This window comes from Streptomyces globisporus C-1027 (genome assembly GCF_000261345.2).
Classification (GTDB): Bacteria; Actinomycetota; Actinomycetes; order Streptomycetales; family Streptomycetaceae; genus Streptomyces; species Streptomyces pakalii.
On record NZ_CP013738.1, the window covers coordinates 5640713 to 5870773 of the forward strand.

At 71.5% G+C, this 230061-nt stretch carries 201 protein-coding genes, 5 tRNA genes, 1 pseudogene and 1 riboswitch (2 of these 208 only partly in view); of the genes and pseudogenes, 137 read left to right on the top strand and 70 right to left on the bottom strand.

Going from position 1 to position 230061, the window contains the following annotated elements; all coding sequences use genetic code 11:
• Positions 1-965, bottom strand: the 5' portion of a protein-coding gene (gene treS / locus WQO_RS24995) for a maltose alpha-D-glucosyltransferase (protein WP_010060085.1). Its footprint begins 742 nt before the window's first position; the window shows 965 of its 1707 coding nt (coding positions 1-965); it begins with the start codon at positions 963-965; its stop codon lies beyond the left edge, outside the window.
• The gene (locus tag WQO_RS25000; RefSeq protein WP_010060084.1) at positions 962-2980 is read right to left on the bottom strand and encodes an alpha-1,4-glucan--maltose-1-phosphate maltosyltransferase; all 2019 of its coding nucleotides are present in this window, start codon (positions 2978-2980) and stop codon (positions 962-964) included. Before WQO_RS25000 ends, treS begins: the two co-directional genes overlap by 4 nt.
• A 685-nt stretch (positions 2981-3665) precedes the next feature.
• Here WQO_RS25000 and glgP point away from each other — a divergent pair.
• Together glgP and WQO_RS25010 are read left to right on the top strand one after the other, a co-directional pair.
• On the top strand, positions 3666-6335 hold the full coding sequence (glgP, locus tag WQO_RS25005) for an alpha-glucan family phosphorylase (RefSeq protein WP_010060083.1): 2670 nt from the start codon (positions 3666-3668) through the stop codon (positions 6333-6335).
• Between the two features lie 228 nt (positions 6336-6563).
• Entirely contained in the window at positions 6564-7784 is a 1221-nt protein-coding gene (locus tag WQO_RS25010) for an alginate lyase family protein (RefSeq protein WP_010060082.1), read from the top strand.
• Between the two features lie 105 nt (positions 7785-7889).
• Here the strand turns inward: WQO_RS25010 and WQO_RS25015 are convergent, their stop codons facing one another.
• Positions 7890-9935, bottom strand: a complete 2046-nt coding sequence (locus tag WQO_RS25015) for a M4 family metallopeptidase (RefSeq protein ID WP_010060081.1) — start codon at positions 9933-9935, stop codon at positions 7890-7892.
• A 529-nt stretch (positions 9936-10464) separates the two neighbouring features.
• Positions 10465-11055 (bottom strand): TetR/AcrR family transcriptional regulator, encoded by a 591-nt coding sequence (locus WQO_RS25020; protein ID WP_010060080.1) that lies wholly within the window; start codon positions 11053-11055, stop codon positions 10465-10467.
• A gap of 120 nt (positions 11056-11175) precedes the next feature.
• On the opposite strand from WQO_RS25020, the gene WQO_RS25025 reads away from it, so the two are divergent.
• On the top strand, positions 11176-12234 hold the full coding sequence (locus tag WQO_RS25025; RefSeq protein ID WP_010060079.1) for an FAD-dependent oxidoreductase: 1059 nt from the start codon (positions 11176-11178) through the stop codon (positions 12232-12234).
• 82 nt (positions 12235-12316) lie between these two features.
• On the opposite strand, the gene WQO_RS25030 is transcribed toward WQO_RS25025, so the two are convergent.
• Positions 12317-14239 carry an SMI1/KNR4 family protein gene (locus tag WQO_RS25030; protein WP_010060077.1) on the bottom strand — a complete coding sequence of 641 codons (1923 nt, stop codon included), beginning with the start codon at positions 14237-14239 and terminating at the stop codon, positions 12317-12319.
• 76 nt (positions 14240-14315) lie between these two features.
• On the opposite strand from WQO_RS25030, the gene WQO_RS25035 reads away from it, so the two are divergent.
• Positions 14316-15029, top strand: coding sequence for a nucleotidyltransferase domain-containing protein (locus tag WQO_RS25035; protein WP_010060075.1), 714 nt, complete (start codon positions 14316-14318; stop codon positions 15027-15029).
• A gap of 154 nt (positions 15030-15183) precedes the next feature.
• On the opposite strand, the gene WQO_RS25040 is transcribed toward WQO_RS25035, so the two are convergent.
• Positions 15184-17067 carry an ABC transporter ATP-binding protein gene (locus WQO_RS25040; RefSeq protein ID WP_010060074.1) on the bottom strand — a complete coding sequence of 628 codons (1884 nt, stop codon included), beginning with the start codon at positions 17065-17067 and terminating at the stop codon, positions 15184-15186.
• Complete coding sequence (locus tag WQO_RS25045; protein ID WP_237274163.1) at positions 17064-18914, bottom strand: ABC transporter ATP-binding protein; 1851 nt, start codon at positions 18912-18914, stop codon at positions 17064-17066. The genes WQO_RS25040 and WQO_RS25045 overlap by 4 nt, the downstream gene beginning before the upstream one ends.
• A gap of 177 nt (positions 18915-19091) precedes the next feature.
• On the opposite strand from WQO_RS25045, the gene WQO_RS25050 reads away from it, so the two are divergent.
• The 4 genes from WQO_RS25050 (at position 19092) to WQO_RS25065 (ending at position 22860) form a co-directional block, all read left to right on the top strand.
• Entirely contained in the window at positions 19092-20009 is a 918-nt protein-coding gene (locus WQO_RS25050) for an ABC transporter ATP-binding protein (protein ID WP_010060072.1), read from the top strand.
• A gap of 1 nt (position 20010) precedes the next feature.
• Complete coding sequence (locus WQO_RS25055; protein WP_010060071.1) at positions 20011-20811, top strand: ABC transporter permease; 801 nt, start codon at positions 20011-20013, stop codon at positions 20809-20811.
• Between the two features lie 14 nt (positions 20812-20825).
• Positions 20826-22115, top strand: coding sequence for a sensor histidine kinase (locus WQO_RS25060; protein ID WP_010060070.1), 1290 nt, complete (start codon positions 20826-20828; stop codon positions 22113-22115).
• A gap of 91 nt (positions 22116-22206) precedes the next feature.
• On the top strand, positions 22207-22860 hold the full coding sequence (locus WQO_RS25065) for a response regulator (RefSeq protein WP_010060069.1): 654 nt from the start codon (positions 22207-22209) through the stop codon (positions 22858-22860).
• 19 nt (positions 22861-22879) lie between these two features.
• On the opposite strand, the gene glgX is transcribed toward WQO_RS25065, so the two are convergent.
• Entirely contained in the window at positions 22880-25171 is a 2292-nt protein-coding gene (gene glgX / locus WQO_RS25070) for a glycogen debranching protein GlgX (protein WP_058954092.1), read from the bottom strand.
• Between the two features lie 152 nt (positions 25172-25323).
• Here glgX and WQO_RS25075 point away from each other — a divergent pair, with 152 nt between their 5' ends.
• The 7 genes from WQO_RS25075 to WQO_RS25105 all read left to right on the top strand — a co-directional run bounded on the left by WQO_RS25075 (position 25324) and on the right by WQO_RS25105 (position 32421).
• A complete protein-coding gene (locus WQO_RS25075; RefSeq protein ID WP_010060065.1) occupies positions 25324-26565 on the top strand; it encodes a L,D-transpeptidase in 1242 nt (413 codons plus the stop codon).
• A gap of 241 nt (positions 26566-26806) precedes the next feature.
• The gene (locus WQO_RS25080; RefSeq protein WP_010060063.1) at positions 26807-28054 is read left to right on the top strand and encodes a L,D-transpeptidase; all 1248 of its coding nucleotides are present in this window, start codon (positions 26807-26809) and stop codon (positions 28052-28054) included.
• A 91-nt stretch (positions 28055-28145) separates the two neighbouring features.
• Positions 28146-28913: an enoyl-CoA hydratase/isomerase family protein gene (locus WQO_RS25085; protein WP_010060061.1), complete on the top strand. Its 768-nt coding sequence runs from the start codon at positions 28146-28148 to the stop codon at positions 28911-28913.
• 297 nt (positions 28914-29210) lie between these two features.
• Positions 29211-29726 (top strand): ATP-binding protein, encoded by a 516-nt coding sequence (locus WQO_RS25090; RefSeq protein WP_010060059.1) that lies wholly within the window; start codon positions 29211-29213, stop codon positions 29724-29726.
• A gap of 406 nt (positions 29727-30132) precedes the next feature.
• The gene (locus WQO_RS25095) at positions 30133-30966 is read left to right on the top strand and encodes a polysaccharide deacetylase family protein (RefSeq protein ID WP_029182234.1); all 834 of its coding nucleotides are present in this window, start codon (positions 30133-30135) and stop codon (positions 30964-30966) included.
• 39 nt (positions 30967-31005) lie between these two features.
• Positions 31006-31221, top strand: coding sequence for an EF-hand domain-containing protein (locus WQO_RS25100; protein ID WP_010060057.1), 216 nt, complete (start codon positions 31006-31008; stop codon positions 31219-31221).
• A 141-nt stretch (positions 31222-31362) separates the two neighbouring features.
• Positions 31363-32421: a CopD family protein gene (locus WQO_RS25105; protein WP_010060056.1), complete on the top strand. Its 1059-nt coding sequence runs from the start codon at positions 31363-31365 to the stop codon at positions 32419-32421.
• 6 nt (positions 32422-32427) lie between these two features.
• On the opposite strand, the gene WQO_RS25110 is transcribed toward WQO_RS25105, so the two are convergent.
• The 11 genes from WQO_RS25110 to WQO_RS36910 form a co-directional block, all read right to left on the bottom strand.
• Positions 32428-33933 (bottom strand): carboxylesterase/lipase family protein, encoded by a 1506-nt coding sequence (locus tag WQO_RS25110; RefSeq protein WP_010060055.1) that lies wholly within the window; start codon positions 33931-33933, stop codon positions 32428-32430.
• A gap of 184 nt (positions 33934-34117) precedes the next feature.
• Positions 34118-35125 carry a terpene synthase family protein gene (locus WQO_RS25115; protein WP_418082118.1) on the bottom strand — a complete coding sequence of 336 codons (1008 nt, stop codon included), beginning with the start codon at positions 35123-35125 and terminating at the stop codon, positions 34118-34120.
• A gap of 352 nt (positions 35126-35477) precedes the next feature.
• A complete protein-coding gene (locus WQO_RS35830) occupies positions 35478-36875 on the bottom strand; it encodes an NADase-type glycan-binding domain-containing protein (RefSeq protein WP_107115911.1) in 1398 nt (465 codons plus the stop codon).
• A gap of 4 nt (positions 36876-36879) precedes the next feature.
• Positions 36880-37473, bottom strand: coding sequence for a phage tail protein (locus WQO_RS25130; protein ID WP_010060048.1), 594 nt, complete (start codon positions 37471-37473; stop codon positions 36880-36882).
• Positions 37470-39431 (bottom strand): putative baseplate assembly protein, encoded by a 1962-nt coding sequence (locus WQO_RS25135; protein WP_010060047.1) that lies wholly within the window; start codon positions 39429-39431, stop codon positions 37470-37472. Before WQO_RS25135 ends, WQO_RS25130 begins: the two co-directional genes overlap by 4 nt.
• The gene (locus WQO_RS25140; protein ID WP_010060046.1) at positions 39431-39892 is read right to left on the bottom strand and encodes a GPW/gp25 family protein; all 462 of its coding nucleotides are present in this window, start codon (positions 39890-39892) and stop codon (positions 39431-39433) included. The genes WQO_RS25135 and WQO_RS25140 overlap by 1 nt, the downstream gene beginning before the upstream one ends.
• Positions 39889-40206, bottom strand: a complete 318-nt coding sequence (locus WQO_RS25145; protein ID WP_010060044.1) for a PAAR domain-containing protein — start codon at positions 40204-40206, stop codon at positions 39889-39891. The genes WQO_RS25140 and WQO_RS25145 overlap by 4 nt, the downstream gene beginning before the upstream one ends.
• 79 nt (positions 40207-40285) lie before the next feature.
• The gene (locus WQO_RS25150; protein WP_010060043.1) at positions 40286-42067 is read right to left on the bottom strand and encodes a VgrG-related protein; all 1782 of its coding nucleotides are present in this window, start codon (positions 42065-42067) and stop codon (positions 40286-40288) included.
• A complete protein-coding gene (locus WQO_RS25155; protein WP_010060042.1) occupies positions 42064-42786 on the bottom strand; it encodes a CIS tube protein in 723 nt (240 codons plus the stop codon). The genes WQO_RS25150 and WQO_RS25155 overlap by 4 nt, the downstream gene beginning before the upstream one ends.
• A gap of 55 nt (positions 42787-42841) precedes the next feature.
• The gene (locus WQO_RS25160; RefSeq protein WP_006127700.1) at positions 42842-43267 is read right to left on the bottom strand and encodes a phage tail protein; all 426 of its coding nucleotides are present in this window, start codon (positions 43265-43267) and stop codon (positions 42842-42844) included.
• Between the two features lie 78 nt (positions 43268-43345).
• The gene (locus WQO_RS36910; protein ID WP_010060041.1) at positions 43346-43645 is read right to left on the bottom strand and encodes a hypothetical protein; all 300 of its coding nucleotides are present in this window, start codon (positions 43643-43645) and stop codon (positions 43346-43348) included.
• Positions 43646-43721: 76 nt separating this feature from the next.
• On the opposite strand from WQO_RS36910, the gene WQO_RS36915 reads away from it, so the two are divergent.
• The 3 genes from WQO_RS36915 (at position 43722) to WQO_RS36930 (ending at position 45617) form a co-directional block, all read left to right on the top strand.
• A complete protein-coding gene (locus tag WQO_RS36915) occupies positions 43722-43889 on the top strand; it encodes a hypothetical protein (RefSeq protein WP_237274164.1) in 168 nt (55 codons plus the stop codon).
• Between the two features lie 336 nt (positions 43890-44225).
• A complete protein-coding gene (locus WQO_RS36920; protein WP_143203354.1) occupies positions 44226-44591 on the top strand; it encodes a hypothetical protein in 366 nt (121 codons plus the stop codon).
• Positions 44592-44957: 366 nt separating this feature from the next.
• Positions 44958-45617 carry a hypothetical protein gene (locus WQO_RS36930; protein WP_148660128.1) on the top strand — a complete coding sequence of 220 codons (660 nt, stop codon included), beginning with the start codon at positions 44958-44960 and terminating at the stop codon, positions 45615-45617.
• Positions 45618-46472: 855 nt separating this feature from the next.
• Here the strand turns inward: WQO_RS36930 and WQO_RS36460 are convergent.
• The 5 genes from WQO_RS36460 to WQO_RS25195 all read right to left on the bottom strand — a co-directional run bounded on the left by WQO_RS36460 (position 46473) and on the right by WQO_RS25195 (position 51261).
• Complete coding sequence (locus WQO_RS36460; RefSeq protein WP_003966147.1) at positions 46473-46631, bottom strand: DUF6760 family protein; 159 nt, start codon at positions 46629-46631, stop codon at positions 46473-46475.
• On the bottom strand, positions 46628-47131 hold the full coding sequence (locus tag WQO_RS25180; protein ID WP_010060034.1) for a hypothetical protein: 504 nt from the start codon (positions 47129-47131) through the stop codon (positions 46628-46630). Before WQO_RS25180 ends, WQO_RS36460 begins: the two co-directional genes overlap by 4 nt.
• Entirely contained in the window at positions 47128-47568 is a 441-nt protein-coding gene (locus WQO_RS25185) for a phage tail protein (protein WP_010060032.1), read from the bottom strand. The genes WQO_RS25180 and WQO_RS25185 overlap by 4 nt, the downstream gene beginning before the upstream one ends.
• Positions 47569-47630: 62 nt before the next feature.
• The gene (locus tag WQO_RS25190; protein WP_058954094.1) at positions 47631-49172 is read right to left on the bottom strand and encodes a phage tail sheath family protein; all 1542 of its coding nucleotides are present in this window, start codon (positions 49170-49172) and stop codon (positions 47631-47633) included.
• Positions 49173-49911: 739 nt separating this feature from the next.
• Positions 49912-51261 carry a COG1470 family protein gene (locus tag WQO_RS25195; RefSeq protein ID WP_010060030.1) on the bottom strand — a complete coding sequence of 450 codons (1350 nt, stop codon included), beginning with the start codon at positions 51259-51261 and terminating at the stop codon, positions 49912-49914.
• Positions 51262-51494: 233 nt separating this feature from the next.
• Here WQO_RS25195 and WQO_RS25200 point away from each other — a divergent pair, with 233 nt between their 5' ends.
• The 4 genes from WQO_RS25200 to WQO_RS25215 all read left to right on the top strand — a co-directional run bounded on the left by WQO_RS25200 (position 51495) and on the right by WQO_RS25215 (position 58442).
• Positions 51495-52217, top strand: a complete 723-nt coding sequence (locus WQO_RS25200) for a helix-turn-helix transcriptional regulator (protein WP_010060029.1) — start codon at positions 51495-51497, stop codon at positions 52215-52217.
• A 128-nt stretch (positions 52218-52345) separates the two neighbouring features.
• The gene (locus WQO_RS25205) at positions 52346-55621 is read left to right on the top strand and encodes a DUF11 domain-containing protein (RefSeq protein WP_010060028.1); all 3276 of its coding nucleotides are present in this window, start codon (positions 52346-52348) and stop codon (positions 55619-55621) included.
• On the top strand, positions 55618-56322 hold the full coding sequence (locus WQO_RS25210) for a Pvc16 family protein (RefSeq protein WP_010060027.1): 705 nt from the start codon (positions 55618-55620) through the stop codon (positions 56320-56322). The genes WQO_RS25205 and WQO_RS25210 overlap by 4 nt, the downstream gene beginning before the upstream one ends.
• Positions 56319-58442, top strand: a complete 2124-nt coding sequence (locus WQO_RS25215; RefSeq protein ID WP_058954095.1) for an ATP-binding protein — start codon at positions 56319-56321, stop codon at positions 58440-58442. The genes WQO_RS25210 and WQO_RS25215 overlap by 4 nt, the downstream gene beginning before the upstream one ends.
• Positions 58443-58543: 101 nt before the next feature.
• Here the strand turns inward: WQO_RS25215 and WQO_RS25220 are convergent, their stop codons facing one another.
• The 4 genes from WQO_RS25220 to WQO_RS25235 form a co-directional block, all read right to left on the bottom strand.
• Positions 58544-59800, bottom strand: coding sequence for an arginine deiminase (locus WQO_RS25220; RefSeq protein ID WP_010060023.1), 1257 nt, complete (start codon positions 59798-59800; stop codon positions 58544-58546).
• A gap of 48 nt (positions 59801-59848) precedes the next feature.
• Positions 59849-61288: a basic amino acid/polyamine antiporter gene (locus WQO_RS25225; protein WP_010060021.1), complete on the bottom strand. Its 1440-nt coding sequence runs from the start codon at positions 61286-61288 to the stop codon at positions 59849-59851.
• A gap of 172 nt (positions 61289-61460) precedes the next feature.
• Positions 61461-62660, bottom strand: a complete 1200-nt coding sequence (locus WQO_RS25230; RefSeq protein WP_010060019.1) for a S1 family peptidase — start codon at positions 62658-62660, stop codon at positions 61461-61463.
• A gap of 186 nt (positions 62661-62846) precedes the next feature.
• Positions 62847-64427 carry an ABC transporter substrate-binding protein gene (locus tag WQO_RS25235; protein ID WP_010060017.1) on the bottom strand — a complete coding sequence of 527 codons (1581 nt, stop codon included), beginning with the start codon at positions 64425-64427 and terminating at the stop codon, positions 62847-62849.
• 331 nt (positions 64428-64758) lie between these two features.
• On the opposite strand from WQO_RS25235, the gene WQO_RS25240 reads away from it, so the two are divergent.
• Positions 64759-65082 (top strand): hypothetical protein, encoded by a 324-nt coding sequence (locus tag WQO_RS25240; protein WP_010060016.1) that lies wholly within the window; start codon positions 64759-64761, stop codon positions 65080-65082.
• Between the two features lie 32 nt (positions 65083-65114).
• On the opposite strand, the gene WQO_RS25245 is transcribed toward WQO_RS25240, so the two are convergent.
• Positions 65115-67895: a LuxR C-terminal-related transcriptional regulator gene (locus WQO_RS25245; protein WP_058954219.1), complete on the bottom strand. Its 2781-nt coding sequence runs from the start codon at positions 67893-67895 to the stop codon at positions 65115-65117.
• Between the two features lie 467 nt (positions 67896-68362).
• On the opposite strand from WQO_RS25245, the gene WQO_RS25250 reads away from it, so the two are divergent.
• A complete protein-coding gene (locus WQO_RS25250) occupies positions 68363-68869 on the top strand; it encodes a cupin domain-containing protein (RefSeq protein ID WP_079055594.1) in 507 nt (168 codons plus the stop codon).
• A 78-nt stretch (positions 68870-68947) separates the two neighbouring features.
• On the opposite strand, the gene WQO_RS25255 is transcribed toward WQO_RS25250, so the two are convergent.
• The 4 genes from WQO_RS25255 to gcvT all read right to left on the bottom strand — a co-directional run bounded on the left by WQO_RS25255 (position 68948) and on the right by gcvT (position 73446).
• On the bottom strand, positions 68948-70333 hold the full coding sequence (locus WQO_RS25255) for an L-serine ammonia-lyase (RefSeq protein ID WP_010060012.1): 1386 nt from the start codon (positions 70331-70333) through the stop codon (positions 68948-68950).
• Between the two features lie 171 nt (positions 70334-70504).
• Positions 70505-71764: a serine hydroxymethyltransferase gene (gene glyA, locus WQO_RS25260; RefSeq protein ID WP_010060010.1), complete on the bottom strand. Its 1260-nt coding sequence runs from the start codon at positions 71762-71764 to the stop codon at positions 70505-70507.
• 18 nt (positions 71765-71782) lie between these two features.
• Positions 71783-72160, bottom strand: coding sequence for a glycine cleavage system protein GcvH (gene gcvH, locus WQO_RS25265; protein ID WP_010060008.1), 378 nt, complete (start codon positions 72158-72160; stop codon positions 71783-71785).
• A gap of 122 nt (positions 72161-72282) precedes the next feature.
• Positions 72283-73446 (bottom strand): glycine cleavage system aminomethyltransferase GcvT, encoded by a 1164-nt coding sequence (gcvT, locus tag WQO_RS25270; protein ID WP_079055595.1) that lies wholly within the window; start codon positions 73444-73446, stop codon positions 72283-72285.
• 177 nt (positions 73447-73623) lie between these two features.
• Positions 73624-73721, bottom strand: a riboswitch (glycine riboswitch).
• Between the two features lie 205 nt (positions 73722-73926).
• Between gcvT and WQO_RS25275 the strand changes: the two genes are divergently transcribed.
• The 11 genes from WQO_RS25275 (at position 73927) to WQO_RS25325 (ending at position 85075) form a co-directional block, all read left to right on the top strand.
• Positions 73927-74601: an AAA family ATPase gene (locus WQO_RS25275; protein WP_010060003.1), complete on the top strand. Its 675-nt coding sequence runs from the start codon at positions 73927-73929 to the stop codon at positions 74599-74601.
• Between the two features lie 89 nt (positions 74602-74690).
• Positions 74691-75461, top strand: coding sequence for an enhanced serine sensitivity protein SseB (locus tag WQO_RS25280; RefSeq protein ID WP_010060002.1), 771 nt, complete (start codon positions 74691-74693; stop codon positions 75459-75461).
• A 171-nt stretch (positions 75462-75632) separates the two neighbouring features.
• Entirely contained in the window at positions 75633-76421 is a 789-nt protein-coding gene (locus tag WQO_RS25285) for an enhanced serine sensitivity protein SseB C-terminal domain-containing protein (RefSeq protein WP_030809806.1), read from the top strand.
• 251 nt (positions 76422-76672) lie between these two features.
• Positions 76673-78343 (top strand): ABC transporter substrate-binding protein, encoded by a 1671-nt coding sequence (locus WQO_RS25290; RefSeq protein ID WP_010060000.1) that lies wholly within the window; start codon positions 76673-76675, stop codon positions 78341-78343.
• A gap of 85 nt (positions 78344-78428) precedes the next feature.
• Positions 78429-79433: an ABC transporter permease gene (locus WQO_RS25295; protein WP_010059999.1), complete on the top strand. Its 1005-nt coding sequence runs from the start codon at positions 78429-78431 to the stop codon at positions 79431-79433.
• A gap of 1 nt (position 79434) precedes the next feature.
• Positions 79435-80397: an ABC transporter permease gene (locus WQO_RS25300; RefSeq protein WP_010059998.1), complete on the top strand. Its 963-nt coding sequence runs from the start codon at positions 79435-79437 to the stop codon at positions 80395-80397.
• Positions 80398-80403: 6 nt separating this feature from the next.
• Complete coding sequence (locus WQO_RS25305; RefSeq protein WP_010059997.1) at positions 80404-81396, top strand: ABC transporter ATP-binding protein; 993 nt, start codon at positions 80404-80406, stop codon at positions 81394-81396.
• Positions 81393-82655, top strand: a complete 1263-nt coding sequence (locus tag WQO_RS25310; protein WP_010059995.1) for an ABC transporter ATP-binding protein — start codon at positions 81393-81395, stop codon at positions 82653-82655. Before WQO_RS25305 ends, WQO_RS25310 begins: the two co-directional genes overlap by 4 nt.
• Positions 82656-82684: 29 nt before the next feature.
• On the top strand, positions 82685-83356 hold the full coding sequence (locus WQO_RS25315) for a trimeric intracellular cation channel family protein (RefSeq protein ID WP_010059993.1): 672 nt from the start codon (positions 82685-82687) through the stop codon (positions 83354-83356).
• A 76-nt stretch (positions 83357-83432) separates the two neighbouring features.
• Positions 83433-84314, top strand: coding sequence for a thioesterase family protein (locus tag WQO_RS25320; protein WP_193407231.1), 882 nt, complete (start codon positions 83433-83435; stop codon positions 84312-84314).
• Positions 84315-84652: 338 nt separating this feature from the next.
• The gene (locus tag WQO_RS25325; protein WP_032748286.1) at positions 84653-85075 is read left to right on the top strand and encodes a hypothetical protein; all 423 of its coding nucleotides are present in this window, start codon (positions 84653-84655) and stop codon (positions 85073-85075) included.
• A 106-nt stretch (positions 85076-85181) separates the two neighbouring features.
• Here WQO_RS25325 and WQO_RS25330 read toward each other — a convergent pair whose 3' ends face one another.
• Complete coding sequence (locus WQO_RS25330; protein WP_010059990.1) at positions 85182-85832, bottom strand: TetR family transcriptional regulator; 651 nt, start codon at positions 85830-85832, stop codon at positions 85182-85184.
• A gap of 116 nt (positions 85833-85948) precedes the next feature.
• Between WQO_RS25330 and WQO_RS36465 the strand changes: the two genes are divergently transcribed.
• The 3 genes from WQO_RS36465 to WQO_RS25340 all read left to right on the top strand — a co-directional run bounded on the left by WQO_RS36465 (position 85949) and on the right by WQO_RS25340 (position 87907).
• On the top strand, positions 85949-86104 hold the full coding sequence (locus tag WQO_RS36465; protein ID WP_010059989.1) for a hypothetical protein: 156 nt from the start codon (positions 85949-85951) through the stop codon (positions 86102-86104).
• Between the two features lie 79 nt (positions 86105-86183).
• Positions 86184-86561, top strand: a complete 378-nt coding sequence (locus tag WQO_RS25335) for a hypothetical protein (RefSeq protein ID WP_010059988.1) — start codon at positions 86184-86186, stop codon at positions 86559-86561.
• 176 nt (positions 86562-86737) lie between these two features.
• Positions 86738-87907 carry a cysteine desulfurase family protein gene (locus WQO_RS25340; protein WP_010059987.1) on the top strand — a complete coding sequence of 390 codons (1170 nt, stop codon included), beginning with the start codon at positions 86738-86740 and terminating at the stop codon, positions 87905-87907.
• A 22-nt stretch (positions 87908-87929) separates the two neighbouring features.
• On the opposite strand, the gene WQO_RS25345 is transcribed toward WQO_RS25340, so the two are convergent.
• Positions 87930-88667, bottom strand: a complete 738-nt coding sequence (locus tag WQO_RS25345) for an N-acetylmuramoyl-L-alanine amidase (protein ID WP_058954096.1) — start codon at positions 88665-88667, stop codon at positions 87930-87932.
• 61 nt (positions 88668-88728) lie between these two features.
• Between WQO_RS25345 and mnmA the strand changes: the two genes are divergently transcribed.
• On the top strand, positions 88729-89865 hold the full coding sequence (gene mnmA / locus WQO_RS25350) for a tRNA 2-thiouridine(34) synthase MnmA (protein ID WP_010059984.1): 1137 nt from the start codon (positions 88729-88731) through the stop codon (positions 89863-89865).
• Between the two features lie 30 nt (positions 89866-89895).
• Here mnmA and WQO_RS25355 read toward each other — a convergent pair whose 3' ends face one another.
• On the bottom strand, positions 89896-90699 hold the full coding sequence (locus WQO_RS25355; RefSeq protein ID WP_010059982.1) for an alpha/beta fold hydrolase: 804 nt from the start codon (positions 90697-90699) through the stop codon (positions 89896-89898).
• Between the two features lie 75 nt (positions 90700-90774).
• Positions 90775-91110 (bottom strand): DUF427 domain-containing protein, encoded by a 336-nt coding sequence (locus WQO_RS25360; RefSeq protein WP_010059980.1) that lies wholly within the window; start codon positions 91108-91110, stop codon positions 90775-90777.
• A 105-nt stretch (positions 91111-91215) separates the two neighbouring features.
• Between WQO_RS25360 and WQO_RS25365 the strand changes: the two genes are divergently transcribed.
• The 17 genes and pseudogenes from WQO_RS25365 (at position 91216) to WQO_RS25445 (ending at position 113857) form a co-directional block, all read left to right on the top strand.
• Entirely contained in the window at positions 91216-91755 is a 540-nt protein-coding gene (locus WQO_RS25365; protein WP_010059979.1) for an LOG family protein, read from the top strand.
• Between the two features lie 83 nt (positions 91756-91838).
• Positions 91839-92528, top strand: coding sequence for an SDR family oxidoreductase (locus tag WQO_RS25370; protein ID WP_010059977.1), 690 nt, complete (start codon positions 91839-91841; stop codon positions 92526-92528).
• Between the two features lie 46 nt (positions 92529-92574).
• Complete coding sequence (locus tag WQO_RS25375; protein ID WP_010059976.1) at positions 92575-93603, top strand: methionine synthase; 1029 nt, start codon at positions 92575-92577, stop codon at positions 93601-93603.
• A gap of 32 nt (positions 93604-93635) precedes the next feature.
• A complete protein-coding gene (gene ligA, locus WQO_RS25380; RefSeq protein WP_058954097.1) occupies positions 93636-95867 on the top strand; it encodes an NAD-dependent DNA ligase LigA in 2232 nt (743 codons plus the stop codon).
• A 359-nt stretch (positions 95868-96226) separates the two neighbouring features.
• Positions 96227-98419: a putative bifunctional diguanylate cyclase/phosphodiesterase gene (locus tag WQO_RS25385; RefSeq protein WP_058954098.1), complete on the top strand. Its 2193-nt coding sequence runs from the start codon at positions 96227-96229 to the stop codon at positions 98417-98419.
• A 114-nt stretch (positions 98420-98533) separates the two neighbouring features.
• Positions 98534-98830 carry an Asp-tRNA(Asn)/Glu-tRNA(Gln) amidotransferase subunit GatC gene (gene gatC / locus WQO_RS25390; protein WP_003966094.1) on the top strand — a complete coding sequence of 99 codons (297 nt, stop codon included), beginning with the start codon at positions 98534-98536 and terminating at the stop codon, positions 98828-98830.
• 5 nt (positions 98831-98835) lie between these two features.
• Positions 98836-100329: an Asp-tRNA(Asn)/Glu-tRNA(Gln) amidotransferase subunit GatA gene (gene gatA, locus WQO_RS25395; protein ID WP_010059968.1), complete on the top strand. Its 1494-nt coding sequence runs from the start codon at positions 98836-98838 to the stop codon at positions 100327-100329.
• 5 nt (positions 100330-100334) lie between these two features.
• Positions 100335-100568, top strand: coding sequence for a hypothetical protein (locus tag WQO_RS25400; protein ID WP_010059966.1), 234 nt, complete (start codon positions 100335-100337; stop codon positions 100566-100568).
• A gap of 16 nt (positions 100569-100584) precedes the next feature.
• Positions 100585-102093, top strand: coding sequence for an Asp-tRNA(Asn)/Glu-tRNA(Gln) amidotransferase subunit GatB (gene gatB / locus WQO_RS25405; protein ID WP_010059964.1), 1509 nt, complete (start codon positions 100585-100587; stop codon positions 102091-102093).
• Between the two features lie 115 nt (positions 102094-102208).
• Positions 102209-103447, top strand: coding sequence for an arsenic transporter (locus tag WQO_RS25410; protein ID WP_418082128.1), 1239 nt, complete (start codon positions 102209-102211; stop codon positions 103445-103447).
• Positions 103448-103581: 134 nt separating this feature from the next.
• Positions 103582-105684 carry a phosphocholine-specific phospholipase C gene (locus WQO_RS25415; RefSeq protein WP_010059962.1) on the top strand — a complete coding sequence of 701 codons (2103 nt, stop codon included), beginning with the start codon at positions 103582-103584 and terminating at the stop codon, positions 105682-105684.
• Positions 105685-105863: 179 nt separating this feature from the next.
• Positions 105864-108104, top strand: a complete 2241-nt coding sequence (locus WQO_RS25420) for an MMPL family transporter (RefSeq protein ID WP_010059961.1) — start codon at positions 105864-105866, stop codon at positions 108102-108104.
• The gene (locus WQO_RS25425; RefSeq protein WP_010059960.1) at positions 108082-108639 is read left to right on the top strand and encodes a GNAT family N-acetyltransferase; all 558 of its coding nucleotides are present in this window, start codon (positions 108082-108084) and stop codon (positions 108637-108639) included. Before WQO_RS25420 ends, WQO_RS25425 begins: the two co-directional genes overlap by 23 nt.
• A gap of 59 nt (positions 108640-108698) precedes the next feature.
• Positions 108699-109331: a hypothetical protein gene (locus WQO_RS25430; RefSeq protein WP_079055596.1), complete on the top strand. Its 633-nt coding sequence runs from the start codon at positions 108699-108701 to the stop codon at positions 109329-109331.
• A gap of 84 nt (positions 109332-109415) precedes the next feature.
• Positions 109416-110266, top strand: a pseudogene (locus WQO_RS35315) (IS5 family transposase).
• Between the two features lie 181 nt (positions 110267-110447).
• Positions 110448-110615 carry a hypothetical protein gene (locus WQO_RS36470; protein ID WP_010056427.1) on the top strand — a complete coding sequence of 56 codons (168 nt, stop codon included), beginning with the start codon at positions 110448-110450 and terminating at the stop codon, positions 110613-110615.
• Positions 110616-110617: 2 nt separating this feature from the next.
• Complete coding sequence (locus WQO_RS25445) at positions 110618-113857, top strand: helix-turn-helix transcriptional regulator (RefSeq protein ID WP_029181899.1); 3240 nt, start codon at positions 110618-110620, stop codon at positions 113855-113857.
• Here the strand turns inward: WQO_RS25445 and WQO_RS25450 are convergent.
• The 3 genes from WQO_RS25450 to WQO_RS25460 form a co-directional block, all read right to left on the bottom strand.
• Positions 113842-114033, bottom strand: coding sequence for a DUF6191 domain-containing protein (locus WQO_RS25450; protein WP_010056423.1), 192 nt, complete (start codon positions 114031-114033; stop codon positions 113842-113844). The genes WQO_RS25445 and WQO_RS25450 overlap by 16 nt on opposite strands.
• A 39-nt stretch (positions 114034-114072) precedes the next feature.
• Entirely contained in the window at positions 114073-115287 is a 1215-nt protein-coding gene (locus WQO_RS25455; RefSeq protein ID WP_079055597.1) for a PQQ-dependent sugar dehydrogenase, read from the bottom strand.
• Positions 115288-115408: 121 nt separating this feature from the next.
• Positions 115409-116365 carry an aldo/keto reductase gene (locus WQO_RS25460; RefSeq protein ID WP_010056420.1) on the bottom strand — a complete coding sequence of 319 codons (957 nt, stop codon included), beginning with the start codon at positions 116363-116365 and terminating at the stop codon, positions 115409-115411.
• Between the two features lie 165 nt (positions 116366-116530).
• Here WQO_RS25460 and WQO_RS25465 point away from each other — a divergent pair, with 165 nt between their 5' ends.
• The 10 genes from WQO_RS25465 (at position 116531) to WQO_RS25510 (ending at position 131278) form a co-directional block, all read left to right on the top strand.
• Entirely contained in the window at positions 116531-117478 is a 948-nt protein-coding gene (locus WQO_RS25465; protein ID WP_010056419.1) for a 2-hydroxyacid dehydrogenase, read from the top strand.
• Between the two features lie 408 nt (positions 117479-117886).
• Positions 117887-120709 (top strand): putative bifunctional diguanylate cyclase/phosphodiesterase, encoded by a 2823-nt coding sequence (locus tag WQO_RS25470; RefSeq protein ID WP_010056418.1) that lies wholly within the window; start codon positions 117887-117889, stop codon positions 120707-120709.
• Between the two features lie 218 nt (positions 120710-120927).
• A complete protein-coding gene (locus tag WQO_RS25475; RefSeq protein WP_029181896.1) occupies positions 120928-122784 on the top strand; it encodes an acetolactate synthase large subunit in 1857 nt (618 codons plus the stop codon).
• Between the two features lie 23 nt (positions 122785-122807).
• Positions 122808-123335 (top strand): acetolactate synthase small subunit, encoded by a 528-nt coding sequence (gene ilvN / locus WQO_RS25480; RefSeq protein WP_006127785.1) that lies wholly within the window; start codon positions 122808-122810, stop codon positions 123333-123335.
• Positions 123336-123451: 116 nt separating this feature from the next.
• Positions 123452-124453 carry a ketol-acid reductoisomerase gene (ilvC, locus tag WQO_RS25485; RefSeq protein WP_010056416.1) on the top strand — a complete coding sequence of 334 codons (1002 nt, stop codon included), beginning with the start codon at positions 123452-123454 and terminating at the stop codon, positions 124451-124453.
• Between the two features lie 263 nt (positions 124454-124716).
• Positions 124717-126309 (top strand): phosphoglycerate dehydrogenase, encoded by a 1593-nt coding sequence (gene serA / locus WQO_RS25490; RefSeq protein WP_010056414.1) that lies wholly within the window; start codon positions 124717-124719, stop codon positions 126307-126309.
• Positions 126310-126502: 193 nt separating this feature from the next.
• Entirely contained in the window at positions 126503-129049 is a 2547-nt protein-coding gene (locus WQO_RS25495) for a Tox-REase-5 domain-containing protein (protein WP_029181895.1), read from the top strand.
• A gap of 116 nt (positions 129050-129165) precedes the next feature.
• Positions 129166-129864, top strand: a complete 699-nt coding sequence (locus tag WQO_RS25500; protein ID WP_029181894.1) for a hypothetical protein — start codon at positions 129166-129168, stop codon at positions 129862-129864.
• Positions 129861-130391 (top strand): hypothetical protein, encoded by a 531-nt coding sequence (locus tag WQO_RS25505; RefSeq protein ID WP_010056409.1) that lies wholly within the window; start codon positions 129861-129863, stop codon positions 130389-130391. The genes WQO_RS25500 and WQO_RS25505 overlap by 4 nt, the downstream gene beginning before the upstream one ends.
• A gap of 104 nt (positions 130392-130495) precedes the next feature.
• Positions 130496-131278 carry an isoprenyl transferase gene (locus WQO_RS25510; RefSeq protein ID WP_010056408.1) on the top strand — a complete coding sequence of 261 codons (783 nt, stop codon included), beginning with the start codon at positions 130496-130498 and terminating at the stop codon, positions 131276-131278.
• 12 nt (positions 131279-131290) lie between these two features.
• Here the strand turns inward: WQO_RS25510 and WQO_RS25515 are convergent, their stop codons facing one another.
• Entirely contained in the window at positions 131291-132439 is a 1149-nt protein-coding gene (locus WQO_RS25515; protein WP_010056407.1) for a PucR family transcriptional regulator, read from the bottom strand.
• 191 nt (positions 132440-132630) lie between these two features.
• On the opposite strand from WQO_RS25515, the gene WQO_RS25520 reads away from it, so the two are divergent.
• From WQO_RS25520 to WQO_RS25605, 19 genes are all read left to right on the top strand, one after another.
• Positions 132631-133557 (top strand): proline dehydrogenase family protein, encoded by a 927-nt coding sequence (locus WQO_RS25520; protein WP_010056406.1) that lies wholly within the window; start codon positions 132631-132633, stop codon positions 133555-133557.
• 53 nt (positions 133558-133610) lie between these two features.
• Positions 133611-135242 (top strand): L-glutamate gamma-semialdehyde dehydrogenase, encoded by a 1632-nt coding sequence (pruA, locus tag WQO_RS25525; protein WP_010056405.1) that lies wholly within the window; start codon positions 133611-133613, stop codon positions 135240-135242.
• A gap of 236 nt (positions 135243-135478) precedes the next feature.
• Entirely contained in the window at positions 135479-136546 is a 1068-nt protein-coding gene (locus WQO_RS25530) for a S1 family peptidase (protein ID WP_058954099.1), read from the top strand.
• A gap of 179 nt (positions 136547-136725) precedes the next feature.
• Positions 136726-137274 (top strand): GNAT family N-acetyltransferase, encoded by a 549-nt coding sequence (locus WQO_RS25535; protein ID WP_010056402.1) that lies wholly within the window; start codon positions 136726-136728, stop codon positions 137272-137274.
• Positions 137275-137614: 340 nt separating this feature from the next.
• A complete protein-coding gene (locus WQO_RS37170; protein WP_010056400.1) occupies positions 137615-137743 on the top strand; it encodes a hypothetical protein in 129 nt (42 codons plus the stop codon).
• A gap of 140 nt (positions 137744-137883) precedes the next feature.
• Positions 137884-138927 carry a 3-isopropylmalate dehydrogenase gene (locus WQO_RS25540; RefSeq protein ID WP_010056399.1) on the top strand — a complete coding sequence of 348 codons (1044 nt, stop codon included), beginning with the start codon at positions 137884-137886 and terminating at the stop codon, positions 138925-138927.
• A gap of 255 nt (positions 138928-139182) precedes the next feature.
• Positions 139183-140286 carry a branched-chain amino acid aminotransferase gene (locus WQO_RS25545; protein ID WP_010056398.1) on the top strand — a complete coding sequence of 368 codons (1104 nt, stop codon included), beginning with the start codon at positions 139183-139185 and terminating at the stop codon, positions 140284-140286.
• A 168-nt stretch (positions 140287-140454) separates the two neighbouring features.
• Positions 140455-141486, top strand: coding sequence for an agmatine deiminase family protein (locus WQO_RS25550; protein ID WP_010056397.1), 1032 nt, complete (start codon positions 140455-140457; stop codon positions 141484-141486).
• A gap of 29 nt (positions 141487-141515) precedes the next feature.
• The gene (locus WQO_RS25555; RefSeq protein ID WP_010056396.1) at positions 141516-142115 is read left to right on the top strand and encodes a TetR/AcrR family transcriptional regulator; all 600 of its coding nucleotides are present in this window, start codon (positions 141516-141518) and stop codon (positions 142113-142115) included.
• A 332-nt stretch (positions 142116-142447) separates the two neighbouring features.
• Complete coding sequence (gene cimA, locus WQO_RS25560; RefSeq protein ID WP_010056394.1) at positions 142448-144055, top strand: citramalate synthase; 1608 nt, start codon at positions 142448-142450, stop codon at positions 144053-144055.
• 303 nt (positions 144056-144358) lie between these two features.
• Positions 144359-145333, top strand: a complete 975-nt coding sequence (locus tag WQO_RS25565) for a LacI family DNA-binding transcriptional regulator (RefSeq protein WP_010056392.1) — start codon at positions 144359-144361, stop codon at positions 145331-145333.
• Between the two features lie 86 nt (positions 145334-145419).
• Positions 145420-147096, top strand: coding sequence for an ABC transporter substrate-binding protein (locus tag WQO_RS25570; RefSeq protein ID WP_010056390.1), 1677 nt, complete (start codon positions 145420-145422; stop codon positions 147094-147096).
• A 42-nt stretch (positions 147097-147138) separates the two neighbouring features.
• Positions 147139-148272, top strand: coding sequence for an ABC transporter ATP-binding protein (locus tag WQO_RS25575; RefSeq protein WP_010056388.1), 1134 nt, complete (start codon positions 147139-147141; stop codon positions 148270-148272).
• Positions 148269-149249, top strand: coding sequence for an ABC transporter permease (locus WQO_RS25580; RefSeq protein ID WP_010056387.1), 981 nt, complete (start codon positions 148269-148271; stop codon positions 149247-149249). Before WQO_RS25575 ends, WQO_RS25580 begins: the two co-directional genes overlap by 4 nt.
• Before the next feature lie 3 nt (positions 149250-149252).
• Positions 149253-150257, top strand: a complete 1005-nt coding sequence (locus tag WQO_RS25585; protein ID WP_010056385.1) for an ABC transporter permease — start codon at positions 149253-149255, stop codon at positions 150255-150257.
• Complete coding sequence (locus WQO_RS25590; RefSeq protein ID WP_010056383.1) at positions 150254-151240, top strand: ABC transporter ATP-binding protein; 987 nt, start codon at positions 150254-150256, stop codon at positions 151238-151240. The genes WQO_RS25585 and WQO_RS25590 overlap by 4 nt, the downstream gene beginning before the upstream one ends.
• A 32-nt stretch (positions 151241-151272) precedes the next feature.
• A complete protein-coding gene (locus WQO_RS25595) occupies positions 151273-152688 on the top strand; it encodes a GH1 family beta-glucosidase (protein WP_010056382.1) in 1416 nt (471 codons plus the stop codon).
• A gap of 68 nt (positions 152689-152756) precedes the next feature.
• Positions 152757-155858, top strand: a complete 3102-nt coding sequence (locus tag WQO_RS25600) for a glycoside hydrolase family 3 N-terminal domain-containing protein (protein ID WP_010056381.1) — start codon at positions 152757-152759, stop codon at positions 155856-155858.
• 57 nt (positions 155859-155915) lie between these two features.
• On the top strand, positions 155916-157298 hold the full coding sequence (locus tag WQO_RS25605) for a hypothetical protein (RefSeq protein WP_010056380.1): 1383 nt from the start codon (positions 155916-155918) through the stop codon (positions 157296-157298).
• A 133-nt stretch (positions 157299-157431) separates the two neighbouring features.
• Here the strand turns inward: WQO_RS25605 and WQO_RS25610 are convergent, their stop codons facing one another.
• A complete protein-coding gene (locus WQO_RS25610) occupies positions 157432-158058 on the bottom strand; it encodes an SMI1/KNR4 family protein (protein ID WP_010056379.1) in 627 nt (208 codons plus the stop codon).
• Between the two features lie 132 nt (positions 158059-158190).
• Between WQO_RS25610 and WQO_RS37175 the strand changes: the two genes are divergently transcribed.
• The 3 genes from WQO_RS37175 (at position 158191) to WQO_RS25620 (ending at position 160328) form a co-directional block, all read left to right on the top strand.
• Positions 158191-158331 (top strand): alcohol dehydrogenase catalytic domain-containing protein, encoded by a 141-nt coding sequence (locus WQO_RS37175; RefSeq protein WP_382791723.1) that lies wholly within the window; start codon positions 158191-158193, stop codon positions 158329-158331.
• 183 nt (positions 158332-158514) lie between these two features.
• Positions 158515-159840: a GAF domain-containing SpoIIE family protein phosphatase gene (locus tag WQO_RS25615; protein ID WP_237274168.1), complete on the top strand. Its 1326-nt coding sequence runs from the start codon at positions 158515-158517 to the stop codon at positions 159838-159840.
• An 86-nt stretch (positions 159841-159926) separates the two neighbouring features.
• Complete coding sequence (locus tag WQO_RS25620; protein WP_010056376.1) at positions 159927-160328, top strand: STAS domain-containing protein; 402 nt, start codon at positions 159927-159929, stop codon at positions 160326-160328.
• Between the two features lie 30 nt (positions 160329-160358).
• Here the strand turns inward: WQO_RS25620 and WQO_RS25625 are convergent, their stop codons facing one another.
• The 3 genes from WQO_RS25625 to WQO_RS25630 form a co-directional block, all read right to left on the bottom strand.
• Entirely contained in the window at positions 160359-161858 is a 1500-nt protein-coding gene (locus tag WQO_RS25625) for a UDP-N-acetylmuramoyl-L-alanyl-D-glutamate--2,6-diaminopimelate ligase (RefSeq protein WP_058954220.1), read from the bottom strand.
• Positions 161859-162114: 256 nt separating this feature from the next.
• Positions 162115-162261: a hypothetical protein gene (locus WQO_RS36165; RefSeq protein ID WP_158073220.1), complete on the bottom strand. Its 147-nt coding sequence runs from the start codon at positions 162259-162261 to the stop codon at positions 162115-162117.
• A 226-nt stretch (positions 162262-162487) separates the two neighbouring features.
• Positions 162488-163492 carry a YdcF family protein gene (locus tag WQO_RS25630; protein ID WP_010056372.1) on the bottom strand — a complete coding sequence of 335 codons (1005 nt, stop codon included), beginning with the start codon at positions 163490-163492 and terminating at the stop codon, positions 162488-162490.
• Between the two features lie 90 nt (positions 163493-163582).
• Between WQO_RS25630 and WQO_RS25635 the strand changes: the two genes are divergently transcribed.
• From WQO_RS25635 to WQO_RS25650, 4 genes are all read left to right on the top strand, one after another.
• Positions 163583-164128 carry a hypothetical protein gene (locus WQO_RS25635; protein WP_010056371.1) on the top strand — a complete coding sequence of 182 codons (546 nt, stop codon included), beginning with the start codon at positions 163583-163585 and terminating at the stop codon, positions 164126-164128.
• Positions 164129-164236: 108 nt separating this feature from the next.
• Complete coding sequence (locus WQO_RS25640) at positions 164237-164470, top strand: hypothetical protein (RefSeq protein WP_010056370.1); 234 nt, start codon at positions 164237-164239, stop codon at positions 164468-164470.
• Positions 164471-164705: 235 nt separating this feature from the next.
• Positions 164706-165581, top strand: a complete 876-nt coding sequence (locus WQO_RS25645; RefSeq protein ID WP_010056369.1) for an AraC family transcriptional regulator — start codon at positions 164706-164708, stop codon at positions 165579-165581.
• A gap of 197 nt (positions 165582-165778) precedes the next feature.
• Positions 165779-166021, top strand: a complete 243-nt coding sequence (locus WQO_RS25650; protein WP_006127822.1) for a hypothetical protein — start codon at positions 165779-165781, stop codon at positions 166019-166021.
• A gap of 72 nt (positions 166022-166093) precedes the next feature.
• Here WQO_RS25650 and WQO_RS37285 read toward each other — a convergent pair whose 3' ends face one another.
• On the bottom strand, positions 166094-166213 hold the full coding sequence (locus WQO_RS37285; protein ID WP_335339692.1) for a DUF397 domain-containing protein: 120 nt from the start codon (positions 166211-166213) through the stop codon (positions 166094-166096).
• The gene (locus WQO_RS36945; RefSeq protein ID WP_010056365.1) at positions 166168-166950 is read right to left on the bottom strand and encodes a Scr1 family TA system antitoxin-like transcriptional regulator; all 783 of its coding nucleotides are present in this window, start codon (positions 166948-166950) and stop codon (positions 166168-166170) included. The genes WQO_RS37285 and WQO_RS36945 overlap by 46 nt, the downstream gene beginning before the upstream one ends.
• Before the next feature lie 114 nt (positions 166951-167064).
• On the opposite strand from WQO_RS36945, the gene WQO_RS25660 reads away from it, so the two are divergent.
• The 6 genes from WQO_RS25660 to WQO_RS25685 all read left to right on the top strand — a co-directional run bounded on the left by WQO_RS25660 (position 167065) and on the right by WQO_RS25685 (position 171765).
• Complete coding sequence (locus tag WQO_RS25660; RefSeq protein ID WP_010056363.1) at positions 167065-167478, top strand: ATP-binding protein; 414 nt, start codon at positions 167065-167067, stop codon at positions 167476-167478.
• A gap of 96 nt (positions 167479-167574) precedes the next feature.
• The gene (locus WQO_RS25665; protein WP_010056360.1) at positions 167575-168546 is read left to right on the top strand and encodes an NAD(P)/FAD-dependent oxidoreductase; all 972 of its coding nucleotides are present in this window, start codon (positions 167575-167577) and stop codon (positions 168544-168546) included.
• 146 nt (positions 168547-168692) lie between these two features.
• Positions 168693-169298 (top strand): dihydrofolate reductase family protein, encoded by a 606-nt coding sequence (locus WQO_RS25670; protein ID WP_010056359.1) that lies wholly within the window; start codon positions 168693-168695, stop codon positions 169296-169298.
• A 188-nt stretch (positions 169299-169486) separates the two neighbouring features.
• Complete coding sequence (locus WQO_RS25675) at positions 169487-169753, top strand: GlsB/YeaQ/YmgE family stress response membrane protein (protein WP_006127827.1); 267 nt, start codon at positions 169487-169489, stop codon at positions 169751-169753.
• Positions 169754-169891: 138 nt separating this feature from the next.
• Complete coding sequence (locus WQO_RS25680; protein ID WP_010056356.1) at positions 169892-171415, top strand: catalase; 1524 nt, start codon at positions 169892-169894, stop codon at positions 171413-171415.
• Between the two features lie 152 nt (positions 171416-171567).
• A complete protein-coding gene (locus tag WQO_RS25685) occupies positions 171568-171765 on the top strand; it encodes a hypothetical protein (RefSeq protein WP_010056354.1) in 198 nt (65 codons plus the stop codon).
• A 50-nt stretch (positions 171766-171815) separates the two neighbouring features.
• On the opposite strand, the gene WQO_RS25690 is transcribed toward WQO_RS25685, so the two are convergent.
• Positions 171816-172289, bottom strand: coding sequence for an NUDIX hydrolase (locus WQO_RS25690; RefSeq protein WP_010056353.1), 474 nt, complete (start codon positions 172287-172289; stop codon positions 171816-171818).
• Positions 172290-172391: 102 nt separating this feature from the next.
• Between WQO_RS25690 and WQO_RS25695 the strand changes: the two genes are divergently transcribed.
• Positions 172392-173009 (top strand): GNAT family N-acetyltransferase, encoded by a 618-nt coding sequence (locus tag WQO_RS25695; protein ID WP_032747472.1) that lies wholly within the window; start codon positions 172392-172394, stop codon positions 173007-173009.
• Between the two features lie 575 nt (positions 173010-173584).
• Here WQO_RS25695 and WQO_RS25700 read toward each other — a convergent pair.
• Positions 173585-174181 carry an MSMEG_1061 family FMN-dependent PPOX-type flavoprotein gene (locus WQO_RS25700; protein ID WP_010056351.1) on the bottom strand — a complete coding sequence of 199 codons (597 nt, stop codon included), beginning with the start codon at positions 174179-174181 and terminating at the stop codon, positions 173585-173587.
• Between the two features lie 265 nt (positions 174182-174446).
• Here WQO_RS25700 and WQO_RS25705 point away from each other — a divergent pair, with 265 nt between their 5' ends.
• The 4 genes from WQO_RS25705 to WQO_RS25720 all read left to right on the top strand — a co-directional run bounded on the left by WQO_RS25705 (position 174447) and on the right by WQO_RS25720 (position 178613).
• The gene (locus WQO_RS25705) at positions 174447-175520 is read left to right on the top strand and encodes a FecCD family ABC transporter permease (protein WP_010056350.1); all 1074 of its coding nucleotides are present in this window, start codon (positions 174447-174449) and stop codon (positions 175518-175520) included.
• Positions 175517-176602: a FecCD family ABC transporter permease gene (locus tag WQO_RS25710; RefSeq protein ID WP_010056349.1), complete on the top strand. Its 1086-nt coding sequence runs from the start codon at positions 175517-175519 to the stop codon at positions 176600-176602. The genes WQO_RS25705 and WQO_RS25710 overlap by 4 nt, the downstream gene beginning before the upstream one ends.
• Position 176603: 1 nt before the next feature.
• The gene (locus WQO_RS25715; protein WP_032747469.1) at positions 176604-177464 is read left to right on the top strand and encodes an ABC transporter ATP-binding protein; all 861 of its coding nucleotides are present in this window, start codon (positions 176604-176606) and stop codon (positions 177462-177464) included.
• 126 nt (positions 177465-177590) lie between these two features.
• Positions 177591-178613, top strand: coding sequence for an iron-siderophore ABC transporter substrate-binding protein (locus tag WQO_RS25720; RefSeq protein WP_010056345.1), 1023 nt, complete (start codon positions 177591-177593; stop codon positions 178611-178613).
• 79 nt (positions 178614-178692) lie between these two features.
• Here WQO_RS25720 and WQO_RS25725 read toward each other — a convergent pair whose 3' ends face one another.
• Complete coding sequence (locus WQO_RS25725) at positions 178693-179310, bottom strand: YceI family protein (protein WP_010056342.1); 618 nt, start codon at positions 179308-179310, stop codon at positions 178693-178695.
• A gap of 236 nt (positions 179311-179546) precedes the next feature.
• Here WQO_RS25725 and WQO_RS25730 point away from each other — a divergent pair, with 236 nt between their 5' ends.
• Positions 179547-180071 carry a hypothetical protein gene (locus WQO_RS25730; protein WP_010056341.1) on the top strand — a complete coding sequence of 175 codons (525 nt, stop codon included), beginning with the start codon at positions 179547-179549 and terminating at the stop codon, positions 180069-180071.
• A gap of 52 nt (positions 180072-180123) precedes the next feature.
• On the opposite strand, the gene WQO_RS25735 is transcribed toward WQO_RS25730, so the two are convergent.
• Together WQO_RS25735 and WQO_RS25740 are read right to left on the bottom strand one after the other, a co-directional pair.
• Positions 180124-180807: a peptidoglycan-binding domain-containing protein gene (locus WQO_RS25735; protein ID WP_010056340.1), complete on the bottom strand. Its 684-nt coding sequence runs from the start codon at positions 180805-180807 to the stop codon at positions 180124-180126.
• A 164-nt stretch (positions 180808-180971) separates the two neighbouring features.
• Entirely contained in the window at positions 180972-182183 is a 1212-nt protein-coding gene (locus tag WQO_RS25740) for a glycoside hydrolase family 64 protein (RefSeq protein ID WP_010056339.1), read from the bottom strand.
• Positions 182184-182571: 388 nt separating this feature from the next.
• Between WQO_RS25740 and WQO_RS25745 the strand changes: the two genes are divergently transcribed.
• The 3 genes from WQO_RS25745 to WQO_RS25755 all read left to right on the top strand — a co-directional run bounded on the left by WQO_RS25745 (position 182572) and on the right by WQO_RS25755 (position 188566).
• A complete protein-coding gene (locus tag WQO_RS25745) occupies positions 182572-186444 on the top strand; it encodes an endo-alpha-N-acetylgalactosaminidase family protein (protein WP_058954101.1) in 3873 nt (1290 codons plus the stop codon).
• Positions 186445-186707: 263 nt separating this feature from the next.
• Entirely contained in the window at positions 186708-188291 is a 1584-nt protein-coding gene (locus tag WQO_RS25750) for an acyl-CoA carboxylase subunit beta (protein WP_010056337.1), read from the top strand.
• 68 nt (positions 188292-188359) lie between these two features.
• Positions 188360-188566: an acyl-CoA carboxylase subunit epsilon gene (locus WQO_RS25755; protein WP_010056336.1), complete on the top strand. Its 207-nt coding sequence runs from the start codon at positions 188360-188362 to the stop codon at positions 188564-188566.
• 82 nt (positions 188567-188648) lie between these two features.
• Here WQO_RS25755 and WQO_RS25760 read toward each other — a convergent pair whose 3' ends face one another.
• The 8 genes from WQO_RS25760 to WQO_RS25800 form a co-directional block, all read right to left on the bottom strand.
• Positions 188649-189230, bottom strand: coding sequence for a GTP-binding protein (locus WQO_RS25760; protein ID WP_014048542.1), 582 nt, complete (start codon positions 189228-189230; stop codon positions 188649-188651).
• A complete protein-coding gene (locus tag WQO_RS35340) occupies positions 189211-189855 on the bottom strand; it encodes a DUF742 domain-containing protein (RefSeq protein ID WP_073820764.1) in 645 nt (214 codons plus the stop codon). The genes WQO_RS25760 and WQO_RS35340 overlap by 20 nt, the downstream gene beginning before the upstream one ends.
• Before the next feature lie 90 nt (positions 189856-189945).
• Positions 189946-190359 carry a roadblock/LC7 domain-containing protein gene (locus WQO_RS25775; protein WP_006127847.1) on the bottom strand — a complete coding sequence of 138 codons (414 nt, stop codon included), beginning with the start codon at positions 190357-190359 and terminating at the stop codon, positions 189946-189948.
• 10 nt (positions 190360-190369) lie between these two features.
• On the bottom strand, positions 190370-193621 hold the full coding sequence (locus WQO_RS25780) for a sensor histidine kinase (protein WP_029181930.1): 3252 nt from the start codon (positions 193619-193621) through the stop codon (positions 190370-190372).
• 362 nt (positions 193622-193983) lie between these two features.
• Positions 193984-194565 (bottom strand): GTP-binding protein, encoded by a 582-nt coding sequence (locus WQO_RS25785; RefSeq protein ID WP_003966011.1) that lies wholly within the window; start codon positions 194563-194565, stop codon positions 193984-193986.
• On the bottom strand, positions 194546-194953 hold the full coding sequence (locus WQO_RS25790; protein ID WP_003966010.1) for a DUF742 domain-containing protein: 408 nt from the start codon (positions 194951-194953) through the stop codon (positions 194546-194548). Before WQO_RS25790 ends, WQO_RS25785 begins: the two co-directional genes overlap by 20 nt.
• Positions 194954-195088: 135 nt before the next feature.
• On the bottom strand, positions 195089-195502 hold the full coding sequence (locus WQO_RS25795; RefSeq protein WP_006127850.1) for a roadblock/LC7 domain-containing protein: 414 nt from the start codon (positions 195500-195502) through the stop codon (positions 195089-195091).
• A gap of 9 nt (positions 195503-195511) precedes the next feature.
• The gene (locus tag WQO_RS25800; RefSeq protein WP_010056677.1) at positions 195512-199285 is read right to left on the bottom strand and encodes a sensor histidine kinase; all 3774 of its coding nucleotides are present in this window, start codon (positions 199283-199285) and stop codon (positions 195512-195514) included.
• 581 nt (positions 199286-199866) lie between these two features.
• Here WQO_RS25800 and WQO_RS25805 point away from each other — a divergent pair.
• The 9 genes from WQO_RS25805 to WQO_RS25845 all read left to right on the top strand — a co-directional run bounded on the left by WQO_RS25805 (position 199867) and on the right by WQO_RS25845 (position 203827).
• The gene (locus tag WQO_RS25805) at positions 199867-200049 is read left to right on the top strand and encodes a hypothetical protein (protein WP_010056676.1); all 183 of its coding nucleotides are present in this window, start codon (positions 199867-199869) and stop codon (positions 200047-200049) included.
• A gap of 94 nt (positions 200050-200143) precedes the next feature.
• Positions 200144-200929, top strand: a complete 786-nt coding sequence (locus tag WQO_RS25810; protein ID WP_010056675.1) for a fumarylacetoacetate hydrolase family protein — start codon at positions 200144-200146, stop codon at positions 200927-200929.
• Positions 200922-202436, top strand: coding sequence for a glutamate--tRNA ligase (gltX, locus tag WQO_RS25815; RefSeq protein WP_073820770.1), 1515 nt, complete (start codon positions 200922-200924; stop codon positions 202434-202436). Before WQO_RS25810 ends, gltX begins: the two co-directional genes overlap by 8 nt.
• Before the next feature lie 99 nt (positions 202437-202535).
• Positions 202536-203255 carry an HAD family hydrolase gene (locus tag WQO_RS25820; RefSeq protein ID WP_010056673.1) on the top strand — a complete coding sequence of 240 codons (720 nt, stop codon included), beginning with the start codon at positions 202536-202538 and terminating at the stop codon, positions 203253-203255.
• 88 nt (positions 203256-203343) lie between these two features.
• Positions 203344-203415, top strand: a tRNA-Gln gene (locus tag WQO_RS25825).
• Positions 203416-203442: 27 nt separating this feature from the next.
• Positions 203443-203515 (top strand) — tRNA-Glu (locus WQO_RS25830).
• 62 nt (positions 203516-203577) lie between these two features.
• Positions 203578-203650, top strand: a tRNA-Glu gene (locus WQO_RS25835).
• Between the two features lie 12 nt (positions 203651-203662).
• A tRNA-Gln gene (locus tag WQO_RS25840) sits at positions 203663-203734 on the top strand.
• A 20-nt stretch (positions 203735-203754) separates the two neighbouring features.
• Positions 203755-203827 (top strand) — tRNA-Glu (locus WQO_RS25845).
• A 175-nt stretch (positions 203828-204002) separates the two neighbouring features.
• Here WQO_RS25845 and ndgR read toward each other — a convergent pair.
• A complete protein-coding gene (gene ndgR / locus WQO_RS25850) occupies positions 204003-204719 on the bottom strand; it encodes an IclR family transcriptional regulator NdgR (RefSeq protein WP_010062013.1) in 717 nt (238 codons plus the stop codon).
• Between the two features lie 173 nt (positions 204720-204892).
• Here ndgR and leuC point away from each other — a divergent pair, with 173 nt between their 5' ends.
• The 4 genes from leuC to WQO_RS25870 all read left to right on the top strand — a co-directional run bounded on the left by leuC (position 204893) and on the right by WQO_RS25870 (position 208083).
• Entirely contained in the window at positions 204893-206359 is a 1467-nt protein-coding gene (gene leuC / locus WQO_RS25855; protein ID WP_010062012.1) for a 3-isopropylmalate dehydratase large subunit, read from the top strand.
• 2 nt (positions 206360-206361) lie between these two features.
• Complete coding sequence (gene leuD / locus WQO_RS25860) at positions 206362-206955, top strand: 3-isopropylmalate dehydratase small subunit (protein ID WP_010062011.1); 594 nt, start codon at positions 206362-206364, stop codon at positions 206953-206955.
• A gap of 104 nt (positions 206956-207059) precedes the next feature.
• Entirely contained in the window at positions 207060-207287 is a 228-nt protein-coding gene (locus tag WQO_RS25865) for an SCO5555 family protein (RefSeq protein ID WP_010062009.1), read from the top strand.
• Between the two features lie 142 nt (positions 207288-207429).
• Positions 207430-208083, top strand: a complete 654-nt coding sequence (locus tag WQO_RS25870) for an HU family DNA-binding protein (protein WP_006127862.1) — start codon at positions 207430-207432, stop codon at positions 208081-208083.
• Positions 208084-208193: 110 nt separating this feature from the next.
• Here the strand turns inward: WQO_RS25870 and WQO_RS36575 are convergent, their stop codons facing one another.
• Together WQO_RS36575 and cofC are read right to left on the bottom strand one after the other, a co-directional pair.
• Entirely contained in the window at positions 208194-208397 is a 204-nt protein-coding gene (locus WQO_RS36575; RefSeq protein ID WP_010062008.1) for a hypothetical protein, read from the bottom strand.
• 10 nt (positions 208398-208407) lie between these two features.
• Positions 208408-209094 (bottom strand): 2-phospho-L-lactate guanylyltransferase, encoded by a 687-nt coding sequence (gene cofC, locus WQO_RS25880; RefSeq protein ID WP_029182427.1) that lies wholly within the window; start codon positions 209092-209094, stop codon positions 208408-208410.
• A gap of 147 nt (positions 209095-209241) precedes the next feature.
• On the opposite strand from cofC, the gene WQO_RS25885 reads away from it, so the two are divergent.
• Genes WQO_RS25885 through WQO_RS25895 form a run of 3 tightly spaced genes read left to right on the top strand, consistent with a single transcriptional unit; the run spans position 209242 to position 212211 of the window.
• Complete coding sequence (locus WQO_RS25885; RefSeq protein WP_010062005.1) at positions 209242-209994, top strand: lysophospholipid acyltransferase family protein; 753 nt, start codon at positions 209242-209244, stop codon at positions 209992-209994.
• Complete coding sequence (locus tag WQO_RS25890) at positions 209991-211001, top strand: NAD(P)H-dependent glycerol-3-phosphate dehydrogenase (protein ID WP_010062004.1); 1011 nt, start codon at positions 209991-209993, stop codon at positions 210999-211001. Before WQO_RS25885 ends, WQO_RS25890 begins: the two co-directional genes overlap by 4 nt.
• A 34-nt stretch (positions 211002-211035) precedes the next feature.
• The gene (locus WQO_RS25895) at positions 211036-212211 is read left to right on the top strand and encodes a D-alanine--D-alanine ligase family protein (protein WP_058954102.1); all 1176 of its coding nucleotides are present in this window, start codon (positions 211036-211038) and stop codon (positions 212209-212211) included.
• 18 nt (positions 212212-212229) lie between these two features.
• Here the strand turns inward: WQO_RS25895 and WQO_RS25900 are convergent, their stop codons facing one another.
• Both WQO_RS25900 and WQO_RS25905 read right to left on the bottom strand, forming a co-directional pair.
• Positions 212230-212718, bottom strand: a complete 489-nt coding sequence (locus WQO_RS25900; RefSeq protein WP_063897881.1) for a DUF3515 domain-containing protein — start codon at positions 212716-212718, stop codon at positions 212230-212232.
• A gap of 20 nt (positions 212719-212738) precedes the next feature.
• Positions 212739-212972, bottom strand: a complete 234-nt coding sequence (locus WQO_RS25905; protein ID WP_006127869.1) for an Lrp/AsnC family transcriptional regulator — start codon at positions 212970-212972, stop codon at positions 212739-212741.
• A gap of 219 nt (positions 212973-213191) precedes the next feature.
• Between WQO_RS25905 and WQO_RS25910 the strand changes: the two genes are divergently transcribed.
• On the top strand, positions 213192-214172 hold the full coding sequence (locus WQO_RS25910) for a thiamine-phosphate kinase (RefSeq protein ID WP_010061999.1): 981 nt from the start codon (positions 213192-213194) through the stop codon (positions 214170-214172).
• A gap of 17 nt (positions 214173-214189) precedes the next feature.
• Positions 214190-215014, top strand: a complete 825-nt coding sequence (gene thiD / locus WQO_RS25915; RefSeq protein WP_010061997.1) for a bifunctional hydroxymethylpyrimidine kinase/phosphomethylpyrimidine kinase — start codon at positions 214190-214192, stop codon at positions 215012-215014.
• A 74-nt stretch (positions 215015-215088) separates the two neighbouring features.
• On the opposite strand, the gene rpmB is transcribed toward thiD, so the two are convergent.
• The gene (rpmB, locus tag WQO_RS25920) at positions 215089-215274 is read right to left on the bottom strand and encodes a 50S ribosomal protein L28 (RefSeq protein WP_006127872.1); all 186 of its coding nucleotides are present in this window, start codon (positions 215272-215274) and stop codon (positions 215089-215091) included.
• Between the two features lie 256 nt (positions 215275-215530).
• Between rpmB and WQO_RS25925 the strand changes: the two genes are divergently transcribed.
• The 9 genes from WQO_RS25925 (at position 215531) to mutM (ending at position 224968) form a co-directional block, all read left to right on the top strand.
• Entirely contained in the window at positions 215531-217261 is a 1731-nt protein-coding gene (locus WQO_RS25925; RefSeq protein WP_010061995.1) for a DAK2 domain-containing protein, read from the top strand.
• Positions 217262-217323: 62 nt separating this feature from the next.
• Positions 217324-219537, top strand: coding sequence for an ATP-dependent DNA helicase RecG (gene recG, locus WQO_RS25930; RefSeq protein ID WP_010061994.1), 2214 nt, complete (start codon positions 217324-217326; stop codon positions 219535-219537).
• A 222-nt stretch (positions 219538-219759) separates the two neighbouring features.
• The gene (gene rsmD / locus WQO_RS25935) at positions 219760-220344 is read left to right on the top strand and encodes a 16S rRNA (guanine(966)-N(2))-methyltransferase RsmD (protein WP_010061993.1); all 585 of its coding nucleotides are present in this window, start codon (positions 219760-219762) and stop codon (positions 220342-220344) included.
• Positions 220345-220370: 26 nt separating this feature from the next.
• The gene (gene coaD, locus WQO_RS25940) at positions 220371-220850 is read left to right on the top strand and encodes a pantetheine-phosphate adenylyltransferase (RefSeq protein WP_007448181.1); all 480 of its coding nucleotides are present in this window, start codon (positions 220371-220373) and stop codon (positions 220848-220850) included.
• Between the two features lie 116 nt (positions 220851-220966).
• Entirely contained in the window at positions 220967-222097 is a 1131-nt protein-coding gene (locus WQO_RS25945) for an ATP synthase F0 subunit B (RefSeq protein WP_010061992.1), read from the top strand.
• Positions 222098-222354: 257 nt separating this feature from the next.
• Entirely contained in the window at positions 222355-222930 is a 576-nt protein-coding gene (locus tag WQO_RS25950; protein WP_010061990.1) for a YceD family protein, read from the top strand.
• A 2-nt stretch (positions 222931-222932) separates the two neighbouring features.
• A complete protein-coding gene (rpmF, locus tag WQO_RS25955; RefSeq protein WP_003965982.1) occupies positions 222933-223106 on the top strand; it encodes a 50S ribosomal protein L32 in 174 nt (57 codons plus the stop codon).
• 19 nt (positions 223107-223125) lie between these two features.
• Positions 223126-223950 (top strand): ribonuclease III, encoded by an 825-nt coding sequence (gene rnc / locus WQO_RS25960; protein ID WP_003965979.1) that lies wholly within the window; start codon positions 223126-223128, stop codon positions 223948-223950.
• A gap of 157 nt (positions 223951-224107) precedes the next feature.
• Positions 224108-224968 (top strand): bifunctional DNA-formamidopyrimidine glycosylase/DNA-(apurinic or apyrimidinic site) lyase, encoded by an 861-nt coding sequence (mutM, locus tag WQO_RS25965; protein WP_010061989.1) that lies wholly within the window; start codon positions 224108-224110, stop codon positions 224966-224968.
• Here the strand turns inward: mutM and WQO_RS25970 are convergent.
• The 4 genes from WQO_RS25970 to WQO_RS25985 form a co-directional block, all read right to left on the bottom strand.
• Positions 224941-225357 (bottom strand): winged helix-turn-helix transcriptional regulator, encoded by a 417-nt coding sequence (locus WQO_RS25970; protein WP_010061988.1) that lies wholly within the window; start codon positions 225355-225357, stop codon positions 224941-224943. The two genes, mutM and WQO_RS25970, sit on opposite strands and share 28 nt — an antisense overlap.
• 362 nt (positions 225358-225719) lie before the next feature.
• Positions 225720-226499, bottom strand: coding sequence for a DUF6414 family protein (locus WQO_RS25975; protein WP_148660129.1), 780 nt, complete (start codon positions 226497-226499; stop codon positions 225720-225722).
• Between the two features lie 573 nt (positions 226500-227072).
• Positions 227073-227582 (bottom strand): GNAT family N-acetyltransferase, encoded by a 510-nt coding sequence (locus tag WQO_RS25980; RefSeq protein ID WP_029182423.1) that lies wholly within the window; start codon positions 227580-227582, stop codon positions 227073-227075.
• Between the two features lie 25 nt (positions 227583-227607).
• Positions 227608-228381: a GntR family transcriptional regulator gene (locus WQO_RS25985; protein ID WP_010061983.1), complete on the bottom strand. Its 774-nt coding sequence runs from the start codon at positions 228379-228381 to the stop codon at positions 227608-227610.
• Between the two features lie 158 nt (positions 228382-228539).
• On the opposite strand from WQO_RS25985, the gene WQO_RS36025 reads away from it, so the two are divergent.
• The 3 genes in view from WQO_RS36025 to repSA are tightly spaced (each overlapping or abutting the next) and all read left to right on the top strand, a layout consistent with a single transcriptional unit that may run on beyond the window.
• Positions 228540-228872 (top strand): hypothetical protein, encoded by a 333-nt coding sequence (locus WQO_RS36025; protein ID WP_148660130.1) that lies wholly within the window; start codon positions 228540-228542, stop codon positions 228870-228872.
• Positions 228869-229081, top strand: coding sequence for a hypothetical protein (locus WQO_RS25990; RefSeq protein WP_010061982.1), 213 nt, complete (start codon positions 228869-228871; stop codon positions 229079-229081). Before WQO_RS36025 ends, WQO_RS25990 begins: the two co-directional genes overlap by 4 nt.
• On the top strand, positions 229078-230061 hold the 5' portion of the coding sequence (repSA, locus tag WQO_RS25995) for a replication initiator protein RepSA (RefSeq protein ID WP_010061981.1). It continues 459 nt past the right edge of the window; only the first 984 of its 1443 coding nucleotides appear in the window; the start codon lies at positions 229078-229080; its stop codon lies off the right edge, out of view. The genes WQO_RS25990 and repSA overlap by 4 nt, the downstream gene beginning before the upstream one ends.

Consider the following 230061-nt stretch of genomic DNA (forward strand, 5'->3'; position numbering starts at 1 on the left):
CACTGGCAGTTCTTCGGGATCTCCGGGGTCTTGGCCAGGATTTCGGAGACCGGGTAGCGGCTCTCGCGGCGCACCGCCATGAAGATCCGCGGCATCACGGGGAAGTGGAACGCCATGTGGCACTCGTCGCCGCCAGCCTCGTAGTCGCCGAAGTAGTCGACGACGTCCTCCGGCCACTGGTTGGCCTCGGCGAGGAGCACGGTGTCCGGGTAGTTGGCGTCGATCTCCTTGCGGACCCGCTTGAGGAAGTTGTGGGTCTCGGGGAGGTTCTCGCAGTTGGTGCCCTCGCGCTGGTAGAGGTAGGGCACCGCGTCGACCCGGAAGCCGTCGATGCCCAGGTCCAGCCAGAACCGCAGGGCCGCCAGGATCTCCTCCTGGACCGCCGGGTTCTCGTAGTTGAGGTCCGGCTGGTGCGAGAAGAAACGATGCCAGTAGTACTGCTTGCGCACCGGGTCGAAGGTCCAGTTGGACGTCTCGGTGTCGACGAAGATGATCCGGGCGTCCTGGAACTGCTTGTCGTCGTCCGCCCAGACGTAGTAGTCGCCGTACGGCCCGTCGGGGTCGGTCCGGGACTGCTGGAACCACTCGTGCTGGTCGCTCGTGTGGTTCATGACGAAGTCGATGATGACGCGCATGCCGCGCTGGTGCGAGGCGTCCACGAACTCCACGAAGTCGGCGAGATCGCCGAACTCCGGGAGCACGGCGGTGTAGTCGGAGACGTCGTAGCCCCCGTCGCGCAGCGGCGACTTGAAGAACGGCGGCAGCCAGAGGCAGTCGACGCCGAGCCACTGGAGATAGTCCAGCTTGGCGGTGATGCCCTTGAGGTCGCCGATTCCGTCGCCGTTGGAGTCCTGGAAGGACCGGACGAGCACCTCGTAGAAGACGGCTCGCTTGAACCAGTCGGGATCGCGGTCCTTGGCGGGGGTGTCCTCGAACGTGTCGGGGACAGGCTCATTGACGATCATGGTGTGGGTGACCCTCCGGTCGGCGGGGACGGTCGCAGGACCGCGATGTGCGCGGGCGTGATGCCCGGCTCTAGGCGCACGTAGAAGTTCCTGCCCCAGTGATAGGTGTCGCCGGTGAGCTCGTCGCGCACCGGAACGCGCTCGTGCCAGGAAAGGCCGAGCCGCTCCATGTCCAACGAGACGGTGGCCTCCTGGGTGTGGTGCGGGTCGAGGTTCACGACCACCAGAACGGTGTTCGTTCCGGAGCGCTTGCTGTAGGCGATCAGCGCTTCGTTGTCGGTGTGGTGGAAGTGGACGTCGCGCAGCTGCCGCAGAGCGGGGTGACGCCGGCGGATCCGGTTCAGCGAGGTGATCAGGGGGGTGAGCGTGCGGCCTTCGCGTTCCGCCGACTCCCAGTCCCTCGGGCGCAGTTCGTACTTCTCCGAGTGCAGGTACTCCTCGCTCCCGGGCTTGGCCGGGGTGTTCTCGCACAGCTCGAATCCCGCGTACACGCCCCAGGAGGGGGCCAGCGTCGCGGCCAGCACCGCCCGCGCCTCGAAGGCCGGGCGGCCGCCCTCCTGGAGGTAGCCGGGAAGGATGTCGGGGGTGTTCACGAAGAAGTTGGGCCGCATGTACGAGGCGGCGTCCCCGGCCAGCTCCGTGACGTACTCGGTCAGTTCCTGCTTGGTGTTGCGCCAGGTGAAGTACGTGTACGACTGCTGGAAGCCGACCGCGCCCAGGGTGTGCATCATCGCCGGGCGGGTGAACGCCTCCGCCAGGAAGATGACATCGGGGTCGGTGCCGTTGATCTCGGCGATGACCTTCTCCCAGAACACCACCGGCTTGGTGTGCGGGTTGTCGACCCGGAAGATACGCACCCCGTGGTCCATCCAGAAGCGCAGGATCCGTACGGTCTCCGCCACCAGACCGCGCATGTCCTTGTCGAAGGCGATCGGGTAGATGTCCTGGTACTTCTTCGGCGGGTTCTCGGCGTACGCGATCGAACCGTCGGTGCGGTGGTGGAACCAGTCCGGGTGCTCCTTGACCCACGGGTGGTCCGGCGAGCACTGGAGCGCGAAGTCCAGCGCGATCTCCATCCGCAGATTGCGGGCGGTCGCCACGAAGTGGTCGAAGTCCTCCAGCGTGCCCAGCTCCGGGTGGACCGCGTCGTGCCCGCCGTCCGGCGAACCGATCGCCCACGGCACGCCCGGGTCGTGCTCCCCGGGCGTCAGGGTGTTGTTCGGGCCCTTGCGGTGGGTCGTCCCGATCGGGTGGACCGGCGGCAGGTACACCACGTCGAACCCCATCGCGGCGACCGCCGGCAGCCGCTCGGCGGCCGTCCGGAAGGTGCCGCTGACCAGCCGGGTCGGCGCGTCCGGCGAGGTGTCCGCCGGGTCCACCGGCACCCGCTTCGCCCCCTCGGAGCGCGGGAACAGCTCGTACCAGGACCCGAACAGCGCCCGCTCGCGCTCCACCCGGACCGCCAGCGGCTTGGACCGGGTGACCAGTTCGCGCAGCGGATAGCGGGCCAGCACCGCGTCGGCGGCCGGGGTCAGGGCCGCCGCCAGCCGGGCCTCGGCCGGGTGGCCGGTGTCGCGCAGCGCGTCCACCGCGGCCAGCACCGCCTCGCGGCCGTGCTTCTTCGGCACGCCCGCGGCGGCCCGCTCCAGCAGCGCCGCGCCCTCGGCCAGCACCAGGTCCGTGTCGATGCCCGCCGGGATCTTGATCGCGGCGTGGTGCCGCCAGGTGGCGACCGGATCGCTCCAGGCCTCCACCGTGTACGTCCAGCGGCCCTCGGCATCCGGGGTGATGTCCGCACCCCACCGGTCCGTGCCCTGCGCCAGCTCGCGCATCGGGGTCCACGGCCCGACCCGCCCGCTCGGATCGCGCAGGACGACATTGGCGGCCACCGCGTCGTGGCCTTCGCGGAAGACGGTGGCGGTGACCTGGAAGGTCTCACCGACGACGGCCTTCGCCGCCCGTCTGCCGCAGTCGACGAGAGGACGGACGTCCAGGACGGGAATACGACCGATCATGGAATCACCTGGGGGCTGGAGGAGCTCGGCGTGCACGGGTGACGGCACGGGGGCGGAGGACCGACCGCGTGTGCCGCGAAGACGGGGATCTGTCCTTTGTAACTGCTCAGCTGTCTGCTGACGGGCTGTGGGCATGGCCGCTCCTGTCCGCGTTCACTCGAATGGCACTCGAATGGGTGGGTCGCGGGGGTTTCGTGCATGTTTCGGGATGCACGGGAGAACGAGTGCGGGCCGGGTCGTGCCGTGTACCGGGGAAGCCTTCCCCGTGTCCGAGGGTGGGAAATCCGGCGCCGTGTTAACTACTCGGTCGTAACGGGCCGCTCGGGCTCCGCCGCACGCGGCGCGCACGCCCCGCCCGGCGCAGGGGTCCCGAAGCGCCCCCACGGGTTCCGGATACCCGCTCTTCGGCGCCACACGGCAGCTTTCCCTGTGGCAATGAGGTCCACAAGGCCGCGTACGGGAGGGAAATCGGCCAAACCCCCAGATGGGAGGAGTGGCGGGGGATCACGGTGGGGTGCGTGGGGCGTCTGTGGGGAGGCGCGCGGCGTGTGGGCCCCGGGCCGGGCGCGCCCTCCGCGCGCCGTGGCAGCCCGCCACGGACGGCCGCTACCGTCAGGGGTGACGGAAGGGACGCACACCGTGGTGCGTCCGCTCGGATGCGCAAGTCCCCTGTAAAGGTGGAGCAGTGAAGGCCATTCGTCGATTCACCGTGCGTCCTGTTCTCCCCGAACCCCTTCGACCCCTCCACGACCTCGCGCGCAACCTGCGCTGGTCGTGGCACACCGAGACCCGCGAGCTCTTCCGGGCCGCCGACCCCGAGGGCTGGCGGCCCGCGGACGCCGACCCCGTACGCCTGCTCGGCTCGCTGTCCGCCGGGCGGCTGACCGAACTGGCCGGCGACGCGGAGTACCTCGGCCGCCTCACCGCGGCCTCCGCCGATCTGGCCGAATATCTGGACGGTCCCCGCTGGTACCAGGAACAGCGGGCCGCCGGAGCCGAACTCCCTTCCGCCATCGCCTACTTCTCACCCGAGTTCGGTGTCACCGCCGCCCTGCCCCAGTACAGCGGCGGCCTCGGCATCCTGGCCGGCGACCACCTGAAGGCCGCCAGCGACCTCGGCGTCCCGCTCATCGGCGTCGGGCTGCTCTACCGGCACGGCTACTTCCGCCAGACCCTCTCGCGCGAGGGCTGGCAGCAGGAGCACTATCCCGTCCTCGACCCCAACGAACTCCCGCTCGACCTGGTCCGCGAGGCCGACGGCACCCCCGCCCGGGTCGTCCTCGCGCTGCCCGGCGGACGCTCGCTGCACGCCTGCATCTGGCTGGCCCGGGTCGGCCGTGTGCCGCTGCTCCTCCTCGACTCCGACGTCGAGGAGAACGCCCCCGGCGAACGCGATGTCACCGACCGGCTCTACGGCGGCGGCAGCGACCACCGCCTCCTCCAGGAGATGCTGCTCGGCATCGGCGGCGTGCGCGCCGTGCGCACCTGGTGCCGGCTGACCGGCACCCCGGAGCCGGAGGTGTTCCACACCAACGAGGGCCACGCCGGCTTCCTCGGCCTGGAGCGCATCCGCGAACTCATTCCCACCGGACTCGACTTCGAGGCCGCCCTCGAAGTGGTCCGGGCCGGCACCGTCTTCACCACCCACACCCCGGTGCCCGCCGGCATAGACCGTTTCGACCGGGGGCTCCTCGCCCGCCACTTCGGCGACGAGGGCGAACTGTCCGGCGTACCCGTCGAGAAGATCCTGCCGCTCGGCACCGAGACCTACCCCGGCGGCGAGCCGGAGCTGTTCAACATGGCGGTGATGGGCCTCAGGCTCGCCCAGCGCGCCAACGGCGTCTCCACCCTGCACGGGGCGGTCAGCCGGGAGATGTTCTCCGGGCTCTGGCCGGGCTTCGACCCCGCCGAGGTGCCGATCACCTCCGTCACCAACGGGGTCCACGCCCCGACCTGGGTCGCCCCCGAGGTGTTCCGGCTCGGTGCGGGCCAGGTCGGTGAGGGCCGCGCCCACCAGGTGCTGGCCGGCGGCCCGGTGGCCGACGAGGCCTCCGCGCAGACCGGCACCCCCCGCCGCTGGGACGCGGTGACCGGCATCGGCGACCAGGAGATCTGGGACCTGCGCCGGGACCTGCGCGGGCAGCTCGTCACCGAGGTCCGCCGCCGCCTCTACGCCTCCTGGCGCCGGCGCGGCGCGGGCACCGCCGAACTGGGCTGGATCGACGGCGTCCTCGACCCGGACATCCTGACCATCGGCTTCGCCCGCCGCGTCCCCTCGTACAAGCGGCTGACGCTGATGCTGCGCGACCGCGACCGGCTGCGGTCCCTGCTGCTGCACCCGACGCACCCGATCCAGATCGTCGTCGCGGGCAAGGCCCACCCGGCCGACGACGGCGGCAAGCGGCTGGTCCAGGAGCTGGTGCGGTTCGCGGACGACCCGCGGGTGCGCCACCGCATCGTGTTCCTCCCGGACTACGGCATGGGCATGGCGCAGAGGCTCTACCCGGGCTGCGACGTCTGGCTCAACAACCCGCTGCGCCCGCTGGAGGCCTGCGGCACGAGCGGGATGAAGGCGGCGCTCAACGGCTGCCTCAACCTGTCGGTGCGCGACGGCTGGTGGGACGAGTGGTTCGACCCGGACTTCGGCTGGGAGATCCCCACCGCCGACGGCTCCGCGGTCGACGAGGACCGCCGGGACGAGCTGGAGTCGAACGCGCTGTACGCCCTGATCGAGGACCGGGTCGCCCCGCGCTTCTACGACCGGGGTGCCGGGAACCTGCCCGACCGGTGGATCGAGATGGTCCGCTCCACCCTGGTCAACCTCGGCCCGAAGGTGCTCGCGGGGCGGATGGTGCGCGAGTACGTGGAGCGCTTGTACGCCCCCGCCGCCCAGGCCCGCCGGGCCCTGGAGCCCGCGGTTGCGCAGGATCTCGCCGCGTGGAAGGCCAGGGTCCGGGCGGCCTGGCGCGGGGTCTCCGTCGACCATGTGGAGACGGTCACCGGGGACGCCGCGGGCGGTTCGGCGGAGCTGGGGGCCACCCTGGCGCTGCGGGTACGGATCGCGCTCGGCGGCCTGGAGCCGGACGACGTCGAGGTCCAGGTGGTCGCGGGCCGGGTCGACTCCGGCGACGCCATCGCGGACGCCCAGACCTTCCCGCTGAAGCCGGCGGGCGGTCAGGACCTGGAGGACCGCTGGCTGTACGAGGGCCCGCTCACCCCGGACCGGACCGGACCGTACGGCTACACCGTGCGTGTCCTGCCCGCCCACCGGCTGCTGGCCACCAGCGCCGAACTGGGCCTGGTCGCCCTGCCGACCGAGGCGACGGGGGAGGGCGGGGGCGTACTGATGCGCTGAGCGCGCGTCATCGCGGACCCGAGGGGCCCGGCACCCACGCGGTGCCGGGCCCCTGCGCGTGGGCCGGTGGTTCCTTCGTGGGGTGAACACAGAACCTTGACGTGTCCATGGAATGGCTTTACGTTCCTGACTCATCGCACGGTTCATCATGCGGCCCATCGTTCACAGCCATGAACTCCCTTGTCGGGTGAGGCCGTTGAACCGCCACCCCACCGGAAGGCACCCCACATGCGTACCGGCACCATCCCCCGCGTCCTCGGCACCGCCGCCGCCCTGGCCGCGCTGCTCACCACGGCCCTCGCCGCACCCGCCGTGGCGGAGAGATCCACGACGCCCGGCCGGGCGCCTGCCCGGGCCGCAGCCCCGGCGAACTTCACCCACCCCGGCGTGCTCGTCAGCCGCCCCCAGCTGGACTTCGTCCGGGGCCGGGTCCAGGCGGGCGCCCAGCCCTGGAAGAGCGCCTACGACCAGATGATGGGCAGCAAGTACGCCTCCCTGACCCGGACCGCCAAGCCGCGCGCGGTCGTCGAGTGCGGCTCGTACTCCAACCCCAACAACGGCTGCACGGACGAGCGCGAGGACGCCATCGCCGCGTACACGCTCTCGCTCGCCTGGTACATCACCCAGGACAGCCGGTACGCCCAGAAGGCGATCCAGATCATGGACGCCTGGTCGGCCGTGATCAAGGACCACACCAACACCAACGCGCCCCTCCAGACCGGCTGGGCCGGATCCTCCTGGCCGCGCGCCGCCGAGATCATCAAGTACACCTACAGCGGCTGGCCGGGCTCCGGCCGCTTCGGCACGATGCTGCGCGACGTGTACCTCCCCGAGGTCACAGGCGGCTCCCACTCCAACGGCAACTGGGAGCTGTCCATGACCGAGGCGGCGATCGGGATCGCGGTCTTCCTGGAGGACCGCGCCGCCTACGACAAGGCCGTCGGCACATTCCGCGGACGTGTCCCGGCGTACATCTATGTGACCGCCGACGGGGCGCTGCCGAAGGTCGCCCCCGGCAGCGGGCTTGACACCCGGGCGAAAGTCATCAACTACTGGCAGGGGCAGTCCACTTTCATGGACGGGCTCTCCCAGGAGACCTGCCGGGACCTGACCCACACCGGCTACGGCCTCTCCGCCATCTCCCACATCGCCGAGACCAGCCGCATCCAGGGCCAGGACCTCTACCCGGAGATCGCCGACCGGCTGCGCCACGCGATGGGGTTGCACGCCAAGCACCAGCTGGGCACGCCCGTGCCGTCCTCGCTCTGCGGCGGCTCCCTCAAGGACAACCTGGGCCCGGTCACCGAGGTCGGCTTCAACGCGCTCGCCAACCGCCTCGGGTACGCGATGACCAATACGCAGACGCTGACCGAGCGGCAGCGGCCCGCGGGATCGAACAACCTGTTCGTCGCCTGGGAGACCCTGACCCACGCGAACAACCCGGTCTGACGCGGCCTTTCGCACCATGACGAACGGCCCGGAAGAGGTGTCCCTCTTCCGGGCCGTTCGGTCACAGCGGGTGGATCGGTCGGATCCGGTGGATCATCCGGTGGATCAGAAGGTGAGCTTGAAGCTGTTGATCTTCCCGGTGTCCTGCCGGGCGACGTCCTGGACCTTCAGCTTCCAGACCCCGTTGGCCACCTCGGACGAGGCGTTGACCGTGTAGGTCGCCACCACGTTGTCCGCGGAGTCGCCGGAGGAGGAGTTCTTCAGCCGGTAGGCCGTGCCGTCCGGGGCCACCAGGTCGACGACCAGGTCACCGCGCCAGGTGTGCGAGATGTTGACGTCCACCTTGAGGGCGCTCGGCGCGTTGCCGGTGACACCGGAGACGGTGACCGAGCTGGTGACGGCCGCACCGGCGTCCGGGATGTTCACGGCGGTGGTGTTCTCGAAGACCTTGCCGCCCGGGTCGGGGTCGCCGCCGCCGGGGCGGGCGCCGACGTTGATGCCGGCCCAGGCGTTGGCCACGGCCGCGTACTCGGGGCTGGTGGCCCCGTACAGCTCACTGGCGACCGCGAGCGTGCCCGTGCGGGCGGCGGCGTAGTTGGTCGTCGAGGTGAACTTGGTGGTGAGCGCCTTGAACCAGATCTGCAGCGCCTTGTCCCGGCCGATACCGGTCACCGGGAGCCCGTCGGAGGTCGGCGAGTCGTAGTTGACGCCGTTGACGGTCTTGGCGCCGCTGCCCTCGGAGAGCAGGTAGAACCAGTGGTTCGCCGGGCCCGAGGAGTAGTGGACGTCGACGTTGCCGATGCCCGAGTACCAGTAGTCCTTGGACGAGCCGTCCTTGGAGGGCTTGTCCATGTAGCGCAGCGGCGTGCCGTTGCCGTTGATGTCGATCTTCTCGCCGACCAGGTAGTCGCCCGGGTCCTGGGTGGTGTTGGAGTAGAACTCCACACCGGCGGCGAAGATGTCGGAGGTGGCCTCGTTGAGACCGCCGGACTCACCGCTGTAGACGAGCTTGGCGGTGACCGAGGTCAGGCCGTGCGTCATCTCGTGGGCGGCCACGTCCAGGGAGGTCAGCGGCTTGACGTTGCCGCTGCCGTCGCCGTACGTCATGCAGAAGCAGCTGTCCTGCCAGAACGCGTTGACGTAGTTGTTGCCGTAGTGGACGCGGGAGTACGCGCCGACGCCGTCACCGCGGATGCCGGAGCGGCCGTGGATGTTCTTGTAGTAGTCCCACGTCTCGGCGGCGCCGTAGTGGGCGTCCGCTCCGGCCGTCTCGGCGTTCTGCGGAGTGCCGTCGCCCCAGATGTCGTCCGGGCCGGAGAACAGGGTGCCGGTGCCGGAGCTGCCCCGGTTGAGGTTGTACGTCTTGTGGTTGCCGCGCGTGGTGTCGGTCAGGGTGTACGAGGGCGCGGTGCCCAGGGTGACCTGGCCGTTGTACTGCGTGTTGCCCGTGCCGTTGTGGACGGCCTGCCACTCGTAGAGCTTCTCGCCCGAGGTGGCGTCGGTGAGCACGTGCAGCTCGTTCGGGGTGCCGTCGTGCTGGAGTCCGCCGACCACGGTCTCGTACGCGAGCTGCGGGGAGCCGCCGCCCAGCCAGACCACCTTGCGCGGGGCGTTCTCCGCCTTCTTGGCCTTCGAGCCCTCGGCCTTGGCCGCGCCGAGTGCCTGCTTCTCGGCGGCGGCCGGGGCCACGTCGGCGGTCAGGCCGACGGCCTTCAGCTGTGCGCTGGTCGCCTTCGACGCCTTGCTGACGCCCTCGGTCTTCCCGGCCGCGGACTCCTTGACCACGAGGTCGCCGCCGAGGACGGGGAGCCCGTCGAGGGTGCGCTCGTAGCGGGTGTGCGTGGTGCCGTCGCGGTCCTGGACCACGTCACGGACCACGAGCTTCTCGGTGGACCCGAGACCGAGATCCTTGGCGGTGGCCGCCTTCGTGGCGTTCGCCTCGCTGAGCAGCTCCGCGCGCTGGGCGGGGGAGAGCTTGGCGGGCAGGGCGCCCGGGTCGGCCTTCGTGCCGGCGGTGATGCCGCCGAGCGGGGCCGAGGCGGGGGCGGAGGTGGCGGTCGCGGCGCCGGACGGAACGGCGACGGCGATGAGGGCTGCTGCGGCTATCAGAGCGCCGGTCGCGGTGGCGCGACGGCTGGGCGTGGATCTCACGCGGACTCCTTCTGCGAGGGGGGTACCGGGCGGCCTGGACGGGCTGTCCGGACGGTGCAGGCGGTGCGCAGAACGGGGTGAAGAGTGTCAGCCGACGACCGTGCCTGTCAGGAGCGCGTCAATAACTTGGCCGGTTTTCGTCCGTTGCCGGAAAGGTCATGTTCGTTAAGCGGATGTTTCGCCGATCATTGCCGCAGTGTTACCGGGCGTTCTGGAGCCCGGTATTCACAGGGTGGTCACAGGTTTCGCGCGCAAAGGTCACCGGGCCGTCGCGGGCGGGAAGCGATGTGATGACCGTCAGATGAGACGGCATCGGGTTCTGGCCAGATCCGCGCGCCGGAATGTGCCGGTCCGTCAGGGTGCGGGGATCCCGCCGGGATCGGGGTGCGGGCTTCAGGCCGTCGCTGCCGGGCGGGTCGCGTGCGCCCGGGTGGTCGCGTCCGCCGGGCCGGGCGTGGACCTCAGGCCGTCGCGTCCTGCGGGCTGGGGCGGGGCGCTCAGGTGGTCGCGTTCGGCGGGTCGGGGGCCCTCAGGCAGTCGCTTCCGGCGGGTAGACCGTGTTCAGGAGATCGCGCACGAAGCGGTCCGGGTCGTCGAGTCCCGCCGCCGCGAGCGTGCCGGGCCCCTCCGTCAGGAGATGCGGGACCGCCGCGTGCAGCGCGAGGGTGACGACGGCGGCCCGTTGCGGGGTCACGGGCAGTCCGGCGGCGCGCTGGGCCAGCCCGAAAACCGCGAAGTCGCCGCTCGCCATCGGGTCGAGGATGCCGGAGAGCCAGGGCCGCCGGGTCGCCTCGGCCTGGAGCTCCAGCACCGCGAGGAGGCGGGAGCGGCCCGGCCCCGCGACGTTCTCCAGGAGCGAGCGGAAGAGGGCCACCAGCCCCTCGCGGTCCGCGGGGCCCGGACCGGCGGCCAGCTGTTCGGTGAGCGCGAGGTACTGCTCCAGGCAGCGTTCCGCCACAGCGCGGAGGAGGGCGTCCCGGGTCGGGAAGTAGTTCTTGGTGGTGCCGGACGGCACCTCGGCGGCCCGGTCCACGGCCCGGTGCGTCAGCCCGCGCCCGCCGTCCCGGGCCAGCACCTCGATCGCCGCGTCCCGCAGCCGGTCCCGCCGGTCCGGATTCACCCGCGCCCGCTCCCTCGTCCCCACCGTCTCCGCCACCTGTCCTTGCCGATGCTACCTCGGCCGTGGTACCACGGATGTGGTGGTTCTTCTGCCTGGTCCTACGAGCTCGGGGAGCGCGACATGACAGGGACGGCGACCGTGGTCGGCGCGGGCATCGGCGGACTGGCGACCGCGATCGGGCTCCGCCGCGCGGGCTGGAGCGTCACGGTGCTGGAGCGCCGCACGGAACTGGAGCGGTACGGAGCGGCCTTCGGCATCCACCCCACCGCACAGTCCGCGCTCGACCGGCTCGGCGTCGGCGACGCGCTGCGCGAGCACGCCGTGCCCTACCGCGACGCGCACATCCGCACCCCGGACGGGGCCTCGATCGCCCGGCTCCCGCTGGAACGCATCGAACGCAAGGCGGGCCGCCCCGAACTCCTCATCTCCCGCCCGTACCTGCTCGACGCCCTGCTCGCCGGGCTGGACGCCTTCGGTGACGTACCGATCAAGCTCGGCGAGCGGGTCACCGACGTGGACGCCCTCGCCGCCGGGCAGGACCTGGTGATCGGCGCCGACGGCATCCGCAGCGCCGTCCGCACGGCCCGCTTCGGCGACCGCAGCGGCCCGCGCGAGGTCGGCACCGTCGCCTGGATCGGCATCGCCGACATCGAGAGCCCGGTGCACGGCGAGACCTGGGGGAGCGGCCGCTTCTTCGGGCTGACCCCGGTCGAACCGGGCCGCACCAACTGGTACGCCACCGCCCCCGAGGCCACCACGGCCGACGAGCTGCGCGACCTCTTCGCCGGCTGGCACGACCCGATCCCGCGCATCCTGGCCGCCACCGACCCGGCGACCTGGATCCGCTACGAGATGCGCCACCTGCACCCGGCGCTGCCGTCCTTCGTCTCGGCCGACGCCTCGGGTCATGTGGCCCTGGTCGGCGACGCGGCCCACGCAATGACGCCCAACCTGGGCCAGGGCGCCTGCACCGCGATCCTGGACGCGGACGCCCTGACCCGCGCGCTCGCCGCGGCACCCCCGGGCCCGGCGGGCGTCGCCGGAGCCCTGCGCGCCTACGACCGCGAACGCCGCCGCAGCGCCCAGCGGACCGCCTTCGCCTCCCGGACCCTGCACCGCTTCATGAGCACGGAACGCATCCGGCTGCGGGACGCGGCGGTACGGCTGCTGCCGGGGTGAGGCCGGCGCATCCGCTCGCCCGCGTATCCGGTCCGGCTGGGCCGGTGTGCGGCACACGCGTCGGAAGAGCGCCCCTCCGCCGTCAGTTCGGGCCCCACTCGAACCTGGTCACGGTGAAGGTCTCCCCGTCCTGCGGCGGCCGGATCCAGGAGCGGGTGGTGAACGTGTGCAGCCGTCCCCACGTGATCGCGTGGCGCGGCAGATGGACTCCGAACTCGCCGGTTATGGCCTCCAGCAGCGCCCGTTCCGTGCTGATGGCCGCCTCCGTCCCGGCGGGCCCCTCCTGGGAGGGGAAGAACCGGTCCGGGTCCAGGTCCGGTGGGATCGGCCCGGTCCGCCGCACCTCTCCGTCCGCGTACGTGAAGGCGTACAGCTCCGCACCGCCCCGCGCCACGGAGAGGTGGAAGAACGGGTCCCCGTACCCGTCCCGCAGACCGCCCCACACGACCACGGCGCGGGCGTCCGCGCAGGCGGCGGCGGCCGGAGAGACGAACCGCCGCGGTGCGAGACACGGACGGTCGCCGTCGAAGGCGAAGCTCCAGCGAGCGCCCGCCCGGCCGACCGCCACGAGGGCCCGGTCGTCGAAGGACGAGAACTCCCGCCGCCCGCGGAGCCATCGGCTGCGGGCTTCGAAGGAGGTCATCGGCTCGTCCAGCGCGGCCCCCTCCCCGTCCGCGAGGCGCCCGGGCAGATCCCACGGCTCCACCCCTTCGACCAGGACGAACCGGTAGGACGTGTGGTCGCCGGGGGCGGCCGGGTCCGCGAGCCAGGACAGGCCCTCCGGATCGGAACGGTCCGCGTCATCGGCCCGTGGCCCACCCGGCCGTCCGCCCCGGGGAGTGGACAGCATTGCGCGGCCCCGCTCCGAGGTCAGCAGCGGGCCGAGCAGCGGATCGGCCACCCAGCCCAGCGGCGCCAGGTGGTCGGGCCCCAGCGGCTGCCACAGCGGCAGGGCGTCCATCATCGTCCGCCACGCCCCGTCGGTGTCGCCCCACCGCGCCGACTCGCGGGCCCGTTCGACCGCTTCCCCGAACGGCCCGGCCGCCGTGTACCGGTAGGTGCCCGAGCGCACCTGCTCCAGCAGCGCGTGCGCCGACGCCATCACGTCGTCGGTTGCTCCCCTCAGGCTGTACTTCAGCCCGGAGTCGTCCCGGTGTCGGTGCCTCGCGTAGTCGGCGACCAACGGCGGGAGCAGGTCGACGGCGTACCGGGGGTCGATCGCCAGGTCCTGGTAGGACAGGTCCGTCTGCCCGAGCAGGCGGCGTATCTGGTCGCTCAGCCCGTCGGCCCTCGGCCTGCCGTACCCCTTCGCCTCGTCCAGCGCACGCTCGGCCCGCTCCCGGTCGCCGCTCAGCGCCCACAGCCGGGCCTCCTCCACCTGGGCGTCCAGCCGTCGCGTCGTGGCGTTGGCGAACTCCGGCTCCCCGTCCGCCGGACGGGCCCGCAAACGGTGGAACTCCCGGTGCTTGTCCCGCATGAACGTGGCGAAGTCCGGGAACCGCTCGGGGGGTTCGGCCAGCCAGCTCGCCCAGCTGTACACGGCCCACTCGCCGTTCTCGTCCACGTCCTCGGGATCCAGCACGACGCTCATCGCGTCGGACTCGACGTCCAGCTGGAGCCCGCGGCGCCAGACCGCCACGTTCCGCAGCTCCTCGGGGGTGGGGTCGTCGTCCAGGTACTCCGCGAACATCGCCGCGAGCCCGGACGCGTCGTTGTGCCAGCGGGCCTCCGCGGTCCCCGCCAGCAGGGTGATGAACCCGCCCGCGTGCCGCCACCCGTCGCTGACGGCGAGGAACTCCCGGTACGACGGGGGCATCCGCCGGCCGAGGCGCTCCTCCAGGGCCGCTATCCGCTCCTCGGCCGCCGCCGGAAACCCCAGCCAGCGATCCCGCCGGGCGGTCTCGTCCTCCCGCGCGTACGTCTCGTCGTCGGAGAGGGAATCCGACCACTCCCCGCTCCAGTCGCGCAGGAACGGTCCCCAGGTGAATGGCGTCGCATCCGTCATACGACCGATGCTGCCACCCGCCACTGACAGCGCCCCGCGACGCCCGGACCACGCGGGCCACGGCAGAGTAGGGGGCATGGACGTACTCGAAGTTGCCCGTGCCCTTGTCCTGGAACGTCACCCGGACGCTTGCGCCGCGTTCCTCGGCGGCAGTGTCCTGACGAGCCGCCGCACCGCCCGGTCCGACCTGGACGTCGTCGTCCTGCTCGACGGCCCGCCCGCTCCGTACCGCGAGAGCCTGCGGTACCGGGACTGGCCGGTGGAACTGTTCGTGCACACCGAGGACACCTGGCACAGCTTCGTGACCCCGGAGATCGCGCAGCGGACATCGCCCCTGCTGTGGATGTGCGCCGACGGGGCGCTGCTGCTCGACGCCGACGGGACAGGGGCACGGATGGCGGAGACGGCGAAACGCCTCGCGGCCGCGGGCCCGCCCCCGGTCACCGGCACGGCGTTGGAGGACGCCCGGTACGCGCTGACGGACCTGCTCGACGACTTCGGCGCCGTCACGGACGCGGGGGAGCGGCTGTTCATCGTGGCCGAACTCGTCCGGCGGACCGGCGAACTGGCCCTGCTGACCCACGGCACCTGGCTCGGCGGCGGCAAGTGGCTGGCCCGGCGCCTCGAACCGGTCGCGCCGGACCTGGCGGGGCGCCTGGACGCGGCGGCGCAGACCGCGCTGCGCGGCGCTCCGGAGGGCCTCACCGCCCTGGTCACGGAGGTCCTCGACGCGGCGGGCGGTCCCCTCTGGGAGGGGTACCGCCGCAGCGGCCCGCGTCGGACCGACTGAGCCCCTCGCGGGCGAGGGCCCGCGCGCCGGACGCCCGCGCGCCGGACGCCCGCGCGCCGGACGCCCGCGCGCCGGACGCCCGAGCGCGGGCCGCTGTCCGCGCCGCGTACGACCCCGGTTCCGCAGGTCCGCACGACGGCCCGCCCGCCCGCCCTCAGCTCAGACTCTCCTTCCACGTTTGGTGCAGCCCCGCGAACCGCCCTGTCCCGCCGATCAGTTCCGCGGGTGCGCCGTCCTCCACGATCCGGCCGTGCTCCATCACCAGCACCCGGTCCGCGATCTCCACGGTCGAGAGCCGGTGGGCGATCACCACCGCCGTGCGGCCGTGCAGCACCGTGTCCATGGCCCGTTGGACCGCGCGCTCGCCGGGGATGTCCAGGGAGCTGGTCGCCTCGTCCAGGATCAGCACCGACGGGTTCGCCAGCAGGGCGCGGGCGAAGGCCACCAACTGGCGCTGGCCCGCCGAGATCCGGCCGCCCCGCTTGCGTACGTCGGTGTCGTAGCCGTCCGGCAGAGCGGCGATGAAGTCGTGCGCGCCGATCGCCTTCGCGGCGTGCTCGATCTCCTCGCGGGTGGCGTCCGGGCGGCCGATCGCGATGTTCTCCGCGACCGTCCCGGAGAACAGGAACGCCTCCTGGGTCACCATCACCACGCCCCGGCGCAGTTCGGCGGTGGACAGGTCGCGCAGGTCCGTGCCGTCCAGCAGGACCCGGCCGTCGGTCGGGTCGTAGAAGCGGGCCAGCAGCTTGGCCAGCGTCGACTTGCCCGCGCCCGTGGAGCCGACGACCGCCACGGTCCGGCCCGCCGGGATGCGCAGGTCGAACGCGGGCAGCACCTCGCCGCCCGTACGGTAGGCGAACCGCACCCCGTCGAACACGACCTCCCGGCCCGGGAGATCACCCGAGCGCGGCGGCAGTTCGGTGGGGTGGCCGGTCTCGGGGACGTTCGGCGTCTGGGCCAGCAGGCCGGCGATCTTCGTCAGGGAGGCCGCCGCCGACTCGTAGGAGTTGAGGAACATCCCCAGCCGGTCGATCGGGTCGTACAGCCGGCGCAGATACAGCACCGCCGCCGCAAGGACCCCCAGCGCCAGCGTCCCCTCGGCCACCCGGTAGGCGCCCCACAGCACCATCCCGGCCACCGCCGTGTTGGCGATCAGCCGGGAGCCGACGACATAGCGGGCCATTTCCAGGATCGCGTCGCCGTTCGACCGCTCGTGGCGGGTGTTCAGCTCCGTGAAGGCGGCGTCGTTGCTCCGCTCCCGGCGGAACGCCTGGACCGGGCGGATGCCGTTCATCGTCTCCGCGAACTTCACGATCACCGCCGCGATCGCCGTCGACCGGGCCGTGAACGCCACGGACGCCCGCCGCCGGTACATCCGGACCATCAGATACAGCGGTACGAAGGAGAGCGTGGCGATCGCGCCGATCCCCAGGTCCAGCCAGAGCAGCACCAGGGCGATCGACACGAACGAGAGGACCACGCCGATCAGTTCCTGGAGCCCTTCGCTCAGCAGCTCCCGCAGCGACTCCACGTCCGTCGTCGAGCGCGAGATCAGCCGGCCCGAGGTGTAGCGCTCGTGGAAGTCGATGCTGAGCGCCTGCGCGTGCCGGAAGATCCGGCCGCGCAGCTCCAGCAGCACGTCCTGGTTGATCCGCGCGGCCGCCCGGATGAAGCCGTACTGGAGGACGCCCGCGCCGACCGAGCAGAGCGCGTAGCCGATGGCGACCGCGACCAGCGGCCCGTAGTCGTGGTCCCGGAACGCCGGAACCCCGCTGTCGATCGCGTACGCCACGAGCAGCGGGCCCGCCTGCATCGCCACCTGCTGCACCACCAGCAGCAGGGCCGCCACCGCGACCCGGCCGCGCATCGGGGCCAGCAGCGAGAACAGCAGCGCCAGGGTCGCCCCGGGCGGTGCGGGCAGGTCGTCCTGGTCGAACGGGTCGCCGGAGGGCCGTCGTCCGGGCGCGGCCGGACTCTTCTTCCGCAGGCCGTCGTCCTCGGCCGCGGGAAGCGAGGCGTCGTCGGTGGTCGTCGTCATCGGGCACTGCCCTCCTCGGCGGGAACCTGCTCGGCGGGGGCGCTCGTCGGCGCCGCGGGGGACTTCCGTCCGGGTGCGGGACCGGACTCCGCGCCCGACATCAGCCAGGCGTACTCCGCGTTGTCGCGCAGCAGCTCCTGATGCGTGCCGACCGCGGCGATCCGGCCCCCGGACAGCAGCGCCACCCGGTCCGCCAGCATCACGGTCGACGGGCGGTGCGCCACGACCACCGCCGTCGTCCGCGCCAGGACCTGCCGCAGCGCGGCCTCCACCAGCGTCTCCGTGTGCACGTCCAGCGCGGAGAGCGGGTCGTCCAGCACCAAGAAGCGCGGCTCGCCGACCACCGCGCGGGCCAGCGCCAGGCGTTGGCGCTGGCCGCCGGAGAGGCTCAGGCCCTGCTCGCCGACCTCCGTGTCCAGGCCCTGCGGCAGCTCGTGCACGAAGTCCGCCTGGGCCACCGACAGCGCCCGGCGCACCTGCGCCTCGTCCGCGTCCGCCGCGCCCATCGTCACGTTCTCGCCGACCGTCGCGGAGAACAGCGTCGGCTCCTCGAACGCCACCGACACCAGCTCCCGCAGCCGCGAGCGCTCCATCGTGGCGATGTCCTCGCCGTCCAGCGTGATCCGCCCGCCGGTCACCTCGTGCAGCCGGGGCACCAGCGCCGTCAGCGTCGTCTTGCCCGACCCCGTACCGCCGACGAGGGCCAGCGTCTCGCCGGGCCGGATGTGCAGATCGATGCCGGACAGGACGGGCGGGGAGTCCGGGTCCGCGTCGGGGTAGCGGAACGCGACGCCCTCGAACACCATTCCCGGTGCGGTGGCCGGTGCGCCCTCGCGTACGGCGGCGGCACCCCGCTCCTCCGCCACGTCCATCACCTCGAAGTACCGGTCGGTGGCGGTCGCCGACTCCTGGCTCACCGCCAGCAGGAAGCCGATCGACTCCACCGGCCAGCGCAGCGCGAGCGCCGTGGACAGGAACGCCACCAGCGTGCCCGCCGACAGCGTCCCGTCCGCCACCTGGATCGTGCCGAGCACCAGCGCCGCGCCGATCGCCAGCTCCGGGATGGCCGTGATCAGCGCCCAGATCCCGGCGAGCAGCCGGGCCTTGCCGAGCTCCGTGTCGCGCAGCCGGTGCGCCATGGCCTTGAACGCCCGCGCCTGGCTGCGGTGCCGGCCGAAGCCCTTGACGATGCGGATGCCCAGCACGCTCTCCTCGACGACCGTCGTGAGGTCGCCGACCTGGTCCTGGGCCCGGCGCGCGACCACCGAGTACTTCGTCTCGAACAGCGAGCACAGGATGATCAGCGGCACCGCGGGCGCCAGCAGCACGAGCCCCAGCGTCCAGTCCTGGGCGAACAGAAGGACGAACCCGACGAGGATCGTCGCCGTGTTGACGACCAGGAAGGTCAGCGGGAACGCCAGGAACATCCGCAGCAGCATCAGGTCCGTCGTACCGCGCGACAGCAGCTGACCCGAGGCCCAGCGGTCGTGGAACGCGACCGGCAGCCGTTGCAGATGGCGGAAGAGATCCGCCCGCATCGCCGCCTCGACCCCGGCCAGCGGCCGCGCCACCAGCCATCGCCGGAACCCGAACAGCAGCGCCTCCGCGATACCGAGCAGCAGCAGATACAGCGCTCCCAGCCACACCCCGCCCGGATCGCGGTCGGCGACCGGGCCGTCCACCATCCACTTCAGGACCAGCGGGATCACCAGCCCCAGACAGGACGCCAGGATCGCCACGAAGGCGGCCGTGAACAGGCGCACCCGCACGGGTCGGACATAGGGCCACAGGCGCAGGAGGGAGCGCACGGCGGACCGGTCCGTGCGCTCTGCAGGCATTTTGGGCATCAGGGCCGACTTTACGTTTCACCACTGACATCGGGCCTCCCAATTTCCGGCCGCCCGCCGCCCTCCAGCCCCCCGGCCCGCCGTGCCGGTCGTACTCCGCCGTCAACCGATCGGCTGATACGACGTCGAGCGTGACGGCGGATACCGGCCCGGCCCGCCCGCCGGAACCCTGAGGGCATGGCAATCATCGAAGTCACCGGGGTGCGCAAGACCTACGCGGGCCGCGACGTGGTCGACGGCGTCTCCTTCTCCGTCGACGAGGGCGAGATCTTCGGCATCCTCGGCCCCAACGGGGCGGGCAAGACCACCACCGTCGAATGCGTGGAGGGCCTGCGCATCCCCGACGCGGGCGCGGTCAGGGTCGCCGGGCTCGACCCCGTCGCCGACCACGACCGGGTGACCCGGCTGCTCGGCGCCCAGCTCCAGGAGAGCGAGCTCCAGGCCAAACTGACCGTACGGGAGGCGCTGGAGCTCTACGCCGCCTTCTACCCGGCCCCCGTCGACTGGCGGCCGCTCGCCGACCGGCTCGGCCTGACCGACCGGCTCACCACCCGCTTCGCGAAGCTCTCCGGTGGCCAGAAACAGCGGTTGTTCATCGCCCTCGCCCTGATCGGCGACCCGAAGGTCGTCGTCCTCGACGAGCTGACCACGGGACTCGACCCGCGCGCCCGCCGCGACACCTGGAAGCTCATCGAGGAGATCCGCGACGGCGGGGTGACCGTCCTGCTCGTCACCCACTTCATGGAGGAGGCCCAGCGCCTCTGCGACCGGATCGCCGTCATCGACCGGGGCAAGGTCGTCGCCCTGGACACCCCGGCCGGGCTGATCCGGCAGGCCACCGGCTCCACGGTCATCTCCTTCGTGCCCTCCCGGACGCTCACCGGCCCCGACCTCACCCGGCTCACCGCGCTTCCCGGCGTCGCGTCCGTGACCCCGCCCGACCGCGAGGGGGCGCTCACGCTGCACGGCACCGACGAGACGTTCACTTCGTTCGTCGCCCTGCTCGCCGAACTCGGCGTCACCGCCCGGCGGCTGCGCATCACCGAGACCAGCCTCGACGAAGCCTTCCTCGACCTCACCGGACAGGACGCCTGACATGCCGACCGAGACCACCACCGCACCGGCCACCGCCCCCATGCCCCGCGTCAGCCGGCGACGCGGCCCCGCGTCCGCCGTCCTGATCGCCGAGACCCGGCTCTTTTTCCGCGAACCGGGCAACCTGTTCTGGATCTTAGCCTTCCCCTCCGTCCTCCTGGTGATCCTCGGCTTCATCCCCGCCTTCAAGGAGGCGCAGGACGACCTCGGCGGACGGCGCGTCATCGACCTGTACGTCCCCATCTCGATCCTGCTCGCCATGATCACGGCCGCGGTCCAGGCAATGCCGCCGGTCCTGACCGCCTACCGCGAACGCGGCATCCTGCGCCGCATGTCCGTCACTCCGGTGCGGCCCTCCGCCCTGCTCTCGGCCCAGATCCTGCTGCACGGCGCGGCCTGCCTCGCCTCCGCGCTCCTCGTCACCGCCGTCGGCCGGATCGCCTACGGGGTCGCGCTGCCCGAACAGCTCCCCGGCTACCTGCTGGCGCTGCTGCTCGCCGTCGCCGCCGCGCTGACCCTGGGCTCCGTGATCTGCGCCGTGTCCCGCACGGCGAAGGCGGCCACCGCGTTCGGCACGGGCGCCTACCTCGTGATGATGTTCAGCGCCGGGGTGTGGCTGCCCGTCCAGGCGATGCCCGACGCCCTGCGGCGCATCGTCGAGGTCACCCCGTTCGGGGCCGCCTCCCAGGCGCTGGAGCAGGCCGCGTCCGGGAGCTGGCCGGGCTGGATCCACCTGGGGATCCTCGCCCTGTGGACCGTTGTCCTGGGCACCGCGGCCACTCGACTCTTCCGGTGGCAGTGACGGAGACTTCCGGCATGACGTTGCCGCCCCGCTCCTCGTACCCGGCGGGTGCGACGGGGCCCCGCACGATCGAGGACCGCTGGGAGCAGTTCCACCGGTACGGCCCCTACGCCGTCCTCACCCTGTCCGTCCTCGTCGGGGGTGTCGCCGCCGACCTCATCATGACCCGCACCGAGATGTACGCGGCCGGGGCCCTGGCGGTGGCGGCATACGGGCTCCAGATCTGGTGGGGCAGTGCCCGCCCGCGTACCGTTCCGGGCGCCCCGGCCGGGGTGGCCTACTACACCGCGCGGACCGTCCTCGCCTTCGCGCTGTCCTGGCTCAACCCGTTCTTCGCGATCTACGCGGCGCTCAGCTACTTCGACGTCGAACCCCTGCTGCCCAAGCGCTTCATCCGCGCCGGGCTGCTCACCACCGCCGTCACCCTGGCCGGTTCGCAGAGCGGAGGGCTGCCGCCCGCCTCCCTGATGAACTGGGTCGCCTTCTGCGTGCTCTACGCCGTCAACGCCACCCTCGCCCTCTTCTTCTGGCACGTCGGGATGCGCGAGGACGAGAAGGCCCGCATCCAGGGCGCGACCATCGCCGAGCTGGAGCGCACCAACCTCCGGCTGGAGCAGGCCATGGCCGAGAACGCGGCCCTGCACGCCCAACTCCTCGTCCAGGCACGCGAGGCCGGGGTCGACGACGAACGGCGCCGGCTCGCCGCCGAGATCCACGACACCCTCGCCCAGGGCCTCACCGGGATCATCGCCCAGCTCCAGGTCGTCACCTCCCTCACCGACCGCGACCCGGAGACCGCCCGCGTCCACCTCGACCGGGCCGCCGCGCTCGCCCGCCACAGCCTCGGCGAGGCCCGCCGCTCCGTGCACAACCTGGCCCCGGTCGCCCTGGAACACGACGAACTGGCCGGGGCGTTGAAGAAGACGGTCACCGAATGGGCCGAACAGCACCGCGTCCGGGCCGACTTCACCGTCACCGGCACCGTCGAACCGGTCCACGACGAGATCGCCGCCACCCTCCTGCGCATCGCGGGCGAGGCGCTGGCCAACGCCGGGCGGCACGCCGGGGCATCCCGGGTCGGGGTGACGCTGTCGTTCATGGACGACGAACTGACCCTGGACGTAAGGGACGACGGCCGCGGCTTCGACCCGGCGGCCGCCGCCCCGGCCGGCCGCACCGGCGGCTTCGGCCTCGGCGGCATGCGGGCCCGCGCGGAGCGCATCGCGGGCGCGGTCGAGGTGGAGTCGGAACCGGGCGGCGGCACGGCGGTGTCGGCCAGGGTTCCGCTGGTCAGGCACCTGTGAACAGCCCTGCGGCGCCACCGGGCCGGGCACCCGTCAACGGCCCCACCGCAGGCCCTGGCCAGACACCCGTGAGCCCCTCTACGGTGCGATCATGACCGAGACCCCCGCCCGTACCGTCACCCTCGTCGTCGTCGACGACCACCCGGTCGTCCGGGACGGGCTGCGCGGCATGTTCACCGCCGAACCCGGCTTCGAGGTGCTCGGCGAGGCGGCCGACGGCGTGGACGCGCTCGCCGTCGTCGGTGAACTCGACCCCGACGTCGTCCTGATGGACCTGCGGATGCCCGGCGGCGGGGGAGTGGCGGCCATCGCGGAGCTGACCCGGCGCGGCGCCCGCTCGAAGGTCCTCGTGCTGACCACGTACGACACCGACTCCGACACCCTCCCCGCGATCGAGGCGGGCGCGACCGGCTACCTCCTCAAGGACGCCCCGCGCGAGGAGCTGTTCGCCGCCGTCCGAGCCGCCGCCGACGGGCGCAGCGTCCTGTCGCCCGCGGTCGCCTCCCGGCTGATGACCCGGGTCCGCACCCCCGCCGCCGACCCGGCCGAGTCCGCCCTGTCGGCCCGGGAGCGGGAGGTGCTGGTCCTGGTGGCGCGGGGCACGACCAACCGGGAGATCGCCGCCGAACTCTTCATCAGCGAGGCGACCGTGAAGACGCACCTCACCCATGTCTTCGCCAAACTGGGGGCCAAGGACCGGGCCGCGGCCGTCGCCGTCGGCTACGACCGGGGCATCCTCGGCTGAGCCGCGCCTTCCCTCGCCGCTACTCCACCACCCGCAGCAGCAGCACCGAACGGGCCGGCACCGTCATCTCCGTACCGCCGTCCAGCAGCGTTCCCGGAGCCTCGGCCTGCTCCTCCCGCGAGGTGTCCAGGACCAGTTCGTACGCGCCTCCCCACGGCGCTCCCGGCAGGACGAAGGACGTCGGCTGCGCGCCCGCGTGCAGGACGGCCAGGAAGCTGTCGTCGGTCACCGGCTCGCCCCGCGCGTCCCGCCCCGGGATGTCCCGCCCGGAGAGGTAGAGCCCGAGCGTCGCGGCGGGCGCGTACCAGTCGCCCTCCGTCATCTCCCGGCCGTCCCGGGCGAACCACGCCAGATCCCGCAGCCCGTCCGGGGCCTGCGCCCGGCCGGAGAAGAACGCGCGGCGCCGCAGCACCGGATGGGTCCTGCGCAGCGTCAGCACCCGGGCCGTCAGCGCGGTCAGCTCCCGCCACTGCGGCTGGTCCAGCAGCGACCAGTCGACCCAGCCGGTCTCGTTGTCCTGGCAGTAGGCGTTGTTGTTGCCGCCCTGCGTCCGGCCCATCTCGTCGCCCGCCACCAGCATCGGCACCCCGGTGGACAGCAGCAGCGTGGTCAGGAGGTTACGGAGCTGACGGCGGCGCAGCGCGTTGATCTCCGGATCGTCGCTCTCGCCCTCGACCCCGCAGTTCCACGCCCGGTTGTCGTTCGTCCCGTCCCGGTTGCCCTCCCCGTTCGCCTCGTTGTGCTTCTGCTCGTAACTGACCAGGTCGCGCAGGGTGAAGCCGTCGTGCGCGGTGACGAAGTTGACCGAGGCGTACGGGCGGCGCCCGCCCCAGGCGTACAGGTCGCTGGAGCCGGTCAGCCGGTAGCCGAGATCCCGCACGTCGGGGAGCGCGCCGCGCCAGAAGTCCCGGACGGCGTCCCGGTAGCGGTCGTTCCACTCGGTCCACAGGGGCGGGAACGCCCCCACCTGGTAGCCGCCGTTGCCGACGTCCCACGGTTCGGCGATCAGCTTGACCCGGCGCAGCACCGGGTCCTGGGCGATCACCGCGAGGAACGGGGAGAGCATGTCGACGTCGTGCATCGAGCGGGCCAGCGCCGCCGCCAGGTCGAAGCGGAAGCCGTCGACGCCCATCTCGGTGACCCAGTAGCGCAGCGAGTCGGTGATGAGCCGCAGCACCTGCGGCTGCACGACGTGCAGGGTGTTGCCGCAGCCGGTGTAGTCGGCGTAGCGGCGCGGATCGCCCTCCAGGCGGTAGTAGCCCCGGTTGTCGATGCCGCGCAGCGACAGCATCGGCCCCAGCTCGCCCGCCTCGGCGGTGTGGTTGTAGACGACGTCGAGGATCACCTCGATCCCCGCGTCGTGCAGCGCGCGCACCATCCGCTTGAACTCGCCGACCTGCTGGCCGGCCGTGCCGGACGCGGAGTAGTCGGCGTGCGGGGCGAAGTAGCCGATGGAGTTGTAGCCCCAGTGGTTGTGCAGCCCGCGCCGCAGCAGATGGTCCTCGTGGGCGAACTGGTGCACCGGCAGCAGTTCGACGGCGGTCACCCCGAGCCGGGTGAGGTGCTCGATCGCCGCCGGGTGCGCGAGACCGGCGTACGTGCCGCGCAGCTCGGGCGGGATGTCCGGGTGCCGCTTGGTGAAGCCGCGCACGTGCAGCTCGTAGATGACGGAGTCGGCCCACGGGGTCTTGGGCCGCCGGTCCTCCACCCAGTCGTCGTCATCGTGGACGACCACACCCTTGGGAACGTACGGGGCCGAGTCCCGGTCGTCGCGCACGGTGTCGGCGACATGCTGGTCCGGCCAGTCCCGGACGTGCCCGTACACCTCGGGCGGCAGGCCGAAGGTCCCGTCGACGGCACGGGCGTACGGGTCGAGCAGCAGCTTCGCCGCGTTCCAGCGGGCCCCCGTCCACGGGTCCCAGCGGCCGTGCACCCGGTAGCCGTAACGCTGACCGGGCCGTACGCCGGGGACGAAGCCGTGCCAGATCTCATGGGTCAGCTCGGTCAGCGGGCAGCGCGTCTCGACGCCCCGCTCGTCGAACAGACACACCTCGACCGCCTCGGCCCCGCCCGCCCACAGCGCGAAGTTCGTCCCCGCCACCCCGTCCGGACCGACCCGGAACCGGGCCCCCAGCGGCATCGGGGCCCCCGGCCACACGGCGGGGGCCGGGGCCGCGGCCCGTACGGCTTCGGCGTACTCCGTGCGCTGCACCTCCACGATCTCCGCCCGGACGGCGGCCACCGTCCCCGGATCCTGCACCGCCTCCCGCTCGGGATCCTGTACTGCCTCCTGCTCGGCTGCGCTCGACACCGTGTAGCCTCCCGCGGCTCGTGGGACGGGCACCTTCGAGGGGGCGCGCGGCGTCCCGGCCGCGGCCCTTCGGGGTAGTCCTCCCCTCTGTTCTGCCCACCGGGCGGCCCGCACTCACGTTTCCCCCGACCGGCCCTGGTCGTTGGGGGAGCGTGAACCACACAGCGAAGAGCGCACGCACCTCGTCGGCCGCCGTGCTGACCTGGGCAGGACTGCTGACCGTGCTGGCCCTGCTGACCGGCTGCACCGACACCCGGGAGGCCCTGCTCAACGGCAAGGCACGGTCCCCCGGCGACGTGATCGGCGTCTTCCCCGAGAACGGGGCCAAGGACGTCGACGAGGAGACCCGGATCGCGGTGAAGGTCCCCGACGGGCGGCTGGAGAGCGTGAAGGTCATGCGGATCGAGGACGCGCAGCAGCAGACGGTCGCGGGGCGCATCGCCGAGGACGGACGCTCCTGGGCCCCGGAGCCCAGGGTGGCCCGGCTCGCCCTCGCCGCGAAGTACAGCATCGACGCGGTCGCCGTGGACGCACAGGGCCGCCGCTCCGCCCGGCACGCCACGTTCACCACACTCGTGCCCGAGCACCGCTTCATCGGCTACTTCAAACCGGAGAACCGGTCCACCGTGGGCACCGGCATGATCGTCTCCTTCGCCTTCAACCGCCCGGTCGCCGACCGGGCCGCGGTGGAGAAGGCCATCCGGGTGACGTCCGATCCGGTGGTGGAGGTCGCCGGCCACTGGTTCGGCAAGGACCGGCTCGACTTCCGCCCGAAGACGTACTGGAAGCCCGGCACCGAGGTCACCGTCGACATCGGACTGCGGGACGTCGAGGGCGCCCCGGGCGTCTACGGCAGCCAGGACAAGACCGTCGTCTTCACCGTCGGCCGCCACCAGATCTCCCGGGTCGACGCGGAGGCCAAGACCATGGAGGTACGCCGGGACGGCGAGCTCGTCAGCACGGTCCCGATCACCGCGGGCGCCCCGAAGACCACCACGTACAACGGGAAGATGGTGGTCACCGAGATGCACGAGGTGACCCGGATGAACGGGGCGACCGTCGGCTTCACGGACGAGAAGGGCAAGGGCGAGTACGACATCAAGGACGTACCGCACGCGATCCGGCTCACCGCCTCGGGCACCTTCCTGCACGGCAACTACTGGGCCGACGAATCCGTCTTCGGCGAGGAGAACGTCAGCCACGGCTGCATCGGACTGCGCGACGCCAAGGGCGGCGGCGGCTCCACCCCCGGCGGCTGGTTCTTCGACCGGACGCTCATCGGAGACGTGGTCGAGGTCGTCAACTCCAAGGACAAGAAGGTCGCCCCGGACAACGGGCTCAGCGGCTGGAACATGACCTGGAAGAAGTGGACAGCGGGCTCGGCCCTGCGCTGAATCCCGGGGCCCCGGCCGCTTGTTCCGCCCAGGGCCCCGCCCCGGCCGCTCCACCCCCGGCACCCCGCGCCACCTGCACAGCTCCCCGTGATCCCGCCGGACCAGTTGGGACGGAACGGTGACATTCCGGAGGGAGTTCACCGCGCCCGCGATGTGATTATCTTGCGGCGGGCGTGCAGGTGTAGCGCGCGGGGGTGCGGGCCTTGGCGGGAGCCGGGCCGTGCGAGGGGAGACGACCACAGTGAACGGGCAGCCGATATCGGGGGCATCGGCCGGGGCGAGCGGGAAGCGGCGCGGCGGACCGGGGCTTCTGACCCTGGTTCTGGGGGCACTGCTGGTGCTGGTGACGGCGTGCGGAGGCGGCGGCGCCGACGCGGGGGACAAGAAGGGGCCGGCGGGCGGCACGAAGAAGGAGGACACGACGGCCTCGCAGGCGGTCGTGACCATCGCCCCCAAGGACGGGGCGGATTCCGTGGCGACCAGCGGCGCCCTGAAGATCGGCGCCGAGCAGGGCAAGCTGACCACGGTGAAGGTCGCCGACCCCAAGGGCAACGAGGTCGAGGGCGAGATCTCCGCCGACGGCGCGAGCTGGACGCCCGAGCGCCACCTCGCCGCCTCCACCAAGTACACGGTGCACGCGGTCGCCAAGGACTCCGAGGGCCGTGAGTCGGCGAAGGACACCACCTTCACCACGCTCGTCCCGGCGAACACCTTCATCGGGCACTACACGCCGGAGGACGGCTCCACCGTCGGCGTCGGCATGCCGGTCTCCATCAACTTCACCCGTGGCATCACCGACCCGGACGCCGTGGAGAAGGGCATCAAGGTGACGGCCGAACCGGCCGTCGAGATCGAGGGCCACTGGTTCGGCAACGACCGCCTCGACTTCCGCCCGGAGAAGTACTGGAAGCCGGGCACCAAGGTGACCGTCGAGCTCAACCTCGACGGCGTCGAGGGCCGGCCGGGCGTCTACGGCAAGCAGGCCAAGACGGTGAAGTTCACCATCGGCCGCAGCCAGGTCTCCACCGTCGACGCGAGCAGCAAGCGGATGAAGGTGGTCCGCGACGGCAAGCAGATCAAGGACATCCCGATCTCCGCGGGCGCCCCGGCGACGACCACGTACAACGGCCAGATGGTCATCAGCGAGAAGCTCAAGGTGACCCGGATGAACGGCGACACCGTCGGCTTCGGCGGCGAGTACGACATCAAGGACGTCCCGCACGCCATGCGGCTGTCCAGCTCGGGCACCTTCCTGCACGGCAACTACTGGGGCGCGTCCTCGATCTTCGGCAACACCAACACCAGCCACGGCTGTGTCGGTCTGCGCGACGTGCGCGGCGGCTACGACAACCAGACGCCGGCGGCGTGGTTCTACAACAAGTCGATGATCGGCGACGTCGTCATCGTGAAGAACTCCAAGGACAAGCAGATCCAGCCGGACAACGGCCTCAACGGCTGGAACATGGACTGGGAGGAGTGGAAGAAGTAACGCTCTTCCTCTCTCCGACCGACCCGGCGGGCCCGGTGCTGTGACCAACGGCACCGGGCCCAGCGTCGTTAGCGGTGGTTAACCTCTAGCCATGACTGTGACCTTCGAAGTACGCGACGGCGTCGGCACCATCCAGCTCGACCGGCCGCCCATGAACGCCCTGGACGTCGCGATCCAGGACCGGCTGCGGGAGCTGGCCGAGGAGGCGACCCGGCGCGAGGACGTGCGCGCCGTGATCCTCTACGGCGGCGAGAAGGTGTTCGCGGCGGGCGCGGACATCAAGGAGATGCAGGCGATGGACCACACCGCGATGGTCCTCCGCTCCAAGGGCCTCCAGGACGCCTTCACCGCTGTCGCCCGCATCCCGAAGCCGGTCGTCGCGGCCGTCACCGGCTACGCGCTCGGCGGCGGCTGCGAGCTGGCGCTCTGCGCCGACTTCCGGATCGCCGCCGACAACGCCAAGCTCGGCCAGCCGGAGATCCTCCTCGGCCTGATCCCCGGCGCGGGCGGCACCCAGCGCCTCGCCCGCCTGATCGGCCCCTCCCGCGCCAAGGACCTGATCTTCACCGGCCGCATGGTCAGGGCGGAGGAGGCCCTGACCCTGGGCCTGGTCGACCGGGTGGTTCCGGCCGCCGAGGTCTACGACCAGGCCCACGCCTGGGCCGCCCAGCTGGCCAAGGGCCCCGCACTGGCCCTGCGCGCGGCCAAGGAGTCGATCGACGCCGGCCTGGAGACGGACATCGACACCGGACTCACCATCGAGCGCAACTGGTTCTCCGGCCTGTTCGCCACGGAGGACCGCGAGCGGGGGATGCGCAGCTTCGTGGAGGAGGGGCCGGGGAAGGCCACGTTCCTCTGATCCGTAGTCAGATGACCGGTGATCCGTAGTCAGATCGGGGCCGCCGATAGTCGGGTCGGGTGGGCCTCGTATGCGGGGTTCACCAATCAGGGCGGATTATCCGGGCCTTAAGGCAACCTTAAGGCCCGGTGCCGTCGTCGTCCGGGTCGCGTGTGTCGGGCGGGGCGTCGTCGCAGCTCAGACGGGTCGTTTGTGGGGTTGGATTGTCACAGGCATATGCCAAAAGCCTTCCGTGAACCCCCTCGGTCCGGGGTGCGGATTCCGAAGGAACGGCCCCGGAAGGCGATACGTGCGGCCATGATGGTGGGCATGGCGGGCCTGGAGGGTGTGGATCAGCCGCGACCGCGCAGCAGCGCGACGGCGGCACGCAGTTCGTCGATCATGGATGACGAACAGGCGTTCAAGGCGCTGGAGTTGTTCGGAAATCCGACCGAGGCGGAAGTCCGGCTGCCGTCCCGCCCGGAGTCGGCGGCGACGGCCCGTCGGCTCACCTCCTGCGTCGTGCTCCGCCAGTGGGCCCTCTCACCGCAGACCGCGGAGTACGCGGTGCTCCTGGTCTCCGAGCTCGTCGGCAACGCGGTGCGCCACACCGGGGCCCGGGTCTTCGGGTTACGCATGGTGCGCCGCCGGGGGTGGATCCGTGTCGAGGTGCGTGACCCCTCGCGCGGGCTGCCGTGTCTGATGCCGGTGCGCGAGATGGACGTCAGTGGCCGCGGGCTCTTCCTCGTCGACAAGCTCTCCGACCGCTGGGGCGTGGACCTGCTGCCGCGCGGCAAGACCACCTGGTTCGAGATGCGGATCTCCGACCGCTGATACGGGGCAACCCCGGGGCCGACCCTGCCGCCGGAACGCAGAAACCCCCGGTCGGCCGTGGTGCGGCGCTGCGGGGGCTTCTGACGGAGGCCGTGGCATGGGGGGTGTGTCCACGGCCGCTCAGGACGACCTGGCCCGGGTCAATGGGGGTCGTGGCTCCGACTATGGCAGATGGGCGACCCCGGTGCCAAAGCGACTTGTCTTGATATTTAGGGATCAAACGGGCAGGGCTTGGTTGAATCGTAGGTGTGCTCGGTCACTCGCCTGGTTTTCCATGCATCTTTATGGCGGCGCTTGAATGATTCATTGATCATCTGCTGAACTGCTCAATCGTCCTCTTTCGGTCGTTCCGCCCCTACTGTGTCCCGGGAATCGGTCGTATCCGTGGAACGTGAGGTGGTCGGGCATGGACGGACGCAGGGCTCCGATGGGCCGCCGTGACGTGCTGGGCGCGGGGGCCGGGGCGCTGGCCGCCGCTCTTGCCGCAGGCTGTGCCGCCCCGGCCCCCGGGGCCCCGGCCGCCCCCGGGCCCAGCGCCCCCGGCTCGGCCGCCCCGGCCACCGTCCCGGCCACCGTCCCGGCCGCCGCCCCGCGCCGCTTCCCCGGGCTGCCCTTCCGGATCGCCCACGGCCCCCGCGACCGGCCCCGCGTCGCCCTCACCTTCGACGGGCGCGGCGATCCGGACCTCGCCCGCACCGCACTCGCCCGGTGCGAACGGGCCGGGGCGCGCGTCACGGTCCTCGCGGTCGGCACCTGGCTCGCCGAGCACCCCGCACTGGCCCGCCGGATCCTCGACGGGGGCCACGAGATCGGCAACCACACCGAGCACCACGTCGACCTCGCCACCCTGGACGAGCGCGCCGCGTACGAGGAGATCGCCGCCTGCGCCCGGCGGCTGCGCCGGCTCACCGGGTCCATCGGCGCCTGGTTCCGGCCCTCGCCCACCGCGTACGCCTCCCCGCTCGTCCAGCGCCTCGCCCGGCAGGCCGGCTACCCCCATGTCCTCGGCTGCGACGTGGAGTCGCGCGACCACGCGGCCACCCGCGTCGCCACCGTCACCCGGAAGGTCGCCGGGGAGCTGCGCAACGGATCGGTGGTGGAGCTGAGTCTCGGCCGCCCGGTCACCGTCGAGGCGCTGCCGCTGCTCCTCGCCGAGATCGGCCGTCGCGGGCTGCACGCGGTGACGGCCACGGAGCTGCTGGGCCGACCGGCCGCCGACGTCACCCGGACGGCCCGATAATCTGACCCCTGACATTCGGCATCACGAAGGGGCGGAACAGTGGCGGACATCCAGTCGGCGCGCGCGGTATTCGAGAAGTTCGACGCCAACGGCGACGGCCTCATCACGGCCAACGAGTACAAGAGCGCGATGGCCCAGCTGGGCGACCCCTTCGTCACCGAGACGGTGGCGCAGGCGATCATCAACGCCCACGACGGCAACGGCGACGGCCTGCTCACCTTCGACGAGTTCTGGGCCGCGCAGAACAAGGCCTGAGCCGGGTAGAGCTTCATCCGTTGCGGCGGTCGGTCCCGCGCCGTCGGGGGCCGGCCGCCGCGGCGTACGCCCGGAGGGACCCCTCCTGCCCGCCGTGCGCGGCTTGCTGTGGCTTTGTCCACCGACGAGGATCGAGCCGTGATGTTCTCCGGACCCCCGGCCGACCCGGCCACGCCGACGCTGCCGGCCGGCAGCGTGCCGAGCGCCGTGCCGCTCGTCGGCGAGACGGGCGAGATATCCGGGGGAGCGTCCGGGACGACGCCGGCCCGCCGCTCGTGGACGGCCCCTCTCCTGCTCGGCGCGGCGGGCCTCCTCGCCCTCCTCGTCGCGCTGTTCGGGCCCGGCCTCATGGCCCGCGGCACCGGCGAACTCCGGATACCCGGCGCGGGGCTCACCACCGTGCTCCGCACCGTCCTGTTCGCCTCACTCGCCCTCCATCTGGGCGAACTCCTCGCCCCGCAGCTCATCCGGCCCGTCCGGGGCCGGCCCCGGACCGCCGTACGGAGCTGGGCGGTGCTCGCCTCGCTCGCCGGGGCCGCCGCCGCTGCCGGGCAGATCGTCCGGCTCGCCGCCGTCAGCGACCTCGGGATCACCGAGACCTACGGCACCCGCGAGGGCGGTCTGCTCCTCCTCATCGCCAACGGCCTGGTCGTCGCCGCCCTCTGTGCCGCGAGCAGACGCCCCGCCCTCGCGCTCGCCCCGCTCGCTGTCGTCATCGGCGCGGAGGCCCTGCGCGCCCACCCGGAGGCGTACAGCCCGGAGTTCGGCGCCGCCCTCACCGTCGTCCATCTGACGGCCGCCTCGCTGTGGACCGGCGGACTGCTGTACGTCCTGCGCACCATGTGGCTCTGGCGCGGCTCACCCGTCGCGGCCCGCGCGCTGCTCGGCCGGTACGCGCGCCTGGCGATCTGGCTGTACGTCGCCCTCGCCGCCACCGGGACCGCCTCGGCCCTGCGCCGGCTGCCGCTGGACGTGGTGTTCACCTCCGCCTACGGGCGCACCCTGCTGCTCAAGCTGGCGCTGATGGCCGTCGTCAGCGTGCTGGCCCTGGCGGCGCGGCGGCGGATGTTCCGGGACACCGACCCGTCGGTCGCGCACCGGCTGGCCCGCCGCGAGCAGGTCGTGCTGGGTCTGGTCGTGGTGGTCTCGGCGGTCCTCACCGTGGTTCCTGATCCGCACTGGATCTCGCTCAGGCCCTGAGCGGCGTCACGAGGCGCTCCGGTACGGCTCCCAGGTCCGCAGCTCGTCGTCGCGCGGTGCCAGGACCAGAGCCGGAGCACCCGGGCCGAAGACGGTCACCGGCCTTCGCGCGTCCCAGGCCGGCCACCCCGGGTCCCCGCCCGTCGCGAAGTCCACCCAGGCCCGGTGCATCGTGTCCGCCAGCTCCTGCGGGGCGTCCGGCCCGGTCAGGGCCTGGGTGTCGGGGTGGGCGAGCGTGTCGAAGACGAAGCCCAGCTCCAGGGCGTGGCAGGCGCCGAGCCGCTGTACGGGGGTGGGCCAGCCGAACTCGTACACGTACGTGGCACCGGGCGCCTCCGTCCGGGCGTCGGCCAGCCGGTTGAGCGGGACCCGCAGCAGCAGGTCCGTCGCGAGCGCGCCGAGGATCTCACCCGGCGTGGCGTCCGGGCGGTTGGCGCGGTAGGTGCGGGCGGTGGCGTTCGGCACCCGGAACTTCAGCAGGGCCAGCCGGAGCTTCAGCCGGCTGATCTTCTCGGTGAGGCCGCCGGGCACGAACCAGAGCCGGTACTCCTCGGCGTTCGTCCCCAGCAGCAGGTCGACCCCGGCGGACGCGCCGGCCCGCAGTGCTTCCACCGGGTCGTGGGGCAGCAGATCGCCGTCGACGATCAGCTGGAAGGAGTGGCGGCCGGTCAGCGGGTTGCCGCCGCTGGTGACCTCGGTCTGCGCGGTCAGCAGCGCCTCGGGGTCCACGGCGGCCAGCGCGGCGGCCGTCGCGGGCACCCCGAGCCGCTTCGCGATCAGCTCGGTCGTCCCGCGCGCCGCGTCCGGGGGCAGCGCGGCGGGCGCCCCGCTCTGGAGCACCGCCCGCCGGAAGAGCCCCGCCGACCGGGGCGCCGCCAGCAGCCCGGCGATGGAGATGGCGCCCGCCGACTCCCCGGCCACCGTCACCCGGTCCGGGTCGCCGCCGAACGCCGCGATGTTGTCGCGCACCCACTCCAGGGCGGCCAGCTGGTCCAGCAGGCCCCGGTTGGCGGGCGCGTCCGGGAGGACGCTGAAGCCCTCCACGCCCAGGCGGTAGTTGACGGAGACGAGGACCACCCCGTCCCGGGCGAACGCGGACCCGTCGTACACCGGCACCGCCGAGGAGCCGTGCACCAGCGAGCCGCCGTGGATCCACACGAGGACGGGCAGCCCGGCGGCCCGGTCCGGCCGCGTCGAGGGCGTCCACACATTGAGGTTCAGCCACCCGTCGCCCGGCACCGCCGGGTCCGGCAGCAGCCGGTCCAGCGGCGGGGCGTAGGGCCGCTTCGGGGCGGTCGGCCCGTACGCCACGGCCTCCCGCACCCCGGTCCACGGCTCGGGCGGTTCCGGCGCGCGGAACCTCCGCGCGCCCACCGGTGCGGCCGCGTACGGGATGCCGCGGAAGACGGCGACGCCCCGTTCCACCGCACCGCGCACGGTGCCGTGCACGGTGGTCACCTGCGGGGCGCCCGCCACGCTGTCGTGGGGAGCCCCTGCCGCGATGTCGGTCATGATGCCTGCCGATCCCTCTCGCCGGGCGCCCCTTCGTGCCGAAGGCCAGGGCACGGACGTATGCCTGCCCCGAGGCGGTGGCCCGCGACACCCCCCAGGCGGCTGACCGGCCGGTGGGCGGCCAGGCCGTCCCGTACCCGGGCCCGGGGGGATTCCCGGGCCCGGGTACGGGCGGTCCGGCCGCTCAGGCCGCGAAGTACTGGGACAGCGAGTCCCGTTCGTCCAGCTCCACCAGGTCCGGACGGGTGTAGCGCTCGGCGCGCGCGTGGTAGTCGAAGTCGCCCCGGACGAGGCTCCGGTAGTCCTGGACGCAGCGCTCCAGGGCCGCCCGGGTCGGGCCGGTGATGCCCGCCGCCTCGATTTCCTGGATCAGTTCCTTTTCCGCCCGCTGCACCCGCTCGGCTATCCGGGCCAGTTGGATTCCGGCCTCGTCCACGGCTTCCTGGAGGGTGCATCCGCGGTCGCGCTGAATGAGGCGTACGGCGTTGTGCTCGTAGCCGAGGGCGGCTTCCTTCTCGAAGGAGCAGATGTCATTGCAGAGCCCGGAATGATCGGTGACCGCGTTCCGCAGAGCGATATACGCGGGCAGGCTCCGGGCGGAATCCGGGAGATCGATTTCCGCGGTGATCTCGTGCAGGCAGAGAAAAGGCTGCATGGCGACCGAATCCCGCCGGTGCTTGGCGAATTCGGAACGGCTCGGCACCTGTCCGGCGGCCCGCTCGACGGCCTCGGCGTAGTACGTCCACAGCCAGGCGGCGGTGTCCCGCCGGAACTGACGGTTCCACTGCGGCGACCGTCCGGGGCAGGTCCGGTCCCGCAGCCCGGCGAGGGCCCGCTCCATGGGCCCGTTCGGCGCGGCCCCGTCGAGGACGTCCACCAGGCGGGTGATCGCCTTCTCGCACATCAGCGGATTGCGTCCGGCCGGTCCGTCGTCGAACTCGTCGTCCACCAGGAAGGCCCAGAAGAGCCATTGACAGAACAGGTCGAGATGGTCCTGCGAGGCCTTCGGGAAGATGAGGGATATCCACAGTTCCGGGCGGGTCCGGATCATCTTCTTCCGGGCGGGTACGGAGAGGTCGAGCCCCTCGGATTCGGCCCATTCCCAGGCGGCCTCGCGGGTTTTCGGCAGGCCTGGGTGGCATCCAGCACTCTGGAACGGCATATGAAACGCCGGTAACGTGATCTGGCTCATTGCTGCCCCTCGTCTGATGAATACGGGCGGACGATGTGAACGGCACATTCCGGGTGTTCGAGCAGGGGACGGGCCCGTCGGAAAGCGGCCGCCGGGAGCCTCGGAGACCGGGCGGCGGAGCGGCGCCGCGAGGCGGGAGGGCTGGCCAACCGCTGTCCTCCTTCCTCCGCCGAAAGCCCCGGCGCCCGGGCAGGGCCGTGAGCCGGTGGGCGGGCGCGTCACCATGTGTAATACCCAGTCAACCGCGTGTGGGGGTGCCGAGGGAAGCACTTTGTGACCGAAATTGTTTGATCGTCAATAACTCTCTGATCGTTACTGAGGCGTTGGTGAACTTCTGGGACGGCGGCCCGGTTCAGGTACGCCGGAAGAACTCGACCTCGCCGAGCGCGATCGGGCGCCCCTCGCCCTGGCCGGTCGCCTCCCGCAGCACCAGCTCGACGGAGCGGACGTCGCTGATGCCCATCCGTACCGTCTGCTTGCCGGGCTTGTCGTTGAAGGTCACCGCCTTCTTGTGCACCTTGCCGTCCTTCGTGGTGACGAGCAGGTCCGCCCGGGTCGGCCGCGCGCCCCGCCGGAACTCCTGCGGCTCCTTCGACACCCCGGTGTGCACCACGACGCCGACCAGCCGGAACGGCGTCCCGAACGAGCAGGTCAGCGATGCGCCGAGCGCGGGTGCGCCCCAGTACTTGTTCGTCAGGCCGTCGATCGCCGCGCTCCCGGGATGGCCGGGGGCCGCCGCGCTCGCGGACACCCCGGTGGGGCTGATCTCCGCCGTGCCGCCGAGCTTGTCCCGGACGTCCTCGAAGGCGTACCGCCCCAGCGGGAAGAACAGGAAGCCCGCGAGCACCAGTGCGGCCACGGCCAGCACCAGCAGGGTCCGCCGCAGCGCCCGCCCCGAACCACCGCGCACCCGGCGGCGGAACGGCCACACCGTACGCCACCACGGCAGGGCGGCGGGCTGCTGCCGGACCTGGAGGGGGGCGGCGCACCGCCGGCAGAACTTCCGCCCGGCCAGGTTCGGCGTACCGCAGGCCGGACAGGGCGGCCCGTCCGGCGCCTCGTCCGCCGCGACCGGCCGCACGACGGGCCGCCGGGCCACGGGCCGCGCGGGCCGCACGGCCCCCACCGGCTCGTCCGCGTCGGACGCGTTCCCGGGCGCGCTCGCCGTCGCGGTGGTCGGGACTCCCGGGCGTACGGGGGCGGGGGCGGGCCGTACGGGAGGCACCGAGGGCACGGGGGGCGCCGAGGGCACCGGGGGTGCGGAGGGGCGCGCCGGGGGCGGCGGAGGCGTCGCCGGTACGGGGGTGGGTGCGGTGGCATCCGGGCGTGCGGTCGCGGGCGGTGCCGGGGGCGGCGCGGGCTCCGGCTGCGGCGCCCGGGTTCCAGCTCCGGCCTCCGGCTTCGCCCCCGGCCCGGGAGCAGGCTCCGGCTCGGCCGTCCGTGCCGGTTCGGGCTCGGGAACGGACTGCGGCCGGGGCTTCGGCGCCGGAGCCCCGGCCGCGGCCACCGGCTTCGCCGACGGCTCGTCGGCGGGCTCCGGGACCACCGCCGGCTCCGGTACCACCGCGGGGTCCGGTACCACCGCGGGGTCCGGTACCACCGGCTCCGGTGCCGGCTCCACCTCCGGCTCCGGATCCGGCGTGCGTCCTCGTCGTACGGGCTCCGAGGACCAGCCCAGGTAGGCGCCGCAGTTGCCGCAGAAGTCGTCGCTCTCGCCGTTGGCCGTACCGCACGCCGGGCACGAACGCATCACGTCAGCCTCCAGTCTGTTCAGGCGCGTCGGGTGCTTCGGGCGGGCCCGGCAGGACCTCCACCCGGCAGGTCAGGTGGACCGGGCACGCGGCGGTGGCGACCTCCAGGACACGATGGGCGTCCACCGTGCCCGCCCCGTCGTCCGCGCGCACCGGCCAGACCCGGACCAGGAGTTCACCGGTCGGCGGCGGTGGGAGGGCCGCCCCCGGCTCGGCCGACCAGGTGGCGCCCCCGCCGTCCCGGACCTCCGCGTGCACCCCGCAGACCAGCCGCAGCCGCTCGACGAGACCTCGCCGGGTGCCGCGCCACCGGTGCAGCTCGACGGCGCGCGCGACGACCGCCCGGCGCAGCTCCACCGGCCATGCCGGATCGGCCTCCACGCCCACCCAGGACGCCAGCCACGGCAGGAAGTCGGCCGGGGCGAGGGCCGGGTCGACGTACGCGGGCAGGTTGTCCAGCGTGGACAGGACCGGGGCCAGCACCGTGTCCAGGCCCGCCGTGAACCGCTGGGCCAGGTCGTCGTCCGCGTACAGGGCGGGCAGCAGTTCGCCGATCGGGTAGCGGCTGGGCAGCCCGGGTACCGCCGCCCGGGTCATACGACCTCACCGACCCCGCTCGCGGTCACCACGACCTGGTGCTGGTGCGAGAAGACCAGGGCCCCCGGCGCCACGTCCACCCGGTCCGCCGCCGCCCCGCGCCGGCCCGTGATCGGGTCCGCCGGGAACAGCCGGACGTCCTCCACGAGCCCCGCCCCCTCCACGCTCTGGAGCACGGCGAAGACCTCCCCGTACTGCACGGGCCTGCCGAACGGCCACCCCCGCCCGTCCGCCCCGCCCCGCAACGGGTCGATGTGGCGGAACAGCGCCTCCAGCGCCTCGGCCCGTACCCGGTCCACGTCGGCGGGAGCTGCCACCAGCCGGGCGACGACCGTGACGCCCTGGTAGGCGGGCGGTTCGACGATCAACCGGGTTCCCACCAGGCGCCGTTCGTCGAGCCGCTCCGTCACCGCCGTGAGCACCGCGTCCGAAGGGATCAGCTGCTCGAACCGCACCTGCCCGTCCTCGTCGGCCACCGCGTCCGGCACCACCAGCACCCGTACCGCACCGGCCTCGCCCGGCACCGCGGGCAGGCACCGCACGCGGCGCAGGGACGGCGCGGCCTCCCGGGCGATCAGCTCGTAGTCCTCGGCGGTGACCGCCCGCTCCTGCACCCGCAGGATGTTGGGCGCGCGCACCTTGGCGTTCTCGACGGTCTCCCCGTCGACGCCCCCGGTCGCCGCCTCGCGGTTGTTCACGCCCGCGACGTACGGCACGGAGCTGCGCAGCACGGAGATCGCGCCCCGGGCGACGTTCCCGGCCGATCCGCCACCCGTGCGGTAGCGGGGGACGCGGAGCTGGGCGCCCTTCGCGGGCACCGCCCCGTACGCGCGCATCGTGCCGTCCGGCTCCCGCACCTCCGGAGGGAACGCGAACTCCCCGGCGACCGCGTCGACCCGGACGTGCCGGTCCCCGGGGCCGGACGCGCCGAAGTGCTCGACCGGGGTCCAGATCTCCCAGCCCACGTCGGTCGACACCTGGACGACCGGCGGGTCCCCGTCCAGCAGCAGCGGCGCCCGGCTCACCGTGAACCGCTGCCCGGCGACGCCCTCCGACACTCCGAGGGGCACGTCGAGGACGGTCTCCGCGTGCTCGGCCGCCGTCGTGCCGCCGACCGTGAACACCTCGGCCTCCCGGATCGTCGGCGACTCCGAGTAGAACGGCTGGCCCGGCTCCGGGGCGGTCACCCGGCAGCGCAGCCACCCCGCCCGGGTCCCCGCCACGACGGACGCCGTGTGCCCGGCCGGGACGAACACCACCACCTCGCCGGGCCGGTTGAGGCCGCCGGTGGAGTCGGTGCCGGTCGCACAGGCCACCCAGCGGGCCCCGTCCCACGCCTCCCACACCAGCGGCGGCTGCCGCGGATCGACGCCCACGCCCTCCACCCGGCTGTCCAGCCGGACGGCGACGATGCACCGGGGCACGGCCGTCGGCAGCCCGAACAGCAGGGCGTCGCCGGGCTCCGGGCGGGCCTGGAAGCACGGGATGTCCTTGCCCGCGCCGAGCGGCGCCGTCCGGTCCGTCTGGTCGCCCGACACCGGCGCGGTCACCAGCCGTTCCAGCGAACTCGGCACGATCGGCAGGTCATCGGAGGTGGAGAACACGACCGCCTCCTCGGCCTCACCGCGCGCGGTCGCCACCTCCGTACCGGCGGGCAGGTGCACCGTCTCCGGCTGCGGCGCGGAGAGCCAGAAGTCGATGTCGGCCTGCGCCACGGTCGGCGGGAACAGCGTCACGCCGAGCAGATCGAGGAAGGCCGCGTAGTTCTTGTCGGGCACCCGGTTCAGCCGGTACAGCAACTGGTCGACCATGTACGCGAACGTCTCGATCAGCGTGACCCCGGGGTCCGACACATTGTGGTCGGTCCACTCGGGGGAGCGCTGCTGGACGAACCGCTTGGCTTCGTCGACGAGTTGCTGGAAGCGCCGGTCGTCCAGGTTGGGGGAGGGCAGGGCCATCAGAGCCTCCCCGCTTCCGGAGCGGACTGTGCCGCCGAGCCCTCGGACGAGGGGATCGTGTAGAAGGGGAAGACCAGGTTGCGCAGGTCGTTGGTGGCCCGCACGGTGTAGTGCACGTCGATGTAGAGCGTGCCCTCCTCGACGGCGTCGAAGGCGACCACCACATCCGTCACCTCGATCCGCGGCTCCCACCGCTCCAGCGAGGTGCGGACCTCCTGCGCGATCCGCCCGGCGGTCGCCCCGTCGCCGGGCGCGAAGACGTACTCGTGGATGCCGCAGCCGAACTCGGGGCGCATCGGCCGCTCGCCCGGCGCGGTGCCGAGGATCAGCCCGATGGCCTCCTCGATCTCCTTGTCCCGTTCGACCAGCGCGATGCCGCCCGTCGGCCCGGTCCGCAGCGGGAAGCCCCAGCCGCGCCCGATGAATCCGCCGCCACGTCCGGCGTATACGTCGCCGCTCACATCGGGCCCCCGATCAGGACGTTGAACGCGCCGCTGACGATGGGCGCGCCGCAGGTGGTCTTGTCGCCCATCCGGGCGGCGGGCAGTCCGCCGATCAGCACCGCGCCGCCGATCGCGGCGGCCGGGTTGGGCATGATCACGTTGCCGGGGCCGAGCGCCGCGTGCGGGGGGACGACGCACCCGTGCAGGCTCCCGGTGACGGCCGCGGGCCGGCCGCCGATGAGCACGGTGGCCACGGCCATCGCGCCCGGGGGCGGGGTGCCGATGAGACCGCCGTGGGCGGTGCTGTCGCCCGTGCGGGCTGCGGGGGGCATGGCCGGGGTTCTCCTAGCTGTGAAAGGGACTTCGGGGCTGGGGCTGGGGCTGGGGACGGAGAGCGGGCGGGGCGGGCGGTCAGTTGATCCTGATGAGCTTGGCCTTGAGGACCGCGAGCAGTCCGCCGTCGACCGTGACCCCCGTCTTGCCGTTGACGGTCACCGAGCGACCCTTGATCTTCACGTCACCCGTGACGCCCGCGTCGAGGGTGATACCCGAGGCGGACAGCGTCACCGAGCTCAACTCCCGTGTACCACCACGGGCTTTGACGGTAAGCGTGATCTCGCCCTTCTCCTCGTCGAGGACGACGTCGAGCCGTTTGTCGCCGGTGGCGATCCGTACGCCGGCCGGACCGCGCGGGGCGTCCAGCAGCTCCAGCCGGTTCCCCGAACGGGACACCAGGGAACGGCGGTTGACCTTCCCGCTGGTCGGGTCGACGAGCGGGACGTCGTGCGGAGAGGGCTTGTCGACCCCGTTGTAGAGCCCGCCGAGTACGTACGGGCTGTCCAGCAGCCCCTGTTCGAACCCGACCAGCACCTCGTCGTTGACCTCGGGGCTGAACACCCCGCCGCCGCCCTGGCCGCCCCACTGCACGGTGCGCACCCAGTCGGTGACGTACGTGTCGTCGAGCCAGGGGAACTTCAGCCGCACCCAACCGCGTTGGCCCTTGCCCTCCTCACGGATGTCGGTGACCACCCCGATCGCCAGACCCGGCATGCGCGGACCGCGCGAGGGGGCGTTCGCACCGGCGGCCAGTCCCGACAGCGACCGGTCCGGCGAGGCGCTGACGATCACCGTCGTGCGGTAGCCGGTGTCCGGTTCCAGGACGTGGTGCGCGGCGGTGGCGGTGTAGCGGCCGGAGAACGCGGGCCCCACGTTGCCGAGCGCCACCGGCAGGCCCGCCCGCAGCTGCGGATTCCCGTAGGCCACCGCCTCGACCTCCCCGAACCCGGCGCTGACGGACGCGGCGAGCGCCCCGGCCACGGCCCGGGTCTCCGCCTGGGTGCGGTACGGGGTGTCGGCGATCGTCGTCCGGGAGTTCGCCCCGAACATCTTGGCCGCCGTCGACGGGCTCATCCCCGGGGCGACGGTGTCGCTGCGCACGGACTGCTGCCGGGCCACCAGACGGGTCTTGGTGTCGACGTTCCAGCCCCGCACCTCCACGCTGTCCGACCCGTCGGCCCCGGTCAGCACCGCGCGCAGGGCCAGCAGGTTGTTCCCGTACTCCAGGACCATCGGGTCGCGCGTCGCGGACGTCGAGGGCGAGGGGGCGGAGGAGGCCGGGTCCGGCTTGGTGAACTGCAACCGGCCCTTGTCGTCGACCCGGACGGTGGCGCCGCTCTCGGCCGCGAGGTGCTGGAGGAACTCCCAGTCCGACACGTTCGGCTGGGTCAGCTGCTTGTACGTGACCGGCGCGGCCTCGATCCGCCCGACCGCAAGCCCCGCCCCGGCGGCGACCTTGCGGACGATGTCCGCCGTCTTCATGTTCCGGTACGCCACCACCTTCCGGCCGCGCTGCAGCCGGTGCGCCTTGGAGAACGCCCGGACGACGGTGAACGACCCGGTGGTATCGGTGTCCAGCTCGACCGCGGTGACCTCCCCGGTGAACAGCCGCTCGCGCCCCCGGTCCTTCACGGTCACCACCGAGATCTTCAGCGGGGTCCCCATGCCGATACCGGTCTTGGCGAGGAAGGTGTGGTCCGGGTCCCGGTACATCAGGACGGCGGTGTCCGGCAGGCCCACGTTCTCGTCGACGACACAGCTCACCAGCTGCGTGGCCCAGGCCTTGGGCAGCTCGGCGGGCGCCTCGACGATCGGGTCGGCGGCGAACGAGCGGCCGGGCGCTTCCTTCCCGCTCATCGGCCCTCCTCCGCCGAACCGTCTTCCCGCCCGGGCACCAGAAGCTCCCGGCCGGGCGTCAGCGTCATCGGGTCGTCGATGTCGTTGGCGTACGCGATGGTGCGCCACGCGGTGGCGTCGCCGTACTCCCGCCAGGCCAGCAGCGGCAGGCTGTCCCCGGCGACGACCCGGTGCGTGCGCCGTGCCTCCTTCGAACCCGAGGTGGGGTTCTGGCCCGCCGGATCGACGCTCGCCTCCTCGATGGAGAGGGAACAGGTGGCGCGCAGCGGCTTCCCGTCGACGTCGAACAGGGTGTACGAGACCGAGAGGTTGGAGAGCACCCCGTCGAACGAGGTCGTCTTCGACGTCCCCCAGTCGAACCGCACCCAGGGGCTGGCGGGCGTCTTGCGGGCCAGACTGCCGGGGGTGGGGACACAGGCGGTCATCAACTGCTCCACCGCCTTCTCCACGGAGTTGTCGTGGGTGGCGGTCGCGTCGAGGAACACCTCCAGCGACAGCGCCCGGGGCCCGCTGCCGACGAACTCGGGCAGCGCGGACTGCCCGGCCATCCGGGACGGGGTACGCCGCCACTCGGTGCTCTTGCTGAGCGACAGCTTCGCGGGGTTGAACTGCAACGTGAGGCGGGCGAGCGTGCCGCCGGGCTTGGCGCCGACGGCCGACGGCGGCTCCATGATGGTGAGTTGGGCACGAGCGCGGCTCGCACGGAGAGCGGGTGACATTGCGTTCCTCCTTCCTACGTCCTGGTCCTGTCCCTGGCGGATGCGCCGTTGCCTGTCAGGAGGGCTCCAGACCCTCGTGTGCGATCTCCAACGTCTCGATCGCCGCTTGGGAGTTGGCCGGGTCGAAGGACGGTCCCTGCCAGCGCACCGGCACGATCCCGTGGACCTGCCAGCTGATGATCCGGCTGAGGTCGGGGCGCAGTGCCACGATCTCGCCGTCCTTGGGCTCGACCCGCTGGATCGTCTCGTTCAGCCAGCGCGCGATCTTGAGGGTGTCGGTGGTCACCGGCCGGGTCAGCGTGATGTTCGTCCAGGTGATCCGCCCCGGCAGCTGCCAGGTGAACCCGTTGTTTCCGCCCTCGGCGTACGTCTCCATCTCCACCTCGGCGCCCAGGCCCGAGCAGGTGTGGAAGGCGCCCAGGTCGCTGCCGCCGATCGCGAGCTTGAAGAACACGCTCGTCGCGAAGATGTTGTCGGTCATGCGTCTCTCGTCTTCTCTGCGGTCGGTCGGTCGTACGGGGCGTGGCGGGGGCGGAGGCCGGTGCCTGGGCCGGGGCCGTCAGCGACGGCCGTCGTGCAGCCGCCCGCTGCGTTCCCGGCCCCGGCGCAGATCGGCGCGGATGAGCCGGCTCACCGGGTCGAGGAGGCGCCGGGCCAGCTCCTCGATCTCCGTTCCGCTCAGCCGGTTCGCCGGGGGAGCGTCGGAGGGTTCGGCGGGGCTGGTGGCCGACTCCATCGCCCCGGCTGCGGGCTTGGCCGGGGCGGCCTGGACGGGCACCCCGGTGATCCCGGCGTTCGCCGCCGCACGCTGGACGGCTTGAGCCCGGGTCTCCGGGCGGCCCGCTCCGGCGCTCTGCACGGGCGTACGGGGTGGCACCCGTACGGAGGGAGACGGCGGTCCGCCGTGAGCGGGGCCGCCCCCGGGAGCCGGTCCGGTGGCCGGCGGACCGGCGGTGTCGGGCACGACCGGCAGCGCCTGCCGCTGTACGGGTACGGGGACGGCGCCGGCCGACCGGGGCGCGGCGGGCGGATGGGGCCGGACGACCACGGGCCGCGCCGAGCCCGGTTGCGGGGCCTGGCGGGCCGCCGGTCCGGACGCCTGACGCGGTGGCTGTGGGACGGGAGGCAGGGGCGAGGGCGTCGCGGAGCGCATGAGGGCCGTTCCCGTCGCTGGGGCGGAGGCTGAGGGCTGCCCGGCACCGGCCTGAGCGTCGGCGGATCCCGGCCGCGCCACGTCGCGCCGCCAGGTGGCTGCGACGACCGGGCGCGACGACCCGCCGCCCGTCGCCACCGGTGGTCCCGAAAACCCATCGGCGGAACCGGTGTTGATGCTCAGGGGGCGGTCCGGGAGCAGGGTGCGTGCCCGCCGGACCCTGGAGGGTGTTGACGTGGGTGCCGTACCGCCGGGGCCGTGTGCCGTCGTCGTACGGTCCCGGGGGATGGGCCGGATACGTACCGGGGGAGGGGGAGAGGCGGTGGCCGAGCGCTGGACGGGTGCGGGTGCGGGCCCGGGCCCGGACGGTTCGGTGGGGCCGCTGGGAACGGCGGGGGCCGACCTCACGGGCATCGCGGCGGTCGCCGTCGGCGGTGCCGGGGCGGGGGCCGGAGCCCGGTCCGTGTTCGGGCGCGTCACGGTGGACGGAAGGTCACTGAGCAGCGGAGCGCCGCCGCCGAGCCGGGCGGTCGGCGGCAGCGAGGGGAGCGGCGCACCGATCCCGCCGCGCACCCGGGCGGAGGAGTTCGGTCCCGGGGCCGGGGCGCGCTGCACCGAGGGGGAGGGTTCGGACGGCTTCGACGACGGATGACGCCGTGCGGGGGGCTCGGCCGGACCGGAGGGCGAAGGCGTGGACTTCGCGGGGGCCGTGGGTGCCGCGGCCGAAGGGGGCAGCGGCTTCTGGGGGTTCGGCGGCTCCGATGCCTGGCGCTGGAGCACCGGCATGGCTGCTGCTGGAGGCACGGCCCCGGGAGCGGACGGCACGACTCCGGTCGGTTCGGCGGTAGGGGCCGGCCTGGCCCCGGCCGGCATCTCACGCAGCGGTTTGCCCAGGGCTGGGCGTACGGCCTCGGGGCCGGGCCGGTCGGGGGTGGCGCCGGGGCCGGAGTGCGGGGGAGCGGGACGGTCGGGGGCGGCCGGTCCCGTACGGTCCGGGGCGACCGGCTCCGTGCGGTCCGTGGTGACTGACTCCGTACGGTCCGGACGGGTCCGCTGTTCGGACGCGGCTCGCTGGACGGTGGCGGGTGCGGCTGCCGGAGGCGCCGCCGAGAACGGCGCGGGGGCGGCCGGTGTGGCAGGCGCGAGCCCGGTGATCTGCCGCAGCGGCATGGCCGGGCGCCGGGCCTCGGTCAGCGGCGGCGTGATCCGGTGCGGGCGCACGGCAGCGGGCCGCGACGGCGGGTGGACGGCGGCCGACGCGCTGTTCCCGGGCCCGAGCGTGGGCCGCGCGGGAGCGGGACGGGCTCCCGCGCGCTCGGCCGAGCCGGAGGGGCCGGAGGGGCGGGCCGAGTCCGATGGGTTGGCTGAGCTGCCCGAGCCGGACGAGTCGGCCGAACTGCCTGAGCTGCCCGAGCCGGATGAGGCGGACCGCAGCGAGGAGTTGGACGGGGCCGATGAACCGGACGAGCCCGACGGGGAAGAGGAGTCGGACGATTCCGGCGACCCGGCCGCGGACCGGGTCGCCGAACCGGACCTGGTCGCGTTCGCGGGCCCGGACCGCGCCGCGGTCGAGCGCCCGGACGCCTCCCCGGACCTGGCAGCGTCAGCGGGCCCCGACGAGCCAGCCGTACCTGACGCGGCCGCTCGTCCCGTCGAAGCCGCCGAGCGCGACACGTAGACCGTCTCCGGCGCGCCCGCCGATGACGACCGGTTCGCAGGTCCGGAGGCACCTGACGATGACGGGTTCCCGGACCCCGAAGCACCCGACGACGACGGGTCCAGGAACCTCGGGGCACGCGACGACGACCGTGACATAGCCCCCGAAGCGCCGGACGACGACCGGTCCGCAGACCCGGAAGCGCCGGACGACGAACGGCTCACGGGCTCCGCAGCACGCGACGACGACCGGTTCACCGCCCCCGAAGCACCCGACGACGACCGGCTCGCCCCGGAAGCCGCCGACCGCTGGACCGGCGGCGACGCGGGACCCGGCTTCCCCGACCCCGTACCCGTACCGCGCACGGATGCCCTCCCCGCCGAGGCGGACGGCAGGTCCGGCGTGGGCCCGACGGGCTCGGCGGGATCGTCGGCGGGCCGGACCGCGCGGAGCAGCAGCGGGCCGCCGGGGGACGTCGCAGGGCGCGCGGAGCCCGGGCGGGCGACTCCGTGGATGAGGCCGACCGGCGCCGACGGCAGGACGGCGTGGCCGAGTTCGCCGCCGAGGGACGGGTTCTGCCAGGAGGCCAGGCGCGAGCGGAACCGCAGGCCGTCGCTCACACCGATCGAGGACCGGGCGACGGTCACCGACGGCGGGGCCACCCGCCGCCATCCGCCGTCCCAGTCACCGCCGTCCCAGTCACCGCTGTCGGCGGCACCGTCCCCGGCCTCGCCGGACACGACGGACCCGGCGGGTACGGCCGGCACGGCGGACACGTCGTCGCGCCCGGCTCCGCCCCGCGCCGCGCCTTTGCGCGACGGCGTCACGGACCGCCGACGGTCCGCCCGGCGCAGCCAGTCCCCGAACCCCACACGATCACCCGCCTTCGTTGACGCGGGTGTTGATCCGCGCTATCTCCCGCACCCACTGCTGACGCTCGCCGTGGGTGAGGTCGAGAATGTCCTCACGCTGCCAATGGAAGTGGTAGGCGACGTACGCGATCTCCTCCCGCAGCCGGGGAAGCGCGTACGTCACGATTCCCCCAGGCGCCCACCCGAGAGGTCCACCTCGAACGACCCCTGGCACAGCGGGCAGGTCACCGCGGCATGCGTGTGGCCCTCGCTGTTGATCCGGCGGTAGAAGTCCTGGAGGAACGCCACGTCGGTCGCGTACATCCGCTCGACGATCCCGGTGTGGACGTCGGTGACCGGACCGAGCTGCGTGATCACCTGGGCCAGCAGCACCACGGACAGGTACGCCGGGTTCTCCTTCACCCGCAGATCGATCTGGGGCTTGAGCTCGTCCCGGGCGGTCGCGAGCCGCATGGTGCCGTTCCGGTGCACCTGGCCCTCGTCGTCGACGTACCCGCGCGGCAGCTCGAAGGCGAACTCCGTCTGCAGCGTGTCCCGTTCGCGCCGGGGCGCGCGGGCGGGCGCCGGGGCGGCCGGGGTCTCCTGGCGGCCGGCGGTCGCGGCGGCCAGGTTGTCGAGGGTCTCTTCGAGCCCGGCCCCCGGCGTAACGGTCCGGCGCCTCATTCGACCACGATCTCCTCGAAGGTGATGGTCACCGTCTCCGTCGCCGCGCTGGACTCGCCGGCCTTCAGCGAGGGGCCCTCCCACTTGGAGGCCCAGCCCTGCATCAGCTGGATGCGGCGGACGGTCTCGCCCGTCGAGTCCTTGATCTCGATGGTGAGGTTCTGCCGGGCGGTGTCGACGGCCCCGTTGTTGAGGGTCTCCTTGATCCAGGTGGTGAACTCGCTGCTCTTGTCGAGCCCGCGGGTGATCGTCACCTCGCCCGCCTGGCGGGCGCCCGGCTGCTTGCGGATGATCTGCTTGCCGTCGGCGGTCACCTGACGGACCTCGACGACTTCTTCCTCGACGGTCATGCCGCTGATCTCCTGGATGGACTCCACGAGATAGCCGCCGAGCTGAACGCCGAAGATATGGGTGGAAAGAGCGTCGCCCTCTGCCATGACTGTGTGTCACCTGTTCCGGTTGCGATGGTGCTGCGGGTGGTGGGGAAGGGCCGCGAGGGTCACTCGTCGACGAGGCTGGTGCTGTCCGAGAACTGCGACAGCCGGAAGATCACGAACTCCGCGGGCTTCACCGGCGCCACTCCGATCTCGCAGACGACCTGACCGAGATCGATCGACTCCTGCGGGTTGTTGCTCCGGTCGCACCGCACGTAGAACGCCTCTTCGGCGGTGCGGCCGAACAGTGCGCCGCGCCGCCACTCCTCGGTGAGGAACGCGGTGACGTTGCGCCGGATGCTCGACCAGAGGCGGTCGTCGTTCGGCTCGAACACCACCCACTGGGTGCCCAGGAGGATGGACTCCTCCAGGTAGTTGAAGAGGCGGCGGACGTTGAGGTAGCGCCAGGCCGGATCGGAGGAGAGGGTGCGGGCGCCCCAGATGCGGATGCCGCGGCCGGGGAAGGCGCGCACGCAGTTCACGCCGATCGGGTTGAGGAGGTCCTGCTCGCCCTTGGAGAGCCGGATCTCCAGGTCCACCGCTCCCCGGATGACCTCGTTGGCGGGAGCCTTGTGGACTCCGCGCTCGTTGTCGCTGCGGGCCCAGACGCCGGCCACGTGACCGCTCGGCGGGACCAGGGAGTTGCGGCCGCTCGCCGGGTCGAAGACCTTGACCCACGGGTAGTAGAGGGCGGCGTAGCGGGAGTCGTAGCCGGCGTCCTCGTTGCGCCAGGTGCGGACGCGCTGGGCGTTCATGCCGGGCGGGGTGTCGAGGACGGCGACGCGGTCGCCCATCTGCTCGCAGTGCGAGATGACCGCGAGCTGCACGGTCTTGACGCCCTCGGCGTCGATGTCGCCGCGCTGGAAGGCGCTCATCAGGTCCGGGACGGCGACCATCGTGATCTCGTCGATCGCTTCGAGACCGGCGAACCCGGTACGTGCGGAGGCGTCGCCCACGTACTCGGAGGCGTCGAGCCGGGCCACCCCGTTGCCGGGCGTGGCCGTCGCCGCGGGGGCCAGGGCGACGGTCTGCTTCTCCGGGCGGCTCTGTGCCGTGCCGGGCTGCTCGGTGACCTGGATCAGCTTGGAGTCGCGGGCCTGGGTGACCAGGTAGCCCTTGACGTTCTTGCGGGTGGAGACGTCGTACGTCTCGGTCACCTTGCCGCTCTGGCGCACCAGCAGCCGGAAGCGGTCCTCCGGCGGGTTCTCGCCCTCGGCGTCGGCGATCTCCACGGAGAGGCCGTCGCCCGTGCCGGGCTTGGCGGCGACGAGGAACCCGCCGAGCGCGACGGGCGCGGGGGCCTGGGCGACGGATCCCTGGGCGGCGCCCTCGGCACCCTGCGCGGGGCCGCCGATGCGCACGACGTAGGCCGCGCCGCCGCCGTTGGCGAAGAAGCCGTAGACGGCGTGCGCCAGGTAGGTGTCGGCGGTGAAGACGCCGAACGTCTGCACGTACTGGTCCCAGTTGGTCACCAGCGTCGGCTGGTGGAAGGGGCCCGTCCCCGCGAAGCCGACGAAGGCTGCGACCGCGGTGCCGACTCCTTCGATGGGCCGTGCTCCGGACTGCACCTCCTCCACGTAAACACCGGGGGTGAGGTACGACGGCATGCTCGCTCCTTCTGGACGGTCACTCGATCACCGCCCAGTCTTGACCGGCCGCCCCGGGCGGGAGTAGGTCCCGGAGTCCTGGACGCAGGGCAAGGAGACTGCCCTTTCCGGGCTGTCGAACGCCGGGTAACCCTGCCCTTGGCGGTACGGCCGGAACCGCTCACCCCTATTCCCGTTCCCCCCGCGTATTCGGCCGCCCACATGACGAGAACGAGAACAGCGTGTTACGCCGGAGCCCGCACGAGCCGCCTCGGCGCGGTGATTGAGGGAAAGGCCGGGACGGCGCGCCGGGGAGCCCATGTGTTTGGTATCTCATTTCCCCGGTAAACCCTGGGCGGCCGATGGCCGTCCGGGGGTACCGGGGGAAACGCTCCGAGGTGATGCGATTCGGCCAGAATGCGCCGGGAAGAGTGGCGGAATCAGTCGGGTGCGGACGGGGGAAACGGGCGCGGAAGCGCTCCGAACGGGCACCGGTCGACCTTCACCAAACCGTCAGAACCAGTCCTGAGCAGGTCTGTTCGCGCTCGCGGTCACCGGCAGCGGATATTCTTCCGGTGCTGTCGACACTGGGGACGACCGAACCGGTGGAGATCTCCGGTGCGGTGGGGAGGGTGAATCCGCCACTGCCCGGCACGCCGGGTTTCCTCTCGGCCGGTTTTCTGTTGTTGTCTCGTCAACAGGCGCGGCAGAGGGGTCGGTGCCACTGATTCCGCCGCGCTCCCCACGTCCTTCTGTCGAGCTATCGAGCGAGATCGCTCAGTACACCGCTGACATTCAGAACCTGATGGCACCCGGAAGCCTGTTGTCCGGTGGCCGGAGTGCCGGGTTTGGCACAGGTGACGGAAGCGGTGACGGTGGCGTTCTCCGGAACCTGAATGGGGGTGACCCAGTGATAGTCCTGGTTGCGGAAGGTTTCCAGAGCGATCGTCGTGATCTTGTTCTCGCCGAAGGAGATCGTCACGAGGCCCTCGTCGCCCTGGAAGTTCGCCACCACGACGTCCGTGACGCGGAACACCTTCCCGGCCGGAACCTTGTAGGCGCCTTCCGCCGTGGCCCCTGCCTGGGTCTTCACGTCGATGGTCCGGGAGGCCTGCTCGCCGCCACCGCTCCCGCCGGTGCCGCCGCCCCCGCCGGTGCCGCCCGGGCCGGAACCGGTCCCGCCGGGGCCCGTGCCGTCCGGACCGGTCCCCTCGCCCTGGCCGCCTGCCGGGTTCTCCGCACCGCCGGGCGGCGTCGACCCCTGCTCCTTGCCCCGCTCGGTCTCCTCCTGCGCGGCCTTCGCCCCGGCCTGCTTGGCCGTGCTCTGCACCGCGGGCCGCACCAGGGCGAACCATGCGAGCAGCAGCGCCAGCAGCGCCGCCAGCACGATCAGCAGCCACTTGGGCAGCACGGGTATCTGGGCGAACTCCCCGGGCAGCGGCTCGGCCCCGCCGGGCTGCCCGTCGTCGACCGGCGCCGTGGCCACGGCCTTGGGCTCGGCGTCCTTCTCGGTGCCCCCCTCGGCGCTCTCGACAACCTCCGCGCCCTCGGTCGCCAGGACCTCGAACGGCCAGGTGGCGGGCTCGCCGAACCAGATCAGCTTCCGGGCCCGGACCTTCAGCCCGACCTCCGCCGACTCGCCCGGCTCCAGCCGCCTCTTGTCCGGCGTGAAGGCGAGAGTCAGATCCTCCCCGTCCTGCCGGCCCGCGAGGACCACGTCGACCGGGGTGTTCCCCTTGTTCTGCACGGCGGTACGGAACCGGGCGCCCAGCCAGCCCCGGCGGCGGCGCGGCTCCAGCTCCGTACGCAGCTCGTGGAAGGGCGCAACGGTCACCGTCGACTCCGGGACCACCACCGACTCGGGGCGCTCGGCGGGCAGTACCCGTACGGCCAGGGGGGTTTCGCCCGCCCGGACCTCGGGGGAGCGGGGCGGGGCGAAGGTGAGGGTCACCGTCTCGGAGGTGCCCGGATACAGCGACACACGCGCCGGCTCGACGGTGGTCCAGGCGGCACAGTCGCCGACCACTTCGAGGGTGTAGGCCTCGACGATGTCGCCGTCGTTGCGCACGGTCAGGGTGGTCGTCGCGGTACCGCCCGGCGACACCGTCACCGTGGGGCTTGCGAGTTCGGCAGATGTGGTCACTCTGCGACGGTAGGCCGCCGCCCCGGCTCGGCAGCAGAGACGCAAGGGCAAGAAGCGGGCAGCGGTGGTGCCCCGCGGGCCCACCGGCACGGTGTCCCGCCCCCGCGCCGGGCCCGCTCGCCCTGCCCCGGCCGGTACGGGCGATCACGACCACTACAGGCATATCGGGCTGAAGTACCTGAGGAAGACGGACACGGACGATGACGATCACGGAAACGACGAACAGCACGGCGGCACGCGGGCAGTACCGCAGGCCCGACGCCGCCGACCGCCGCTCCCCCGGCGCCGGGGGAGCGCCCGGGGGCAGGGTCTCCGTCGCGGTGTACGCGGAGGACCTGATCCTGCAGACCGGCATGGTCCACCAACTGCGGGTGCGCCCCGAGATAGAACTGCTCCCGGAGGCCGAGGCGGACCGGGCGCAGGTCTCCCTGGTCGTGGTGGACACGGTGGGCGAGACCACCGTCCAGCTCCTCCACCGCCTCCAGCGCAACACCTCCACCCGCACCGGACTGGTCGTCGGGTACTTCGAGTCGGGCGCCCTCCAGACCATGATCGAGTGCGGGGTCGCCGCCGTCCTCCGCCGCGCCGAGGCCGACCAGGACCGGCTCGTCCACCTGGTGCGCGCCATGGCCAACGGCGAGGGGGTCCTGCCGGGCGACCTGCTCGGCAAGCTCCTCGACCACGTCAGCTCCCTCCAGCGCACGGTCCTCGACCCCCGGGGGCTCACCCTGTCCACGCTCACCGCGCGCGAGGCGGAGATGATCCGGCTGGTCTCGGAGGGCTGCGACACCGCGGAGATCGCGCAGAAGACCTCGTACTCGGAACGCACCGTCAAGAACGTGCTCCACGAGGTCGCGACCCGCCTCGAACTGCGCAACCGGGCCCACGCGGTGGGCTACGCGATGCGCCACGGGCTGATCTGAGGGAGGGAGACCGCCGCAAAGGGCAGCGGTCCCTTCCCCCGGTCCGGGTACTCGCGGCCTGTTCTCCGTCCCCGCGCGAGCGCGAAGCTGGCCGGTGGAGAGTCGATCGAGAGACTGTGAGGTGGGCCGTGACCGGCACTGCTGGCCCGGCGAAGCATTCCCGGTTCGGCCGGCTGACCGGCGCGGTGGTGCTGTTGGCGCCGCTGCTGCTGGTCGGCTCGGCCGCCGCACCGGACGGGGCGGGCCAGGCCGTCGCCGCCGCGGTGGACGCCGACCCGGCCCAGGCGGGGCGGATCGCCTTCGCCGGTACCGACCACCGCAGCCTCGGGCGGGCCAACGACCAGGACCGCACCGACGCGCTGTTCGGCGACGGGCCCGCCCACTACGACCAGGACCCCTCCGCCCGCGGTGACGTCCTGGTCTTCACCAGCCTGCGGGACAGCGCCAAGCCCCAGGTGTACGTGCGCGGCGCGGACGGGTCCGTGCGCCGGCTCACCGAGGGCCGGGACGCGGCCCGCCCCGAACTCTCCCCGGACGGACGGACCGTCGTCTTCGACTCGGCGGAGCCTGGACCCGGCGGAACGGTCCAGCGCGACCTGTGGTCGGTCGGCGTCGACGGCTCGAATCTGCGGCGGCTCACCGACACCGCCGACAACGAGGAGTCCCCGACCTGGTCCCCGGACGGCACGCGGATCGCGTACGCCTGCGACGGCGACACCGCCCTCGGCTGGCAGATCTACGTGCGGGACGTCGCCGGCGGCCCGCAGACCCGGATCAGCGACGCCGGGGCCGGTGACGCCACCGAGCCGTCCTGGAACCCGGGCACCGACCCCGCCGCCCGGAACACCGTCGCGTACACCCTCACGACCAACCCCGACCCGAACGTCGACGACGGCACCGAACTGCGCGCCACCGAGGGCCTCGGCACCGACCGCCCGCTGCTGGTCGGCGGGCACGCCGAATGGGGTACCCGGTCGGCCTCCTGGCTGCCCGACGGCAAGGACGTCGTCTTCCTCAGCCCGTACCACACCTGCGGCTGCGACGACTTCGACCACGTCTACCGGGTGACCGCTTTCGACGGCACGAAGGCGCCGGACCAACTGGTCGACGAGAACCGCGAGGTGGGGCCGCCCACCTGGTTCCCGCCGGCCGGCACGGTCGTCGTCCCCCGGATCACCCCGGACCCGGAGACCGTCAAGCAGCAGGAGGACGAAGTGCTGTCCGCCGCGCAGGTCGTGACGCTCCAGGACGTACGCCAGGACGGCTCCGACCCCCGTGACCTGGGCCTCACGATCCTCAAGGAGGATCCGGAGGCGCGCACCAGCCAGGACGCCGCCGTGGACCGCCTGTTCAACCCGCGCCCGGGCTTCGACCCCTGGACCGAGCGGCAGAGCTACACCCCCGACGGCCGCCGCATCGTCGTCACCCGCTTCGAGGACACCGACGCCGGGCGGATCGAGCGGATCTGGATGGCCGACGCCGACGGGAGGAACGCGGCCGCGCTGCCGCTCGCCGGGCGCGGCCCGAACGACTGGGACACCGACCCCGCCTTCTCGCCCGACGGCACCAAGCTCGCTTTCACCCGCACCTCGCCCGGCGGCACCGGCGACGCGGCGGGCCCGAGCCGGATTCTCGTCGCCGACGTCGCCAGCGGTGAGATCCTCGACGAGGTCCGGCCGCCCGAAGGCCAGCAGACCGGCGGCGACGCCCAGCCGACCTGGTCCTCAGACGGAGTCAACCTCGCCTTCACCCGTAACCACGTCATCAACGGCAACGGCGGCAACAAGCACATCTGGGTCGTGCCGGTCGCCGACCTCGGCAACCAGCGGGACCTGAGCGCCACCATCTGCCCCGGCGCCTGCGACGTCATCGACGACAGCCCCGCGTTCTCCCCGGACGGCCTGAAGGTCGCCTTCAACCGCAAGGACGGCGGGGGCAGGGTCAACCAGCAGGCCGGCGTCATCATCAAACCCCTGCGCGGCGGCGGCTGCCGTGTCGTGCTGCCCTCCGTCCAGAAGGACAACCCGGCCGGCTGCGACCTGCCGATCCCCGACACCTCCGCGACCGGCCCCCACCAGCCCCGTGACGTGGCCTGGACCCCCGGCGGCGACCGGCTCGTGTTCACCGCGCGCCGCGAACTCGCCCCGAACTCCATGGAGCAGCTCTCCGTCCTCGACATCGCCTCCGGCGACCTGACCCCCGTCGACAACACGCACGCCGGACGGCAGAAGGAGCCCGCCCTCCAGCAGTCCGTCGACCTGTCGCTGACCGCGCCGCCCACCCAGCCCGCCGTGGAGGTCGGCTCCGACACCGAGGTGACCATCACCGTCACCAACCGGGGCCCCGCCCCCTCACCCGGCACCACCCTCACCGTCGACGCCCCGCCCGGCGTACGGCTGGAGGAACTGACCACCGACGCCGGGACCTGCGCGCCCGGCACCCCCCAGTGCGCCCTCGGTATCGTCCCGCCCGGCGCCGACGTGAAGATCACCGCCCGGCTGACCGGCGTCACCACCGGCATCCAGCGCGTCAACTGGTCCGTCACCGGGGCCGTCATCGACCCCAACCCCACGGACAACGCCACCGGCACGATCGTCCCGGTCGAGGACGCCCCGCCGCCCACCCCGCCCCCGACGACGCCCCCGCCGACCACGGAGCCGCCGTCCCCGACCCCCACGCCGACGACCCCGGCGCCCACCCCGCCGCCGACGACCACCCCGCCCCCGCCACCGGCCCCCGCACCCCCGCCGCCCGCGCCCGAGGCCGGACCGGCCGTCACCGTGCGGGCCCAGCCCAGCCCCGGCTACGTCGGCGGCAAGGTGGTCGTCACGTACACCGTGCGCAACGGCAGGAACGCCCTGGCCACCGGCCTCCGGCTGGACCTCGGACTGCCCCGGGGCATCCCCGCCGGCGCCCTCCCGGCGGGCTGCGCCCGTGGCGCGTGCACGCTCCCCGACCTCGCGCCCCGCGCCTCCACGGTCATCAGCGTCGTCCTCTCGCCCGACAAGGCGCTCCGTACGACGATCACCGCGTCGCTCACCACCACCGGCACCGACGCGAACCTCCGCGACAACGTCTCCCGGATCCCGCTGCGCATCCTGCAGCCCCGGATCATCGCGGTGCCCGAGGTCGGCAAGCCCGGGTTCGTCACCTCCGTACGCGGCAAGGACTTCCCGCCCGGCGCACCCGTCACCCTCAGCTGGAAGCCCGGCATCACCGCCGCGGCCGCCCCGACCCGGCCGCTGGGGGACGGCACGTTCATCGCCCAGCTCCTCATCCTGGCCAAGGACGAGACCGGGCCGCGCGACATCATCGCGAAGGGCCCCGGGTTCAGTCCGGTGAAGACGGACTTCCTCGTCGTGCTCGGCACCATCACCCCGCCCGACACGGTGATCCGCCGATGATCCACGAAGTCGACGAAGGCCTCCGGCTGTTGCTGGCCGAGGCCGGACTGGAGGACAGCGGCGTCGACCTGGTCTTCGACGCTCCGACGAAGGACTGGTCCGCCCGCCGCAACGCCCCGACCATCAGCGTCTTCCTGCACGGCATCCGCGAGGACGCGGGCCGTCGGCGTACCGGCACGGCGGAGACGCACGACGAGGAGGGCGTGATCACCGGGTGGCGGACCCCGCCGCGCTGGTTCGAGCTGACCTATCTGGTCACCGCCTGGACCAACCGGCCGCAGGACGAACACCGGCTGCTCTCCGAGGTGTTGCGCACCCTCGTCCGTACGGACACGCTGCCCGCCCGGCTGCACACCGGCAGCCTGGCCGAACTCGGCCTGACCGTCGAGCTGGAGGCGGCGGGCCCCGGAGCCGGCGGCCCGTCCGCCTCCGACGTCTGGTCCGCGCTCGGCGGCGAACTGAAGGCCGCCATCGACCTCCGGGTCCTCGCCCCGCTGGCCGGCGAACGCACCGCCGCCGGACCGCCGGTCACCGAGGGCCTCGTCATGAAGACCGCGCCGCACGTGGACGGCGAGCCCGGCGACCCGGGCCGCCGTCTGCGCTACGACGGGGCGACCGACCCCGGCGGACAGGGCTTCGCCGCACCCCGGGAACGGCGACTGCCGCCCGGCCGACGCAGGCGGGGGAACGCCGCACGATGACCCCGGCAGTACAACAGGCCGAGCAGGCCGGTGAACCGACCCACGTGGAGGCGCTCTGGGAGCGGCTCGGCCAGGTCGAGCGGCGCGTCCGGGAAGCCGTCGCCGCCCGCCGGGCCATCGACCCGGACCCCGACGACCCCTACCGGGGGCAGTACCTCACCCCCGAGGCCGCGGCCCGCGTCCTGGAGGCCCGCGACGCGTTCACGCCCGTACCGGCGTACGGGGACGGGTCGCCGTCCGGCGCGGAAAACGGCGGCCGAATCGATGAGTTGGCCGAACGCTTCGGCCTCGCCCCACCGGACGTCGGCCTCCTGCTCGTCGCCCTCGCCCCGGACATCGACCCCCGGTTCGAGCGGCTGTACGGCTACCTCAACGACGACCTCACGCGCCGCCGCCCCACCGTCGGCCTGGCCCTGGAACTCTGCGGGCTGCCCGCCGCCGGCTCCGGCCGCTTCCGGTTCTCGCCGTCCGCCCCGCTCGTCGCGGGCGGCCTGCTGGAGATCACCGACATCGAACGGCCGCTGCTCTCGCGTCTGTTGTGCGTACCCGACCGGGTCACCGCGTATCTCCTCGGCGACGACGAGACCGACGGCCGGCTGCGCGGCATCGTCCGCGAGCACCCCCGCACCCCGGAGCCGGACGAACGGCCCGAGGTCCCCCGGGTCGCGGCCGCCCTCGGCACCGGCACCGGCCTGGTTCATCTGCTCGACCGGGGCGGCGACCCGCACGGCCTCGCGGTCGAAGCTCTGCGCACCGCGGGCCGGCGCCCGCTCGTCGTCGACATCGCCGCGCTCGCCACGGCACCCGAACCAGCTCCACTCGTACGGGCGTTGGCGATGGAAGCCCGCCTCGGCCGGGCCGGGGTGGTCCTCGGCCCCCTCGAAACGCTCGCCCCCGAACGCCCCGAGGGGGCCCGGCTGCTCGGGTCCCTGTGCTCGGCGCTCGGCTCCACGCCCCTCATCGCGTACGGGAAGAAGAACTGGGACCCGCTGTGGACCCCGGAGAGCCCGGTGCCCGTCACCGTCCCGCCGCCCGGCCCCGACGGCATGGCGCGGCAGTGGCGGCGGGCCCTCGCCGACGCGGGCCGTTCGGTCGGCCTGTCCGCCGCGCACGCCACCGCCGACGACACGCTGATCGAGGCGGCCGCCGCCTACCGGCTCGACTCCGGACAGCTGCGCCGGGCCGCGACCGTCGCCTCCCGGCTGGCCGTTCTCGGGCCCCGGCCGGTCACCCCGGAGGACCTGCGGGCGGCGGTCCGCGCCCAGAACGGCGCCGGCCTGGAGCGGCCCGCCCGCCGCATCGAGCCCGGCGTCGGCTGGGACGATCTGGTGCTGCCCCCGGCCACCCGCACCCAGCTCGCCGAACTCGCCCTGCGCGCCCGCCACCGCGAGACGGTCCTCGGGCAGTGGCGGATGCGGCCGGGCGGCGGCCGGGGGAGAGGCGTCATCGCCCTGTTCGCCGGGGAGTCCGGCACCGGGAAGACCATGTCCGCCGAGGTGGTCGCCGCCGAACTGGGCATGGAGCTCTACGTCGTGGACCTGTCCACGGTGGTCGACAAGTACATCGGGGAGACCGAGAAGAACCTGGAACGCATCTTCGTCGAGGCGTCCGACGTCAACGGCATCCTGCTGTTCGACGAGGCCGACGCGATCTTCGGCAAGCGCTCCCAGGTGAACGACTCCCGCGACAAGCACGCCAACATGGAGTCGGCCTACCTCCTCCAGCGCATGGAGTCCTTCGACGGCATCGCCGTGCTCACCACCAACCTCCGGGCCAACCTCGACGAGGCGTTCACCCGCCGCCTCGACGTGATCGCGGAGTTCCCGATGCCCGACGCCCGCCAGCGCCTCGCCCTGTGGGACCGCTGCCTGGGCCCGGCGGTCCCGCGCGACGCCACGCTCGACCTGGAGTTCTGCGCGGACCGCTTCGAGCTGGCGGGCGGCTCGATCCGGGCCTGCGCGGTGACCGCCGCCTACCTCGCGGCGGAGTCGGGGGCCCCGCTGACCATGGACCAGCTCGTCACGGCGGTGCTCCAGGAGTACCGCAAGCTGGGGCGGCTGGTGCTGGAGAGCGAGTTCGGCCCCTGGCTGGCGAAGGAACGGGCGCGCGCCGGGCGGTAGTTCGTACGGTACGGGTGCGGGGCCCGTACCGGGCGGTAGTTCGTACGGCACGGATCCAGGGCCCGCGCCCTCCGCGGATCCGTCCCCGTGCCCGTACCCCGTCAGAACGCCACCGCGTCGCGGATCAGCGGGCAGGTCATGCAGTGCCCGCCGCCCCGGCCCCGCCCCAGCTCCGCGCCGACGATCGTGATGACCTCCACCCCGGCCCGCCGCAGCAGGGCGTTGGTCTGCGTGTTGCGGTCGTAGGTGAAGACGACACCGGGCTCCAGCGCCACCGCGTTGTTGCCGCTGTCCCACTGCTGGCGCTCCGAGGCGTAGACGTCGCCGCCCGTCTCGATCACCCGCAGCTGGGGCAGGCCCAGGGCGCGGGCCACGACCTCGGTGAACGGGGTCGCCCCCTCGTCGGTGATCTCGATCCCGGGCGCCCGGTCCGAGGGGCGCAACGAGAACGTGTGGACGCCGTCCATGATGCGCGGGTACAGCGTGACGATGTCCCGGTCCGCGAAGGTGAACACCGTGTCCAGGTGCATCGCCGAGCGCAGCTTCGGCATCCCGGCGACGATGACGTGCTCGGCCGCCCCCTGTGCGAAGAGCGCGGCCGCGACCTGGGTGATCGCCTGGCGGGAGGTCCGTTCGCTCATGCCCATAAGGACGACGCCGTTGCCGACCGGCATGATGTCCCCGCCCTCGAACGTGGCCCGGCCCCAGTCCTTCTCGGGGTCGCCCCACCAGATCGTGGAGCCCCGGAAGTCGGGGTGGAAGGTGTAGACCGCCTTCATCAGCAGGGTCTCGTCGTGCCGGGCGGGCCAGTAGAGCGGGTTGAGCGTCACCCCGCTGTAGAGCCAGCAGGTGGTGTCCCGCGTGTAGAGGGTGTTGGGCAGCGGCGGCATGAGGTACTCCCGTGCCCCGGTGCCCTCCCGGGCCAGACCCACGTACGCCGAACGGAACTCCTCCGGGAGGTCGGCGATGGCCAGGCCGCCGATGAGATGGTCGGACAGCCGGCGCGGTGTCAGGGAGTCGAGGAAGGCACGGGTGTCGTCGACCAGCCCGAGACCCACCTCGTTCGCGTCGATCTTCCGGTCGAGCAGCCAGGATCTGGCCTCCGGGATCTCCATGGTGGCGGCCAGCAGCGCGTGCAGTTCGACGACCTCCACCCCCCGTTCGGTGAGCTGGGCGACGAAGTCGGCGTGGTCGCGCTGGGCGTTCTCCACCCACATCACGTCGTCGAAGAGCAGATCGTCGGAGTTGGTCGGGGTCAGCCGGCGGTGGGCCATGCCGGGGGCGCAGACCAGGACCTTGCGCAGCCGCCCCACTTCGGAGTGGACGCCGAGGGCGGAGGCGGGGGCGGTAGGTGTCACGGTGGGCCTTTCACTCGGTGGGGAGGAGGGGCGGCGGGGTGCGGGCGCTCAGAGTTCGATCCAGCCGGCGGACAGGGCCGCGATCCCGATCGCGGCGCCGATGACCGACACCGCGCAGATGACCGCCTCGCCGGTCGAGAAGAGCCTGCGTCCCTGTTCCCTGCGGGACTTGACGAACAGGAAGGTCGCCGGGGCGTAGAGGATGAAGGAGACGAGGACGAACTTCGGCCCGGCCGCGTACAGCAGGAACGCTGTGTAGAGCGTCGCCACGACGGCGATGACCAGCTCGCGTCGGGTGGAGCGCCCCACCGCGCCCCAGTGTTCCGGCCGGGCCGCGACCTTCACCGCGAAGCCGGCGGCCAGCAGGAACGGGATCAGGCTCAGTGCGCTGGTCAGATCGAGGGCGAAGGTGAACGCGTCGTCGGAGAAGAGCGTCACGACGAGCACGATCTGGCTCAGGCACGTGGTCAGGAGCAGCGCGTTCTCGGGTACGTCCGCCGCGGTCGACTGCCCGAGGAAACGCGGCATGTCCTTGTCCTTGGCGGCGACGAAGAGGACCTCGGCGGCCATCAGGGTCCAGGCCAGATACGCGCCGAGTACGGAGACGATGAGGCCGACGCTGATGAAGACCTTCCCCCACGTCCCGACCGCCGACTCCAGCACCTCGGCCATCGACGGCTGCCGCAGCTCGGCGATCTCGGCCATCGGCAGCAGTCCGTAACTGACGATCGTGACGGAGGCGAAGACGGCGAACACGCTCAGGAAGCCCAGGACGGTGGCCCGGCCGACGTCCTCGCGGCGCTTGGCGTGCCGCGAGTAGACGCTGGCGCCCTCGACGCCGAGGAAGACGAACACGGTGGCGAGCATCGTCCCGCGGACCTGGTTGAAGAGGGTGCCGGCCTCGTCCGTGCCACTGAAGTTGTCGGCGAAGACGGACGGTTCGAAGGAGAAGAGCGCCAGCACGACGAAGAAGAGGATCGGCACGATCTTCGCGACGGTGACGATCCGGTTGATCGCCGCCGCCTCCTTCACGCCTCGCCGGATCAGCAGGAAGAACCCCCACAGCCCCACCGAGGAGACCACCACCGCCGTCACCGTGTCGCCGTCGCCCAGCACCGGCGCCACCGCGCCGACCGTCGACATGATGAGCACCCAGTAGGTGACGTTGCCGACGCAGGCGCTGGCCCAGTAGCCGAAGGCGGAGAAGAAGCCGAGGTACTCCCCGAACCCGGCCTTCGCGTACGCGTAGACCCCGGCGTCCAGGTCCGGCCGCCGCACGGCGAGCGCCTGGAAGACGAAGGCGAGCATCAGCATGCCCGCCCCGGCGACCGCCCAGGCGATCAGGGCCCCCGCGACCCCGGTCTCCTGCGCGAACCGGCTCGGCAGCGAGAAGACTCCGGCCCCGACCATCGAGCCGACCACCATCGCGGTCAGGGTCGGGAGCGTCAGTTTGGCGGCCGGTCGGGGCGGGGCCTCGGGGTGGCTCATGGTTTCCCTCGTCGATGCGGTCATCGGCCAACCAGGGAAAGCTAGCAACATATCGGGTGATTTGTCCCGTAGTGTGGAGCGGTGGCGCGACCGGGGGCCGCTCGCAGATCGTGCGAGCGGCCCCCGGCCTGTTCTGTCAGGGGTGTCTCCCCTTCGGTGCCTCTGTCGGTGCCTAGTTGGTGTTGAGCGTCAGCCCGTAGTAGCGGAGGGCGTCGTCGAGCGGCTGGAAGTAGGACGAGCCGCGCGAGTTCACCCCGCCGGTGCACTGCTGGTTGGTCGGTCCGCCGGATGTCATGCCCTGGGCCTGGTTTCCGGAGATGTACGCGCCGCCGCTGTCGCCGCCCTCGACGCAGACGCTGGAGGTGGCCAGGCCGCTGACGACCGTGTCGGGGCCGCCGTTGAGGTCGACGTAGGTGACGGTGTTGTTGTACGAGCCGATGGTGCCGCAGGTCCAGCCGGTGGTGGCGCCGGACTTGCAGACCGCGGCGCCGGACGAGGCGCGGGTGCCGCCGCGGACGGCGACCGGGCTGCTGTTGCCCCAGGTGCCGACGCTGGTGGTGATCGAGTGACCGGAGTTGATGGTCAGGATCCCCATGTCGACGCTGCGGGTGCCGAGCGCGTACCGGGTCTTGTAGCCCTGGGCGAAGGCCGCCCCGTCGTAGCGCAGGGTGTTGGTGACGCAGTGCCCGGCGGTCACCAGGTACTGCCTGCCGGAGCTGTCACGGGCGCCGTAGCCGACGGAGCACCACTGGGTGGTGTTGTTGAACGTCATCTTGCTGCCGGGGTAGATCGCGGCCTTGGCCTCCAGTTTCTCCTGGCCGCGCACGATCCGGACGGCGGAGCCGTGCTCGGCGGCCCGGGCGAGGAACGCCTTGGCGGCGGCTCCCCGCTCGTTGTTGACCTTCACGGTCACCTGGTCGGCGGGCAGGTCCACGGACCAGGCGACCACACCGGAAGGGGTCTTCCCGGCGGCGAGACGGTCCAGCTCGGCCTTGATCCTGTCGAGGGCGGCCTGGCCTCTGGCGGGCACGCGGGCATCGAGGCCGGCCTGCTCGATCCGGGTCGCCTCGGCCTGGTTTCCGGCGTTGACGGTCAGCCGGCCCGAGGCGTCGAAGAACGCCCCGTCGCCGGATATGCCGCGCTTCCGCAGCTCGGCGAGCTTGCCCTGCTGGGCGTCCTGCCGGTCCAGCCGGTCGGCCGCGGCCTTCTCGCTCACACCGAGCGAAGCGGCCAACGCCCGGACCATCTCGGGCTGGTAGCGGGGCGTGGCCGCCGCGTCCTGTGCCTGCGCCATGCTCTGGGTGCCCAGAACCGTGGCGGCCGAGAGCAGGACGCCCGCGGCGGCAAGGCTGTACTTCCGTGTGTTGCGCACGCTGATTCCTTCCGGATGACAGCCGAAGACCCGCATGGGGGGTGAAGCGCCGGGCCCCGGCCGACGGCGAGTTCAGAACTCGCCGCGAGCCGAACTATTGAGGTTCCGGGTGTGCCGGGATACCCGGAGCGGCGCATTCACGGATACGCAGATAATGCGAAGGGAGCTTGCGGGGCTCGAAGCGCCTCAGAGCCGGCGGAGTTCCCACAGCCGCCAGATCGCGTCCTCGGCGAGCAGATGCCCGCCCAGGACGCTGGAACGCGTCACGACATGACGCTGTTTGTGCCAGACGGGAATCAGGGGAGCGTCCTTCGCGATCGTGTCCTGGACCGCCCGGAACCGCTGAATGGCCTTGCTGCGATCGGTGAACCGCTGGGTGTCCCTGATGGCGTGGTCGACCTCGGCCGATGTGTAGCCGTTGCCGAGGACATTGCCGGTTCCCACCAAAGGCTGGACGAACGTGTCCGCGTCGGGGAAGTCCGGTATCCACTGGTAGAGGTGGACGTCGAACTCACCGTTCAGGCTGCGCTTCTGGTACGTCGTGAAGTCGCGCTCCTCGACCAGCTCGACCCGGAACAGGCCGTCCTTCTCCCACTGCTCCTTCAGCGCGCGCGCCTCGACGGCGGCGATCCCGTTCTGGTGGCCGAGCTTGATGCGGACCGGAGTGGTGACGCCGGCGGACCGCAGACGCCCGGCCGCGTACGCGGCGTCCGCCTCCGGGTAGCGGTCGAAGAACGCCGTGCTGTGTCCGACGACGCCCTGCGGGACGAGTGAGTACAGCGGCGTCACCGTGTGCTCGAACACCTCGCCCGCCAGGTGCCCGCGGTCGATGAGCGAGGCCAGGGCTCTGCGGGTCTCGGCGCGTCCCAACGGCTCCCGCTGGGAGCGCATGTTCAGCACGAGGTAGTGCGCCTCGGCGCTGTCTCCGGCGGAGAGGCGTACGTCCGCGTCGCTGGGGTCGATCCCGGCGAGGGTGGCGGCCGGAAGTCCCGCGTAGGCGATGTCGACCGTCCGGGCGTTCCAGGCCTCCTCGACGTGTCGCGATGTCTCGAAGTAGTGGACCTCGACCGCGACCCCGCGTCTGGTCACAGCGCCCTGGTACGCGGCGTTCGGCTTCAGGGTGACGGACTTCCCGGCCGTGTAGGACGCGATGACATAGGGCCCCGAGCCCGAGGCGCTCTTCTCCTCCCGCAGCCGGTCCGCCGGGAACTCCGCCGGGTCGACGACGGACCCGGCCCCCGTGGCGATTTTCGACGGCCAGGTGGCATCCGCGGTCACGAGGTGAAACGTCACGAGGGAACCCCGGGCGTCGACGGAAAGCAGGTTCGCGAACAACGGGCCGGGCCCCAGCGGATCGCGGATACGCAGAATGCGTTCGAACGAATGCTTCACGGCCGTTGCCGTGAGGGGATTCCCGTTGGAGAACGTGAGGCCGTCACGGAGTTCGCACCGGTACGTGGTGAGTGCGGGGGAGGTGAATTCGCAGGACTCGGCCGCGTCGGGAACCGGGGTGGGCGACCCCGGTTCGAAGGTGAGCAGGTTCTGGTAGATGTTGGTGAAGACCGCCCAGGAGCCCGCGTCGTACACCCCGGCGGGGTCCAGTCCCGCCAGAACACTGGACGTCCCGATGGTGATGGGCTTTTGGTCCGCGGGCTCGGTGGGGGATAACTGGCAGCCGCTGGCGAACAGAAGTGCGAAGGATCCTGCCACGATTCCGGGGCGGATGAATTTCATGGAGGTGCTCATGCTTCCCTTGGTCATGGGCATGGCGATGTCGCGTCGGTGGGGGAACCTAGTGACAAGAACGTGCGTACTTTTATCCGTGGGCGTGAATCACGGATACGGCGTTGTGCGCACGGACCGGCCCACTTCGGTGTGCGTCGCGGCGGGGGCACGGCGAGGGGCACGCGGCTCGCCCGCCGCCCGCCGGACTTCGGTCGGCCGGATGCGGGACGAGTGCGGCCGGGATTGTCCCTCGGGCGCCGGGACACGTACGGGGCGCGCACGAGATACGTATAGGTGATCGGGTCATTCCGGATATTGCGGGCCGGACGCACCTCGTACGTTGGAGATACCGCGACACCGAGGAGATGGCGTCATGGCCGAGCTCTACTTCCAGGTCAATGTCCCCACCCGGAACACCGTGCAGCCCGACCGGTGCGGCCTGCACGTCTTCACCGGGTGCGCGGAGACCGAGTCGGATGCCCTGCGCATCGCGCGCGAGGCGTGCGACGCGGCGGTCGCCGCACAGAAGGCGGGCTTCGCCATCCCGCGCCGGCGCCCGGACGGCTGGGGAGCGCGCGGGGTACGTTCCGGCTGGGTGTTCGACTGGGCGGCCGCGACCGTGGCCGTCTGGGAGCACGACCGGAGCTTCTGGGCCGCCAGGTCCTTTCTGCCCCTGGACACCCCTCGGAGTCGGTGAGCCCGGAGTCCGTGACCTCGGAGCCGCTGACCTCAGAGCCGGTGGGCGAGGTCGCGGCGGGAGAGCGCGCCGGTCTTCCGCATGGCACCGGCGATGTGCTGCTCCACGGTCCGCGGGGAGAGATGCAGGGTCGCGGCGATCTCCCGGTTGGTGAGGCCGGAGGACGCGAGCTGGGCGACCTCCGCCTCCCGGGGGGACAACTGGTCGGAGTGCGACGGGCGTCCGGGCGGGCGGCCCTTCCTGGCCGGCTGCCAGGTACGCAGCAGGGCCCGGGCCCGGGTCGCGTCCCAGACGGCGCCGAGGTCGGTGAAGTGCTGGGCGCAGGACTCCAGTTCGGCGATGGCGGAGGGGTTCGGCGGGCCTTGCGGACCCGCCGAGGCCGCCGGGCCGGTCCGGCCCTCACCCGCGCCGGCCGCCGCTGACTCCCCGGCGCCGCCCTCCGCGTCGGCCGCGAGCTCGCACCGCGCCGCGCACTCCGTGGTCAGAGCCTGGCTGTAGGGGCGCGGAAGCTCCGCGTAGGCCGCCGCCGCCTTCCGGTACGTCTCAGCGGCTGCCGACAGGCTGTCCGGCCGCCCCTCGGCCATGGCCTCGCTCTCCGCGAGGACGGCCCGGCTCCAGGACAGCGCGGCCCTGGCGGCGGGCGCGTCCGCATCGCCGAGGCCCTGGGCGAAGTCCCTGACCATGGCGTGGGCCGTGGCCGTGTCGCCCGCCCGCGCCAGGGCCTCCACGGCCCACGGCGCGAGTTCCGCGGCCCAGGGCCACACCCCCTTGTCGGCCACCACCGTCCACGCCGCCCGTGCCTGCTCCGCCGCGTCGGCCACCTCCTGGCGGGCCAGCGTCAGACGGATCACGGCGCCGGCCGCCGTCGCGCCCAGGGGCACCGGCAGGTTCTCCGTACCGAACGTTCCGCGCTGGGACAGCCAGGCCCGGGCCTCGACCCAGTCGCCCTGGGCGACGGCGAGCAAGCCGCGTACGACGTAGGCGTCGGAGGCGAGGAACGGCATGTCCGCCGTGTCGGCGACGAAGTCCTCGCACCGCTTGGCCAGGCCCAGCCACTGGCCGGTCCACCACTCCTGGAGCAGCCGCGTCCCCGACGCGCTGTGCTCGGTGTACGGCGCGCCGCTGCGGGTGGCCAGCTCGCGCCCCTCGGTGAGCAGACCGTCCACGCGCCGGTAGAAGCCGAGCCAGACGGCGGAGTCCGCGGCGTTGCACAGACCGCGCGCCGCCTGCCGGGCACAGGCGGGGTCCGTGCTCTGCACGGGCAGCCGCTCCACCAGGTCCCAGGCCTCGGGGTCGGCCCAACTCATCGCCAGCCCCACGTGGTTGGCCAGCACCGCTGTCCGCATCGCGTCGTCCCCGCTGTCGTCCGCGGCGGCCGCCGCCTTGATCAGCCACCCCCGGTGGACGTCGAGGGAGGCGCCCGGCCAGTAGGGGGTGACCAGGGCCGCCATGGCGCGGGCTGCCAGCACCGACCGCACCTCGCGCAGTTCGGCGGCGGCGACCTCCAGGACCCGCCAGCCCTCGGCGAACCGTCCCATCTGGTTGGAGAGCATCAGCCCCAGGTCGAGCCGCAGCTCCCCGCGCACGGCCGGCGGAAGATCCGCGTCCTGCACGATCTGTTCCAGCACCTCCACGGTCTGGTCCGAGCGCAGCCCGGTCACCGCGTTACGGGCCAGCAGCGGCGCCAGCCGGGCCCGGGCCTGCGGAGGGATGCCCGGGGTGGCGAGCGTCCGCTCCAGCAGGGTGATCGCCTCCTGGTGCCGGCCGGACGCCGCCGCCCACTCGGCCGCCTTCTCCACCGCCCTGAGCCAGCCGCGGTACTCGCCGGCCGCCCGGTGGTGTGCGCCCACGGCGGCCCACGGCACGGGCTGCCTGCGGCTGAGCACACCTGCCGCCCGGCGGTGCAGATCCTGTCGTACGGAACCGGGCACGGTGTCCCGTACGGCGTCGGCGGCCAGCGGCACGGCGAAGCCGTAGCGCCCCTCGCCCAGCTCCGCCAGGGCCGCGCTCTCCAGGGCCCGCAGCAGCGCGTCGCCTCCCGGTACGGCCCCGAGCCCCGACACCGCGATCAGCTCGTCCCGGGCGGCGGGCCCGTCCAGGACGGCGGCCGCCCAGACCAGCGGCCGGTGCGCCGGGGACACCGCGTACGTACGACTCAGCACCAGCTCCGCCAGCCGGGCCGGCACCCCGGCCGCGGCCACCTCGGCGGCGGTGCCGGTGAAGGCGGGCCGCTGTTCCCGCAGCATGGCCAGCAGATCGACGACCACCCGGGGAACCCCACCAGTGCGCTCGCGCAGCGCGCTCACGGCCTCGGCCGTACAGCTCTCGCCCTCGCCCAGCACCTCCGCGGCGGCCCGCCGGACGCGTTCCTCGTCCCAGGGCGCCAGGCGGTCCCTCAGTACCGTCAGCCGGAAGGGGTACGTCATGGCGGAGCCGCCCAACGGCATGCCGGGGACGGGGAGTTCCTCGGGGCGGTAGCTCACGGCGGCCGCCGATCCGGGCTCCATCCCCGCCAGCACCCGGCGCAGCCGCCGCAGCTCGTCCTCGTCCGCCCGGTGGACGTCGTCCACCAGCAGCAGGGTCGGCTCCCGCCAGGCCTCGCCCTCCGCCGGCTCCGGCCGCCCGCCGTCGGCCCCGCAGCGCCACCACAGGCGGGCCACATCCGGTGTCTCGGGCAGCTCGGCCAGCTCACGCAGCAGATGCGTCTTGCCGAGACCGGCGGAGCCCTCGACGAACAGCAGCACCGGCCCGGCGTCGGGGGCGGCGAAGGCGCGGGCGAGGGACCGTCGGGCAGAACCACACGTCGCGATCACGTCGCCACCCTCGCTCTCCGTCGTCCCGCGGCCCGGGCCCACCACAGTGATGCCCAGGCCCATTCTCGGCGAACGACAACGGACGTACCTCTTCACGGGCAGTCGCCCGCGGTCACGGTCCGCACCCGCGGGGGATGCGGATGCCCGGGCGTACGGAAGGCCCTTCGGCGAAACGGCGCGCAGCGGAGCACGCCCGGCCGACTGCTGACCCGCAGGGCGCAGGGCCCTTCCGGCTGGGACCCGGGAGGACGACGCGCGCAGATTCCTTCCGCAAGCCCGGTCACCGCGGCCCGAAGCTATGCCACGGCTGTGCCTACGGATATCCGAGGAGGCGGATCCACGGATACGCAATCAAATGCTCGCCGTGGCGTGAGCCCGGCCCGGAGCCGGCGGACGTCGGCGATGGCCGGTGACGAGCAGAAGCGGAATGATGGGACAGCGGGACGGATCGGAGACGGTGATGCGGTATGAGTGATCCGGCAGTGGTGGCGGCCGGCCAGGGACGCAGGTTTCCCGGCCCGACCGGAGCGCCGATGACCGTGAAGATCGACAGCTCTGCGACCGGAGGGGCGTACTCGCTGATCGAGTATTCTCACGCTCCCCACGCGCCGGGCCCGCCACCCCATGTGCACAAGCACCACGAAGAGGCTTTCCGGGTCCTCGAGGGCGAGCTGAGCCTGGACGTCGGCGCACGGACGCTGACGCTGAGCGCGGGGGAGTACGCGGTCGTGCCCCGAGGCGAGATCCACCGGCCCTACAACGCCGGAGAGGTCGAGTGCCGGTTCCTGTTCATCACCTCGCCCGCCCTGGACGGGTTCTTCGCGGAGATGGCGGACCTGAACGCGGCGACTAACGGTCATCCGCCGACCGCCGCGCTGAAGGAACTCGGAGCGCGCTGGGACTGCGTGTTCTCCGAGCTGCCCGAGGCGGGAGACGCGGTGACCCGCATGGTGAACGAGACGCCCCCGTCCTGACCCGGGGCGTCATCGCTCCGAGAACGCCCGGGGACTTCCGGACCCCACGCCCGTCAGGACGGGTCAGGGCCTGGGCCCTCAGCACTCGATGATGTTCACCGCGAGCCCGCCCCGCGCCGTCTCCTTGTACTTCACGCTCATATCGGCCCCGGTCTCCTTCATGGTCTTGATGACCTTGTCGAGGGAGACCTTGTGGCTGCCGTCGCCCCGCAGCGCCATCCGCGCCGCCGTGACCGCCTTCACCGCCGCCATGCCGTTGCGCTCGATGCAGGGGATCTGGACGAGGCCGCCGACCGGGTCGCAGGTCAGGCCCAGGTTGTGTTCCATGCCGATCTCGGCGGCGTTCTCCACCTGCTCCGGGGAGCCGCCGAGGACCTCGGCCAGGGCGCCGGCCGCCATCGAGCAGGCCGAGCCGACCTCGCCCTGGCAGCCCACCTCGGCGCCGGAGATCGAGGCGTTCTCCTTGAAGAGCAGGCCGATCGCGCCCGCCGCGAGGAGGAAGCGGACGACGCTCTCCTCCTTCTCCGCCTCGGTGCAGCCGTGGGAAGCGAAGTTCATGTAGTAGTGCAGGACGGCCGGGATGATGCCCGCCGCGCCGTTCGTCGGGGCGGTGACGACGCGGCCGCCCGCCGCGTTCTCCTCGTTGACCGCCATCGCGTAGAGGGTGATCCACTCCATCGCGTGGGCCTGCGGGTCGCCCTCGGCGCGGAGCTGGCGGGCCGTGTTCGCGGCGCGGCGGCGGACCTTGAGGCCGCCGGGGAGGATGCCCTCGCGGGACATGCCGCGCGAGACGCAGGCCTGCATGACGCGCCAGATGTCCAGCAGACCGGAGCGGATCTCCGCCTCGGTGCGCCAGGCCAGCTCGTTCTCCAGCATCATCGAGGAGATGGACAGGCCGGTCTCGCGGGAGAGCCGCAGCAGTTCGTCGCCGGTACGGAAGGGATGTTTGAGGACCGTGTCGTCCGGGACGATCGGGTTCTCCCCGGCCACCGCGTCCTCGTCGACGACGAAGCCGCCGCCGACCGAGTAGTACGTCTTCTCCAGGACCGGGGCGCCCTCGGTGTCGTACGCGAAGATCGTCATGCCGTTGGCGTGGTACGGGAGCGCCTTGCGGCGGTGCAGGACCAGGTCGTCGTCGAAGGCGAACGGGATCTCGTGCATGCCCAGCAGGTTGATCCGGCCGGTGGAGCGGATCTCCTCCACGCGGGTGTCGGCGCTCTCCACGTCCACCGTCTGCGGCGACTCGCCCTCCAGGCCGAGGAGGACCGCCTTGGGCGTCCCGTGCCCGTGGCCGGTCGCGCCGAGGGAACCGTACAGCTCGGCCCGTATCGAGGCGGTGTGCGCGAGCAGGCCCTCGTTCTTCAGCCGGCGCGCGAACATCCGGGCGGCGCGCATCGGTCCCACCGTGTGGGAGCTGGAGGGGCCGATACCGACCGAGAAGAGGTCGAAGACCGAGATGGCCACGGGAGGACTCCTTGGGGGGTGGGAAGACGCCGTTGTCTGCCTGGGTGGTGCGGGACAAGCGGGGCAAGCGGGATGGGACGGACCGGCGGGGGCAAGGAACGGGGCACCGCGCTCACTTTTCTCCAGTGTGCGCGGTGCCCCGTCCGGATGCGCGGAACCGCAGGCCAGGTGCTACTTCAGGCCGGGGTACAGCGGGAACTTCTCGGCCAGCGCGGCGACGCGGGCCTTGAGGTCGTCCGCGTCGTACGACGGCTTGAGGGCGGAGGCGATGATCTCGGCGACCTCCGCGAAGTCCTCGGCGCCGAAGCCGCGGGTGGCCAGAGCCGGGGTGCCGATCCGCAGGCCCGAGGTGACCATCGGGGGACGCGGGTCGTTCGGGATGGCGTTCCGGTTGACCGTGATGCCCAGCTCGTGGAGCCGGTCCTCGGCCTGCTGGCCGTCCAGCTCGGAGTTGCGCAGGTCGACCAGGACCAGGTGCACGTCGGTGCCGCCGGAGAGGACGGAGACGCCCACCTCGGTGACGTCCGGCTGGACCAGGCGCTCGGCCAGGATCCGGGCGCCGTCCAGGGTGCGCTGCTGGCGCTCCTTGAACTCCTCGCCCGCCGCGACCTTGAACGAGACCGCCTTCGCCGCGATCACGTGCTCCAGCGGACCGCCCTGCTGACCCGGGAAGACCGCCGAGTTGATCTTCTTGGCGAGCTCCTGGGTGGAGAGGATCACGCCACCGCGCGGACCGCCGAGGGTCTTGTGCGTGGTGGTGGTGACGACATGGGCGTGCGGCACCGGGTTGGGGTGCAGACCGGCGGCGACCAGGCCCGCGAAGTGCGCCATGTCGACCATCAGGTACGCGCCGACCTCGTCCGCGATGCGGCGGAAGGCGGCGAAGTCCAGCTGGCGCGGGTAGGCGGACCAGCCGGCCACGATCAGCTTCGGCTGGGACTCCTTGGCGAGGCGCTCGACCTCCTCCATGTCCACGGTGCCGCTCTCGTCGACGTGGTACGGGACCACGTTGTAGAGCTTGCCGGAGAAGTTGATCTTCATGCCGTGGGTCAGGTGACCGCCGTGGGCCAGGTTCAGACCCATGATCGTGTCGCCCGGCTTCAGCAGCGCGAACATCGCGGCGGCGTTCGCCTGGGCGCCGGAGTGCGGCTGCACGTTCGCGGCCTCGGCGCCGAACAGGGCCTTGATCCGGTCGATCGCGATCTGCTCGACGACGTCGACGTGCTCACAGCCCCCGTAGTAGCGGCGGCCGGGGTAGCCCTCGGCGTACTTGTTGGTGAGGACGGAGCCCTGCGCCTCCATGACGGCGACCGGAGCGAAGTTCTCCGAGGCGATCATTTCGAGGGTGGACTGCTGACGGTGGAGCTCGGCGTCGACGGCGGCGGCGACGTCCGGGTCCAGCTCGTGGAGGGAGGAGTTCAGAAGCGACATCAGGGGGTCCCTTAGGTCTCAGTTGCCGGAGAACGCGGTGTACTCGTCGGCGGAGAGCAGATCGGCCGGCTCCTCCGCGACGCGCACCTTGAACAGCCAGCCGCCCTCGAAGGGAGCGGAGTTCACCAGCGAGGGGTCGTCCACGACGTCCTGGTTGGCCGCCGTCACCTCACCGGTCACCGGCGAGTACAGATCGCTGACGGACTTGGTCGACTCCAGTTCGCCGCAGGTCTCGCCCGCGGTCACCGTGTCACCGACCTCCGGGAGCTGGGCGTAGACGACGTCACCGAGCGCGTTGGCCGCGTACTCCGTGATGCCGATGGTGGCCACGCCGTCCTCGAGGGCCGACAGCCACTCGTGCTCCTTGCTGTACCGCAGCTGCTGGGGGTTGCTCATGACCTGAATTCTCCTGTACGCGGGGGAGTGCTGATGAACGGTGGTCTTGCGGTGTGAGACGGAGGTACGTCACTTCTGTGACGTCCGCACGCTGATACGAGGGGCCGGGTTGTTCCGGAATATCACTTCTGGCGCTTGTAGAACGGCAGCGCGACGACCTCGTACGGCTCGTGCGTGCCCCGGATGTCCACGCCCACGCCCTCGGTGCCCGGCGCGGCGAAGGCCGCGTCCACGTACGCCATGGCGATCGGCTTGCCCAGGGTGGGGGAGGGGGCGCCGGAGGTGACCTCGCCGATCACCTTGCCGTCGGCGACGACCGGGAAACCGGCGCGCGGGACCCGGCGGCCCTCGGCGATCAGGCCGACCAGCTTGCGCGGCGGGGCGGACTCGGCGCGCTCGGCGGCGGCCTGCAGCGCCTCGCGGCCGACGAAGTCGCCCTCCTTCTCGAACTTCACGACCCGGCCCAGACCCGCGTCGAACGGGGTCAGCGCGGTCGTCAGCTCGTGCCCGTACAGCGGCATGCCCGCCTCCAGGCGCAGCGTGTCCCGGCAGGAGAGCCCGCACGGGATCAGGCCGTGCGGCGCGCCGGCCTCGGTCAGCGCCCGCCACAGCTGCTCGGCGTGCTCGGGCGCCACGAACAGCTCGAAGCCGTCCTCGCCGGTGTAGCCGGTACGGGCGATGAGGGCGGGGACCCCGGCGACCGTGCCCGGCAGGCCCGCGTAGTACTTCAGCCCGTCCAGATCGGCGTCGGTGACGGCCTTCATGATCGCTGGCGACTCGGGGCCCTGGACCGCGAGCAGCGCGTAGGCGTCCCGGTCGTCGCGCACCTCGGCGTCGAAGCCGCCGACGCGCCCGGTCAGCGCGTCCAGCACGGTCTGGGCGTTGCCCGCGTTGGCGACCACCATGTACTCGGTCTCGCCCAGCCGGTAGACGATCAGGTCGTCGACGATCCCGCCGTCCTCCTGGACGATCATCGTGTAGCGGGCCCGGCCGTTGCCGACGGTGGCGATGTTGCCCACCAGCGCGTAGCTCAGGAAGGCGGCGGCCTCGGGCCCGGTGACGGTGATCTCGCCCATGTGGGAGAGGTCGAAGAGACCGGCCCGGGTGCGTACGGCGTTGTGCTCGTCGCGCTCGCTGGCGTACCGCAGGGGCATGTCCCAGCCCGCGAAGTCGGTCATGGTGGCGCCGAGCGAGCGGTGCAGCGCCTGAATGGGGCTTTGGTACGCAGCACCATCAGGCGGGGTGGTGGGCGACGGGAGGGCGGTATGACGGGGGGCAGTGCTCATGGATACGGCTCCAGGGCATGACGACGTCAGGACGGAAAATCCTCCCCATCTGTCATCGGAACCTGAGAGGTTCGCCGATAGCCCCTGGCGGGGTATGCCCCTGGAGGGCGCCCCGGTTCAGGGGGCTCGGCTTGCACCTTGGGTGGAGTCGCGGGGCGACTCGCTTTTCAGATCTGCCTCATCCACGCGGTACGGGGCCTGAGAGATTCAAGGGAGGATCTTGCTCCTTCGGCGCCCGGCTCACACTGTGGCCGGAACTCTCCCGCGCGGATTCGAACGGCCGGTATGCAGTTGGCGGGGTCATCATCGCATGCATCGGCCGGGAGTGGGGGGTCCGGTCTCCACTCCGTTCCCCGGGGACGTGAAGCCCCGCGATCGGGGCATGATCCGGACGGCGGTTCCGATGTCGGTTGTGCCGCATTGCCTTTTCTTTACACTTCAGAAGCAGATGGGCGAGACCCGACAGCAGGGGGATGGGCGATGACGTTGCAGCGGTCGGTACCGGCCGCGGGGGTCGCGCACGGCGCGGTGCCCGCTCGGCGCAGCGCTCCCGTGCGGGAGCTGCTGGAAACCCGTGCGCCGGTGGTACGAGACCTGCGCGGGCGCACCGGCAACGGCCCGTACAGCCTCGATCTCACCGCCGGTGACATCGTCGTGGTCTCCGGGCTCCCCGGCAGCGGCAAGTCCACCCTCATCCGGCGGGCCGTGCAGGGGCGGGCCATCGACTCCCAGAACACCCGTGACAGCTGGGCCGCCGCCGTGCCCGGCTTACTGCCCTACGCCCTCTACCGGCCCCTCGTCCGCGCCGCGCACTACCTCGGCCTGCGGAAAGCCCTGCGCTCCGGCGAATCCGTCGTCGTGCACGACTGCGGCACCCAGACCTGGGTACGCCGCTGGCTCGCCCGGCACGCGGTGGCCCGGGGCCGCACCTTCCATCTGATCCTGCTCGACGTGACGCCCGAGGTGGCCCGGCAGGGCCAGCGCGAGCGCGGCCGCGGGGTCTCCGGCTACGCCTTCGCCCGCCACCGGCACGCGGTGGCCCGGCTGCTCCGCGACACCGAAGAGGGTCTGCTGCCCGCCGGCTGCACCTCCGCGGTGCTGCTCGACCGGGAGGCCGCGGGGGCGCTCGGCCGGATCTCCTTCACGGACGCCTGAGCTTCCACCGCCCGCTGCGGTTAGGGTGCTGGCCGGAGCAGAGGGCCGCCGCGGTGCGGCCCGGGCGGTTGAGAGAGGGCACAGAGCCAGTGGACATTCCGGCACCCGCACCGGCCCACCCCCAGCAGGGGTGGCCCGCCAACGAGCTCGAAGAGGTGCTGACGGCCTCGCTCGGCGTCCCGGACGCGGGCGGCCGCCTCGTCGAGGTGCTCGGCCGCAGTTCCGTCTGGGTGCCCCTGCCGAACGGCGGCACCCCCGCGAGCGCGGACCTCGACCTGCCGATGATGGAGATCGACGGCGCGGCCTTCGTCCCCGTCTTCAGCTCGGAGGCCCAGTTCCTCAGCTGCGTCGGCAGCCACATGTCCTTCACCGTCGCGCCCGCCCGCGACTTCGCCCGGGGCCTGCCCCCGCAGGTCGGGATCGCCGTGAACCCGGGCGGCGCCGTCGGCATACCGCTGCCGCCGCCCGCCGTCGCCGAGCTCTGCCGGGCGGGCCGCACCGCCCTGGACGGGCCCGCCACCGGCGGCCGGGTCCGGCTGTTCGAGCCGGACTGGCAGCACGACCCGGTCGATTTCCTCACCGCCGTGGCCGAGGAGTTCGAGGCCACCGGGGTCGTGAGCACCGCCCGCCGGACGCTGGCCAGCATCGAGGGCGGCGACCCGGTCCTCTTCGTCGGCGTCGAGTTCGCCACCTGGGACGGAGCGGGGCAGAGCGCCCCCATGGACGCCATCGGCCGCGCCCTCGGCCGGGTCCAGGTGCCGTGGCCGGTGAACCTGGTCCTGCTCGACGTGGCCCAGGACCTCGTGGGCGACTGGATGCGGGAGAAGGTCCGCCCGTTCTACCGCCGCGAGGGCCACTGAGGGCCACCGATGCGCAGGCCCTGGTGACCGGGCGCCGCGGGACCGTGGCGTCAAGTCGGTCCCTGAAATGGCGCATAAGCTGGTTTGATGGCGTGGTCGCTCCCGTGTGCCCGGGAGCGATGGCGTGAATGCGACGGATCTGCGACGGATCGACGAGGGGCGGAACCCAGGGTGAGTGCGTCAGGCACCGCGGCGGCCGGAAAGGTGGAGCAGCTGCTCCGCCAGGTGACCCCCGGGCGTTACGACGCCTACGAGGAGCTGCTCTCCGCTGTCGCCGAGGGCCGGATCTGGATGCTGCTCTGGCACGGCACGGCCGGCTCGCCGGACGCCCAGTACGGGAACATGGAGATCGACGGCCTCGGGTACGCCCCCTGCGTCACCTCCGCCCAGGAGCTCTCCGCCAGTGGCTGGAACCGAGCCCACGAGCTGGTCACCGGACGCGAGATCGCCCGCGCCCTGTTCCCCGACCGCTGGGGCATCTGGCTCAACCCGCACGCCCCCGGGGGCGGCGTCGGCATCCCCTGGCTCGATCTGCGCCGTATCGCGACCGGCCTGGACCGGCTGCCCGCCGGCCCCCTCCGGCTGAGCGAACCCGCCATCGAACTCCCGCAGTTCTACGCCCTGCTCACCCAGAACGCCCACCGCACCCCCGCGATCCGCTCCCTGCGCCGCGCCTGGGTGCACCCCGCGGTCGGCGTCCCGTATCTCGCGATCGGCCTCGACCTCTACGATACCGGCCGCGCCGCCGTCGAATCGGTGCGCGAGATGATGCGGCAGTCGGTCGGCGCGGTCCCCGACGGGCTGCCCGTCTCCACCGTCGCGCTCTCCGACGAGTACGACCCGGTCGGCATGTGGCTGCGCGCCAACACCCGCCCGTTCTACGACCGCGAGGCCCACGCCCCGGCCGGCCCGCCTCCGGCCGCCGCCCCGGGCTACGGCTACCCGCCGCTGCCGCGCTGAGGCGAAGAGCCCCGAGGGTCCGACGAACCCCCGTCGCGGGGAAGGGCTCCGCCCTCCGTCACCCTCCGTCGAACACCCCTCGATGTCCGGCTTGTTAACTTCCCCCGGGAGGATGTCCCGGAACTGGACGGTTTGTTAACTGTCCGGGTCTCGACTAGGTCTCACCGCTATCCGGACTGTTCTCTTGCGGCAGGCACCGTCTGTAGTGTGCGGCCATCAACCTCACCACATGGCGAACCAGGGGTGGACCCATGCGCATATTCAAGTCCCGGGCTGTCCGGGCGATCACGACAGCGGTCGCTGTCGGTCTGATCGCCACGGGCTGTTCCAGCGATCGGGACGGGGGTGACGCCAAGGGGGGCGACAAGGACACCTTCGTCTTCGCCGGAGCCGGTGACCCCGGTTCCCTCGACCCTGCCCTCGCGAGCGACGGCGAGACGTTCCGCGTCACTCGTCAGGCCTTCGAGGCGCTTCTGGAGCACGAGCCCGGCGGCAGCAAGCTCGTCGGCGGTCTCGCCGAGAAGTGGTCGAGCGACGAGGCCGGCAAGGTCTGGACGTTCAACCTCCGCCAGAACGTCAAGTTCCACGACGGCGAGGCGTTCAACGCCGCCGCGGTCTGCGCGAACTACGACCACTGGTTCAACTGGAAGGGCACGTACCAGTCCAGCGCGGTCTCCTACTACTGGCAGACCATCATGGGCGGGTTCGCGAAGAACGAGGACGCCGAGGCGCCCAAGCCCAACTACAAGTCCTGCACCGCCAAGGACGAGAACACGGCCGTCATCGAGGTGAACGAGCCCTCGGCGAACCTGCCGGGCGGATTCTCCCTCCAGGCGCTCGCGATCCACTCGCCGAAGGCCATCAAGGAGTACGAGAAGCAGGACGCGACCGCCAAGGGCGACGCGATCACGTACCCCAAGTACAGCCAGGAGGCCGGCACGGTCGCCGGTACCGGCCCGTACAAGATCGTCAAGTGGAACAAGGGGAACAAGGAAGTCTCCCTGGAGCGCTTCGACGACTACTGGGGCGCCAAGGCCAAGGTGAAGAACCTGGTCTTCCGCACCATCTCCACCGAGGAGACCCGCCGCCAGGCGCTCCAGGCGGGTGACATCGACGGCTACGACCTGGTCGCGCCGGCCGACGTGACGACGCTGGAGAAGGAGGGTTACGAGGTCCCGACCCGTGACGTCTTCAACATCTTCTACCTCGGCATGAGCCAGTCGGCGAACCCCGCGCTGAAGAAGCCCGAGGTCCGTCAGGCGATCACCCACGCCATCGACCGCGAGAACCTCGTCAACACCCAGCTGCCCGAGGGCGGCAAGGTCGCGACCCAGTTCATGCCCGACACGGTCGCCGGTTTCTCGGACAAGGTGAAGACCTACCCGTTCGACACCGCCAAGGCGAAGGACCTCCTCAAGCAGGCCGGCGAGGAGAAGCTCTCCATCGACTTCTGCTACCCGACCGAGGTCACCCGCCCGTACATGCCTGCCCCGCAGGACATGTTCGAGCTGATGAAGGCCGACCTGGAGAAGGCCGGCATCACCATCAAGCCGAAGGCCATGAAGTGGGCCCCGGACTACCTGGACGCCACCGAGGCCGGCTCCTGCGCCCTGCACATGCTCGGCTGGACCGGTGACTTCAACGACGGCTACAACTTCATCGGCACCTGGTTCGCCGGACCGGACAAGCAGTGGGGCTTCAAGGACCAGAAGGTCTTCGACGCCGTGAACGCCGCTTCGAAGATCACGGACCCGGCCGGCCGCACCGAGGCCTACAAGAAGGCCAACGAGGCCATCGCCGAGTACGTCCCGGGCGTGCCGATCTCCTCGTCGCCCCCGGCCATCGCGTTCGCGAAGAACGTCAACCCGCCGAAGGTCTCCCCGCTGACGCAGGAGAACTTCGCCGAGGTCTCCTTCAAGTAATCGCACACCAGCGGGTCCGCCCGGCCACAGCAACCAGGTGGCCGGGCGGACCCGCTTCGACGCACGTGAGAAAGGGGCATGCGGGGTGCTGCGACTCGTCGTAAGAAGACTTCTCCAGCTCATTCCCACCCTGCTCGGCCTGTCGGTCCTGCTGTTCCTCTGGCTGAACCGACTGCCCGGCGGACCCGCCTCAGCGATCCTGGGCGAGCGGGCCACCGAAGCCGAAGTGGCGAGAATCAACCGTGCACTCGGGCTCGACGAGCCGGTGCACGTCCAGTACTGGCGCTTCCTCAAGCGCATCTTCGAGCTCGACCTCGGAACCTCCACCCAGACCGGCCAGCCGGTGTGGGACGAGTTCGCCCTGCGCTTCCCGGCCACCGTGGAGCTCAGCGTCGCCGCGATCCTGATCGCCGTGGTCGTGGGCATCCCGATGGGCTACCTGGCGGCCAAGCACCGCGGCGGCTGGCTGGACGTCGCCTCGGTCTCCGGATCGCTGCTCGGCATCTGCATCCCGGTCTTCTTCCTGGCCATGCTGCTGCGCGGGATCTTCTCCGTGGAGCTGGGCTGGTTCCCGAGCCAGGGACGCCTCACGACCGGCATCAACGCCACCGACGTCACCGGATTCGCGTTGCTGGACGGGTTGTTGACCGGCGAGTTCGACGCCAGCTGGGACGCGATCATGCACTTGATCCTGCCCGCCGTCGCCCTCGCCTCCATCCCGCTCGCGGTGATCGTCCGGATGACCCGGGCCAGCGTCCTGGAGGTGCTCGGCGAGGACTACATCCGTACCGCCGAGTCCAAGGGCCTCGACAAGGGCACCGTGCGCGGCCGGCACGTGCTGCGCAACGCGCTGCTCCCCGTCATCACCGCGGTCGGCCTGCTGACCGGCAGCCTGCTCTCCGGTGCGGTCCTCACCGAGTCCGTCTTCGACTTCGGCGGCATCGGCTCCTTCATCCGTACCGCGATCGACGGCCGCGACTACCCGGTCCTCGTCGGGTTCATTCTCTTCATCGCGATGGTGTACGTGCTGATCAACCTGCTGGTCGACCTCGCGTACAGCATCATCGACCCGAGAGTGCGGGTGCACTGACGTGACGATCCTGACCAACAAAGCAGACAAGATCGACCGTCTTGCCGAGCTGACCCAGAGCACCGAGAGCGTCAGCGGCAGCAGCCTGTGGCGCGAGGCGTTCCGGCGTATGCGCTCCAGCAAGATGGCGATCATCGGCGCGGCGATCATCGCCGCGTTCATCCTGGTCGCCGTCGTCGGGCCGATGCTGGCCCCGCACGGAGCGACCGCGCAGAACTGGCGCAGCGAAGTCTTTCCCAACCAGGGGAAGTTCGTCGGCATGCGCGGCGAGAACTGGTTCGGCCTGGACCACCTGGGCCGCGACATGTTCTCCCGCTGGCTCGTCGGCGCCCGGCAGACGCTGCTCGTCGGTGTGGTCTCCATGCTCATCGGCCTGATCGTGGGCGCGCTCGTCGGGGTGCTCTCCGGAGCCGCCGCCACCCTCGGCGGCAAGGCCGGACAGCGCGTCGACACCGTGATCATGCGCTTCACCGACATCATGCTGTCGCTGCCCTCGCTGCTGCTCGCGGTCTCCATCGCCGCCGTGCTCGGCCAGTCGCTGACCACCGTGATGATCGCCGTGGGTGTCGTCCAGATCCCCATCTTCGCCCGCCTGCTGCGCGGTTCGATGCTGGTGCAGGGCGGCGCCGACTACGTGCTCGCCGCGAAGGCGGTCGGCATCCGGCGCAAGCGGATCGTGCTCACGCAGATCCTGCCGAACTCGCTGAGCCCCGTGATCGTCCAGGCCACCCTGAGCCTGGCCACCGCGATCATCGAGGCCGCGGCCCTGTCCTACCTGGGGCTCGGCAACCCCGACCCGGCCGTTCCCGAGTGGGGCGTGATGCTCTCCCAGGCGCAGCGCTTCTTCGACAACGAGCCGATGATGGCCGCCTACCCGGCCATCGGGATCATCATCACCGCCCTCGGCTTCACCCTGCTCGGCGAGGCCATGCGCGAAGCCCTCGACCCGAAGTTGCGAGGCTGAAGTCCCATGTCACTGCTCTCCGTTGAGGAACTCAGCGTCACCTTCACCGCCCGCGGCCGCAAGGACGCCACGGCCGTGGACGGCGTCTCCTTCGCCGTCGACCAGGGCCAGGTCGTGGGCCTGGTCGGCGAGTCGGGCTGCGGCAAGTCCGTCACCTCGCTCGCCCTGATGGGGCTGCTGCCCCGCAAGGGCGTGCGGATCGGCGGCCGCGCCGAGTTCGACGGCCAGAACCTGCTGACCATGAGCGAGCGCAAGCTCCGCGACATGCGCGGCAGCCAGCTCGCGATGATCTTCCAGGACCCGCTGTCCTCGCTGAACCCGGTCGTCCCGATCGGCATCCAGGTCACCGAGATCCTTGAGCGCCACCGCGGCCTCAAGGGCGAGAAGGCCCGTAAGGAAGCGGCCTCGCTGCTCGACCGGGTCGGCATCCCCGACCCGACCCGGCGGCTCAAGGAGTACCCGCACCAGCTCTCCGGCGGTATGCGCCAGCGGGCGCTGATCGCCATGGCGGTCGCCTGCGCGCCCCGCCTGCTCATCGCCGACGAGCCGACGACGGCACTCGATGTGACCATCCAGGCGCAGATCCTGGAGCTCCTGAAGGAGCTGGTCGATCAGGAGGGCACCGCCCTCCTGATGATCACGCACGACCTCGGCGTCGTCGCCGGTCTCTGCGACGAGGTCAACGTGCTGTACGCCGGACGGGCGGTGGAGTCGGCGGGCCGCCGCGAGCTGTTCGCCCATCCCACCCACCCGTACGCGCACGGGCTGCTCGGCTCCATCCCGCGTCTGGACGCACCGCGCGGCGAGCCGCTCAACCCGATCCGCGGTTCCATCAACGACAAGATCGCCTGGGCCGACGGCTGCGCGTTCGCACCCCGGTGCGACCACTACACGATGGAGTGCCTCACCGGCACCCCCGAACTGACCGAACCACGCACGGCCGGACACCAGGTGCGCTGCGTCAACCCGGTCCTGCCCACAGCGGAGGTCCCGGCATGAGCCTGCTCGAACTGGACGACGTCAAAGTCCACTTCCCGGTCAAGAAGGGCCTCTTCTTCGACCGTACGGTGGGCCACGTCTACGCGGTCGACGGCGTCTCGCTGTCCATCGAGGCCGGTCAGACGTACGGCCTGGTCGGCGAGTCGGGCTGCGGCAAGACGACGCTCGGCCGGGCGGTCCTGCGGCTGAACGACATCACCGACGGCGGGGTCGTCTTCGACGGCACCGACCTGGCGAAGCTGCCGGGCGAGGAGATGCGGGCCTTCCGCCGCCGCCTCCAGATGGTCTTCCAGGACCCGCTGGGCAGCCTCAACCCCCGGCAGAACATCGAGTCGATCCTGTCCGAGGGCATGGCCGCCCACGGCATCGGCAAGGACCAGGCGGAGCGCCGGGAGAAGATCAAGGACATCCTGGCCAAGGTCGGTCTGCCGTCCAACGCGCTCTCCCGCTACCCGCACGAGTTCTCCGGCGGCCAGCGCCAGCGCATCGGCATCGCCCGCGCGCTGGTTTTGGAGCCGGACGTGATCATCTGCGACGAGCCGGTCTCCGCGCTCGACGTCTCGGTCCAGGCGCAGGTCATCAACCTGCTGGAGGAGCTCCAGGAGTCCCTCGGCCTGACCTACCTGGTGATCGCCCACGACCTCGCGGTCGTCCGGCACATCTCGGACGTCATCGGGGTGATGTACCTCGGCGGGCTCGTCGAGGAGGCCCCGAGCGACGCGCTGTACGGGGGGCCCCGGCACCCGTACACCAAGGCGCTGATGTCGGCCGTCCCGGTGCCCGACCCCGAGGTCGAGGACCGGCGCGAGCGCATCCTGCTCCACGGCGACCTGCCCTCCCCGGCGAACCCGCCGGCCGGCTGCCGCTTCCACACCCGCTGCCCGTGGGTGCAGGAGACCAAGTGCGCCACGGAGCGCCCGCCGCTGCTGGACACCGGCGACGGGCACAAGGTGGCCTGCCACTTCACGGCCGAGATCGAGGCCGGCACGGTGAAGCAGACCCTGGCGACCGGCATCGAGGCGGTCGTCGGTACGGAGACGGTGGCAGCCGAGGCCGTGGAGGTCTCGGAGGGCGAGACCGAGACCGAGGTCCCGGCGGCCGACGCTCCTGAGAAGGAGCCCGTGACCGTACCGGCCCAGGCCGACGCGGACGCCAAGGAGAAGGCGGCGGACGCCGAGGACGCCGAGAAGGAGACGGTCGACGCCCCGGAAGAGACGGCCGACGCCACGGAGAGGGCGGAGGGCAGCCCCAAGGCCTGAGGAGCGTCCGGGACCGGCACAATTGCCCGGTGCTCACCGAACTGTTCACGCCCTCCGTCCAGCATGCGCTCGACCTCGTCGGGATCTTCGTCTTCGCGATCTCGGGCGCCCTGCTCGCCGTCCGCAAGAACTTCGATGTCTTCGGCATCGCGGTTCTCGCGGAGGTGACAGCGCTGGGCGGAGGGCTGTTCCGTGACGTCATGATCGGCGCGATCCCGCCCGCCGCCTTCACCGACCTCGGCTACTTCATCACCCCGCTGTTCGCCGCCGGCCTGGTCTTCTTCCTCCACCCGCACGTGGAGCGCATCCAGGTCGGCGTCAACGTCTTCGACGCGGCGGGGCTCGGCCTGTTCTGTGTGACCGGCACGGTCAAGGCGTACGAGTACGGGCTCGGGCTCACCGCGTCCGCCGCGCTCGGCCTGGCCACGGCGGTCGGCGGCGGTGTGCTGCGCGACGTCCTCGCCAACGAGGTCCCCTCGCTGCTGCGCTGGGACCGCGACCTGTACGCGGTGCCCGCGATCGTCGGTGCGACCATGGTGGTCCTCTGCATCCGCTTCGACACCCTGAACGCGCTGACCAGCGGGATGGCGGTGATCGCCGCGTTCGTCCTGCGGCTGCTGGCGCTGCGCTTCCACTGGCGGGCGCCCCGCGCCTACAACCGGTCCTCCGCGCGGGCCGAGGAGGGCTCGGCGGCCACCTAGCCCCGCGAGCCGCCCGCCATGATTCGGCAACGAAAAAGCTACCGCTCAGTAATGCGGTGGATGTACCGTGCATGCCATGGCACAGGCAGCGACTGAGGCAGTGACCGGAGCGGCGCGGACCGCACCGGCGACCATCGGCGACAGCGAGTTCGACCGCGACACCGCGGTCACCCTGCGCGAGGAGGGCGTCTACGACGCCGAGCTCTCCGCGGGCTGGACGATCATCCACGCCGTCAACGGCGGCTATCTGCTGGCCATGCTCGGCCGGGCCCTGGGCGAAGCCCTGCCCCATCCCGACCCGTTCTCCGTCTCGGCGCACTACCTCACCGCCTCCGTGCCCGGCCCCGCGGTGATCCGCACCCAGACCGTCCGGGCCGGCCGCACCCTCTCCACGGGGCAGGCCTCCCTCTTCCAGTACGCGGAGGACGGCGGCGAGATCGAGCGCATCCGGGTCCTGGCCACCTACGGCGACCTGGACACGCTCCCCGACGACGTCCGCACCACGGCCCTGCCGCCCGCCATGCCCGAGCGGGACCACTGCCTCGGCCCGAGCGACGGCGCGCCCAGGATCCCCGGCAGCTCCGCCATCACCGACCGCCTCGACATCAAGCTCGACCCGGCCACCGTCGGCTGGGCGATCGGCGCCCCGTCCGGCAAGGGTGAGATGCGCGGCTGGTTCGGCCTGGCCGACGGCCGCGACGCGGACCCGCTGTCGCTGCTGCTCACCGTGGACGCCCTGCCGCCGACCTCGTTCGAGCTGGGCCTGACCGGCTGGACCCCCACGGTCGAGCTGACCACCCACATCCGCTGCCGCCCCGCGCCCGGCCCGCTGCGCGTCGCGATCACCACCCGTAACCTCGCGGGCGGCTTCCTGGAGGAGGACGCCGAGGTCTGGGACAGCGCCGACCGCCTCGTCGCCCAGTCCCGCCAGCTCGCCAAGGCTCCGCGCACCGCGTAGCCGCACCCCGGGGCACGGTCCCCGCCGCCGAGCCCGCCGAGCCCGCCGAGCCCGCCGAGCCCGCCGAGCCCGCCGAGCCCGCCGAGCGCCTCGACGTTCCCGTACGCAGCATCTGCCGGGATGTCGGGGCGCTTTCGGCTGTCCGGGGGCCCGGAATCCAGGGTCGGCAAAGGTGGTAAATCACCCGACGGGGGGACTGGTTCGCGCCAGGTCGCGCCAGGCGTTTGACGGGAGAGTGAGTGTTCACTCACTCTGGGGTGGGTGAACACTCACCCCTGACCGGGAAGGTGCATCATGACCCAAGGGGAACAACCCGACGGGCGCCGAGGGGGACGCTCATGGCTCAGGCCGTGACATCGCGAGTGCCCCGCGAGATGGTGGGCGCCGCAGCCGACGGTGCCTTCAAGGTGGTGCTCGCCGTGGTCTTCGTCGCCGGCGCCGCCCCGCTCGGCGAACTGCTCGGTGCGCCGGTCTGGCTGATGGCCGTGGCGGGCGTCGCGTTGCTGGTCGGAGGTGTCATCGAGCTCGGGCATCTCCGCAGCCGACCGATGCGCACCTATCTGAAACTCATGATCGGCTACGACGCGTGCTGGGTGCTGGCCGCCCTGGTCGGGCTCCTGATGGCCTGGCAGGGCAGCGCTGTCGGTGGCGAGGTCTGGATGGGGTACCAGGTGATCGCCCCCCTCGTGTTCGCCGCCGTGCTGATCGCGGCAGCGCCCGCTCGGCTGCGGTCGGAGGCGCGGGGCGACGCCTCCGCCTGACCGCGTCACGGACCCGGGCTCGCGCCCGACCGCGTCACGGGCCGGGCTCGCGCCCGACCGCTTCACCGCCCGGGCTCGCGCCTGACCGTCGAGCCCGGGTCTCGGCTCAGGTGCGGGCGGTGCCGTCCTGCGTCGCCTCGTCCAGCCAGTGCGCCCGGCCGATGGTGACCAGCCGCAGGCGCCGCCGGGCCACCCGGACGACCTCCGCCTCGCCCTCGGGACCGGCCTCCAGCAGGGTCGACGTGGTGATCACCATGTGGTCCACGTAGAGGCCGCCGAGCATCAGCAGATCCTCCTCGCTCCACCCCGCGGCCCCCGGCTCCTGGCCGAGCGTGCACGCCACCTCCTCGGCGAACCGCCGCAGTTGAGCCGCGATCGCCGCGCGCACCGGGCCGACCCCGCCGTGCTGCTCACGGGCGATGAACCGGAAGTGGGCGGGCTGCGCGCCGACATGACGCGCTATCACCGCCACGCTGCGGTCCAGCCGCTCCTCGCTGTCGCCCGTCTCCGCGAGTACCGCGGCGATCAGCCCGTGCAGGCTGCCCAGAGTCTCCTCCACCAGGGCGACTCCGAGTGCGGCGGTGTCCTCGAAGTGCCGGTAGAAGGCCGTCGGCGTCACCCCCGCGGCCCGGGTGACCTCCCGCAGTCCCAGGCTGCTCAGGCTCTGGTGCTCCAGGAGGGCGAGCGCGGCGTCCAGGAGGGTCTGGCGCGTCCTGAGCTTCTGGGTCTGGCGAATGCCGGCGGGAGTGTGACTCATGACATTCAGTAAACAACCGTTCTCCGAGTCTGGGGAAGGGTGTGGGGTTTAGACTTTCGAGTCAGTGAACACTCGTACTCCGAACGGCCTTCGTCGTCGCACAGAGAGGTTCCGCCGTGCTCGTCCTCGTCGCCGCGCTGCTCCTGCTGGGAATCCTCCTCGGGGCGGTCGCCCACATCCCGCTGCCGCTGACCCTGGCCGCCGCGGCCGTGATCGGCTGCTGGCTGCTGATCTTCGCCGTACGCGAGCGCACCTCGCGCCGCACCCACTGACCTGCCGTACGTACCGACTCGCCGCACCCGCATCCGCCGAGCCTGCCGTTTCCCGTACCGATCCGAAGGAGCTCGCACCATGACCTTCACCCTCATCGACCGCACCCGCTGCACGGACGCCGCCCCCCACAAGGGCGCGGGCACGGCCCTCGACAAGGACGTCGTCGACACGGACGCGGCGCCGGAGACGGCCCCCGACGCCGCTCCGCGCCGGGCCGTCGGCCGTGAGGCGGACGGTCTCGCCGTCGCCTCGTTCGTTCTCGGCCTCGTCGGGCTGCTGGTCTTCAACATCCTGCTCGGGCCCATGGCGATCGTGATGGCGCTGCTGGCCCTGGCCCGTCGCACCCGCCGCCGGGGCCGCGCCTTCCTCGGCCTCGCCCTGGGCGTCGCCGACCTCGCCGTGCTCGCCGCCCTGGTCACCGCCAACGGCACCGTCGCCTGGAGCATCGGGGGCTGACGCACGTCCCGAAGCGGCCCCGTGAGCCGCTGTCCCCGTTCCGGATCGGGCTCCGGACCGGGACCTTCGGCCGGTCTCCGTACCGGTCCGCCGCACGTCAAAAAGGTGTGCGCGGGGACCAGGCCGTGACGCGCCCGGCATGCGCCCCACCCCGGGCTCGTAGAATCGGCCCCACCATGGCTTACCTCGACCACGCCGCGACCACCCCGATGCTTCCCGAAGCGATCGGGGCGATGACCGCCCAGCTCTCCGTCACCGGCAACGCGTCCTCACTGCACGCCGCCGGGCGCCGGGCCCGCCGCACCGTCGAGGAGTCCAGAGAAGCCCTCGCCGACTCCCTCGGCGCCCGCCCCAGCGAGGTGGTGTTCACCTCCGGCGGCACGGAGGCCGACAACCTCGCCGTCAAGGGCCTCTACTGGTCCCGCCGCGACGCCGACCCCCGCCGCACCCGGGTCCTCGCCGGCCCCGTCGAACACCACGCCGTCCTCGACGCCGTCGACTGGCTCGCCGAACACGAGGGCGCGAACGTCGAGTACCTCCCCGTCGACCGCCACGGCCGGGTCCACCCCGAAGACCTGCGCGAGGTGATCCTCAAGAACCCCGACGACATCGCGATGATCACCGTGATGTGGGCCAACAACGAGATCGGCACGATCATGCCGGTACGTGAACTGGCTTCGGTGGCGGCGGAGTTCGGAATTCCCATGCACGCCGACGCGGTCCAGGCCTTCGGTCAGCTGGAGGTCGACTTCGCCCGCTCCGGACTGGCCGCGATGACGGTCAGCGGACACAAGATCGGCGGCCCCTTCGGCATCGGCGCGCTGCTGCTGGGCCGCGACCACACCCCCGTGCCCGTCCTGCACGGCGGCGGCCAGGAGCGGCACGTACGCTCCGGCACGCTGGACGTGCCCGCCGTCGCCTCGTTCGCGGTCGCCGGACGGCTGGCGGCCGAACGGCGCGAGGAGTTCGCCCGGCGCGTGGGCGCCCTGCGCGACGAGCTGGTGACCGCCGTGCGCCTGGCCGTACCGGACGCCGTGCTCGGCGGCGACCCGGACCCCGCCGGACGGCTGCCGGCCAACGCCCACTTCAGCTTCCCCGGCTGCGAGGGCGACTCCCTGCTCCTGCTGCTGGACGCGCAGGGCATCGAATGCTCCACCGGCTCGGCCTGCACCGCCGGGATCGCCCAGCCCAGCCACGTACTCCTGGCCACCGGGACCGATCCGGACCTTGCCCGGGGCACCCTGCGCTTCTCGCTCGGCCACACCTCGACCGAGGACGACGTGAAGGCGCTCGCCGAGGCGATCGGCCCCGCGGTCGAGCGGGCGAGGACGGCCGGACTCAGCTGACGAGGACCGTCACCCGGGGGCGTTACGCCTTCGCCGACGGCGAGGGCGTGGGGCTCGGCGGCGCCGTCGCGGCCCGCCGCACCAGCTCCAGATACCGGTCCCAGTCCCAGTGCGGGCCCGGATCGGTGTGGTCGGTGCCCGGCACCTCCACATGCCCGATGATGTGCTCCCGGTCGATGGGTATGCCGTGCCGCGCGCAGATCGACGCCGTGAGGCGCGCCGACGATGCGTACATCGCCTTCGTGAGGTCCTTCGGCCGGTCCACGAACCCCTCGTGCTCGATGCCGACCGCCCGCTCGTTGAACGACCGGTTGCCCGCCTGGTACGCCACGTCCAGCTCGCGGATCATCTGCACCACCCGTCCGTCCTGCCCCACGATGTAGTGCGTCGCGGCCTGGTGGGCGGGGTCCTGGAACACCTTCACCGCGCTGGCGAAGCTGCCCTGGGTGACATGGATGATCACCCGGTCGATGGGGAAGTCGTCGGGCCGGTCGGCACGCCGCCAGTTCGCCTCCGACGCGGCCACCCAGGTCGCCCCCGCGTAGTCCAGCTCGCCGGGCTTGCGGGGCTTCTCGACGCCGGGGACCTGCCACCACAGGCGCTTCACCCGGTCGCGCGCGAGCACGGCGGCGGTGCCGGCGGCCGCCACCACGCCCCCGCCGATCAGCAGGGCGCGGCGGCTCACGCCGTCCGCCGGCTTCTTCCGCGAAGGCTTTCCCGAGGGCTTTCGCGCGGCCCGGGTGCTCCCGTTGTTCCCCATGTGATCGTCAACGCTTATCCGCGAGCGTTCGGTTCCCGGCGACCCGTACCCTGGAGGGGCTATGACTCAGACTTCCCAGCGCCCCCTGCGTGTCCTCGCCGCGATGTCGGGCGGCGTGGACTCCGCCGTCGCCGCCGCCCGCGCCGTCGAGGCGGGCCACGACGTGACCGGTGTCCACCTCGCCCTGTCCGCGAACCCCCAGTCCTTCCGGACCGGGGCGCGCGGCTGTTGCACCATCGAGGACTCCCGGGACGCCCGCCGCGCGGCCGACGTCATCGGTATCCCGTTCTACGTCTGGGACCTGGCGGAACGCTTCCGCGAGGACGTCGTGGAGGACTTCGTCGCGGAGTACGAGGCCGGGCGCACGCCCAACCCCTGCCTCCGCTGCAACGAGAAGATCAAGTTCGCCGCGCTGCTCGACAAGGCCCTCGCCCTCGGCTTCGACGCCGTCTGCACCGGCCACTACGCCACGGTCGTGCTCACCGAGGACGGCAGCCGCGAGCTGCACCGCGCGTCCGACATGGCCAAGGACCAGAGCTATGTGCTCGGCGTCCTGGATGAGAAGCAGCTCGCCCACGCCCTGTTCCCGCTCGGCGACACCCTCACGACCAAGGACGAGATCCGCGCCGAGGCCGAGCGCCGGGGCCTGGCCGTCGCCAAGAAGCCCGACAGCCACGACATCTGCTTCATCGCCGACGGCGACACCCAGGGCTTCCTCGCGAACCGCCTCGGCGGCCCGGCCGAGGGCGACATCCTCGACGAGTCCGGTGCGAAGCTGGGCACCCACGAGGGCGCGTTCGGCTTCACCATCGGCCAGCGCAAGGGCCTGAAGATCGGCCACCCGGCCCCCGACGGCAAGCCGCGCTACGTCCTCGACATCTCCCCGGTGAACAACACCGTCACCGTCGGGCCCGTCGAGGCGCTGGACGTCACCGCCCTGACCGCGATCAAGCCCCGCTGGTGCGGAACGCCCCCGTCCGGCCCGGGGGCGTACACCGCCCAGCTCCGCGCCCACGGCGGCGAGACCGAGGTCACCGCCGAGCTGGTCGACGGCTCCGAGCTGAACGTCACCTTCACCGAGCCGGTCCGGGGCGTCGCCCCCGGCCAGGCGGTCGTCCTCTACGACGGCACGCGCGTGGTCGGCTCGGCGACCATCGCCACGACGGTCCGCCGCGAACGAGTGGCGGCGGGCGGCTGAGACCGGGCGGCGGCCCCGGGGCGTGCCGTCCTAGGACGCCCTTCGGTACGCGTACACGTCCCTCGCGAAGAACTCCGTCAGCACCGGCGCGAGCACCTGGGGCGCCACCTCGCGCATCTGGCCCGTCAGCGTGCGGTGCCGGCCGCGGGGCAGGGCCTCGGCCAGCGTCCGGGTCGCCGCCCGCGCCGGGGCGCTGCTGAAGCCGCCGCAGATCACCAGGGTCCGGGCGGCGACGGCCGAGAACCGGGCGGCGGGGATCTCCCCGTCGCCCAGCAGCCCGTCGTCGTACGCCAGCGTGTGCGCCCTCGCCTCCAGCTCCGGCCACACCGGGGACCGCCGCATCCGGGCGGCCGTCTCCTCGGCGACCCCCGTCATGGTGAGGAACAGCTCCACCGCCCCGCCCCGGTCCCCGGCCGCCAGCAGCCGCTGCAGCCGGGCCGTGCAGCGGGCCTTGAACCGCAGACCCGACGCCCCCGGCGTGTAGGGCGGCTCGTACACGGCGAGCAGGTCCGCCGGGAGCCCGGCGGCCGCCGCCTCCAGGGTCAGCGCCCCGCCGGAGGACATCCCGAACACCGACGTGCCCGCCCCGGCCGCGCCGACGACGGCGGCCAGGTCCTCGACCTCCCGCGCCACATCACAGCGCCCGGTGTCACCGCTGCCGCCCCGGCCCCGCCGGTCGTAGGTGATCACCGTGAAACGCGGCGCGAGCAGCGAGGCCAGCGCCGCGTCGGTCGCCGCCACGCTCAGCGCCCCGCCGACCAGCACCAGCGGCGGCCCCTCGCCCTGGCGGCGGTAGGCGATCGGCGTGCCGTCGGCGGAGAGAATCCTGTCCATGGGAGGGGAGACCGGGGCGGGCCGGGAAACTCATCGCTCGCCCGGAAAAAAGTTCCCGGGCGAGCGGACCGAGGGTCAGTCCGCCACCGTCTCCGGGGCGTAGAAGCAGAAGTGGTCCTTGATCGCGGCGACTTCGGGCTTCGGGTCCGGGTAGGCCCAGACCAGATCGGCGGCCCCGGGCCGTGACCAGTAGGAGGCGTCCCCCTTGAACGGGCAGTGGGTGGAGGTCTCCGACGGGGAGAGCAGTTCGGTGCGGACGTCCTCGGGCGGCAGGTAGTAGCGGACCGGACAGCCGGTCTCGCGGAGCACGAGCGGGCGGCGGCTCTCGGCCAGCACCTGTCCGTCGTGCACGGCCCGCACATGCTCGGTGCCCTGCTCGACGGTGATGCGGTGTCCTCGGGTGGCAGTCATGCCTGTTTCAGCGGCGTACGGGGCCGGCTTCTTCCCCGTACGCCGAACTTCGCCCGGAACTTCCCCCGGGCGGGGGGTGTCCGAGGCGGGTCGTACGGTTGCCCCATGAACATCTGCGTCTTCCTCTCCGCCGCCGACCTCGACGACCGCTACACCGTGCCCGCCCGCGAGTTCGCCGAGCTGCTCGGCCGGGGCGGGCACACCCTCGTCTGGGGCGGATCGGACAGGGGGCTGATGAAGGTCGTCGCGGACGGCGTGCAGGCGGCCGGGGGCCGGCTCGTCGGGGTGTCGGTCGAGTTCCTCGCCGCGAGCGCCCGCCCGAACGCCGACGAGATGGTCATCGCCCGCGACCTCGCCGAGCGCAAGGCGCTCCTCCTGGAGAAGGCCGACGCCGTCGTGATCATGGTCGGCGGTACCGGGACGCTCGACGAGGCGACCGAGATCCTGGAGCTGAAGAAGCACGGCAAGAACACCAAGCCCGTCGTCCTGCTCAACACGGCGGGCTTCTACGACGGGCTGCGCCAGCAGTTCCAGCGCATGGAGGACGAGGGCTTCCTGCCGCTGCCCCTGACCGAACTCGTCTTCTTCGCCAAGGACGGCGTCGGCGCGCTCGCCTACCTGGAGGAGACCGCCGGACTCCAGTGAGAGGCCCGGACCCGGGACCGGCGCTCGCCCACCCGGAGGAGACCGCCGGTCGCCGGTGAAGGACCCGGATCTAGGATCGCCCCATGGCTACCCACCTCATCACCGGCGCCGGTTCCGGCATCGGCGCCGCCGTCGCCCGCCGTCTCCACGAGCGCGGGGACGACCTCGTCCTGCTCGCCCGCGACGCCGGGCGCGCCAAGGAGTTCGCCGAGCGCTACCCGGGCGCGCGCACCCTCGTCGGCGACCTCGGCAACCCCGACCGGCTGTCCTGGGCGTTCGGCCAGCAGTCCATGCCCGAGCGGATCGACACCCTGCTGCACATCGCGGGCGTCGTCGAGCTCGGCGAGGTCGGGGAGCTCACCCCCAAGGCCTGGCACTTCCAGCTCGATGCCAACCTGATCGCCCCCGCCGAGATCACCCGGCTCCTCCTCCCGCAGCTCCGCGTGGCCCGGGGTCACGTCCTCTTCGTGAACTCCGGCGCCGGACTCAACGCCCACGCCGGGTGGAGCGCGTACGCCGCGAGCAAGCACGGCCTCAAGGCGCTCGCCGACTCGCTGCGCCACGAGGAACACGGCAACGGGGTCCGCGTCACCTCCGTCTACCCGGGCCGCACCGCCAGCCCCATGCAGGCGAAGGTGCACCAGCAGGAGGGCAAGGAGTACGACGCGGAGCGCTGGATCGACCCCGAGTCGGTGGCCACCACGATCCTCATGGCGCTCGACCTGCCGCGTGACGCCGAGGTCAACGACCTCACGGTCCGCCCCGGCCGCTGACGCCCCGCCTGCGCGCGGGGACAGCCGAGGACCGTAGGCTTCCCGGGTGAGCGAGAAGAGCAAGTTCAGCGGGTGTCCGGCGACCGGCATCGGGTCGATGCCCGGGGGAGACGCGAGGGAGGCGGCGAAGACCGTCACCGGCTCCTTCGCCGACGGCCAGGGCATGCCGTACCTGGCCGAACTGCCCGCGCGCGGACCGGGCGCCGACATGATCGGCCGGAGCGTCGGCCTGCTCGTCGAGATGTACGGGCACGTGGAGCCGAGCGGCTGGCGGATCAGCGACCGGCCCGGCCGCGACACCCGCAGGGCCCGCTCCTGGCTGGGGGAGGACCTGGACGCCCTGGAGGAGTTCACCCAGGGGTACGAGGGGCTGCTCAAGGTCCAGGCCGTCGGGCCCTGGACGCTCGCCGCCGCCCTCGAACTGCGCGGCGGCGAAGCCCTGCTGGCCGACGCGGGCGCCTGCCGCGACCTGGCCGGATCCCTGGCCGAGGGGCTCCGCGCCCACCTCGCGGAGGTCCGCCGCCGGATGCCCGGGGCGAACGTCGTCCTCCAGCTCGACGAACCCTCCCTGACCGCCGTCCTGCTGGGCCGGGTCCGCTCCGCCAGCGGCTACCGCACCTACCGCGCCGTCGACCGCCAGGTCGTCGAGAGCGCCCTGCGCGACGTCCTCGCGGCGGCCGGCGAGGACGGGACGACGCTCGTCCACTCCTGCGCCCCCGAGGTGCCCGTCGCGCTGCTGCGCCGGGCCGGTGCCGACGGCGTCTCGCTCGACTTCTCGTTGCTCACGGAGCGTGAGGAGGAGGCGATCGGGGAAGCGGTCGAAGGCGGCACCCAGCTGTTCCTGGGCGTGGTGCCCTCCACGGACGCGGCAACAGGGGCATTGTCAGACCCGGGCGGTAGCGTCATGGGAGTCAGGACGCTGTGGCGCAGGCTGGGGCTGAATCCGGGGACTCTCGCCGAGTCCGTCACGATCACCCCGTCGTGCGGGCTCGCGGGCGCGTCGCCCGCGTACGCCCGTACCGCGCTCGCCCACAGCGCCCGGGCGGCGAGGTCGCTCGCGGACAACCCTGAGTGACGGGGACGACGGGTACACAGGAGGACGGGACGATGGCGGGCGAAGAGCGGGTGGAGCAGGAGAGTTCGGTCCCGGCGGAGGCGCGGGAGGAGCACGCGCTGCTGGCCGAGCGGATCGAGGAGCACCGCTTCCGGTACTACGTGAAGGACCAGCCGGTCGTCAGCGACGCCGACTTCGACCGGCTGCTGCGCTCCCTGGAGGCCCTGGAGGACGAGCACCCGGCGCTGCGCACCCCCGACTCCCCGACCCAGAAGGTCGCCGGGCCGTACATCACGGAGTTCACCTCCGTCGAGCACCGCGAGCGGATGCTCTCCCTGGACAACGCCTTCGACGACGAGGAGCTGGCCGCCTGGGCCGACCGCGTCGCCAAGGAGACCGGCACCCCCGACCACCACTTCCTGTGCGAGCTGAAGGTCGACGGCCTCGCCGTCAACCTCACCTACGAGCACGGCCGCCTCACCCGCGCGGCCACCCGCGGCGACGGCCGCACCGGCGAGGACATCACCCCCAACGTCCGGACGATCGCCGAGATCCCGCACCGTCTGAAGGGCGCGGACATCCCCGCGCTCGTCGAGATCCGCGGCGAGGTCTTCTTCCCCATGGAAGGCTTCGAGGAGCTGAACGCCCGGCTGGTCGCCGCCGACGACAAGCCCTTCGCCAACCCGCGCAACGCGGCCGCCGGATCGCTGCGCCAGAAGGACCCCAAGGTCACCGCCACCCGCCCGCTGCACATGGTGGTGCACGGCATCGGCGCCCACGAGGGCCTGAGCATCGACCGCCTCTCCCACGCCTACGACCTCCTGCACGCCTGGGGTCTGCCCACCGCCCAGCACAACAAGGTCGTCGACTCCCTCGCCGGCGTCCGGGAGTTCATCGCGTACTTCGGCGAGCACCGCCACTCCGTGGAGCACGAGATCGACGGCGTCGTCGTCAAGCTCGACGAGATCCCGCTCCAGGGCCGCCTGGGTTCCACCTCGCGCGCCCCCCGCTGGGCCATCGCCTGGAAGTACGCCCCCGAAGAGGTCAACACCAAGCTGGTCAACATCCGTGTCGGCGTCGGCCGCACCGGCCGTGTCACTCCGTACGCCCAGGTCGAGCCGGTCGAAGTGGCCGGTTCCGAGGTCGAGTTCGCCACCCTCCACAACCAGAACGTGGTCAAGGCCAAGGGCGTCCTCATCGGGGACACCGTGGTCCTGCGCAAGGCGGGCGACGTCATCCCGGAGATCCTCGGCCCCGTCGTCGATCTGCGCGACGGCACCGAGAAGCCCTTCGAGATGCCGACCCACTGCCCCGAGTGCGGGACGGAGCTGCGCCCGATGAAGGAGGGCGACATCGACCTCCGCTGCCCCAACGCCCGCACCTGCCCGGCCCAGTTGCGCGAGCGCGTCTTCTACCTCGCCGGGCGCAAGAGCCTCGACATCGACCACTTCGGCTATGTGGCCGCCGCCGCCCTGACCCGCCCGCTGGAGCCCGCCGAGCCCGTCCTCAAGGACGAGAGCGATCTGTTCTCGCTCACCATCGAGCAGTTGCTGCCGATCCGGGCGTACGTCCTGGACCAGGACAGCGGGCTGCCCAAGCGCGACCCGAAGACCGGCGAGGAGAAGATCGCGACGGTCTTCGCCAACCAGCAGGGCGAGCCGAAGAAGAACGCGGTGGCCATGCTGGAGGGCATCGCCGCCGCCAAGGAGGCGCCCCTCGCCCGGATCCTCACCGGGCTCTCCATCCGCCATGTCGGGCCGGTCGCCGCCCAGGAGCTGGCCCGCCAGTTCCGCTCCGTCGACCGGATCGACGAGGCGACCGAGGAGGAGCTGGCCGCCGCCGACGGCGTCGGGCCCACCATCGCCGCCTCGGTCAAGCAGTGGTTCGCCGAGGACTGGCACCGCGAGATCCTGCGCAAGTGGCGCGAGGCCGGGGTGCGGATGGCCGACGAGGGCTCCGACGAGGACCAGGGGCCCCGCCCTCTCGAAGGACTCACCGTCGTCGTCACCGGCACCCTCGCCGCCCACACGCGCGACGGCGCCAAGGAAGCCCTCCAGGCGCTCGGCGCCAAGGTCACCGGATCGGTGTCCAAGAAGACCGCGTTCGTGGTCGTCGGCGACAACCCCGGCTCCAAGTACGACAAGGCGATGCAGCTGAAGGTGCCCGTGCTCGACGAGGACGGATTCGCGATCCTGCTCGAGGACGGACCCGAACGCGCCCGGGAAGCAGCCCTGTCCGCCCCGGAAGCCGCGCCCGAGCCCGCCCCGGAGGACAGCGCGTCGTAGACGGGGAGTGACCGCCCGCCGGGACGCCGTTCGCTCCCCGTTTCCCGGATCGAGACGCCTTCGAGACGCTGCCCCGGCGTGGCGCGGCCCGCGCGGGGGAAGAAACCGGGCAGAGGGGTGAAGAAGGGTCGGCCGCTCCCCGAATGGCCCTGCCGTACCACCCGTTCGGGCCAATAGCAGATGGTGACGGGTCGTCGGTTCGCATTCGGGCAAGAGCTGTAGAGCGCTGCCCCTCGAAGCCTTTCGCGGCCTACTGTTGAGAGGTGCGCCCGCCGTGCACGGCCCTCGACCGGGCCGTGGTGCCACGGAAGCGGGCGCCACCGAGGGCCATCGGCACCGCCGGCTGTGAGAGGGACGGAATGAAACCGACCGAGAGCGCCGCCCCGGTGTCGCGGCTGCAAGGTTTCGTCGGCCTCACGCCCCCGGTGGGCGCCGCCGTCGTGGGGATCGCCGCGTTACTGCTGGCGGTCGGGTCGTACCGAACGGTCCAGCAGGGCAACGCGCTCTTCCCGGACGGGGTGGTGGGCTGGTCCCTCGCCGTCCTCACCGGGATCATCGTCGGCCACCTGGTGGCCCTCGGCCGCGACCGATGGTGGGGCGGCACCGGCTCCGGCGCCGCCCTCACCCTCGCCGTGCTCCTGCTGTACGGCTGGCTGCCGGCCGTCCTGGTCAGCCTCGCCGTCGTGGTGCTCGTCGGGACCGCCCGCCGGCACCGCTGGTGGCAGGGGCTGCTGCACGGCGGGGTCGACATGCTCGGCATCGGCGCGGCGGCACTCGTCCTGGCCGCGTTCGGCGTGGTCCCCACCGTCGAGGACCCTTGGCGGCCACTCGACTGGGGCATCGCGGCCGTCCCGGAACTGCTCCTGACCGCGTCCACGTATCTGCTCGTCACCCGGGTCCTCCTGTGGTACGCCCAGGCCCCGCACAACGGCGGGCTGCCCACCATCGCCCGCACCGCGATGCTGCGCCAGGGACTCGTCGCCGTCGCGCTCCTCGGGCTCGCCCCGCTGATCTGCGCCGTCGCGATGTCCATGCCCATACTGCTGCCGCTCTTCGCGGTGCCGCTGATCGCCCTGGACTCCACGCTCTGGATCGCCCGCGCCCGCGCCGAGGAGCAGCTGCGCGACCCGCTGACCGGGCTGCCCAACCGCCAGTGGCTGCTGGAGCGGACCTGGTCGGCGCTGGAGGACGCGGAGTCCATCGGCACCCGCTCCGCGCTCGTCCTCATCGACCTGGACCGCTTCCGCGCGGTCAACGACACCCTCGGCCACCTGGCCGGGGACCGGCTGCTGCTCCAGATAGCGGAGCGTCTGCGGCTCGCCCTGCCGCGCGGCGCGGAGGCGGCCCGCCTCGGCGGCGACGAGTTCGCCGTCCTCCTCCCGCACACCGACTCCACCACCAGCGCCCAGCAGGTCGCCCGCCATCTCGTCGCCGAGCTGTCCTCGCCGCTCGACCTCGACGGGCTCACCCTCGTGCTGGAGGCCAGCGCCGGGGTCGCCGTCTACCCCGACCACGCCCTGGACGCCGAGGGGCTGCTGCGCCGGGCGGACGTCGCTATGTACCAGGCCAAGCGGGACCGCACGGGTGTGGAGGTCTACGAGTCCAAGCGGGACAGCAACACCCCCGACCGGCTCGGGCTCCTCGGCGATCTGCGCCGCGCGCTGGACGCGGGCGAGGTCGAGCTGCATTACCAGCCCAAGGTCCGCTTCGACGGGCAGGTCGCAGGACTTGAGGCCCTGGTGCGCTGGGTGCACCCGGAGCGCGGCCGGGTCCCCCCGGACGAGTTCATCGCCATCGCGGAGTCCTCCGGGCTGATGCCGCACCTCACGGAGTACGTCCTGGAGACGGCGCTCGCGCAGGTCGCCCGCTGGCGGGCGCAGGGCCTGTGCGTGCCCGTCGCGGTCAACGTCTCCCCGCGCGACGTCCACACCCCCGGCTTCGCGGGGGGCGTCGCGGCCCGCCTCGCCCGCCACGGCGTGCCCGCGGGAGCGCTCCAACTGGAGATCACCGAGCATGTGCTGCTGGAGGACCCGCAGCGCGCCGCCGACACCCTGGCCGGGCTCACCGCGCACGGCGTGAAGATGTCCCTGGACGACTTCGGCACCGGCTACTCCTCTCTGGTCCACCTGCGCCGGCTCCCGGTCAGCGAGCTGAAGATCGACCGCTCCTTCGTGGCCCGGCTGGCCGTCGACCACGAGGACGCGGAGATCGTCCGCTGCACCATCGACCTGGCCCACTCGCTCGGCCTGGTCGTCGTCGCCGAGGGCGTCGAGGACGACACGACCTGGGAGCGGCTGCGGGATCTGCGGTGCGACGCGGTGCAGGGCTGGCTGGTGGCGGCCGCGATGCCGCCGCAGGAGACCACGGCCTGGCTGCGGGCGCGCGGCGAGCACGGCTGGCGCAGGCCCGCCGAGCTGAAGGCCCAGGCGGCGGCCGCAGCGGGCTCGGCCACCGCATCGGCGACCGGCTCGATGAACGGGTCGCTGAACGGCGCGGTGAACAGCGCGGTCAACGGTGCGGTGAACAGCGCGGCGGAGACCGACACCCCCTGAAGATCCCGGGAGTGGAGCAGGCAGAGGCTTAGCCCGATCGGGCCGGGGCACCCGTCCCCCGGAGACCCCATAGGATTGGGCCAAAACCACACACCAACCCCTGAGGATCGCTGCATGCCTGGCATCACGCGCGAGGAGGTCGCCCACCTCGCCCGGCTGGCGCGTCTGGAGCTGAAGGGCGAAGAGCTCGATCACTTCGCCGGTCAGCTCGACGACATCATCGGCGCGGTCGCCCGCGTCTCCGAGGTCGCCGACCAAGACGTACCGCCGACCTCCCACCCGCTGCCGCTGACCAACGTCATGCGCGCGGACGAGGTCCGTCCGTCGCTCACCCCCGCGCAGGCGCTCTCCGGCGCCCCGGCCCAGGAGCAGCAGCGTTTCAAGGTGCCGCAGATCCTGGGGGAGGACTAACCGCCATGACGGACATCATCAAGCTCACCGCGGCCGAGATCGCCGCGAAGATCGCCTCCGGCGACCTGACGGCCGTCGAGGTCACCGAGGCGCACCTGGCCCGGATCGACGCCGTCGACGAGAAGGTCCACGCCTTCCTGCACATCGACCGCGAGGGCGCGCTCGCCCAGGCCCGTGCCGTGGACGCCAAGCGCGAGGCGGGCGAGAAGCTCGGCCCGCTGGCCGGCGTCCCGCTCGCGCTGAAGGACATCTTCACCACGAAGGACATGCCGACCACCGTCGGTTCCAAGATCCTCGAGGGCTGGGTCCCGCCGTACGACGCCACGCTCACGCAGAAGCTGCGCGACGCCGACGTCGTCATCCTCGGCAAGACCAACATGGACGAGTTCGCCATGGGGTCCTCCACCGAGAACAGCGCCTACGGCCCCACCGGCAACCCCTGGGACCTCACCCGCATCCCCGGCGGCTCCGGCGGCGGCTCCTCCGCCGCCCTCGCCTCCTACGAGGCCCCGCTCGCCATCGGCACGGACACCGGCGGCTCGATCCGCCAGCCCGCCTCCGTCACCGGCACCGTCGGCGTCAAGCCCACCTACGGCGGCGTCTCCCGCTACGGCATGGTCGCCTTCTCGTCCTCGCTCGACCAGGGCGGGCCCTGCGCCCGTACGGTCCTGGACGCGGCGCTGCTGCACGAGGCGATCGCCGGGCACGACCCGCTGGACTCGACCTCCATCGACGCCCCGGTCCCGCCGGTCGTCGAGGCCGCCCGCAACGGCTCCGTCCAGGGCATGCGCGTCGGCGTCGTCAAGCAGTTCCGCGGCGAGGGCTACCAGGCCGGTGTCCTCCAGCGCTTCGACGAGTCGGTCGAGCTGCTGAAGTCGCTGGGCGCGGACATCGTCGAGCTGGACTGCCCGTCCTTCGACCTGGCGCTCTCCGCGTACTACCTGATCGCCCCGTCCGAGTGCTCCTCCAACCTGGCCCGCTTCGACGCCATGCGCTACGGCCTGCGGGTCGGCGACGACGGCACGAAGTCGGCCGAGGAGGTCACCGCCCTGACCCGCGAGGCGGGCTTCGGCGACGAGGTCAAGCGCCGCATCATCCTGGGCACGTACGCGCTCAGCTCCGGCTACTACGACGCGTACTACGGCTCGGCCCAGAAGGTCCGCACCCTCATCACCCAGGACTTCGAGAAGGCCTTCGAGCAGGTCGACGTGATCGTCTCCCCGACGACCCCGACCACCGCCTTCCCGATCGGCGAGCGCGCCGACGACCCGATGGCGATGTACCTCGCGGACCTGTGCACCATCCCCACCAACCTGGCCGGCAACTCCGCCATGTCGCTGCCCTGCGGCCTGGCCCCCGAGGACGGCCTGCCGGTCGGACTGCAGATCATCGCCCCCGCCATGAAGGACGACCGGCTGTACAAGGTCGGATCCGCCGTCGAGGCCGCTTTCGTGGAAAAGTGGGGGCACCCGCTGCTTGAGGAGGCTCCGTCGCTGTGAGTGCCATGGCAAAGAAGGCCAAGAACTTCCAGAAGTCCAAGACGGGCGCGTACATCGCGATCGGCACCACCGCGTTCGGCGCCATCAGTGTCGTCAAGCAGGCGAAGCTCGCCCGCCACGACAACGACGTGCTGCGTCTCGTCGACGCGGCCGTCTCCGCGGCCGCCATCGTCACCGGACTCGCGATCCTCTATCGCGAACTGAAGCGTCTCGGCGACGACGACGTCCTGCTGGGCTGAGAGGGAAAGTTTCACCGTGACTGTCACTGACCTGGTGTCGTACGAGGACGCGCTCGCGTCCTACGACCCCGTCATGGGCCTCGAAGTCCATGTCGAGCTCGGCACCAAGACCAAGATGTTCTGCGGCTGCTCCACGGAGCTGAAGCAGGACGCCAACTCCCAGACCTGCCCGGTCTGCCTCGGACTGCCCGGCGCCCTGCCGGTCGTCAACGAGATCGGTGTGGAGTCGGCCATCAAGATCGGTCTCGCGCTCCACTGCGAGATCGCCGACTGGTGCCGGTTCGCCCGGAAGAACTACTTCTATCCGGACATGCCGAAGAACTTCCAGACCTCGCAGTACGACGAGCCGATCGCCTTCAACGGCTATCTGGACGTCCAGCTGGAGGACGGCGAGATCTTCCGGGTGGAGATCGAGCGCGCCCACATGGAGGAGGACACCGGCAAGTCGACGCACGTCGGCGGCGCCACCGGCCGTATCCACGGCGCGTCCCACTCCCTGCTCGACTACAACCGGGCCGGTATCCCGCTCATCGAGATCGTCACCAAGCCGATCGAGGGAGCCGGAGCCCGCGCGCCGGAGGTCGCCAAGGCGTACGTCGCCGAGCTCCGCGAGCTGATCAAGGCCCTCGGGGTCTCCGAGGCCCGCATGGAGATGGGCCAGATGCGCTGCGACGTCAACCTGTCGCTGCGCCCCAACGGCACCGAGACGTTCGGTACGCGCTCCGAGACGAAGAACGTCAACTCGCTGCGTTCGGTCGAGCGGGCCGCCCGCTTCGAGATCCAGCGGCACGCCGCCGTGCTGTCCTCGGGTGGCACGATCGTGCAGGAGACCCGGCACTTCCACGAGGAGGACGGCTCCACCACGGCCGGCCGCATCAAGGACAACGCCGAGGACTACCGCTACTTCCCCGAGCCGGACCTGGTCCCCGTCGCGCCCGCGCGCGACTGGGTCGAGGAGCTGCGCAAGGGCCTCCCCGAGCTGCCCCGGCTGCGCCGGGCGCGGCTCAAGGAGGAGTGGGGCGTCTCCGAGCACGACATGCAGTCCATCCTCAACGCGGGCGCGGTCGACCTGATCGTCGCCACGATCGAGGCGGGCGCTCCGGCGGACCAGGCCCGCAAGTGGTGGATGGGCGAGCTGGCCCGTAACGCCAACGAGACCGGCCGCGGCTTGGACGAGCTGCCGATCACCCCGGCGCAGGTCGCCCGGGTGGCCGCGCTCGTCGCCGCGGGCGACCTCAACGACAAGCTGGCCCGCCAGGTCATCGAGGGCGTCCTCGCGGGCGAGGGCGACCCGGACACCGTCGTCGAGAAGCGCGGCCTGAAGGTCGTCTCGGACGAGGGCGCGCTCTCCACGGCCGTGGACGAGGCCATCGCGGGCAACGCGGCCATCGCGGACAAGATCCGCGGCGGCAAGGTCGCGGCTGCGGGCGCGCTCGTCGGCGCGGTCATGAAGGCCACCCGGGGCCAGGCGGACGCGGCGCGCGTGCGTGAGCTGATCCTGGAGAAGCTCGGCGTCGAGGGCTGATCCCCCCGTCATCACCCTGGAGGGGCGGTGCACCCGCACAACGCGGGCGCACCGCCCCTTCCCCCGTGAACCCCTCCCGTTCTGAGAGACCCCCCTGAACACCGTCACCTCCGAGATCGTCTCCTTCGCCCTGCTCCTGGGCGTCCTCGCCTTCGCCGTCCTGCGCCCCCGGGGCCTGCCGGAGGCGACCGTCGCCGTGCCCGCCGCTGTGCTCGTGGTGGCCCTGGGCGCGGTGTCCTGGCCCGAGGCGCGGGAACAGGTCGGCGAGCTGCTGCCCGTCGTCGGCTTCCTCGCGGCGATCCTCGTGCTGGCCCAGCTCTGCGCGGACGAGGGGCTGTTCCGGGCCGCCGGTGACTGGGTCGCTCGCGCCTGCCGAGGGCAGACCCGGCCCCTGCTCGGCGGGGTCTTCGTCGTCGCCTCGCTGATCACCGCCGTCCTCAGCCTGGACGCCACCGTCGTCCTGCTCACCCCGGTGGTCCTCGCCACCGCCGCCCGGGTCGGCGCGCGGCCCCGCCCGTACGTCTACGCCTGCGCGCACCTCGCCAACTCCGCCTCCCTCCTGCTCCCCGTCTCCAACCTCACCAATCTCCTGGCGTTCACCGCGAGCGGCCTCTCCTTCACCCGGTTCGCCGCGCTGATGGCCCTGCCGTGGCTCGCCGCGATCGCCGTCGAGTACGCCGTCTTCCGCCGGGCCTTCCGGGACGACCTGGCCGCCGGGGCGCACGCGCCGGATCCCGCGGCGGAGCGCACACCGGTGCCCGTCTTCACGCTCGTCGTGCTGGCGCTGACGCTGGCCGGGTTCGTCGTCACCTCCTTCGAGGGGGCCGAGCCGCTGTGGGCGGCGCTGGCGGGGGCCCTGGTGCTCGCCGTACGGGCGCTCGCCAAGCGGGAGACCACGCCGCTCGCCGTCGTCCGCTCGGCCAACCCGCTGTTCTGCCTCTTCGTCCTCGCGCTCGGCGTCGTCGTCAAGGCGGTCGTCGACAACGGTCTCGGAGACGGGATCGCCGCCCTGCTACCGGACGGCGACACCCTGCCGGCCCTCCTCGGCGTCGCCGTGGTCGCGGCCCTGCTCGCCAACCTGATCAACAACCTGCCCGCGATCCTCGCCCTGCTGCCGATCGTCGCGGCGGCCGGGCCCGGACCGCTGCTCGCCGCCCTGATCGGGGTGAACCTCGGGCCGAACCTCACGTACGTCGGCTCGCTGGCCACGCTCCTGTGGCGGCGCATCCTGCACGCGCACGGGGACGCACCCGAGCTGGGCCACTTCACCCGGCTGGGGATCGCGACCGTACCGGCGACGCTGCTGGCCTCCACCCTCGCGCTCTGGGGGTCCCTGCACCTCATCGGGGTGTGAGGAACCCGTCACTCCGGGTTGGACTTTCGGACCGGACCTCTTGGACGTTCACCACCGGGCCGTGCACAGTCCTTCCCGACGCCACCCGGTCTGACTAGCTTCCCGGCTGTAACCACCGCAACCAGGAGGCTCTTTTGACCACGGACATGTCACGGCGACGGCTCTTCGCGCTGGGCGGCGGCGCGCTCGGCGCCGCTGCGGCCGGATCGTTCCTGCCGCCGTCGCTCCAGGCCGCCATCGCCGCGCAGCCCGCCCACGCGGGGTCCGGTGGGCTCGGGTCGATCAAGCATGTGGTGATCCTGATGCAGGAGAACCGGTCCTTCGACCACTACTTCGGCACCCTGCGCGGGGTCCGCGGCTTCGGCGACCGCAACGCCATCGAGCTGCCGACCGGCTCCACCGTGTTCGAGCAGCCCGGGGCGGCCGGCTCCACCGTGCTGCCCTTCCCGGTGCGCGGGGCGGCCGAGGAGCAGAAGAAGGACCTCCAGTACATCGGGGCCCTCGACCACTCCTGGAGCGGCGGGGCGAAGGCCTGGGGCGGCGGCTGGATGAACGGCTGGATCAGCGCCAAGACCGCGGCCACGATGGCGTACTACGACCGCCGTGACATCCCGCTCCACTACGAGCTGGCCGACACCTTCACCGTCTGCGACGCCTACCACTCCTCCATCCACACCTCCACCAGCCCCAACCGCAACCACCTCTGGAGCGGGAAGACCGGCTTCGAGGCGAACGGGAAACGGGCCGTCGGCAACGACGCGTACAACGAGGGCACCCACCCCGGCTACGACTGGTCGACCTACGCCGAGCGGCTGGAGAAGGCCGGGCGCAGCTGGCGGACGTACACCGAGTGGGAGAACTTCACCGACAACCAGATCGAGTTCTACGCCACCTTCAAGGCGATCGCCCGCAAGGCCCTGGCCAGGACCGGCGGCCATACGTACTTGGAAGCCTTCTACGCCCAGGTCCGCGGCGCCTCCGAGACCGAGCGCACCCGACTGCTCGGGCTCCTTGACGAGGGCGTCGCCACGCTCACACGGCAGGAGCGCAGCCTGTTCGAGCGGGGGCTGCGCCGGGTGCCCACCGGGACCCTGGCGGACGCGTTCGCCGAGGACGTGGCCGCCGGGACGCTCCCGGAGGTCTCCTACCTGGTCCCCTCGGCGATCGACTCCGAGCACCCGAGCACCTCATCGCCGGTGCACAGCGCCACGATCGTCTACAAGATCCTCGACGCGCTCGGCACGCACCCCGACGTCTGGCGGCACACCGCCGTGCTGATCAACTACGACGAGAACGACGGCTTCTTCGACCACGTCCCGCCGCCCGTCGCACCCCCCGAGGTGACCGAGGAGCAGTGGGAGGGCCGCCCGACCGGCCTCGGAATCCGGGTGCCGCTGCTGGTCGTCTCGCCGTGGACCGTCGGCGGATACGTCTGCTCCGAGGTCTTCGACCACACCTCCGTGATCCAGTTCCTGGAGCGCTGGACCGGGGTGAAGGAGCCCAACATCGGCGACTGGCGGCGCCGCGTCACCGGCGACCTCACCTCCGCCTTCGACTTCACCCGGGCCCGCCGGCAGCCCGCCGTGCAGAGCCCCGGGGCGATCCCGCCCTTCGAGGGCCGCTGGCAGCCGAAGCCGCCCGCCGTCCAGCACCTCCCCGAGCAGGAGCCCGGCCTGCGCCCGGCGCGCCCGCTGCCCTACCGGCCGGACGCCCAGGCACGGCGGACGGACGGCGGACTGCGGGTGGAGCTGGACAACAGCGGCCGGTCCTCGGCGCACTTCACGCTCTACCCGTACGCGGACGAGTTCCCGGCCCCGCAGCACAGGGACGTCCGGGGCCGGGCGCACTGGACGGTTCCGGTGGCGGGGGAGGCGTACCGCTTCACGGTCACCGGGCCGAACGGCTTCCGGCGCGAGTTCGCCGGACCGGCCGACGGGGGAGCGGAGGTCGCCAGCCGCATCGACCACCGGGACCGCGACATCCACCTCACCCTGCGCAACACCGGCCGCCGGACCCTGACCTTCCTGGTGCGGCCGCTCGGCTACGTCGACGAGGACGACGTGCGGGACTGGACGCGCCGCGTCACGGTCAAGCCGGGCCGCAGCCGGTCGCTGGTGCACTCGGCGGCCGACGCCCACGGCTGGTACGACCTCGACGTCACCGTCGACGGGGAGGACGGCTTCCGGCGGCGGCTCATGGGGCACATCGAGGACGGCCGGGCGAGCGTCTCGGGCTGAGGCGGAAGGGCCTGATCCGTCCCGTATAAGGGGCAGATCAGGCCCTGTGACCATGGCCACGAAACGGACAAAGGATCACGATCGGCTGTCAGAGTGGGCGGTCTCAGGTCATGAGACGTTTACGGGCAGATCACGTTATCTGTGGGTAAAGGTCCACGAACCCGCAGGGAGCTCGTCCGTTGGCTGCCATCGCCCGCTGGTGCATCAGGCATCGTCTCGTCGCCGTTCTCATCTGGTTCGCCGCTCTCGGCGGGACCGCCGCCGCGGCGGGCTTCGCCGGTTCGGCGTACTCCAACGACTACGAGGTCCCCGGCACCGAATCCGGCCGGGCCACCGAACTCCTCTCGCAGGGTTTCACCGACCTCGGCGGCGACACCGACACCGTCGTCTGGCACACCACAGACTCCACGGTCAGAGCCGCCGACGTCGAACAGACGATGACCCGCACGCTCCACGCGATCGAGGACCTGCCGGGCGTCGGCGCGGTCACCGGCCCCTACGGCACCGCGGGCCCCGGCCAGATCAGCCAGGACGGCCACACCGCCTACGCCACGGTCACCTTCGACCGCCCCGCCGACGAGATCCCCGCCTCCCAGGCCCAGGCCCTCGTCGACACCGCGAAGGCCGCCGAGGCCGACGGACTCCAGGTCGAGCTGGGCGGCACCGCCGTCGCCCTCACCGAAGCGCCCTCCGTCCACTTCGCCGAAGGCATCGGCGTGATCGTCGCGGCCGTCGTGCTCTTCCTCGCCTTCGGCTCCCTGGCCGCCAGCCTGCTGCCCATCGCCACCGCCCTCGTCTCCGTCGGCACCGCCTACGCGGGCACGGTGCTGCTCGGCCATCTGATGACCGTCGCCGACTTCGCCCCGATGCTCGGCATGCTCATCGGGCTCGGCGTCGGCATCGACTACGCCCTCTTCATCGTCACCCGGCACCGCAGAGGACTCCGGCGCGGCATGTCCGTACCCGAAGCGGCCCAGAACGCCGTCGCGACCACCGGCCGCGCCGTGGTCTTCGCCGGGGTCACCGTCTGTATCGCCCTGCTCGGCATGCTGATCCTGCGGCTCGACTTCCTCAACGGCGTCGCCATCGCCGCCTCGCTCACCGTCGTCCTCACCGTGCTGGCCTCGGTCACCCTGCTGCCCGCCCTCCTCTCCCTCATCGGGATGCGGGCCCTCAGCCGCCGCGAACGCCGGCAGCTCGCCGAACACGGGCCGCGCCCCGAGCTGCCCACCGGCTTCGCCGCGCGCTGGTCCGCCTTCGTCGAGCGCCACCCCAAGCTGCTGGGCGGGGTCGCGGCCGTCGTCATGCTGGTGCTCGCCCTGCCCGCCCTCGGTCTCCACCTGGGCACATCGGACCAGGGCAACAACCCGGCCGGCGCCACCACCCGGCAGGCCTACGACCTGCTCGCCGACGGGTTCGGGCCCGGCGTCAACGGCCCGCTCACCATCGCCGCCCAGCTCGACGGCGCGGACGACCGGCTCGCCCTGGACTCGCTGCCCGAGAAGCTGCGCACCACCGAAGGCGTCGCGTCCGTCAGCCCGGTCACGTACAACAGCGGCGGCGACACCGCCTTCCTCACCGTCGTCCCCGACTCCTCGCCCCAGTCGCAGGAGACCAGCGAGCTGGTCGACCGGATCCGGGGCGACGTGCTGCCGCCGGTCCAGGACACCACCTCCCTGGAGGCCCATGTCGGCGGGGTGACGGCGAGCTACGACGACTTCGCCGAGATCATCGTCGGGAAGCTGCCCCTGTTCGTCGGGGTCGTCATCGGGCTCGGATGTCTGCTCCTGCTCCTGGCCTTCCGGTCCATCGGCATCCCGATCAAGGCCGCCGTGATGAACGTGGCCGCCGTCGCCTCCTCCTTCGGCGTCGTCGTGGCCGTCTTCCAGTGGGGCTGGGGGAGCGAACTGCTCGGCCTCGGCAGCGCCGGGCCCATCGAACCCTTCCTCCCCGTGATCATGGTCTCGGTCCTCTTCGGCCTCTCCATGGACTACCAGGTCTTCCTGGTCGGCCGGATGTACGAGGAGTGGCTGGAGACCGGCGACAACCGGCGCTCCGTACGGGTCGGCCTCGCCGAGACCGGCCGGGTGATCAACTCCGCCGCCGTGATCATGATCTCCGTCTTCCTCGCCTTCGTGCTCAGCGGCGACCGGGTCATCGCCATGTTCGGCATCGCGCTGGCCACCGCCGTCGCCCTGGACGCCTTCGTCCTGCGCACCCTGCTGGTGCCCGCCCTGATGCACATGCTCGGCGGGGCGAACTGGTGGCTGCCCGGCTGGCTGGAGAAGCGGCTGCCCCGGATCTCCATCGAGCCGCCCGACTGCGTACCGCTCCATGCGAAGATCCCGGGGGCGCGCGCCACCGAGGAGGGTGCCGCGCAGACGGAGGAGGAGCAGGATGTTCGCCATATCCCTGGGTGACGACCAGGCCGAGCTGCGGCCGCTGGAGGTCTGGCAGGACGAGGAGTTCCTCGCCCACATGGACCGGGCCCGCGAGCTGGTCGACCCCTGGATCCCCTTCGCCTCCTTCGCCACGGACCGGGACTCGGCCCGCGCCCTGCTCCAGCGGTACGCGGAGAAGCAGGCGGCGGACACCGGACGGCTCTACGGGATCTGGCTGGACGGCACCCTCGTCGGCGGCGTCCTCTTCCGGATCTTCGACACGGCGTCCGGCAACTGCGAGATCGGCGTCTGGCTGGAGCCGGCCGCCCAGGGCCGCGGCCTGATCACCCGGGCCGCCGAGCGGCTGATCGACTGGGCGGTGCACGAGCGCGGCATGCACCGCGTCGAGTGGGACGCCTCCGCCGCGAACACGAAGTCGATCGCGGTGGCGAAGCGGCTGGGCATGACCCGCGACGGGGTGATCCGGCAGAACTACCTCTACCGGGGCGTACGCCACGACTCCGAGATCTGGTCGGTCCTCGCCCCCGAGTGGAAGGCCCGCACCGGGCGCTGAGCCCCGGCGCACGCCCGGCGTTAAGGGGGCTCTCATCCGGGCCCCCTAGCGTGCGGCGCATGAACACCACCCCCGCCAGGACGACGACCCCCGACGAGACGGCTGCCGCGGACGCCGCGGCGGCGAAGGACACGGAGACGAAGGACGCCCCGGGCACGTCCTCGGAGGCCGGCGACTCCGCGACGGCCTCCGACGACCTCGCCACGCGGCCCGAGGACGACGCGGCCGACGACGGCATCCAGCACGAGGACCTGGAGCCCGACCCCTTCGAGACGGCCCGGCACGGTGTCGGCGCGGGCGCCGCGGCCGTCGTCTCCGCGGCCCTCGGCGTCGTTGCCCTGACCGGCACGTGGAGCGGCCGGGTCGCCGCCGAGCGCGAGACGCTCATCGGCCAGATCAAGACCTCCGGCGGCGGCAGCGCGGCCCAGCAGATCTCGGAGATCTACGGGGACGCCTGGCACACCACCGCCCTGGTCAACGGCGTCTTCGCCGTACTGGCCCTGCTCGTCGGCGTCGTCGTCCTGGTCCGCCCCGCCTTCGGCACCCCCGTCGGCCGGCCGCAGCCCGCCTGGGTCCGCGCGGTCGCCCTGGCCGGTGTCGCCCTCGGCGTCCTCGGTGTGCTGATCTCCGCAGGCATGTACTTCGACCTCTTCGCCTCCCTGCCCAGCGCGGGCACCCCGGCCGGCGGCTGACCCCGGCCGAGTACCCGCGTAAGGCGGGCGGGCCCGCCTCCTAGGGCGTGTCCGCAATGTCGTTTGGTCGTTGGGCCGTTCGTGGTGCGTCGTCATGAAGTGACTGATCAAGCGTGGGAAGTGGTCGGGCCGTTGCTGGCTCCGCCTCGGATGGGTCGTCCGGTGCGGGACCGGCGGCAGGTCCTCAACGGGATCCTGTGGAAGCTGTCCACGGGGGCGGCCTGGCGGGATCTGCCGGATCGGTACGGGCCGTGGAAGACAGTCTACGAACGGTTCCGTCGCTGGTCGGCGGACGGGACGTGGGACCGGCTCCTGGCTCATGTCCAGCAGCACTCGGATGCGGTCGGGAAGGTCGACTGGTCGATCGTCTGCGTCGACTCGACGATCGTGCGGGCCCACCAGCACGCGGCCGGGGCCCGAAAAGGGGGCCCTGCACCGGCGAGGCACTGGGCCGGTCCCGCGGCGGGCTGAGCACGAAGATCCACCTCGCCTGCGACGGGCAGGGCCGACCGCTCGCCTTCACGATCACAGGCGGAAACGTCAACGACTGCACGCAGTTCGAGCCGGTCATGGCCCGCATCGCCATCAAGCGGGACGGGCCCGGCCGGCCCCGCACCCGGCCCGACCGGGTAGCCGGCGACAAGGGCTACTCCTCCCGAAAGATCCGGGCCTACCTGCGCAGACGCGGCATCGCCTGCACCATCCCCGAACGCACCGACCAGATCAGCGGCCGCCGACGACGCGGCGAGACCCCCTGCCGCCTCGACCGCACCGCCTACCGACGCCGCAACGTCGTCGAACGCTGCTTCAACAAGCTCAAGCAGAACAAAGCCCTCGCCACCCGCTACGACAAACGCGCCCGCCACTACCAAGCTCTCGTCACCATCGCCTGCCTACGACTCTGGCTCCCCGCGGACATTGCGGACACCCCCTAGGACCTGTCGGCAGTTCGACGACAGGTCCTAAGGCCCCCACCGCCGCGAAGATGCGGAACTCGCCCGATGCCCCACCCCCGCCTGGCCGACGACAGTGGACACACAGCGAACACAGGGCCCCGGCCGACCGGCCGGGCTACCCCTCCGGTCCGCTGCCACGACCAGGAATCAGGGGAACACCATGTACGAGTACGAGATCTACCGTGCCACCTCCGCCGAGCTGATCCGCCGGGCCGACGCCGAGCGCGAGATCGGCCGGGCCCGCCGGGCCGCCCGCCGTACCGGACGCCAAGACCCGGAGGGGAAGGTGAGGCGGGGCGACCGCAGCCGCTTCGCCCCGGCCGCCTGACGATGGCCCGGCCCGGGACGACCCCCGTGCCGGACTCCGGTCCCGCCGACCCTTCCGTACCGGGCGCGGCGGGCCGGGGCCGTACGGCGGGCGTGATCACCTTGCGCGAAAAGACTCCCGCCGCCTCGTACGCGTATGCGATGCTCAGCGGCGTGGAGACCAGGTCAGTCAGCCCCGTGTTCGTCGGGCGCGCCGAGGAACTCGCCTCGCTCACCGGGGCGCTCGCGCGGGCCGCTTCCGGCGATCCGCAGGCGCTGCTGATCGGCGGCGAGGCGGGTGTGGGAAAGACCCGCCTGGTCGAGCAGTTCGTCTCGGCGGCCGAGCGGCGCGACGCCGTGGTCGCCGTCGGGTCCTGCGTCGAGATCGGGGCCGACGGGCTGCCGTTCGCCCCCTTCCCGACCGCCCTGCGCGCCCTGCGCCGGGCTCTGCCCGAGGAGATGGCCGCCGCCTGCGCCGGCAAGGAGGGCGAGCTGGCCCGCCTCCTGCCCGAGCTGGGAGAGGCCCACCGGGACGCCACCGACGAGCACAGCACCGCCCGCCTCTTCGAACTCGCCGCACGCCTGCTGGAGCAGATCTCCGCCGACCGCCCGGTCGTCCTCGTCCTGGAAGACCTGCACTGGGCGGACGCCTCCACCCGGCATCTGCTCGCCTACCTCTTCCGCACCCTGAACACCGGCCGCCTGATGGTCGTCGGCACCTACCGCGCCGACGACATCCACCGCCGCCACCCCCTGCGCCCCCTCCTCGCCGAACTGGACCGGCTGCGTACCGTCACCCGCGTCGAACTCGACAGGTTCAGCCACGACGAGGTCGGCCGCCAGCTCGCCGGCATCCTCGCCGAGATCCCCGAGGCCGCACTCGTCGACGAGATCTTCGAACGCTCCGACGGCAACGCCTTCTTCGTCGAGGAGCTGGCCCGCTCCCTGGAGTGCTGCGGCGACAGCTCCGGGCTGACCGAATCGCTCCGCGACCTCCTGCTCGTCCGCGTGGAGGCGCTCCCCGAGCACGCCCAGCGGGTCGCCAGGATCGTCGCCGAGGGCGGCTCCTTCGTCGAGCACGAACTGCTCGCCGCCGTCGCCGGGCTCGGCGAGGACGAGCTCGACGAGGCCCTGCGCGCCGCTGTCGGCGCCAACCTCCTGCAGCCCGCGCCCGACACCGACGGCTACCGCTTCCGGCACTCGCTGGTCCGCGAGGCCGTCAGCGACGACCTGCTGCCCGGGGAGCGCACCCGCGTCAACCGCCGGTACGCCGAAGCCCTGGAGGCCGATCCCTCCCTCGTCCGCGACGACGAACGCGCCACCCGCCTCGCCAGCTACTGGTACGCCGCCCACGACGCCGCCAAAGCCCTGCCCGCCGTGCTCCGGGCCGCCGTCGAGGCCCGCCGCCGCTACGCCTACTCCGAGCAACTGCGGCTCCTGGAGCGGGCGATGGAGCTCTGGGACGACGTCCCCGGTGAAGTCCTGGCCACCCTGCGCCCCTTCGACTACGCCGAGGTCTACCCGGCCTCCGGCTGCGACCCGGAGAACGCCCCGCTGCGCTACCTCGACGTGATGGCCGAGGCCACCGTCGCCGCCCACTTCGGCGGCGACCGCAAACGCGCGCTGGCCATCTCCAAGAAGGCCATGCGGGTCCTGGCCGCCGAGTCCGACCCGCTGCGCGAGGCCTGGTTCCTCGTGCAGCGCAGCCGACTGGTGCAGGGCCTCGACAAGGGGGACGGCTGGGAGGAGCTGGCCACCGCGCAGGAACTGGTGCGCGGCCTGCCGCCGTCCCCCGTGCAGGCCGACGTCCTGACCAACGTGGCCAGTTGGAAGGCGCTGCACCAGCCGGGCCCGGAGGCACTCGCCGACAGCGACCGCGCGGTGGAGTACGCCCGGCTCGTCGGCGACGAGTACATCGAGCTGCACGCCCGCCTCACCCGCGGCTGGCTCACCGCGGACGCCGGCGGCGTCGAGGACGGCCTCGCCGAGATGTACGCGGTCCGGGACCGCGCCGAACAACTCCACCTGATGAACCTCCTCGGCCGGGTCAGCGTCAACCTGCCCTCCTCACTGGAGGCGATGGGCCGCTCGCTGGAGGCCGTCGCCGCCGCCGACCACGGCATCGAGATCTGCCACAGCCACGGCCTGGCCGACTCCGGGGCCTGGGTGCACGCCAACCAGTCCCAGTCCCTGTTCTCCCTCGGACACTGGACCCAGAGCGAGGCCGCCGCCGCGTCCGCCGCCCGGCTGGCGCTGGGCCCCCGGGCCAAGGGCCTCGCCGCGCTGCGCCGTACCGAACTGGCCGTCGCCCGCGGGGACACGGCCGAGGCGGAGGAGCAGCTCGCCCTGGTCCGCAGGCACTTCGGACACCGCGACCCGCAGCACCAGCACGTGATCGACCCCGTCCGGCACGGCATGGTGCTGGCCGCCTCCCAGGGCAGGCTCGCCGAGGCACGGACCGCGTTCGGGGCGCTGGCCGCGGCCGGCTTCCCGCCCGGCACCCAGCGCTACGCCCTGCCGCTGCTCCAGACCGCCGCCATGATCGAGGCGGACGCCCGCGGACTGCCCGCCGCCGAACCGGGCCGGCCGGAGCTGCTCGCCCTGATCCGCCGGTGCGTGAAGGGCCTCCCGATGCTCGTCCCCGTATGGCAGGCCTACGGCGTCTTCATCGAGGCGGAGCTGGCCCGGGCGGAGGGCACGGACACCCCGGGCCACTGGGCCCGCGCCGCCGAGACCTTCGGCCCGCTGTGCCGCCCGTACCAACTGGCCCAGATCCACCGCCGGTGGGCCGAGTCCCTGCTCATCGCCCCCGGCGAGCGGTCCACCGCCACGGCACTGCTGCACCGCGCCCAGGAGACCGCCCGGCGGCTCGGCGCGCGCCCGCTCGCCGAGGCGGTCGAACAGCTGGCCGCCCGCGCCCGCATCACCCTCGACGGCTCCGGCACGGCACCCGGTCCCGACGCCGGAATCCACCCGGCCGTCCTGGCCCCCGTATCCGCCGCCGACGGCCCCGACCGGCCGCCGGCCGAGGAGGAGGACCCCGCCATCGCCGCCGTGGCGTCCTTCGGGCTGACCCCGCGCGAGCAGGACGTGCACCGGCTGGTCGCGGCCGGACACACCAACCGGAAGATCGCCGAGGAGCTGTTCATCTCCCCGAAGACCGCGAGCGTCCACGTCTCCAACATCCTGGCCAAGCTCGGCGTCTCCAGCCGCGGTGAGGCCGCTGCCCTCGCCCACCGCCTGAGGCTCTACCCGGCGGCGTAGGGCTCTTCGGGGTCCGAGTCCGGGGGACGCACGGTGACCTTCCCCGAGGCCAGATCTATCGGCCCCCGGTGCGGATCGCCGATACCCAGATCGACCCGGCTCAGCTCCAGCCGCTTCCGCTCGTCGGAGGTGTGCTTGCGCCCCGGGGCGAAGAGCTCCTCGAAGAAATTGAACACCGGCCGTGCTCCCTCCGACATGTCGCGCGGGGCGGCCCGCTACTCCACCTCGACCTGGAGGATCCTGTCGTCCCCGTCCTGCTCCGTTCCCCGTCCGTCCGTGTTGCTGGTGAGCAGCCACAGGCGGTCGCCCCCCGCGCTCACCACCGTGCGCAGGCGGCCGTGCTCCTCCTCCAGGAACGCCTGGGGGTCCGCGAGAGGTTCCCCGGCCTTCTCGCCGGACAGCGGGATCCGCCACAGCCGCTCACCGCGCAGTCCGGCCATCCAGATCGAGCCCTCCGCGTACGCGATTCCGCTGGGGGAGGCATCCGAGGTCTTCCACTGCGCCACCGGGTCGATGAACCCGTCCTCGCCCTCCTCGCCCTCGACCTCGGGCCAGCCGTAGTTCCCGCCGGGCTCGATCAGATTCAGCTCGTCCCAGGTGTTCTGGCCGAACTCGGCGGCCCACAGCCGCTTCTCCGCGTCCCAGGCGAGCCCTTGCACATTGCGGTGGCCGTACGAATACACCACCGAGTCCGCCTCCGGATTGCCGTGCACCGGCTCGCCGTCGGGCGTCATCCGCAGGATCTTGCCCGCCAGCGACTCCTTGTCCTGCGACAGCTCCGTGTCCCCGGCCTCGCCCGTGCCCGCGTACAGCATCTTGTCCGGGCCGAAGGCGATCCGGCCGCCGTTGTGGATGCTGCCCTTGGGGATACCGCGCAGCACCGTGTCCGGGGCGCCGAGCTGCTGTCCCGCCGGGCGCTTCTCGTCGTAACTCATCCGGACGATCCGGTTGTCGGACGTGGTCGTGAAGTAGGCGTACACCTGCTGGTCCGCGCCGAAGGTGGACGAGACGGCGAGCCCGAGCAGTCCGCCCTCGCCGGCCGGGGCGACCCCGGGCACCGAGCCCAGCAGCGTCTGCTTGCCGCTCTCGCCGTCGATCCGGTGGATCGTCCCCTCGTCCCGCGAGGACACCAGCAGATCACCGCCCGGCAGCGCGGCCAGACCCCACGGCGACTTCAGGTTCTCCGTCAGCGTCGAGACGACCTTCGCCGAGCCCTTCCCGGGCGGCAGGTCCGCCGACCGGCTCGGCGAGGCCGGGGAAGCGGAGCCCGAGGCGGTCGGGGAACCGGCCGGCCGCCCGGACGCACCACCGTCCCCGTCCCCGTCGCCGGAACACGCGGCGGACAGCAGCAGGGCGGCCGACGCCACCGCGGCCAGCACCCCCCTGCGCACGGCCGGGGACTGCACATGTCCGATCAGAGCACCACGCACGGAACCGATCCTTTCGACGGCTGCCCGACTACCTGCTCCTGCATCCTCATCTGTTCCTACTGCCCCGACCGGTCCAGAAGTTCCCGATCCGCCCATTCTCCCGCCGTACGGGGCGCGACGCTCAGTCCCAGGACTCGCGGGCGGCGGGCAGCGCGTCGATCTCCGCCAGGTCCCGGTCGTCCAGGACCACCCCGGCCGCCCCGGCGTTCTCCACCGCCCACTGCTCCCGCTTCGTCCCGGGCACCGGCACCACATGCGGGCCCTGGCGCAGCACCCACGCCAGCGCCACCTGCGCCACGGTCGCCCCCCGGCGCTCCGCGACCCGCCGCAGACCGGCCACCACCGGCTGGTTCGCCGCCATCACCTCGGCCGTGAACCGAGGATGCCGGGCCCGCAGGTCCTCCGGCTCGAACCCCTGCCCCGGCTTCAGCGTCCCGGTCAGATAACCGCTGCCCAGCGGCATCGCGGCCAGCAGTCCGACCCCGCGCGCCACGCACCACGGCAGCAGCTCGGTGAGCGCCTCCCGCGACCACACCGACAGCTCCGCCTCGACGGCGCTGACCGGGAAGACCTGCTGGATCCGTTCCAACTGCCGGATCGTTCCCTCGAACGGGCCCTCGCCCGACCGGCGCGGGGCCCGCGCCCCCACGGCGCACAGCCCCAGCGAGCGCACCTTGCCCACGGTGACCAGCTCCGCCATCGCGCCCCAGGTCTCCTCCACCGGCACCTCGGGGTCGGCCCGGTGCAGCTGGTACAGGTCGATCACGTCGGTCTGGAGCCGCCGCAGCGAGGCGTCGCAGGCCCGCCGGACGTACCCGGGCCGGCCGTTCGCGACGATGTGCTGATCGCCCACCAGGAGCCCGCACTTGGTGGAGACGAACGCCTCCTCGCGGCGGCCCTTCAGCGCCCGCCCCACCAGCAGCTCATTGGTGAACGGGCCGTACATGTCCGCGGTGTCGAGCAGCCGGACGCCCGCGTCCAGGGCCGCGTGCACCGTCCGCACGGAACGGTCGCCGAGCCGCTGCGACGCGCTGTAACCCCAGCTCATCGGCATACAGCCGAGCCCGACCGCACCCACGGCAAGCCCCGCCGCCCCGATAGTCCTGCACTCCAACTCCCCGAACCCTCCATGCTCTCCCGTCGGCACGGGGCCGTACCGCACCCCAAAGTAACCTCTGGCCTCCCGAGGTCTTCTCCCAGCCGCCCTGGAGCGCTCGCGCACCCGTCGCATAGCCTCCCGACCATGACTGCGACGACTGCTGATGTATGGCTGCCCTTCCCGGCCGAGGAGATCGACGGGCTTCCGGACGGGCCCAACTACCTCTTCTGGAACGGTGGCCCGGACTTCCCCGCCGATCCGGCCGACTGCGCCTACTACGTCGTTCCCTACATGCAGGGCCCCGAGGTCGCGCAGCGCCCGCTGGCCTCGATGACCTCGGTCCAGGTGGTCCAGACGCTCTCCGCCGGCATCGACCACGTCGAGCCCGGCCTCCCCCTGCTGCCCGCCGGGGTGCGGCTCTGCAACGCCAAGGGGGTGCACGAGGCGTCGACCGCCGAGCTGACCCTCGCGCTGATCCTGGCCTCCCTGCGCGGCATCCCCGGGTTCGTCCACGGCCAGGACAAGGAGGAGTGGCGCTCCGGCTTCTACCCGGCGCTCGCCGACAAGTCCGTCCTCATCGTGGGGTACGGCTCCATCGGCTCGGCCATCGAGGACCGGCTCGCCCCCTTCGAGTGCGCGCGGGTGGCGCGCGTCGCGCGCTCCACGCGGACCACCGCACGCGGTCCCGTACGCACGCTCGACGATCTGCCCGCCCTCCTGCCCGAGGCCGACGTGGTGATCCTCTCCACCCCGCTGAACCCGTCCACCCAGGGGCTGGTGGGCGCCGACTTCCTCGCCGCGATGCCCGACGGCGCCCTCCTCGTCAACGTCGCCCGCGGCGGAGTCGTCGACACGAAGGCCCTGTTGGCCGAACTGGAATCCGGACGGCTGCGGGCCGCGCTCGACGTGACCGACCCCGAACCCCTGCCCCAGGGCCATCCCCTCTGGCATGCTCCGAATGTCTTGATCACGCCTCATGTGGGCGGCAGCACCTCGGCGTTCGAACCCCGCGCCAAGCGGCTGCTGGCCGCACAGCTCACCCGGTTCGCCGCCGGAGAGCCGGTACGGAACGTCGTCACCACCACCGGCTGACCCCGCCGAAGCGGCCACGCTACGGGGTGGTCCGGATGCACGCAGTGCCGCTCACCTCGTCATTCGTCACGGAGCGTAGAGAAGCTATGGCCCTGAGTGACGGATCTGGTGTATCGTCCGATCCGGGGCGCTGCGCCGTGAAAGGGACGGCGCGGGGGAGCATCGGAACGCGAGGGGGCGACGGGCGATGTGCTGGCCATGGAGAGACGAGCCGACGCGGACGAGCGGACGGTCGCGGCCGTCCGCGCCGACGGGGCGCACCGGCCACCGATGGCCGGATCCATGCCCCGGAGTCGTGTCCCGGGAGCGGCCCCGGCCGCCGCGGAGCGAGCGACGCCGGAGGGGTTCCGCGAGGAGCCAGGCGCCGGGGAGCGCGTGCCCGGCGGGCCCGGGGCGGGGAGCCCTCCGGTGAGCGCGCTGGGGGCCCTGCTCGCCACGCGGTCCGAGTCCGGCTCCACCGGGATGCGCTCCCGCATCCTGCTCGGCCTCGTCTGCGCCGGATATTCGGTGGGCGCCGCCTTCGGCTGGGGGTCACCGCAAGTCGCCGTCTTCATGGGGGACTTCGGCCTCGCCGCCGCGGCACTGGTCGCCGCGGTCTCCTGCTTCCTCTACGCACGGACGGGCGCGGGCCGGCTGCGCCCCGCCTGGCTGCTGTTCTCGCTCTCCTCCGCCATGGCGGCCTGCGGAAACGCCGTCTGGGGGTGGTACGAGGTGATCCTCGGCGTCCCCGTGCCCACCCCCTCCCTCGCCGACGTCTTCTTCCTCTGCTTCGCGCCGCCCGCCATCGTCGGGCTGCTCGTGCTCGCCAAACGGCCCGTCACCCGGGCGGGCTGGGTCTGCCTCGCCCTGGACGCCTGGCTGATCGGCGGCTCCCTGCTGACGCTCGCCTGGAGCCTCGCCCTCGCGCACACCGCGCACATGGCCGGCTTCCAGGACGCCAGCGTCGCGCCCGCGGCCCTCTCGCTGGCCTATCCGCTGCTCGACATCGTGCTCGTCTCGATGGTGCTCGCCCTGCACTTCCGGCGGGCCGGGGTGAACCGCTCCGCGGTGAACACCGCCATCGCCGCCCTCGCGCTCACCGTGCTGAGCGACGCGGTGTTCACCTCGCCGCTGCTGCGCTCCACCTACCACTCGGGCCAGCTCCTCGACGCCGGCTGGTTCGCCGGGTCGCTGCTCCTCGCCTACGCCCCCTGGGGCGCCCGGCGCGGAGCCCGGCGGTCCGCCCGCCCCGGCCCGCCGCGCGCCACCGCCAGCCGCCCGATCGCCGGCTCCCTCGCGGCCCTCACCCCCTATCTCGCCGCCGCCGTCTGCACCCTGGGCATCCTGTACAACGTGGTCGACGGCCGCCGGGTGGACCGGGTCGTCATCTTCACCGGCTGCACGGTCGTCCTGGCGCTGGTCGTCCGGCAGGGCATCATGCTCCTCGACAACATCTCCCTCACCCAGGAACTGGCCCAGAAGGAGAACCACTTCCGCTCCCTGGTGCAGGGCTCCAGCGACGTCATCATGATCGCCGCGCCCAACGGCACCCTGCGCTACGTCAGCCCCGCCGCCGCCGGGGTCTACGGGCGCGAGGCGGAGGGGCTCGTCGGGGCCGAGCTGTCCTCGATCATCCACCCCGACGATCTCGGCCGGGTCGTCCACGAGGTGCGGCGCTTCCTCGCCGCCCCGCCCCACGAGGAACCCACCACCCGAATCGAATGCCGCTTCCGCTCGGGCACCGGCGACTGGCTCAACGTCGAGTCCACCGTCAACCGCCACCAGGGCGGCCTCCTCCTCAACAGCCGGGACGTCACCGAACGGGTCAGGCTCCAGGCCCAGTTGCAGCACAACGCCGAGCACGACCCGCTGACCGACCTGCCCAACCGGGCCCTGTTCACCGCCCGGGTCCGCCAGGCGCTCGGCGGCCGCCGGGCCGGCGACCTCGGCACCGCCGTCCTCTTCATCGACCTCGACGGCTTCAAGCAGGTCAACGACACCATCGGCCACCAGGCGGGCGACGAACTGCTCATCCAGGCCGGCCGCCGCCTCCAGGACTCCGTCCGGGCCGGCGACACCGCCGCCCGGCTCGGCGGCGACGAGTTCGCCGCGCTCATCATGGGCGACGGCACCCGCGACCAGGGCGCCCGCGAGTACCAGGTCCACGAGATCGCCGACCGGCTGCGCCTCACCCTCTCCCAGCCCTACCGGATCGGCGCCAGCGAGGTCCGGGTGGCCGCCTCCATCGGGGTGGCCTTCGCCGAGCCCGCCATCAGCCCCACCGACCTCATGCGCAACGCCGACCTCGCGATGTACCGCGCCAAGGCCGGCGGCAAGGACCGGGTCGAGCTGTACGCCCCGCAGATGCAGGCCGACGTCGTACGCCGCTCCGAGCTGGCCACCCGGCTGCGCACGGCCCTGCGCGACGGCGAGTTCGCCCTGTTGCACCAGCCCGTCGTCCACCTCGCCAGCGGCTCCGTCGCCGCCGTCGCCGCCCAGGCCCGCTGGCGCTCCGCCCAGGGCATCCTGTTCACCCCCGCCGAGTTCCTGCGGGTCTCCGGCGACGACGACCGCACCGCCGAGCTCGGCCGCTGGCTCCTGGAGGAGGCCGTCGCCCAGGCCGCCGACCGGGCCAGGGCCGGGCACCCCGTCGCCGTCTCCGTCCGGCTCTCCGCCGCCCGGCTGCTGGACGCGGCCCCGCCGCCCGGTTCCATCGAGGCGCTGCTGACCCGCCACGGGCTGCCCTCCGGCGCCCTGATGATCGAGGTCGCCGACAGCGACCCGCGCGTCTCCTTCGACGCCCTGGAGCAGCGCCTCGTGGCCCTGCGCCGGCTCGGCGTACGGATCGCGCTCGACGGCTTCGGCAGCGGCTTCGCGGCGATCAACGCGCTGCGCCGGCTCCCCATCGATGTACTGAAGCTCGACCGGAACCTGGTGGAGGGGGTGGTCGAATCGGCCAGGCTGCACAAGATCACCAGCGGCCTCCTGCGGATCGCCTGCGACCTCGGTCTCCAGTCCGTCGCCGACGGCGTGGACGTCCCCGAGCAGGTCCTCGCCCTGCGGGCCATGGGGTGCACGCACGGCCAGGGAATGGCCTTCTCCGGTCCGCTCGACGAGTACCGGCTGCGACGCGCCCTGGTCCGCGGGGAGTTCCCCGTGCCGGGCATTCCGAGCCCGCGGCCGGTGATGGCGGGCGGCTCGATCCCGCTGCTCACCGGATCACATACTGAGACGCCTGTCCCACCCACTTGACACGTCATGCGTGCCGGAGAGAGGGTCAATGCCATGCGCACCCGAATTCTCGTACTTGGAAAGCGCGTCGGCTGAAGCAGAGTCACTCCACGACACTCTGCGGACCGCACCCGGCGCGCTCCCCTCGCTTGCCTCACGGCACGAGGGGTTTTTTGTTGCACTGACACCTCTCAAAACGCTGCAAAACACCCGCGAAAACCCTCAGCTTCGAGAAGAGAATGCCGATGACCGAGCAGGCCACCGGGGCCCACCACCCGCAGCCGCGCGCCCGTACCGGCGGACAGCCGTCCGTCACCGTTGAGCACGTCACGGGCGCGCAGTCCCTCATCCGCTCTCTCGAGGAAGTCGGCGCCGACACGGTATTCGGCATTCCCGGCGGTGCGATCCTCCCCGCCTACGACCCGATGATGGACTCCACCCGGGTCCGCCACGTCCTGGTCCGCCACGAGCAGGGCGCCGGCCACGCCGCCACCGGATACGCGCAGGCCACCGGCAAGGTCGGCGTCTGCATGGCCACCTCGGGCCCCGGCGCCACCAACCTGGTCACCCCGATCGCCGACGCGCACATGGACTCCGTGCCGCTCGTCGCGATCACCGGCCAGGTCGCCTCCAAGGCCATCGGCACCGACGCCTTCCAGGAAGCCGACATCTGCGGCATCACGATGCCGATCACCAAGCACAACTTCCTGGTCACCAAGGCCGAGGACATCCCGCACACCATCGCCGAGGCCTTCCACATCGCCTCCACCGGCCGCCCCGGACCGGTCCTCGTCGACATCGCCAAGGACGCCCTCCAGGCGAAGACCACCTTCAGCTGGCCGCCCACCCAGGACCTGCCCGGCTACCGCCCGGTGACCAAGCCGCACGCCAAGCAGATCCGCGAGGCCGCCAAGCTGATCACCCAGTCCAAGCGCCCCGTGCTGTACGTCGGCGGCGGCGTCCTGAAGGCCGGGGCCACCGCCGAGCTGAAGGTCCTCGCGGAGCTGACCGGAGCGCCCGTCACCACCACCCTGATGGCGCTCGGCGCCTTCCCCGACAGCCACCCGCTGCACGTGGGAATGCCGGGCATGCACGGTGCGGTCACCGCCGTCACCGCGCTGCAGAAGGCCGACCTGATCGTCGCCCTCGGAGCCCGCTTCGACGACCGCGTCACCGGCAAGCTGGACAGCTTCGCCCCGTACGCCAAGATCGTCCACGCCGACATCGACCCCGCCGAGATCGGCAAGAACCGCACCGCCGACGTGCCGATCGTCGGTGACGCCCGCGAGGTCCTGGCCGACCTGGTCCAGGCTGTCCAGGTCGAGCACACCGAGGGCAACACCGGTGACTACACCGCCTGGTGGAAGGACCTCAACCGCTGGCGCGACACCTACCCGCTGGGCTACGACCTGCCCGAGGACGGCAGCCTCTCGCCGCAGCAGGTCATCCAGCGCATCGGGCAGCTCGCCCCCGAGGGCACGATCTTCGCGGCCGGTGTCGGACAGCACCAGATGTGGGCCTCCCACTTCATCGACTACGAGCAGCCCGCCACCTGGCTCAACAGCGGCGGCGCCGGAACGATGGGGTACGCGGTCCCCGCCGCGATGGGCGCCAAGGCCGGCATGCCCGACCGTACGGTCTGGGCCATCGACGGCGACGGCTGCTTCCAGATGACCAACCAGGAACTGACCACCTGCGCGCTCAACAACATCCCGATCAAGGTCGCCGTCATCAACAACGGCGCCCTCGGGATGGTCCGCCAGTGGCAGACCCTCTTCTACAACCAGCGCTACTCCAACACCGTGCTGCACTCCGGCCCGGACTCGGACGGCAACGCCGCCAAGGGAACCCGCGTCCCGGACTTCGTCAAGCTGTCCGAGGCCATGGGCTGCCACGCCATCCGCTGCGAGGACCCGGCCGACCTGAACAAGGTCATCGAAGAGGCCAACTCCATCAACGACCGCCCCGTCGTGATCGACTTCATCGTCCACGAGGACGCCATGGTCTGGCCGATGGTCGCCGCCGGCACCTCCAACGACGAGGTCCAGGCCGCGCGCGGCGTCCGTCCCGACTTCGGCGACAACGAAGACGACTGAGAGACAGAGAGAGAACGACTCCCATGTCCGAAAAGCACACGCTCTCCGTCCTGGTCGAGAACAAGCCCGGTGTCCTCGCCCGGATCACCGCCCTGTTCTCCCGACGCGGCTTCAACATCGACTCGCTCGCGGTCGGTACGACCGAGCACCCCGACATCTCCCGCATCACCATCGTCGTGAATGTCGAGGGCCTGCCCCTGGAGCAGGTGACCAAGCAGCTCAACAAGCTGGTCAACGTCCTGAAGATCGTCGAACTCGAGCCGTCCGCTGCGATCCAGCGGGAGCTCGTCCTGGTGAAGGTCCGCGCCGACAGCGAGACCCGCTCCCAGATCGTCGAGATCGTCCAGCTGTTCCGCGCCAAGACCGTCGACGTCTCCCCGGAGGCCGTCACGATCGAGGCGACCGGAGGGGCCGACAAGCTGGAGGCGATGCTCAAGATGCTGGAGCAGTACGGCATCAAGGAGCTCGTCCAGTCCGGCACCATCGCCATAGGGCGCGGCGCGCGCTCGATCACCGACCGGTCCCTGCGCGCCCTCGACCGCTCGGCCTGAGCCGACGGACCCGGGCGGAGCCACACACTCCGCTCGCATGGCGAGACCCGACAACGCATACGACGCACCCCGCCGTACGGTGGGACGCAACACCTGCACACCAAGGAGAAGACCCAGTGGCCGAGCTGTTCTACGACGACGATGCCGACCTGTCCATCATCCAGGGCCGCAAGGTCGCGGTTCTCGGTTACGGCAGCCAGGGCCACGCCCACGCGCTGTCGCTCCGTGACTCCGGCGTCGACGTCCGCGTCGGTCTGCACGAGGGCTCGAAGTCCAAGGCCAAGGCCGAGGAGCAGGGTCTGCGCGTGGTGACCCCCGCCGAGGCGGCCGCCGAGGCCGACGTCATCATGATCCTCGTCCCGGACCCGATCCAGGCCCAGGTCTACGAGGAGTCCGTCAAGGACAACCTCAAGGCGGGCGACGCGCTGTTCTTCGGCCACGGCCTGAACATCCGCTTCGGCTTCATCAAGCCCCCGGCCGACGTCGACGTCTGCATGGTCGCCCCCAAGGGCCCCGGCCACCTGGTCCGCCGCCAGTACGAGGAGGGCCGCGGCGTCCCCTGCATCGTGGCCGTCGAGCAGGACTCCACGGGCAAGGGCCTGGAGCTCGCCCTGTCGTACGCCAAGGGCATCGGCGGCACCCGCGCCGGCGTCATCAAGACCACCTTCACCGAGGAGACCGAGACCGACCTGTTCGGTGAGCAGGCCGTCCTCTGCGGTGGCACCGCCGCCCTGGTCAAGGCCGGTTTCGAGACGCTGACCGAGGCCGGCTACCAGCCCGAGATCGCGTACTTCGAGTGCCTCCACGAGCTGAAGCTCATCGTCGACCTCATGTACGAGGGCGGCCTGGAGAAGATGCGCTGGTCCATCTCGGAGACCGCCGAGTGGGGCGACTACGTCACCGGCCCCCGGATCATCACCGACGCCACCAAGGCCGAGATGAAGAAGGTCCTCGCCGAGATCCAGGACGGCACCTTCGCCAAGAACTGGATGGCCGAGTACCACAACGGTCTGCCCAAGTACAACGAGTACAAGAAGGCCGACAGCGACCACCTGCTGGAGACCACGGGCCGCGAGCTGCGCAAGCTCATGAGCTGGGTGAACGACGAAGAGGCCTAGGCCTCGGGGGAGCGGGGCGGGTCCATGACGGACCCGCCCCGCTCCACAATGCCCCAGGGGCGGTCCGTACGGGTGTACACCACGTCCACCCTCGTGCGGGTGATCCTTCCACGGGGGCGCGGTACACAGCCCGTCGCATGACTACACTTCTCAACACATACACGCGTCAGGGCCCACAGTGTCGTGCGTCTACCACGCGGCTAGCCCCTCCACCGCCTGCGGCCGTCGGGACGGCCGTCCGCACTGGACTTGTGAGGACTCACGTGAGCTCGAAACCTGTCGTACTCATCGCTGAAGAGCTGTCGCCCGCCACGGTCGACGCCCTGGGTCCGGATTTCGAGATCCGGCACTGCAACGGCGCGGACCGCGCCGAGCTGCTCCCCGCGATCGCCGACGTCGACGCGATCCTGGTGCGCTCCGCCACCAAGGTCGACGCCGAGGCCCTGGCCGCCGCCAGGAAGCTCCGGGTCGTGGCCCGCGCGGGCGTCGGTCTGGACAACGTGGACGTCTCCGCCGCCACCAAGGCCGGCGTGATGGTCGTCAACGCCCCGACCTCCAACATCGTCACCGCCGCCGAGCTGGCCTGCGGTCTGCTGGTGGCCACCGCGCGCAACATCCCGCAGGCCAACACCGCGCTCAAGAACGGCGAGTGGAAGCGCTCCAAGTACACCGGGGTCGAGCTCAGCGAGAAGGTCCTCGGCGTCGTCGGCCTCGGCCGCATCGGCGTCCTGGTCGCCCAGCGCATGTCGGCCTTCGGCATGAAGATCGTCGCCTACGACCCCTACGTCCAGCCGGCCCGCGCCGCGCAGATGGGCGTCAAGCTCCTCAGCCTGGACGAGCTGCTGGAGGTCGCCGACTTCATCACCGTGCACCTGCCGAAGACCCCCGAGACCCTCGGTCTCATCGGGGACGAGGCGCTGCACAAGGTGAAGCCGTCGGTCCGCATCGTCAACGCCGCGCGCGGCGGGATCGTCGACGAGGAGGCGCTGTACTCCGCCCTCAAGGAGGGCCGCGTCGCCGGCGCCGGCCTCGATGTGTACGCGAAGGAGCCCTGCACGGACTCCCCGCTGTTCCAGTTCGACCAGGTCGTCTGCACCCCGCACCTCGGCGCCTCCACCGACGAGGCCCAGGAGAAGGCGGGCATCGCGGTCGCCAAGTCGGTGCGCCTCGCCCTCGCCGGTGAGCTGGTCCCGGACGCGGTCAACGTCCAGGGCGGCGTCATCGCCGAGGACGTACGCCCCGGTCTGCCGCTCGCCGAGAAGCTCGGCCGGATCTTCACCGCGCTCGCGGGCGAGGTCGCGGCCCGCCTCGACGTCGAGGTGTACGGCGAGATCACCCAGCACGACGTCAAGGTGCTGGAGCTCTCCGCGCTCAAGGGCGTCTTCGAGGACGTCGTCGACGAGACCGTCTCCTACGTCAACGCCCCGCTGTTCGCGCAGGAGCGCGGTGTCGAGGTCCGCCTCACCACCAGCTCCGAGTCGCCCGACCACCGCAACGTGGTCACCGTGCGCGGCACGCTCGGCAGCGGCGAGGAGGTCGCGGTCTCCGGCACGCTGGCCGGCCCGAAGCACCTGCAGAAGATCGTGGCCATCGGCGAGCACGACGTGGACCTGGCGCTCGCCGACCACATGGTCGTCCTGCGCTACCAGGACCGTCCCGGTGTCGTCGGCGCGGTCGGCAAGATCCTCGGCGAGGCCGGGCTGAACATCGCGGGCATGCAGGTCTCGCGGGCCACCGAGGGCGGCGAGGCGCTGGTCGTCCTCACCGTCGACGAGACGGTCCCGCAGCCGGTGCTGACCGAGATCGCCGAGGAGATCGGCGCGTCCTCGGCCCGCTCGGTGAACCTCACCGACTGACCCACCCTGTACGACCCCGGCTGCCGGGCACCCCTTCTCCGGGGCGCCCGGCAGCCGCGTTTTCGGGGGCCGATCGGCCCGATCCGCCCCTATGGGCCCGGGGTTGGGCCCTGGGACCCACGACGCGCGAGGCCCCCGACCCTAGGGTGACCGGTTGTCATGTCACTCATGGGCACCGGGGGTCGGATCACGTATGTCTGCTGTCGGTGGCATACCCGTAGCGGGAGGCCCGGCTCCGGCCGCCGCCCCCCGGCGTGACCTACCGGGCCCGCTCGCCGTGGTCCGGGTGGCCCTCCTCGTCCTGCTCGGCGCGACGGTCCTCGGCGCGGTCGGCCTCTCCGGCTCGGCGATCGCCGCCGACGCCATGGGCGCCCAGGTGTTCGGCATCCTGCTGTACGCCTCCGCGCCCGGGGTGCTCTGCGCCCTGCTGGCCCGGCATCTGCGTACGGGCGGCAGGCGCGTGCTGTGGGGGATCGTCGCCGTCCAGATCTGGCTGATCATCGGCGGCCTCGGCAACGTGTCGGACGGGTCGCCGGACGGTTTCACGCAGCTCGTCCTGCCCGTCCTGATCCTGGTGCTGCTGCGCCGTCCGCAGAGCCGCGCGTGGTTCCTGCTGCCGCCCCGGGAGCGCGGGGAGCCGCCGAAGTTCTCGCTCCCGCACATGATCACGTGGAAGCGGGACCGGGGGCAGTCCGCGCTGGAGTACCTGGGCCTGGTCCTGATCGTCGTCGCGCTGATCGGGGCGCTGACGGTGGGCGGCCTCGGCGGCCGGATCACGGAGGGGCTCCAGTCGGCGATCTGCTCGCTGACGGGCAGCTCGTGCCCGGTGTCGCCCGGAGGCAGCGACACCGTCGCGGGAGACGACCCGGGCGGCGGAGCGGACGGCGGTACGTCGGGGAGCGCGGACGGCGGCGCGGATGGCGGAGCCGACGGGGGTGCCGCCGACGGTGGTTCGACCACGACGGGCGGCACGACCGGCGGCGAAGCGACGGGTGGCTCCGGCGGCGACGCGACGGGCGGCACGGGCGGGACCGGCGGGACGGAAGGCACCGGCGGCTCCGAAGGCACCCAAGGCACTGGCGGCACCCAAGGCTCCAGCGGCTCCGAAGGCACCCAGGGCAGCGGCGGTACGACCGGCGGGACCGGCGGGGAGAGCTCGGGCGGCCCCGGCTCCACCACGACGGGTGGCGGCACCGGCGGCCCCGACGACAACGGGCGCCCCGGCACCGGCGAGGACACCTTCCCCGAGGACCACGAGGAGCCCGAGGCCGCCTACGACGTGCAGGCGTCCGACGACGGCGAGGGGGAGGGCGGCGAGCAGGCCGAGGAGCAGGAGGACTGCGGCGGCTGGGGCTTCTTCGGCTGCGCCTGGGACCGTACGACCCAGGTCTTCAAGGGGCTGGTGGTCGACGGGATCTGGGGCGACATCTCCGGGATCATCGACCTGTTCAAGCCCGAGACCTGGTCGGGTCTGGTCGACTACGGCAAGCAGCTCGGTGACCAGTGGGTCCAGGACTCCTCGGGCGCGGGCGACAAGTGGTCCGACGGCGACTACCTGGGTGCGCTCTGGGACTGGGGCGGGGCCTCCGTCAACACGGTGGTCACGGTCGGCGACGACATCTTCGTCGGCGACGAGGTCCGCGAGCGCTGGAACAACGGAGAGAAGACCCGGGCCGTCACCGATGTGATCTGGAACGTCGGCTCGCTCTTCATCCCCGGCTACAACGTCGCGAAGGTGGTCGGCAAGGCCGGGAAACTCGGCAAGCTCGGCAAGGTGGCCTCCGAGGTCGCGGACGCGGCGGGCGATGCGAGCACGGCCGCCCGCCGGGCCCGGCAGGCCGCGGACGCGGGCGATCTCGACGGCGTACGCAAGGCGGCGAAGGAGGCCGACGAGGCGGCGGACAGCGCCGAGGACGCGGCGCGCCGCACCGGCTGCGCGATCGCGGGCGGACCGCCCAGGGTGCCGTACGGCGGAGGCGGCGGCGGGTCCGGCGGTGTGCCGGGCGCCGGCACCGGGGTGCTGGCGGGCGGCTCGCCGGGCCGGATCCTCCTCGCCGAGGGCGGCTGCGACGAGGCGGCCAAGAAGGCGGCCGAGGAGGCGCGGGCGGCGGAACGCCAGGCCCACCTGGATCAGAAGCGGCTGGAGGAGCCCGAGCGGGCGCGCAAGGCGGAGGCGGACAAGAAGCAGTACCCGCAGCCGGCACGCAACGACACCTCCGACCCCCGCAACTACAGTCCGCCGTCCTGGGCCGACGACCTCAAGGACCGCACGCTCGGCGACGCCGACGCGGGCGACGGCTACTGGGCCAGCCGGGACCGCAACCCGGCGCCCAACTGGAAGAACGAGTCCTGGCTCCGCTACCAGGAGCAGGTGACCGGCACCAACCGCGGCCAGGAGTACGTCGTTCCGCATCCGCGCGAGGGCAAGCCGGCGGTGGAGTACGACGGTTGGGACTCCTCACGGCAGACGTTCCTGGAGGCCAAGAACGGCTACGGCAGCTATCTGTCCAAGACCGACAGCGGTACCCTCACCCCGTCCGGCAAGGACAAGTTCGTCACCGAGGCCCGCGCCCAGGTCGAGGCGTCCGGCGGCCGGAGCGTGGAGTGGCACTTCTCCGACCCGGACGTCGCCAAGGCCGCCCGCAAGGCGTTCCGTGACGAGGGCCTGCCGATCAAAGTGGTCCACACCAAGCCCCACCCGGGCGACAGCACCAGGAAACCGGAAGCCTTCGACGATTAGCCGATACCCGGCCCGGGGGCGTCGGGCCGAGTAGCCTGCAACGCGTGGTGATCCCCGGCCGCCGGCCGGCCGGGGGAGCCGCGTGCAGCGGGCAGGCCGACGGAGGAGAGACGAGCATGCGACGTGTAGTGCGGGGCTTCTGGGGTCCCCGGCCGGAGCCGGTCGAGGCGGTGGCCGGCCGATGGCTGCGGACCCTCGACGGGCTGGCCGAACTGGTCCCGCAGGCGGCCGACGCCTGGAGCCAGGTCCACGGGAACGGGCCCGCCACCGCATTCACCACCGACCGGGACGCCCTGCTCGGCGCGCTCCGCACCGCCCAGAGCGCGACCGACTGGTCGGATCTCACCGGCACCGGGCTGCGGCTCGTCGGTACCGGCGCGCCCGGCTGGCAGGCCGAGGTCAGCGGACTGGCCGGGGGCGCGCCGGAGTTCCTGCTCCAGTCGCTCGCGATCATCCTGCACGCCCCGGACGAGGCCGTGGTCCCCGAGGAGGCCCTGCTCACCCTCGTCGCCCGGGTCTGGGAGCCGGACTTCGGCGATGTGAGCGACGACGACGTGCTGGACGCACTGGAGGACGACGCCGGCTACTCCGTCGGCGACCCCCTCGTCGGTCGCACCGGCTACCTGTCCCCGGCCCGCGCCGCCCTCGTCCCTGACGACCTGGAGACGGTACGCGAACCCCTCCCCGGCGGCGGGGAGTTGCTGAGTATCGCGGCTCCGGGCGACAGCGCGACCGTGGTGCGGGTGTACGAACGGCTCCGCGAGGCGGGAGCCCTGGCGCCGCTGCCCCGCCCGATGGACCGGGCGGTGCTGTGACCTCCCGGGCGGGCGAGCCCTTCGACACGGACCGTGCGGCGGCCGAGGTGACCGAGCTGCTCACCGCTCCCGTACCGGCCGACGGCCCCACCACCGCCGTGGGCGACCCGGTCACCGAGGAGTGGACGGTCACCACCGGGGCGGGCTTCCGGATCGTCCCGCTCTGGGAGGGCGACCCGCTCACCGGTGTGTACGCCCCCGAGTGGAACGACGCCGAGGAGGCCGCCGCGTCCCATCTCGCCGAGCTGGCCCGGGCGTTGGACGCACGCTGGGGGCCGCACCGCACGGTGCGGCTGGACGGGCCGCTGATGCGCCGGCAGGGCGGATCGACGGTGGAGCCGCTGTTCGAGGCGCTGTTCTCCGAAGACCTGTACGGGGACCTGGAGGTCTGGGGCCCCGTCGATCCGGGCGGCCGGTGGATCGGCCTGATCGTCGGCCACAGTGACGGGGACGCGCCGTTCGTGCTGGCCGCCCTGGTCAGCGACCGCCCGGTCCCCGAACCGGCACCCTTCGACGGGCCGTTGTGAGGCCCGTCCGGCTCCGCCCGATGCCGGCAGGCGCGGGCCGGAGCCGCTGATATGGTCCGTCGACATCAGCGCTCCCGTGAGCTGTCCCGTGCTGGAGAAGGTTCATGAAACTGCTTCCCCTGTTCATCCGGCGGCCGATCGAAGCGGTGTACGAGCGCCGGCTCGCCGCCGGCCTGGTGGGCCTGCCGCGCCCCCAGCACGTCGGGATCATGGTCGACGGCAACCGGCGCTGGGCCCGCAAGGCCGGGCACACGGACGTCCGGGAGGGCTACCGGGCGGGCGGTGCCAAGGTGACCACGTTCCTGGGCTGGTGCACGGCCGCCGGGATCGAGCACGTGACCCTCTTCATGCTCTCCGACGACAACCTGGGCCGCCCCGCCGAGGAACTCGGCCCGCTGATCGAGGTCATCGAGGAGACCGTCCGGGACATCACGGCCGAGGGCCGGGACTGGGAGGTCCGGGCGATCGGCTCGCTCGACATGCTGCCCGGCACCAGCGCCCGGGTGCTCAAGGAGGCCACCGCCGCCACGGCCGGGCGCGGCGGCCTCAAGGTGGACGTGGCGGTCGGCTACGGCGGCCGGCGCGAGATCGTCGACGCCGTGAAGAGCGCCTTCGAGGAGCACATCGCGGCCGGCGGCGACCCGGCCGAACTGGTCGCCCGGTTCGGGATCGACGACATCTCCCGGCACCTCTACTCACCCGTCGCCGACCACACCGACTTCATCATCCGCACCTCCGGCGAACAGCGCCTGTCCGGCTTCCTGCTCTGGCAGTCCGCGTACGCCGAGATGCACTGGGTGGACTGCTACTGGCCGGCGTTCCGGCACGTGGACTTCCTGCGCGCGCTGCGCTCGTACGCCAACCGGGAGCGCCGCTTCGGCAAGTGAGCGGTCCAGGCCCTACAGCCGGGCCCGCTTCACCGCCATGTGCAGCAGCAGCCGGTCCTCCCCGTCGTTCAGGTCGAGGCCGGTGATCTGCTGGATCCGGGAGAGCCGGTAGTAGAGCGTCTGGCGGTGGATGCCCAGGGCGGCGGCCGTCCGGCTCGCCTGGCCCGCGCAGTCCAGGAACACCTCGGCGGTGTGCGCCAGCTCCCGGTGCAACGGGGTCAGCAGCGAGGCGATCGCCGGGTCGCCGGGGTCGTTGCCGGTGCCCGGGAGCGCGGTCAGCAGGCGGTACGGGCCGATCGACGACCACTGCGCCACGGGGCCGAGACGGGGCTCGGCCCGGGCCGCGCGGGCCGCCGCCGTGGCCTCGCGCCAGGAGACCGTCAGCTGGTCCAGGCCCCGGCGCGGCGTGGCGATCCCCCCGGTGACGGCGGGGTCCGCGCCCGCGCGCAACCGGTCCGCCGCGCTCAGGGCGGGGTCCGGGCGGTCCGGCGAGCGCAGTCGGACGAGCGCGGCCAGCGACAGGGGCCCGGCGGCCCCCGGCACGGGGACCGTCGCCAGCGCGGCCGCCGACGCCACGCCCCGTACCGACGGCGTGTCCTCCGCCCACGGCGTCACGCACACCACCGTGTGCAGCCCCTCCGCGTCCCGGCCCAGGGCCTCGCCGAGCGCGGCGACGGCGGTGTCGTGCTGCCGGCCGGGGCCCGCCGTGAGCACCGCGCCGAACTCCCGTGAGAGGTCCGCGCCCGCCCGCGCCTCGTCGAAGAGGAGTGCCCCGATCCGTGCGGCCACCTCCATCGCGGCGGCCAGCTGCTCGTCGGTCGGGCCCGGGTCCGCGTCGAGCAGCCAGACGTAACCGAGGACGACACCCCGATGGCGTACCGGAAGGCAGATGCGGTCCCGGAACACCCCGGCCTCGGGCGCGGCGGGGATCCGGACGGGCCCGGTGGCCCGGGTGATGCCGAACCCCTCGAACCAGGCGCGGACGGCGGGGGTGGAGCGGCGGGTCAGGATCGAGCGGGTGCGGACCGGGTCCATCGCGCTGTCGTCGTCGCTGTCGTGGGCTCCGAAGGCGACCAGGCCGAAGTCCCGGTTCTCCAGGGTGGCCGGAGCGTCGAGGAGGGAGGAGATCTCGTCGACCAGTTCCTGGTAATCGCCTGTCACTCCGCCATTCTGCACCTCCGCGCGGCTTTCCTCATACAGATGTCTGAGATGGCGGCCACGGATGCGTGACAGGTGTCGATGGCACAGCCCGCACGGGGTACCTAGATTTCACAGTGGTTATCCGTGCCGTACCGGTTCGTTCATGTTCGTACCGTTACGGCCCCTCGTCCGTACATTCGTGGAGGTGCCCCGTGCTGGGTCCCGTGATTCTCGCCGCATCGCGCAGCGACAAGATGCGCCGGTTCATCTCGGCCGCGCCCGGCACCAAGCAGGTCGTCGACCGCTTCATCGCCGGCGAGACCGTCGACCAGGTCGTCCCGATCGTCGAGGACGCCGCGGACAAGGGCCTGGAGGTCACGCTCGACGTCGTCGGCGAGGACATCACCACCCCCGCGCAGGCCGAGGCCGCCCGCGACGCCTACCTGGAGCTCGTCGAGCGCCTGAAGGTCCTGGACCTGGGCCCGCGCGCCGAGATGTCCGTCAAGCTGTCGATGTTCGGCCAGGCGCTGGAGAACGGCCACGAGCTGGCCCTCGCCAACGTCCGCCCGGTCGTCGAGGCGGCCGCCGCCATCGGCACCACGGTCACCCTGGACGCCGAGGACCACACGACCCTCGACTCGATGTTCGCCATCCACGAGGAGCTGCGGAAGGACTTCCCGCAGACCGGCTGCGTCATCCAGTCCTACCTCTTCCGCACCGAGGACGACGCCCGCCGCCTGGCCGAGGCCGGCAGCCGCGTCCGCATCGTGAAGGGCGCCTACAAGGAGCCCGCCTCCGTCGCGTACCAGGACAAGGCCGAGATCGACAAGGCGTACGTCCGCATCACCCGGATCCTGATGGAGGGCGAGGGCTACCCGATGATCGGGTCGCACGACCCCCGTCTCATCGCCATCGCCCAGGAGCTCGGCCGCCAGGCCGGGCGCAAACTGGACGAGTACGAGTTCCAGATGCTGTACGGCATCCGCAGCGACGAGCACGTCCGGCTCGCGGCCGAGGGCCACCGGATGCGCGTCTACACGGCGTACGGCACCGACTGGTACGGATACTTCATGCGCCGCCTCGCGGAGAAGCCGGCCAACCTGCTGTTCTTCGGCCGCTCGATCCTCACCAAGGGCTGAGCGGCCCCCGGGCCGACCCACACCCCCGCCGACATCAAGGAGACAAGGCACTCATGGACGCCGTCACCCAGGTCCCCGCGCCGGTCAACGAGCCGGTCCACTCCTACGCGCCCGGATCCCCGGAGCGCGCCCGCCTGGAGGTGAAGCTCAAGGAGCTCGCCGACAACCCGATCGACCTGCCGATGACCATCGGCGGCGAGAAGCGGATGGGCGGCGGCGAGCGGGTCAACGTCGTACAGCCGCACAACCACCAGGCCGTCATCGGCACCTTCGCCGGCGCCACCGAGCAGGACGCCCAGGACGCCATCGACGCGGCCCTCGCCGCCGCTCCGGCCTGGCGCGCGATGTCCTTCGACGACCGCGCCGCGATCATCCTGCGCGCCGCCGAGCTGCTGTCGGGCCCCTGGCGCGAGACGCTGGCCGCCTCCACCATGCTGGGCCAGTCCAAGACCGCTCAGCAGGCCGAGATCGACACCCCCTGCGAGCTCATCGACTTCTGGCGCTTCAACGTGCACTACGCGCGCCAGATCCTCGCCGAGCAGCCCCCGGCCAACTCCCCGGGCGTCTGGAACCGCATGGACCACCGCCCGCTGGAGGGCTTCGTCTACGCGATCACGCCCTTCAACTTCACAGCCATCGCGGGCAACCTCCCCACCGCCCCCGCCCTCATGGGCAACGTCGTGGTGTGGAAGCCGTCCCCGACGCAGACCCACGCCGCCGTGCTGCTGATGCAGCTCCTGGAAGAGGCCGGGCTGCCCAAGGGCGTCATCAACCTGGTCACCGGCGACGGCATCGCCGTCTCCGAGGTGGCGCTGAACCACCGCGACCTGGCCGGTATCCACTTCACCGGCTCGACCCCCACCTTCCAGCACCTGTGGAAGACGGTCGGCAACAACATCGCCAACTACCGCACCTACCCGCGGCTCGTCGGCGAGACCGGCGGCAAGGACTTCGTCGTCGCGCACCCCAGCGCCGACCGCGCCATCCTGAAGACCGCGCTGACCCGTGGCTCCTTCGAGTTCCAGGGCCAGAAGTGCTCCGCTTCCTCGCGGGCGTACGTCCCCGCCTCCATCTGGAACTCCGGTTTCAAGGAGGAGTTCGCGGCCGAGGTCGACGGCATCACGATGGGTGACGTCACCGACCTGAGCAACTTCATCGGGGCCGTCATCGACGACCGCTCGTTCGCCAAGAACAAGGCCGCGATCGACCGCGCCAAGTCCGACCCGACCTGCACGGTCATCGCGGGCGGCACCTACGACGACTCGGTGGGCTACTTCGTCCGCCCGACCGTCATCGTGTGCACCGACCCCGAGAACGAGGTCTTCACGACCGAGTACTTCGGCCCGATCCTCGCCATCCACGTGTACGAGGACGAGGACTACGACGCCATGCTCGCGCAGATGGAGTCCGTCTCCGACTACGCGCTGACCGGCTCGGTCATCGCGGGCGACCGCGCGGCCGCCGCGTACACGATGGACAAGCTCCGCTACGCCGCGGGCAACTTCTACATCAACGACAAGTCGACCGGCGCCGTCGTCGGCCAGCAGCCCTTCGGCGGCGGCCGTGCCTCCGGCACCAACGACAAGGCGGGCGCCCCGCAGAACCTCCAGCGCTGGACCCTGACCCGGGCCATCAAGGAGACGCTGGTCCCGCCGACCGACTACACCTACCCCCACCAGGGCTGACGCCCTCCCGGGGCACCGCAGCACGGCGCCCCGGACCCGGGGTCCTTCCGAGGGCCCCCGCAGAGCACCGCCCCCCGACCGGCCCCCCTGCCGGCCGGGGGGCGGTTTCCATGTGCGCGCCCGCGTACGGGGCCTTCGGCGCGGTCCCGGGTCACGCGGTCTTGTGGTTTAGGTAATGGGCATGTCAAATTCCTTCTCGGTACGTCCCCACACGTCACCCGAGAAGGAGTTCCCCCATGAGACGCAACTCCCGCGCGCGCATCGGCGTTTCCCTGCTGCTCGTCGTCGGCGCCCTCGGCCTCGGAGCCGCCCCCTCCACCGCCGCCGGCACCCCGGCCGCCGCCCCCTCGGCGATCCCCGCCCCGTCCGCGTACGCCCTCGACGCCCAGGTCGACCGCGCGCTCGGCACCGCCACCGCCGGAACCTACCTCGACGCGAAGACCGGGAAGCTGGTCGTCACCGTCACCACCGACCGGGCCGAGGAGCAGGCCCGGGCCGCCGGCGCCACTGTCCGCCGGGTGGCCCGCAGCGCCGCCCAGCTCGACGCCGCCATGGAGACCCTGGAGGCCGAGGCGAAGATCACCGGTACCTCCTGGGGGATCGACCCGCGCACCAACCGGGTCGCCGTCGAGGCCGACTCCTCCGTCTCCGCCCGCGACATGGCCCGCCTCGAAGCCGTCGCCGAACGGCTCGACGGCGCGGTCGCCATCAAGCGCGTCCCCGGGGAGTTCCACCGTGAGGTGCTCGGCGGCGGCGCGATCTACGGCGGCGGCAGCCGCTGCTCGGCCGCCTTCAACGTCACCAAGGGCGGGGCCCGTTACTTCGTGACCGCTGGTCACTGCACCAACATCTCCGCCAACTGGTCGGCCAGCTCCGGCGGTTCGGTCATCGGCGTCCGGGAGGGCACCAGCTTCCCGACCAACGACTACGGCATCGTCCGCTACACCGACGGCTCCTCGCCCGCCGGAACCGTCGACCTCTACAACGGCTCCACCCGCGACATCACCTCCGCCGCCAACGCCGTCGTCGGCCAGGCCATCCAGAAGAGCGGCTCCACGACCAAGGTGACCTCCGGCACGGTCACCGCGGTCAACGTCACCGTCAACTACGGTGACGGGCCCGTCTACAACATGGTCCGCACCACCGCCTGCTCGGCCGGCGGCGACAGCGGCGGCGCGCACTTCGCCGGATCCGTCGCCCTCGGCATCCACTCCGGCAGCTCCGGCTGCTCGGGCACCGCGGGCTCGGCCATCCACCAGCCGGTCACCGAGGCGCTCTCCGCGTACGGCGTGACGGTGTACTGAGCCACGCCCCGTACGGCGGTGAGGGGCGGCCGAGCCGCGCCCCGTACGGCGTGACGGTGCACTGAGCCACCGGCGCTCCCTTACCGCAGCGAACCGATACCCGCCCGGACCGCCGTGCCCCCGGTCCGGGCGGGTTATCCGTGTGCGGGCGGCCGCCCCCGCGCGCGAGGATGGGCCCCATGACCGAGCCCGCCGTGCGCACCGCCCCCACCTTCGAGCTGACCGCCGCCGAGCGCGCGGAGATCCGCGACCTGCTCGACGCCGCCTTCGAGGGCGACTTCGCCGACGAGGACTGGGAGCACACCCTCGGCGGCGTGCACGCCCTGATCCGGGACCCGGACGGCCACCTGATCGCCCACGGCTCCGTCGTCCAGCGCCGCGTCCTGCACGCGGACCGCTCCTACCGCGCCGGTTACGTCGAAGGCGTCGCCGTCCGCGCCGATCACCGCCGGGGCGGCCTCGGCCACCGGATCATGGCCGACCTGGAGCACGTCATCGACGCGGCCCACGACTTCGGGGCCCTCTCCGCCTCCGACGCGGGCGCGGCCCTGTACGCCGCGCGCGGCTGGCAGATCTGGCCGGGCCGGCTCACCGCCCTCGGCCCGGACGGCCCGCTCCCGCTCCCGGAGGAGGAGGGCAGCACCTACGTCCGCCCGGCGGCCGGACACCCCCTGCCCGCTCCCGTCCACGCGTTGGCCTTCGACTGGCGGAACGGCGACCTCCTCTGAGCCGACGGGCCGCTCGGAGCTGACGGGGGCCGCTCGCGGACGGACTGCCTCCAGGGCTGTGACCTGCACTGATCCAAGAGGCCGTCTCAGATAGTAGGAAGTCCGACTAACTGTGGAGACAGGACGGCCCGACTGTCCTAACTTGGTAGAAGCCGAACGCATCGCTCGATCGAGCGACCGGCGGATGGTGGCGCACGCCCGAAGCAGGCAACCCCTGCCGCGTACGCTCCCCGCCCCTTCCGGCACCTCGAAATCCGATCCCGTTCCCCACCACCGCGCGGCGCTGTGCCGCCCGTGCCGGTGCCACGCGATCTCAGGAATCTCAAGGAGTCGATCCATCATGGCCGAGACCACTGTCCGCCGCGTCCGTCACACCTCCCGCCAGGCCGAGGCCGAGCGCCGCAACGCCGCCGCCGCCCTCCAGCGCGCCCTGGACCGCCGCGACAACGGCGGCGAGACCGGCCACTGAGCCGCCGCCTCCGCAGCCGTTGCGCCGGCCCGTTTCCGGCCGTCCCGCCGCACCACCCACCCCACCCCGAACATCCGTGCGTCCGTCCATATGGTGGACGTCGGATGTCATGGGGTGGGACGCACCGTTAGGCTCCCGGCATGTCTCGCAGCATCGATCTCGCAGTGATCCCCGGTGACGGAATCGGCCAGGAAGTCGTGGCCCAGGGCCTCAAGGTCCTCAACGCTGTCCTCCCGCAGGATGTGAAGCTGGAGACCAAGGAGTACGACCTCGGCGCCCAGCGCTGGCACCGCACCGGCGACACCCTCCCGGACGCGGAGCTGGAAGCCCTCAAGAACCACGACGCCATCCTCCTCGGCGCGATCGGCGACCCGTCCGTGCCGTCGGGCGTCCTGGAGCGCGGGCTGCTGTTGAAGCTGCGTTTCGCCTTCGACCACTTCATCAACCTGCGCCCCTCCAAGCTCTTCCCGAACACCGCGACCCCGCTCGCCGGCCGCCCCGACATCGACTTCGTCGTCGTCCGCGAGGGCACCGAGGGCCCGTACACCGGCAACGGCGGCTCGCTGCGCACCGGCACCCCCGCCGAGGTCGCCACCGAGGTCAGCGTCAACACGGCCTACGGCGTCGAGCGTGTGGTCCGGGACGCCTTCGAGCGCGCGGCCGCCCGGCCCCGCAAGAAGCTGACGCTGGTCCACAAGAACAACGTCCTCGTCTACGCCGGCCACCTGTGGAAGAACACCTTCGACCGGGTCGCCGCCGAATACCCGCAGGTCAGCACCGACTACCTGCACGTCGACGCCGCGACGATCTTCTTCGTCACCCAGCCGGAGCGCTTCGACGTCATCGTCACCGACAACCTCTTCGGCGACATCCTCACCGACCTGGCCGCCGCCGTCACCGGCGGAATCGGCCTGGCCGCCTCCGGCAACATCAACCCGACGGGCGCGTTCCCGTCGATGTTCGAGCCGGTCCACGGCTCCGCCCCCGACATCGCCGGGCAGGGCAAGGCCGACCCGACCGCCACGATCCTCTCCGTCGCCCTCCTGCTGCGTCACCTCGGCTACGACACCGAGGCCACGCGCATCGAGGACGCCGTCTCCGCCGATCTCGCGGAGCGCGACGGGGGCACTGCGCGGACGACCGACGAGATCGGCGACGCCCTCGCGGTACGCGTAGCGAGCTGACCCGACGACTCCACTTCGAAGCCGCCGGGTCGCATCAGCGCCCGGCGGCTTCTCCTGTGCGGCCCCCGGGTGCCACCATCGACCTCTGGACCGCATTCACACCATTTCGTGCACGGCCCCCCGCAAGTGATAATCGAACGCGGGGCCGTGGCTCGCGGTGAAGCTCGGACGTCCTAGGACCTGACCGGAAAACGTCGGGCCGAGGTGGCGTGAGCGCGGTCCATCACACACAAGACCGGTGAAGGACACGCACTCATGACGACGCCCACGATCGAGCTCAAGCCCTCCTCGAACCCGCTGTCCGACGCGGAGCGCGCGGCGATCCTGGCCAGCCCCGGATTCGGCCGGCACTTCACCGATCACATGGTGACCATCCGCTGGACCGAGGGCCGCGGCTGGCACGACGCGCAGCTGGTCCCCTACGGCCCGCTGTCGCTGGACCCGGCCAACATGACCCTGCACTACGCGCAGGAGATCTTCGAGGGGCTCAAGGCCTACCGCCAGCCCGACGGCACGGTCGCCTCCTTCCGCCCCGACGCCAACGCCCGCCGCTTCCAGCGCTCGGCCGCCCGGCTCGCCATGCCCGAGCTGCCCGTCGAGACGTTCATCGCGGCGTGCGACGCGCTGGTCCAGCAGGACAAGGCGTGGGTCCCGGCCCACGGCGGCGAAGAGTCCCTCTACCTGCGCCCGTTCATGATCGCCACCGAGGTCGGCCTCGGTGTGAAGCCGGCCAACGAGTACCTCTTCCTCGTCATCGCCTCGCCCGCCGGCGCCTACTTCCCCGGTGGCGTGAAGCCGGTCTCCATCTGGCTCTCCGAGAACCGCGTCCGCGCCGTCCCCGGCGGCATGGGCGACGCCAAGACCGGCGGCAACTACGCCGCCTCCCTCCTCGCCCAGGCCGAGGCAGCCGAGCACGGCTGCGCCCAGGTCGCCTACCTCGACGCGGTCGAGCACAAGTGGGTCGAGGAGCTCGGCGGCATGAACCTCTACTTCGTGTACGCCCAGGAGGACGGCTCGAAGAAGATCGTCACCCCGTCCCTCACCGGCTCCCTGCTCGCCGGCGTCACCCGCGACTCCCTCCTCAAGGTCGCCCAGGACCTCGGTTACGGCTCCGAGGAAGGCCGGGTCTCCATCGACCAGTGGCGCGACGACTCCGCCGACGGCACCCTCCTGGAGGTCTTCGCCTGCGGCACCGCCGCCGTCATCACCCCCGTCGGCCTGGTGAAGTCCGCGGGCGGCGAGTGGACCCAGAGCGGCGGCGAGCCCGGCGAGGTCACCATGAAGCTGCGGGAGCGCCTGCTCGACATCCAGCGCGGTGTCGTCGAGGACACCCACGGCTGGATGCACCCGCTCGGCTAGGGGATTCTCCGGCCCCCAAAGGCCGCACCGGCTCCGTAGCCGGTGCGGCCTTTTCCGTGCCCGGCATATTGAACGCCACTCTAAGCGAGGCCGAAAGCCCCTGTGAAGGGGCCATGGGAAAGCGTTAGAGTGGCGCTCTAACTCATCGTCCCAGGACCAGGAGTCTTCATGCCCGCCGCCCCCGCCCCCTTCCGTATGCCTCCCGAGTGGGCCCCGCACGAGCGCACCTGGATGGCCTGGCCGGGGCCCAACCCGACCTTCGCCGCCGATGCCGAGCTGGCGGAGGCCCGCCGCGCCTGGGCCGCCGTCGCCCGGGCCGTACGCCGCTTCGAGCCGGTCACGATGGTGGTCGGGCCGGGTCAGGAGGAGGGGGCGGCGGCGCTGCTCGGGCCCGACGTCGAGCTGGTCGTGCGGCCGCTCGACGACGCCTGGATGCGGGACATCGGCCCCACCTTCGTCACCGACGGCCGCACCCTCGCCGCCGTCGACTGGACGTTCAACGGCTGGGGCGCCCAGGACTGGGCCCGCTGGGAGAACGACCAGCACATCGCCCGGGCCGTCGCCGAGCTCACCGGCGTACCCGCCCACAGCTCCCCGCTCGTCAACGAGGGCGGCGCGATCCACGTGGACGGCGAGGGGACCGTCCTGCTCACCGAGACCGTCCAGCTCGGCGAGGAGCGCAACCCCGGCTGGAGCCGCGAGCAGGTGGCGGCGGAGATCCACGCCCGCCTGGGCACCGAGAAGGCGATCTGGCTGCCCCGCGGGCTGACCGGCGACTACGGGACGTACGGCACGCTCGGCCATGTCGACATCGTCGCCGCCTTCGCCCGCCCGGGCACCGTCCTCGTCCACGTCCAGCCCGACCCGGCCCACCCCGACCACGAGGTCTCCCGGGAGCTGCTGGACGTCCTGCGCGCCGCCACGGACGCCAGGGGCCGCGCCCTGGAGGTCGTCGAGGTGCCCGCGCCCACCGTGCTGCGCGACGAGGACGGCGAGTGGGTCGACTACTCCTACATCAACCACTACCTCTGCAACGACGGCGTGGTCCTCTGCGCCTTCGACGACCCGCGCGACGAGGAGGCCGCCGCGATCTTCCGGGGCCTCTTCCCGGACCGTACGGTGACCCTCGTCGACGCCCGTACGATCTTCGCCGGCGGTGGAGGCATCCACTGCATCACCCAGCAGCAGCCGAAGATCTGAACCCAGCAGCCGAAGGTACGAGCCAAGCCATGCCCCCCGCCCCCCGTCGCACCCATCACGCCGCCCCGCCCCGGGAGGACGTCCTCGCCGCCGCCATGGCCACCATCGCCGAGCGCGGGCTCGACGGGCTGACCATGGCCGGGCTCGGGCGGGACGTGGGGATGAGCAGCGGGCACCTGCTCTACTACTTCCGCACCAAGGACGAACTGCTGCTCCGGACCCTGGAGTGGAGCGAGAGCCGCCTCGGGGCGGAGCGCCGCGCCCTGCTCGACCGGCCGGGGAGCGCCCGCGAACGGCTGGAGGCGTACATCGGCCTCTACCTCCCCGCCGGACATCGCGACCCCCACTGGACGCTCTGGCTGGAGGTCTGGGGCCGCTCGCAGAACGCCGACGACGACGCCCGCGCCCGGCAGTCCGCCATCGAGGGGGCCTGGCACCGCGACCTGGTGGCGCTGCTCGCCGAGGGGATCTCGCGCGGTGAGTTCCGGCCGGTGGACGCCGACCGGTACGCCGCCCGGCTGCGGGCGCTCCTGGACGGGTTCAGCATCCACGTCACCGTCGGGATCCCGGGGACGGGGCGCGAGCAGGTGCTCGCCCAGGCGGCGGAGTTCCTGGACGAGACGCTGTAGACGCTGTCCCCGGGCGCCGTGTGAAGATGCGACCGGGGTCACGACCGCATCCTGAGACACCGCCGTCAGGCGGCCCGTGCTGTGCCAGACTGCTGCCGTGTCCTCGTTCGTCATGATTATTGGCAGCAGGCGCGCCGGTCCGCAGTGACCGTCCCGTACCACCCCGTACGGCACGGCCACCGTGCCCCAGACCCGCGCGCAGACCTCTCGCACCCGCGAGGGGTTTTTTCGTTTTCCGGCCCGCACCCGGGTCGGAACGAGGCAAGCGGGATGATGGGGGCAAGTGGAACCCGATCGTCCGGATCCACTCATCCGACAGGAGCCAGATCAGCATGACCACCAAGGCCAACGCCACCGACGACAGTTTCCATGTCTTCGACACCACACTGCGCGACGGTGCTCAGCGTGAGGGCATCAACCTGACGGTCGCCGACAAGCTGACCATCGCCCGTCATCTGGACACCTTCGGTGTGGGGTACATCGAGGGCGGCTGGCCGGGGGCCAACCCCCGTGACACGGAGTTCTTCGCCCGCGCCCAGAAGGAGATCGCCTTCGAGAACGCACAGCTCGTGGCGTTCGGCGCGACCCGCAGAGCCGGTGGCAGCGCGGCCGACGACCCGCAGGTCAAGGCGCTCCTCAACTCCGGCGCCCCGGTGATCACCCTGGTCGCCAAGTCCCACGACCGCCATGTGGAACTGGCCCTGCGCACCACCCTGGAGGAGAACCTGGAGATGGTCCGCGACACCGTCTCCCACCTGCGCGAGCAGGGCCGCCGGGTCTTCGTGGACTGCGAGCACTTCTTCGACGGCTACCGGGCCAACGCCGCGTACGCCAAGTCCGTGGTCCGCACCGCACACGAGGCGGGCGCCGAGGTCGTCATCCTCTGCGACACCAACGGCGGCATGCTCCCCGCCCAGATCCAGGCCGTCGTCTCCACCGTCATCGCCGACACCGGCGCCCGGCTCGGCATCCACGCCCAGGACGACACCGGCTGCGCCGTCGCCAACACCCTGGCCGCCGTCGACGCGGGCGCCACCCACGTCCAGTGCACGGCCAACGGCTACGGCGAGCGGGTCGGCAACGCCAACCTCTTCCCCGTCGTCGCCGCCCTGGAACTCAAGTACGGCATGAAGGTGCTGCCCGAGGGCGCGCTCGCCGAGATGACCCGGATCTCGCACGCCATCGCCGAGGTCGTCAACCTCACCCCCTCCACCCATCAGCCGTACGTGGGCGTCTCGGCCTTCGCCCACAAGGCCGGGCTGCACGCCTCCGCGATCAAGGTCGACCCGGACCTGTACCAGCACATCGACCCCGAACTGGTCGGCAACACCATGCGGATGCTGGTCTCCGACATGGCGGGCCGCGCCTCCATCGAGCTGAAGGGCAAGGAGCTCGGCGTCGACCTCGGCGACGACCGCGCCCTGGTCGGCCGGGTCGTCGAGCGGGTCAAGGAACGCGAACTCCAGGGCTACACCTACGAGGCCGCCGACGCCTCCTTCGAACTGCTGCTGCGCGGCGAGGTCGAGGGCCGGGCCCGCCGCTACTTCCGCACCGAGTCCTGGCGGGCGATCGTCGAGGACCGCCCCGACGGCACCCACGCCAACGAGGCCACGGTCAAGCTCTGGGCCAAGGGCGAGCGCATCGTCGCGACCGCTGAGGGGAACGGTCCGGTCAACGCCCTGGACCGGGCGCTGCGCGTCGCCCTGGAACGGATCTACCCGCAGCTCGCCAAGCTGGAGCTGATCGACTACAAGGTCCGCATCCTGGAGGGCCGCACCGGCACCGAGTCCACCACCCGCGTCCTCATCACCACGGGCGACGGCGCCGGCGACTGGGCGACCGTGGGGGTCGCCGAGAACGTCATCGCCGCCTCCTGGCAGGCCCTGGAGGACGCGTACACCTACGGACTGCTGCGCGCGGGCGTCGAACCCACCGAGTAGCCCCCCACGACCCCTTCGTCACCTCATCACCTTCGTCACCGAGCCGCCGCCCCTCACCGGGCGGCGGCTCTCGTACGTTCCCTGGGCATTCAAGAAGTGAACGCACAACCCCGCCTGCCCGCCCGGCAGATGAGACCCGTCCAATCTCGACGTGAAGTATTGACGGCCCTGTTGCGGCGCGGTTAACTCACGCCGCAACGCCGGTACCGGTTCCGGAACCGGTACCGAAGCACCTCTCCCCGCATGCCCGCGCCCTACCCCCGCCTGCCCTCTTCCGCCCCGCCTGGCCCCCTGGAGGACCGGATGCGCGTCACCATCGCCGATGTCGCCCGTGCGGCCGGCGTCAGCAAGACGACCGTGTCCCGGGTCATCAACACCAAGGGCGAGGTGGACCGCACCACGGCCGCCCGTGTTCGTGAAGTGATCGCACAGCTCGGCTACGTACCCAGCTCGGGCGCCGTCGGTCTCGCCCGCGGCTCCAGCCGTACGGTCGGCATGCTCGTGCCCTCGCTGACCTGGCCGTGGATGGGCGAACTGCTCCAGGGCGTCGTCGACACCGTCGAGGCCGCCGACCACGGGCTGCTGCTGTTCACCTGCAACCGCGGGGCCGAGTCCGTCCAGCGCTTCACCAGCCAGGTGTCCGCGCGCGCCTTCGACGGGCTCGTCGTCGTGGAACCCGAGAACACCCTCGGCCACCTCACCGAACTGCACCGCGACGGCCTGCCGATCGTGCTCATCGACGACCGCGGCCACCACCCCGAGTTCCCCTCCGTCGTGACCACCAACCACGAGGGAGGCGCGTCCGCGGCCCGCCACCTGCTCGCCGCCGGACGCACCCGGCCCCTGGTCCTGACCGGCCCCCAGCACTTCGGCTGCGTACGGGACCGGCTGAACGGCTTCCGTTCCGTCCTGCCCACCGGCCTGGTCGTCGAAGGCGACTTCACCGAACGCGGCGGCCGGCTCGCCGTCGAGGAACTCCTCGCGCGGGACGTCACGTTCGACTCGGTCTTCGCGCACAACGACATCAGCGCGGCCGGCGTGCTCCGCGCCCTGCGGGCCGCCGGACGCCGGGTCCCGGACGACATCGCCGTCGTCGGCTTCGACGACATCCCGATGGCCGAACACACCGAACCTCCGCTGACCACCGTGCGCCAGCCCACCCGCCGGATGGGCGAGACGGCGGCCCGGATGCTGCTCTCCCACCTCGGCGGCACGCCCGTACCCGACGGACCGGCCGTGCTGCCCACCGAACTGGTCGTGCGCCACTCGGCGCCGTAACGGACCCGGCCGCCCGGCCGCGCCCCGCCTCGCACCTTCCACCCGCCGGGATCTCCCAGACCCGGCAGCCCCTTCCTGGAGTCGCCATGTCCGTACGCCGTCGCACCACCCTCAGAGCGGTCGCCGCAGCCACCGTCGTGGTGGCGCTCGCCGCCGGTTGCTCGAACGCCAACTCGGGTGCCAACAAGGGCGGCGGGGCCGCCGGTGTACTGACCCTCGGCAAGCCGGACGGGCCGCAGACGAACAACAGCAACCCGTTCCTCACGACCTCGGCCGGAGCGGTCCTCGGCTACCGCCACATGATCTACGAGCCGCTGGCGATGACGAACATGATCCGGCCCACCGAGAAGGCCGACCCCTGGCTCGCCACCGAGTGGGCCTGGGAGGACAACTTCACCAAGGTCACCTTCACCCTGGACGAGCGGGCCAAGTGGGCCGACGGCAAGCCCCTGACCGCCGCCGACGTGGAGTTCACCTTCAACCTTCTGAAGAAGCACCCCGCCCTCAACGGCGACGGGGTTCCCTTCGACGGGATCGCGGTGAAGGGCGAGCAGGTCGTGCTGACCTTCAAGGAGAGCCAGTTCGTCAACCAGAACAAGATCATCCAGACCTTCATCGTGCCCAAGCACATCTGGGAGAAGGTCGAGAACCCGGAGACCTGGCCCAACCGCACCCCGGTCGGCTCCGGACCGTACAAGCTCAAGACGTTCACCCCGCAGACCACCACCCTGACCGCCACGCCGACCTACTGGAACGGCGACACCAAGGTCAAGGAGCTGCGCTACACCGCGTACAACGACAACAGCGCCGCCACCACCGCCCTGGCCACCGGCAAGATGGAGTGGTCCTTCGTCTTCATGTCGAACCACAAGCAGCTGTTCATCGACAAGGACCCCAAGAACCACCAGCTCTGGTTCCCCTCCGGCCTCGGTATCCACGGCCTGTGGTTCAACACCACGCGCAAGCCCTTCGACAACCCGGCCCTGCGCAAGGCGATGGCGATGGTCGTCGACCGCAAGGCCATACACATCCAGGCGCAGGCCACGCTCTACCCGGAGATCACCAACCCCACCGGCATCCCGCTCCCCGCCGGTGAGCCCTTCCTCGCCCCCGAGTACGAGGACGCCACCACCAAGCCCGATGTCGCCGGGGCCAAGAAGGTGCTCGCCGAGGCCGGGTTCACGCTCAGCGGCGGTGTGCTCAAGGACCCGAGCGGCAAGCCGGTGACGCTCACCTTCACCGACCCGGCCGGGTGGAACGACTACATCACCGGGCTCGCGATCATCAAGGACAACATCAAGCAGATCGGCATCGAGGCCAAGGTCAAGACCCAGACCGCCGAGGCCTGGGGCACCGACGTGGCCAACGGCAACTTCGACGCCACCCTGCACTGGACCAACAGCGGCGCCACCCCCTACGACATGTACCAGAACATCATGGACGGGGCGATCGCCCAGCCCATCGGCAAGAGCTCCCAGGCGGGCAACTTCGGCCGCTTCAAGAACGCCGAGGCCACCGCCGCGCTCAAGGAGTACGCCAACGCCACCACCGACGCCGCCCGCACCAAGGCCCTCAACACCCTCCAGAAGATCTTCGTCGAGCAGGCCCCGATGATCCCGACGGCCGCCGCGCCCATCGGGGCCGAGTTCTCCACCAAGAACTGGATCGGCTGGCCCTCCGAGGCCAACCCCTACGCCCCGCCGCAGCACACCCAGCGGACCGCGCTGGAGATCGTGCTCAACCTCAAGCCCTCCTCCAAGTAGGCACGGGGAAAGACCGGACGGGAAGAAGACGGGAAACCGGCCATGACCAGCGATCAGCCCGAGCACGCACGGACCGGCTCCGCGACCACGCGGACCGGCTCCGGGCCCGCGCCCACCGGCACCGACGTGGTGCTGGAAGCGCGCGGAGTCACCAAGCACTTTCCCCTGCGCCGCACCGCCCGCGACCTGTTCGCCCGCGAGCGCCGCAGCGTCCACGCCGTCGACGACGTCTCGCTCCGGCTGAGACGCGGCACCGTCACGGCTCTGGTGGGGGAGTCCGGCTCGGGCAAGTCCACCGTCGCCCGCCTGCTCGCCCAGCTGTATCCGCTCACCTCGGGCGAGATACGGCTGGGAGGCGAGCCGGTGGTCGCCGGTCGCGGCCGGTCCTTCCGCCGGTACGTCCGCCGGGTCCAGCTGATCTTCCAGGACCCCTTCGCCTCGCTGAACCCGGTGCACACCGTGCGCTACCACCTGACCCGCGCCCTGAAGATCCACGGCCGGGCGGGCAGCGGTGAGGCGGAGCTGGAGGAGAACCTGGCCGCCCTGCTGAACCGGGTCCAGCTGACCCCGCCGCAGCAGTTCCTGGACAAGTTCCCGCACGAGCTGTCGGGCGGGCAGCGCCAGCGCGTCGCCATCGCCCGGGCGCTCGGCGCGGACCCGCAGGTCCTCCTCGCCGACGAACCCGTCTCGATGCTCGACGTGTCGATCCGGCTCGGCGTCCTCAACCTCCTGCGCGACCTCAAAGAACGCCTCCACCTGGCGATCCTCTACATCACCCACGACATCGCCTCCGCCCGCTACTTCGCCGACACCACCCTCGTCATGTACGCGGGCCGGATCGTCGAGGGCGGCGACAGCGAACGCGTCACCCAGCACCCCGCCCACCCCTACACCCAGCTCCTGATCGCCTCCGCGCCCGACCCGGACCGGATCGTCGCCGACGAGGAACAGGAGGAGACCGGCACGGGCGAACCGCCCTCGCTGATCACCCCGCCCGCCGGCTGCCGTTTCCACCCCCGCTGCCCGCAGGCGATGGAGCGCTGCCGCACCGAACTGCCGCCGCGCTTCGACCTGCCGGACGGGCAGTGGGCGGCCTGCTGGCTCTACGACGGGGCGGCCGCGAACGGCACGGCACCGGGGGCGGACCGCACGGCCGTGAAGGAGGCCACCCGGTGAAGTACCTCCTCCAGCGCCTCGCCTTCTACGCCGTCACCGCCTGGGCCGCGATCACCATCAACTTCCTCATCCCCCGGCTCATGCCCGGCGACCCCGTCCAGGCGCTGCTCAGCCGCTACCAGGGGCAGCTCGACACCAAGGCCATCGACTCGCTCAAGGCCCTGTTCGGCCTCGACGAGCAGCAGTCGATGTGGCAGCAGTACACCGACTACTGGGCCCACCTCCTCGACGGCGACCTCGGCCTCTCCTTCACCTTCTTCCCCACCCCGGTCAGCGAGGTCATCGGCCAGTCCCTGCCCTGGACCCTGGCCCTGGTCGGCACGACCACGCTGATCAGCTTCGTGCTGGGCACCGGCATCGGCGTCTACAGCGGCTGGAAGCGCGGCTCCTGGCTCGACGGGCTGCTGCCGGTCACCACCTTCATCTCCTCCATCCCGTACTTCTGGCTGGGCCTCGTCGCCATCGCCGTGTTCGCCGAGAAGTGGGCGCTGTTCCCCAACTCCGGCGGCTACGACAACGCGCTGGTCCCGGCCTTCGACTGGCCGTTCATCTCCAGCGCCCTCTACCACGCGGTCCTGCCCGGCGTGACGATCGTCCTCAGCGCGGTCGCCGGCTGGATCCTCGGCATGCGGAACATGATGGTCACCGTCTCCTCCGAGGACTACGTGATGGTCGCCCAGGCCAAGGGGCTCTCCGAGCGGCGCGTGATGTTCGGCTACGCGGCCCGCAACGCGGTCCTCCCCAACATCTCCGGCTTCGCCCTCTCCCTCGGCTTCATCGTCGGCGGCACGCTGCTCGTCGAGATGGTCTTCACCTACCCGGGCATCGGCTTCCAGCTGCTCCAGGCGGTCGGCGCCAAGGACTACCCGCTGATGCAGGGCGTCTTCCTCATCATCACGCTCTCCGTCCTCGCCGCGAACCTGCTCGCCGACCTCGTCTACGCCGCCCTCGACCCCCGTACCCGGAAGGAGGCATAGGGCATGTCCATCACCGCCACCGACGTCGCCGTCCTCGACGGCGCGCCCCCGCCCACGGCCCCCACCCGCCGGGCCCGGCTCCGCTTCCTGCGCGGCGGGAAGACCCGCACCGGCCTGATCATCCTCGCGTTCTTCGTCCTGCTGGCCGTCGCCGGACCCTGGCTCGCCCCCTACGATCCCGACGCCATGAGCGACCAGCTGCTCCAACCGCCCTCCGGCGACCACTGGTTCGGCACCACACACACCGGGCAGGACGTCTTCTCGCAGATCCTCGTCGGCACCCGGGGCGTCCTTGTCGTCGGACTGCTCGCCGCCGCCATCGCCACCGCCCTGTCCGTCCTGATCGGTGTCACCGCCGGATTCCTCGGCGGAGCGGTCGACGAGATCCTCTCCGCGCTCTCCAACATCTTCCTGGTGCTGCCCGGACTCCCGCTGATCATCATCGTCGCCAGCTTCGTCCCCGACACCGGCGACGTCGTCATCGCCGTCGCCATCGCCCTGACCTCCTGGGCCTGGGGATCGAGGATCCTGCGCGCCCAGACCCTGTCGCTGCGCCGCCGCGACTACGTGGAGGCCGCCCGCGCCACCGGCGAGTCGACCCCGCGCATCATCCTCTTCGAGATCCTGCCGAACCTCACCGCCGTCATCGCCTCCGGCTTCGTCGGCACGGTCATCTTCGCCGTCCTCACCGAGATCACCCTCGCCTTTATCGGCGTCGCCGACATCTCCCACTGGAACTGGGGCACCGTCCTCTTCTGGGCCCAGTCCAACCAGGCCCTCGCCCAGGGAGCCTGGTGGTGGTTCGTCCCGGCCGGCCTGTGCATCGCCCTGCTGGGCACCGCGCTCGCCCTCATCAACTTCGGCATCGACGAGTTCGTCAACCCCCGCCTGCGCACCGCCACCGGCTCCTCCCGGAAGGTGAAGATGCGCGTCGGCTTCACCCCGGTCGCCCGGAAGTCCACCGGCGACGGACCCCGCGAGCACAGCAGCAAGGAGCCGCGCACATGAGCGCCGAGCCGGTCCTGACCATCAGCGGACTCAACGTCGACTACGGCACCGACGCGGGCGCCGTCCACGCCCTGCGCGACATCGACCTCACCCTGAACCGGGGCGAAGTCCTAGGCCTGGCAGGGGAGTCGGGCTCCGGCAAGTCGACGCTCGCCTACGCCGTGACCCGGCTGCTGTCCCCGCCCGGCGTCATCACCGGGGGAGAGGTCCACTACCACCGCCCCGGCGGCGACCGCGTCGACATCCTCTCCCTCGCCCCGCAGCAGCTGCGCGCCTTCCGCTGGCAGGAGCTGTCCATCGTCTTCCAGGGGGCGATGAACTCCCTCAACCCCGTGCACACCGTCCACAGCCAGCTCACCGACGTCCTCGCCGCCCACCGCCCCGGGCTGAAGAAGCGCCAACGCACGGACCGGGCGGCGGAGTTGCTGGATCTCGTCGGCATCTCCGCCGACCGGCTCGCCGCCTACCCGCACCAGCTCTCCGGCGGGATGCGGCAGCGCGTGATGATCGCCATGGCGCTCGCCCTGGAACCCGAGATCGTCATCATGGACGAGCCGACCACCGCGCTCGACGTGGTGATGCAGCGCCAGATCCTGCGGCGGCTCGTCCAGTTGAGGGAACAGCTGAACTTCTCGGTCGTGTTCATCACCCACGACATCTCCCTCCTGATCGAATTCTCGGACCGGATCGCGATCATGTACGGGGGCCGCATCGTGGAGCAGGCGGGTGCGGCGGAGATCTACCGCGACCCCCGCCACCCCTACAGCGACGGGCTCCTCCACTCGTTCCCCGCGCTCCACGGCCCGCGCCGCGAACTGACCGGCATCCCCGGCTCCCCGCCGCACCTCTCCGCGATGCCCACCGGCTGCGCCTTCCACCCGCGCTGCGGCAAGGCCTTCGCCCCGTGCGCCGGGCAGATCCCGCCGCTCGCCCCGCCCGCCGACGGACCGGGCCGCGCGGTCGCCTGCCACCTGCACGCCTGACCAGGTCCCTCCCCTCCTACGTACGGAGACCGATGAACCTCGCCACCACTCCGCAGCGCACTCTTCGTCCGGCCCCGGTACGCGGACTGCCGGCCGATTTCCGCTGGGGCGTCGCCACCTCCTCGTACCAGATCGAGGGAGCCGCCGCCGAGGACGGCCGCACCCCGTCCATCTGGGACACCTTCTGCCGGGTGCCCGGGGCGGTGGAGGGCGGCGAGCACGGCGACGTGGCCTGCGACCACTACCACCGGATGCCCGAGGACGTGGAGCTGATCGCGGGCCTCGGCGTCGACACGTACCGCTTCTCGCTCGCCTGGCCCCGCATCCAGCCGGGCGGCCGGGGCCCGGCCAACGCGAAGGGCCTCGACTTCTACAAGCGGCTGATCGACGAGCTTCAGGGGCGCGGTGTCACCCCCTGGATCACCCTGTACCACTGGGACCTGCCGCAGGAACTGGAGGACGCGGGCGGGTGGCCCACGCGCGACACCGCGCTGCGCTTCGCGGAGTACGCCTCCCTCGCCTACGAGGCCCTCGGCGACCGGGTCGAGCACTGGACCACGCTGAACGAGCCCTGGTGCTCGGCGATGCTCGGTTACGCCTACGGGCTCCACGCCCCCGGCCGCCGCGACCTCGGCGACGCCATGGCCGCCGTCCACCACCTGCTCCTGGGCCACGGCCTCGCCGCCCGCGCGCTGCGGGACGCGGCCGGGGCGAACCCGCTGGAGCTCGGCATCACCCTCAACCTCGGCACCGCAACGCCCGAGACCGGCAGCGAGGCCGACCGGGAGGCGGCCCGTCGCGCCGACGGCATGGGCACCCGGCTCTACCTCGACCCGCTCGTCCACGGCCGCTACCCGCAGGACATCGTCGCGGACCTGGCCGCCCAGCGCATCGAACTCCCCGTCCGGGAGGGTGACCTGGCCGCCATCGCCACCCCGCTCGACGTGCTCGGCGTCAACTTCTACCGGGGCATGCAGTTCTCCGGCGTCACCGAGGACGGCTCACCGCTGGATGCCGAGGGCCTGCCGGTCGTCCGGGCGGTGGACCGCGACCTGCCGCGCACCGCGATGGACTGGGAGATCACCCCCGCCGAACTCACCGACCTGCTCGTGCGGTTGGAGGGCGACTACGGGCTGCCGACCGTCATCACGGAGAACGGCGCGGCCTTCGACGACACGGTCGCCGCCGACGGCTCCGTCCCCGACGCCGACCGCACGGCCTACCTCGCCGACCACATCGACGCCGTCGTCGCCGCCCGCGCCCAAGGGGCCGACGTCCGGGGCTACTTCGCCTGGTCGCTGATGGACAACTTCGAGTGGGCCTACGGCTACGCCAAGCGGTTCGGCATCGTCCGCGTCGACTACGGCACCCAGACCCGCACGCTCAAGGACAGCGCCAAGTGGTACCGCGACACGATCCGCCTCACCCGCGACGCCGACACCGCCTAGCGCGTCGGCACCTCTGTCCCGTAACGGCCTCCGGCACTTCGGACCCCAGAAAGAGAGCGCTCCCAAAAATGCCTCGCATTCCGTACACCCGCCCCCGCAAGGGCAGAAGCAGACCCGCGACAGCCGCCTTCGCCGCAGCGGCCGTCCTGGCCACCCTGCTCGCCGGGTCGGCCACCGGCCCCGCGGCAGCGGCCGACGAACCCGCCCCCGTCCTCATCGACCGCTTCGAGGGCGAGGTGCCGCTCGGCAACAACCCGCCCGCCGACGCCATCTTCACCTGGGGCGGCGACGCGGACGACCACCCGCAGCTCAAGCTGGCCGAACGCGCCGACGCCCCCGAGGGCGAGCAGGTCCTCGAAGGCTCCTACGACATCAGCGCGTACGGCGGGTTCAGCCACGAGTTCGCCGTGGACACCCCGCCGCAGAACTGGACCGCCCACAAGGGCATCCGCTTCTGGTGGTACGGCCAGAACACCGCACCCCTGCCGCCCGGTTCGGGCAAGCGCGTCAACTTCGAGATCAAGGACGGCGGCGCGAACGGCGGCGCGTCCGAGCTGTGGACCACCTCCTTCACCGACGACTGGGAGGGCTGGCACCTCGTCGAGATCCCCTTCGCGGACTTCGTCTACCGGGCCGACTACCAGCCCGTCGGCGGCATCGACCAGATCCTCGGCCTGAACGAGATGTGGGGCTACGCCCTCACCCTGCCCGGCGGGGCGCCCGGCGATTTCGCCCTGGACGCGGTCGAGTTGTACGGCAAGGCGGAGCCCGCGCTCACCGCGAGCGTCGTCACCGACACGGCTGTACGCCCGGTGAAGAACGGCGCGAGCGCGGAGCTGACGCTCTCCGTCGCCACCACCGGGTCCGTCCCCACCGAGGAGCCGGTCACCGTCACGTACGCCACCAAGGGCGGTACGGCGGAGGCCGGCAAGGACTACACCCCGGTCACCGGCAGCCACACCTTCCCGGCCGGCACCGCGTCCGGCACCGCTCACAAGGTGACCGTCCGCACGGCGAAGGCGTCGAAGCCCGCCGAGGCGAAGACGATCCCGCTGGAGCTGACCGTCACCGGCGCGAAGGCCCCCCGGGAGAACCCGCAGGTCGTCATCGACGCCCACGGACTCCCGTACCAGAACGCCAAGCTGCCCGTGAAGCAGCGGGTCGCCGATCTGCTGGGACGCCTCTCGCTCGCCGAGAAGGCCGGCCAGATGACCCAGGCCGAGCGCAACGCGCTCCGCGCCCCCGGTGACATCGCCGCCTACGACCTCGGCTCGCTGCTCTCCGGCGGCGGCTCGGTCCCCACCCCGAACACGGCCGCCGCCTGGGCCAAGATGGTCGACGCCTACCAGCTGCGCGCCCAGGCCACCCGTTTCCAGATCCCGCTGATCTACGGCGTGGACGCGGTGCACGGCCACAACAACGTCGTCGGGGCGACGATCATGCCGCACAACATCGGCATCGGCGCGGGCCGCGACCCGAAGAGCGCGGAGAAGACCGGCGCGATCACCGCGAAGGAAGTCCGCTCCACCGGCGTCCCGTGGGACTTCGCTCCTTGCGTCTGCGTCACCCGCGACGAGCGCTGGGGCCGCAGCTACGAGGCGTTCGGCGAGGACCCGGCCCTCGTCGAGGCCATGGAGACGGTCATCCAGGGCATGCAGGGCAGCCCGTCCGGCAAGGACCTGCACCGCAACGACAAGGTGCTCGGCAGCGCCAAGCACTTCGTCGGCGACGGCGGCACCGAATTCGGCTCCTCCACCACCGGCTCGTACACGACCGACCAGGGCATCACCAAGGTCACCCGCCAGGAGCTGGAGGCGGTGCACCTGTCGCCGTTCGAGGAGTCGGTGAAGCGGGGCGTCGGCACGATCATGCCCTCGTACTCCTCCCTCGACATCCTGGGCGACGACCAGGGCCCGGTGAAGATGCACGCCAACGCCGAGATGATCAACGGCGTCCTCAAGGACCGGATGGGCTTCGAGGGCTTCGTCATCAGCGACTGGCAGGCCATCGACCAGATCCCCGGCGACTACCCGAGCGACGTCCGTACGTCCGTCAACGCCGGACTCGACATGATCATGGTCCCGACCGCGTACCAGGACTTCACCAAGACCCTGAAGGACGAGGTCACCGCGGGCCGGATCAGCGAGGCCCGCATCGACGACGCGGTCGCCCGCATCCTCACCCAGAAGTTCCGCCTCGGCCTCTTCGAGAAGCCGTACGCGGACACCACCCACCTCGACAAGGTCGGCTCGGCCGAACACCGCGCGGTGGCCCGCGAGGCGGCCGCGAAGTCCCAGGTCCTGCTGAAGAACGACGGGGCCGTCCTGCCCCTCAAGCCGAACCAGAAGGTGTACGTCGCCGGGTCCAACGCCGACGACATCGGCAACCAGGCCGGCGGCTGGACGATCAGCTGGCAGGGCTCCTCAGGGAAGACCACCACTGGCACGACGATCCTGGAGGGCATGAAGAAGGCGGCGAAGAGCCCGGAGTCCGTCACCTACTCGCGCGACGCCTCGGCCGCCACGGACGGCCACGACGTCGGTGTGGTGGTCGTCGGCGAGACCCCGTACGCCGAAGGTATCGGGGACGTCGGCAACGGCCACGACCTGGAGCTGACGGCGGCCGACAAGGCGGCGGTCGACAAGGTCTGCGCGGCGATGAAGTGCGCGGTACTCATCGTCTCGGGCCGCCCCCAGCTCATCGGAGACCAGCTCGGGGACATGGACGCCCTGGTGGCCTCCTGGCTGCCGGGTTCCGAGGGCGACGGCGTGGCCGACGTGCTCTACGGCAAGCGCGCCTTCACCGGCCAGCTCCCGGTGACCTGGCCGAAGTCCGAGGCGCAGCTCCCGATCAACGTCGGGGACGCGACGTACGACCCGCAGTTCCCGTACGGCTGGGGCCTGACCACCCTGAAGAAGCCCCCGGCCGGCGGTGAGCTGACCTTGTCCGTCCTGGCTCTCGCCGCGCAGGTGGCGGAGAAGGCGAAGCTGGGGAAGACCCCGGCGGGCAAGGCGATCGTGGACCAGGCGCGGCTGCTGGTCCAGCAGAAGATCGGCGGGAAGTTCACACAGGCGGTGTCGAAGCCGTTCGCGGAGGCGGACCACCTGCTGCTCAAGGGTGACCTGACGGGCGCGGTGGCCAAGCTGCGCACGGCGTACAGGGCCGCCTAGTCGCCAGGCCTCCAGACGGGCGACGGCGTTCGTCGCCCGTCTGGAGTAGCGTTAAGTATGAGGAAAAGGCTTTTCCCCGCGCTGCTGGCGGGCCTGCTGCTCATCCTCGCAGCGGCGGCTCTCGCCCTGACCTCGCCCGCGTCGGCGGCCCCGGCCGCCACGATCCAAGACGCCGCCCAGGCCCTGCGCGACGACCCGGTGTACGTGGACCCGGGCGCCCGCGATCAGCTCTCCGTCGCTGACGAGAAGGCCCTGGAGAACAAGATCACGGACGCCGACAAGCCGGTCTTCGTCGCCGTCCTCCCCGACACCTCCGCCTTCCCCGAGGAAGGCCTCCTCCAGACCCTGCGCAGCGACACCGGCATCACCGGCGTCTACGCGATACGCCTCGGCGACGGCTTCGACGCGGGCGCGGACCCGCAGGTCATGCCGACCCGAGCCGTCGAGAACCTCACCGCAGCCGTGGAGAACCCCACCACCGCCGGTGACGCCGACGCCCAGCTCAACGCCTTCGTCGACCGCGCCGTCGAGCAGGCCCGCGGCACCGCCCCCGCCTCCTGGTCCGGCGGCGGAGGAGCGGCCGACGAGTCCGGGGCCCCGGTCGGCGGCCTGATCACGCTCGGCGCACTCGTCGCGGCGGGCGGCGCCGGGGCGTACGCGATCTCCCGCCGGAACAAGCGCCGCAAGGAGGAAGAGGAGCGCGTCGCCCTCGAAAAGCTCCGGGTCGTCGTCGACGAGGACATCACCGCGTACGGCGAAACCCTGGAACGCCTGGACTTCCACCCCGCCGAGAAGGGCGCGGACGACACCATGCGCGCCGACTACGAACGGGCCCTGGACTCCTACGAGAGCGCCAAGACCAAAATGGAGCGGGCCTCGCACCCCTCGGACGTCCGCGGCGTCACCCAGTCCCTGGAGGACGGCCGCTACTCCCTCGCGGTCCTGGAGGCCCGCCGCACCGGCAAGACCATCCCGGCCCGCCGCCCGCCGTGCTTCTTCGACCCGCGCCACGGCCCCTCGGTCGCCGACGTGCTCTGGACCCCGTCCGGCGGCGCGGCGCGGGAGGTCCCGGTCTGCGGCGCGGACGAGGTCCGGCTCAGCCGGGGCGAGGACCCCATGAGCCGTACGGTCGACGTCGGCGACGGCAACCGCCGCCCGTACTGGGAAGCGGGCCCGGCGTACGGCCCCTGGGCCGGCGGCTACTTCGGCGGCGGCCTGCTCCCCGGCCTCCTCGTCGGCACCATGCTCGGCTCGATGCTCGCCACCCCGGCGTACGCCTCCGAGTACGGCGGCGGTGACTTCGGCGACGGCGGCGCGGGCGGTGACTGGGGTGGCGGCGACTTCTCCGGCTCCGACTTCGACTCCTCCGGCTTCGGAGGGGGCGGCTTCGGCGACGGCGGCGGCTTCGGGGGCGGCGGCTTCGACGGCGGGGGGTTCTGAGACCGGCGGCGGTTTCCGAGCCCGCCGACACCACGGCCTTTCCGCAGCGCTCCCGGCGCCAGGGTCTTCCCTCAGCGCCCCGGGTCCCGGTGGATCCCCTCAGCCGGGACCCGGGGTCTTGCTCAGGGCGGACTCAGTCCTCGTCCTCCTCCATGCTCTCGAACCCGGAGTGGAACAGCGCCGAGAAGCTCGGGTACTTCGTGGTGTCGCCGTACTTCGGTGTGAACTCGTAGGCCGCCCACTCACCGTCCGGCCCGACGTCGGTCGGGTCGAGCAGCCAGTAGTCCTCTCCCCGGGCGATCTCGACGGACCGGCGGAAGAGCTCGACGACTTCCTCGTTGCCGGATATCGAGGCGTAGATCTCGGTCACGCGCCCACCGGCCTCGCTGTCCCGCATCCACACCACGCGGTCGCACGGATGAACACCGTCCACCCAGCCGTCGAGGCGCGTCCACCCGTCGCTCGCCAGGAAGAATCCCCGCAGGCCGGCCGGGAACCGCACGCCGAGCCGCTCCTCGGCCGCCGCCAGGGCTTCCTCCCGGGCAGGGGCCTCACCCAGCCACGCCTCGACCCGCTCGTCCTGGTCCAGAGCCTCCAGCTGTTCCTCGTCCAGCAGGTCGACCAACTCCTCCTCGTCGGCACGGACCTTCAGGTACAGCTCGCCGTACCGCTCCAGGAAGACACGCCACTCCTCCGGCGTGGTCGGAGCGTCAGCAACTTCGTTCTCTTCAGGCTCAGTTGTCTCAGTCACGCCGATCATGGTGCCAGGTGGCTCTGACAATGCCGATCGCTGCCGCCTTCTGATGGCGTCGCCTGGCCGCCAGGGCAGGGCCGGCGCTCTTCGGGAATGCGGTTCGGGCACGCTGGTTGCACGGACGGACATGCGGTGCGGATGCCCGGTCGACGGCCTCCGTTCGTACCGGGCATGGATGCCGCTGGGATGATCGACCAGCTCGGGCCGGGGGTCGAGGGGCGGCTCGCAGTGGGCCAACGCGTGGTGGCGCTGTCTGAAGGCTGCTGCGGAAGGGCGTGATCAATTTTAGCTCTGGACCGCCTGGGAAGGGTGATTGGCATGCCCGGCGATCGCAGGGCTCGCGTTCACGTGCGCGGTGATCACAGGGCGGACCCGTGAGTGACGGGGCCGTTCAGGCTGTGGTTGGGTGGCTCGCGGGGCACCTGCGGGGAGCCGGGGAAAGAGGGCGGGTTGTTGGGTGGGGTGGAGTATCCCGAGGGGGTGGGGGATGTCGGGCTGCCGGCGGTGTTGTCCGACCCTGCGCGGCTGGCCGCGCTGGAGGCCAGTGGGATGGTCGGCAGCGCTCCTGAGCAGGTGTTCGACGATCTGACCAGGCTGGCGGTGTCGGTCACTGGTGCGACGATCTCCGCGATCACGTTCGTGGGAGGGGCCCGGACCTATTGGAAGTCGGTGCCACACCTGCCGTACGGCGGGTCGGAACAGTGGCAGAACGGGGTGGGGGAGAGCTTCTGCTACTTCGCCGTCGGGGCGAACGGCCCGTTCATCGTGGAGGACGCGGCGAAGGACCCGCGTACGGCGGGGCATCAGGCGATCGGGCCGTGGGGGGTCGGATCCTGGGCCGGGTTCCCGATCGTCACCACCGACGGGCACGCCATCGGGACCATGTGCGTCATCGACGCGAACCCCCGCCAGTGGCAGCCGCAGGAACTGGAGACGCTCGCCACTCTGGCCCGGGCGGTGTCCAACGAGATCAACCTGCGGATCTCCCTGAGCACCGCACAGAGCGCCCTGGAGACAGCCAACCGCGCACTGTCGGTCTCACAGGATCTGGCCCGCAGCCTCCAGGAAAGCCTCTTGCCCCCGGTCCTGCGTCCGGTACCGGGGATGGACGCCTCGGCCCGCTACCTGGCCGCCACCGGGGACCTCGAGGTCGTGGGTGACTTCTACGACCTCTTCAACGCCCGCGGGCCGTGGTGGACCGCCGTGATGGGAGACGTCTGCGGCAAGGGGCTCGAAGCGGCGAAGGTGACCGCCCTGGCCCGCTACACCCTGCGCGCCGACGCGGGTGACCGCCTCTCGCCCGCCGAGGTTCTGGACCGGCTCAACACCGCCATGCGCGCTCAGCGCGCGCCGCGGTTCCTCACCGCCGTCCAGGCGACCTTCCGTACGACCCCTGCCGGGGCGGCCGGGCGGCTCTGCCTGGCCGGTCATCCCCCCGCACTCATCCGCCGGGCCGACGGCCGCGTCCAGCAGACCGGCCGGCCGGGCACGCTCCTCGGGGTGATGCCCACCGTCCGCCTGACCGATGTCCGCTTCCGCCTCGCACCGGGTGACCTGCTGTTCCTCTACACCGACGGCGCCTGCGAAGCCCGCCCCGACCCCAGCAAGCCCCTGCCTCACCGGCCGATCTTCGACGAGGAGGCCCTCGCCGAAGCCCTCGCCGACACCCGCGGCATGGACGCGGCGGACACCAACGCCCACATCGCCGAGGTTCTGGCCGGTCACCACGGCGGATGGGCCAGCGACGACACCGCCCTCCTCTCCTTGCGAATGCCCCCGAGACCCTGATCCCCGAATGGACGAGCGGCAGCCGTGCCTACTTCCGGCGCAAGAAAGCATATGAACAGCGCCACATCGGACAGAAGGCACATGACATGCAGGAACGCCGACTCGATGACCTGCTCGTCAGGATCACCGAGTGCACCCGTCCGAACGCCTGCGTCCTGGCTCTGCTCGGCAGCACCGGAGCGTGGAACACACCTGCGCTGGAGCACGCGTTCCACGCCGCCGCAGCGACGGAACGTCCGCTCGTGGTCGACCTCACCGACCTGGACTTCGGCGACGAAGTCCTCCTCGGCCTCCTCATCCAGGCCCACGGATCCCTCCGGAGCCTCGTCCTGATCAACCCCGCCACCAGCTCCTTCGCCCGCCGCTTGCACCGCACTGGTGTCGAAGAACTCTTCAACACCAAGAAGACCCTGCCCCTCGCCCTGGCCCAGCTGCCCGGCGACCCCATCCCTGGTGAGGCCATGGCGTCGGCTCGGCAAGCGCATTGATCGTCACCTGCACGCCCACGGGCCCTACGCCTACGAGTCCCCGCGCCTGCGGGCCTGGGCGCCGATCAGCTCACGCACGGTGGCCATGTCGCTGAAGGGGAGCAGTTCGCCCTGGATGCTCTGGTGGGGTTCGCTGCCCTTGCCCGCGATGAGCACGATGTCGTCCGGCCCCGCCTCCGCCAGCGCGGCGGCGATGGCCGGGCGGCGGTCGGTCAGCCGCTCGAACGGGGTCCCGGTCGGCGCGATGCCCTCCGCGATCTGGTCGAGGATGGCCTCGGGGTCTTCGTAGCGGGGGTTGTCGGAGGTGAGAACGCACAGGTCGGAGTGGGTGCCCGCGATCGCGCCCATCTCGGCGCGCTTGGTGGTGTCGCGGTCGCCGCCACAGCCGAACACGGTGATGACCCGGCCCCGGGCGAAGCCCCGGATGGTGGTGAGGACCTTGTTGAGGGAGTCCGGCGAGTGGGCGTAGTCCACGATCACCGAGGTACCCCCGGGGATCTGGAGGCGCTCGAAGCGGCCGGGGATCTGCGGCATCCGGTCCAGTGCGTCGACGAGCCCGGCCAGGCCGTGGCCCAGGAGGTGGCACGCGGCCACCGTGGCCAGCGCGTTGGAGACGGAGAACCTGCCCGGCGACGGGATCGCCGCCGGATACTTGCGACCGTCGTGGTGCAGGGTGAACCGGGATCCCGAGGCGTCCACGATGAGGTCGCTCGCGCGGTAGTCCGCGTCGCCGTCCAGCGCGTACGTGGTCACCGCGCCGGGCATCAGCTTCCGGATCCCGGCACCCACCGGGTCGTCTGCGTTGACCACGGCGCGTCGGCACAGGCCCTGGAAGAGGCGGAGTTTGGCGTCCCGGTAGTTCTCCATGGTGCCGTGGTCGTCGAGGTGGTCCTGGGTCAGGTTGGTGAAGACGCCGATGTCGACGAACGTCCGGTCCAGGCGGTGCGTCAGCAGCCCCATCGACGTGGCCTCCAGGACGACGCTTCCGCACGCCCGGTCGCGCATGTGCCCCAACAGGTACTGGAGATCGGGCGATTCCGGAGTGCTGAGCACCGAGGGCGGCATCGGGATGACCTCGTCCCCGATCCGGCTGCCCGCGGTGCCGATCACTCCGACCCGGGCCCGCTCGGCGAGCCGCAGCACCGACTCGGTCATGTACGAGACGGATGTCTTGCCGTTGGTCCCGGTGATGGCGATCAGGTCCATCGCCCGGCCCGGTTCGCCGAAGTAGCGCGAGGCCACCACTGCCGCGGCCTTGCGGACGTCGGGGACGCGTACGGCGCACACGTCGCCCAGTGCCGCGGGCAGGGGTGGCGCCTGTTCGTCGACGAGTACGGCGACCGCGCCGCGTGCGACGGCCGGGGCGACGGCGTCCGGGCCGCCGGCGGCATGGCCGGGCGCCGCGGCGAAGACGGAACCGGGGGTGACCCGGTCCGCGTCGAAGGTCACGCCGGCGGTGACGTCAGTGCGGTCGGGGGTGCCCCGCAGCGCATGGTGGTCCTGGCCGGCCATGAGGTCGCTCAGCTTCACGATGATCCCTTCGAGTGCGGCGTCGGCCGGTTGGTGCGCCGTCGCCGGGAAGCGGCACGGGCGGATGCGCCGTGGGCCGCGTGGTGCTGTGGAGCCGATCGTGGAACGCACGCCTCCGGCAAACGCCGGAGGCGACGGGGGCTCCGGCGCTGGGCGCGCCGGAGAGGTGGTGTCGGTCTGGGGGGCGGCGGGGCGGGCGGTCACACCGGGGGCGTGGAGCGCCGGATGCCGCTGCCGGGAACGGTCGCGAAGATCGCTAGCCGTGGCCGTGCAGTGCGGTACGGCCCGTTCCGGGCGCCGCGTCGGCGGGCGCCGGGGGCACGGCCGCGCGGGCGGCGACCGGGGGCAGCGCGGAGCAGGCCCGGTACGGGCACTCACTCGGCTCGGCGCTGCGTCCCACCATGGGCCGAGTGTACGGGGGGAAGGAACGGGCCGCGGACCGCGTCGGCCGGGGGGCGGCCGGCGGTTCTGTCAGCGAGTTCGGAGCCCGACTGGAAGCAGACCCACGACAAATGCCCAAGCAACTCCGCGCCGCCTGCACAACAACCTCGACCCCGCTGGATTGACGAGCGGCCCGATTGTCCGCCTCCCCCGTCCCTGCCCGTCAGAGGTCGTTCACAGGAGAGCCCTCAGGACGCGTACCAGGCGGCCACCCCGCCGAGGACGATGATCACGCACATCGCCGCGTTGCTCTGCCGGTAGTCCACGAGGATCGCGGTGAACTCACGGAGCATCGCGTTGGGCCAGAAGTAGGCGGCGGTGGGGGAGCCCACCACCTGTCCCCGGATGCCGACCCGTCGCGCGGTGAGCGCGGCGCGGAAGGCGTGGTAGTTGTTCGTGACGACGACGCACCGGTAGTCGGGCTTCGCCTTCTCCATGATCGCCTTGCTGAACCGCAGGTTCTCCTCGGTGTTCGTCGACCGGTCCTCCCGTTCGATGAGTTCGGCAGGGAATCCCTGGGCGACCAGGTGGTCGGCCATGGCGTGGGACTCCGGCAGCTTCTCGTCGGGCCCCTGCCCGCCCGAGGTGATCAGCACGGGGGAACCGCCGCGCTTGGCGAGCCTCGCGTGGACTCCCTGCCCGCGCTTCAGCCGGCTCGCGAGCAGCGGCGGAACGGTGGAGCCGCCGATCAGCCCCGACCCCAGCACCACGACGAAGTCGGCCTTGCGGCGGACCCGCAGCCGCCCGTAGAGGAACGCGTAACAGACGAAGCACAGGAACAGGAACGCGAAGTAGAGCGCCAGACCACCGGCCGCCGTCGCCAGCCCGATCAGCACCGGAGTCCGCACGGCGGCGGCGGTCGCCAGCAGGGCGACGACGCCGAGGATCGCCAGGGCCGCCAGCAGCGAGAGCAGGTTGGACGGGCTCCGGCCCTCCTTGCGCAGCATGCGTACGCCGTTGAGGAACAGGAAGCACACCAGCACGAGCAGGGCCACCGCCCCGAGTGCCGCCAGCGCACCGACGACGTAGGGCACCGAGGGCGACTCGGAGCTGACCAGGCGGTACAGCAGGGCACCCAGCGCGCAGAGCACAGCGAGCCCCAGGACGACGGCGTTGCTGAACTTGCGGCGTTCGAGCAGCACGCTCACGCAGAAGACGAGGAAGAGAAGTGCCGCGGGGGCAAAGGCGAGCATGCGCACAGACTAGGCAGCGCCCCGGCGGCCGTCGACGGCGAGGTGGGGTCGGGGGCGACCGCCCGCGGGTGCTGTGCCAGGCTCCGGCCCATGAGATGGAGTTTCACGCTGCACGGCGGGGCGGCCGCCGTGCTGAGCGCCGCCGCCCTGGCTCTGGGCGGGCTCACCTGGCTGCCGGGCCGGGGTGTGCTGCCGCTGTTCGAGCCGGCCTGGCCGATGGTGGTCGTCATCATCCCGGCCTTCCTGTTGTTCCTGGCGGCCCTGGTGCGCCAGTTCGCGACCGGCGCGGACCGGAGCGCGCAGTGGCAGGCGTTCCGCTGCCTGCCGGGCCGGGTGCAGGCGGGCCTCGGCCTCCTGGCGGCGACGAGCGTGGCTGTCATGGCGATGGGCGTCGTGGCGGGGGCGGGGGAGCGGCTGCAGGACGCGGAGGTGCGCGAGGGCCGGTACGTCGCCTACGACACGTCGGTGACCACGGACCGGGCGGTCGAGCTGACGAGGGACGAGTACCTCGCCCTGCTGCCGAGCAGCCGCCGGATGATGTTCGCGGTGCCGGGCCTCCTGGGCGCGGCCGCTGCCGCGATCGTGCTGGCGGCCGGAGAGCTGCGCCGCGCGGACGACGCGTCCGCCGCGCGGTGACGGTGACCGTGCCCGCGTACCCGGCGTGTCGGCGTCCGTATGCGTGTCCGTGACAGTGATCGCCGATCAGGGCGTGCCCTTTGCGGGGTTCCGGCCGTTGAACCCGGCATGAAGAAGCGAAGCGTACTCGCCGCCGTCACCCTCGCCACCGGAGCGGTCATCGCCGCCATCGCCCCGCACCCGGGCGGCGGGGACACCGCACACGCCGCCGAACCGGCCGTCTCTCTGGGCGCGCTGGACGACGTCGGCGACCTCGGCAAGCTGGTCGACGGCGCGGCCGGGGCGACCACCTCCACCGCAGGCACGGTCACCAGCACCGTGGAAGACGCCAAGCTCAGCTGAACCGGCTGGGACAAGGACAGGGGCGGCCGAAAGGCCGCCCCTGTCGGCGTTCCGGGGCCGGGTGCCGTCAACTGCCCGGGGGATCGATCCCTTACGACCGGACGAGACGCGCCGATGGGCGGCCCGCTGGAGCTGCCGGCGAAGCCCGGCGACCCGACCGGACCGGGCACGGACGGTCGGGTCCGGGAGGATGGCCCCTCCCTACGGTGAACGGGCAAGGGAAGGGGATCAGGAGTTGCTGGAACGGCTGAACGACGCGATGGAGCACATCGAGGCCCACCTCGGTGAGCGCATCGAGGCAGCGGACCTCGCCCGGATCGCGATGACGTCGGAGTACCACTTCCGCCGGATGTTCTCCGCGCTGGCGGGGCTCCCGCTGTCGGAGTACATCCGTCGCCGCCGCATGACGGTCGCGGGGGCGGAGGTGCTCGGCGACCGTGACCGTTCGCTGTTGGACGTGGCGATGCGGTACGGCTACGACACGGGGGAGGGCTTCGCCCGCGCGTTCCGGGCCGTCCACGGCATCGGCCCCGGTGAGGCCCGCCGGACGGGCGCGGTCCTGCGGTCGCAGCAACGCCTGACCTTCCGACTCGTCGTCGAAGGGAGTAGCGCCATGCGCTACAGCTTGGTGGAGAAGGACGCGTTCCGGGTGGTCGGGAAGAAGGCCCGCGTCCCGCTCATCCACGAGGGACCGAATCCGGCCATTGCGGAGTTCATCCGGGGCATCGGCCGGGAGGAGCTGGACCGCATCGCGGCCCTCTCCGACCAGGAGCCGGCGGGCATCGTCGGGGTGAGCGACCAGCTCGACCCGAGCCGCGCGGAGGGCACCGAACTCGACTACTGGCACGGGGTGGTGACCGGCGAAGGGGAGCTCCCGGAGGGCCTGGACGCCTTGGACGTACCGGCAGGCACGTGGGCGGTCTTCGAGAGCGAGGGCGCGTTTCCGCAGGCCCTCCAGTACCTCTGGCGGGATGTGTTCACGCAGTGGTTCCCGTCGAACCCGTACGCGTCGAGGCCCGGCCCGGAGATTCTGCGGGTGCGGCTGACGGAGGAGGGGAAGCGGGCGGAGGCCGAGCTCTGGATCCCGGTGGAGCGGTCGGCCGAAAGCTGACGTGCCGAGCGAAATATGCGGCACGACAGAGGTTTACGGCCACGGGGCATATGCGGTGACCTATTGGTCCAGACCTATTGTGCGAGCGTTCGCTGCTCGCTAGCTTTCTCGTGGCGGCGCGCGCTGTTCGGATCGGCTCGACTCATTCATTCGCTGACGCACAGTCATGTGTGTTGACTGAAAACGGAGTTACCGACATGCACAGACGTATTGCCGCACTCGCGGTGACCGTGGCGACCGCCGGAGCGATGCTCCTCGGCACCGCCTCGACCGCCTCCGCCACGGGCCCCGGCTTCTGGCTCCGCAGCCACCACGCGAGCCTGGCGGAGTGCCAGGCGGTGGGCAACGCCGGCGCCGACAACGGCCTCTGGAGCCGCGTGTTCATCTGCAACCCGTTCGCCGGGAAGCCGGGCGTCTACGAGTTGTGGATCCGCTACTGAGACTGAGGTAGCGGGCGGACAGTGGACCGCCCCGGCTGCGGCGGCGGCCGGGGCGGTTCACTGTCGGACTGCTCAGAGGGCGGTGCCGCTGTCGTGGACGAAGGCGCTCCAGGTGGCGGGCTCGACGGTGAGAACGGGACCGTCGGTCACCTTGGAGTCGCGGATGTGGACGGCGGCGGGGTGGGTGGCGATTTCGACGCAGTCGCCGCCGTCACCGTTGCTGTGGCTGGACTTGAGCCAGTGAAGTTCGGTAGGGCCAGGGGAGGGGTGTGCTGCGCGGGACATGTCTCTCCAAGCAGTGCGTCAAGCAGTGCGTCCAGTAGCCGGGTGCTCTCCGCGACGGTGAGAGCCTGGGAACGCAGCATCCCATACCTCTGCAAAAGCGCGCTGACGTCGGCGGGATCGCCCATCTGGGCGTGCAGGATGCTCTCCTCCAGGATGAAGTGAGGAATGGGCCGGGGCTTGCGTTCCAGGATCTTCTGGCGGCCGAGCCGGTCCGCCACCCGCTTCTCGATCTCGTCCTCTTCGAGCGGTGGGTAGTTGCAGTCGAAGATGAAGCGCGCGTATGCCTCGGTTTGCAGCAGTCCCGGGATGAGCTGCGACTGGTACGAGAACAAGCTCACCGCGTCCTGCTCGTACTGCACGAAGTCCTTCACCAGCGCCTGGTAGCGCTCCTTCCGCGGGATCCTCTCCACCGCGACCCGCAAAGCGCCCTTGGTGTCCAGCAGCTCATCGAGCTGGATGGCCAGGTCTAACTGAAGCGCCCGTCGCCCCTGCTCGATCGAGGCGATCGTGTCCTCGCCCACCCCGGCCTGCTCGGCGCGGGCGGCCTGCGTCAGCCCGGCGAGTTTGCGGAAGTGGCGCAACTGAGCCCCGACCAACTGCCACGAAGTAACCCGCCTGATGCCGCTCTGCTTTCCCGGTTGCATGACCTGGCTTCTCCCCGTTCCGGCCCCGCTGTCAACCCGTCAGAACCCGTACAAAACCTTTTGTACGTCCCTCGGCTCTGCTTCAGCGTAGTAACTCCGTGTGAGCGTGGAAGCATGAACGAGGCAACCCAACTCCCGTGCTTCCGTGCCGCCTTCTACTGCCGTGAGCGCAGGTCGATCCCCGTCGTACGCAAGTTCGCCCGCCAGGTGCTCGTCGAGTGGGAGTGTGAGCAGCGGGCCGACGATGTGCTGCTCTGCGTGACCGAGCTGGCGACCAACGCGCTCCGGCACGGCGTACCGCCGGGGCGTGGATTCAAGGTCCACATCTACCTGGAGCGGGTCGAAAGCATCATCCGCGTCGAGATGCACGACAGCGGAGGCGGTGCGGTCCGCGCGGCGGACGGGCCGCCGGAGGCCGACGACGAAGGTGGGCGCGGGCTGCTGCTCGTCGCGGCGCTGGCCGACAAGTGGGGCGTGGCCGAACGGAACCCCGGCAAGGTCGTGTGGTGCGAGTTCAGCATCGCGTGACTTGCTGTTTCGGCAAGGATGTTTGTCGTTTCGGCCTAGGTGGGCGCACTCTCGTCGTCGAGCGGTGGTGATGCCGCGTGGCGAAGGAGGAGTGACATGAAGCAGCAGCGGTACGACGTGGTGATCGTGGGCGGCGGGGCCGCCGGCCTGAGCGGGGCGCTGGCCCTGGGGCGAGCCCGGCGCTCGGTTCTGGTGATCGACGCGGGCGAGCCCCGCAACGCTCCCGCCTCCCACGTGCACAACTACCTGGGCCGCGAGTCCACCCCGCCGGGCGAGCTGCTGGCGATCGGCCGGGGCGAGGCCGCCGGGTACGGGGCGGAGATCGTCGAGGGCCGGGTCGCCTCGGCCGAGCGGCTTCCCGAGAGCGAGGAGGGGGAGCAGGGCTTCCGGGTCGTGACCGAGGACGGCCGGAGCGTCGAGGCGCGGCGGCTGCTGGTGACGACCGGGCTCGTCGACGAGCTGCCGCCCGTGCCGGGGCTGGCGGCGCGGTGGGGGCGCGAGGTGCTGCACTGCCCGTACTGCCACGGCCACGAGGTGGCGGACCGCCCGATCGGGGTGCTCTCCACCGGGCCGCTCGCCGTGCACCAGGCGCTGATGTGGCGGCAGTGGAGCGACGACGTGACCCTCTTCCTCCACACGGGCCCGGAGCCCACGGAGGAGGAGTACGAGCAGCTGGCGGCCCGGGGCGTCGCGGTCGTGGACGGCGAGGTGACGGGCCTGGAGGTCGCGGACGACCGGTTCACCGGCGTGATGCTCGCGTCCGGCCGGGTCGTCCCGCGTGAGGCGCTGGTGGTGCAGGCCCGGTTCACCGCCCGCTCGGCGGTCCTGGAGTCGCTGGGGCTGAAGCCGGTGGCGCAGGAGATGGGCGGGGTGGTGATCGGTTCGTACATCCCGACCGACCCGACCGGCGCGACGGAGGTCCCCGGGGTCTGGGCGGCGGGCAACGTCACCCGCCTCACCGAGCAGGTGATCGGCGCGGCTGCGGCCGGCCTCATGGCGGGAGGCGCGGTCAACGGCGACCTGATCACCGAGGACACCCGGCTGGCGGTGGCGGCCCGGCGGGCGTAGCGCCTCTTCGCCGTCGAGAGTCGAGAAGCGAACGGGTCCGATGAGTTTGTGGCCCGCCGCCGGTCCAAGTTCATGACACCCAAGGTTCATGGCGCCCGGGGTTCATCACACCTGGGGTCCATGACATCCGAGGAAAGGACACCGCCATGTCGGAGCTTCTCGTCGACTTCATCACCTCCCTCGACGGCTGTGCGTCAGGAGAGGGCTGGCCAGGATTCTGGGGCCTGGAGGGCCCGGAGTACCTCGCCTGGCTCGGTGAGCAGCCCGAGGTCACCTACCTCATGGGAGCGAAGACGTACCGCCTGATGTCCGGCTTCGCGGCCGGCGAGGTGCCGGGCGGCCAGGACGAGTTCAGGCCCGAGGAGGAAGAATCCGTCGACGAGCTCACGCGAGCGTCCAAGGTGGTGTTCTCGGCCTCCCTGGAGGAGCCGCTGACCTGGGCCAACTCCACGCTCGTCCGCGGCGACGCCGTCGAGGCGGTCCGCGCGATGAAGGAGAACGGCTCGGGGCTCCTCAGCACGATCGGCAGCCTCAGCCTGTGCCGGTCCCTGCTGCGGGCCGGGCTCGTCGACCGCTTCCGGGTCGTGATGTTCCCGGTGATCACCGGTGCCACGGGCTCGGAGCGCATCTACGACGGCTATCCGGACGTCGCCCTGGACATGATCGGGCACCGGACCTTCGACGGCCGCACCCAGCTGGTCGAGTACAAGCCCCGCGTGCTGGAGCACCCGCCGCTCGGCGCCCCCGCGTGACGTCGTTCCGTGCGCAGGCGGGCGGTTCCACGGCCCGCCCCCGTCCGGCGTAACGAGGGCGGGCGGATGACGGGTCGCGGGGGTGACGGACTTCGCCCGGCGGATGTGTGAGTTCCGTTTGGGGGGATACGCGGAGGGTGCCCGGGGCAACGAGGACGCCGGGAGAGGAATCACAGAGGGAGACTTTCGTGGGCATCATCGCCTGGATTCTGATCGGCCTGCTCGCGGGCGCCATTGCCAAGGCGCTGATGCCGGGCAAGGACCCGGGGGGCTGCCTGATCACGATGCTGCTCGGTATCGCGGGTGGCCTGCTCGGCGGCTGGCTGGGCAAGGTGATCTTCGGGGTCGATTCGATCGACGGGTTCTTCAGTCTGTCGACGTGGATCGCCGCAGTCGTCGGTTCCGTGATCCTTCTCGCCCTCTACCGCCTGATCGCGGGGAACAGGTCCCGCTGACCCGGGCGGCCACGACAGCTCGACGGGACGATTCATCCGCATATGCCTACATTGGCAGAGGCGCGACAGGGTAGCCGTAGGGCAGAGCCGAGCCGAGGCCTCGACGCCCGCGCACGACCGACAAGAGGACATGAGGACATGACGGACACGACCCGTAAGCCGACCACGTCCGACTCCGGTGCCCCGGTGGAGAGCGACGAGCATTCGCTCACCGTCGGCCCGGGAGGGCCGATCCTGCTCCAGGACTCCTACCTGATCGAGCAGATGGCCCAGTTCAACCGCGAACGCATCCCCGAACGCCAGCCGCACGCCAAGGGCAGTGGCGCCTTCGGGAAGTTCGAGGTGACCGCGGACGTCTCCGCGTACACGAAGGCCGCGCTCTTCCAGCCCGGCACCACGACCGACCTGGTCATCAGGTTCTCCACCGTCGCCGGGGAGCGGGGCAGCCCGGACACCTGGCGTGACCCCCGCGGCTTCGCGGTGAAGTTCTACACCAGCGAAGGCAACTACGACATGGTGGGCAACAACACCCCCGTGTTCTTCGTGAAGGACCCGATGAAGTTCCAGCACTTCATCCGGTCCCAGAAACGCCGGGCGGACAACAACCTCCGCGACCACGACATGCAGTGGGACTTCTGGACCCTCTCCCCGGAGTCGGCCCACCAGGTCACCTGGCTGATGGGGGACCGGGGCATCCCGCGCACCTGGCGCCACATGAACGGCTACACCTCGCACACGTACATGTGGATCAACGCCGAGGGTGAGCGGTTCTGGGTGAAGTACCACTTCAAGACCGACCAGGGCGTCGAGACGTTCACCCAGGACGAGGCCGACCAGATGGCCTCGGCGGACACGGATTACCACACGCGTGACCTGTTCGAGCACATCCGGGACGGCGACTTCCCGAGCTGGACGCTGAAGGTCCAGATCATGCCGTACGAGGACGCCAAGGACTACCGGTTCAACCCGTTCGACCTGACCAAGGTGTGGCCGCACGCCGACTACCCGTTGATCGAGGTCGGCCGGATGACGCTGGACCGCAACCCCACGGACAACCACGCCGAGATCGAGCAGGCGGCGTTCCAGCCGAACAACTTCGTCCCCGGTATCGGGCCGAGCCCGGACCGGATGCTCCTGGGCCGGCTGTTCAGCTACGCGGACGCGCACCGCTACCGCATCGGCGGCAACTACCAGCAGCTGCCCGTCAACGCTCCCGTCGCCCCGGTGCACACGTACTCCAAGGACGGGGCGATGGCGTACCGCAAGACCTCCGACCCGGTCTACGCCCCGAACTCCAAGGGCGGCCCGGAGGCGGACACCGCCCGCTACGGCACCCCGCCGAGCTGGTACGCCGACGGGGACATCACCCGGGCGGCCTACGTCGACCACGCCGAGGACGACGACTGGGGCCAGGCGGGCACGATGGTCCGCGAGGTCCTGGACGACGCGGCGCGGGACCGGCTGGTGGACAACGTGGTCGGCCACCTGCTGAACGGGGTGACCGAGCCGGTCCTCCAGCGGGCGTTCCAGTACTGGTCGAACATCGACGCCGGTATCGGCAAGCGCATCCAGGAGGGCGTCCGCGCGAAGGCGGGCGAGAAGGACCCGAAGGCGGGTGAGCAGGGCAACCCGGCCCGTTCCTCGATGCAGCGCAAGGCGTAGCGCCACTGAGGGCCCACGAGACAGGCCCCCGCCCGTCGGCCGACGGGCGGGGGCCTTGTGGCGTCCACCTGTTCGGTCGCCTGCGTACCGAGGGCCGGCGGAGGCCGTGCCGGTCGCCGGTTCCAGTCTGGCCGCGATCCCAGGGGGCGACGATGCAGCGATACGACTGGTACGGCGGCGAGGAGTCCGAGCGGAACCCGGACGCCGAGGCCGAGGCGCTCAAGGAGAAGGTGCACGCCGGTATCGCGGGAGGCTGCGGGCTGACGGTGCTTCTGGCGGTCGTGGCGGGCGTGGTCCTGCTGGGCGTGGTGGTGGCGGCGATCTGGGTCTGGATGTCCAGCCGCCACTGATCTGGCCGGGCGGTGATCCCGTGTCACGCGCCACCGCCGCCCGGTCCTTCTCAGTGCTGGACCAGGCCGCCGACCGGGACAGGGCCGACATGTCCGGAGGGCGGTAGCGTCCGCGCGAGATCGATCCCGATGTCCACCAGCGACGACCGGCGCAGGCGAGCGACCTCGGCGACGGGGGTCCACACCGACGCGGCGGTGTCCCCGTTCGGCTCGGGACGGAGCCGGCCACCGGTGACGCGGACACCGTAGAAGACGCCGACGTTCTGCAGCTCGGGCGCGCCGGGCAGGCGGCGCTCGCCCGCCGGGATCACCCGCGAATCCACGCCGAGCAGGCGCTCGACCACGGCCTCCAGACCCGTCTCCTCGGCGACCTCCCGGATCACCGTGTCGAACGGGTCCTCCGCGTGCTCGACCCCGCCGCCCGGGAGGGTCCAGGTGCGGTCGCCGTCCGGGCCCACGGCCAGTGCGAGCAGTACCTGGCCGTCCTCGATGCACACCGCGTACGCGGCCAGTCGTCGGTCCATCGCGCGAGGCTATCGCCGGGAGCCGGGAGCCGGGACCGGTGTCCGGGGCCGTGTCCGCTGTTCGAGGACCCGCCTCACCTCTCAAGATCATCAACGTGCAGAATGCCCCGTATGTCGATAACGAACACTCCGCAGGCGGCCACGCTCGACGACGCCCCGGAGATCAGCCGCACCCTGGCCCGCGCCTTCGCCGACGACCCGATGATGGGGTGGTTCTTCCCCGGCGGGGCCTCGCGCGAGCCCGACCTGGTCCGGTACTTCACCACGATCTTCACCCGGCAGTACGGCCGCCACGGGGTGTGCGAGCGCACCGCGTCGGCGGCCGCGTTCTGGGTGGCGCCGGAGGGGCAGGAGAAGACCGTTCCGGACGCGGAGACCGTCGCGGAGCTTGAGGAGATCCTCGGCGACCGGGCGCCGCTGTTCCGGGACGCGGTCGCGGCTGCCGCCGAGCAGGGCCCCAAGGAGCCGCACTGGTACCTGGCGGTCGTCGGCGCGGACCCGGCCACCCGGGGCCAGGGGCACGGGGCGGCGCTGCTGCGTTCCGGGCTGGCCAAGGCCGACGCGGCGGGCTTGCCGGTCTACCTGGAGTCCTCCAAGCCGGACAACCTGCCGTTCTACGAGCACTTCGGCTTCACGGTGCTCGGCGAGGCGGCGCTGCCGGGCGGCGGCCCGGCGCTGTGGGTGATGCGGCGCGCGCCGCGTGCCGGGGGCGCGTCTTAGCGGAATCTCAGGGGGAAACGCTTCCTTTCGGATCTGCCGACGAGGGAGCTCCCTGAGCGGGGGAGCGCGGAGAAGAATGGTTTCTCCGCGCTTCGTATCCGCCCGTCCGCCCGTCCGGTGAACGGCGCGCATCGGCCCAGATGGCCTCCAGCCCGAGGGGGCGGCCCGGCTCGTGACTGCTCCAGGGCTGCCAGGGATCCGCCGTCGCACGGGAGGTGCCGTGCGGTGGCGCCCCCGGCGCGGCGTCGCGTCCCATGCTGTCGAGTCGCCGTTCGAGATCCGCCTGCAGGCGGTTCATCGTGGCGAGGAAGTCCCTGAGCAGGATGGTTTCTTCAGTCATGGGGTCGGCACATTCCTCAGCGAGCCTTCAGCTGTCACATCCCGACAACGACAGGGCCCGGCCGAGGGGGCGCGGCATTCGGGCGAGCGTGCGGGGAGGTGACAGCGCGGCGCGTACGGGTCAGGCGCGCGCCTCCGGGGCGACCGGCCGACCCGCGCGGCCGGTCCGGCCGGGGACGACGACCTGCGGCCAGGAGATGAGATTCCTGCACAGCGGATCGCGGATCGCGGACTGCTCAGCCCGCCGCCTCCGCCCCCGCCCACGTCTCCGGCGCCCACACCCCCGACCGCTTCAGCGACGCCGGGCAGTGGCGGAAGATCTCGTCGATCTCGACGACCAGGGCGAGCTTCGGGCGCTGGCCCTTCAGCGTCATCGCGTCGAAGAACGGGGCGTCCGTGAGGATGCGGGCGCGGCCGTTGACGCGCAGGACGTCCATCGCGCCCGGTATCAGGTAGAGCAGGCCCACGCGCGGGTTCGCCAGGATGTTGTGGAAGCTGTCCGCGCGGCGGTTGCCCGGGCGGTCGGGCAGGGCGATCGTGCCCCGGTCCAGGACGTAGGTGAAGCCGGGGGTGTCGCCGCGCGGGGTCGAGTCGCAGTTGCCGTCCGCGTCCGAGGTGGCCAGGGTGCAGAACGGCGAGCGGGCCAGCAGGGCCAGATCGTCGTCGGTGAGCCGGTCGTGGACCTTGTCGATGACGATCGGGTGCGGAGTGCCCAGGAGCTCGCGCATTTCCTCCGCCGAGCCCAGGGGTACGGCCCCGGCCAGCGGATCGGGTACGCCGGACGTGACGCCGGGACCGGTGGCGGGGGCGGTGGGATCGGCGGCGTACGACAAGGCGGTGCTCCGGAGCTCGTGGGGTGCGGCAGCGCGCCGCGCTGACAGGCGCTGTTAGGGTGACCTTACTTTGGGCCCCCTTGTGTTGTCCGTCCGGGGTGGACCGGTCATGTCCCCGTCCGGGGCGGACCGGCGGTCTCCCTGTCCGGGTGGACCGGCGACGAGGGCGTCTCCCGTGCCCAGGGGCGCTCCCGGCGCCGACGAACCAGCGTGAGGAACGAACAACAGTGCACCAGCGCATTCCGGCTGCCCCGGCGGCCGGGTCGTGAGCGGCTCGGCCTCCCTGGAGAAGGGGAGGGAGATACCGGCCGACGGCGGCAAGGAAGCGCGGCGCAAGCGCAGCCGCCCCGTGCTCGCCCTCGGGCTGCTCGCCGCCCTCGCCGTGCTGTTCCTCACCGCCGTGGCCAGTCTCGCCATCGGCTCCGGCGACGTGCCCTTCCGCGATGTCGTCGACGGGGTGCTCGACCCGGACGTCTCCGTCAAGGGCCAGCTCATCGTCCAGGAGGTCCGCATCCCGCGCACCGTCGCCGGGCTGCTCGCCGGTGCGGCACTCGGCCTCGCGGGCACGGTGATGCAGGGCGTCGCCCGTAACCCCCTCGCCGACCCCCAGCTCCTCGGCATCAACGCCGGCGCGTCCGTGGCCGTCGTGTGCTCGATCACCCTGCTCGGGTTCACCGTCGCCACCCAGTTCATCTGGTTCGGCTTCCTCGGCGCGCTGCTGGCCGCCCTCCTCGTGTACGGGGTCGGCTCGCTCGGGCGGGAAGGCGCGACACCGGTGAAGCTGGCCCTGGCCGGGGCCGCGACCGCCGCCGTCCTCACCTCGGTGACCAGCGCGATCCTGCTCCAGGACCGGGGCAGCTACGACCAGTTCCGGTTCTGGCAGCTCGGGGCGCTGACCGCCCGCAGCTCCGAGGTGCTGTGGCAGGTCTCGCCGTTCATCCTCGTCGGCACCGTCCTCGCCCTGGCCCTCGGGCCGCAGCTCAACGCCCTCTCCCTCGGCGACGACCTCGCCCGCGGCCTCGGCCAGCGCGTCGGGGCGATCCGGATGGTGTCCGCCCTCGCCGTGGTGATCCTCTGCGGCGCGGCCACCGTCGTCGCCGGGCCCATCGGCTTCGTCGGGCTCGCCGTACCGCACGCCGCCCGCCTCATCACCGGGCCCGACTACCGCTGGGTGCTGCCGTACAGCATGGTGCTCGCCCCGGTCATGCTGCTCGTCGCCGACATCGTCGGCCGGGTCATCGCCCGCCCCGGCGAGGTGCAGGTCGGCGTCATCACGGCCGCGATCGGCTGCATCCCCTTCATCTGGCTGGTCCGCCGCAGGAAGCTGGTGGAACTGTGAACCGGACACCCGCCGTCGCCAAGAACGCCACGCACGCGGACGACGAGCGCCTCGCCGCCGCCGTACGCCAGGTCTCCGCCGTACGCGGCCGGGGCCTGCGCCGCTCCGTCCTCGTCGGCTCGGGCCTCTTCGCCGCCGTGGTCGTCGTGTTCGGGCTCTCCCTCAGCTTCGGCGACATGGTGATGCCCATCGGGAAGGTCGTCGCCACCCTGTTCGGCGGCGGCGACGGCGGATCGCAGTTCGTCGTGCTGGAACTGCGGCTGCCCCGCGCCCTCCTCGCGATCCTCGTCGGCGTCGCGTTCGGACTCTCCGGAGCCGTTTTCCAGACCGTGCTGCGCAACCCCCTCGCCAGCCCCGACCTCATCGGCATCAGCGCCGGGGCCAGCGCGGTCGCCGTCACCGCCGCCCTGCTCTTCCAGGTCAGCGGACTCGCCCTGTCCGCGAGCGCTCTCACCGGCTCCCTGGTAGCCGGAGCCGCCATCTATCTGCTCGCCTGGCGGCAGGGCATTGCCGGACAACGCCTCGTCCTCGTCGGCATCGGCGTCGGCATGGGGCTCTCCAGCATCGTCTGGTACGTGATGGCCCGCTCCGAGGTCACCGACGCGCAGGAGGCGTTCCGCTGGCTCGCGGGCAGCCTCAACGGCCGCTCCTGGAACCAGATGTGGCCGCTCCTCATCGCCCTCGGCCTCCTCGTACCGCTGACCGTCCTCGCCGCCCACGCGCTGCGCCCCCTCCAGCTCGGGGACGACGCGGCGGCCGGGCTCGGCGCGAAGGTCGAGAGCGGCCGGCTCGCGCTGCTGGCCTGCGCGACCGCGCTCGCCGGGGTCGCGACCGCGGCCGCCGGACCCGTCGGGTTCGTGGCGTTCGTCGCCGCACCGATCGCCCGCCGACTGGTCCCGGGCCGGGGCGCGGCGCTGCCGCAGGCCGCCCTGACCGGGGCGCTGATCGTCCTGGTCGCGGACTTCGCGGCGCAGCACCTGTTCCCGGTGCAGCTGCCGGTGGGCGTGGTCACCAGCATCATCGGGGCCCCGTATCTGCTGCTGCTCCTGGCCCGCGCCAACCGCGTCGGCAGCGGGGGCTGAGATGGCGCACCAGACACGTCAGAAAGACGACGAAGAAAGGCGTGGCCCTGTCGTGGCCGAACACACTCTGGAAGCCCGGGACGTCCGGCTCGGCTACGGCGAACGCGAGATCGTCCCCGGTCTGAGCGTGGCCGTGCCGCCCGGGAAGATCACGGTCATCGTCGGCCCCAACGCCTGCGGCAAGTCGACCCTGTTGCGGGCGATGGCCCGGCTGCTGGCGCCCTCCGCGGGTGCGGTTCTTCTGGACCGCCGGTCCATCCAGGAGATGCCGACCAAGGAGGTCGCCTCCGTGCTCGGCATCCTCCCGCAGAGCCCCACCGCCCCCGAGGGCATCACGGTCTCCGACCTGGTCGGGCGCGGCCGCTACCCGCACCAGGGGTGGTTCCGCCGCTGGAGCGCGGAGGACGACCGGGCGGTCGCGCAGGCGCTGCTGTCGACCGACGTCCTCGAACTCGCCGACCGGTCGGTGGACGAGCTGTCCGGCGGCCAGCGCCAGCGGGTGTGGATCGCGATGGCGCTCGCCCAGCGCACCGACATCCTGCTGCTCGACGAGCCGACGACCTTCCTCGACGCCAGCCACCAGCTCGACGTCCTCGACCTGCTCACCGACCTCAACCGCGAGCAGGGCGTCACCATGGTGGCCGTGCTGCACGACCTGAACCTGGCCTGCCGGTACGCGGACCACATGATCGCGATGAAGGCGGGGCGGATCGTCGCGGAGGGCCGGCCGGTCGACATCGTGACGGCGGAGCTGGTCGGCGAGGTCTTCGGGATGCGCTGCTCGGTGATCGAGGACCCGGCGTCGGCCACCCCGATGGTCGTGCCGCTGGGCCGCCACCACATCAAGGACCCGGCCGCCTGAGCCTCGTACGGACGGGGGCGGGGGCACTCGGGCGGATGAGGGCGCACACCCGGGCGTACGGGGGAGCGGGGCACACGGGTCAACCCGATGGCACCGTTGTCATTAGGTGAGGCTAACCTAAAGGGCATGAACGCTTCCGCTCCCCGCGCCCGCCGTACCCCCGTCCTGGTGGCCGGTGCCGTCGCCGCCCTGCTCGTCGGCCTCTCGGCCTGTGGTTCGTCGGACGACTCCGACAGCTCCGCGTCCTCCTCCGCCTCCGGCGGTGCTTCCGAGGGCGCCTTCCCCGCCAAGGTGGCGACCAAGTTCGGCGAGGTCACCGTCGACAAGCAGCCCAAGCGCATCGTCGCGCTCGGCTGGGGCGACGCCGAGACCGTGCTCGCGCTCGGCGGCCAGCCGGTCGGGGCCAGCGACTGGCTGCCGTTCGGTGGCGAGGGCGTCGGCCCGTGGGCCAAGGGCATGTACGACAAGAAGCCCGAGCTCATCGGCACGATGGAGCCGGAGTTCGAGAAGATCGCCTCCCTCCAGCCGGACCTGATCCTGGACACCAAGTCCAGCGGCGACCAGACCCGCTACGACACCCTGAAGAAGATCGCCCCGACCGTGGGCGTGCCGAAGGGCGGCGACCAGTACAAGCTCTCGTGGGAGCAGCAGACCACGATGATCGCCGCCGCCATGGGCGTACCGGAGAAGGGCAAGGAGCTGATCGCGGAGACGGAGAAGAAGTTCGAGGCCGCCGCGAAGGCCCACCCCGAGTTCAAGGACAAGACCATCACGGTCGGCTCGCGTACGTCCGAGGGCTTCGGCGTCTACGTCGGTGGCACCGGGCGCATCGACTTCGTCGAGCGGCTCGGCTTCAAGAACAACCCGAAGGCCGAGGCCCAGGCCGGCGAGGGCTTCTCCGTGTCCGTCTCCAAGGAGAACCTGGACCTGCTCGACGCCGACCTGACGGTCATGACCCCGATCGGCATCCCGGCCACGGACATCAGCAACGACCCGCTGTACAAGGCCGTCCCGTCGGTGAAGGCGGGCAACGCCATCGTCTTCGACGACAAGGACATCTCGCAGGCGTTCGCCACGGACTCGATCCTGTCCGTCTCGTACGCGCTGGAGAAGGTCGTCCCGCTCTTCGCGGAGAAGGTCGCGAAGTAGTCGGCAGCCGTGCACACACGCGCAGCGCCCCGTCCCGGGGGATTCGGGTGCGGGGCGCTGCGCGTGCGTGCGGAGGGGGTCAGGCCGCGGCGGGGGCCTTGATCGCCGAGATGTCGAAGGTCAGCTTCACCTTGTCGCTGACCATCACGCCACCGGTCTCCAGCGCCGCGTTCCAGGTCAGGCCCCAGTCGGAGCGCAGGATGTCCGTGCTGCCCTCGAAGCCGACGCGCTCGTTGCCGTAGACGTCGGTGGCGGAGCCGTTGAACTCCAGGTCGATGGAGAGCGGGCGCGTGACGTCCTTGATGGTGAGGTCGCCGGTGATGCGGTACGCCTCGCCGCCCAGCTGCTCGGCCTTGGTCGAGCGGAACGTCATGAGCGGGAACTTCTCGGCGTCGAAGAAGTCGCCGCTGACCAGGTGGCCGTCGCGGTCGGCGATGCCGGTGTCCACGCTGGCGATCTTCACGTCGATGGAGGCGGAGGAGTTCGCCGGGTCCGTGCCGTCCAGCACCAGGGTGCCCTCGTGCTCGCCGAAGGAGCCGCGCACGTTGGTGACCATCGCGTGGCGCACTGTGAAGCCGATGCTGCTGTGCGCCGGGTCCAGGGCGTACGTGCCGGTCAGGGCGGCGAGCGCCGGGTCCACCGCGGGGGCCTCGGCGGTCGGGGCGGTGGCGGTCGACTTGCGGTTGAACAGAGCCATGGCTCCTCCTCGGGGGACGTGTTCGTGGAGGTTGTTTAACCTTCAACGAGATTGACTGTAACTCCATCTTGTTCAAAGTTCAACCTTTCGGCTGTGCGGGTGTGGCGCGGGTGGTGCGCGGGAGTCCCCGCACTCTGGCGACGCGCGTAGAACTCGGGCACTATCTCCCTGCCCCCGGTCCGCGCGGACCGTGCCCGCGCACCCACCGTTTTGTCATGAGCAGGAGGAATCCCCCCATGGTGACCCGTCCACGACTCCGCTCCGCCCTCACCGCCCTGGCCCTCGTCCTCGGCGCGCTCTGCGCGCCCGGGATCGGCGTCCTCGGCGGCGGCGCCACCGAGGCGCACGCCGTGACCAAGCTGACCCACGCGCAGGCGACCTCCCGGTTCAGCTCGTCCGGGATCACCTGGTCGTCCTCCGGCGGCTGCTCCAACCGGAACGACCCCACCTGCACGTCGTTCGACCAGCTCAACCTCGCCAGCGCCCAGGGCGCGCAGACCCTCAAGAGCGCCACCGGCTGCGCGCTCAGGATCACCGGAGGCACGGAGACCGGGCACGCCGGCGGCACGTACTCCCACTGGAACGGCTACAAGCTCGACTTCGCCAAGAGCACCTGCGTGAACAACTACGTCACCGGCACCTTCACCTACATCGGCACCCGCGGCGACGGCGCCCGCCAGTACCAGTCCGGATCCGGCAACATCTACGCGGACGAGGGCAACCACTGGGACGTGACCTACTACAACTGCGGCGGCTGCTGACCGGGGAGGTACGTCGGGGGCCGTCCAGCGCCGGGGCGGCCCCCTCGCACGCCTACGGGATCGGGTCGGCGTCCGGGCCCTCCTGCTCCAGCAGGTCCCGGGCGAAGTCCTCCCACTGCGCGTACCGGTCCGGATACGCCGACCGCTGGACCGCCTGGCACACATCGCCCGGCTCCATCGAGTCCCAGCCGTCGATCTGGAGCAGCCCCGGGTTGGCGCTGGGCGAGGGCAGCCCGTAGAAGGACTTGGACGCGGTCGGGACGTGCGTGATCTGTGCCGGCGTGCCCCAGCCCATGCTCGGGCGCTGCTGGAAGACGCCGAGCGAGTCATGGTCGACCGCCGACGTGTAGTTGACGAACTTCGACTCCTGCATCGCCGCCATCAGGGCGATGACCTGGGCCTCCTCGGAGAGCTCCGCCCCCTTGCCGACGCCGATGACCGTCCGGGCGTGGGCGAGCTGCTCCGGACCGAGGTCGGACGGGGCGGCGAAGAACGTCCGCAGCTCGCTGTCCGGGGCGGTCTTGAGCAGGTGGGCGGTGGCGGTGTCCACCCGGCCGGTCACGGGCAGGCCGTAGCTCTGCTGGAAGGCGCGCAGACCATGCGCGCCCGAGGCCTGCAGGGCGGGTGACGGCGGCGGGGCGGGGTCCGCGTGGGCCGGGGCCGCGGCGGTCAGCAGGAGTCCGGCGGTGACGGCCGTGAGCAGCCGCTGGGGGAGTCGGCGGGGGAGTCGGTTCATTCGCATACGGCACCGTCGCGGGGCGGTGGAGCGAAGTCAAGAACGCCACACATCGTGTCAATTGACGGGATATCGAATTCCCGGGCGGTCAGGGTTTCCAGGGCGGACACGCGTGTGCCCCCGCCGGAACGGGCGGGGGCACACAGGGGCCTGGCGGGAGGGCGTCAGGAGCCCACGCTCACCGTGAAGCGGCGCGGGTTCCCGTCGTGCGCCGCGCCCGAGACGTCCGGCTCACCGTCCGGGCGGACGTCGTCGTACGGGAACGCGTAACCGATCGGGCTGTTCGCGTGGACCACCCGGGACCAGTGGTTGGTGACCGCGGTCTTGTAGTAGTCCCCCGTGGACGTGCCGTTCGGCTGGCTCGGGTGGCTCAGCATGATCGAGCGGTTGAAGCCCGCCGCGAGCCGCGCCAGGATCGCCTTCTTGTCGTCGGAGTCGTCCGGGTTGTTGGTGAACGGCCCGTGGTTGCAGGTGAAGATGTCCTTCGTCTGCGGCTTGGTGAAGGTGTGGCCGCCCTCGAAGGTGAGGACGTCACCGCTCACCCGGCCCGCCAGCGTGCCCCGGCCGCCCTGGAGGTCGATGCGCAGGTCCTCGGAGCGGTACTTCTCCCACACCTCGTCGATCTGCGCCTCGAACAGGCCCCGGAACGGCATCTCGTCCGGCCGGTCGAAGTACGGGGCCATGATGTTCTGCGGCGAGACGACCCGCAGCACCTTGCCGTCGTCGCCCCGCGTGATCAGCTTGTCCCAGGGCTGTCCGTCGGCGGCCGCCTGGGCGGCGAGGTCCTCCGCGATCCGCTCCACCGCGCCCTCCGGGTGCGGGGCCACGACATGGGTGGCGTCCCCCTCCAGCGTGATGCCGATCGGCAGCGCGGTGAGCAGGTCGACGTAGCTGATGTTGGAGTACAGCTGCTCGGTGTTGAAGGTGAACTCGGCGAACGCCCAGGTGCGCCCGTAGTTCGGGTCCGTCGGCGTCGCGAAGGCCGGCTCCACCAGGGACGGGCCCGGGTTGAGGAAGAAGTCCAGCTTGTCGTCGCGGACGAAGTAGACCCGCGCCCCGTACATCTGCGGCAGGGTCAGCACGACCGGCCCCGCGCTCGCGCCCTTGAGCGGGATGGCGCAGTCGACGGGCAGCGGGGTCTGCGGCGCGCCGGGGGAGTCGGGGCGGTAGACGCCGCCGTCCGGCTTCAGCAGCACCCAGCGGTCGGTGCCCAGCTCATGGCCGGTCACATACGCGTGCACCGTGCCCGGCAGCGACTTGTTCTCCAGGGCGATTTCGCAGGTGGCGGGGGCCGCCGACGCGCGGGGGCTCAGCGCGGTGCCCCAGGCGGGGTACGTGAGCGCCGCGGCCGATGCGGCGGCGCCGGTCAGGAACATTCGGCGTGAAATCACGAGGGGACTCCCGAGGTGGTGGGGGGCCGCAGGCGGGGGGTGGGGGGTGGCGCGGGGAGGTCAGGAACCGTGGGGGGTGCCTGCGGTGCGCACCACTCTCGCGAGGCCCGGCACGACCGTCAATACTTGTGACTGAGAGCGCTCTCAAAAATTCTGAGTCTTCACAACTCGACGTCCCGAAGCGGTACTTGCCGGAACCGAGCGGGTGCGAACCGTGACCGGAAGGGGGCATTCCCGGCCAAGAGGTGAACGGGGCCGCGAGCCGGACCGGGCGCATCCGACTTGGACTAACGCACCGGGGTTGTTGGACGGAGTCGGCCCCCGGGCCCGAAGTCCGTTGACGGTGTCCGGACACGACGACTACTCAGGGGCCATGTCGCCAAGATTCCCTCGCCCCGGCCTGGTCGCCGCGGCCTCCGCAGCCGTCCTGGCGCTCGTGGGGGCCGCCCTCCCCGCCGCAGCCGCCGCCCCGTCGCCCCCCGCCCCGGCCGGAGAGGCCAAGGCCGAAGGGTCCGCTGTCATCCGGTCCGACCGGCTGAGCGTCGCCGTCGCCGACGACTTCCCGCGCGTCCTGTCGTACACCGACCGGGCGAGCGGCAAGCAGTTGCTCGGCTCCACCCGGCCGGTCACCGCCGTCACCCTCAACGGCACCGCGCACCCGGTGAAGCTCAAGAGCGCGCCGAAGGTCACCGGCTCCGCCGCCCGCTACACCCTCGTCTTCGCCTCCCTGCCGGGCGTGGAGATCGACGCCTCGCTGACCGTCTCCGGGCGGGCCACCACGTTCAAGGTGACCGCCGTCCGCGACACGTCCGTCTTCCGGGTCGGGACCATCGACATCCCCGGGCACGATCTGGTCTCCGTCGGGTCCACCGAGTCCGGCGCCGCCACCGCGTTCACGAAGCTCGACCCGGACTCCACCCGCACGGCCGACGTCTTCGCGAAGGTCACCGGCGAGACGAAGCCCGACTCCTCGCCCGTCGGGGCCAGTTACGCGATCCTCAACACCGGATCGCTCGCCGCGGCGATCGAGTCCAACTCCTCGTACGACAAGCCCTCCGGCGCCACCGGCGGCGACGACGCCCGCTTCTGGCACCAGGCGCGCACCGAGGAGGGCGGCGGTGTCCGGGTCGGCGCCTGGTCCGGCCAGTGGACCTACCGCGGCGAGGGAGCACCCAAGCCCGAGAGCGGCGAGAACCTGCCGTGGGCCAAGGTCGTCGTCACCCCGGACGCCAACGGGGACAAGGCCGTCGACTGGCAGGACGGGGCCATCGCCTTCCGCTCCGTCGGCGTCACCGCGCCCGGCAGCGAGGACACCGCCAAGCGGGTCGTCACCCACATCCCGTTCAACTTCGCCAGCCAGGCCACCCACCCCTTCCTGCGCACCCTGGACGACGTCAAGCGGATCTCGAAGGCCACCGACGGCCTCGGCCAGCTCGCCGTTCTCAAGGGGTACGGCTCCGAGGGCCACGACTCCGCCCACCCGGACTACGGCGGCAACTACAACAAGCGGGCCGGCGGGCTGGGGGACCTCAACACCCTCCTCAAGGAAGGCGGGAAGTGGGGCGCCGACTTCGGCGTCCACGTCAACGCCACCGAGTCCTACCCGGAGGCCAAGGCCTTCTCCGAGCAGCTCGTCGACAAGACCAAGCCCGGCTGGAACTGGCTCAACCAGAGCTACTACATCGACCAGCGCCGCGACATCAACAGCGGCGACCTGGCCGAGCGCTTCCAGCAGCTGCGCGACGAGACCGACAAGAACCTCGACTTCCTCTACATCGACGTCTACTACAGCCACGGCTGGATCGCCGACAAGACCATCCAGGCCGTGCAGAAGCAGGGCTGGACCGTCGGCACCGAGTGGGCCGACAAGTTCGAGCGCGCCTCGCTCTGGTCGCACTGGGCGAATGACCTCAACTACGGCGGGGCCACCAACAAGGGCCTGAACTCGCAGATCATCCGGTTCATCCGCAACGGCGAGAAGGACATCTGGAACAACCACCCGGTCCTCGGCCAGAGCGCCCTGGAGGACTTCGAGGGCTGGACCGGCGAGACCGACTGGAACGCCTTCACCGCCAACATCTGGCAGAAGAACCTCCCCGCCAAGTACCTCCAGCAGCAGAAGATCACCCGCTGGGACGGCAACGACATCACCTTCACCGGCGGGGTGCGCGGCACGGTCGAGGACGGCGAGCGAACCTTCTACGACCAGGGCCGCAAGGTGCTCAGCGGCACCGACTACCTGCTCCCGTGGGACGGCGGCAAGAAGCTCTACCACTACAGCGAGACCGGCGGCACCAGCTCCTGGGAGGTGCCCGGCAAGGGCGCGTACACGCTCTACAAGCTGACCGACAACGGCCGCGAGAAGGTCTCCACCGTCCGTCCCTCGGGTGGCAGGATCACGCTGACCGCCATCGCGGGACAGGCGTACGTCCTCTACCCCGACCGGGCCCCGAAGGAGATCCCGGCGGACTGGGGCAAGGGGACCGGGATCACCGACCCGGGCTTCAACGACCGCGACCTGAAGGGCTGGACGAAGACCGGCACGGCCGTCCGCGACACCGACGACCAGGGCCGCAACAGCGCCGAGCTCTCGGGGACGGCCACGGCCGCGCTCTCCCAGACGGTCACCGGTCTCAAGCCGGGCAAGCGTTACACCGCCTCCGCCCTCATCGAGGTCGAGCCCGGCAAGAGCCGCCGCACCACCCTGACCGCCGGCGGGACGCCGGTCGCCGTCGAGCGCTCCACGGCGAAGGACTACGTCGCCGCCTCCGACTGGCACGGCACCTTCTTCCAGCGCGCCAAGGTCACCTTCACCGCACCCGCCAACGGCCGCACCACCCTGCGCATCGAGGCGGCGGCGGGCTCCGAGGCGAGGGTCCGCGCCGATGACGTACGGATCGTCGCGAACGCCCCCGCCACCCGCACCGGCACCGTGGCCCACGAGGACTTCGAGGCCGTCGACCAGGGCTGGGGCCCCTTCCTGAAGGGCGACGCGGGCGGCTCGACCGACCCCCGCACCCACATCTCCCAGCTGAACGCCCCGTACACCCAGTCCGGCTGGAACGGGAAGCTCATCGACGACGTGCTCGGCGGGAAGGAGTCCCTGAAGTCCCACGAGGAGAACACCGGGCTCGTCTACCGCACCGCGCCCTGGACCGTCCCGATGAAGGACGGCCACCGGTACAAGGTCGAGTTCGCCTACCAGTCCAGCCACGCCGGCGCCTACAGCTGGGTCGAGGGCTACGACCGGGTCGCCGACGGCAAGGCCGCCTCGACCGAGACCCGGGCCACCCCGATCGGGCAGCAGCGCACCACCGGACAGTTCAGCCGGACCCTCACCGCGGGCTGCGGCGACACCTGGACCGGGCTGCGCAAGCTCCCCGGGGCACCCGAGGGCGCGGACTTCGTGCTGGACGGCTTCACCGTCACCGACCTCGGCCCCGCCCCGGCGGGCGAGGAGGCCGTCTGCGGCACCCTCGGCGTGGCCGCCGACGCGGAGACCCTGGAGCCCGGAGCCCCGAACACGGTGAAGGCGACCTTCGGCAACGACGAGGCGGGCGCCGCCACCGAGGTGAAGCTCGCGCTGACCGTGCCCGAGGGCTGGCGGGCCGAGCCGGCGGGCCCGGTCGCCTTCAACTCGGTCGCCCCGGGCGCGAAGGTCACCGGCAGCTGGCGGGTCACCCCGCCGGTGGACGCCCCCTACGACACGTACGCGCTGGAGGCGAAGGCCACGTACGCCGTCCAGGGCGCCGGTCGCACGCTCGGCGCGGGAACCTCCGTCCGTACGCTTCCGCCGCCGCCCGCGAAGGACGGCTGGGCCAGTGACCTGGACTGGACCGCCTCGCAGAACGGCTGGGGACCGGTCGAGCGGGACCGGTCCAACGGGGAGGCCGGGGCCGGGGACGGCGGGCCGCTGAAGATCGGCGGCGTCGCCTACGAGAAGGGCCTGGGTACGCACGCCCCGGCGAAGGTCCGCTACTACCTGGGCGGTAAGTGCACCTCCTTCACCGCCGAGGTGGGGGTGGACGACGTCCAGACGACCCGGGGGAGTGTGCGCTTCTCGGTCACCGCCGACGGTACGGAGAAGGTGGCGTCGCCCGTACTGGGGGCGGCCGACCCCGCCTGGCAGCTCACCGCCGACGTCACCGGCGCCAAGTACGTCGAGCTGGTCGTCCAGGACGGCGGCGACGGCAACGGGAACGACCACGCCGACTGGGGCAACGCCCGCTTCCACTGCGGAGGTTGACCCCGGCCGGAGCACTGCTCGGGGCGCGGTGGACGGCGGGGGACGACCCCGCGCCATACTTGAGGGGGCCTTGGGGCCCCCTCAAGGGCATGTGGCCCACCGCACACCCTTCGCTTGTGGAGTCTCCACAACCGGAGTCCGCGTTTCGCTGGTGGATCGCGTGCACGGCGGCATGGTTCTGTTCACTCCCACCACGAAACGGGGCGGGAGACTGTACGGAGTCGACGGCGCTATTTCTGGGTCGGGGTTCGTAGGGTCGATACATGACCGTTGTGGACGAAACCCAGGGTGAGCCGACCGACGCCCGTGGCCGGGTGGCCGAACTGCTGGCCCTGCGCGAGCAGGCGCGGCGCGGACCGAGCGAGCGGGCGACCGAGGCGCAGCACGCCAAGGGGAAGCTGACCGCCCGGGAGCGGATCGAGCTGCTGCTGGACGCGGGTTCGTTCAAGGAGGTCGAGCAGCTCCGCCGGCACCGCGCCACCGGGTTCGGCCTGGAGGCCAAGAAGCCCTACACCGACGGTGTCATCACCGGCTGGGGCACGGTCGAGGGCCGCACGGTCTTCGTCTACGCGCACGACTTCCGGATCTTCGGCGGGGCGCTGGGCGAGGCCCACGCCACGAAGATCCACAAGATCATGGACATGGCCATCTCGGCCGGCGCCCCGCTGGTGTCGCTGAACGACGGCGCCGGCGCCCGTATCCAGGAGGGCGTCTCGGCGCTCGCCGGCTACGGCGGCATCTTCCAGCGCAACACGCGCGCCTCCGGTGTCATCCCGCAGATCAGCGTGATGCTCGGCCCGTGCGCGGGCGGCGCGGCCTACAGCCCGGCGCTCACCGACTTCGTGTTCATGGTCCGTGAGACCTCGCAGATGTTCATCACCGGACCGGACGTCGTGAAGGCGGTCACCGGCGAGGAGATCACCCAGAACGGCCTCGGCGGCGCGGACGTGCACGCCGAGACCTCGGGCGTCGCGCACTTCGCGTACGACGACGAGGAGACCTGCATCGCCGAGGTCCGCTACCTCATCGGGATGCTCCCCTCGAACAACCGCGAGAACCCGCCGACCGTGGAGAGCGACGACCCCGCCGACCGGCGCGGCGACGTGCTGCTCGACCTGGTCCCGGCCGACGGCAACCGCCCGTACGACATGCACAAGGTGATCGAGGAGCTCGTCGACGACGGCGACTACCTGGAGATCCACGAGCGCTGGGCCCGCAACATCGTCTGCGCCCTGGCCCGTATGGACGGCCAGGTCGTCGGCATCGTCGCCAACCAGCCGCAGTCGCTGGCCGGTGTCCTGGACATCGAGGCGTCCGAGAAGGCCGCGCGCTTCGTCCAGATGTGCGACGCCTTCAACATCCCGATCATCACCCTTCTGGACGTCCCCGGCTTCCTGCCGGGCGTCGACCAGGAGCACGGTGGGATCATCCGCCACGGCGCGAAGCTCCTGTACGCCTACTGCAACGCCACCGTGCCGCGGATCTCGCTGATCCTGCGCAAGGCCTACGGAGGCGCGTACATCGTCATGGACAGCCAGTCCATCGGGGCCGACCTCACCTACGCCTGGCCCACCAACGAGATCGCCGTGATGGGCGCCGAGGGCGCGGCCAACGTCATCTTCCGCCGCCAGATCGCGGACGCCGAGGACCCCGAGGCCATGCGCGCCCGCATGGTCAAGGAGTACAAGGCCGAGCTGATGCACCCCTACTACGCGGCCGAGCGCGGCCTGGTCGACGACGTGATCGACCCCGCCGAGACCCGCGAGGTGCTCATCGCCTCGCTCGCCATGCTCCGCAACAAGCACGCCGACCTGCCGTCCCGCAAGCACGGCAACCCCCCGCAGTAGTCGCCCCGCAGCGGCGCGATCCGCCGCACGGTCCACGACAGCCTGCCGAGAAGACGGAGACACCCACCATGAGCCTCACCCCCGCCGAGTCCGTCCTGCGCGTCGAGAAGGGCCACGCGGCCCCCGAGGAGCTGGCGGCCATCACCGCCGTCCTGATGGCCCGTGCCGCCGCCCAGCCGGCCGCCCCCGCCCACCGCCGGGGCCGTGACACCGCCGGCTGGCGCCGCCTGGAGCGCACGCCGGGCTTCCGCGCCCCGCACAGCTGGCAGGGCTGACCACCCCGGCCGGACGTTACGAGAAGGGCCCCGCACTCCTGAGGAGTGCGGGGCCCTTCTCCGTACGGGACCGGCTGAGGTCCTAGCGCAGGCGCGCCATCAGGGCGTGCTCGACCAGCGTGATGAGCGCGCTCTTGGCGTCCGCGCGGTGGCGGGCGTCCGTCGTCAGGATCGGGGTGTCCGGCCCGATCTGGAGCGCTTCGCGGACCTCGTCGGGGGTGTAGGGCTGGTGTCCGTCGAAGCCGTTGAGGGCGATGACGAAGGGGAGGCCGCTGTTCTCGAAGTAGTCGACGGCGGGGAAGCAGTCGGCGAGACGGCGGGTGTCGACGAGGACGACGGCGCCGATGGCGCCGCGGACCAGGTCGTCCCACATGAACCAGAAGCGGTCCTGCCCGGGCGTACCGAACAGGTACAGGATCAGGTCCTGGTCCAGGGTGATACGCCCGAAGTCCATGGCCACCGTCGTGGTGGTCTTGTCCCCGGTGTGGGTCAGATCGTCGATGCCCGCCGAGGCGGACGTCATCACGGCTTCGGTGCGCAGCGGGTTGATCTCCGACACGGCACCGACAAACGTGGTCTTACCCACGCCGAAGCCCCCTGCCACCACGATCTTCGCCGAGGTAGTGGAGCGGGCCGCTCCGCCGCTAGAGCTTGCGAAGTCCACTGAGCACCCTTTCGAGCAGTGTCACATCTGGCTGGCCGCCGGCGGCCTCGTCGCCGCCGGGCTGATGGATGGCGACGAGTCCGGCCTCGGCCAGGTCGGCGACGAGGATCCGGGCAACGCCGAGGGGGATCGAGAGAAGGGCCGAGATCTCGGCGACCGACTTGATCTCGATGCAGAGCCGGCAGATCCGCTGATGCTCGGGCAACTGCCCTTGCAGCCGGGCCGGATCGGCCGTCGTGCTGACCAGCGCCTCGATGGCGAGCTGGTAACGCGGTCGGGTCCGGCCGCCGGTCATGGCGTACGGACGGACCAGCGGGTTGTGCGCGGCGGGCCTGTCGGGCTCGGGAGCCCGCCGCTGGTGCACCGGTTGAATGCGCGGCTGCTGGGGCGCGTCGTACCGCTGCTGCGGTTGCTGCGGCCACCCCGAACCGGGCTGCTGCTGGGGCCACTCGGGCGCCGGGCCGCCGGGAGCGCCCTGCTGCTGGTGCTCCTGCTGCTGATATGGCTGATACTGCCCGGGTCCCTGACCACCGGGTGCGGCGGGGAAGCCGAAACGGTTGTCACCGTGCTCACCCGGAACCCTCGGGTCACCGTTGTATGAGTGCCCGCCTGTGGGTGTTGCCACGTTTCCTCCTCCGACTGCCGGTCGCCGATCCCAGTGGGGCCGCGCCACCGCACTTTATGGTGCGGTGGCGAGAAACGCACTGTCTGTCTACTAGTTAAGAAGACTTCCCTGAAGTTCGGCGCGGAGGTCCGGAGTCAGGACACTGCCCGCGCGGTCCACCAGAAGGGCCATTTCGTACCCAACCAGACCGATATCGGCGTCCGGGTGGGCCAGAACGGCGAGCGAGGATCCGTCCGAGATGGACATGATGAACAGGAATCCCCGCTCCATCTCCACAACGGTCTGATTCACGGCGCCGCCCTCGAAGATCCGCGAGGCGCCCGCGGTCAGCGACGTCAGACCGGAGGCGACGGCCGCCAGCTGGTCGGCGCGGTCGCGCGGGAAACCTTCGGACATCGCCAGCAGGAGTCCGTCGGCGGAGACCACCACCGTGTGCGACACCCCGGGGGTGTTGTCCACGAAATTGGTGATCAACCAGTTGAGATTCTGCGCCGCCTGGCTCATCGGGCTCACACTAACGCTCCTGGTTGTAGGTGGTACTGGTGTCCGACCCCGCGCTGCGCCCCCGCTGGATCCCCCGCCGCAGGTTGCTCAACCTGCCGCGGACGTCCTCGGGAGCGCGGGAGACCTGTGGGCCGCCCTGCTGGGTCTGCTCCGCCGTGCCCTCGACCAGGTTGGCCTTGGGTACGCGCCGGGGGAGACCGGAGGGGGTGATTCCGCCCGCCTTCGGCTCACGGAGCTTCTCGGCCCGCTCCCAGCGCTCGTCGTTCGTCGAGCGCCAGTCGTCGGAGCCGTCCCCGTCCGTCTGCGGGTCCTGCCGCTGTTCCTGCTGCGGGAGGGGCCGCGGGGCCGGAGCGGGCTGGTCGTTGCCGCGGCCGCCGGGGCCGGGCTGCCAGTGCTGCTGACCGCCGCGGCGCGGCAGACCGGCTTCGGTCAGCTCGTGACCGGCGTTCGGGGTGGGTCCCGGACGGTCGAAGCCTACGCGCTCCGAAGGCTCCGCGGGCGTGCTCGGAACAGATTCCGGTTCGGCCGGAGCGATCGGCTCATAACCATTCTGGAAACCGTTCTGAACAGGCCAATCATCCTGGTGGGACTGGTCCGCCGAGGCCGCGTACGCGTCGGAGTGCTGACCCTGCCGGGCGTCCGGAACGGCATATGCCGATTCCGTGTAGCCGTCGTAGCCGTCCTGCTGCGCCTGCTGGTCCTGCTGCGGGTAGCCGTCCCCGGCGCCGTACTGCTGCTGCTGCTGCTCGTACGACCCCTGGTACTGCTGCGGCTGCTGCTGCCCGTACTGGTCCTGGCCGTACTGCTCTTCGGCGTAGCCCTGCTGCTGCGGCTGCCGCTGGTCGCCGTACGGGGCGCCGGCGTAGGGCTCCGGTGCGTAGCCCTGCTGTTCCCGGGTGTGGTCCGAGAAGGGGCCGCCGACGCCCGTCTGGGCCTCCAGAGCCGCCCGGCGCTCCTCGCGCATCAGGGAACGGTTGACCGGGTCCAACTGGCTCGGGTCCGCCGGGGTCTCGTAGCGCGAGTCGTCGAAGCCGAGCTCCGCCGCCGTACGCATCGGGGCCTGTTGCGGTGCCGGATCGAAGGCCGACTGCTGCTGCTCGGGGATGATCGAGGAGACGGTGAAGTCGTCGTGGCCGCCCTGCTGCTCGCCACCGCCACCGTGGGTGATGGCGTCCGGCAGCATGACCAGCGAGGTGGTCCCGGCCTGTTCGCCCGAGGGGCGCAGCTGGACCCGGATGCCGTGCCGGTCGGCCAGTCGGCCGACCACGAACAGGCCCATGCGCTGCGACACCGCGGCGTCCACGGTCGGCGGGTTGGCCAGCTTGTGGTTGATGTCGGCGAAGTCCTCGGCGGTGAGGCCGATGCCCTTGTCGTGGATCTCGACCATGACCCGGCCGTCGGGCAGCCGGGTCGCGGTGACCTTGACCTTGGTCTGCGGTGAGGAGAACGTGGTGGCGTTCTCCAGCAGCTCGGCGAGCAGGTGCACGAGGTCGGTCACGGCCCGGCCGTGGATCTCGGCCTCGGGGACGCCGGCGAGTTCGATGCGCTCGTAGGACTCCACCTCGGACGAGGCGGCGCGCAGGACGTCCACCAGCGGCACCGGCTGGTCCCAGCGGCGGCCCGGCTCCTCGCCCGCGAGGACGAGGAGGTTCTCGCCGTTGCGGCGCATACGGGTCGCCAGGTGGTCCAGCTTGAAGAGGCTCTCCAGCTGGTCCGGGTCGGCCTCGTTGTTCTCCAGGTCGGTGATCAGGGTCAGCTGGCCCTCGATGAGCGACTGGTTGCGGCGCGAGAGGTTGGTGAAGATCGCGTTGACGTTGCCCCGCAGCATGGCCTGCTCGGCGGCGAGCCGGACGGCCTCGCGGTGCACCTGGTCGAAGGCGCGGGCGACCTCGCCGATCTCGTCCTGCGTGGTGATCGGGATCGGCTGCACCCGGGTGTCGACCCGGCCCGGGTCGGTACGCGAGAGCTGGTCGACGAGGGAGGGCAGGCGCTGCTCGGCGATGCCGAAGGCGGCGGTACGCAGCTGGCGCATCGAGCGGCTCATCTGGCGGGCCATGAGCCCGGCCAGGATGAACGCGGCCAGCAGCGCGATGACGACGATGAGGCCGTTGACGATGGCGTCGGTCTTGGCGTCGGAGGAGATGTTCGCCGCCTCGTCCACCGCCTTGGTGACCAGCTCGTCCTCGACGGTGGCGTACCCCTCGAACTTCGCGGTCGCCGCGGCCATCCAGGTCTCGGGCGTGATGCCCTTCTTCGCCAGCTCTGAGGGCTCCTGCCCCTTGCCGATCTCCTGGGCCATGCCGTCGAAGACCGAGCCGTCGATGCTCGGCGGCGCCACGAAGGGCTCACCCGCGGCATCGGCCTGCTCCTTGGCGGCCTTCAGCTGCTTGGTGCCCTCGGCGGCCTTGCCGGCCATGACCTGCTTGAGGCGGTCGACGTCGGCCTGGGTACCACCGGAGTTGAACTCGCCGAGGGCGATCTGTTCCAGGTAGTTGTACGAGCCGAACGCCTTGACCTGGGCGTCGTAGGTGGCGGGCTTCTCGCTCGGGCGCACCAGGAGGTGCATGCCGATCGAGCGCTGAAGCGATTCTGCAGCCTTGGACAGCTCGATCGCGTAGACCGTACGGCCGTAGCTCGTGATGTTGCCGGTACCGAGACCGAGCTCGTTGGAGAACTCCATCAGCGAGTGCTGGACCTGGACGTAGCCCTCTTCGGTCTTCACCGGGTCCAGGGCCTGCGAGTAGGCGGCCTTGCGCAGCTCGGGAAGCTTGGGCTCCTCGCCCTTGAAGAGCTTCAGGCGGCGTTCCAGGCCGGGCTTGGACGGCATGTCCTTCACCGCGGCGTCGAACTTCCGCGCGGCCTCGTCCGTGGTGGCCCGGGTCTGCTCGACCACGTCGGCGTCACGGTCGCCCGAGAGCAGCGGCTGGGCGGTGAGGTCCCGCTCGTTCAGCAGCGCCTGCCCGTAGTCGGACGCGGCCCGCACGACGACGGCGATCTTCTCGGCCTCCCGGGCCTCGCCCCACGTGTCGATGGAGCCCTTCACCTGGAAGCCGCCCATGACCAGGCCGACCAGCACCGGGATCAGGAGGATCGCGTTCAGCCGGGTGGCCACCCGCCAGTTGCGCGGGGACAGCCGACTGGTGCTGCCGCCACCCGCGGACCCCGTGTCGGACACAACCGCAAGGGACGCCGCAGCGCGCGGCGGCGGGGTGAAGTTGCCCCGCTCGGGCTGCGCCGCGGAGCCCTCGTTGCTTCGCCTCACTCGACCAACAACCTCTCGGCGTCGGCACCTACGTTGTGCCGGATTATTACGTTCAGGGCCGTACTACTGGGGAGTTCGTCGAATTGCAGCACGGGGACCGGTCCCGTTCCAAACACTCGGAATCGCTGATTCCGAGTGGCCCAGGCCTCAGATAAATCGGGCATAAAGAGCGAGCCCCGTCAAAAGGCGGGGCTCATGTGAGCGCAGTGGCACCGAATGGATGCATCGGGTGGCGGTGCGGAGTCAATTCTCTGTCGAAACGTTATGAACACGGGGGCGGATCGTGTCAAACGACACAGGCCGCCCCCGCGTGACTACTGCAACTTCCGTATACCGATATCGACTTGTGCCTGGTGGGAGAACTACTTCAGGCGTGCCATCAGGGCGTGCTCGACCAGCGTGATCAGACCGCTCTTGGCGTCGGCCCGGTGCCGGGCGTCCGTCGTGATGATGGGCGCGTCGGGCCCGATCTGGAGCGCTTCGCGGACCTCGTCGGGGGTGTAGGGCTGGTGTCCGTCGAAGCCGTTGAGGGCGATGACGAAGGGGAGGCCGCTGTTCTCGAAGTAGTCGACGGCGGGGAAGCAGTCGGCGAGACGGCGGGTGTCGACGAGGACGACGGCGCCGATGGCGCCGCGGACCAGGTCGTCCCACATGAACCAGAAGCGGTCCTGCCCGGGCGTACCGAACAGGTACAGGATCAGGTCCTGGTCGAGCGTGATGCGGCCGAAGTCCATGGCGACGGTGGTCGTCGTCTTGTCCCCGGTGTGCGTCAGATCGTCGATGCCCGCGGACGCGGACGTCATGACGGCCTCGGTGCGCAGCGGGTTGATCTCCGACACGGCCCCGACGAACGTGGTCTTGCCCACGCCGAAACCGCCCGCCACCACGATCTTCGCCGAGGTGGTGGCGCGGCCCGTACCGCCGCTAGAGCTTGCGAAGTCCACTGAGCACCCTTTCGAGCAGTGTCACATCCGGCGCGCCGCCGGCCTCTCCGTTGCCCGGCTGGTGGATGGCCACCATGCCGGCTTCCGCCAGGTCCGCCACCAGGATCCGGGCGACGCCGAGCGGCATCGACAGCAGCGCCGACACCTCCGCCACCGACTTGACCTCACGGCAGAGGTGGCAGATCCGCTGGTGCTCGGGGAGCAGGGTCCCCAGATGCGCGGGGTCTGCCGTCGTGCTGACCAGCGCCTCTATCGCGAGCTGGTAACGCGGCCGGGTCCGGCCGCCGGTCATGGCGTAAGGACGAACCAGCGGCTGGTCGCCTTCCCCGTCGTACGACGCGTGGTGCAGTGCGCCGTACGGATCGGGTGAGGCGGGTGGCGGGGTCATGAATCCTCCGGGCGTGACAGCAGGTTCTCGGCTTGCCGTCTGCAAGGGGCCGGTGACGGGGCTAAAGCGGCCTGTCGGGTGAGGGTTGTGGGCATTACCTGGGGGGATCGTGTCGTGAATCCGCTGGATGGCGGTCTAGTGGAGCAGACTGCCTTGGAGCTCGGCGCGGAGATCGGGCGTGAGGACGGTGCCGGCACGGTCGACCAGGAGGGCCATCTCGTACCCGACCAGACCGATGTCGGCGTCCGGGTGGGCCAGGACGGCCAGGGACGAGCCGTCGGAGATGGACATGAGGAAGAGGAATCCCCGCTCCATCTCCACAACCGTCTGACTGACGGCGCCGCCCTCGAAGATCCGCGACGCACCCGCGGTCAGCGAGGTGAGACCCGACGCGACAGCGGCGAGCTGGTCGGCGCGGTCGCGCGGAAATCCTTCGGACATCGCCAGCAGCAGGCCATCGGCGGAGACCACCACCGTGTGGGACACCCCTGGGGTGTTGTCCACGAAGTTGGTGATCAGCCAGTTCAGATTCTGCGCGGCCTGACTCATGGGGCTCAACTAACGCTCCTGCTGGTGAGTGGGGCCGAGATGGAAACTGCCGGTCTGCGAGCCGTTGTTGGCCTGCCGACCCTGCTGGATGCCCCGGCGGAGATTGGTCAGACGACCGCGCACGTCATCGGGCGCGCGCGAAACCTGAGGTCCGGACTGGTGATTCTGCTGCTGTGCGGTCCCCGGAACCAAATTGGCGCGGGGAACACGGCGAGGCAGCCCGGAAGTGGTGACCCCGCCGGCGGCGGGCTTCTTGACCCGCTCGGCCTGGCGTACGAGTTCGTCGTTGGGCGAGGCCCGCCACGAGCTGGTGACCGAGGCGTCGGCCGCACCGCGCTGAGGCAGCGGCGGAACCGGCACACCGGTGGGCTCCGGAGCGGCCGGCGCCTGCGGTTCGGCGGGCGGCTGCTGGCCGCCCTGGCCCGGACCGTGGAACCAGTTCGTCTCCAGCGTGTCGTACAGCGGCGTACGCCCGTCCCCGGGACCGGCCGGCGGCAGGGCCTCCGGCTGCTGGGGCTGCTGGGGCTGCTGGGGGAGCGCCGGACGGTACGGAGCCTCGCCCGCCGGGGAGGCGGACGGACGCGGCGCACCGAAGTCGTTGCCAAGCGGCGCGGGCAGCTGGTGACCCTGGCCCTGCTGGGGCTGGTGCGGGACACCGAAGTCCGGCCGGGCGAACTGCGCGGTGCTCGCCGGGTCCTGGCCCTGCGGAGCCTGCTGCGGGTACGAGCGGTCCTGCCCAGACCCCTGGCCCGAGAAGTCGGGCCGGGCGAACTCGGAGGTCGCGCCGGGACCCTGGCGGTCGCCCGCCGGCCACTGGTTCGGCGGGCCGTTGAACGACGGGTCCTCGCCGGGGCCCGCCGGACGGGCGAACTGCCCGGTCGCGTCGTGCTCCTCGTGACCGCGCGGGGCGTCGGCGCCCCAGCTGGTGGTGGCGGGGCGCTGCGGCTGCGGGTTGTTGCCCCCGGGCAGCTCGGCGCGCGGCCCACCGGGCGGCGGCAGCTGACGGCCGGGGCCGCCGGACTGCTGGAATCCGCCCTGGTCCTGGCGGCCCTGGGGCTGCTGCGCCCCGGGACCCTGCTGGTTCGCGTGGCCGCCCTGGTTCTGCTGCCCGTTCTGGCCCTGCTGGTTCTGCCAGCCGGACGGGGCCTGCTGGTTCTGCGGGGCGAACTGGCCCGGGCGGCCGTTCTGCCCGGAGGACGCCGGAGCGCCGTGGCCGAACAGGTTGGGCTGTGCGCTGCCGTCGCCGCGGCCGGGCGCATCGCCCTGCGGGCCGCGGGCGCCGAGCCGGGCGCTGTTGCCGAAGGCGCCGGAGAGACCGCCGCCCTGGCGCTGCGGGGCCGGGCCCTGGCCCGGGAAGTCCTGGCCGGGGCCGCCATTCGGCTGGCTGCCGCCCTGCGGGCCCTGCGGCCGGCCCGCCGAGCCGTCCCGGGCCGGCAGCGCCGCCCGGGGACCCGTGCCCGCGCCGACCTGGCCGCGCTGGGCGCCGCCGAGGCTCTTGGCGCCCGCACCGCCCGGACCGCTGCCGAGACCGGCGCGCTGGGCGTTGCCCGCACCGTTGCCGTTGCCATTGCCCGCGAGCAGACCGCCCGGGGCGCCGGGCTGCTGGCCGGGGCCCTGCTTGGACGGGGGCTGCTTGCCGCCGTGCGCGACGTCGACGGGCAGCATGACCAGCGCGGTCGTACCGCCGGAGTCGGAGGGGCGCAGCTGGATCCGGATGCCGTGACGCAGCGACAGCCGGCCGACCACGAACAGACCCATGCGGCGGGAGACGGAGACGTCCACCGTCGGCGGCTGCGCGAGCCGCTCGTTGATCGCGGCGAGGTCCTCGGGGGAGAGGCCGATGCCGGTGTCGTGGATCTCGACCAGGACGCGGCCGTCGGGCAGCGCGTGACCGGTGACCTTGACCTTCGTCTGCGGCGAGGAGAACGACGTGGCGTTCTCCAGCAGCTCGGCGAGCAGGTGCACGAGGTCGTTGACGACGCGGCCCGCGACCTCGGTGGCGGGCACCGCGGACAGCTCGATGCGCTCGTACTGCTCCACCTCGGACGCGGCGGCGCGGAGCACGTCGACCAGCGGGACGGGGCGGGTCCACCGGCGGCCCGGCTCCTCGCCCGCGAGGACGAGGAGGTTCTCGCCGTTCCGGCGCATACGGGTCGCGAGGTGGTCGAGCTTGAAGAGCGAGGACAGCTGGTCCGGGTCGGCCTCGCGCGACTCCAGCTCGGAGATGAGCGAGAGCTGGCGCTGGATGAGGCCCTGGGAGCGGCGCGAGAGGTTGGTGAACATCGCGTTGACGTTGCCCCGGAGGAGGGCCTGCTCGGCGGCGAGGCGGACGGCCTCGCGGTGCACGTCGTCGAAGGCCGCGGCCACCTGGCCGATCTCGTCCCGGGAGTGCACGCCGACCGACTCGACGGAGGTGTCGACGTCCTGCGGGTCGGTCTCGGAGAGCTGCTTGACGAGCTCGGGCAGCCGGTCCTGGGCGACACGGGTGGCGGTGTCCTGGAGGCGGCGCAGGGACCGGATCATGGAGCGGGCCACCACGAAGGCGCCGACGAGCGAGACGCCGAGCACGATGAGGATGACCGCACCGTTGATGATCGCGTCGCGCTGGGAGGCCTGGCGCAGCTCGCGGGCCTTGGCCTCCATGTCGCTGAGGAGGGTGGCCTCGATGGTCTCCATGGCCTTGATCTTGATGGTGCTCTGGTCGTACCAGTCCAGGTACGACCGGACCTGCTTGCCCTCGATCCCGTTCGAGGTGTCCAGGATCCGCTTGGCGTACATGTTCCCGGCGTTGATCTCCGGGTTGCCGTTCTCCAGGGGCGCCATGAGCTCTTCGGTGCTCTGCCCGGTCGTGGCGTAGATCTGCTTGAACGACTGGAGGGCCCGGGACTCCTTGGCGAGCGCGTTGGAGCCGAACTGCCGGTCGTTCGGGTTGAGGTGCGGTTCCTTGACCGAACCGCCGGGCAGCGCCGCCGCGATGATCGCGCGCTGGACCGAGGCGTACTCCTTGGCGGAGGAGAACGCCGCCAGGGCCCGGGTCCGCTTGATCATGTCCGGGTTGTTGGTCGCCTGCGCCATGTCCTGCGAGAGGCTCAGCAGCGAGGTGATCAGCTGGTTGTACTGGTCGATCGTGTTGAGACTCGGCGTGCCCTCTTCGTACGCCGTCTTGCGGATCGTACGGATGGTGCCGAGCTGCGAGGCGATCGACGAGATGCTCGCGTGGATGCTCTCCAGCGACTCGTCGCCCTCGGAGTCACCGATCGCGTCGGTCTCGTCCAGGAAGGCGTTCTTGGCCCGGTCGGTCTTGTCCCGGGGCCCGGTGACCTTGTAGTCGGTGGGCTTGGACTTGTTCGACAGCGGACCGGCCGACTGGTCGCGCTCCATCTGAAGAGCCTGGGCGAGCGAGGTCGCCTGCTTGGTCATCTTCGTCAGCAGCTGCATGTGCTCCAGCTGCTGAATGTCGTTCATCGACTCCTGGATCCGCAGACCGCCGAGGCTGGTCGCGGCGACCACGGGGAGGGCGAGGAGCGAGACCAGTCGCGTGCTGATGCGCCAGTTACGGAGCGCTATTCGCGAGCCCGTGTCGACCGGGCCGCGCGGCTGTGCGGCCGTTTCCGGCTCCGCACCGCTCGTCGTGGAGCCCGGGCGCTGCGCACGGTCGCTGCTGTCGCCGGCAGCGGCCGGCCCGGGGTTCTGGGCGTGCTGGGGCGAGGAACCGCGGTCGGTCCCGCCGCGCGGCTCCTGTTCCGCCGGAGCGCTGCCATCCCTCTTGAAACGTCCCTGCACTAGCGTCGCAACCTCTGGACCAGGCGTCCCACCCGCGCATGCGGACAGGACGGTGTCGGCGTCGTGGGGCGCTGGACGCGCCCCATGGTGGTCGTGTGAGTGACCGGCGTACTCCCCCTCCCGCCGCCACTCGGCGCTGCGTTGCGCCCCTGCGCGCCGGCCTGAAACCCGCGGCGGTGCGTGGAATTCCAGCACAGTGCAGGATCTCCAACAAGGCCCATGTACCGGGCTGTGACCTGCGTGACACGTTGTGATGAACGAGTAACAAGCAGTGGAGAGTGATCGTGGGTAAAGCGGACTTTTTTGGAGGACTTACCTAGGGGTGGGGGGTGTCCCAGTCGCGATGATCAGGAGCGGAATGGTGGATTCAGTGATGCAATGTCCGTTTTCCGGGTCACGGTCCGCCGCCTGAAATGGGTCAATTGTCGATTAGTTCGTGAGCAAACTCACATGATGATCGTCGCCTCATCCCGGCTTGGACGGGGAATCGGATGTTTAGCCTGACGCTTTACAGGGATGGCGAATCCGACAAGCCGGCGCCGCGACGAGCGACGCCCTCACCGACAGGGTCCTGACGGCAGATGAAGACGACGACGACGTTCCGCAACATTGCCAACCCCCGGCGCACCACGCTGGCGCACCTCAAGGACGCCGAAGCGCTGCAGACGCCCCTCGCGCCGGAGCACGCCGCCGACCTGCCCAACGTCACCGCCAACCCGCGCCGCACCATCCTCATGGAAGCCCCGGTCGCGGTCACCCAGTAGGTCACCGGGCAATGCGCGAGGCTGTGCCCCCTCACAGCGTTAGCCTGGAGCGTCAGTCTTCAGCCAGCCAGCAAGTGAGGGGCGACAGCATCCCGTGCGCATCGCCAGGTTCTCCATCGACGGCAATGTCGCCTTCGGCGCCGTCGAGGGACAGGGCACCGTGGAATCCGGTGACCTCGTCCTCGACATCATCAAGGGCATTCCGTACGCCGACTTCGAGCTCTCGGGCACCAAGGTCCCGCTGAACAAGGTCCGGCTGCTGCCCCCCGTGCTCCCCAACAAGGTCGTGGCCATCGGCCGCAACTACGCGGAGCACGCCGCCGAACTCGGCCACGAGGTCCCCGAAGCGCCGATCACCTTCTTCAAGCCCACCACCTCGGTGATCGGCTCCGGCGACGCGATCGAGTACCCCTCCTTCTCCGAAGAGCTGCACCACGAGGCCGAGCTGGCCGTGGTCATCGGCCGCATGTGCCGCGAGGTCCCCCGCGAGCGCGTGCGTGACGTCATCCTCGGCTACACCTGCGCCAACGACATCACCGCCCGCGATGTGCAGAAGCGCGAGAAGCAGTGGGCCCGCGCCAAGGGCTTCGACACCTCCTGCCCGCTGGGCCCCTGGGTGGAGACCGACGTGGACCCCCACGACCTCACCATCCAGGCGACGGTCAACGGCGAGCAGCGGCAGCTCGGCCGCACGAGCGACATGGTCCGCTCCATCGAGGACCTGGTCGTCCACATCACGGAGGCCATGACCCTCCTCCCGGGCGACGTCATCCTCACGGGCACCCCCGCGGGGGTCGGACCCCTGCACGTCGGCGACGAGGTCGCCGTCACCATCGAAGGCATCGGCACTCTCACCAACAAGGTGATCAAGCGTGGTTAACGCACCCTCCCCCAAGCTCTCGGCTCCGCTCGACCAGGGGGTACCCCCTCGCGTCCGTTTCTGTCCCTCGCCGACCGGCAACCCGCACGTGGGCCTGGTCCGGACGGCCCTGTTCAACTGGGCCTTCGCCCGGCACCACCAGGGCACCCTGGTCTTCCGGATCGAGGACACCGACGCCGCGCGTGACTCCGAGGAGTCCTACCAGCAGCTGCTCGACTCGATGCGCTGGCTCGGCCTGGACTGGGACGAGGGCCCCGAGATCGGCGGCCCGCACGCCCCCTACCGCCAGTCGCAGCGGATGGACCTGTACAAGGACGTCGCCGAGAAGCTCCTCGCCGCCGGGTACGCCTATCCCTGCTACTGCACCACCGAGGAGCTGGACACCCGCCGCGACGCCGCCCGCGCCGCCGGGAAGCCGTCCGGCTACGACGGCCACTGCCGCGACCTCACGGAGGAGCAGAAGGCGGCGTACGAGGCCGAGGGCCGCACCTCGATCGTCCGCTTCCGGATGCCCGACGAGGCCATCACCTTCACCGACCTGGTCCGCGGCGAGATCACCGTCCAGCCGGAGAACGTCCCCGACTACGGCATCGTCCGCGCCAACGGGGCCCCGCTCTACACCCTGGTCAACCCGGTCGACGACGCCCTGATGGAGATCACCCACGTCCTGCGCGGCGAGGACCTGCTCTCCTCCACCCCGCGCCAGATCGCCCTGTACCGGGCGCTCACCGAGCTGGGCATCGCCAAGGACACCCCCGCCTTCGGCCACCTGCCGTACGTCATGGGCGAGGGCAACAAGAAGCTCTCCAAGCGCGACCCGCAGGCCTCCCTCAACCTCTACCGGGAGCGCGGCTTCCTCCCCGAGGGCCTGCTGAACTACCTCTCGCTGCTCGGCTGGTCGATCGCCGAGGACCGCGACATCTTCTCGATGGACGAGCTGATCGCCGCGTTCGACATCGAGGACGTCAACGCCAACCCGGCCCGCTTCGACCTCAAGAAGGCCGAGCACATCAACGCCGAGCACATCCGCATGCTCGACGTGAAGACCTTCACCGAGGTCTGCGGCCCCTGGCTGAAGGCCCCCTTCGCGCCCTGGGCCCCCGAGGCCTTCGACGCGGAGAAGTGGACCCGGATCGCCCCGTACGCCCAGACCCGGGTCACGGTGCTCTCCGACATCACCGACAACGTCGACTTCCTCTTCCTCGACGAGCCGGTGGAGGACGAGGCGTCCTGGACCAAGGCGATGAAGGGCGACCCGGTGGCCCTGCTCACCACCGCCCGCGCCAACCTGGAGGCGGCCGACTGGAGCGACCCCGAGTCGCTGAAGAACGCCGTCCTGACCGCCGGCGAGGCCCACGGCCTCAAGCTCGGCAAGGCCCAGGCCCCGGTCCGCGTCGCCGTCACCGGCCGCACGGTGGGCCTGCCGCTCTTCGAGTCCCTGGAGATCCTGGGCCGCGAGAAGAGCCTGGCCCGCGTCGACGCCGCGCTGGCGAAGCTGGCCGGCTAGAACCGGACCGGACACCTCCGGGGAGGGCCGCAGCCGACCGGCTGCGGCCCTCCCCGTTTTCCCCTCCGCGGCGGCCCGCCGACGGCTACCGTGAGATCCATGCCGATCCGCGCCGTGCTCTGGGACATCGACGACACGATCTTCGACTACGCGGGTGCCGACCGCACCGGCATGCGGCAGCACCTGGAGCTCGCGGGCCTCCCCGAGGCGTACACAACGGTCGACGAGGCGCTCGACGACTGGAAGGCGATCACCGACCGGCACTGGGCGCGCGTGGCCGCCGGGGAGACGGACTTCCTCGGGCAGCGCCGGGACCGGGTGCGGGAGTTCCTCTCGCGGGTCATGACGGACGCCGAGGCCGACGACTGGTTCGCCGGCCATGTGACGCACTACGAGGCCGCCTGGGCGCTCTTCCCGGACGTGCTGCCGGTCCTGGACCGTCTGGTGCCCGCCTACCGGCACGCGATCCTGTCCAACTCCAGCACCGGCCACCAGCACCGCAAGCTCACCGCGCTCGGCGTCCGGGACCGCTTCGAGGCGATGGTCTGCGCCGTGGAGCTCGGCATCTCCAAGCCGCAGGCCGGTGCCTTCCACGCGGCCTGCGAGGCGCTCGCGCTGGAGCCGCACGAAGTGGCGTACGTGGGCGACGAGCCGGACATCGACGCGAGCGGAGCCGTCGCCGCCGGACTCACCGGCATCTGGCTCGACCGGCGGGGCAGGGGCGGACGCTCCGATCTCGTACGGATCACCGGGCTCGACCAGCTGCCGGGCCTGCTGGCAGGCGATACCCGTTTTGGAGCGCCGGACACCTTCGGGTAATGTTCTTCCTGCGCCACCCAAGCGGGCCGAAAGATCCGGCCGGGAAGCGCAGACAGAAGTGAAGCCCCCACCAGGGGTTGCATTTCAGTGGGCTATGGTGTAATTGGCAACACTACGGTTTCTGGTACCGTCATTCTAGGTTCGAGTCCTGGTAGCCCAGCGCAGTACAGCAAGACCAGCAGGACAAGCCCCCGTTGTGTAGCGGCCTAGCACGCTGCCCTCTCACGGCAGTAGCGCCGGTTCGAATCCGGTCGGGGGTACAGATCCTTCCCGCGAGAACATCATGGGTCGCACCCATCGCTCTCGATGCAGGATCGCTAGGGCCCCCGTTGTGTAGCGGCCTAGCACGCTGCCCTCTCACGGCAGTAGCGCCGGTTCGAATCCGGTCGGGGGTACTTGTCTCACCATGGGCTATGGTGTAATTGGCAACACTACGGTTTCTGGTACCGTCATTCTAGGTTCGAGTCCTGGTAGCCCAGCGCAAGTCAGCAGTAACCACGCCCCCGTTGTGTAGCGGCCTAGCACGCTGCCCTCTCACGGCAGTAGCGCCGGTTCGAATCCGGTCGGGGGTACAACAGAGCAGTACGGGAAGGCCCTTCACATCGGTGAAGGGCCTTCTTCGTTGCCCCGGCGCAGGCAACACCCCTACGCCCCACGGCAGTTCGAGCGGGGGCGGAGAAGAAAAAGGGCCGCCACGGCGCTGGGGCGGCCTTCCGGAACAGAGGGACAAAGGGGTGGGGCGAGCCGTCAGCCCGAGCGGCGCAGGGCCTCGCTCAGCCGTGCCGCCGAGTCGATGACCGCCTGGGCGTGCATCCGGCCCGGGTGACGGGTCAGCCGCTCGATGGGCCCGGAGATCGAGACCGCGGCGACCACCCGGTTCGACGGGCCGCGCACCGGAGCCGAGACCGATGCGACGCCCGGCTCCCGCTCGCCGATCGACTGGGCCCAGCCCCGCCGCCGTACGCCGGAGAGCGCCGTCGCCGTGAACCGGGCGCCCTGGAGGCCCCGGTGCAGGCGCTCCGGCTCCTCCCAGGCCATCAGGATCTGGGCGGAGGAGCCCGCCTTCATCGTGAGCGTGGAGCCGACCGGCACCGTGTCCCGGAGTCCGGACAGCCGTTCCGCCGCCGCCACGCAGATCCGCATGTCGCCCTGCCGGCGGTAGAGCTGCGCGCTCTCGCCGGTGATGTCGCGCAGGTGGGTGAGCACCGGTCCGGCCGTGGCCAGCAGGCGGTCCTCGCCCGCCGCGGCTGCCAGTTCCGACAGCCGGGGGCCGAGAATGAACCGGCCCTGCATATCCCTCGCCACCATCCGGTGGTGTTCCAGTGCCACTGCCAGTCGGTGGGCCGTGGGCCGTGCGAGCCCGGTCGCCGCGACCAGCCCGGCGAGGGTGGCCGGACCGGACTCCAGGGCGCTCAATACCAGAGCTGCCTTGTCGAGAACGCCGACGCCGCTAGAGTTGTCCATACGACGATACTCCCGTCTCACTCTGTGAAACGCAAGTTCAATTTTCGGCGGAAGTTGCGAACCTGTAGAAGCGGCCGCACAACGGCTCGTAGCCACCGCCCCGCACGGGGGTCCGGACGGAGGCGCACCGATCTCTAGTTGGGCCGGCGAAGACGCCGGCCGGAGGGAAAGCGATGGGTAGGACACTCGCGGAGAAGGTCTGGGACGACCATGTCATCCCCAAGCTCTCGGCTCCGCTCGACCAGGGGAGCCCCCAATCGCACGCTGCGGGCGAGCCCGACCTTCTCTTCATCGATCTGCACCTGCTGCACGAGGTGACCAGCCCGCAGGCCTTCGACGGACTGCGGCAGGCCGGACGCCCGGTACGGCGCCTCGACCTCACCATCGCCACCGAGGACCACAACACCCCGACCCTCGACATCGACAAGCCGATCGCGGACCCGGTCTCGCGCGCCCAGCTGGAGACGCTGCGCAAGAACTGCGCGGAGTTCGGCGTCCGGCTGCACCCGCTGGGTGACGTCGAGCAGGGTGTCGTTCACGTGGTGGGACCGCAGCTGGGGCTGACCCAGCCCGGCACCACCGTGGTCTGCGGCGACTCCCACACCTCCACGCACGGCGCGTTCGGCGCGCTGGCGTTCGGCATCGGCACCAGCCAGGTCGAGCACGTCCTGGCCACCCAGACGCTGCCGCTGGCCCGCCCGAAGACCATGGCCATCACCGTCGAGGGTGAACTGCCCGACGAGGTCACCGCGAAGGACCTGATCCTGGCGATCATCGCCCGGATCGGCACCGGCGGCGGCCAGGGCTACATCCTCGAATACCGCGGCTCCGCCATCGAGAAGCTCTCGATGGAGGCCCGGATGACCATCTGCAACATGTCGATCGAGGCGGGAGCCCGCGCGGGCATGATCGCCCCCGACGCCACCACCTTCGACTACCTCAAGGGCCGCGACCACGCCCCCGAGGGCGAGGACTGGGACGCCGCCGTCGCGTACTGGAACACCCTGCGCTCCGACGACGACGCCGTGTTCGACGCCGAGGTCGTCATCGACGCCGCCGAACTGGCTCCGTTCGTCACCTGGGGCACCAACCCCGGCCAGGGCGCGCCGCTGTCGGCCACCGTCCCCGACCCGGCTTCGTACGAGGACGCCTCGGAGCGCCACGCCGCCGAAAAGGCCCTGGAGTACATGGGGTTGACCGCCGGACAGCCGTTGCGCGAGATCAGCGTCGACACCGTCTTCGTAGGTTCGTGCACCAACGGCCGCATCGAGGACCTGCGCAACGCGGCCTCGATCCTGGACGGCCGCAAAGTCGCCGACGGCGTACGGATGCTGGTCGTCCCCGGCTCGGTGCGGGTCGCCCTCCAGGCCGTCTCGGAAGGCCTGGACAAGGTCTTCACCGAGGCCGGCGCCGAATGGCGGCACGCGGGTTGCTCGATGTGCCTCGGCATGAACCCCGACCAGCTGGCCCCCGGCGAGCGCTCCGCCTCCACCTCGAACCGCAACTTCGAGGGCCGGCAGGGCAAGGGCGGCCGCACCCACCTGGTCTCGCCCCAGGTCGCCGCCGCCACCGCGGTACTGGGCCATCTGGCCTCGCCCGCCGACCTGTCCGACGCCCGTACCCCCGCCGGAGTCCGATAGCCATGGAAGCCTTCACCACGCACACCGGCCGGGTCGTGCCGCTGCGCCGCAGCAACGTCGACACCGACCAGATCATCCCCGCCCACTGGCTGAAGAAGGTCACCCGCGACGGGTTCGAGGACGGCCTCTTCGAAGCCTGGCGCAAGGACGAGAACTTCGTCCTCAACCGCCCCGAACGGCGGGGCGCCTCGGTCCTGGTCGCCGGCCCCGACTTCGGTACGGGCTCCTCCCGCGAGCACGCGGTCTGGGCCCTGCAGAACTACGGCTTCAAGACGGTCATCTCCGCCCGCTTCGCCGACATCTTCCGCGGCAACTCGCTGAAGAACGGCCTGCTCACGGTGGTGCTGGAGCAGAAGGTCGTCGACGCTCTCTGGGAGCTGACGGAGGCCGACCCGACCGCCGAGGTGACCGTCGACCTGGAGGCGCGGCAGGTCCGCGCCGAGGGCGTCACCGCCGACTTCGAGCTGGACGAGAACGCCCGCTGGCGGCTGCTGAACGGCCTCGACGACATCAGCCTCACCCTTCAGAACGAAGCGGACATCGCCGCGTACGAGGCGTCCAGGCCCGCCTTCAAGCCGCGTACCATTGCCGCCTGAGCAGCGCTTTTCCAGGACTGCGCCCCCTGCCTCCCGGCAGGGGGCGCAGTCGCTTGTTGAGACCCCGTCGGGCGACAACTCGCCCCAGATGGCACAATCGGTGCATGGAACGCGACAGCCAACTCAAGCTCTATGGCCACGTCGCCGACCGATTGAAGGAAGCGCACGCGAAGGTGCGTGCACTGCAAGTCCCGGAGGGCGTACGGATGGCGCTGACCCGGAAGCTGCTGGTCGTCACGGCCGCGGCGAAGCACGATCTCCCGGGCGCGGCAAGGCGTCTGGACCGGTTGATGAAGGACCTCGATGAGGGCCGATTCCCCGAAGGTGACTGACACGTGGAACTGCGCATCGGTCGACTTCGTTGCGGCACTAGGGTGATTAGCCCGTTTCGTGTTTGATTTGCGGTATATATCTGCCTAACGTGCGAAAAAGCCTGAACACTTTCGTTCTGGCAATGTCTCCGAAGGGGAAGACGTGAACAAGGCGCAGCTCGTAGAAGCGATTGCCGACAAGGTCGGCGGCCGTCAGCAGGCCGCGGACGCCGTCGACGCGGTACTCGACGCGATCGTCCGTGCCGTTGTCGCCGGGGACCGTGTCTCGGTCACCGGCTTCGGCTCGTTCGAGAAGGTCGACCGTCCCGCCCGGTACGCCCGCAACCCGCAGACGGGTGAGCGCGTCCGGGTCAAGAAGACCTCGGTGCCCCGCTTCCGTGCGGGCCAGGGCTTCAAGGACCTGGTGAGCGGCTCGAAGAAGCTCCCCAAGAACGACGTGGCCGTCAAGAAGGCCCCCAAGGGCAGCCTCTCGGGCGGATCTTCCGCCGCCCGTACGACGGTGAAGGCCGCCGCCGCCAAGAAGTCGGCCGCCAAGAAGGCCACGGCGAAGAAGACCACCGCCAAGAAGACGACGGCGGCGAAGACCACCGCCGCCAAGAAGACCACCGCCAAGAAGACGACCGCGACGGCGAAGAAGACGTCCGCGGCCGCGAAGAAGGCGACCCCGGCCAAGAAGGCCACGGCCACCGCCAAGAAGACCGCGCCCGCCAAGAAGGCCACGGCGAAGAAGGCGCCCGCGAAGAAGACCACGGCGCGCAAGACCACGGCCAAGAAGGCCACCGCACGCAAGAAGTGAGCCACGGGCACCCGCCCGCTCCTCACAACGCGCCGGGCCGGGCTCCCCTCCGGGGGAGCCCGGCCCGCGGGCTGTCCGGGCCCCGTTCGGCCCACAGCCCTAAGCGGCTGTCAGAACGTCTGCAGGGTCACCAGCGTGATCCGCAGGGCCGCCCCCTCGCCCTCGCCCTCGATACGCACCCGCTGCCCCGGGCGCAGCAGCAGCAGACCGCCCGCGTCGAAGGCCGCGGCGTCGAACTCCACCGGGGTGCCGTCGTCCAGCAGCACACTGCCGCCACGGGTCTCGGGGTCGTACGTGTACGAGGTCGCCTGCATGGGCGGCAGCCTATCGGTCACGGGCGCAGGCGGGCACGGCCGCGAGCCGCGCCGTGTGCGGCCCCACCCCCAGGGCCAGGGCGACCCGCAGGTCCTCGCCCGTATCAACGTCCCGGCGCACCGTGTCGACACCGGGCAGCGCTATTTCCACCGCTCCCGACGCCAGATGCCGGGATGCGGACGGACCACCGAAAGCCGGACGGAATTCCGCACCGCTCGCAGCGGCCAGAAATGTCGTTCCGATTCCCGCCGCGTCCCGGAGAAAAGCGCTGGGAAAAGCGAAGGCAAAATCGAGCACCCGCGCCAATTCGCCGGTGCGCAGCGCCGGCAGATCCGCGTTGAGCGCGGCCACCGCGGCGGCGGGCCGCAGGGCCCGCACCGAGCGCGCGCCGTGCGCGAGCGCCGCGTTGAGCCCGGCCCCCGGAGCGTCCGGCACGATCCGCGCCCCGAGCGCGGAAAGGGCTGCCGAGGCCACGGCGTCGTCCGTGACGACCACCACATCCCGTACCCGGGAACAGGCCAGCGCCGCGGCCACCGTGTCCTGGGCGAACGCCAGGGCCAGCAGGGGCCGCGCAGCGTCGCCCGCCGCCCGCCCCAGGCGGCTCTTGGCCCGGGTGAGCGGCTTCAGCGGAACGACCAGGGACCAGGTCCCGGCCGGATCGGTGTTCGTGGCGATCTCCCCCTCCGTGCGCGTCAGGACTTATTCTCGCCTGCCGGTACGACAACCCGGAGGCCCGCCGCCGAAGGTGAGGCGTACGGTGTTCTCGACAGAGCAGAGGTCTGGGGCGAGACTTGACCGTCAGTAGCCAGGCAGCAGGTTGAAATCCTTAAGGAAGGTATCCAAGTGTCCCGCCGCAGAATCGGCTTCTGGTACCGCCTGGCGGCGGTCATCGCCAAGCCGCCACTGGTGGTTCTGTTCAAGCGCGACTGGCGGGGGATGGAACACATTCCGGCCGATGGCGGATTCATCACCGCCGTCAACCACAACTCCTATCTGGACCCGCTCTCCTACGCGCACTTCCAGTACAACACCGGACGCGTGCCCCGGCTCCTGGCGAAGGCCGGCCTCTTCCGCACCCCGTTCGTCGGGATGATGCTGCGCGGCACCGGCCAGATCCCCGTCTACCGCGAGACCACCAACGCCCTGGACGCCTTCCGGGCCGCCGTGGAGGCCATCGAGCGCGGCGAGTGCGTCGCCTTCTACCCCGAGGGCACGCTCACCCGGGACCCCGACATGTGGCCGATGGCCGGGAAGACCGGGGCCGCCCGGGTCGCCCTGATGACCAAGGCGCCCGTCATCCCCGTCGCCCAGTGGGGCGCCAACCTCGCGATGCCGCCGTACGCCAAGGAGCGCAAGTTCCGGCTCTTCCCCCGCAAGACGCTCCAGGTGCAGGCCGGACCGCCCGTCGACCTCAGCCGCTTCCACGGTCTGGAGCCGACGCCCGACGTGCTGCGCCAGGCGACCGAGGTCATCATGGCCGCGATCACCCGCGAGCTGGAGGACCTGCGCGGCGAGAAGGCGCCCGCCGAGCTCTACGATCACCGCAAAGCCCGTGCTGAACAACGGCGCAGGGCCCAGGGAAAGGGACCCACGTGACGCACCCCGCAAAAGCAGCCGTCTTCGGAACCGGCTCATGGGGTACGGCCTTCGCCGTGATCCTCGCCGACGCGGGCTGCGACGTCACCCTCTGGGGCCGTCGGGCCGAGGTCGCCGAGGCCATCAACACCACGCACACCAACCCGGACTACCTCCCGGGCATCGCGCTCCCCGACTCCATCCGCGCCACCACCGACGCCGCCGAGGCCCTGCGCGGCGCGGAGTTCGCCTTCCTCGTCGTGCCCTCCCAGACCTTGCGCGCCAACCTCGCCGACTGGGCCCCGCACCTGGGCCCGGACACCGTCCTGGTCTCCCTGATGAAGGGCGTCGAGCTGGGCACCGCCGAGCTGATGAGCGAGGTCATCGCGGACGTCACCAAGGTCTCCGCCGACCGCATCGCCGTCGTCTCGGGCCCCAACCTCGCCAAGGAGATCGCGGAGCGCCGCCCCGCCGCGGCCGTCGTCGCCTGCTCCGACGAGTCCGTCGCCCAGCGCCTCCAGGCCGCCTGCCACACCGCGTACTTCCGCCCGTACACCAACACCGACGTAGTGGGCTGCGAGCTCGGCGGCGCCGTGAAGAACGTCATCGGCCTCGCCGTCGGCATCGCGGACGGCATGGGTCTCGGCGACAACACCAAGGGCTCCCTCATCACCCGGGGCCTCGCCGAGACCACCCGACTGGGCCTGGCCATGGGCGCGGACCCGTTGACGTTCTCCGGCCTCGCCGGCCTCGGCGACCTGGTGGCCACCTGCTCGTCGCCGCTCTCGCGGAACCACACCTTCGGCACCAACCTCGGCCGCGGCATGACGCTCCAGGAGACGATCGCCGTCACCAAGCAGACCGCCGAGGGCGTCAAGTCCTGCGAATCGGTCCTCGACCTGGCCCGCAGGCACGGGGTCGACATGCCCATCACCGAGACCGTCGTCTCGATCGTCCACGAGGGCAAGTCCCCGGTCGTCGCCGTCAAGGAGCTGATGTCGCGGAGCGCCAAGGCCGAGCGACGCTGACGCCGCCCTTACCAGCAGGTACGCTCATCGCGATATGAGCAGCGAGAACCTCCCCCAGAGCCCTGAGCGCGCCGAGAGCCCTGAGCCGCACGGCCGTAAACCCCGTGTGGCCGTCGTGTTCGGCGGTCGCAGCTCCGAACACGGCATCTCGGTCGTCACGGCCGGCGCCGTCATGAAGGCCATCGACCGGACGAAGTACGACGTCCTGCCGATCGGCATCACGACGGACGGCCGCTGGGCGCTCACCGCCGACGAGCCCGAACGCATGGCCATCACCGACCGCCAGGTCCCCGACGTGGGTCGGCTCGCCGGGGCCGCCGAGGGCAGCGTCGTGCTCTCCGTGGACCCGGGCAGCCGCGAGGTCGTCTACACCGAGCCCGGTGCGGTGCCCAAGGCGCTGGGCGAGGTCGACGTCGTCTTCCCCGTGCTGCACGGCCCGTACGGCGAGGACGGCACCCTCCAGGGTCTTCTCGAACTCTCCGGTGTGCCCTACGTCGGCGCGGGTGTCCTCGCCTCCGCCGTCGGCCAGGACAAGGAGTACATGAAGCGCGTCTTCATCTCCTTCGGGCTGCCCGTCGGACCCTACGAGGTCGTCCGGCCCCGCGAGTGGGACAACGACCCCGCCGCCGCCCGCAAGCGGATCGTGGACTTCGCCGGCGAGCACGGCTGGCCGCTGTTCATCAAGCCCGCGCGCGGCGGCTCCTCGATGGGCATCACCAAGGTCGACGGCCTCGAAGGGCTCGACGAGGCGATCGAGGAGGCCCGCCGCCACGACCCGAAGTTCCTCGTCGAGTCGCTGCTGCGCGGCCGGGAGATCGAGTGCGGGGTGCTGGAGTTCGAGGACGGCCCGCGCGCCAGCGTGCCCGCCGAGATCCCGCCGGTCACCGCGCACGACTTCTACGACTTCGAGGCCAAGTACATCGACTCGGCCACGGGTCTGGTGCCGGCGCCGCTCACCGAGGAGCAGACCGCCGAGGTGCAGCGGCTCGCCGTCGCCGCCTTCGACGCGGTCTCCTGCGAGGGCCTGGTGCGCGCCGACTTCTTCCTCACCGAGGACGGCACTTTCGTCATCAACGAGATCAACACCCTGCCGGGCTTCACCCCGATCTCCATGTACCCGCGCATGTGGCAGGAGAGCGGCGTCGACTACCCGGAGCTGGTCGACCGGCTGATCCAGGCCGCGTTGACCCGCTCCACCGGACTGCGCTGAGGCGAGCGGCGGGGGAACTCAGAACCGGCTCGGGACCGTTTTCGCGACCGGGCCGGCGAACGAGGCCAGCGGCGTGATGTCGTGGGCGTACGTCGAATCCAGCGTGACCTCGACGTACGCCTTGCGGTACGTGGTGGTGAACCGCGGACCGGAGCCCTCGGGCTGCTCCAGCATCCACTTCACGCCGTCCGCCTCGACGCCCTCGGACTGAGGGTCGTCCATCTTCGCGGGCCGGGGGACCCCGCAGCGCAGTACGATCGCCCCGTCCCCCCAGCCGGCGGTCAGCTCCGAATCGGGGGAGGGGTCACTGCGTTCCAGTTCGAGGACGGTCTTCGGCAGTTCCTCGTGCAGGGCCTCGCAGTACGCGGCGGCCTCCGCGGACGGTGTGGGAACCGGGACCGAGGGCCGGTCGTCGCCGAGGGAACAGCCCGCCGCGGCCAGCACGAGCACGGCAGCGGACGGACCGAGGAGTATCGAGCGGGGGGAACGGCGGGCGGATGACGTCACCGGCCCAGCCTAGACGGGGGTCAGAGGTGGACGACCGGGCAGGTCAGGGTCCGTGTGATGCCGTCCACCTGCTGCACCTTGGCGACCACCATGCGGCCGAGTTCGTCGACCGTGTCTGCCTGGGCCCGCACGATCACGTCGTACGGACCGGTGACGTCCTCTGCCTGGATGACTCCCGGAATCTTGGAGATGGTCTCGGCGACGATCGACGCCTTGCCCACCTCGGTCTGGATGAGGATGTACGCCTGTACCACGGAACCTCCAGGGCGGCCACGAGGATCATGTGGGGGAAAGGGACGCCACGTTATCGCGTTGCCGCGGGCCGCGGGGAGACCTACGGGCCGGATGACGTCCACAGCGTGGCGTACAGGGCGCAGAAGTTGACGTATCTCTTGACGGTACCGACAGCACAGACGGCTCGCGACCGGGGGCCCGGACGGGTGTCCGGGGCGATAAAGGAGAGGTGAGACTCGGTGAAGGGAACCGTGGGCGAGTTGGGGGAGTTCGGGCTCATCAGAGAGCTCACGTCCCGGCTCACCACCACTCCGGCGGTACGGCTGGGGCCCGGCGACGACGCCGCGGTCGTGGCCGCCCCCGACCGCAGGGTCGTGGCCAGTACGGACATCCTGCTGGAAGGGCGGCACTTCCGCCGTGACTGGTCGACGGCGTACGACGTCGGCCGCAAGGCGGCCGCCCAGAACCTCGCCGACATCGCGGCGATGGGGGCGGTGCCCACCGCGCTGCTCCTCGGCCTCGTCGTCCCCGCCGACCTCCCCGTCACCTGGGCCGCCGAGCTGATGGACGGGCTCCGCGACGAATGCCAGGTGGCGGGTGCGGCCGTGGTCGGCGGCGATGTGGTGGGCGGCGATACGATCACCGTGGCCATCACCGCACTCGGCGACCTGCGCAACCACGAACCCGTCACCCGGGGCGGCGCCCGCCCCGGCGACGTCGTCGCGGTCACCGGCTGGCTCGGCTGGTCGGCGGCCGGTTACGCGGTGCTCTCCCGCGGCTTCCGCTCGCCCCGCGCCTTCGTCGAGGCCCACCGCCGCCCCGAACCCCCGTACCACGCGGGCCCCGCGGCCGCCGGACTCGGCGCCACCGCGATGACCGACGTCAGCGACGGCCTCGTCGCCGACCTCGGGCACATCGCGGAGGCCAGCAAATGCCGGATCGACCTGCGCTCCGGGCTCATCGACATCCCCTCGCAGATGTCCGACATCGGCCAGGCCGTCGGCGTCGACCCGCTCCAGTGGGTGCTGACCGGGGGAGAGGACCACGCGATCGTGGCGACGTTCCCGCCCGACGCGAAGCTTCCCGCCCGCTGGAAGGTGATCGGCGAGGTCCTCAACCCCTCCGCCCTGCCCCAGGTCACCGTCGACGGCGCGCCCTGGACCAGCAAGGGCGGCTGGGACCACTTCGGCTCCATCGAGGACACCCAGCCGCGCGGCTGACCACTAGATTGCTGCGTATGCCCATACGTACCGCTGTACCGCCCCGCGTGCTCACCGTCGCCGGATCCGACTCCGGCGGCGGTGCGGGGATCCAGGCCGATCTGAAGACGATGCTCGCCCTCGGCGTGCACGGCATGAGCGTGCTCACCGCCGTCACCGCACAGAACTCCCTCGGCGTCCAGGGCGCGTGGGAGCTTCCGGTGGAGGCCGTACGCGCCCAGTACCGCAGCGTCGTCGACGACATCGGCGTCCAGGCCGTGAAGACCGGCATGCTCGCCTCCGCCGCCCTCGTGGAGACCGTCGCCGAACTCCTCGCCGGAACCGACGCCCCCGTGGTCGTCGACCCGGTCGGCGTCTCCAAGCACGGGGACGCGCTGCTCGCCGCCGAGGCCCTCGACTCCGTACGCACCAAGCTGCTCCCCACCGCCACCGTCGCCACCCCGAACCTCGACGAAGTGGCCCAGCTCACCGGCGTCCGGGTCACCGACGAGAGCGGGATGCGCCGGGCCGCCGAGGAGATCCTCGGCTTCGGACCGCGCTGGGTCGTCATCAAGGGCGGCCATCTGCCCGGGGAGGCGGTGGACCTGCTCACCGACGGGAGCGCGGAACACTGGCTGCGCGCCCCGCGGCACGACAACCGCCACACCCACGGCACCGGCTGCACGCTGGCCTCCGCCATCGCCTCCGGGCTCGCGCTCGGGATGGACGTTCCCACGGCGGTCCAGGGCGCGAAGACGTACGTCACCGGCGCGATCGAGGCCGGCTTCCCGCTCGGCGGCGGCATCGGCCCGGTCGACCACGGCTGGCTGACCCGCCCTGCTTCCGGGCAGACCGCCACCTGAGCACAGCAAAAAGCCGGTCCACCGAGGTGGACCGGCTTTTTGGGCAACCGGAAGGCTGCGCTACGACGGGGACGTCAGCGCGCGACCTTGCCGGCCTTGATGCACGAGGTGCAGACGTTGAGCCGCTTCGGCGTCCGACCGACCACGGCACGCACGCGCTGGATGTTGGGATTCCAGCGACGAGACGTACGGCGGTGCGAGAACGAAACGCTGTTGCCGAAGCTCGGCCCCTTGCCGCAAACGTCGCAGTTGGCAGCCACGGGTCACTCCAAAGACTTCAGATGCACTTACAGTGAATTCCGGCGCGCCGGAATCAGTCGGACTGAAGTGGCGGTACCGGGGGAATGTCCCGACTCTCATCGGGCAACCGGAGCAGCATACAACGCCTGCTTCGGAGATACGAAACTACCATGGCTCGGCCGCCCGCCCTCCCGCCCCCTGTCCCTGCCGGGACCCCGGAAGGCGGGCTAACCTGCGGTGCAGCCCGTTGCCACGGCCGCTCAAGGAGGACCATCGGTGCCGCAGCCCCCCGACGACCTGGACGCCGTCGCGGTACGCACGTGGTGCTCACTGGCCCTGGAGGCACTGGGCCGGGAGCGCGCGGAGATCGACGCGATCAACGTCTATCCCATCGCCGACGGGGACACCGGCACCAACCTCTATCTGACCGTCGAGTCCGCGGCAGCGGCCGTCGAAGCGGTGTTCGCCGCCCATGAGACCGGCGCCACCGCACCCGCCACCGCCGACGCCGTACGCGCCATGGCGCACGGCGCCCTGATCGGCGCCCGCGGGAACTCCGGCACGATCCTGGCCCAGCTGCTGCGCGGCATGGCCGGGGTGCTGGCCGACGGCGGCGACGCCGCCCATCTGCGCCTCGCCCTCACGAGCGCCGCCGACGCGGCCCGGCAGGCCGTCGCCCACCCCGTCGAAGGCACGGTGCTCACCGTCGCCGCCGAGGCCGCCGAGGCCGCCCGGGGCGAGGACCCGGACCTGCGCACCGTCGTCACCGCCGCCTACGAGGGGGCGCGCGCCGCCCTCGCGCGCACCCCCGAGCAGCTCGCCGTCCTCGGCCGGGCCGGCGTGGTCGACGCCGGGGGCCGGGGCCTGGTGGCGGTGCTGGGCGCGCTGGCGGAGACGGTGACCGGGCAGGCTCCCGTACGGGGACCCCGTACCGCTTCCGGGAACGCCGGGAAGGCGCCCGTGACCGTGGACGGGGGGTCCGTGGTGGGGCTGCCGGTGGGCGGCACCCCCGTGGAGGGCGTCATGGAGGGGGGCCTTCCCGCAAGCGCTCCGGCAAAGGGGCCGCTCGACTGCCCCGAGGACGGGAGCGCCGGGCCCGCGTTCGAGGTGATCTACCTCCTGGAGGCCCGCGACGAGCAGGTGGCCCGGCTGCGCACCCGTCTCGACGCGCTCGGCGACTCCCTGGTCGTCGTCGGCGGCGACGGGCTCTGGCACGTCCACGTCCACGTCGACGACGCCGGGGCGGCCGTGGAGGCGGGTGTCGAGGCCGGGCGGCCGTACCGGATCCGGATCACCCACTTCGCCACCGAGAGCGGCCACGACGTCCGCGTCCAGGCCGAACCCGCCCAGCGCGCCGTCGTCGTCGTGGTCCCCGGCGACGGCCTCGCCGGGCTCTGCACCGAGGCCGGCGCCACCACCGTCATCGCCCGCCCCGGCGAACCCCCCGCCAGCGGCGAACTGGTCGACGCGATCCGCCGCGCCCACGCCCGCGAGGTGGTCCTGCTGCCCAACGACGCCGCCCTGCGCCACACCGCGGCCGCCGCCGCCGAACAGGCCAGGACCGAGGGGGTCCGGGTCGCCCTCGTCCCCACCCGCGCCGCCGTCCAGGGCATCGCCGCCCTCGCCGTCCACGAACCCGACCGCGGCTTCGACGAGGACGTGGTCGCCATGACCGCGGCCGCCGGGGCCACCCGCTACGCCGAACTGGCCGTCGCCGAGCGCCAGTCGTGGACCATGGCGGGCATCTGCCAGGCCGGGGACATCCTCGGGCTGATCGACGGCGACGTGGCCGTGATCGGCGCCGACGTCCCGCACACCGCCCGCACCGTGCTCGACCGGATGCTCGCGGCGGGCGGCGAACTGGTCACCCTCGTCCTCGGCGAGGACGTCCCCGACGCGCTGGCCGACGCGCTGGAGGAGCACGTACGGGAGGGCCACCTCGCCGTGGACACGGTGGTCTACCGGGGCGGCCACCAGCGCGCACCGCTGCTCATCGGCGTCGAGTAGCGGCGAGTGGTACCGACGGGCCGTGCGTGCCCGGCGGACAGCTGTCAGTGCCGTGGTGTGCAATGGATCGCGTGTCCTCGTTCGATGAACCTCTCAAGAAGCTGCTCGGCGGAGCCACCGCGAAGGTGATGGCCGAACACCTCGACCTGCACACGGTCGGTGATCTGCTGCACCACTACCCGCGGCGGTACGAGGAGCGCGGCAAGCTGACCGCGCTGGCCGACCTCCCGCTGGACGAGCACGTCACGGTCGTCGCCCAGGTCGCCGACGCCCGGATCCTGATGTTCAACAACGGCCGGGGCAAACGCCTGGAGGTCACCCTCACCGACGGCAGCGGCCGCCTCCAGCTGGTCTTCTTCGGCCACGGCGTCCACAAGCCGCACAAGGAACTGCTGCCGGGCCGCCAGGCGATGTTCGCGGGCAAGGTCTCCGTCTTCAACCGCAAGATGCAGCTGGCCCACCCCACGTACCAACTGCTCGACGCCTCCGACGCCGACGAGGCCACCGAGGCCGTGGACGCCTTCGCGGGACGGCTGCTGCCGATCTACCCCGCGTGCAAGCAGCTCGACTCCTGGCGGATCGCCAAGGCCGTGGACGCCGTGCTGCCCAGTGCCCAGGACGCGGTGGACCCGCTGCCCGCCGCCCTGCGCGAGGGACGCGGCTTCACCCCGCTGCCCGAGGCCCTGCTCAAGGTGCACCGCCCGCAGACCAAGGCGGACATCGAGGACGCCAAGGCCCGCCTCAAATGGGACGAGGCGTTCGTCCTCCAGGTCGCCCTGGCCCGCCGCCGGTACGCGGACACCCAGCTGCCCGCCGCCGCCCGCCGCCCCGTCGCGGACGGCCTGCTGGACGCGTTCGACGCCAAGCTGCCCTTCACCCTCACCGAGGGCCAGGAGAAGGTCAGCAAGGAGATCTTCGACGACCTGGCCACCGAGCACCCGATGCACCGCCTTCTCCAGGGCGAGGTGGGCTCGGGCAAGACCATGGTGGCCCTGCGCGCCATGCTCACCGTGGTCGACGCGGGCGGCCAGGCCGCGATGCTCGCCCCCACCGAGGTCCTCGCCCAGCAGCACCACCGCTCGATCACCGAGATGATGGGGGAGCTGGCCGAGGGCGGCATGCTGGGCGGATCGGACCATGGCACCAAGGTTGTGCTGCTCACCGGTTCGATGGGCACGGCCGCCCGCCGTCAGGCCCTGCTCGACCTGGTCACCGGCGAGGCCGGGATCGTCATCGGCACCCACGCCCTCATCGAGGACAAGGTCCAGTTCCACGACCTGGGCCTGGTCGTCGTGGACGAGCAGCACCGCTTCGGCGTGGAGCAGCGCGACGCCCTCCGCTCCAAGGGGAAGCAGCCGCCCCACCTCCTCGTCATGACCGCCACCCCCATTCCGCGTACGGTCGCGATGACGGTCTTCGGCGACCTGGAGACCTCCGTCCTGGACCAGCTCCCGGCCGGCCGCTCCCCGATCGCCAGCCATGTCGTCCCCGCCAAGGACAAGCCCCACTTCCTCGCCCGCGCCTGGGAACGCGTCCGCGAGGAGGTCGAGAACGGCCACCAGGCGTACGTGGTCTGCCCCCGCATCGGCGACGACGCGGAGGAGGCCGAGGGGAAAAAGGGCAAGGCGAAGAAGAAGACCGCCGAGGAGGATCCGGAGAAGCGCCCGCCGCTCGCCGTCCTGGAGATCGCCGACGAGCTGCGCAGGGGCGCGCTGGCCGGGCTGACCGTCGAGGTGCTGCACGGCCGCATGCACCCCGACGAGAAGGACGACGTCATGCGCCGGTTCGCCGCCGGGGACGTCGACGTCCTGGTCGCCACCACCGTCATCGAGGTCGGCGTCAACGTCCCCAACGCCACCGCCATGGTCATCATGGACGCCGACCGCTTCGGCGTCTCCCAGCTCCACCAGCTCCGCGGCCGCGTCGGCCGTGGCTCCGCCCCCGGGCTCTGCCTGCTGGTCAGCGAGGCCCACGAAGCGAGCCCCGCCCGCGCCCGCCTCTCCGCCGTCGCCGCCACCCTCGACGGCTTCGAGCTCTCCCGGATCGACCTGGAGCAGCGCCGCGAGGGCGACGTGCTGGGCCAGGCCCAGTCCGGGGTGCGCTCCTCGCTGCGGATGCTCACCGTCATCGACGACGAGGAGGTCATCGCCGCCGCCCGCGAGGAAGCCGTCGCGATCGTCGCCGCCGACCCGGAGCTGGAGCACCTGCCGGAGCTGCGCACGGTGCTGGCCGCCCTCCTGGACAAGGACCGCGAGGAGTATCTCGACAAGGGGTGAGCCGCCGGGGCCGTCCTGCCGGTGCACGAGCCGCGGGGCCGTCCTGCCGGTGCACGAGCCGCGGGGCCGTCCTGCCGGTGCACGAGCCGCGGGGCCGACCTGCCGGTGCACGAGCCCCGGGGCCGTCCTGCCGGTGCGGGCCGTACGCCATATCGTGGACGCACGGCCCGCGCCCGTACGCGTGCGCCGATGGACGCCCCCGACCCCGAGGACCCGACACCCATGACCCGCGTGATCGCCGGCTCGGCCGGCGGACGCCGCCTGGCCGTCCCGCCCGGCACCGGCACCCGCCCCACCTCCGACCGTGCGCGCGAGGGCCTCTTCTCCACCTGGCAGGCGCTCCTCGGCACCCTGGAGGGGACCCGGGTCGCTGATCTGTACGCCGGATCCGGCGCCGTCGGCCTCGAAGCGCTCTCCCGCGGCGCGGTCCACGCCCTGCTCGTGGAGGCCGACCCGAAGGCCGTCCGCACCGTCCGCGACAACGTCCGCACCCTCGGCCTCCCGGGCGCCGACGTCCGTACCGGCAAAGCCGAACAGATCGTGACAGGACCGGCGCCCGCCGACCCGTACGACATCGTCTTCCTCGATCCGCCGTACGCCGTCACCGACGACGATCTTCGCGAGATCCTGCTCACACTCCGTGCTCAGGGGTGGCTCGCCGGCGATGCGCTCGTCACCGTGGAACGCAGCACCCGGGGCGGAGAATTCGGCTGGCCCGCCGGATTCGAGCCACTGCGGTCCCGTCGCTACGGCGAGGGAACGCTTTGGTACGGTCGCGCCGCCGCTACGTGCGAAGACGCACGATGACCGGACCGGAGAGCGAGGGAATCACAGTGCGCCGCGCCGTCTGTCCGGGGTCGTTCGACCCCATCACCAACGGACATCTCGACATCATCGGACGAGCCTCGAAGCTGTACGACGTGGTGCACGTGGCGGTGATGATCAACCAGTCCAAGAAGGGGCTGTTCACCGTCGACGAGCGGATCGAGCTGATCCGCGAGGTCACCGCCGACTTCGGCAACGTCGAGGTGGAGTCCTTCCACGGCCTGCTGGTCGACTTCTGCAAGCAGCGGGAGATCCCGGCGATCGTGAAGGGCCTGCGGGCCGTCAGCGACTTCGACTACGAGCTGCAGATGGCCCAGATGAACAACGGCCTCTCCGGTGTCGAGACGCTCTTCGTGCCGACCAACCCGACGTACAGCTTCCTGTCGTCCTCGCTGGTCAAGGAGGTGGCGACCTGGGGCGGCGACGTCTCCCACCTGCTGCCGCCGACCGTCCACGAGGCGCTCGTGAAGCGGCTCGGCGAACGCTGAGGCGCTGACGGGCCGTCACCAGGTGTCGGGCGGCGGCCGACTGGCCTTACAGTCGTCCCGTCCGTCTCCAACGGAGCAGCAGCTTCAACAGAGCAGCAGAGAGTGGCGAGCACACGGTGGACGTGCAGAAGAAGCTCGACGAGATCGTCGAAGCGGTCGGGAGCGCCCGATCCATGCCCATGTCGGCCTCGTGCGTGGTCAACCGCGCCGAGCTGCTCGCCATGCTCGAAGAGGTGCGCCAGGCCCTGCCCGGCTCCCTCGCCCAGGCCCAGGAGCTGCTCGGCGGCCAGGAGCAGTTCGCCGAGCAGGCCCGCCAGGAGGCCGAGCGGATCATCGGGTCTGCCCACGCCCAGCGCGCCTCGCTGATCTCCGAGACCGAGATCGCCCGGCAGTCGCAGAGCGAGGCCGACCGGATCCTGTCCGAGGCCCGCCGCGAGGCCGAGGAGGTCCGGGCCGAGGCCGACGACTACGTCGACAGCAAGCTCGCCAACTTCGAGGTCGTCCTCACCAAGACCATCGGCTCCGTGGACCGGGGCCGCGAGAAGCTCCTCGGCCGCGGCCAGGGCCTGGACGAGCAGGGCTACGAGGACCCCGACTTCACCGAGGCCCCCGAGCGCAGCGCCGACCCGGAGACGCTGAAGCAGCGGGCCGACGCGTACGTGGACGCCAAGTTCGGCGCCTTCGAGGCTGTCCTCGCCAAGACCCTGGAGGCGGTCGGCCGCGGGCGGCAGAAGCTGCACGGCCGGGTCGCCACCGACGACCTCGGCGCGCACATCGCCGCCCAGGACGCCGCGGGCGGCCAAGGCCACACCAGCGACGCCGACTATCTGGCCGGTCTCGCCGAGCTGGCCACCCCCGAACCCCAGCAAGCACCGCAGCAGGCGCCCCAGCAGCCCGCCTACCCGGCGCAGCCTCCGGCCGAGCCGAGCTACGCGCCGGCGGCGTACGGCTACCAGGAGCAGCCCCTCCAGCAGGGCGTCCAGGACGCGTACGGCTACCAGCAGCCCGACCCGTACGCGGCGTACCAGCAGCAGGGCGGCTACGACCCCAACGGCTACCCGCCCCAGACCACCGGCCAGCCCGACTACGGCTGGCAGCAGCAGCCCCAGCAACACGGGCAGCAGCAAGGGCAGGGGCAGGGCCACGCGCCCGAGCAGCAGGGCGGCGGCGCGCTGGACGAGACCAGCCTCTTCGACACCAGCATGATCGACCTGGAGCAGCTGCGCCGGTACGAACAGGGTCGCTGACCCTCGGCGGGGTTGCCCCGATTGGGTGCTGAGCGGTCCGTCCAGTATCCTGAATCCTCGGTCGCACATAGGTCCGCGATCTCGGCTGCCCGTTTTCTTCCACGAACCGGACGGTTCGTCCCGGACCGGAGAGACGACCCCCTCCTTCGCAGTACGACACCCATGATTCGAAAGCAGGAAAAGCCCTGAACGGCCACCTCGACCACCGCAACCCTCTCGTGTTCGATACGCACGAGCTGGGCCGGCGTCCCGGTGCCATGAAGCGGCTGTCCCGCTCGGTGGAAGCACCCGGTTCACCGGTCCTGGGCATCGACGGCGTCATCGGCGTGCCGGAAGGCGCACCCGTGGAGCTGGACCTCCGCCTCGAATCGGTCATGGAAGGGGTGCTTGTCACAGGCACCGCCCGTGCGACCGCCGAGGGGGAGTGCGTAAGGTGTCTGGAGCCGCTGACCGTAGAGGTCGACGCGGACTTCCAGGAAATGTTCTCGTACCCTGACGCCGATGACCGGGGCCGCAGCAGTGCGGCGGAACCGGCCGACGACGCCGAGGACGACGAGGACAGGTTCTTTCTCGAGGACGGCTTGTTCGACCTCGAACCCATGCTGCGTGACGCGGTAGTGCTCGCACTGCCCATGCAGCCGGTGTGCTCGGAGGACTGCGCCGGTCTGTGTTCCGAATGCGGAATCAGGCTGGACGAGAATCCGGGCCACCACCACGACGCCGTCGACATCCGTTGGGCGGCACTGCAAGGACTCGCCGAGACCGTTCAGGACGGCGAGAAGGACAACATGGGCGGCGCCGAACCGGGCGTCGACGAGAAGCAGGAGAAGTAGCCGTGGCTGTTCCGAAGCGGAAGATGTCGCGCAGCAACACGCGCCACCGCCGGTCGCAGTGGAAGGCTGCGGTCCCCACCCTGGTTTCGTGCGAGCGTTGCCAGGAGCCCAAGCTCCAGCACATTGCGTGCCCGAGCTGCGGCACCTACAACAAGCGCCAGGTCCTCGAGGTCTGAGCGGCTGGTGAGAGGCCCGATGTCTGAGTTGTCCAGCGCCAAGAAGCAGGCAGACAACGTCAACACAGCCTCGTCCCACACGCTTCTGGAAGGGCGGCTCGGGTATCACCTCGAGTCCGCCCTTCTGGTGCGTGCGCTGACCCACCGTTCCTACGCATACGAGAACGGCGGCCTGCCCACCAACGAGCGGCTCGAATTCCTCGGGGATTCGGTGCTCGGTCTGGTGGTCACGGACACGCTGTACCGCACCCACCCCGACCTGCCCGAAGGCCAGCTGGCCAAGTTGCGGGCCGCGGTGGTCAACTCGCGTGCACTGGCGGAAGTGGGCCGCGGCCTCGAACTCGGCTCCTTCATCCGGCTCGGCCGCGGTGAAGAGGGCACGGGGGGCCGGGACAAGGCTTCCATCCTCGCCGACACACTGGAAGCAGTGATCGGCGCGGTCTATCTCGACCAGGGCCTCAGCGCGGCCTCGGAGCTGGTCCACCGGCTCTTCGACCCGCTGATCGACAGGTCCTCGAACCTCGGCGCCGGCCTGGACTGGAAGACCAGCCTCCAGGAACTCACCGCGAGCGAGAGCCTCGGAGTCCCCGAGTACCTCGTCACGGAGACCGGCCCGGATCACGAGAAGACCTTCACTGCTGCCGCTCGCGTCGGTGGTGTCTCGTACGGCACCGGCACCGGCCGTAGCAAGAAGGAAGCGGAGCAGCAGGCGGCCGAGTCCGCCTGGCGCGAGATCAGCGCCGCCGCAGAGGCACGGCAGGCCGCGGAGAAGTCCGCAGCTGACGGAGGGGCCGCCGACACCCCTGCCGACCCGTCGCCGAACACGGACGCCGCTCCGGCCTGAAGCTGTACGAGAACCCCTCGGTGCCCTGCGCACCGGGGGGTTCTCCCTGTCCAGGGGCGGCTCCCGGACCGCTGTGGTCACCGCGATCACCTGGGGCACCGCGTTTTCGCCCGCCCCGTCCCCCGTACTACCGTCGATGTGTCTGGAGTGGTGCACCGTGCCCGAGCTGCCCGAGGTCGAAGTCGTCCGCAGGGGACTTGAGCGCTGGGTCAGCGGCCGCACCGTCACCGAGGTCGAGGTCCTGCACCCGCGCTCGGTCCGCCGGCACCTCGCGGGCGGCGTCGACTTCGCCGCCCGGCTGCGCGGGGCCCGCTTCGGTCCGGCGCTGCGGCGCGGCAAGTACCTCTGGGTGCCGATCGAGGAGGCCTCCGCCTCGCTGCTGGGCCACCTCGGGATGAGCGGACAGCTGCTGGTGCAGCCCGCGGACGCGCCCGACGAGAAGCACCTGCGGATCCGGATGCGGTTCGACGACGCCCTCGGCACCGAACTGCGCTTCGTCGACCAGCGCACCTTCGGCGGGCTCTCGCTGCACGGCAACACCCCCGACGGACTGCCCGACACCATCGCGCACATCGCCCGGGACCCGCTCGACCCGCTCTTCGACGACGCCGCGTTCCACACCGCGCTGCGGCTGCGCCGCACCACCGTCAAGCGCGCCCTGCTCGACCAGTCGCTCATCAGCGGCGTCGGCAACATCTACGCCGACGAGGCGCTCTGGCGGGCCAAGCTGCACTACGACCGGCCGACCGCGACCCTGACCCGCCCCAAGTCCGCCGAGCTGCTCGGCCACGCCCGCGACGTCATGAACGCGGCCCTCGCCCAGGGCGGCACCAGCTTCGACAGCCTGTACGTCAACGTGAACGGCGAGTCCGGCTACTTCGACCGGTCGCTCGACGCGTACGGCCGGGAGGGCGAGCCCTGCAACCGGTGCTCGACCCCGATGCGCCGCCGCGCCTGGATGAACCGCTCCAGCTACTACTGCCCCCGCTGTCAGCGGCCGCCGCGCGCCTCGTCGTAACGCGCCCGGGAGGCCAGGACCTCGTCCATCCGCCCCTCGACGCAGTGGATGAGACCGAGGAGCTGCTCCGCGACCTCGCGGCCGAACGGGGTGAGCTCGTAGTCCACCCGGGGCGGGTTCACCGGCTGGGCCTCCCGCAGGACGAGCCCGTCCCGCTCCAGGGCGTGCAGGGTCTGGGAGAGCATCTTCTCGCTGACCCCGTCGACCCGGCGGCGCAGCTCGTTGAACCGGAGGCTCTCCTCGTACAGCGCGCCGATCGTCAGACCGCCCCAGCGCCCGGTGACGTGCTCCAGCGTCGAGCGCGAGGGGCACGCGCGCGAGAAGACGTCGAACGCGAGGCTGTCGAAGCTGTCCGTACGCGTGCTGCCCGTATCCGTATCGCTGGCCATACCAAAAGCTTACTCCCGTACAGCGCTCACCCCGAGGGAGCGCTGTACGGGAGCAAAAAGACCGGGCTGGTCGGTCAGAAGCCGAAGAAGTGACCCGGCGGGTTCTTGGCCTGCGGTCGAGTAATCGATCGACGCTGTGACCTGCTGCTGAACGGTTAGCGGTTGTCAGCGTTGGTCATCATTGAGCGCCCTTCCACGGCCCCGAGACGGCCCCGGGAGGGCGCTCCGTCGTTGATGCGACTGGCACTCGATGCGAACTATCTGGAAGTCGGAGACGGTCACTCACTCGGCCAGTGGGCCACTCCTGGTCGCTGAACACCCCCGCATTCACAGAGTTGCTACGAGGTGGTTGGCACCCTGAATCAGAAAATTGCCAAGGGGGTGACAATTCCGAGGGGCCCTTCGATGAACATCGAGGGATCTGCATCTGAGGCTTGGGCCATTCTCCGACGCTCCGCCCGGGGCAGCAGATTCATTCCCGGAAGATTGAACAAGAGGTGGCGTTCCCTCGCAGGAATCTTTTTCTGGAGAATGCCCACGACGGTGGCCTCGTTCTCAAGCTCTTCGTACCCAACTCGCAGGGCAGACTTTTTAAGAGCTGACACGATCTTCGGAGCCCCGTCATCGACATCCCCGATGGCTACGACTCGCTGTTCTGACGACCGTGACAGTGCCGCGAACCCTTCGAAGGCTGCCCGCTGCCCCTCATCCATCGCTTGCCCGAAAAGTCCAGCCATCTGGCTAAGGGCTTCCATCTCTTCGGGAGACGTCATGAATCGCGAAGCGGTGGGGACCTCGAGTTCACACTGAACTGCCACAACTTCCCCTGAGTGAAGCCCTCGCCAGACCTCGGCGTCAGCAGCAAAGATCTCTACCATCTGTGACGAATCTTCGAGCCACTGATAGAGGCGATTGAATTGACTCTCGGGAGTTTGCTTCAGAACCTGAGCGATTTCCTCGCTGGACACCTTCCCCTTCTCCGCTTTGGCTGCCGCAGGTCCGAGTTTCAGATCGCCGCCGAGTTTTCCGTCCTTGCTGTTTGTTCGGGTGATTGTTTGCTCTTCGATTATTCCTGAATCGGCTTGAGCGAGGGACTCCCGAACCAGCTGTTCGTCGAGATATAGAAAACGCCTGAGAATCACGCCTGATCTGCTCCCTGCCGAGGTGCTACCTGGTTGCATGAGGAGACTCTTAGCTAGTGCCGACAGTTGCAGGATCTGTCCAAGATCTTTGTTCGACTAGCCCAGATTGCTGCCTCCTTGATCGTTGCAACAACAGTCACCCCCTCTGGCTCCCATCCCGTCCGCCTTCGACCCACACACCGTGGAGCGGTCGTGGTTCAGGGCGTCAAGGTGGAGCGCGCCACTGTACGAACGACCTTGACGCCCTGGGCCGCGACTGCTCGGCTCTGCCTGGGTCGAAGGTGGTCGGGATGGGAGCCCCACGACGCTTACCCCGCTCCGGCCGGCACTCGCGAACGGTGCCCCGTCCATCCCGGAGTCTGAGCGCCCCCGCCGGAGGCATCGTCTTGAAGCCGCGGCTTGGTTCTCGTCTCATGCCCCACGGGCCTACACAGCGGGCGCGCGTCGGCGGCGGCAGCGCCGAGCGGGCCGAAGGCAGGAGCGCGGGCGCAGCCAGAGCCGGGAAGCGCGCCCGGCGGAGCGGAGCGCAGCCGGGTGCCTTGATGAGGTAGAGAAACCTGTAACGTCCCGGAGCTAGCTGGCGGGCCAGACGTAGCACTTGGCGGGGATCTGCTGACCGTCTCCGAATTGGTGCGTGGCTCCGCCGATGAACTGCCAGCCCAAGCGTTCGTAGAGGCGGATGGCTGCCTCGTCCTTCTCCATCACGTCGAGCACAAGGCGTAGGCCGTTCTCCTCGGCGTAGTCCATGGCTGCGCGCATGAGGCTTTCGCCCACTGCGTGCTTCCGCGCAGATCGCACCACGAACAGCCGGGCCAGTACACCGATACGGGACTCAGCCTCTCCGCTCTGCTGCTGCCAGAGGGCGACGGCCTTCTCCCCCTCCGCCTTCATGATCGCGATATGCCCCACCACGCCGTCCCGGTGAGCCACCCACGCCTTCACGACTCCCGGCGGCGTAATCCATGCCTCGGGGTCATCCACTCCTTCAACCGGATATCCGTCTGTCGAGTGGACTTCGATCAGGGCTGCCGCCGCTCCGGGAACGTCGGCATCTTCGATTGGGCGAATGGCGGTGTCAGCCACGTGAGTCCTCCAGCGGAGCAGGGGGCTAGGAAACGGGCAGCTCGTAGAGGAGCCCGGTTTGATCGGCGCGGTGCACGTACCGGGACACCTCGAAAGGCTCCGAGTTCTGATCCAGACTCGTGTGCAGCACTTCGAGTACGGGCACCCCTGGCAAGAGGTCGAGCACCCGGGCCTCTTCGGGCGAAGGCATTCGAGCGCTGATCTCGTCGCGCACCCGCGTCATCACGTGGCCCAGTTCCTCCAGGCGGCCATAGATCCCGTTGGGCCCTGACTTCGCCTGCATGAGGAGAGTGCCCTCCGCCTCCTCCCAGCGCAGATAGGTGGAGACGATCTGGACCGGCTCATCGTCTGCGAAGTAGTGGTTCTCGCGGTGCACGACGCTTTCGCTGTCGGCGGGGACCTGGAGCCGCTCCGCCACGTCGGAAGGCGGTACCTCGCGGGTGATGCTCAGGACATCGATGCGCGGGACTTTGCCCTGCTTCTTGGCTTCCAAGCGGAAGGGGGTAAGTCCGGTCTCCCGGTTCGCGATTGAGTACCGGTCGCTGCCGAAGCGGAAGAGGCGCTGGGGTTCGCGTACGAATACGCCCCGCCCCTGCTTTGCGGTCACGAGCCCCTGCTCGGCCAGGAGGCGGATGGCTTCTCGCGCGGTGTTGCGCGCCGCTCCGTACTGCTCGGCCAAGGCCCGCTCGGACGGGAGCTTCTGGCCGGCCTCCAGCTCGCCCCGCTCGATCGAGGCGCGGAGTGCGTCAGCGATTCGTCGGCTGGCTGGCTGCTGGGGGGAGCGGTCGGATGCGGTCATGAGCCGAGCATACCAACTGGCTTAAGCCAGCGTCTTGACCCGTGCAGCCCTTCATGCTCAACTGGCTTAAGCCAGTAAGTGGCTCAAGCCAGTTGGGGACGGTGTTCCTACCGCCAAGCAGACACACCGTCCCCCTGTCCCATCAGGGAGCTTCCATCATGACTGCTTCTGCTGTGGTTGTGCGTCGTTCGGTGCTGGGTCGGGCCTGCCCGGCGTGCGAGGAGACGCGGTGTGTCGATCCGGCTGAGTGCCTGTACTTCCTGACTTCCCGCCCGTGGGCGGATTGCTCGGAGTGCGCCGGGTCGGGCTGGGCCGGTGAGGACGACTGCCTGTCGATGTTCTGCTGGGCCTGCAACGGTTCCGGCCTGGTCGAGCACACCGCCCGCTCCATCGTGCACGCGACCGTCAGCGCCCGTCCCCACGCCCGCCTCATCGCCCACATCGAGCGCCTGACCGCCGAGGTTTCCGGCTCCGTGGCGGTGGCCGCGTGAGCTTCCCGGACGACGCCCTCCACGCGGCCGAGTGGGCGGACGAGAGGCGTGCTGAGCAGATCGGCATGTACCTCGACGCTCACGACGTCCGCCCCTACACCCACTTCTTCGCCGTGGTCGATGACGCCCACTACGCCGAGGAAGACGCCAAGGTGTGCGGCCTCTACCCGCCGATCGGGCACGGCTACCCGAAGGAGGACGACCAGTGACCTCCTTCCCTGTAGAGCCCTCGGCCGTGGCCGGTACCGCCGCCATCGTGGGTACCGACCCGCTGACGCTGGCTGACCTCTTACGGGTCGCCAACGCCCCCGGCTTCGACCGGTGGCAGGAGCAGGTCCGCCGTACCGGTGGCTGCTCGGACCCGATCCACCTGGAAGGCATGACCACCACCCGGGACGCGAAGTCCGGGCAGGTGCTCTACTCCTACAGCACTCAGGGCGAGCCCGGCGGACGCCTCCGGGTCGCGTGCGGGAACCGGCGGGCCTCCCGCTGTCCCTCCTGCGCCTGGACCTACGCTGGGGACACCTTCCATCTCATCCGCGCCGGGCTGACGGGTGACGTGGCCAAGGGGACGCCGGTCACGGTGCGCACGCACCCCAAGGTCTTCGCGACGCTCACCGCCCCGAGCTTCGGCCCGGTCCACAACCGGCCCACCAAGGGTGTCTGCCGGTGCGGCACCGACCACCCCGAAGACTCCCCGATCCTCGGCACCGCCCTGAACCCGGCCACCTATGACTATGCCGGGGCGGTGCTGTGGAACAACCACGCCGGGGATCTCTGGCGACGGTTCACCATCTACCTCCGCCGGGAGGTCGCCGCCCGCGCCGGCCTTTCCCAGAAAGCCGCCTCTGAGGTCTGCCGGGTGTCCTTCGGGAAGGTCGCGGAGTTCCAGAAGCGCGGCGCGGTCCACTTCCACGCCATCGTCCGCCTCGACGGCCCTGACGGACCCGAGACCCCGCCCCCGGGCTGGGCCTCCGTCGCCCTGCTCACGGACGCGATCCAGGCGGCTGCCGCCCGCGCCACGGTCCCGCTCCCGCCCTCCGGCGACCACCCCGCCCGAACACTGACGTGGGGCACGCAGGTGGACGTCCGCCCGATCGGCGCGGGCAGTGCGAATGAGGATCTGTCGGAGGAGGCGGTGGCCGCGTACGTGGCGAAGTACGCCACCAAAGCCGCCGAGACCACCGGC

What these genes read in the sequence shown, in the direction of transcription:
- WQO_RS25000 (WP_010060084.1), bottom strand. Translation starts at nt 2,980, where the DNA reads ATGATCGGTCGTATTCCCGTCCTGGACGTCCGTCCTCTCGTCGACTGC.
- WQO_RS25010 (WP_010060082.1), top strand. Translation starts at nt 6,564, where the DNA reads ATGCGTACCGGCACCATCCCCCGCGTCCTCGGCACCGCCGCCGCCCTG.
- WQO_RS25025 (WP_010060079.1), top strand. Translation starts at nt 11,176, where the DNA reads ATGACAGGGACGGCGACCGTGGTCGGCGCGGGCATCGGCGGACTGGCG.
- WQO_RS25030 (WP_010060077.1), bottom strand. Translation starts at nt 14,239, where the DNA reads ATGACGGATGCGACGCCATTCACCTGGGGACCGTTCCTGCGCGACTGG.
- WQO_RS25035 (WP_010060075.1), top strand. Translation starts at nt 14,316, where the DNA reads ATGGACGTACTCGAAGTTGCCCGTGCCCTTGTCCTGGAACGTCACCCG.
- WQO_RS25040 (WP_010060074.1), bottom strand. Translation starts at nt 17,067, where the DNA reads ATGACGACGACCACCGACGACGCCTCGCTTCCCGCGGCCGAGGACGAC.
- WQO_RS25045 (WP_237274163.1), bottom strand. Translation starts at nt 18,914, where the DNA reads ATGCCCAAAATGCCTGCAGAGCGCACGGACCGGTCCGCCGTGCGCTCC.
- WQO_RS25050 (WP_010060072.1), top strand. Translation starts at nt 19,092, where the DNA reads ATGGCAATCATCGAAGTCACCGGGGTGCGCAAGACCTACGCGGGCCGC.
- WQO_RS25055 (WP_010060071.1), top strand. Translation starts at nt 20,011, where the DNA reads ATGCCGACCGAGACCACCACCGCACCGGCCACCGCCCCCATGCCCCGC.
- WQO_RS25060 (WP_010060070.1), top strand. Translation starts at nt 20,826, where the DNA reads ATGACGTTGCCGCCCCGCTCCTCGTACCCGGCGGGTGCGACGGGGCCC.
- WQO_RS25065 (WP_010060069.1), top strand. Translation starts at nt 22,207, where the DNA reads ATGACCGAGACCCCCGCCCGTACCGTCACCCTCGTCGTCGTCGACGAC.
- WQO_RS25085 (WP_010060061.1), top strand. Translation starts at nt 28,146, where the DNA reads ATGACTGTGACCTTCGAAGTACGCGACGGCGTCGGCACCATCCAGCTC.
- WQO_RS25090 (WP_010060059.1), top strand. Translation starts at nt 29,211, where the DNA reads ATGATGGTGGGCATGGCGGGCCTGGAGGGTGTGGATCAGCCGCGACCG.
- WQO_RS25095 (WP_029182234.1), top strand. Translation starts at nt 30,133, where the DNA reads ATGGACGGACGCAGGGCTCCGATGGGCCGCCGTGACGTGCTGGGCGCG.
- WQO_RS25105 (WP_010060056.1), top strand. Translation starts at nt 31,363, where the DNA reads ATGTTCTCCGGACCCCCGGCCGACCCGGCCACGCCGACGCTGCCGGCC.
- WQO_RS25110 (WP_010060055.1), bottom strand. Translation starts at nt 33,933, where the DNA reads ATGACCGACATCGCGGCAGGGGCTCCCCACGACAGCGTGGCGGGCGCC.
- WQO_RS25115 (WP_418082118.1), bottom strand. Translation starts at nt 35,125, where the DNA reads ATGAGCCAGATCACGTTACCGGCGTTTCATATGCCGTTCCAGAGTGCT.
- WQO_RS35830 (WP_107115911.1), bottom strand. Translation starts at nt 36,875, where the DNA reads ATGCGTTCGTGCCCGGCGTGCGGTACGGCCAACGGCGAGAGCGACGAC.
- WQO_RS25130 (WP_010060048.1), bottom strand. Translation starts at nt 37,473, where the DNA reads ATGACCCGGGCGGCGGTACCCGGGCTGCCCAGCCGCTACCCGATCGGC.
- WQO_RS25135 (WP_010060047.1), bottom strand. Translation starts at nt 39,431, where the DNA reads ATGGCCCTGCCCTCCCCCAACCTGGACGACCGGCGCTTCCAGCAACTC.
- WQO_RS25145 (WP_010060044.1), bottom strand. Translation starts at nt 40,206, where the DNA reads ATGCCCCCCGCAGCCCGCACGGGCGACAGCACCGCCCACGGCGGTCTC.
- WQO_RS25150 (WP_010060043.1), bottom strand. Translation starts at nt 42,067, where the DNA reads ATGAGCGGGAAGGAAGCGCCCGGCCGCTCGTTCGCCGCCGACCCGATC.
- WQO_RS25155 (WP_010060042.1), bottom strand. Translation starts at nt 42,786, where the DNA reads ATGTCACCCGCTCTCCGTGCGAGCCGCGCTCGTGCCCAACTCACCATC.
- WQO_RS25160 (WP_006127700.1), bottom strand. Translation starts at nt 43,267, where the DNA reads ATGACCGACAACATCTTCGCGACGAGCGTGTTCTTCAAGCTCGCGATC.
- WQO_RS36920 (WP_143203354.1), top strand. Translation starts at nt 44,226, where the DNA reads ATGGGCCGGATACGTACCGGGGGAGGGGGAGAGGCGGTGGCCGAGCGC.
- WQO_RS25180 (WP_010060034.1), bottom strand. Translation starts at nt 47,131, where the DNA reads ATGAGGCGCCGGACCGTTACGCCGGGGGCCGGGCTCGAAGAGACCCTC.
- WQO_RS25185 (WP_010060032.1), bottom strand. Translation starts at nt 47,568, where the DNA reads ATGGCAGAGGGCGACGCTCTTTCCACCCATATCTTCGGCGTTCAGCTC.
- WQO_RS25190 (WP_058954094.1), bottom strand. Translation starts at nt 49,172, where the DNA reads ATGCCGTCGTACCTCACCCCCGGTGTTTACGTGGAGGAGGTGCAGTCC.
- WQO_RS25200 (WP_010060029.1), top strand. Translation starts at nt 51,495, where the DNA reads ATGACGATCACGGAAACGACGAACAGCACGGCGGCACGCGGGCAGTAC.
- WQO_RS25210 (WP_010060027.1), top strand. Translation starts at nt 55,618, where the DNA reads ATGATCCACGAAGTCGACGAAGGCCTCCGGCTGTTGCTGGCCGAGGCC.
- WQO_RS25215 (WP_058954095.1), top strand. Translation starts at nt 56,319, where the DNA reads ATGACCCCGGCAGTACAACAGGCCGAGCAGGCCGGTGAACCGACCCAC.
- WQO_RS25225 (WP_010060021.1), bottom strand. Translation starts at nt 61,288, where the DNA reads ATGAGCCACCCCGAGGCCCCGCCCCGACCGGCCGCCAAACTGACGCTC.
- WQO_RS25235 (WP_010060017.1), bottom strand. Translation starts at nt 64,427, where the DNA reads ATGCCCATGACCAAGGGAAGCATGAGCACCTCCATGAAATTCATCCGC.
- WQO_RS25240 (WP_010060016.1), top strand. Translation starts at nt 64,759, where the DNA reads ATGGCCGAGCTCTACTTCCAGGTCAATGTCCCCACCCGGAACACCGTG.
- WQO_RS25250 (WP_079055594.1), top strand. Translation starts at nt 68,363, where the DNA reads ATGAGTGATCCGGCAGTGGTGGCGGCCGGCCAGGGACGCAGGTTTCCC.
- glyA (WP_010060010.1), bottom strand. Translation starts at nt 71,764, where the DNA reads ATGTCGCTTCTGAACTCCTCCCTCCACGAGCTGGACCCGGACGTCGCC.
- gcvH (WP_010060008.1), bottom strand. Translation starts at nt 72,160, where the DNA reads ATGAGCAACCCCCAGCAGCTGCGGTACAGCAAGGAGCACGAGTGGCTG.
- gcvT (WP_079055595.1), bottom strand. Translation starts at nt 73,446, where the DNA reads ATGAGCACTGCCCCCCGTCATACCGCCCTCCCGTCGCCCACCACCCCG.
- WQO_RS25275 (WP_010060003.1), top strand. Translation starts at nt 73,927, where the DNA reads ATGACGTTGCAGCGGTCGGTACCGGCCGCGGGGGTCGCGCACGGCGCG.
- WQO_RS25290 (WP_010060000.1), top strand. Translation starts at nt 76,673, where the DNA reads ATGCGCATATTCAAGTCCCGGGCTGTCCGGGCGATCACGACAGCGGTC.
- WQO_RS25305 (WP_010059997.1), top strand. Translation starts at nt 80,404, where the DNA reads ATGTCACTGCTCTCCGTTGAGGAACTCAGCGTCACCTTCACCGCCCGC.
- WQO_RS25310 (WP_010059995.1), top strand. Translation starts at nt 81,393, where the DNA reads ATGAGCCTGCTCGAACTGGACGACGTCAAAGTCCACTTCCCGGTCAAG.
- WQO_RS25320 (WP_193407231.1), top strand. Translation starts at nt 83,433, where the DNA reads ATGGCACAGGCAGCGACTGAGGCAGTGACCGGAGCGGCGCGGACCGCA.
- WQO_RS25325 (WP_032748286.1), top strand. Translation starts at nt 84,653, where the DNA reads ATGGCTCAGGCCGTGACATCGCGAGTGCCCCGCGAGATGGTGGGCGCC.
- WQO_RS25330 (WP_010059990.1), bottom strand. Translation starts at nt 85,832, where the DNA reads ATGAGTCACACTCCCGCCGGCATTCGCCAGACCCAGAAGCTCAGGACG.
- WQO_RS25335 (WP_010059988.1), top strand. Translation starts at nt 86,184, where the DNA reads ATGACCTTCACCCTCATCGACCGCACCCGCTGCACGGACGCCGCCCCC.
- WQO_RS25340 (WP_010059987.1), top strand. Translation starts at nt 86,738, where the DNA reads ATGGCTTACCTCGACCACGCCGCGACCACCCCGATGCTTCCCGAAGCG.
- WQO_RS25345 (WP_058954096.1), bottom strand. Translation starts at nt 88,667, where the DNA reads ATGGGGAACAACGGGAGCACCCGGGCCGCGCGAAAGCCCTCGGGAAAG.
- mnmA (WP_010059984.1), top strand. Translation starts at nt 88,729, where the DNA reads ATGACTCAGACTTCCCAGCGCCCCCTGCGTGTCCTCGCCGCGATGTCG.
- WQO_RS25355 (WP_010059982.1), bottom strand. Translation starts at nt 90,699, where the DNA reads ATGGACAGGATTCTCTCCGCCGACGGCACGCCGATCGCCTACCGCCGC.
- WQO_RS25360 (WP_010059980.1), bottom strand. Translation starts at nt 91,110, where the DNA reads ATGACTGCCACCCGAGGACACCGCATCACCGTCGAGCAGGGCACCGAG.
- WQO_RS25365 (WP_010059979.1), top strand. Translation starts at nt 91,216, where the DNA reads ATGAACATCTGCGTCTTCCTCTCCGCCGCCGACCTCGACGACCGCTAC.
- WQO_RS25370 (WP_010059977.1), top strand. Translation starts at nt 91,839, where the DNA reads ATGGCTACCCACCTCATCACCGGCGCCGGTTCCGGCATCGGCGCCGCC.
- ligA (WP_058954097.1), top strand. Translation starts at nt 93,636, where the DNA reads ATGGCGGGCGAAGAGCGGGTGGAGCAGGAGAGTTCGGTCCCGGCGGAG.
- WQO_RS25385 (WP_058954098.1), top strand. Translation starts at nt 96,227, where the DNA reads ATGAAACCGACCGAGAGCGCCGCCCCGGTGTCGCGGCTGCAAGGTTTC.
- gatC (WP_003966094.1), top strand. Translation starts at nt 98,534, where the DNA reads ATGCCTGGCATCACGCGCGAGGAGGTCGCCCACCTCGCCCGGCTGGCG.
- gatA (WP_010059968.1), top strand. Translation starts at nt 98,836, where the DNA reads ATGACGGACATCATCAAGCTCACCGCGGCCGAGATCGCCGCGAAGATC.
- WQO_RS25400 (WP_010059966.1), top strand. Translation starts at nt 100,335, where the DNA reads ATGGCAAAGAAGGCCAAGAACTTCCAGAAGTCCAAGACGGGCGCGTAC.
- WQO_RS25425 (WP_010059960.1), top strand. Translation starts at nt 108,082, where the DNA reads ATGTTCGCCATATCCCTGGGTGACGACCAGGCCGAGCTGCGGCCGCTG.
- WQO_RS25430 (WP_079055596.1), top strand. Translation starts at nt 108,699, where the DNA reads ATGAACACCACCCCCGCCAGGACGACGACCCCCGACGAGACGGCTGCC.
- WQO_RS36470 (WP_010056427.1), top strand. Translation starts at nt 110,448, where the DNA reads ATGTACGAGTACGAGATCTACCGTGCCACCTCCGCCGAGCTGATCCGC.
- WQO_RS25445 (WP_029181899.1), top strand. Translation starts at nt 110,618, where the DNA reads ATGGCCCGGCCCGGGACGACCCCCGTGCCGGACTCCGGTCCCGCCGAC.
- WQO_RS25465 (WP_010056419.1), top strand. Translation starts at nt 116,531, where the DNA reads ATGACTGCGACGACTGCTGATGTATGGCTGCCCTTCCCGGCCGAGGAG.
- WQO_RS25475 (WP_029181896.1), top strand. Translation starts at nt 120,928, where the DNA reads ATGCCGATGACCGAGCAGGCCACCGGGGCCCACCACCCGCAGCCGCGC.
- ilvN (WP_006127785.1), top strand. Translation starts at nt 122,808, where the DNA reads ATGTCCGAAAAGCACACGCTCTCCGTCCTGGTCGAGAACAAGCCCGGT.
- WQO_RS25495 (WP_029181895.1), top strand. Translation starts at nt 126,503, where the DNA reads ATGTCTGCTGTCGGTGGCATACCCGTAGCGGGAGGCCCGGCTCCGGCC.
- WQO_RS25500 (WP_029181894.1), top strand. Translation starts at nt 129,166, where the DNA reads ATGCGACGTGTAGTGCGGGGCTTCTGGGGTCCCCGGCCGGAGCCGGTC.
- WQO_RS25510 (WP_010056408.1), top strand. Translation starts at nt 130,496, where the DNA reads ATGAAACTGCTTCCCCTGTTCATCCGGCGGCCGATCGAAGCGGTGTAC.
- pruA (WP_010056405.1), top strand. Translation starts at nt 133,611, where the DNA reads ATGGACGCCGTCACCCAGGTCCCCGCGCCGGTCAACGAGCCGGTCCAC.
- WQO_RS25530 (WP_058954099.1), top strand. Translation starts at nt 135,479, where the DNA reads ATGAGACGCAACTCCCGCGCGCGCATCGGCGTTTCCCTGCTGCTCGTC.
- WQO_RS25535 (WP_010056402.1), top strand. Translation starts at nt 136,726, where the DNA reads ATGACCGAGCCCGCCGTGCGCACCGCCCCCACCTTCGAGCTGACCGCC.
- WQO_RS37170 (WP_010056400.1), top strand. Translation starts at nt 137,615, where the DNA reads ATGGCCGAGACCACTGTCCGCCGCGTCCGTCACACCTCCCGCCAGGCC.
- WQO_RS25540 (WP_010056399.1), top strand. Translation starts at nt 137,884, where the DNA reads ATGTCTCGCAGCATCGATCTCGCAGTGATCCCCGGTGACGGAATCGGC.
- WQO_RS25545 (WP_010056398.1), top strand. Translation starts at nt 139,183, where the DNA reads ATGACGACGCCCACGATCGAGCTCAAGCCCTCCTCGAACCCGCTGTCC.
- WQO_RS25550 (WP_010056397.1), top strand. Translation starts at nt 140,455, where the DNA reads ATGCCCGCCGCCCCCGCCCCCTTCCGTATGCCTCCCGAGTGGGCCCCG.
- WQO_RS25555 (WP_010056396.1), top strand. Translation starts at nt 141,516, where the DNA reads ATGCCCCCCGCCCCCCGTCGCACCCATCACGCCGCCCCGCCCCGGGAG.
- cimA (WP_010056394.1), top strand. Translation starts at nt 142,448, where the DNA reads ATGACCACCAAGGCCAACGCCACCGACGACAGTTTCCATGTCTTCGAC.
- WQO_RS25565 (WP_010056392.1), top strand. Translation starts at nt 144,359, where the DNA reads ATGCGCGTCACCATCGCCGATGTCGCCCGTGCGGCCGGCGTCAGCAAG.
- WQO_RS25570 (WP_010056390.1), top strand. Translation starts at nt 145,420, where the DNA reads ATGTCCGTACGCCGTCGCACCACCCTCAGAGCGGTCGCCGCAGCCACC.
- WQO_RS25575 (WP_010056388.1), top strand. Translation starts at nt 147,139, where the DNA reads ATGACCAGCGATCAGCCCGAGCACGCACGGACCGGCTCCGCGACCACG.
- WQO_RS25585 (WP_010056385.1), top strand. Translation starts at nt 149,253, where the DNA reads ATGTCCATCACCGCCACCGACGTCGCCGTCCTCGACGGCGCGCCCCCG.
- WQO_RS25590 (WP_010056383.1), top strand. Translation starts at nt 150,254, where the DNA reads ATGAGCGCCGAGCCGGTCCTGACCATCAGCGGACTCAACGTCGACTAC.
- WQO_RS25595 (WP_010056382.1), top strand. Translation starts at nt 151,273, where the DNA reads ATGAACCTCGCCACCACTCCGCAGCGCACTCTTCGTCCGGCCCCGGTA.
- WQO_RS25600 (WP_010056381.1), top strand. Translation starts at nt 152,757, where the DNA reads ATGCCTCGCATTCCGTACACCCGCCCCCGCAAGGGCAGAAGCAGACCC.
- WQO_RS25605 (WP_010056380.1), top strand. Translation starts at nt 155,916, where the DNA reads ATGAGGAAAAGGCTTTTCCCCGCGCTGCTGGCGGGCCTGCTGCTCATC.
- WQO_RS25610 (WP_010056379.1), bottom strand. Translation starts at nt 158,058, where the DNA reads ATGATCGGCGTGACTGAGACAACTGAGCCTGAAGAGAACGAAGTTGCT.
- WQO_RS37175 (WP_382791723.1), top strand. Translation starts at nt 158,191, where the DNA reads ATGCCCGGTCGACGGCCTCCGTTCGTACCGGGCATGGATGCCGCTGGG.
- WQO_RS25620 (WP_010056376.1), top strand. Translation starts at nt 159,927, where the DNA reads ATGCAGGAACGCCGACTCGATGACCTGCTCGTCAGGATCACCGAGTGC.
- WQO_RS36165 (WP_158073220.1), bottom strand. Translation starts at nt 162,261, where the DNA reads ATGGTGGGACGCAGCGCCGAGCCGAGTGAGTGCCCGTACCGGGCCTGC.
- WQO_RS25630 (WP_010056372.1), bottom strand. Translation starts at nt 163,492, where the DNA reads ATGCTCGCCTTTGCCCCCGCGGCACTTCTCTTCCTCGTCTTCTGCGTG.
- WQO_RS25635 (WP_010056371.1), top strand. Translation starts at nt 163,583, where the DNA reads ATGAGATGGAGTTTCACGCTGCACGGCGGGGCGGCCGCCGTGCTGAGC.
- WQO_RS25640 (WP_010056370.1), top strand. Translation starts at nt 164,237, where the DNA reads ATGAAGAAGCGAAGCGTACTCGCCGCCGTCACCCTCGCCACCGGAGCG.
- WQO_RS25650 (WP_006127822.1), top strand. Translation starts at nt 165,779, where the DNA reads ATGCACAGACGTATTGCCGCACTCGCGGTGACCGTGGCGACCGCCGGA.
- WQO_RS36945 (WP_010056365.1), bottom strand. Translation starts at nt 166,950, where the DNA reads ATGCAACCGGGAAAGCAGAGCGGCATCAGGCGGGTTACTTCGTGGCAG.
- WQO_RS25660 (WP_010056363.1), top strand. Translation starts at nt 167,065, where the DNA reads ATGAACGAGGCAACCCAACTCCCGTGCTTCCGTGCCGCCTTCTACTGC.
- WQO_RS25665 (WP_010056360.1), top strand. Translation starts at nt 167,575, where the DNA reads ATGAAGCAGCAGCGGTACGACGTGGTGATCGTGGGCGGCGGGGCCGCC.
- WQO_RS25670 (WP_010056359.1), top strand. Translation starts at nt 168,693, where the DNA reads ATGTCGGAGCTTCTCGTCGACTTCATCACCTCCCTCGACGGCTGTGCG.
- WQO_RS25680 (WP_010056356.1), top strand. Translation starts at nt 169,892, where the DNA reads ATGACGGACACGACCCGTAAGCCGACCACGTCCGACTCCGGTGCCCCG.
- WQO_RS25685 (WP_010056354.1), top strand. Translation starts at nt 171,568, where the DNA reads ATGCAGCGATACGACTGGTACGGCGGCGAGGAGTCCGAGCGGAACCCG.
- WQO_RS25690 (WP_010056353.1), bottom strand. Translation starts at nt 172,289, where the DNA reads ATGGACCGACGACTGGCCGCGTACGCGGTGTGCATCGAGGACGGCCAG.
- WQO_RS25695 (WP_032747472.1), top strand. Translation starts at nt 172,392, where the DNA reads ATGCCCCGTATGTCGATAACGAACACTCCGCAGGCGGCCACGCTCGAC.
- WQO_RS25715 (WP_032747469.1), top strand. Translation starts at nt 176,604, where the DNA reads ATGGCGCACCAGACACGTCAGAAAGACGACGAAGAAAGGCGTGGCCCT.
- WQO_RS25720 (WP_010056345.1), top strand. Translation starts at nt 177,591, where the DNA reads ATGAACGCTTCCGCTCCCCGCGCCCGCCGTACCCCCGTCCTGGTGGCC.
- WQO_RS25725 (WP_010056342.1), bottom strand. Translation starts at nt 179,310, where the DNA reads ATGGCTCTGTTCAACCGCAAGTCGACCGCCACCGCCCCGACCGCCGAG.
- WQO_RS25730 (WP_010056341.1), top strand. Translation starts at nt 179,547, where the DNA reads ATGGTGACCCGTCCACGACTCCGCTCCGCCCTCACCGCCCTGGCCCTC.
- WQO_RS25735 (WP_010056340.1), bottom strand. Translation starts at nt 180,807, where the DNA reads ATGAACCGACTCCCCCGCCGACTCCCCCAGCGGCTGCTCACGGCCGTC.
- WQO_RS25740 (WP_010056339.1), bottom strand. Translation starts at nt 182,183, where the DNA reads ATGTTCCTGACCGGCGCCGCCGCATCGGCCGCGGCGCTCACGTACCCC.
- WQO_RS25745 (WP_058954101.1), top strand. Translation starts at nt 182,572, where the DNA reads ATGTCGCCAAGATTCCCTCGCCCCGGCCTGGTCGCCGCGGCCTCCGCA.
- WQO_RS25750 (WP_010056337.1), top strand. Translation starts at nt 186,708, where the DNA reads ATGACCGTTGTGGACGAAACCCAGGGTGAGCCGACCGACGCCCGTGGC.
- WQO_RS25755 (WP_010056336.1), top strand. Translation starts at nt 188,360, where the DNA reads ATGAGCCTCACCCCCGCCGAGTCCGTCCTGCGCGTCGAGAAGGGCCAC.
- WQO_RS25775 (WP_006127847.1), bottom strand. Translation starts at nt 190,359, where the DNA reads ATGAGCCAGGCGGCGCAGAATCTCAACTGGTTGATCACCAATTTCGTG.
- WQO_RS25790 (WP_003966010.1), bottom strand. Translation starts at nt 194,953, where the DNA reads ATGACCCCGCCACCCGCCTCACCCGATCCGTACGGCGCACTGCACCAC.
- WQO_RS25795 (WP_006127850.1), bottom strand. Translation starts at nt 195,502, where the DNA reads ATGAGTCAGGCCGCGCAGAATCTGAACTGGCTGATCACCAACTTCGTG.
- WQO_RS25805 (WP_010056676.1), top strand. Translation starts at nt 199,867, where the DNA reads ATGAAGACGACGACGACGTTCCGCAACATTGCCAACCCCCGGCGCACC.
- WQO_RS25820 (WP_010056673.1), top strand. Translation starts at nt 202,536, where the DNA reads ATGCCGATCCGCGCCGTGCTCTGGGACATCGACGACACGATCTTCGAC.
- ndgR (WP_010062013.1), bottom strand. Translation starts at nt 204,719, where the DNA reads ATGGACAACTCTAGCGGCGTCGGCGTTCTCGACAAGGCAGCTCTGGTA.
- leuC (WP_010062012.1), top strand. Translation starts at nt 204,893, where the DNA reads ATGGGTAGGACACTCGCGGAGAAGGTCTGGGACGACCATGTCATCCCC.
- leuD (WP_010062011.1), top strand. Translation starts at nt 206,362, where the DNA reads ATGGAAGCCTTCACCACGCACACCGGCCGGGTCGTGCCGCTGCGCCGC.
- WQO_RS25865 (WP_010062009.1), top strand. Translation starts at nt 207,060, where the DNA reads ATGGAACGCGACAGCCAACTCAAGCTCTATGGCCACGTCGCCGACCGA.
- WQO_RS36575 (WP_010062008.1), bottom strand. Translation starts at nt 208,397, where the DNA reads ATGCAGGCGACCTCGTACACGTACGACCCCGAGACCCGTGGCGGCAGT.
- WQO_RS25895 (WP_058954102.1), top strand. Translation starts at nt 211,036, where the DNA reads ATGAGCAGCGAGAACCTCCCCCAGAGCCCTGAGCGCGCCGAGAGCCCT.
- thiD (WP_010061997.1), top strand. Translation starts at nt 214,190, where the DNA reads ATGCCCATACGTACCGCTGTACCGCCCCGCGTGCTCACCGTCGCCGGA.
- recG (WP_010061994.1), top strand. Translation starts at nt 217,324, where the DNA reads ATGGATCGCGTGTCCTCGTTCGATGAACCTCTCAAGAAGCTGCTCGGC.
- rsmD (WP_010061993.1), top strand. Translation starts at nt 219,760, where the DNA reads ATGACCCGCGTGATCGCCGGCTCGGCCGGCGGACGCCGCCTGGCCGTC.
- WQO_RS25950 (WP_010061990.1), top strand. Translation starts at nt 222,355, where the DNA reads ATGAAGCGGCTGTCCCGCTCGGTGGAAGCACCCGGTTCACCGGTCCTG.
- rnc (WP_003965979.1), top strand. Translation starts at nt 223,126, where the DNA reads ATGTCTGAGTTGTCCAGCGCCAAGAAGCAGGCAGACAACGTCAACACA.
- WQO_RS25970 (WP_010061988.1), bottom strand. Translation starts at nt 225,357, where the DNA reads ATGGCCAGCGATACGGATACGGGCAGCACGCGTACGGACAGCTTCGAC.
- WQO_RS25985 (WP_010061983.1), bottom strand. Translation starts at nt 228,381, where the DNA reads ATGACCGCATCCGACCGCTCCCCCCAGCAGCCAGCCAGCCGACGAATC.
- WQO_RS36025 (WP_148660130.1), top strand. Translation starts at nt 228,540, where the DNA reads ATGACTGCTTCTGCTGTGGTTGTGCGTCGTTCGGTGCTGGGTCGGGCC.